This window comes from Bacteroides sp. ET336, from assembly GCF_024733815.1.
GTDB classification, from domain to species: Bacteria; Bacteroidota; Bacteroidia; order Bacteroidales; family Bacteroidaceae; genus Phocaeicola; species Phocaeicola cellulolyticus.
In genome coordinates, this window is the sequence record NZ_JANRHK010000001.1 from 230,686 (window position 1) to 461,371 (window position 230,686).

The 230,686-nt window shown below is 39.1% G+C and carries 220 protein-coding genes, 7 tRNA genes, 1 other RNA gene and 2 pseudogenes (2 of these 230 running past the window's edge); 194 read left to right on the forward strand and 36 right to left on the reverse strand.

Features of this window, described 5'->3' with window-relative positions:
- A protein-coding gene (locus NW213_RS01120) for a S46 family peptidase (RefSeq protein WP_258321540.1) crosses the window boundary here: on the reverse strand, positions 1 to 1,401 show its 5' portion. 765 nt of this gene lie to the left of the window's left edge; only the first 1,401 of its 2,166 coding nucleotides appear in the window; it begins with the start codon at positions 1,399 to 1,401; the stop codon falls past the left edge of the window.
- A gap of 306 nt (positions 1,402 to 1,707) precedes the next feature.
- On the opposite strand from NW213_RS01120, the gene NW213_RS01125 reads away from it, so the two are divergent.
- From NW213_RS01125 to NW213_RS01140, 4 genes are all read left to right on the forward strand, one after another.
- Positions 1,708 to 2,400, forward strand: coding sequence for a DUF4369 domain-containing protein (locus tag NW213_RS01125; protein ID WP_154043662.1), 693 nt, complete (start codon positions 1,708 to 1,710; stop codon positions 2,398 to 2,400).
- A 164-nt stretch (positions 2,401 to 2,564) separates the two neighbouring features.
- Complete coding sequence (locus tag NW213_RS01130) at positions 2,565 to 3,116, forward strand: DUF4251 domain-containing protein (RefSeq protein ID WP_154043661.1); 552 nt, start codon at positions 2,565 to 2,567, stop codon at positions 3,114 to 3,116.
- A gap of 23 nt (positions 3,117 to 3,139) precedes the next feature.
- Positions 3,140 to 3,760, forward strand: coding sequence for a DUF4136 domain-containing protein (locus NW213_RS01135; RefSeq protein ID WP_154043660.1), 621 nt, complete (start codon positions 3,140 to 3,142; stop codon positions 3,758 to 3,760).
- A 14-nt stretch (positions 3,761 to 3,774) separates the two neighbouring features.
- Positions 3,775 to 4,410: an outer membrane beta-barrel protein gene (locus NW213_RS01140; RefSeq protein WP_154043659.1), complete on the forward strand. Its 636-nt coding sequence runs from the start codon at positions 3,775 to 3,777 to the stop codon at positions 4,408 to 4,410.
- An 85-nt stretch (positions 4,411 to 4,495) separates the two neighbouring features.
- Here the strand turns inward: NW213_RS01140 and NW213_RS01145 are convergent, their stop codons facing one another.
- Both NW213_RS01145 and NW213_RS01150 read right to left on the reverse strand, forming a co-directional pair.
- Positions 4,496 to 5,083: a Crp/Fnr family transcriptional regulator gene (locus NW213_RS01145; RefSeq protein WP_154043658.1), complete on the reverse strand. Its 588-nt coding sequence runs from the start codon at positions 5,081 to 5,083 to the stop codon at positions 4,496 to 4,498.
- A 20-nt stretch (positions 5,084 to 5,103) separates the two neighbouring features.
- A complete protein-coding gene (locus NW213_RS01150; RefSeq protein WP_154043657.1) occupies positions 5,104 to 5,991 on the reverse strand; it encodes a YitT family protein in 888 nt (295 codons plus the stop codon).
- A gap of 225 nt (positions 5,992 to 6,216) precedes the next feature.
- Between NW213_RS01150 and NW213_RS01155 the strand changes: the two genes are divergently transcribed.
- From NW213_RS01155 to NW213_RS01165, 3 genes are read left to right on the forward strand one after another with little or no spacing between them, the layout of a single operon-like run.
- Entirely contained in the window at positions 6,217 to 7,446 is a 1,230-nt protein-coding gene (locus NW213_RS01155; RefSeq protein WP_154043656.1) for an LL-diaminopimelate aminotransferase, read from the forward strand.
- 49 nt (positions 7,447 to 7,495) lie between these two features.
- Positions 7,496 to 9,685 (forward strand): glutamine synthetase III, encoded by a 2,190-nt coding sequence (locus NW213_RS01160; RefSeq protein ID WP_154043655.1) that lies wholly within the window; start codon positions 7,496 to 7,498, stop codon positions 9,683 to 9,685.
- A 12-nt stretch (positions 9,686 to 9,697) separates the two neighbouring features.
- Positions 9,698 to 10,153: a TspO/MBR family protein gene (locus tag NW213_RS01165; RefSeq protein WP_154043654.1), complete on the forward strand. Its 456-nt coding sequence runs from the start codon at positions 9,698 to 9,700 to the stop codon at positions 10,151 to 10,153.
- Between the two features lie 114 nt (positions 10,154 to 10,267).
- Here the strand turns inward: NW213_RS01165 and serB are convergent, their stop codons facing one another.
- Both serB and NW213_RS01175 read right to left on the reverse strand, forming a co-directional pair.
- Positions 10,268 to 11,494 carry a phosphoserine phosphatase SerB gene (gene serB, locus NW213_RS01170; RefSeq protein WP_154043653.1) on the reverse strand — a complete coding sequence of 409 codons (1,227 nt, stop codon included), beginning with the start codon at positions 11,492 to 11,494 and terminating at the stop codon, positions 10,268 to 10,270.
- A 27-nt stretch (positions 11,495 to 11,521) separates the two neighbouring features.
- A complete protein-coding gene (locus NW213_RS01175; protein WP_258321541.1) occupies positions 11,522 to 13,498 on the reverse strand; it encodes an alpha-L-fucosidase in 1,977 nt (658 codons plus the stop codon).
- Between the two features lie 113 nt (positions 13,499 to 13,611).
- On the opposite strand from NW213_RS01175, the gene NW213_RS01180 reads away from it, so the two are divergent.
- The 4 genes from NW213_RS01180 to NW213_RS01195 all read left to right on the forward strand — a co-directional run bounded on the left by NW213_RS01180 (position 13,612) and on the right by NW213_RS01195 (position 18,330).
- Entirely contained in the window at positions 13,612 to 14,313 is a 702-nt protein-coding gene (locus tag NW213_RS01180; protein WP_258321542.1) for a DUF5020 family protein, read from the forward strand.
- A 30-nt stretch (positions 14,314 to 14,343) separates the two neighbouring features.
- The gene (locus tag NW213_RS01185) at positions 14,344 to 15,630 is read left to right on the forward strand and encodes an NCS2 family permease (RefSeq protein WP_258321543.1); all 1,287 of its coding nucleotides are present in this window, start codon (positions 14,344 to 14,346) and stop codon (positions 15,628 to 15,630) included.
- Between the two features lie 165 nt (positions 15,631 to 15,795).
- Positions 15,796 to 17,346 (forward strand): ATP-binding protein, encoded by a 1,551-nt coding sequence (locus NW213_RS01190; RefSeq protein ID WP_258321544.1) that lies wholly within the window; start codon positions 15,796 to 15,798, stop codon positions 17,344 to 17,346.
- A gap of 93 nt (positions 17,347 to 17,439) precedes the next feature.
- The gene (locus tag NW213_RS01195) at positions 17,440 to 18,330 is read left to right on the forward strand and encodes a Fic family protein (RefSeq protein ID WP_258321545.1); all 891 of its coding nucleotides are present in this window, start codon (positions 17,440 to 17,442) and stop codon (positions 18,328 to 18,330) included.
- Between the two features lie 197 nt (positions 18,331 to 18,527).
- Here NW213_RS01195 and NW213_RS01200 read toward each other — a convergent pair whose 3' ends face one another.
- Both NW213_RS01200 and NW213_RS01205 read right to left on the reverse strand, forming a co-directional pair.
- Entirely contained in the window at positions 18,528 to 19,190 is a 663-nt protein-coding gene (locus NW213_RS01200) for a hypothetical protein (protein WP_258321546.1), read from the reverse strand.
- A gap of 238 nt (positions 19,191 to 19,428) precedes the next feature.
- Positions 19,429 to 19,860 (reverse strand): hypothetical protein, encoded by a 432-nt coding sequence (locus NW213_RS01205; protein WP_258321547.1) that lies wholly within the window; start codon positions 19,858 to 19,860, stop codon positions 19,429 to 19,431.
- A 526-nt stretch (positions 19,861 to 20,386) separates the two neighbouring features.
- Between NW213_RS01205 and NW213_RS01210 the strand changes: the two genes are divergently transcribed.
- Positions 20,387 to 20,914 (forward strand): hypothetical protein, encoded by a 528-nt coding sequence (locus tag NW213_RS01210; RefSeq protein WP_007567835.1) that lies wholly within the window; start codon positions 20,387 to 20,389, stop codon positions 20,912 to 20,914.
- Positions 20,915 to 21,048: 134 nt separating this feature from the next.
- On the opposite strand, the gene NW213_RS01215 is transcribed toward NW213_RS01210, so the two are convergent.
- Positions 21,049 to 22,260, reverse strand: a complete 1,212-nt coding sequence (locus NW213_RS01215) for a helix-turn-helix domain-containing protein (RefSeq protein ID WP_258321548.1) — start codon at positions 22,258 to 22,260, stop codon at positions 21,049 to 21,051.
- 255 nt (positions 22,261 to 22,515) lie between these two features.
- On the opposite strand from NW213_RS01215, the gene NW213_RS01220 reads away from it, so the two are divergent.
- Both NW213_RS01220 and NW213_RS01225 read left to right on the forward strand, forming a co-directional pair.
- Complete coding sequence (locus NW213_RS01220) at positions 22,516 to 23,244, forward strand: hypothetical protein (RefSeq protein WP_258321549.1); 729 nt, start codon at positions 22,516 to 22,518, stop codon at positions 23,242 to 23,244.
- A gap of 43 nt (positions 23,245 to 23,287) precedes the next feature.
- Complete coding sequence (locus NW213_RS01225) at positions 23,288 to 25,126, forward strand: GIY-YIG nuclease family protein (RefSeq protein WP_258321550.1); 1,839 nt, start codon at positions 23,288 to 23,290, stop codon at positions 25,124 to 25,126.
- A gap of 335 nt (positions 25,127 to 25,461) precedes the next feature.
- Here the strand turns inward: NW213_RS01225 and scpA are convergent, their stop codons facing one another.
- On the reverse strand, positions 25,462 to 27,612 hold the full coding sequence (gene scpA / locus NW213_RS01230; RefSeq protein ID WP_154043648.1) for a methylmalonyl-CoA mutase: 2,151 nt from the start codon (positions 27,610 to 27,612) through the stop codon (positions 25,462 to 25,464).
- Positions 27,613 to 27,614: 2 nt separating this feature from the next.
- Positions 27,615 to 29,525: a methylmalonyl-CoA mutase small subunit gene (mutA, locus tag NW213_RS01235; protein ID WP_258321551.1), complete on the reverse strand. Its 1,911-nt coding sequence runs from the start codon at positions 29,523 to 29,525 to the stop codon at positions 27,615 to 27,617.
- 286 nt (positions 29,526 to 29,811) lie between these two features.
- On the opposite strand from mutA, the gene NW213_RS01240 reads away from it, so the two are divergent.
- Together NW213_RS01240 and NW213_RS01245 are read left to right on the forward strand one after the other, a co-directional pair.
- On the forward strand, positions 29,812 to 31,494 hold the full coding sequence (locus NW213_RS01240; RefSeq protein ID WP_258321552.1) for a putative transporter: 1,683 nt from the start codon (positions 29,812 to 29,814) through the stop codon (positions 31,492 to 31,494).
- Between the two features lie 134 nt (positions 31,495 to 31,628).
- Positions 31,629 to 33,269 (forward strand): ABC-F family ATP-binding cassette domain-containing protein, encoded by a 1,641-nt coding sequence (locus NW213_RS01245; protein ID WP_258321553.1) that lies wholly within the window; start codon positions 31,629 to 31,631, stop codon positions 33,267 to 33,269.
- Between the two features lie 726 nt (positions 33,270 to 33,995).
- Here the strand turns inward: NW213_RS01245 and NW213_RS01250 are convergent.
- Both NW213_RS01250 and NW213_RS01255 read right to left on the reverse strand, forming a co-directional pair.
- On the reverse strand, positions 33,996 to 35,459 hold the full coding sequence (locus NW213_RS01250; protein ID WP_258321554.1) for a RagB/SusD family nutrient uptake outer membrane protein: 1,464 nt from the start codon (positions 35,457 to 35,459) through the stop codon (positions 33,996 to 33,998).
- A 25-nt stretch (positions 35,460 to 35,484) separates the two neighbouring features.
- Entirely contained in the window at positions 35,485 to 38,580 is a 3,096-nt protein-coding gene (locus NW213_RS01255; RefSeq protein ID WP_258321555.1) for a TonB-dependent receptor, read from the reverse strand.
- Positions 38,581 to 38,835: 255 nt separating this feature from the next.
- Between NW213_RS01255 and NW213_RS01260 the strand changes: the two genes are divergently transcribed.
- Together NW213_RS01260 and NW213_RS01265 are read left to right on the forward strand one after the other, a co-directional pair.
- Positions 38,836 to 41,925 (forward strand): S41 family peptidase, encoded by a 3,090-nt coding sequence (locus NW213_RS01260; RefSeq protein ID WP_258321556.1) that lies wholly within the window; start codon positions 38,836 to 38,838, stop codon positions 41,923 to 41,925.
- Between the two features lie 147 nt (positions 41,926 to 42,072).
- A complete protein-coding gene (locus NW213_RS01265) occupies positions 42,073 to 43,224 on the forward strand; it encodes a lipocalin family protein (RefSeq protein WP_258321557.1) in 1,152 nt (383 codons plus the stop codon).
- 49 nt (positions 43,225 to 43,273) lie between these two features.
- Here the strand turns inward: NW213_RS01265 and NW213_RS01270 are convergent, their stop codons facing one another.
- From NW213_RS01270 to NW213_RS01290, 5 genes are all read right to left on the reverse strand, one after another.
- Entirely contained in the window at positions 43,274 to 45,091 is a 1,818-nt protein-coding gene (locus NW213_RS01270) for a YgiQ family radical SAM protein (RefSeq protein ID WP_258321558.1), read from the reverse strand.
- Positions 45,092 to 45,094: 3 nt separating this feature from the next.
- Positions 45,095 to 45,415 (reverse strand): hypothetical protein, encoded by a 321-nt coding sequence (locus NW213_RS01275; protein ID WP_204392299.1) that lies wholly within the window; start codon positions 45,413 to 45,415, stop codon positions 45,095 to 45,097.
- A 187-nt stretch (positions 45,416 to 45,602) separates the two neighbouring features.
- On the reverse strand, positions 45,603 to 46,460 hold the full coding sequence (locus tag NW213_RS01280; protein WP_235340853.1) for a mechanosensitive ion channel family protein: 858 nt from the start codon (positions 46,458 to 46,460) through the stop codon (positions 45,603 to 45,605).
- 22 nt (positions 46,461 to 46,482) lie between these two features.
- A complete protein-coding gene (locus NW213_RS01285; protein ID WP_258321559.1) occupies positions 46,483 to 47,100 on the reverse strand; it encodes an L-threonylcarbamoyladenylate synthase in 618 nt (205 codons plus the stop codon).
- A gap of 60 nt (positions 47,101 to 47,160) precedes the next feature.
- Positions 47,161 to 49,158, reverse strand: a complete 1,998-nt coding sequence (locus tag NW213_RS01290) for an AAA family ATPase (RefSeq protein WP_258321560.1) — start codon at positions 49,156 to 49,158, stop codon at positions 47,161 to 47,163.
- A gap of 716 nt (positions 49,159 to 49,874) precedes the next feature.
- Between NW213_RS01290 and NW213_RS01295 the strand changes: the two genes are divergently transcribed.
- The 4 genes from NW213_RS01295 to NW213_RS01310 all read left to right on the forward strand — a co-directional run bounded on the left by NW213_RS01295 (position 49,875) and on the right by NW213_RS01310 (position 56,167).
- Entirely contained in the window at positions 49,875 to 51,785 is a 1,911-nt protein-coding gene (locus NW213_RS01295; protein ID WP_258321561.1) for a tetratricopeptide repeat-containing sensor histidine kinase, read from the forward strand.
- Positions 51,786 to 51,919: 134 nt separating this feature from the next.
- Positions 51,920 to 52,585, forward strand: coding sequence for a response regulator transcription factor (locus tag NW213_RS01300; protein ID WP_204392308.1), 666 nt, complete (start codon positions 51,920 to 51,922; stop codon positions 52,583 to 52,585).
- A 24-nt stretch (positions 52,586 to 52,609) separates the two neighbouring features.
- Positions 52,610 to 54,013, forward strand: a complete 1,404-nt coding sequence (locus tag NW213_RS01305; protein ID WP_258321562.1) for a BACON domain-containing protein — start codon at positions 52,610 to 52,612, stop codon at positions 54,011 to 54,013.
- A 15-nt stretch (positions 54,014 to 54,028) separates the two neighbouring features.
- Entirely contained in the window at positions 54,029 to 56,167 is a 2,139-nt protein-coding gene (locus NW213_RS01310; RefSeq protein WP_258321563.1) for a leucine-rich repeat domain-containing protein, read from the forward strand.
- Positions 56,168 to 56,273: 106 nt separating this feature from the next.
- Here the strand turns inward: NW213_RS01310 and NW213_RS01315 are convergent, their stop codons facing one another.
- On the reverse strand, positions 56,274 to 57,350 hold the full coding sequence (locus NW213_RS01315) for a YeiH family protein (protein WP_258321564.1): 1,077 nt from the start codon (positions 57,348 to 57,350) through the stop codon (positions 56,274 to 56,276).
- 240 nt (positions 57,351 to 57,590) lie between these two features.
- Between NW213_RS01315 and NW213_RS01320 the strand changes: the two genes are divergently transcribed.
- Genes NW213_RS01320 through NW213_RS01330 form a run of 3 tightly spaced genes read left to right on the forward strand, consistent with a single transcriptional unit; the run spans position 57,591 to position 59,933 of the window.
- The gene (locus NW213_RS01320) at positions 57,591 to 58,205 is read left to right on the forward strand and encodes a DUF5715 family protein (RefSeq protein ID WP_239469208.1); all 615 of its coding nucleotides are present in this window, start codon (positions 57,591 to 57,593) and stop codon (positions 58,203 to 58,205) included.
- 9 nt (positions 58,206 to 58,214) lie between these two features.
- Entirely contained in the window at positions 58,215 to 58,967 is a 753-nt protein-coding gene (gene truA / locus NW213_RS01325) for a tRNA pseudouridine(38-40) synthase TruA (RefSeq protein ID WP_258321565.1), read from the forward strand.
- A gap of 60 nt (positions 58,968 to 59,027) precedes the next feature.
- Positions 59,028 to 59,933 carry a DMT family transporter gene (locus tag NW213_RS01330; protein ID WP_154043628.1) on the forward strand — a complete coding sequence of 302 codons (906 nt, stop codon included), beginning with the start codon at positions 59,028 to 59,030 and terminating at the stop codon, positions 59,931 to 59,933.
- An 88-nt stretch (positions 59,934 to 60,021) separates the two neighbouring features.
- On the opposite strand, the gene NW213_RS01335 is transcribed toward NW213_RS01330, so the two are convergent.
- On the reverse strand, positions 60,022 to 62,208 hold the full coding sequence (locus tag NW213_RS01335; RefSeq protein WP_258321566.1) for a lipopolysaccharide assembly protein LapB: 2,187 nt from the start codon (positions 62,206 to 62,208) through the stop codon (positions 60,022 to 60,024).
- Between the two features lie 81 nt (positions 62,209 to 62,289).
- On the opposite strand from NW213_RS01335, the gene mfd reads away from it, so the two are divergent.
- The 27 genes and pseudogenes from mfd to NW213_RS01470 all read left to right on the forward strand — a co-directional run bounded on the left by mfd (position 62,290) and on the right by NW213_RS01470 (position 97,927).
- Complete coding sequence (gene mfd / locus NW213_RS01340) at positions 62,290 to 65,661, forward strand: transcription-repair coupling factor (protein ID WP_258321567.1); 3,372 nt, start codon at positions 62,290 to 62,292, stop codon at positions 65,659 to 65,661.
- An 84-nt stretch (positions 65,662 to 65,745) separates the two neighbouring features.
- Positions 65,746 to 69,038: pseudogene (locus tag NW213_RS01345) on the forward strand (S41 family peptidase).
- A gap of 485 nt (positions 69,039 to 69,523) precedes the next feature.
- Positions 69,524 to 72,175 (forward strand): TonB-dependent receptor, encoded by a 2,652-nt coding sequence (locus tag NW213_RS01350; RefSeq protein WP_154043617.1) that lies wholly within the window; start codon positions 69,524 to 69,526, stop codon positions 72,173 to 72,175.
- 43 nt (positions 72,176 to 72,218) lie between these two features.
- Positions 72,219 to 73,664, forward strand: coding sequence for a hypothetical protein (locus NW213_RS01355; RefSeq protein ID WP_154043616.1), 1,446 nt, complete (start codon positions 72,219 to 72,221; stop codon positions 73,662 to 73,664).
- A 197-nt stretch (positions 73,665 to 73,861) separates the two neighbouring features.
- On the forward strand, positions 73,862 to 74,773 hold the full coding sequence (locus tag NW213_RS01360; protein WP_235340375.1) for a metallophosphoesterase: 912 nt from the start codon (positions 73,862 to 73,864) through the stop codon (positions 74,771 to 74,773).
- 299 nt (positions 74,774 to 75,072) lie between these two features.
- Positions 75,073 to 76,584, forward strand: coding sequence for an acetyl-CoA carboxylase biotin carboxylase subunit (accC, locus tag NW213_RS01365; protein ID WP_154043614.1), 1,512 nt, complete (start codon positions 75,073 to 75,075; stop codon positions 76,582 to 76,584).
- Between the two features lie 96 nt (positions 76,585 to 76,680).
- Positions 76,681 to 77,196: a biotin/lipoyl-containing protein gene (locus tag NW213_RS01370; protein WP_258321568.1), complete on the forward strand. Its 516-nt coding sequence runs from the start codon at positions 76,681 to 76,683 to the stop codon at positions 77,194 to 77,196.
- Positions 77,197 to 77,198: 2 nt separating this feature from the next.
- Complete coding sequence (locus NW213_RS01375; protein ID WP_154043612.1) at positions 77,199 to 78,731, forward strand: acyl-CoA carboxylase subunit beta; 1,533 nt, start codon at positions 77,199 to 77,201, stop codon at positions 78,729 to 78,731.
- A gap of 195 nt (positions 78,732 to 78,926) precedes the next feature.
- Positions 78,927 to 79,439: a peroxiredoxin gene (locus NW213_RS01380; RefSeq protein ID WP_239469207.1), complete on the forward strand. Its 513-nt coding sequence runs from the start codon at positions 78,927 to 78,929 to the stop codon at positions 79,437 to 79,439.
- A gap of 10 nt (positions 79,440 to 79,449) precedes the next feature.
- Positions 79,450 to 80,241 carry an N-acetylmuramoyl-L-alanine amidase gene (locus tag NW213_RS01385; protein WP_258321569.1) on the forward strand — a complete coding sequence of 264 codons (792 nt, stop codon included), beginning with the start codon at positions 79,450 to 79,452 and terminating at the stop codon, positions 80,239 to 80,241.
- 1,191 nt (positions 80,242 to 81,432) lie between these two features.
- Positions 81,433 to 81,642 (forward strand): helix-turn-helix transcriptional regulator, encoded by a 210-nt coding sequence (locus NW213_RS01390; RefSeq protein WP_055167336.1) that lies wholly within the window; start codon positions 81,433 to 81,435, stop codon positions 81,640 to 81,642.
- Between the two features lie 8 nt (positions 81,643 to 81,650).
- Positions 81,651 to 82,547 carry a DNA (cytosine-5-)-methyltransferase gene (gene dcm, locus NW213_RS01395; protein WP_258321570.1) on the forward strand — a complete coding sequence of 299 codons (897 nt, stop codon included), beginning with the start codon at positions 81,651 to 81,653 and terminating at the stop codon, positions 82,545 to 82,547.
- Between the two features lie 12 nt (positions 82,548 to 82,559).
- Positions 82,560 to 83,135, forward strand: a complete 576-nt coding sequence (locus NW213_RS01400) for an ATP-binding protein (protein ID WP_309148278.1) — start codon at positions 82,560 to 82,562, stop codon at positions 83,133 to 83,135.
- Positions 83,136 to 83,168: 33 nt separating this feature from the next.
- Positions 83,169 to 83,675: a very short patch repair endonuclease gene (locus NW213_RS01405; RefSeq protein ID WP_258321571.1), complete on the forward strand. Its 507-nt coding sequence runs from the start codon at positions 83,169 to 83,171 to the stop codon at positions 83,673 to 83,675.
- A gap of 479 nt (positions 83,676 to 84,154) precedes the next feature.
- Positions 84,155 to 85,198, forward strand: coding sequence for a 23S rRNA (adenine(2503)-C(2))-methyltransferase RlmN (gene rlmN / locus NW213_RS01410; RefSeq protein ID WP_204393319.1), 1,044 nt, complete (start codon positions 84,155 to 84,157; stop codon positions 85,196 to 85,198).
- A 20-nt stretch (positions 85,199 to 85,218) separates the two neighbouring features.
- Positions 85,219 to 86,274, forward strand: a complete 1,056-nt coding sequence (locus NW213_RS01415) for a DUF4837 family protein (RefSeq protein WP_154043599.1) — start codon at positions 85,219 to 85,221, stop codon at positions 86,272 to 86,274.
- A gap of 24 nt (positions 86,275 to 86,298) precedes the next feature.
- Positions 86,299 to 87,393: a 4-hydroxythreonine-4-phosphate dehydrogenase PdxA gene (gene pdxA, locus NW213_RS01420; RefSeq protein ID WP_258321572.1), complete on the forward strand. Its 1,095-nt coding sequence runs from the start codon at positions 86,299 to 86,301 to the stop codon at positions 87,391 to 87,393.
- Positions 87,383 to 88,375, forward strand: coding sequence for a lysylphosphatidylglycerol synthase transmembrane domain-containing protein (locus NW213_RS01425; RefSeq protein WP_154043597.1), 993 nt, complete (start codon positions 87,383 to 87,385; stop codon positions 88,373 to 88,375). Before pdxA ends, NW213_RS01425 begins: the two co-directional genes overlap by 11 nt.
- A 7-nt stretch (positions 88,376 to 88,382) precedes the next feature.
- Complete coding sequence (locus tag NW213_RS01430) at positions 88,383 to 89,318, forward strand: CDP-alcohol phosphatidyltransferase family protein (protein ID WP_154043596.1); 936 nt, start codon at positions 88,383 to 88,385, stop codon at positions 89,316 to 89,318.
- Positions 89,315 to 90,031, forward strand: a complete 717-nt coding sequence (locus NW213_RS01435) for a 2-C-methyl-D-erythritol 4-phosphate cytidylyltransferase (RefSeq protein ID WP_258321573.1) — start codon at positions 89,315 to 89,317, stop codon at positions 90,029 to 90,031. Before NW213_RS01430 ends, NW213_RS01435 begins: the two co-directional genes overlap by 4 nt.
- Positions 90,032 to 90,066: 35 nt before the next feature.
- A complete protein-coding gene (locus tag NW213_RS01440; protein ID WP_258321574.1) occupies positions 90,067 to 90,759 on the forward strand; it encodes a CDP-alcohol phosphatidyltransferase family protein in 693 nt (230 codons plus the stop codon).
- Between the two features lie 113 nt (positions 90,760 to 90,872).
- Positions 90,873 to 93,503, forward strand: a complete 2,631-nt coding sequence (locus NW213_RS01445; protein WP_154043593.1) for a DUF5686 and carboxypeptidase-like regulatory domain-containing protein — start codon at positions 90,873 to 90,875, stop codon at positions 93,501 to 93,503.
- A gap of 70 nt (positions 93,504 to 93,573) precedes the next feature.
- A complete protein-coding gene (locus NW213_RS01450; protein WP_258321575.1) occupies positions 93,574 to 94,920 on the forward strand; it encodes a sigma-54-dependent Fis family transcriptional regulator in 1,347 nt (448 codons plus the stop codon).
- On the forward strand, positions 94,907 to 95,437 hold the full coding sequence (lptE, locus tag NW213_RS01455) for an LptE family protein (RefSeq protein ID WP_235340688.1): 531 nt from the start codon (positions 94,907 to 94,909) through the stop codon (positions 95,435 to 95,437). The genes NW213_RS01450 and lptE overlap by 14 nt, the downstream gene beginning before the upstream one ends.
- A 12-nt stretch (positions 95,438 to 95,449) precedes the next feature.
- Positions 95,450 to 96,286: a tetratricopeptide repeat protein gene (locus NW213_RS01460; RefSeq protein WP_258321576.1), complete on the forward strand. Its 837-nt coding sequence runs from the start codon at positions 95,450 to 95,452 to the stop codon at positions 96,284 to 96,286.
- A gap of 6 nt (positions 96,287 to 96,292) precedes the next feature.
- Complete coding sequence (secG, locus tag NW213_RS01465) at positions 96,293 to 96,655, forward strand: preprotein translocase subunit SecG (protein ID WP_154043589.1); 363 nt, start codon at positions 96,293 to 96,295, stop codon at positions 96,653 to 96,655.
- A gap of 255 nt (positions 96,656 to 96,910) precedes the next feature.
- Positions 96,911 to 97,927, forward strand: coding sequence for a DUF418 domain-containing protein (locus NW213_RS01470; protein WP_258321577.1), 1,017 nt, complete (start codon positions 96,911 to 96,913; stop codon positions 97,925 to 97,927).
- 92 nt (positions 97,928 to 98,019) lie between these two features.
- Here NW213_RS01470 and NW213_RS01475 read toward each other — a convergent pair whose 3' ends face one another.
- Positions 98,020 to 99,759, reverse strand: coding sequence for a glutamine--tRNA ligase/YqeY domain fusion protein (locus NW213_RS01475; protein ID WP_258321578.1), 1,740 nt, complete (start codon positions 99,757 to 99,759; stop codon positions 98,020 to 98,022).
- A 538-nt stretch (positions 99,760 to 100,297) separates the two neighbouring features.
- Here NW213_RS01475 and NW213_RS01480 point away from each other — a divergent pair.
- The 5 genes from NW213_RS01480 to NW213_RS01500 all read left to right on the forward strand — a co-directional run bounded on the left by NW213_RS01480 (position 100,298) and on the right by NW213_RS01500 (position 108,859).
- Positions 100,298 to 101,572, forward strand: coding sequence for a replication-associated recombination protein A (locus tag NW213_RS01480; RefSeq protein WP_235340225.1), 1,275 nt, complete (start codon positions 100,298 to 100,300; stop codon positions 101,570 to 101,572).
- A 23-nt stretch (positions 101,573 to 101,595) separates the two neighbouring features.
- Positions 101,596 to 102,555, forward strand: coding sequence for a D-2-hydroxyacid dehydrogenase (locus NW213_RS01485; protein WP_258321579.1), 960 nt, complete (start codon positions 101,596 to 101,598; stop codon positions 102,553 to 102,555).
- Between the two features lie 4 nt (positions 102,556 to 102,559).
- Entirely contained in the window at positions 102,560 to 103,021 is a 462-nt protein-coding gene (locus NW213_RS01490) for a C-GCAxxG-C-C family protein (protein ID WP_258321580.1), read from the forward strand.
- Positions 103,022 to 103,266: 245 nt separating this feature from the next.
- Complete coding sequence (locus NW213_RS01495) at positions 103,267 to 103,938, forward strand: GIY-YIG nuclease family protein (RefSeq protein ID WP_258321581.1); 672 nt, start codon at positions 103,267 to 103,269, stop codon at positions 103,936 to 103,938.
- Between the two features lie 70 nt (positions 103,939 to 104,008).
- A complete protein-coding gene (locus NW213_RS01500; RefSeq protein ID WP_375338093.1) occupies positions 104,009 to 108,859 on the forward strand; it encodes a RecQ family ATP-dependent DNA helicase in 4,851 nt (1,616 codons plus the stop codon).
- A 206-nt stretch (positions 108,860 to 109,065) separates the two neighbouring features.
- Here the strand turns inward: NW213_RS01500 and NW213_RS01505 are convergent, their stop codons facing one another.
- Genes NW213_RS01505 through NW213_RS01515 form a run of 3 tightly spaced genes read right to left on the reverse strand, consistent with a single transcriptional unit; the run spans position 109,066 to position 111,136 of the window.
- Entirely contained in the window at positions 109,066 to 109,494 is a 429-nt protein-coding gene (locus NW213_RS01505) for a hypothetical protein (RefSeq protein WP_258321583.1), read from the reverse strand.
- An 18-nt stretch (positions 109,495 to 109,512) separates the two neighbouring features.
- Entirely contained in the window at positions 109,513 to 110,775 is a 1,263-nt protein-coding gene (locus tag NW213_RS01510) for an HNH endonuclease (RefSeq protein ID WP_258321584.1), read from the reverse strand.
- Position 110,776: 1 nt separating this feature from the next.
- A complete protein-coding gene (locus NW213_RS01515; RefSeq protein ID WP_258321585.1) occupies positions 110,777 to 111,136 on the reverse strand; it encodes an XRE family transcriptional regulator in 360 nt (119 codons plus the stop codon).
- A 141-nt stretch (positions 111,137 to 111,277) separates the two neighbouring features.
- On the opposite strand from NW213_RS01515, the gene NW213_RS01520 reads away from it, so the two are divergent.
- From NW213_RS01520 to NW213_RS01915, 80 genes and pseudogenes are all read left to right on the forward strand, one after another.
- Entirely contained in the window at positions 111,278 to 111,529 is a 252-nt protein-coding gene (locus NW213_RS01520; RefSeq protein WP_258321586.1) for a hypothetical protein, read from the forward strand.
- Positions 111,530 to 111,571: 42 nt separating this feature from the next.
- Positions 111,572 to 111,811 (forward strand): hypothetical protein, encoded by a 240-nt coding sequence (locus NW213_RS01525; RefSeq protein WP_235329162.1) that lies wholly within the window; start codon positions 111,572 to 111,574, stop codon positions 111,809 to 111,811.
- 277 nt (positions 111,812 to 112,088) lie between these two features.
- A tRNA-OTHER gene (locus NW213_RS01530) sits at positions 112,089 to 112,187 on the forward strand.
- 17 nt (positions 112,188 to 112,204) lie between these two features.
- The gene (locus tag NW213_RS01535; RefSeq protein WP_258321587.1) at positions 112,205 to 112,381 is read left to right on the forward strand and encodes a hypothetical protein; all 177 of its coding nucleotides are present in this window, start codon (positions 112,205 to 112,207) and stop codon (positions 112,379 to 112,381) included.
- Positions 112,360 to 112,575, forward strand: coding sequence for a hypothetical protein (locus NW213_RS01540; protein WP_258321588.1), 216 nt, complete (start codon positions 112,360 to 112,362; stop codon positions 112,573 to 112,575). Before NW213_RS01535 ends, NW213_RS01540 begins: the two co-directional genes overlap by 22 nt.
- A 26-nt stretch (positions 112,576 to 112,601) precedes the next feature.
- Positions 112,602 to 112,868, forward strand: coding sequence for a hypothetical protein (locus NW213_RS01545; RefSeq protein ID WP_258321589.1), 267 nt, complete (start codon positions 112,602 to 112,604; stop codon positions 112,866 to 112,868).
- Positions 112,869 to 112,958: 90 nt separating this feature from the next.
- Positions 112,959 to 113,036 (forward strand): annotated as a pseudogene (locus tag NW213_RS01550).
- A gap of 82 nt (positions 113,037 to 113,118) precedes the next feature.
- Positions 113,119 to 113,192, forward strand: a tRNA-Leu gene (locus NW213_RS01555).
- Between the two features lie 416 nt (positions 113,193 to 113,608).
- The gene (locus NW213_RS01560; RefSeq protein ID WP_258321590.1) at positions 113,609 to 114,331 is read left to right on the forward strand and encodes a hypothetical protein; all 723 of its coding nucleotides are present in this window, start codon (positions 113,609 to 113,611) and stop codon (positions 114,329 to 114,331) included.
- A gap of 1 nt (position 114,332) precedes the next feature.
- Positions 114,333 to 115,256 (forward strand): PD-(D/E)XK nuclease family protein, encoded by a 924-nt coding sequence (locus tag NW213_RS01565; RefSeq protein ID WP_258321591.1) that lies wholly within the window; start codon positions 114,333 to 114,335, stop codon positions 115,254 to 115,256.
- The gene (locus NW213_RS01570; protein ID WP_258321592.1) at positions 115,249 to 115,725 is read left to right on the forward strand and encodes a single-stranded DNA-binding protein; all 477 of its coding nucleotides are present in this window, start codon (positions 115,249 to 115,251) and stop codon (positions 115,723 to 115,725) included. The genes NW213_RS01565 and NW213_RS01570 overlap by 8 nt, the downstream gene beginning before the upstream one ends.
- A 2-nt stretch (positions 115,726 to 115,727) precedes the next feature.
- Positions 115,728 to 116,183 carry a hypothetical protein gene (locus NW213_RS01575; RefSeq protein ID WP_258321593.1) on the forward strand — a complete coding sequence of 152 codons (456 nt, stop codon included), beginning with the start codon at positions 115,728 to 115,730 and terminating at the stop codon, positions 116,181 to 116,183.
- 2 nt (positions 116,184 to 116,185) lie between these two features.
- Positions 116,186 to 116,869: a hypothetical protein gene (locus NW213_RS01580; RefSeq protein ID WP_258321594.1), complete on the forward strand. Its 684-nt coding sequence runs from the start codon at positions 116,186 to 116,188 to the stop codon at positions 116,867 to 116,869.
- On the forward strand, positions 116,862 to 117,134 hold the full coding sequence (locus NW213_RS01585) for an HNH endonuclease (RefSeq protein ID WP_235329177.1): 273 nt from the start codon (positions 116,862 to 116,864) through the stop codon (positions 117,132 to 117,134). Before NW213_RS01580 ends, NW213_RS01585 begins: the two co-directional genes overlap by 8 nt.
- A complete protein-coding gene (locus tag NW213_RS01590) occupies positions 117,131 to 118,288 on the forward strand; it encodes a DEAD/DEAH box helicase (protein ID WP_258321595.1) in 1,158 nt (385 codons plus the stop codon). The genes NW213_RS01585 and NW213_RS01590 overlap by 4 nt, the downstream gene beginning before the upstream one ends.
- A gap of 3 nt (positions 118,289 to 118,291) precedes the next feature.
- Positions 118,292 to 118,645: a RusA family crossover junction endodeoxyribonuclease gene (locus tag NW213_RS01595; protein ID WP_258321596.1), complete on the forward strand. Its 354-nt coding sequence runs from the start codon at positions 118,292 to 118,294 to the stop codon at positions 118,643 to 118,645.
- A gap of 9 nt (positions 118,646 to 118,654) precedes the next feature.
- Positions 118,655 to 119,578 carry a DUF4373 domain-containing protein gene (locus tag NW213_RS01600; protein ID WP_258321597.1) on the forward strand — a complete coding sequence of 308 codons (924 nt, stop codon included), beginning with the start codon at positions 118,655 to 118,657 and terminating at the stop codon, positions 119,576 to 119,578.
- Positions 119,568 to 120,140, forward strand: coding sequence for a DUF6633 family protein (locus NW213_RS01605; RefSeq protein WP_258321598.1), 573 nt, complete (start codon positions 119,568 to 119,570; stop codon positions 120,138 to 120,140). Before NW213_RS01600 ends, NW213_RS01605 begins: the two co-directional genes overlap by 11 nt.
- A complete protein-coding gene (locus NW213_RS01610; RefSeq protein WP_258321599.1) occupies positions 120,109 to 120,318 on the forward strand; it encodes a hypothetical protein in 210 nt (69 codons plus the stop codon). The genes NW213_RS01605 and NW213_RS01610 overlap by 32 nt, the downstream gene beginning before the upstream one ends.
- Positions 120,319 to 120,408: 90 nt before the next feature.
- Positions 120,409 to 122,061, forward strand: a complete 1,653-nt coding sequence (locus tag NW213_RS01615) for a ParB/RepB/Spo0J family partition protein (protein ID WP_258321600.1) — start codon at positions 120,409 to 120,411, stop codon at positions 122,059 to 122,061.
- A complete protein-coding gene (locus tag NW213_RS01620) occupies positions 122,048 to 122,812 on the forward strand; it encodes an HNH endonuclease signature motif containing protein (protein ID WP_258321601.1) in 765 nt (254 codons plus the stop codon). Before NW213_RS01615 ends, NW213_RS01620 begins: the two co-directional genes overlap by 14 nt.
- Positions 122,793 to 123,071, forward strand: coding sequence for a hypothetical protein (locus tag NW213_RS01625; RefSeq protein ID WP_258321602.1), 279 nt, complete (start codon positions 122,793 to 122,795; stop codon positions 123,069 to 123,071). Before NW213_RS01620 ends, NW213_RS01625 begins: the two co-directional genes overlap by 20 nt.
- A gap of 84 nt (positions 123,072 to 123,155) precedes the next feature.
- Positions 123,156 to 123,449 (forward strand): hypothetical protein, encoded by a 294-nt coding sequence (locus NW213_RS01630; RefSeq protein WP_258321603.1) that lies wholly within the window; start codon positions 123,156 to 123,158, stop codon positions 123,447 to 123,449.
- A 47-nt stretch (positions 123,450 to 123,496) separates the two neighbouring features.
- Positions 123,497 to 124,165, forward strand: coding sequence for a ParB/RepB/Spo0J family partition protein (locus NW213_RS01635; RefSeq protein ID WP_258321604.1), 669 nt, complete (start codon positions 123,497 to 123,499; stop codon positions 124,163 to 124,165).
- Positions 124,134 to 124,886, forward strand: a complete 753-nt coding sequence (locus NW213_RS01640) for a hypothetical protein (RefSeq protein WP_258321605.1) — start codon at positions 124,134 to 124,136, stop codon at positions 124,884 to 124,886. The genes NW213_RS01635 and NW213_RS01640 overlap by 32 nt, the downstream gene beginning before the upstream one ends.
- Positions 124,887 to 124,987: 101 nt before the next feature.
- Entirely contained in the window at positions 124,988 to 125,521 is a 534-nt protein-coding gene (locus NW213_RS01645; RefSeq protein ID WP_258321606.1) for a hypothetical protein, read from the forward strand.
- A gap of 103 nt (positions 125,522 to 125,624) precedes the next feature.
- Positions 125,625 to 126,404 (forward strand): DUF3560 domain-containing protein, encoded by a 780-nt coding sequence (locus NW213_RS01650; RefSeq protein ID WP_258321607.1) that lies wholly within the window; start codon positions 125,625 to 125,627, stop codon positions 126,402 to 126,404.
- Positions 126,385 to 126,705: a hypothetical protein gene (locus tag NW213_RS01655; protein ID WP_258321608.1), complete on the forward strand. Its 321-nt coding sequence runs from the start codon at positions 126,385 to 126,387 to the stop codon at positions 126,703 to 126,705. Before NW213_RS01650 ends, NW213_RS01655 begins: the two co-directional genes overlap by 20 nt.
- On the forward strand, positions 126,702 to 126,908 hold the full coding sequence (locus NW213_RS01660; RefSeq protein WP_258321609.1) for a hypothetical protein: 207 nt from the start codon (positions 126,702 to 126,704) through the stop codon (positions 126,906 to 126,908). Before NW213_RS01655 ends, NW213_RS01660 begins: the two co-directional genes overlap by 4 nt.
- Positions 126,909 to 126,913: 5 nt before the next feature.
- On the forward strand, positions 126,914 to 127,975 hold the full coding sequence (locus NW213_RS01665) for a hypothetical protein (protein ID WP_258321610.1): 1,062 nt from the start codon (positions 126,914 to 126,916) through the stop codon (positions 127,973 to 127,975).
- Positions 127,976 to 128,145: 170 nt separating this feature from the next.
- A complete protein-coding gene (locus tag NW213_RS01670; protein WP_258321611.1) occupies positions 128,146 to 128,664 on the forward strand; it encodes a class I SAM-dependent methyltransferase in 519 nt (172 codons plus the stop codon).
- Positions 128,665 to 128,666: 2 nt separating this feature from the next.
- Entirely contained in the window at positions 128,667 to 129,077 is a 411-nt protein-coding gene (locus NW213_RS01675; RefSeq protein WP_258321612.1) for a hypothetical protein, read from the forward strand.
- Between the two features lies 1 nt (position 129,078).
- Complete coding sequence (locus NW213_RS01680) at positions 129,079 to 129,588, forward strand: hypothetical protein (RefSeq protein ID WP_258321613.1); 510 nt, start codon at positions 129,079 to 129,081, stop codon at positions 129,586 to 129,588.
- Positions 129,585 to 129,947 (forward strand): hypothetical protein, encoded by a 363-nt coding sequence (locus NW213_RS01685; RefSeq protein ID WP_258321614.1) that lies wholly within the window; start codon positions 129,585 to 129,587, stop codon positions 129,945 to 129,947. The genes NW213_RS01680 and NW213_RS01685 overlap by 4 nt, the downstream gene beginning before the upstream one ends.
- Entirely contained in the window at positions 129,944 to 130,783 is an 840-nt protein-coding gene (locus tag NW213_RS01690; protein ID WP_309148279.1) for a recombinase family protein, read from the forward strand. The genes NW213_RS01685 and NW213_RS01690 overlap by 4 nt, the downstream gene beginning before the upstream one ends.
- Positions 130,780 to 131,079, forward strand: coding sequence for a hypothetical protein (locus NW213_RS01695; protein ID WP_258321615.1), 300 nt, complete (start codon positions 130,780 to 130,782; stop codon positions 131,077 to 131,079). The genes NW213_RS01690 and NW213_RS01695 overlap by 4 nt, the downstream gene beginning before the upstream one ends.
- A complete protein-coding gene (locus NW213_RS01700; RefSeq protein ID WP_258321616.1) occupies positions 131,057 to 131,419 on the forward strand; it encodes a hypothetical protein in 363 nt (120 codons plus the stop codon). The genes NW213_RS01695 and NW213_RS01700 overlap by 23 nt, the downstream gene beginning before the upstream one ends.
- An 80-nt stretch (positions 131,420 to 131,499) precedes the next feature.
- Positions 131,500 to 131,709: a hypothetical protein gene (locus NW213_RS01705; RefSeq protein ID WP_258321617.1), complete on the forward strand. Its 210-nt coding sequence runs from the start codon at positions 131,500 to 131,502 to the stop codon at positions 131,707 to 131,709.
- On the forward strand, positions 131,706 to 132,005 hold the full coding sequence (locus tag NW213_RS01710; protein WP_258321618.1) for a hypothetical protein: 300 nt from the start codon (positions 131,706 to 131,708) through the stop codon (positions 132,003 to 132,005). Before NW213_RS01705 ends, NW213_RS01710 begins: the two co-directional genes overlap by 4 nt.
- Positions 132,006 to 132,300: 295 nt before the next feature.
- On the forward strand, positions 132,301 to 132,585 hold the full coding sequence (locus NW213_RS01715) for a hypothetical protein (protein WP_258321619.1): 285 nt from the start codon (positions 132,301 to 132,303) through the stop codon (positions 132,583 to 132,585).
- 32 nt (positions 132,586 to 132,617) lie between these two features.
- Positions 132,618 to 132,866, forward strand: coding sequence for a hypothetical protein (locus NW213_RS01720; RefSeq protein WP_258321620.1), 249 nt, complete (start codon positions 132,618 to 132,620; stop codon positions 132,864 to 132,866).
- Positions 132,867 to 132,868: 2 nt separating this feature from the next.
- Positions 132,869 to 133,144 carry a hypothetical protein gene (locus tag NW213_RS01725; RefSeq protein WP_258321621.1) on the forward strand — a complete coding sequence of 92 codons (276 nt, stop codon included), beginning with the start codon at positions 132,869 to 132,871 and terminating at the stop codon, positions 133,142 to 133,144.
- A gap of 2 nt (positions 133,145 to 133,146) precedes the next feature.
- Positions 133,147 to 133,431, forward strand: a complete 285-nt coding sequence (locus NW213_RS01730) for a hypothetical protein (RefSeq protein ID WP_258321622.1) — start codon at positions 133,147 to 133,149, stop codon at positions 133,429 to 133,431.
- Positions 133,432 to 133,434: 3 nt separating this feature from the next.
- On the forward strand, positions 133,435 to 133,659 hold the full coding sequence (locus NW213_RS01735) for a hypothetical protein (protein WP_258321623.1): 225 nt from the start codon (positions 133,435 to 133,437) through the stop codon (positions 133,657 to 133,659).
- Complete coding sequence (locus NW213_RS01740) at positions 133,656 to 133,823, forward strand: hypothetical protein (protein WP_258321624.1); 168 nt, start codon at positions 133,656 to 133,658, stop codon at positions 133,821 to 133,823. The genes NW213_RS01735 and NW213_RS01740 overlap by 4 nt, the downstream gene beginning before the upstream one ends.
- A complete protein-coding gene (locus NW213_RS01745) occupies positions 133,820 to 134,164 on the forward strand; it encodes a hypothetical protein (RefSeq protein ID WP_258321625.1) in 345 nt (114 codons plus the stop codon). The genes NW213_RS01740 and NW213_RS01745 overlap by 4 nt, the downstream gene beginning before the upstream one ends.
- On the forward strand, positions 134,161 to 134,580 hold the full coding sequence (locus tag NW213_RS01750) for an ASCH domain-containing protein (protein WP_258321626.1): 420 nt from the start codon (positions 134,161 to 134,163) through the stop codon (positions 134,578 to 134,580). Before NW213_RS01745 ends, NW213_RS01750 begins: the two co-directional genes overlap by 4 nt.
- Before the next feature lie 113 nt (positions 134,581 to 134,693).
- Entirely contained in the window at positions 134,694 to 134,858 is a 165-nt protein-coding gene (locus tag NW213_RS01755; protein WP_258321627.1) for a hypothetical protein, read from the forward strand.
- Between the two features lie 136 nt (positions 134,859 to 134,994).
- A complete protein-coding gene (locus tag NW213_RS01760) occupies positions 134,995 to 135,375 on the forward strand; it encodes a hypothetical protein (RefSeq protein WP_258321628.1) in 381 nt (126 codons plus the stop codon).
- Complete coding sequence (locus tag NW213_RS01765; RefSeq protein WP_258321629.1) at positions 135,356 to 135,523, forward strand: hypothetical protein; 168 nt, start codon at positions 135,356 to 135,358, stop codon at positions 135,521 to 135,523. Before NW213_RS01760 ends, NW213_RS01765 begins: the two co-directional genes overlap by 20 nt.
- Positions 135,520 to 136,302 (forward strand): NAD(P)-dependent oxidoreductase, encoded by a 783-nt coding sequence (locus NW213_RS01770; RefSeq protein WP_258321630.1) that lies wholly within the window; start codon positions 135,520 to 135,522, stop codon positions 136,300 to 136,302. The genes NW213_RS01765 and NW213_RS01770 overlap by 4 nt, the downstream gene beginning before the upstream one ends.
- The gene (locus tag NW213_RS01775) at positions 136,277 to 136,834 is read left to right on the forward strand and encodes a phosphoribosyltransferase (RefSeq protein WP_258321631.1); all 558 of its coding nucleotides are present in this window, start codon (positions 136,277 to 136,279) and stop codon (positions 136,832 to 136,834) included. The genes NW213_RS01770 and NW213_RS01775 overlap by 26 nt, the downstream gene beginning before the upstream one ends.
- 3 nt (positions 136,835 to 136,837) lie before the next feature.
- Positions 136,838 to 137,365 carry a terminase small subunit gene (locus NW213_RS01780; protein ID WP_258321632.1) on the forward strand — a complete coding sequence of 176 codons (528 nt, stop codon included), beginning with the start codon at positions 136,838 to 136,840 and terminating at the stop codon, positions 137,363 to 137,365.
- 95 nt (positions 137,366 to 137,460) lie between these two features.
- The gene (locus NW213_RS01785; protein ID WP_258321633.1) at positions 137,461 to 139,464 is read left to right on the forward strand and encodes a PBSX family phage terminase large subunit; all 2,004 of its coding nucleotides are present in this window, start codon (positions 137,461 to 137,463) and stop codon (positions 139,462 to 139,464) included.
- 130 nt (positions 139,465 to 139,594) lie between these two features.
- A complete protein-coding gene (locus NW213_RS01790) occupies positions 139,595 to 141,040 on the forward strand; it encodes a phage portal protein (protein WP_258321634.1) in 1,446 nt (481 codons plus the stop codon).
- The gene (locus NW213_RS01795; protein WP_258321635.1) at positions 140,994 to 142,055 is read left to right on the forward strand and encodes a phage prohead protein; all 1,062 of its coding nucleotides are present in this window, start codon (positions 140,994 to 140,996) and stop codon (positions 142,053 to 142,055) included. Before NW213_RS01790 ends, NW213_RS01795 begins: the two co-directional genes overlap by 47 nt.
- Before the next feature lie 14 nt (positions 142,056 to 142,069).
- On the forward strand, positions 142,070 to 143,638 hold the full coding sequence (locus NW213_RS01800; RefSeq protein ID WP_258321636.1) for a phage major capsid protein: 1,569 nt from the start codon (positions 142,070 to 142,072) through the stop codon (positions 143,636 to 143,638).
- A 5-nt stretch (positions 143,639 to 143,643) separates the two neighbouring features.
- Positions 143,644 to 144,027, forward strand: a complete 384-nt coding sequence (locus NW213_RS01805; RefSeq protein ID WP_258321637.1) for a hypothetical protein — start codon at positions 143,644 to 143,646, stop codon at positions 144,025 to 144,027.
- A 9-nt stretch (positions 144,028 to 144,036) separates the two neighbouring features.
- The gene (locus NW213_RS01810; RefSeq protein ID WP_258321638.1) at positions 144,037 to 144,567 is read left to right on the forward strand and encodes a hypothetical protein; all 531 of its coding nucleotides are present in this window, start codon (positions 144,037 to 144,039) and stop codon (positions 144,565 to 144,567) included.
- Complete coding sequence (locus tag NW213_RS01815) at positions 144,564 to 145,130, forward strand: hypothetical protein (protein ID WP_258321639.1); 567 nt, start codon at positions 144,564 to 144,566, stop codon at positions 145,128 to 145,130. The genes NW213_RS01810 and NW213_RS01815 overlap by 4 nt, the downstream gene beginning before the upstream one ends.
- A gap of 1 nt (position 145,131) precedes the next feature.
- Positions 145,132 to 145,983 (forward strand): hypothetical protein, encoded by an 852-nt coding sequence (locus NW213_RS01820; RefSeq protein ID WP_258321640.1) that lies wholly within the window; start codon positions 145,132 to 145,134, stop codon positions 145,981 to 145,983.
- A 23-nt stretch (positions 145,984 to 146,006) separates the two neighbouring features.
- Positions 146,007 to 146,174 carry a hypothetical protein gene (locus NW213_RS01825; protein ID WP_258321641.1) on the forward strand — a complete coding sequence of 56 codons (168 nt, stop codon included), beginning with the start codon at positions 146,007 to 146,009 and terminating at the stop codon, positions 146,172 to 146,174.
- A gap of 48 nt (positions 146,175 to 146,222) precedes the next feature.
- A complete protein-coding gene (locus NW213_RS01830; RefSeq protein WP_258321642.1) occupies positions 146,223 to 146,741 on the forward strand; it encodes a hypothetical protein in 519 nt (172 codons plus the stop codon).
- Positions 146,741 to 146,929 (forward strand): hypothetical protein, encoded by a 189-nt coding sequence (locus tag NW213_RS01835; protein WP_258321643.1) that lies wholly within the window; start codon positions 146,741 to 146,743, stop codon positions 146,927 to 146,929. The genes NW213_RS01830 and NW213_RS01835 overlap by 1 nt, the downstream gene beginning before the upstream one ends.
- Positions 146,929 to 150,699, forward strand: a complete 3,771-nt coding sequence (locus tag NW213_RS01840) for a phage tail tape measure protein (protein WP_258321644.1) — start codon at positions 146,929 to 146,931, stop codon at positions 150,697 to 150,699. The genes NW213_RS01835 and NW213_RS01840 overlap by 1 nt, the downstream gene beginning before the upstream one ends.
- Positions 150,696 to 151,259 carry a hypothetical protein gene (locus tag NW213_RS01845; RefSeq protein WP_258321645.1) on the forward strand — a complete coding sequence of 188 codons (564 nt, stop codon included), beginning with the start codon at positions 150,696 to 150,698 and terminating at the stop codon, positions 151,257 to 151,259. Before NW213_RS01840 ends, NW213_RS01845 begins: the two co-directional genes overlap by 4 nt.
- Before the next feature lie 67 nt (positions 151,260 to 151,326).
- On the forward strand, positions 151,327 to 151,518 hold the full coding sequence (locus tag NW213_RS01850; RefSeq protein WP_258321646.1) for a hypothetical protein: 192 nt from the start codon (positions 151,327 to 151,329) through the stop codon (positions 151,516 to 151,518).
- Positions 151,508 to 151,990 (forward strand): RNA polymerase sigma factor, encoded by a 483-nt coding sequence (locus tag NW213_RS01855; RefSeq protein ID WP_258321647.1) that lies wholly within the window; start codon positions 151,508 to 151,510, stop codon positions 151,988 to 151,990. Before NW213_RS01850 ends, NW213_RS01855 begins: the two co-directional genes overlap by 11 nt.
- 106 nt (positions 151,991 to 152,096) lie before the next feature.
- Entirely contained in the window at positions 152,097 to 152,426 is a 330-nt protein-coding gene (locus NW213_RS01860) for an SH3 beta-barrel fold-containing protein (protein ID WP_258321648.1), read from the forward strand.
- Between the two features lies 1 nt (position 152,427).
- The gene (locus NW213_RS01865; protein WP_258321649.1) at positions 152,428 to 152,772 is read left to right on the forward strand and encodes a hypothetical protein; all 345 of its coding nucleotides are present in this window, start codon (positions 152,428 to 152,430) and stop codon (positions 152,770 to 152,772) included.
- A 124-nt stretch (positions 152,773 to 152,896) separates the two neighbouring features.
- Positions 152,897 to 155,569, forward strand: a complete 2,673-nt coding sequence (locus NW213_RS01870) for a hypothetical protein (protein ID WP_258321650.1) — start codon at positions 152,897 to 152,899, stop codon at positions 155,567 to 155,569.
- Positions 155,570 to 155,675: 106 nt separating this feature from the next.
- On the forward strand, positions 155,676 to 156,398 hold the full coding sequence (locus NW213_RS01875) for a hypothetical protein (protein ID WP_258321651.1): 723 nt from the start codon (positions 155,676 to 155,678) through the stop codon (positions 156,396 to 156,398).
- 1 nt (position 156,399) lies between these two features.
- Positions 156,400 to 158,799 carry a gp58-like family protein gene (locus NW213_RS01880; RefSeq protein ID WP_258321652.1) on the forward strand — a complete coding sequence of 800 codons (2,400 nt, stop codon included), beginning with the start codon at positions 156,400 to 156,402 and terminating at the stop codon, positions 158,797 to 158,799.
- Positions 158,800 to 158,820: 21 nt separating this feature from the next.
- Positions 158,821 to 159,093 carry a hypothetical protein gene (locus NW213_RS01885; RefSeq protein WP_258321653.1) on the forward strand — a complete coding sequence of 91 codons (273 nt, stop codon included), beginning with the start codon at positions 158,821 to 158,823 and terminating at the stop codon, positions 159,091 to 159,093.
- Between the two features lie 9 nt (positions 159,094 to 159,102).
- Positions 159,103 to 159,402, forward strand: coding sequence for a hypothetical protein (locus NW213_RS01890; RefSeq protein ID WP_258321654.1), 300 nt, complete (start codon positions 159,103 to 159,105; stop codon positions 159,400 to 159,402).
- Positions 159,403 to 159,406: 4 nt separating this feature from the next.
- On the forward strand, positions 159,407 to 160,081 hold the full coding sequence (locus NW213_RS01895; RefSeq protein ID WP_258321655.1) for a hypothetical protein: 675 nt from the start codon (positions 159,407 to 159,409) through the stop codon (positions 160,079 to 160,081).
- Positions 160,082 to 160,086: 5 nt separating this feature from the next.
- Complete coding sequence (locus NW213_RS01900; protein WP_258321656.1) at positions 160,087 to 163,128, forward strand: hypothetical protein; 3,042 nt, start codon at positions 160,087 to 160,089, stop codon at positions 163,126 to 163,128.
- Positions 163,129 to 163,500: 372 nt separating this feature from the next.
- Positions 163,501 to 164,856, forward strand: a complete 1,356-nt coding sequence (locus NW213_RS01905) for a reverse transcriptase domain-containing protein (protein WP_258321657.1) — start codon at positions 163,501 to 163,503, stop codon at positions 164,854 to 164,856.
- On the forward strand, positions 164,856 to 165,629 hold the full coding sequence (locus NW213_RS01910; RefSeq protein ID WP_258321658.1) for a hypothetical protein: 774 nt from the start codon (positions 164,856 to 164,858) through the stop codon (positions 165,627 to 165,629). The genes NW213_RS01905 and NW213_RS01910 overlap by 1 nt, the downstream gene beginning before the upstream one ends.
- Entirely contained in the window at positions 165,626 to 166,135 is a 510-nt protein-coding gene (locus NW213_RS01915; RefSeq protein ID WP_258321659.1) for a glycosyl transferase, read from the forward strand. Before NW213_RS01910 ends, NW213_RS01915 begins: the two co-directional genes overlap by 4 nt.
- 111 nt (positions 166,136 to 166,246) lie before the next feature.
- Here NW213_RS01915 and NW213_RS01920 read toward each other — a convergent pair whose 3' ends face one another.
- Complete coding sequence (locus NW213_RS01920; protein WP_258321660.1) at positions 166,247 to 166,429, reverse strand: hypothetical protein; 183 nt, start codon at positions 166,427 to 166,429, stop codon at positions 166,247 to 166,249.
- Between the two features lie 285 nt (positions 166,430 to 166,714).
- Between NW213_RS01920 and NW213_RS01925 the strand changes: the two genes are divergently transcribed.
- The 8 genes from NW213_RS01925 to NW213_RS01960 all read left to right on the forward strand — a co-directional run bounded on the left by NW213_RS01925 (position 166,715) and on the right by NW213_RS01960 (position 169,814).
- Positions 166,715 to 167,017 (forward strand): hypothetical protein, encoded by a 303-nt coding sequence (locus NW213_RS01925; protein WP_258321661.1) that lies wholly within the window; start codon positions 166,715 to 166,717, stop codon positions 167,015 to 167,017.
- A 22-nt stretch (positions 167,018 to 167,039) separates the two neighbouring features.
- Positions 167,040 to 167,210 carry a hypothetical protein gene (locus NW213_RS01930; protein ID WP_258321662.1) on the forward strand — a complete coding sequence of 57 codons (171 nt, stop codon included), beginning with the start codon at positions 167,040 to 167,042 and terminating at the stop codon, positions 167,208 to 167,210.
- A complete protein-coding gene (locus NW213_RS01935) occupies positions 167,210 to 167,716 on the forward strand; it encodes a hypothetical protein (protein WP_258321663.1) in 507 nt (168 codons plus the stop codon). Before NW213_RS01930 ends, NW213_RS01935 begins: the two co-directional genes overlap by 1 nt.
- Entirely contained in the window at positions 167,703 to 168,194 is a 492-nt protein-coding gene (locus NW213_RS01940; RefSeq protein WP_258321664.1) for an N-acetylmuramoyl-L-alanine amidase, read from the forward strand. Before NW213_RS01935 ends, NW213_RS01940 begins: the two co-directional genes overlap by 14 nt.
- On the forward strand, positions 168,191 to 168,703 hold the full coding sequence (locus tag NW213_RS01945; RefSeq protein ID WP_258321665.1) for a hypothetical protein: 513 nt from the start codon (positions 168,191 to 168,193) through the stop codon (positions 168,701 to 168,703). The genes NW213_RS01940 and NW213_RS01945 overlap by 4 nt, the downstream gene beginning before the upstream one ends.
- Positions 168,704 to 168,856: 153 nt before the next feature.
- Positions 168,857 to 169,147 (forward strand): hypothetical protein, encoded by a 291-nt coding sequence (locus NW213_RS01950; RefSeq protein ID WP_258321666.1) that lies wholly within the window; start codon positions 168,857 to 168,859, stop codon positions 169,145 to 169,147.
- A gap of 2 nt (positions 169,148 to 169,149) precedes the next feature.
- Positions 169,150 to 169,548, forward strand: coding sequence for a hypothetical protein (locus NW213_RS01955; RefSeq protein ID WP_258321667.1), 399 nt, complete (start codon positions 169,150 to 169,152; stop codon positions 169,546 to 169,548).
- Positions 169,545 to 169,814, forward strand: a complete 270-nt coding sequence (locus NW213_RS01960) for a hypothetical protein (RefSeq protein WP_258321668.1) — start codon at positions 169,545 to 169,547, stop codon at positions 169,812 to 169,814. The genes NW213_RS01955 and NW213_RS01960 overlap by 4 nt, the downstream gene beginning before the upstream one ends.
- A gap of 258 nt (positions 169,815 to 170,072) precedes the next feature.
- Here NW213_RS01960 and NW213_RS01965 read toward each other — a convergent pair whose 3' ends face one another.
- The 9 genes from NW213_RS01965 to NW213_RS02005 form a co-directional block, all read right to left on the reverse strand.
- Positions 170,073 to 170,528, reverse strand: coding sequence for a DUF5053 domain-containing protein (locus NW213_RS01965; RefSeq protein ID WP_258321669.1), 456 nt, complete (start codon positions 170,526 to 170,528; stop codon positions 170,073 to 170,075).
- Positions 170,529 to 170,569: 41 nt separating this feature from the next.
- Complete coding sequence (locus tag NW213_RS01970; protein WP_258321670.1) at positions 170,570 to 170,740, reverse strand: hypothetical protein; 171 nt, start codon at positions 170,738 to 170,740, stop codon at positions 170,570 to 170,572.
- Positions 170,741 to 170,826: 86 nt separating this feature from the next.
- A complete protein-coding gene (locus NW213_RS01975) occupies positions 170,827 to 172,011 on the reverse strand; it encodes a site-specific integrase (protein WP_258321671.1) in 1,185 nt (394 codons plus the stop codon).
- 444 nt (positions 172,012 to 172,455) lie between these two features.
- A complete protein-coding gene (locus NW213_RS01980) occupies positions 172,456 to 173,184 on the reverse strand; it encodes a LytTR family DNA-binding domain-containing protein (RefSeq protein ID WP_258321672.1) in 729 nt (242 codons plus the stop codon).
- Between the two features lie 20 nt (positions 173,185 to 173,204).
- On the reverse strand, positions 173,205 to 174,254 hold the full coding sequence (locus NW213_RS01985; RefSeq protein WP_235340222.1) for a sensor histidine kinase: 1,050 nt from the start codon (positions 174,252 to 174,254) through the stop codon (positions 173,205 to 173,207).
- Positions 174,255 to 174,439: 185 nt separating this feature from the next.
- Positions 174,440 to 175,660 (reverse strand): ABC transporter permease, encoded by a 1,221-nt coding sequence (locus NW213_RS01990; RefSeq protein WP_258321673.1) that lies wholly within the window; start codon positions 175,658 to 175,660, stop codon positions 174,440 to 174,442.
- 25 nt (positions 175,661 to 175,685) lie between these two features.
- Positions 175,686 to 176,432 carry an ABC transporter ATP-binding protein gene (locus NW213_RS01995; protein ID WP_204393290.1) on the reverse strand — a complete coding sequence of 249 codons (747 nt, stop codon included), beginning with the start codon at positions 176,430 to 176,432 and terminating at the stop codon, positions 175,686 to 175,688.
- A gap of 25 nt (positions 176,433 to 176,457) precedes the next feature.
- The gene (locus NW213_RS02000; RefSeq protein ID WP_154043580.1) at positions 176,458 to 177,663 is read right to left on the reverse strand and encodes an efflux RND transporter periplasmic adaptor subunit; all 1,206 of its coding nucleotides are present in this window, start codon (positions 177,661 to 177,663) and stop codon (positions 176,458 to 176,460) included.
- A 51-nt stretch (positions 177,664 to 177,714) separates the two neighbouring features.
- Positions 177,715 to 179,058, reverse strand: coding sequence for a TolC family protein (locus NW213_RS02005; RefSeq protein ID WP_258321674.1), 1,344 nt, complete (start codon positions 179,056 to 179,058; stop codon positions 177,715 to 177,717).
- Between the two features lie 162 nt (positions 179,059 to 179,220).
- Here NW213_RS02005 and NW213_RS02010 point away from each other — a divergent pair, with 162 nt between their 5' ends.
- From NW213_RS02010 to NW213_RS02020, 3 genes are read left to right on the forward strand one after another with little or no spacing between them, the layout of a single operon-like run.
- Entirely contained in the window at positions 179,221 to 179,442 is a 222-nt protein-coding gene (locus tag NW213_RS02010) for a DUF4492 domain-containing protein (RefSeq protein ID WP_204393294.1), read from the forward strand.
- Positions 179,443 to 179,474: 32 nt separating this feature from the next.
- Positions 179,475 to 180,977 (forward strand): cytochrome ubiquinol oxidase subunit I, encoded by a 1,503-nt coding sequence (locus NW213_RS02015; RefSeq protein ID WP_258321675.1) that lies wholly within the window; start codon positions 179,475 to 179,477, stop codon positions 180,975 to 180,977.
- Positions 180,978 to 181,014: 37 nt separating this feature from the next.
- Positions 181,015 to 182,166 carry a cytochrome d ubiquinol oxidase subunit II gene (locus tag NW213_RS02020; RefSeq protein WP_258321676.1) on the forward strand — a complete coding sequence of 384 codons (1,152 nt, stop codon included), beginning with the start codon at positions 181,015 to 181,017 and terminating at the stop codon, positions 182,164 to 182,166.
- A gap of 93 nt (positions 182,167 to 182,259) precedes the next feature.
- On the opposite strand, the gene trxA is transcribed toward NW213_RS02020, so the two are convergent.
- A complete protein-coding gene (gene trxA / locus NW213_RS02025) occupies positions 182,260 to 182,619 on the reverse strand; it encodes a thioredoxin (protein WP_154043575.1) in 360 nt (119 codons plus the stop codon).
- Between the two features lie 180 nt (positions 182,620 to 182,799).
- Here trxA and NW213_RS02030 point away from each other — a divergent pair, with 180 nt between their 5' ends.
- The 41 genes from NW213_RS02030 to NW213_RS02230 all read left to right on the forward strand — a co-directional run bounded on the left by NW213_RS02030 (position 182,800) and on the right by NW213_RS02230 (position 223,973).
- On the forward strand, positions 182,800 to 183,729 hold the full coding sequence (locus tag NW213_RS02030) for a LysR substrate-binding domain-containing protein (RefSeq protein ID WP_204393303.1): 930 nt from the start codon (positions 182,800 to 182,802) through the stop codon (positions 183,727 to 183,729).
- A gap of 676 nt (positions 183,730 to 184,405) precedes the next feature.
- Positions 184,406 to 184,738: a hypothetical protein gene (locus NW213_RS02035; protein WP_258321677.1), complete on the forward strand. Its 333-nt coding sequence runs from the start codon at positions 184,406 to 184,408 to the stop codon at positions 184,736 to 184,738.
- 15 nt (positions 184,739 to 184,753) lie between these two features.
- The gene (locus NW213_RS02040) at positions 184,754 to 185,191 is read left to right on the forward strand and encodes a BT0820 family HAD-type phosphatase (RefSeq protein ID WP_258321678.1); all 438 of its coding nucleotides are present in this window, start codon (positions 184,754 to 184,756) and stop codon (positions 185,189 to 185,191) included.
- Positions 185,192 to 185,194: 3 nt separating this feature from the next.
- The gene (locus NW213_RS02045; RefSeq protein WP_258321679.1) at positions 185,195 to 186,631 is read left to right on the forward strand and encodes a lipopolysaccharide biosynthesis protein; all 1,437 of its coding nucleotides are present in this window, start codon (positions 185,195 to 185,197) and stop codon (positions 186,629 to 186,631) included.
- A gap of 3 nt (positions 186,632 to 186,634) precedes the next feature.
- Positions 186,635 to 187,747, forward strand: coding sequence for a DegT/DnrJ/EryC1/StrS aminotransferase family protein (locus NW213_RS02050; protein ID WP_258321680.1), 1,113 nt, complete (start codon positions 186,635 to 186,637; stop codon positions 187,745 to 187,747).
- Positions 187,747 to 188,427, forward strand: coding sequence for a CatB-related O-acetyltransferase (locus NW213_RS02055; protein ID WP_258321681.1), 681 nt, complete (start codon positions 187,747 to 187,749; stop codon positions 188,425 to 188,427). The genes NW213_RS02050 and NW213_RS02055 overlap by 1 nt, the downstream gene beginning before the upstream one ends.
- Positions 188,428 to 188,438: 11 nt before the next feature.
- Positions 188,439 to 189,449, forward strand: a complete 1,011-nt coding sequence (locus tag NW213_RS02060) for an ATP-grasp domain-containing protein (RefSeq protein WP_258321682.1) — start codon at positions 188,439 to 188,441, stop codon at positions 189,447 to 189,449.
- A gap of 1 nt (position 189,450) precedes the next feature.
- The gene (locus tag NW213_RS02065) at positions 189,451 to 190,509 is read left to right on the forward strand and encodes an acyltransferase (protein WP_258321683.1); all 1,059 of its coding nucleotides are present in this window, start codon (positions 189,451 to 189,453) and stop codon (positions 190,507 to 190,509) included.
- Positions 190,510 to 190,606: 97 nt separating this feature from the next.
- A complete protein-coding gene (locus NW213_RS02070) occupies positions 190,607 to 191,425 on the forward strand; it encodes a glycosyltransferase family 2 protein (protein WP_375338094.1) in 819 nt (272 codons plus the stop codon).
- A 17-nt stretch (positions 191,426 to 191,442) separates the two neighbouring features.
- Positions 191,443 to 192,495, forward strand: coding sequence for a glycosyltransferase (locus NW213_RS02075; protein WP_258321685.1), 1,053 nt, complete (start codon positions 191,443 to 191,445; stop codon positions 192,493 to 192,495).
- A gap of 25 nt (positions 192,496 to 192,520) precedes the next feature.
- The gene (locus tag NW213_RS02080; RefSeq protein ID WP_258321686.1) at positions 192,521 to 193,147 is read left to right on the forward strand and encodes an acyltransferase; all 627 of its coding nucleotides are present in this window, start codon (positions 192,521 to 192,523) and stop codon (positions 193,145 to 193,147) included.
- Between the two features lie 51 nt (positions 193,148 to 193,198).
- Entirely contained in the window at positions 193,199 to 194,329 is a 1,131-nt protein-coding gene (gene glf / locus NW213_RS02085; RefSeq protein WP_258321687.1) for a UDP-galactopyranose mutase, read from the forward strand.
- A gap of 5 nt (positions 194,330 to 194,334) precedes the next feature.
- Positions 194,335 to 195,372, forward strand: coding sequence for a hypothetical protein (locus tag NW213_RS02090; RefSeq protein ID WP_258321688.1), 1,038 nt, complete (start codon positions 194,335 to 194,337; stop codon positions 195,370 to 195,372).
- A gap of 4 nt (positions 195,373 to 195,376) precedes the next feature.
- Entirely contained in the window at positions 195,377 to 196,462 is a 1,086-nt protein-coding gene (locus NW213_RS02095) for a glycosyltransferase family A protein (RefSeq protein ID WP_258321689.1), read from the forward strand.
- 5 nt (positions 196,463 to 196,467) lie between these two features.
- A complete protein-coding gene (locus NW213_RS02100; RefSeq protein ID WP_258321690.1) occupies positions 196,468 to 197,454 on the forward strand; it encodes a glycosyltransferase family 2 protein in 987 nt (328 codons plus the stop codon).
- Positions 197,455 to 197,456: 2 nt separating this feature from the next.
- On the forward strand, positions 197,457 to 198,734 hold the full coding sequence (locus NW213_RS02105; protein ID WP_258321691.1) for a hypothetical protein: 1,278 nt from the start codon (positions 197,457 to 197,459) through the stop codon (positions 198,732 to 198,734).
- 188 nt (positions 198,735 to 198,922) lie between these two features.
- Entirely contained in the window at positions 198,923 to 199,825 is a 903-nt protein-coding gene (locus tag NW213_RS02110) for a capsular polysaccharide synthesis protein (protein ID WP_258321692.1), read from the forward strand.
- A gap of 18 nt (positions 199,826 to 199,843) precedes the next feature.
- Positions 199,844 to 200,692: a beta-1,6-N-acetylglucosaminyltransferase gene (locus NW213_RS02115; protein ID WP_258321693.1), complete on the forward strand. Its 849-nt coding sequence runs from the start codon at positions 199,844 to 199,846 to the stop codon at positions 200,690 to 200,692.
- 80 nt (positions 200,693 to 200,772) lie between these two features.
- Positions 200,773 to 201,912 (forward strand): glycosyltransferase family 4 protein, encoded by a 1,140-nt coding sequence (locus NW213_RS02120; protein WP_258321694.1) that lies wholly within the window; start codon positions 200,773 to 200,775, stop codon positions 201,910 to 201,912.
- Entirely contained in the window at positions 201,909 to 203,147 is a 1,239-nt protein-coding gene (locus NW213_RS02125) for a glycosyltransferase (protein WP_258321695.1), read from the forward strand. Before NW213_RS02120 ends, NW213_RS02125 begins: the two co-directional genes overlap by 4 nt.
- A gap of 6 nt (positions 203,148 to 203,153) precedes the next feature.
- On the forward strand, positions 203,154 to 204,260 hold the full coding sequence (locus NW213_RS02130; RefSeq protein ID WP_258321696.1) for a glycosyltransferase: 1,107 nt from the start codon (positions 203,154 to 203,156) through the stop codon (positions 204,258 to 204,260).
- A gap of 40 nt (positions 204,261 to 204,300) precedes the next feature.
- Positions 204,301 to 204,930, forward strand: coding sequence for a sugar transferase (locus NW213_RS02135; RefSeq protein ID WP_258321792.1), 630 nt, complete (start codon positions 204,301 to 204,303; stop codon positions 204,928 to 204,930).
- Between the two features lie 16 nt (positions 204,931 to 204,946).
- Positions 204,947 to 205,216 (forward strand): PqqD family protein, encoded by a 270-nt coding sequence (locus NW213_RS02140; protein ID WP_258321697.1) that lies wholly within the window; start codon positions 204,947 to 204,949, stop codon positions 205,214 to 205,216.
- A 7-nt stretch (positions 205,217 to 205,223) separates the two neighbouring features.
- Positions 205,224 to 206,321: a nucleotidyltransferase family protein gene (locus NW213_RS02145; protein ID WP_258321698.1), complete on the forward strand. Its 1,098-nt coding sequence runs from the start codon at positions 205,224 to 205,226 to the stop codon at positions 206,319 to 206,321.
- A 2-nt stretch (positions 206,322 to 206,323) separates the two neighbouring features.
- Entirely contained in the window at positions 206,324 to 207,214 is an 891-nt protein-coding gene (locus NW213_RS02150) for a phosphoenolpyruvate carboxykinase (protein ID WP_258321699.1), read from the forward strand.
- Positions 207,211 to 207,999, forward strand: a complete 789-nt coding sequence (locus NW213_RS02155) for a polysaccharide biosynthesis/export family protein (RefSeq protein ID WP_258321700.1) — start codon at positions 207,211 to 207,213, stop codon at positions 207,997 to 207,999. The genes NW213_RS02150 and NW213_RS02155 overlap by 4 nt, the downstream gene beginning before the upstream one ends.
- 14 nt (positions 208,000 to 208,013) lie before the next feature.
- Entirely contained in the window at positions 208,014 to 210,347 is a 2,334-nt protein-coding gene (locus NW213_RS02160; protein WP_258321701.1) for a tyrosine-protein kinase family protein, read from the forward strand.
- Between the two features lie 110 nt (positions 210,348 to 210,457).
- Complete coding sequence (locus tag NW213_RS02165) at positions 210,458 to 210,661, forward strand: hypothetical protein (protein WP_258321702.1); 204 nt, start codon at positions 210,458 to 210,460, stop codon at positions 210,659 to 210,661.
- An 18-nt stretch (positions 210,662 to 210,679) separates the two neighbouring features.
- Positions 210,680 to 212,896, forward strand: a complete 2,217-nt coding sequence (locus NW213_RS02170; RefSeq protein WP_258321703.1) for a fimbrillin family protein — start codon at positions 210,680 to 210,682, stop codon at positions 212,894 to 212,896.
- Positions 212,897 to 212,984: 88 nt separating this feature from the next.
- Positions 212,985 to 215,561: a CotH kinase family protein gene (locus NW213_RS02175; protein ID WP_258321704.1), complete on the forward strand. Its 2,577-nt coding sequence runs from the start codon at positions 212,985 to 212,987 to the stop codon at positions 215,559 to 215,561.
- Positions 215,562 to 215,601: 40 nt separating this feature from the next.
- Positions 215,602 to 216,792: an OmpA family protein gene (locus NW213_RS02180; protein WP_375338097.1), complete on the forward strand. Its 1,191-nt coding sequence runs from the start codon at positions 215,602 to 215,604 to the stop codon at positions 216,790 to 216,792.
- Between the two features lie 330 nt (positions 216,793 to 217,122).
- Positions 217,123 to 218,688 (forward strand): ATP-binding protein, encoded by a 1,566-nt coding sequence (locus tag NW213_RS02185; RefSeq protein ID WP_258321706.1) that lies wholly within the window; start codon positions 217,123 to 217,125, stop codon positions 218,686 to 218,688.
- Positions 218,689 to 218,759: 71 nt separating this feature from the next.
- Positions 218,760 to 221,126 carry an ATP-dependent helicase gene (locus tag NW213_RS02190; protein ID WP_258321707.1) on the forward strand — a complete coding sequence of 789 codons (2,367 nt, stop codon included), beginning with the start codon at positions 218,760 to 218,762 and terminating at the stop codon, positions 221,124 to 221,126.
- 8 nt (positions 221,127 to 221,134) lie between these two features.
- Positions 221,135 to 222,295 carry a carboxynorspermidine decarboxylase gene (nspC, locus tag NW213_RS02195; RefSeq protein WP_375338095.1) on the forward strand — a complete coding sequence of 387 codons (1,161 nt, stop codon included), beginning with the start codon at positions 221,135 to 221,137 and terminating at the stop codon, positions 222,293 to 222,295.
- Between the two features lie 192 nt (positions 222,296 to 222,487).
- A tRNA-Gly gene (locus NW213_RS02200) sits at positions 222,488 to 222,560 on the forward strand.
- A 34-nt stretch (positions 222,561 to 222,594) separates the two neighbouring features.
- Positions 222,595 to 222,667: transfer RNA gene (locus NW213_RS02205), tRNA-Gly, on the forward strand.
- 30 nt (positions 222,668 to 222,697) lie between these two features.
- Positions 222,698 to 222,778, forward strand: a tRNA-Leu gene (locus tag NW213_RS02210).
- Between the two features lie 19 nt (positions 222,779 to 222,797).
- Positions 222,798 to 222,884: transfer RNA gene (locus NW213_RS02215), tRNA-Leu, on the forward strand.
- Between the two features lie 10 nt (positions 222,885 to 222,894).
- Positions 222,895 to 222,967, forward strand: a tRNA-Gly gene (locus tag NW213_RS02220).
- Between the two features lie 150 nt (positions 222,968 to 223,117).
- On the forward strand, positions 223,118 to 223,321 hold the full coding sequence (locus NW213_RS02225; protein WP_258321708.1) for a hypothetical protein: 204 nt from the start codon (positions 223,118 to 223,120) through the stop codon (positions 223,319 to 223,321).
- Positions 223,322 to 223,364: 43 nt separating this feature from the next.
- Positions 223,365 to 223,973 (forward strand): riboflavin synthase, encoded by a 609-nt coding sequence (locus tag NW213_RS02230; protein WP_154044558.1) that lies wholly within the window; start codon positions 223,365 to 223,367, stop codon positions 223,971 to 223,973.
- A gap of 69 nt (positions 223,974 to 224,042) precedes the next feature.
- Here the strand turns inward: NW213_RS02230 and NW213_RS02235 are convergent, their stop codons facing one another.
- Together NW213_RS02235 and rnpB are read right to left on the reverse strand one after the other, a co-directional pair.
- A complete protein-coding gene (locus NW213_RS02235) occupies positions 224,043 to 225,359 on the reverse strand; it encodes a YihY/virulence factor BrkB family protein (RefSeq protein ID WP_258321709.1) in 1,317 nt (438 codons plus the stop codon).
- Positions 225,360 to 225,394: 35 nt separating this feature from the next.
- Positions 225,395 to 225,746: RNase P RNA component class A (rnpB, locus tag NW213_RS02240), an RNA gene on the reverse strand.
- Positions 225,747 to 226,006: 260 nt separating this feature from the next.
- Here rnpB and NW213_RS02245 point away from each other — a divergent pair.
- From NW213_RS02245 to NW213_RS02265, 5 genes are all read left to right on the forward strand, one after another.
- Positions 226,007 to 227,509 (forward strand): Do family serine endopeptidase, encoded by a 1,503-nt coding sequence (locus tag NW213_RS02245; RefSeq protein ID WP_204392699.1) that lies wholly within the window; start codon positions 226,007 to 226,009, stop codon positions 227,507 to 227,509.
- A 199-nt stretch (positions 227,510 to 227,708) separates the two neighbouring features.
- Positions 227,709 to 228,569 carry an RNA polymerase sigma factor RpoD/SigA gene (locus tag NW213_RS02250; RefSeq protein WP_154044561.1) on the forward strand — a complete coding sequence of 287 codons (861 nt, stop codon included), beginning with the start codon at positions 227,709 to 227,711 and terminating at the stop codon, positions 228,567 to 228,569.
- Between the two features lie 147 nt (positions 228,570 to 228,716).
- Positions 228,717 to 229,124 (forward strand): hypothetical protein, encoded by a 408-nt coding sequence (locus tag NW213_RS02255; protein ID WP_258321710.1) that lies wholly within the window; start codon positions 228,717 to 228,719, stop codon positions 229,122 to 229,124.
- An 81-nt stretch (positions 229,125 to 229,205) separates the two neighbouring features.
- Entirely contained in the window at positions 229,206 to 230,456 is a 1,251-nt protein-coding gene (locus NW213_RS02260) for a clostripain-related cysteine peptidase (RefSeq protein ID WP_258321711.1), read from the forward strand.
- Positions 230,457 to 230,473: 17 nt separating this feature from the next.
- On the forward strand, positions 230,474 to 230,686 hold the 5' portion of the coding sequence (locus NW213_RS02265) for an HAD family phosphatase (protein ID WP_258321712.1). The gene runs 441 nt beyond the window's last position; 213 of the gene's 654 nt are visible here — the first part of the coding sequence; the start codon lies at positions 230,474 to 230,476; its stop codon lies beyond the right edge, outside the window.

Below are 230,686 nucleotides of genomic sequence, written 5' to 3' on the forward strand. Positions count from 1 at the left end.
AGAAGCGTAAAGAGGAATCAAGACTTTTGCTACCTTACGGTCAACTTCATGATCGTAGTCTTTGTTGTGTACATCTGCAAATTCTGCTTTAAGAGCTTCTACAGCCTTTTCGATGTCTTTCTTTTTGTTTTTCTCAAGAGCTTTCTTCAGATTGTTGAAGAGTGTATAAGAAGATTCAAATTCGATACCTGTTCTGAATACTTCGCTGAAGTAAGTTGATTGAGTGCGGATAGGTTCAACAGCCTTTACATACTCGTTGATTTTTTCAACTACACCCTGATAGTCGGCATTCTTCTTAGCCATTGCAAATTTTGCGAAACGAGCTTCCTGTTCAGCTTTTGTTTCAAGCACTTTGTTGTCAATGATGGCCTTATTCATACCGATAGAGTTCTTCCAATAGTTGCTTGAGCTTGCAAATTTGCTTGCATACTGGATACGAACCTTGTCGCTTGCAGCCATTTCTTCTCTCAACACATTCTGTCTTGCTTCTCGGACTTCAATTCTTGGAGTGTTTGTACCGGTCATTCTCAGTTTCACTTCACTTTCAGTCAGATAACGGCTTGTACTTCCAGGAAATCCCATAATCATTGCATAGTCACCTTCCTGAAGACCTTTCAAAGAGATAGTAAGGTGTTTTTTCGCCTTCAATGGAATATTGTCCTTGCTGTAGTCGGCAGGATTTCCGTTCTTGTCTGTATAGATACGGAACATAGAGAAGTCGCCAGTGTGACGAGGCCACATCCAGTTGTCAGTTTCACCTCCGAACTTACCGATTGATGAAGGTGGTGCAGCTACCATACGTACGTCTGTGTATGTCTTGATATAGAATACGTAGAATCTGTTACCTTCGTAGAAAGGTAATGCCATAGTTGTGATGCCAGGAGCTTTCTTCAGGTCGCTTTTTTTCAGGTCGTCGGCAGCAATCTTCTTCAGATATTCGCTTCCGAATGATTCGGCTTCTTCAATTTTGCCTTTTTTGATGTCATTATTTACTCTGTCGGTGACGTCAACTATACGTTCAACAAACTTGAATGTCAATCCTGGAGTAGGGAGTTCTTCTTCCATACTCTTAGCCCAGAAACCGTCTGTCAGATAGTCGTGTTCCACTGAACTGTGCTGCTGGATTGCATCATAACCGCAGTGGTGGTTCGTTAGGATAAGTCCGTTAGGAGAGATGATTTCGCCTGTGCATCCTCTTCCGAAAATACCTACTGCATCTTTCAGTGTAATCTGTTCAGGATTGTAGATGTCTGAGATGTTCATTTTCAAACCTTGTGCCTTCATCTTGTCAGCCAGATTCTGCTCTTTCATCAGCTGCAGAAGCCACATTCCTTCGTCCGCCTTCGATGGCGTGAATACTGAGCACAGAAGTGCCAGTGCCAAAACTTTGATTTTCTTCATTTGACTATAGTTTTTGAATTGTTATTGTTTAAAAAAGTTCAAAAGTGACCAATTGGAAAGTAAAATACATATATACCTTTATCAATGAACACTAAATAGGATACAAAGATAACATTTACGGACAAAATAAGTTTGTTTTTATGATATAAAAATATTCATAATGTAACGAAATATAATCTCTTACATCATGTTTTCATCTTTTTTAAATGTATAATCGTCAAGTATTTAGTATAATTTGTGATAAAAATTTTCTTGTGAAATCATAAAGGAGTTACCTTTGCAGCAGAATAATTTCTTTTTATTTATATGTATAGGTTTTGTTTTGTCTTATTATTCATAACTACATTGGTGTCTTGCGGAAAAAAGTATAAGGTAGATGGCGTAACTTCCGTTTCCAGACTTGATGGCAAGATGCTGTTCATAAAGGTTGTTTCAGGAGACCAGCTTGTCAGCATAGATTCTGCAGAAGTTATTCATGGATATTTCAGTATGAATGGTAAGGTGGATTCTGTAGTGCTTGCATCGCTTTATATGGACGATGAATGTATAATGCCGCTTGTTCTGGAAGAGGGGAATATTAATATTGAAATAGATAATGTAGGCATTTCCATAAAGGGAACTCCTCTTAACGACAGCTTTAATAAATTTATCGAAGAAAAGACTGACATTGATGATAAGGCATATGAAGTGGAGAGGGAAGAAAGCCGTATGATTATGGATGGCATAGATATAAATACTGTGCAGGCTGAGATAGACAAACAGAGGGCATCTGTAGGAAAACAGATGGATAATCTGGTAAAGACATTTATTCAAACAAATTATGAAAATGTTTTAGGTCCTGGAGTATTTATAATGATAGGCAATTCTTTGCCTTATCCGTTTATGACTCCTTTGATGAAGGATATTGTGGACGAGGCTCCTGAAGTGTTCAAGAATAATTATCTGGTAAAAAACTATATCACGTTGGCTGGTGAGTATAGCGAACAGCCTTTGCAATGACTCCTGCAGGGCTGATAATATCATTTTGGAAATCCAGGTAATTAAGGGGGAAAATCACCTATTCGAAATATACAAATCCCTATGATAATATAGGAAATTTCTATTTTAAAGGTAAATTTATCATTCTAATTTTGCTTTGAATTAAAAAAGAAAGGAGAATTAGTATGAAAATAGTTGTAACCTTCATTATTATGATGATGCCTTTTATGGCATGTAATGTTTATTCGCAGGAGTGTGAGAAAAACATTGATTCTGAGAAACTGTTAGAGGAGAGGATTGACAGTCTGAAATCGTTCGAGGCAGAGAAAGCTATTACAGACAAACATTTTGTATTGGAGGCAGATAAGGTGGAGTTCAAACGTGGAGAAACCGTGTTTGTGAATTCTAATACAAACTTCGTTTCTGTTGCCGATGACAAGTCGGTGGTGCAGGTCTCATTTAATGTGCCTGTGTCCGGACCTAACGGCATTGGCGGTATAACACTTGATGGTAACATATCGAATTATAAACAGAAGCAAGACAAAAAGGGTAATATCAGTATCTCGATGAATGTTATGGGGGCTGGAATTTCTGCAGTAGTCAATATCGTTAAGTATGCAGGCTCCAATAAAGCGTCTGTGACTATATCACCAAATTTCAACTCAAACCGTATTACTCTGAGCGGATATATTGTTCCTTATTATAAGAGCCGCGTATTTAAAGGAAATTCTATTTGATAATCATTTTAAAACTTGTGAATATGAAAAAACTATTATTTTTTGCTTGTTTGATGTTTGCGTTAGCTTCGTGCGAAAAAGATCCTGACATGTCAGAACTTGACACAGATTTGACGGTATATACTGATTATGACAGTAGTGCTGATTTTGGAAGTTACAAAACATATTTTCTACCGGACAGTATATTGGAAGCTGGAGGACATAAAGCTACTTACTGGAAGGATGAAAATGCAATGAAGATAATAAAAGCTGTAGAAAGTCAGATGAATGAACGTGGCTATACCCGTTTGACAGATCCGGAAGATAAGGATAATGCAGATCTGGGTATTCAGCTGTCTTATGTTGATGAGTCGTATCAGGTCGTATCCGGAGGATATTTTGGCGGATGGTGGGATTACGGTTATTGGGGCCCATGGTGGGGAGGATGGTATTATCCTTATCCGGTGACTTATACTTATAGCACCAACACTCTGGTTATGGAAATGGTGGATTTGACAGGTGATTCTGACGGAAAGAATATTCCGGTGTTATGGTATGCCAATGCCTCCGGAGCGCAATATAGCGGTATGTATAATCTGCAGTTGCTTGTAAATTCAGTGGAACAGGCTTTCAAACAATCGGAATATATTCAATGTAACAATTAAAAACGGAGGTAAAAATGAAAACTTATAATAGCATATATAAAAGGTTGATTGTATTTTGCTGCTTTCTTTCAGCGTTAGTTCTATCTGCAAACGCACAATGGGATGTACGGAATCTGAATCTTGTGATAGACTGGCAGGTCAATGCTCCGTTCTCTACCGGATATGCAGACAAAATCAGCGGCTGGGGAATGAATTACGAATTTAAGTATGAAGTTAATCCTCGTTGGGAACTGGGAGTTTTTGCTTCATTTCATTCAAACCATCAATATGTGGAAAGACAGACATTGCAGCTTTCGCCTACTGAAAGTCTGACAACTGACCAGCAACGTTCGGCATTCCAGGTGCCTTTTGGTGTAGTGGCAAACTATAAATTGTGGGATGGAAAGCATTTTGTCCCTTATGTTGGATTAAAGGCAGGTACGATGTTTGCCAGAAACACTACATATTATGGTATAAAAGGTTTGTATGATAAAGCATGGGGAGGATATGTTTCTCCGGAAATCGGATTTAATATATATCCGTGCAAGACTAAAAAGTGGGGATTCCATGTGGCAGGATATTATAGTTATGGAACAAACAAGACATATACTTTAACCAGTGAGATAAATGGTCAGAATAATGCCGGATTCCGTGTCGGAGTAATATTCTGATAAAATAAAACATAAAAGGCAGGAAGTTTAAAACCGTAAGTTAAAACTTCCTGCCTTTATTGCTTTAAAATGTATTATTCTCTTTTTATGAGTTTAGACTGGCCGAGCGTACACGACTGAGAGTCTCCGGAGTCATCTGCAATAATGATGCTATATATATAAGTGGAGCCCGCTTCAGTATTTCCGGATGTCTCTGCATGAGCTTGTTGTATCTTTCGTTTGCAGGTTCAAACCTTAACGTATCGGCCTTCTGCTGTGACGTGATTAATGATTTCTCGAATATCCTTCGGTATAATGTTCCTATTTCGCTGTTTAGCGATGCCAGACGCTCTATGTCATGTTTGTCGATTTTCCATGCTATGGTTGGCTCCAGGGTTTCAATCATTAATTTTGTAGGTTCTTCGTTAAAGTAACTTTCCAGACATACTATTATCGCATCTTCGTATCCGATATGTTCTGTAAGGTCTTTATCGTATTTGAAATAGAACTGGCGTGTCATGCCTTTGTCTATGAAATATAGTGACTTGCATACTTGACCTTCGTCCAGTATTTTTTCACCTTTCTTGTATTTCTCAACTGTAAGTATTTCGGCAAATGCCTTTAATACTTCTTTACTTAACGGACAATCCAATGTAGAGGATATCCTTTTGGCAATATCTAAATTTGAGTTCATATTCATTGGATTATTATTTATTACTTAACTTTGATTTTATCGAAACCTTCACCAAATACACCGATTACCGCACTTTGTGATACAAAAGCGTTAGGGTCAATGTCTTTAATCAGACGGAAAATCATATTTGACTCACGCTTTTTGGCAAGAACGAACATCATTTTTACGTTGTTGTTGGTGTAACAACCCACTCCGTCAATAAATGTAACACCACGGTGCAGGTCTTTGTTTATCCTTTTACCTATTTCTTCGTATTTACGGGATATGATGAAGAATTGTACAGACTGGCGTGCGCTGTTCACTACTTGATCAAGTACAAAGCTTGATATGAATAATACTACGTATCCGTAAACGACCTTTTCCCAGTCATGCAGTACAAAATAACTGGATGAAATAATTATAATGTCGCATATAAGGATTACTCTTCCAAGCGTGATGTCGCGGTATTTGTTGATAATCGCTGCAATGATATCAGTACCGCCTGTACTGCCGTTTGCCGAGAATGCCACACCTATACCTCCACCGCAGAAAGATGCTCCAAGCACGCATGCCATGAAAGGCTGGTCGCTTATAAGTGAGCCTTTTACAAAATGTTGGAATATTGGTGTTGCAAACGTAAGCACACCTACCGCAAATATTGTTTTCAGGCAGAATTTTAGTCCTAAAATCTTTAATGCCAGAAGAAGCAGGCTGAAATTAATAATCAGATATGTATATTGTACAGGAAAACCGGTTGCCCAATATACGACAGAAGCAATGCCAGGAACAGCACCGGAAGGTAAATTGTTCGGTAATAAAAATACTGTCCATCCTATGGCGTACATAATCATCCCTAATGCAATCAATAGATAGTCTTTAGTTTCTCTAAGTAATTGCTGTCTATTCAAATTCTGAAAAATAGAACTCATCTTTCATCTATTTTTATTAGTAAAACAATTATATTTTTTAACCGCAGCAAAGTTACTAAAAAAAATAATTATTGATATAAATCAATTGTGAAAAATGCGGATTAATATCAGAATGTAAAAAAAGTTTAGTAAAGACGTAACTTGATATACAAAAGCGCCGTTTTATATTTCATTAATGACATTTTTTTCATATTTTTGCAGCCGAATAGACTAAAAATATGATATATGGCATTAGTCAACGAACATTTGTTAAAACTGCCCGACAATTATTTATTTACTGACTTGGCGAAAAAGGTAAATACTTTTAAGGTTACTCATCCTAAGGCGGATGTCATTAATTTGGGAATAGGTGACGTTACCCGTCCGATACCGCAAGCGTGTTTGAATGCTATGCATAAGGCACTTGAGGACCAGGCAAAAGCAGAAACATTCCATGGCTATGGACCTGATCAGGGATACAGCTTTCTTATAGATGCCATATTGAAGCATGATTATGCGTCAAGGGGAATCAGTCTGGAACATAGCGAGATATTTATTAATGACGGAGCGAAAACGGATTCCGGCAATTTCGGTGATATATTAAGGCATGACAACAGCATTGGAGTAACCGATCCGATATATCCTGCATATATAGATTCTAATGTATCATGCGGACGCGCGGGTACCTTGGGTGAAGGGTACAGGTGGAGCAATGTGATATATATGCCGTGCAGTCCGGAGAACAATTTCATTCCTCCTATTCCGGAGCAACGTGTCGATATAGTGTATTTATGTTTCCCAAATAATCCTACCGGTACTGTATTGACTAAGGCAGAACTGAAAAAATGGGTGAACTATGCTATAGAGAATGATACGCTTATACTGTTTGATGCGGCATACGAAGCTTATATCAGGCAACCGGATATCCCTCATTCCATATATGAAATAAAAGGTGCAAAGAAAGTTGCCATAGAATTCAGAAGTTACTCAAAAACAGCAGGCTTTACCGGAATAAGATGCGGATATACAGTAGTTCCAAAGGAAGTTACCGCTTCAACTCTTATGGGGGAAAGAATCTCACTAAACAAATTATGGCTTAAAAGACAGACAACCAAATTTAACGGCGCGTCGTACATTGCACAAAGAGGCGCAGAGGCTGTATATAGTCCGGAAGGTAAAGAACAGGTCAAAGCCATGATTGATTACTATATGGAGAATGCCTCAATAATGAAAAAGGGACTCACCAGTATCGGTCTGAGAGCATATGGCGGAGAGAATGCTCCATATTTGTGGGTCAAGGCTCCTAAGGGGATGACATCATGGGGCTTTTTCGATAAACTTCTTTACGAGGCGCAGGTAGTCAGTACACCTGGAATAGGTTTCGGACCGAGCGGAGAAGGTTATATCCGTCTTACGGCATTCGGCGATAGGGACAGGTGTAAGGAAGGAATACAGAGAATCTGTCAAAACATATAGATTTACATTTGAATAAACAACCAATATTATAAATACAAACTTAGGTATTATGTCACAATTAAGATTTAAAGTAGTAGAAGAGGCTTTTCACAAGAAACCTGTAAATGTGCCGTCGCCGTCACAGCGTCCTAGTGAATATTTTGCCAAATATGTATTCAATCGCGAGAAGATGTTCAAGTATCTTCCAAGCAAGGTTTATACGAAACTTATTGATGTGATAGATAATGGTGCCACTTTGGATCGCAGTATAGCAAATGAAGTTGCAGCCGGAATGAAGAAATGGGCTGTAGAACTTGGAGCGACACATTATACTCACTGGTTCCAGCCTTTGACAGAAGGTACAGCCGAAAAGCACGATGCTTTTGTGGAACATGACGGTAAAGGGGGCATGCTTGAAGATTTTTCGGGAAAGCTCCTTGTACAGCAGGAATCGGACGGCTCGTCATTCCCTAACGGTGGTATCCGCAATACTTTCGAAGCTCGCGGATACAGTGCATGGGATCCTTCATCACCAGTGTTCGTAGTTGATGATACATTGTGTATTCCTACAATCTTCATTGCATATACAGGAGAGTCGCTTGACTATAAGGCACCTCTTTTGAAATCTATACATGCAGTGACAAAATCTGCACTTGACGTAATACACTATTTTGACCCTTCTGTAAAGAAAGTATATTCATATCTGGGATGGGAACAGGAGTATTTCCTTGTTGACGAAGGCTTGTATGCTGCACGTCCTGACCTGTTGCTTACAGGACGTACGCTGATGGGACATGAGGCTTCCAAGAACCAGCAGCTTGAAGATCACTATTTCGGTGCTATCCCTACACGTGTGGCTGCATTTATGAAGGATTTGGAAATCCAGTCACTTGAACTTGGTATCCCTGTCAAGACTCGTCATAATGAGGTTGCACCAAACCAGTTTGAGCTTGCACCTATCTATGAGGAATGTAACTTGGCTGTTGACCACAACATGCTTGTTATGTCGCTCATGCGTAAGATTGCACGTAACCATGGTTTCAGGGTGTTGCTTCATGAAAAACCTTTCAAGGGTGTGAACGGTTCTGGTAAGCATAACAACTGGTCGCTTGGTACTGATACAGGTGTGCTGCTGATGGCTCCGGGTAAGACTTCGGAAGAAAATCTGCGTTTCATCACATTCGTTGTCAATACATTGATGGCCGTTTATCACCACAACGGATTGCTCAAGGCATCTATCATGAGTGCAACAAACTCTCACCGTCTTGGAGCACACGAAGCTCCTCCAGCAATCATTTCTTCATTCCTCGGTTCTCAGTTGAGTAAGGTGCTCGACCATATAGAAGAAAGCAAGGCAGACGAGTTCATGTCATTGAGCGACAAGTTGGGATTGAAGCTTGACATTCCTCAGATTCCGGAACTGCTGATAGATAATACAGACCGTAACCGTACTTCGCCATTCGCATTTACAGGAAACAGATTCGAGTTCCGTGCTCCGGGTTCTGAATCTAACTGTGCAAGTGCAATGATAGCATTGAACACTGCTGTGGCAGAACAGTTGATGATATTCAAGAAGGAAGTTGACGAGCTTATCGAAAAGGGTGAACCTAAGATGTCGGCTATACTTCAGACTATCCGCAAGTATATAACTATATGCAAGCCTATACGTTTCGACGGTAACGGATATAGCGACGAATGGAAAGAAGAGGCAAAACGTCGTGGTCTGGACTGTGAGACCAGCTGTCCTCTGATATTCGACAACTACATGAAGCCTGAAACTATCAAGATGTTTGAGTCAACAGGCGTCATGAACCGTAAGGAATTGGAAGCGCGTAATGAGGTGAAATGGGAAATGTATGTAAAGAAAATCCAGATTGAAGCCCGTGTGCTCGGCGATCTGGTTATGAACCACATCGTTCCTGTAGCTACTGAATACCAGACAAAACTTGTAGATAATGTCTATAAGATGAAGTCAATCTTCTCTGATGATGAGGCTAACAGTCTTTCGGCTGAGAATATAGCTATCATCAAGGAAATAGCTGAACATACAGCATATATCAAGGAAAACGTTGACGCTATGGTTGAAGCCCGTAAGGTAGCCAACAGAATAGAGTCTATCCGCGAAAGAGCCATTGCATACCATGACAATATCGCTCCTATGCTGGAACTTATCCGCTATCATATCGACAAGCTGGAACTTATTGTCGATGACCGTATGTGGACACTTCCTAAATATAGAGAGTTGTTGTTTATAAGATAAAAACAGAATGTCATGAAGCGTATCATCAATTATATATGGCCTGTCCTCTTATGTTTCGGCATTGGCTTTGCTGCAAGCAGGCTTCAGTCTGAGTCCATGATGGAGTGGTACCCTAATCTGAATAAGTCAGCTCTGACTCCGCCAAATATAGCATTTCCTATTGCATGGTCGGTTATATACCTGCTGATGGGGCTTTCATTGGGAAGAGTATTGAACAGAGGAGACAAGAAAAGTACTGTAATCTGGATGGTTCAGCTTGTGTTTAATTTCCTTTGGAGCATATTGTTCTTCACTATGCGTATGCCTTTCTGGGGATTTATAGATATATTGTTGCTTGACGCTTCTGTTGTATATTTTATGATATCCGTAAGTAAGAAGGATAAACCATCTCTGTATATGTTTATACCTTATATACTATGGTTGGTTATAGCTACTTATCTGAATGGATATATACTGATCAATAATTGACATTACCTCTATAAAATGAAAATTCCGGAACAGACTTTATCAGGTTTGTTCCGGAATTTTTTTGTTTCAATATCTGCCCACAGTTGTCAGCAGAAGGTAGTGTTAGGGTATAATTTACAGTTTTCCTTTCTCGTCAAGATAAGAATCCTTGAATCCCAGGAAATATAACACTCCGTCCAGTCCTATTGTGTTGATGGACTGTTCGGCATTTTCCACAACCTTAGGTTTGGCGTGGAATGCTATGCCAAGTCCGGCAGTAGAAAGCATAGGCAGGTCATTTGCTCCGTCGCCCACTGCTATTGTCTGCGCAATGTCAACTTTTTCTACCTGTGCCAGCAGTCTGAGCAGTTCGGCTTTTCGTTTTCCGTCAACTATTTCGCCCAGATACCTTCCGGTGAGTTTTCCGTTCTCTATTTCAAGCTCGTTGGCATATACATAGTCTATTCCGAATTTACGTTTCAGGTATTCTCCAAAGTAGGTAAACCCTCCGGAAAGTATGGCTATCTTGTAGCCGTAATGTTTCAGCACGAACATAAGCCTTTCCACACCTTCCGTGATAGGCAGGTTTTCTGCTATTTCTTTCATCACACTTTCGTCAAGCCCTTTAAGCAGTGCCACCCTCTCTGTAAAACTTTCCTTGAAATCTATTTCACCACGCATAGCACGTTCTGTTATGGCTTTTACCTGTTCGCCTACACCGGCACGTTCTGCCAATTCGTCTATACATTCGGTCTGTATCAGTGTAGAGTCCATATCGAAGCAGATAAGTCTTCGCATACGGCGATACATATTGTCAAGCTGCAATGAGAAGTCCATTCCCATCTCGCTGCTCAGTTTCATCAGGCTGCGCTGCATTTCCACTCTGTTCTTCGGATTTCCTCTCACAGAGAATTCTATACAAGATCTTACGCTTGCCTTTTCTTCATCAAGTGGCACACGTCCTGTGAGACGTTTTATTGAGTCGATGTTCAGTCCCTGTTCAGCTATGATTTTTGTTGCGGCAGAAATCTGTTTCGCTGTCAGTCGTCTGCCTAATATTGTGATTATGTATCTGTTTTTTCCCTGCATTGAAACCCAGTTTTCGTATTCTTCTACAGATACCGGATAGAATCGTATGTTTACACCCAGTTCCGATGCTTTGAACAGGAGTTCCTTCATTATGTTTCCCGATTCAGTCTCCTTGCTTTTGAACAGTATCCCCAACGATAGTGTCTGGTGTATGTCTGCCTGACCTATATCCAGTATTGTTACATCATATTTTGATAATATTTCCGTTACTGAAGCTGTAAGTCCCGGACGGTCGATGCCTGTTATTCTTATTAGTGTCAGCTCTGTGTTCATAATGTTTTGACAATATGTATTTGTTTTTTATAATGCAATTCTTCTGAGTCTTATGCGCAGGTTTGAAAGTTCCGTATCGTCATTCTCCGAAGTGAGTCCTGTTTGGCGTACGGTCAGTTTGTGGTTTTTCTTTTTGCTTGTTTCCTGCAGTGTAAAATCCTGTTTGTAAATAGTCTGCTCTTTAGACGGACAGAGAATGTAGCTTATGTTCTTTTCGAACCTGTTGTATATTCTCATTACTATTTGGTTATTCCCTTTTTTTAGTGGCAGAAGTACTTTTTCTGTTCTGAACTTGCATCCGTAAGGGTTCAGATGTTTCATTATAGATTTTCCGTTCAGATAAATCTCTATACCGTTTCCGGCTCCTGCATCTATTATTATATTCTGTTCCCTAGGCGATTCGATGTTTTGCATCACATAATATGTATCTTTAGGCTTAGCGTCAAATGTATGTTTGCCTATAGTGATTTCCTTCCATGCAGAGTTTTCGACAGGCGGATTTTTAATGTCTGTCATTATGGTGTGGGGTGTATGGAACATTTTTTCGTCAGGACCACAGATGTATTGTTTGCCCCAGACTATTCCGTCGGTAGCAGTGAGAGAAGACGGTTTACCATTGTTCAGTGTGACATTATAAGTCTTTCCGTCAAGCACTATTTCTATTTTCTTTCCTTTTTCCTGTTCGGTATATAATAACTCAAGCTGTTTTAGCATCAGCTGTTCGAAGTACCATGAATATTTTACAGTGCTTCTATACGTACTGCCGAAATCAAATCCGGAAATGCTGTAAAGAGGTATGGCATTATGCTGTTTCAGGGTTATTGTCCTTATCGCTTCAGGTTGTTGGTCAAGTATATCCTGTTTGAATTTTAGAGTGAGCACATTTATAGTCTTTCCTTTGTATGCCGATGCAGGTATTGCAATATCTATAAGACCGTTTTTCTGAATACAAGTGGCCAGTTTGCCGTCGGCTCTTTCCAGTTCGTATTCAGGCATATACATTTTTATTTTTCCGTCCTTAGGATATTTGCCGGACAAAATGAAATACAGCATATTGTCTTTCCTTGTAACAGTTCCCCAGTCGAATTTATCAAAAAAAGGAGTACGTGAGGTACCGTATATCGCAAAGCTGTTTTTTTTCAGCCAGTCTCCTATATTATTGATTATTTCTTTATCATAAGCATATATCTGGCAATTCTTGTCCAGATGCATGTTTAGCATGAATCCACCTCCATATGATACTGCCTCTGCCATTTTCTGTATTATTCTTTTGGCGTCAGACTGTGCGTTGTCTGTTTCGAAATATGATGTATGAAAAGATAGGGAAGAGTCGTATCTCCAGTTGCATTCTAAAAAATCTTTTTGAAAATGATATTTAAGGATATTGCAAAAGTCATAATATCCATTTCCGGCATCATTGCTTACCATACAGTCCGGTTGCAGCTTGTGTATCATAGAGTATAGCTCTTTACTTTCTTCAGGAGATCTGGTTCCCAGGTCGAAGCTTATTTCCGATATTTTCCCATACTTGGTAATTAACTCGGTTATTTGTTTTTTTATGTGTCCGTTCAGCTTTTCTGATGTAGGATATCCGTTATTATCATGCTTTTCTGAAATAGGAAAATAAATTCCGAATTGTATTTTCCTTTTGCTGCATGCCATGCTAAGTTCCTTTATAATATCCCTGTGGTTATATTTATGATAGCATGAGTTATTGTCTGTTGACGTATTGAATAAATACATATTTCCGATTTTGGCTGGAGATATGATGGTGCGTATTCCTGATTTTGCAGCGAATGCCACTATGGAATCTGCATTGAACTTGGCATAATTGAAATCTATTCTTGCTCCATCTCCTTTGGTGTCTTTGGGCATAAGGAAATTAATTTTCATTGCAATCTTGTTGTCTTGCCATACTTTTGAAGCACTTTCCAAAACCTGTGCGGAAACACAGTTTATGTATATTAACAGTAAAGAGAATATGGATAAGATGCGTATCTTCATAATTTATAATGATATAATGATGAGCAAAGATAATTACTTCTTTTGTGATATGCTAACTTTTATGTATTTTTGCACCTTGATTTTATAACTATCATTAAAAACTAAAAAAGACAATGAAAAAACTGTTTTTATCAATCATCATTTGTATGATAACAGTGATTGTGGGTGCACAGAATGTTCAGTTGCATTATGACTTCGGTAGCTCAATTTATGACTCTCAGAGTACAAGAGCTAAGGTTACTACTACAGTTGAAATGTTCAAGCCTGACAGATGGGGTAGTACATTCTTCTTTGTGGATATGGATTACACAAACAAGGGTGTAACCGGTGCATACTGGGAAATTGCCCGTGAATTGAATTTCTGGGGTGGACCATTCTCTGCACACGTGGAATATAACGGTGGAGTTAATGGAATAAAGAATGCTTACCTCTTGGGTGCTACTTATACATGGAACAATGCTGATTTTACAAAAGGATTTACTTTTACTCCTACTTATAAAATCATTCAGAAAAATCCAAAACCACACAATTTCCAGTTGACAGCTACATGGTATCTGCATTTCTGTAAGGGTAAATACACATTCTCAGGATTTGCTGATTTCTGGAAAGAAAAACATCAGGATTTCGAAAAAGGCGAGGAACATAACTTTACTTTCATAACAGAACCACAGTTCTGGGTGAATTTGAATAAGTTTGATAAGGTAGCAGATGATTTCAATTTAAGCGTTGGTACTGAGTGGGAAATTTCTTCAAACTTCGGTATTATGAACGGTTGGAAATGGATGCCTACTTTGGCAATGAAATGGTCATTCTAATTTTGTAATTCTTAAAAATAAGGAAATATCATGTTAGAAAAACTTTTCGGATTCGACAGGAATGTTAACCGTGTACGTACTGAGGTATTGGCAGGTATCACTACATTCCTTACAATGGCATATATCCTTGCCGTAAACCCAAATATCCTTAGTGCCACAGGTATGGATAAGGGAGCTTTGTTTACAACAACAGTAATAGCTTCTGCATTTGCCACACTGCTGATGGCTTTTTATGCTAAGTTGCCTTTCGGACTTGCTCCTGGTATGGGACTTAACGCTTTCTTTGCCTATACAGTATGTCTCACTATGGGATATACATGGCAGTTTGCCCTTACTGCGGTATTGATTGAAGGTCTTATCTTCATATTATTGACTGTAACAAACTTGCGTGATAAGATTGTTGACGCTATACCTGTCACACTGAAGAATGCTATCGGTGCCGGTATAGGCCTGTTCATATCTTTCATCGGATTGCAGAATGCGGGAATCATCGTAAACAACGATGCTACGCTTATCAGCATGGGAAATATCACTTCAGGTACAGCTTTGCTTGGAATGATAGGTCTTGTGGTTACTTCACTTCTTTTGGTTAAGGGAGTAAGAGGTGCTTTGCTTTTTGGTATCCTTATTACAACACTTATTGGTATTCCTATGGGTATCACAAAGTTTGACGGTATATTCAGTACACCTCCATCAATAGAACCTATCTTCTGGCAGTTTGAATGGCACAATATATTCACAAAGGAAATGATTGTAGTGGTATTCACATTCCTGTTTGTGGATATGTTCGACACTATCGGAACATTGGTAGGTGTAACTACAAAGGCCGGAATGATGGATAAGAACGGTAAGATTCCTCATCTGAAACAGGCATTCATGGTAGATGCAATTGGTACTACAGCCGGTGCAATGCTTGGAACAAGTACCATCACTACATTCGTGGAAAGTGCTTCAGGAGTAGGCGAGGGTGGTAGAAGTGGTCTTACAGCATTTGTAACAGCTGTCTGCTTCCTGCTTTCATTGTTCTTTGCTCCTTTCTTCCTTTCTGTTCCTGGAGCTGCTACAGCGCCTGTATTGATTCTTGTAGGTTTGATGATGATGTCTTCAGTACTTAAAGTAAATTTTGCTGATTATTCTGAAGCTATTCCAGCATTTATCTGTATCATTTTCATGCCTCTTGCATACAGCATATCAGACGGTATCGTACTCGGTATGATAAGCTATGTTCTTATCAATCTGCTTACTGGCAAGTATAAGAAACTTACAATCGGTATGTATATACTGGCTGCAATATTCGTATTGAAGTTCTTTGTTTGATAATAGATAACGTTGAGCGAACGCATAATTAACGCCTGGTGAACACTGAGTGAACGGTGTTTTCCAGGCGTTTTTTATGTGTTCATTATATGTTCGCTGGATTGAATTTAGGATTTGCAAAATAAAACTGTTATCTTTGTGTTTAAGATTAAAAATCAGTCAGTCATGAGCAAACTTTATCCTATAGGCATACAGAATTTTGAGGATTTACGAAAGAAAGGTTATATTTATGTTGACAAAACAGCATTGATATATCAATTGGTAAGTACCGGAAAGTATTATTTCCTCAGCCGTCCTCGCCGTTTCGGCAAGAGTCTTCTTATATCTGCTCTTGAAGCGTATTTCTCCGGAAAGCGAGAACTTTTTGCCGGGCTGGAGATGGAAAAACTGGAGAAGGATTGGATAGAGTATCCTGTGTTGCATCTTGACCTGAATACGCAAAAATATGACAGTGTAGAAAAGCTTGAAGGTATTCTTAATGACGCTTTGTGCAGATGGGAAGATATTTATGGTAGTAGGGAAAGTGAAACCAGTCTGTCTTTACGATTTCAGGGAGTAATCCGCAGAGCAGCAGAAAAGAGCGGACATAACACTGTTATTCTCATAGACGAATACGACAAGCCTATTCTTCAGGCCATAGGCAATCCTGAACTGCAGACAGAATACCGTAATACCTTGAAAGCCTTTTATGGAGCCTTGAAGTCGTGTGACGGATACATACAGTTTGCCATGCTCACAGGTGTGACAAAATTCGGAAAAGTAAGTGTGTTCAGCGATTTGAACAATCTGATGGATATCTCCATGATAAACCGTTTCTCCGAAATATGTGGAATAACCGAAGAGGAGCTTCACAGATACTTCGACGATGATATTCACACTCTGGCCGAGAAACTTGGAACAAGTTATGAAGAGACTTGCGCACGCCTGAAACTGAATTATGACGGTTATCATTTCAGCTTTAAGTCACCTGGATTGTATAATCCTTTCAGCCTTCTGAATACCTTTGCCAATATGCAGATAGATAATTATTGGTTTGCTACTGGTACGCCTACATATCTTGTAGAACTGATGAAGCAGCATAACTACAATGTTGAGGAGATAGAAGACATCGTGACCAGCGGTCCTGTTCTTGATTCCATAGATGCGGCATCCACTGACCCGGTTCCTGTAATCTATCAGAGCGGTTATCTGACAATAAAGGGATATAATGAAGAATTTGAGAACTACACTCTCGGCTTTCCTAACCGCGAGGTTGAGCAGGGTTTCTTCCGTTTCCTTCTTCCCAATTATGCCTCCGTCAGCGTAACAAAATCTCCATACGAGATCCAGCGTTTCGTAACCGACGTGCGCAAAGGTGATGTGGATTCTTTCCTGAGTCGCCTGCAGACTTTCTTCGATGATATACCTTACGAACTTGCTCCACGCGACCGTGAAGTGCACTATCAGAATATTCTCTACATAGTGTTCAAGCTTATGGGATTCCATTCGGAAGTGGAGTATCATACTTCGCGCGGACGAGTGGACCTCGTTCTGAAAACCTCCGACTATATCTATGTGATGGAATTCAAACTTGACGGAACAGCCGAGGAGGCAATGGCTCAGATAGACTCGAAAGGTTATGCCTCCGCATTTGCTGCCGACGGACGGAAAGTTGTCAAGGTAGGAGTGAATTTCAGTTCTGAAACAAGGACTATAGACAGATGGATAATAGCCTGACTTTATTTGATTGAAATATTGCCGATATCGGCAAAAAATGTATCTTTGCCCTGATATTTTATTATATAAACTTGCCGATAGATTTTATAGGATATGAAATATATTTCAGTTACAGAATTCGCTGCCAAGCATGGCATATCGGAACGGACGGTTCGTAATTATTGTGCGACAGGTAAGATTGAGGGTGTAATACTGGTAGGTAAAACATGGAATATTCCTGCCGATTCGGAAGTTCCGAAGAGAGGAAGGCAAAAGCATGAGACTATGCCTTTGCTTAAAATATTGCGGGAACAAAAGGAAATGAAACTGAAAGGTGGGATATATCATCGGACTCAGATTGATTTGACATACAACTCCAATCATATAGAAGGAAGTCGCCTTACTCATGATCAGACGAGATACATATTTGAGACCAATACAATAGGTTTTGAGGGGGAAACTGTGAAAGTCGATGATATTGTTGAGACCACAAACCATTTCCGTTGTATTGACATGATTATAGACAAGGCTGAAGAACGCCTGACAGAGGGATTCATAAAAGGACTTCACAGGATACTAAAGTCAGGAACTTCTGATAGTCTTAAATCATGGTTTGCGGTGGGTGATTATAAGAAGATACCCAATGAGGTTGGTGGAATAGAAACTGTCTCTCCTGAGAATACAAAGCATGAGATTGTCAGGCTATTGAAAGAATATAATGCCATTAAGAAAAAGACTTTTGATGATATTCTTGATTTTCACCAGCGGTTTGAATCAATACATCCTTTTCAGGATGGGAATGGTAGAGTAGGACGACTTATAATGTTTAAGGAATGTCTTGCAAATGGTATAGTACCCTTCATTATAACCGATGAGCTGAAGATGTTCTATTATCGTGGCTTGCAGCAATGGCCGCATATAAAGGAATATCTCAGAGATACATGTCTTGCTGCACAGGATGAATACAAGGTCTTGTTGGATTATTTCCGCATACAATATAATTGAATAAGTAAATAAAATCCGGTCTTTAAACACTGTTTAAATAGTATTTAATAACCATTTAAATAGCATTTAAAGACCGGATAATTTATTAACTATTATCATAACTAATTAAGCCTGTTTTCTTTTCAAGTCAATAAATGAGGATTTTATGACTGAAAAGGAATATAAAGGCAATAATTTGATTAATTAAAGTTGGAAGGTCACCAATCATCTTTTGACTCATTATTGCTAGTATTTCCTTCACGTATGCTTTTCTCGAACTTGTCAAAAATTAGCATTACGGTATTGTGTACTTTTATGAAAGCATTATTATACATTGTATTTATTTTTTTCTTCTTATCTAATTTAAATGGAGATACATTGGTTGTAGGTATTTCATTTTGTTGTTCGGTCACGAATATACCACTTGAATCCTTATGGTAAACGGTCCACTTTTTTAAAGATATAATTAACCTTGCCCTATTGTCTTTAATATCAATTCTTATAATTGGAGTAGCCGAGACTATGTAGAAATGTGCAAAACTTACATGTGATGCCAATTGGTTACATGCTACTTTTGCTATAATAACTCCTTCTTCTACGTTTTCGTGTTGAATAATTTCCCTTGCATCGTATGTACCTACAACCAAATATGGGAAAAAGGATAATGCTTTGGCATGAATTTCTTCTTTAGTCGCATTTAAGTTCTCAAAAATTCTGACGTATGAATATCCAAAATCATCGTCTAACTGATAAGTTCCTTCAATTTCTTTTAAGATTTCTTTTTGTTCGCTTGTTTGTGCATTCATATTTAATGTTACGAATGCAAACATTATTAGTATGATATGTTTCATAAATGTTAGCTGGAAATTAAATGTTATCATAAATTTAATGTGCTATTATTGTAATCATTAGTTATAAGCTATTGTTGAACTACTGGTAAACTAAAGAACTAGCGGTAGTTTTTTGTTGAGACAGTATGATTAAAAGAAAAGAATTTTTTTATTTCCCAAACCGTTCTGAACAGAGTTTTTACATCACATATGAAGATGGGGGAAGTTTTCATCTTTTGCGGTTGATTGTTCTCACCGTAGCTGTAATGAGTTAGAATGAGATGATGTGTTAAAGCAATTCGTGTCTTTTTAGTTCCTCCTTTTCCAAGTCTGTTATATATTCAGCAAATATTTTTGGAGTCATTGCAGGATCTTCTGTATCATGTGTCCCTATCTGACGTACAACGACCTCGCATCCCAAATAGTGAGCCATACGTATCAGATTAATCACTCCGTAATCTTTACCGTCTGACAAGTTGCGAAGGTTCGTAACCGAAATACCAGTTTTGTCTCTGCTGGCGATAAAATGAACACCTGCAAATTGCGCACGCTCAAATAGAAAATCACCTATCTCCCTTGCAGACTTGATAGCACTATCAGGATAGTGGGGTGGATTCTTCGGCATCTGTAAAGCTCGCTGAACATTATACTTACGATACTTAACTACTATAACTCCTACAAGAAGGAGTGCGCTGACTGAAAAGATAATTATCTCTCCCATATAAATTTAATTGGTTAAACATTGTATGTTTCCTCTTTGTTGAAAATATCTTCATCAAATGCTTTTATATATTACTGTATCTGACAACAAAACTCCAATTCTAGAATGTCTTCATCATGTTATCAATGTATTCTCTCTTATTAAAGAATGCTACCACAAGGATATTTTCACTTAAGGCAATCTTTTTATTGTACATAAATCTATTACACCTTTCGTTGTATTAATTCTCCAAAGATACAAAGAAGTAACATGATTTACATGATTTACCAAAAGAATTTATCAATATAATTTATTTTCTTTGATACAAACTTCTGTAGTTTTTTTATAATCACAAAATCATATACTTATTATTAGCACAATTACTAACGTATGTAGTCTGTACTTGCATACGTTAGCTGTTAGTCATTAAATACTTTGGTAATAATCTATGACTAACGTATGTAATAATCTGCAAGAAAACTTTGCCATTTCAAATAAAATTGTAACTTTGCCATTACAGTCCCCACTAATAAAAAAGGAGGTCAGTATGTACAAGTACAAGCTCGTAAAGAAAATCAATCCACAGGATAAGGCAGCACCTAAGAAATGGTATGCAATTCCTATCAGCGAAGTTCCACAGACTGTAAAAGCCATGACACGTGCAGCTACGGAAAACACAACAACCGCTCCCATAGAAATGGAAGCCGCACTTGAATTACTTGGAAGACACGCACGTCAGCAATTGCAGCAGGGACACACAGTAAGAGTAGGTGATTTAGGTACTATACGTGTTTCATTCAAAAGTGACGGTGTAGAAAACATTACCGATTTCAATGCCGGAGCAATGATTAAGAATCCACGTATCATATTCACTCCAAGTAAGGAATTCCGTGAAAGTGTACTTCAGGGTATTCAGTTCCAAAATGCCGGAGTATTGGACGAAGGCATCAGCTATGCCAGCCTTGCAGACTATAAAAAAGCCAAAGGTATCACTTCCGGTGGAAGTGATGACGGTGGCGGTAGCGGTACCGGAGGTGGCGGTACAGAAGAAGGTGGAGATGGTGGCTTTGGATAAGAATACACTGATACATAACCAAAATATAAGCCTGTTTACTTTTCAAGTCAATAATTGGGACTGTATGACTGAAAATGGGGACAGGCTTATAAGTATTCAATAGATTATTTATCTTATACTCTATAAATTCATTTTCATTTTAGTATTTTCTCTTTCAAACGAAGAATACGTTGACGAAGAATGCGATTTTCTTCTATAAGAAATTCTGTATAGGTCATATTATAGTTCAGTTCTATACGATTGTTATCTGAAATAAAACATGACGGAGTTACTTCCAGTGTGTTGCATAAACGTATAAAGTCAGAAATGCGTATTGTATTTGGTGAAGTACACCATGCTCGAATAGTAGCCTCACCCACTTCATTTAGCTCTGCAATCTCTGAAAGATTTAAATTTGTAAGTGCATCCTGCCCAAACAAATCACTTATATATTCATAATGGAATATTATTGTTTTCCATTTTTCAGACCTATAGTAGCTGTACTTATGAATCTGAGGTTTTGTTCCATTATATCTCATGAAAAAGTGACGAATACTTATATGCCATTTATTGCATAACTTTATTAATGACATTAGCGGAATATTCATATCCTCTAATGTCGTGGTGTCATTTGTAAATTCTGCTGACTTAATCAACTCTTTTTCTGTAATACCTAATATATTTTTTAGATTTTCCAATAAACTCCAATTAACAATCCATTTTCGGATATTTTTTCCTTGTCTTTCATTTTCTATTGATTCTTCAGCTTGAAATATGTAACTTTTCAAAGTTATTCGTAATTGTTCGTTTTCTTGTTTAAGTAAGCGATTTTCTTCTCTTTCTTTTTCAAGGACTTGTTTGAGTTCTGTGATTTCCTGCCATATACGAGTAGGGAGTTGAGTAGCCTGAACCTCTTCCTCTATTTCTTCAAGTTTTTTGTTTTTATCTTCTACAAAAGAACTTATATTAATCTTATAATAATTACACAATTTCAATATTTCCGTTAAACTTATAGAACATAAATCAGGATTTATCCATCTTGTTATGGTAGCAAGTGACACTCCCATAGCATTTGCAAAATCATCACGTGTAATATTCCCTCCCAAACCGTTTGGACCATATACGAAACGTATATTTTTAGGTTTGAATTCAATAGGTATAAATTTCCCTTCTGGAATAATATAATTATATTTATTTTCTAGAAATGGCTCATTGGGATTTAATGTTATGAAATTGGCCAAGCTGATACGTAATCTATTACATGTATCAATCAACTCCTGAAAAGGAAAAGAATCCTGATTTATAATACGTCTTGCAAATTTATGTTTAGCCCCTAAACATAAATCAGAGAGTTCTGCTTGAGTCATTCCTAATAATGACGGTAGCCTCTTAAATAACAGAATATTGAAGTAGTACATAGTCAAAAATGTGAATATTGTAATGAATATTTGCCTATTAAAGATTATTTTTGTTATTTCGCGGCAAAGATACTAAACCTGAATAAAAGATAAAAATATAAGTTGATGAAAATGACCTATTAGAATGAAATTTATCATTAATTTAAAGCTAATATCCTTATACTAAAGATAATAAATGATTTGAAAACTAAAAAAAATAAGCACATGGAAACAAGAATTCATTTATTCAAGAGAGAGATTCAAAAAAGAATGGAAACAGCTATACAATATAATGATGAGGCTATAAAAGTAAACAATTCTGAGACTATTAAAGAACTTATGAATGTAATAAAAGAAAACTTTTCAATCTTTTGTGGTGAGAAAATTATAGACACATCTATTATTGAAAATTTCAAGAAAGAATTTAACGATAATGATATCAGATGTAATGAAAATTCTAGTAGTGGGTTCTTGCTAGTATCTGATTGCAATATTGAATATATTAATGGTGATACAGTCGCTTACATAGGCAGTAATTCCTGCATTAATGAAGTCAGTGACAATGCTACTATTTTATCAATAGGAGAGAACTCTATTATAAACACTGTTTTTTACGAAGCTACTATTAGATTTATGGAACATAATTCTGTTATTAAAACTATTACTGATAATGTTGCAATCTGGCAGATGTGGGACTGTGCTATTATTCAGAATTTATGTGGTAACGCAACTGTTTGGAAAATGAAAGGTTGCTCAAAAGTACAAAATGTAAGAGGTCATGCTATTATTCAAGCAATATGCGAAAATGCCCAAATAGTAAATATGTGGGATAATACTTATGCCTCTTCATTTTTAAGCATAATATGTAAACTACATAATGGTGCTGTTATAAGGAATCTTAGTGATAACTCTATACTATGTGCGGCAGATGTTAGTATAAAACCAATAATTTAACTATGCAATAAACAATTAGAAACTTTATTAATAATGAAATCTTATGTCAACTATATATACTAAAGAAATATGTTATTTGGAGGCATTAAAATACACCTCAAGAAGAGATTTTCGTTGTTGCAGCAAAAAGATATATGATACCGCAAGTAAAAAAAGATGGCTGGATGAAATATGCTCTCACATGAAAGGTAAAGTAAAACGAAAAGCCGGATGGTGGGACGATATAAATCATTGTAAAGAAACAGCTATGCTATATAAAACTCCACAGGCATTAATGAAAGCAGAAAAAGGATGCCATTCTAAAATCATGCTTATGCATTGGCAGGATATTTGTTTAGCACATATGAAGTATAGAACTCGTGAACACACAGTTGATGATTTGAAACGATTGGCTTTGGAATGTAAAACTTATAAAGAATTCAGAGAAAGATATTCAGGTGCGTATGCAAGTGCAAGATTAAAGGGTATTCTCGATGATATTTGTCAACACATGCCTTCACGACGTAAGGGAACAATATATGAGATACCTTTAACAAAAGAAAACTGTAAACATATAGCACTAAAATTTGAAACAAAAAGTGATTTTCAAAAATATGAGAAAGGAAGATGGTACAATTATGCTATTCGTCATAATATAAAAGATGAGGTATGCTCTCATATGCGAGTAAGGGGTAATAAAAAGAAACGTTGTATTTATGTAGCAAAATTTAGTGATAATAGCATTTATGTAGGCTTAACATGTGATACAAAACGAAGATGGAGTGACCATTTATATGAAAAAGTTTCTTCTGTTTATTTACATATGCAAGAGACAGGATTACCCCCTATCTTTGAAATTGTTCATGATTTTGTTGATGTAGAAAAAGCTCAAAAATTGGAAGTTGAATACGAACAAAAATATATTGAGGAGGGATGGAATGTACTGAACAGAGCAACTCCAGGAGCTATTGGTTCCAGTAATGGATATACAAAACAGGAAGTTTTGGAAGTAGCAAGACAATATACGACTTTAAAAGAATTTCGTGAAAATGCTGCTGGATATTATGAGGCTGGATATCGTAGTGATTACTGGAATGAGGTTCGTGCAATTTGTAAACCGCAACTACATACAGCATATACACAACCTGAACTAATAAAAATTGCACTCCAATATACTAATAGAACTGAGTTTTATCATGGAATTCACGGTGCATACGAGGCTGCAAAAAGAATAGGAATTTTAGATGAAATATGTTCACATATGAGTAAATCTGAAAGGCATAGATGGAGTAATGATGAAATATTTAAAGCTGCATTACAATGTGAAACCAAAAAAGAATTTAGTACAAGATTTCCTAAAGAATATGCTGCTGCATGCCATAGAAAAATCATCAAAGACTGCTGTGAACACATGAAACCTGCTGTTTTACAACCTATAAAATGGACAGACGAGGTCATAGCTAATGAAGCAAAAAAGTATAAAACTCTAAAAGAATTTAGGAAATATTCTCCACATGCATATTATGCAGCTAAAAGGAGAAATAAACTGGATGAATGTTGTTCACATATGCTTTCTGAATCGATAGGCTATTTATGTGATACTTTGGAAGATGCTTTTTCATTGGCTCTTAAATGCCAAAATCGAACAGAATTTAAAAAGAAATACAATAAGGCTTATGAGATGTTGAGAACAAAAAATAAACTAGATAGTGCTTGTATTCATATGGTTAAATATAAGAGACCTATTCAAAAATGGACACCTGAAGCCCGCGCTATTGCTGCCAAACAATGTAAAACAAGAAAAGAATTTCATGATAAGTATCCTTGGGCTCATCATCTTGCCAGTAAAAATGAAGGAGAATTGGAAAGAATATGTGCTCATATGGTTAAATACAAGAAATGAAATCGTTTATTGAAACAAAATATTCTGGAATATAAAATGCTGATATATCATAATAGGTTATAATAATTTGTATTTATCATACTTTATATGGAGCATTAAAATGACGGTAATTTTTGTTCGCGTCATTATAACATCAGATATTTTCAAGTAAAAAGCATATTAAAGTTTATATATTAGTGTAACTCATGTTATCTATCCATGTCATTCATCATGACATTTCTTAAGGATATGTGTATGGCTGTCATTTCTAATTTTGTATTAACTTTGTTCAAAAAGACAGTGAGGATGCATTTAAAAAATGCATCCTCACTGTCTTTTTGTTGTATTGTAGAATATTATTCTTCAGTTTCCATCAACAGTTCCATAACCTGACAAGCAGATTTAGCTACAGATGTACCAGGACCGAAGATAGCCATAACGCCTGCCTTGTAGAGGAAGTCATAGTCCTGAGCTGGGATTACACCACCTGCGAATACAAGGATATCTTCACGTCCAAGTTTCTTCAGCTCGGCGATAATCTGTGGGATAAGAGTCTTGTGACCAGCCGCAAGTGAAGAAACACCTACTGCATGAACGTCGTTTTCTACTGCATCGCGTGCTGCTTCTTCCGGAGTCTGGAACAATGGTCCCATATCAACGTCGAAACCGCAGTCGGCGAAACCTGTTGCTACAACTTTTGCACCACGGTCGTGTCCGTCCTGACCCATCTTGGCAATCATTACACGTGGGCGGCGACCTTCTTTCTTCGCAAATTCTTCTGTCAGTTCGCAAGCTCTTGCGAAATCTGCATCTTTTTTACTTTCTGATGAATACACGCCTGATATTGTTCTGATTATTGCTTTATAACGTCCTACTACCACTTCGCATGCATCTGAGATTTCTCCCAATGTAGCGCGAACTCGTGCTGCCTCTACTGCAAGTTCAAGCAAGTTGCCCTTACCAGTCTTCACACATTCTGTGATTGCTGCAAGAGCCTTGTCAACTTCAGCCTGGTTACGGCCTTCCTTCAAGCGGCGGAGGTTTTCAATCTGTTCCTGACGAACGGCGGTGTTATCGACTTCGAGGATATCAATTGGGTCTTCTTTTTCAAGACGGTATTTGTTTGTACCCACGATAGTCTGTTCTCCAGAGTCGATACGTGCCTGAGTGCGGGCTGCAGCTTCTTCGATACGCATCTTAGGAATACCTGTTTCGATAGCCTTGGCCATACCGCCCAAACGTTCGATTTCCTGAATGTGTTCCCAAGCTTTGTGAGCAAGTTCGTTTGTAAGAGCCTCAACATAGTAAGAACCGCCCCATGGGTCAACGTTCTTGCATATCTGAGTTTCTTCCTGGATATAAATCTGAGTGTTACGTGCGATACGTGCAGAGAAGTCTGTTGGAAGTGCGATTGCTTCGTCAAGCGCATTTGTATGCAGTGACTGAGTGTGACCAAGCGCAGCAGCCATAGCTTCTATACAAGTACGGCCTACGTTGTTGAATGGGTCCTGTTCTGTGAGCGACCATCCTGATGTCTGTGAGTGAGTACGCAATGCCAGTGACTTAGGGTTCTTAGGGTTGAACTGTTTTACAATCTTAGCCCAAAGCATACGTGCGGCACGCATCTTCGCAATTTCCATGAAATGGTTCATACCGATAGCCCAGAAGAATGAGAGGCGAGGAGCGAAGGCATCAATGTCGATACCTGCTGCTACACCGGCACGGAGATATTCAAGACCGTCGGCAAGAGTATAAGCCAACTCGATGTCTGCTGTAGCACCTGCTTCCTGCATGTGGTAACCTGAGATAGAGATTGAGTTGAACTTAGGCATCTTCTGTGAAGTATATTCGAAGATGTCAGAGATAATCTTCATTGAGAATGCAGGTGGGTAGATGTATGTGTTACGCACCATGAACTCTTTAAGGATATCGTTCTGGATTGTACCTGCCATTTCTTCAAGTTTCGCACCCTGTTCAAGTCCGGCATTGATATAGAATGCCATAACAGGAAGCACCGCACCGTTCATGGTCATTGATACGGACATCTTGTTCAATGGAATACCGTCGAACAGAACCTTCATGTTTTCGAGCGAGCAGATAGATACTCCGGCTTTACCTACGTCGCCCACTACACGTGGATGGTCAGGGTCGTAACCGCGGTGAGTAGGAAGGTCGAATGCTACAGAAAGACCTTTTTGTCCTGATGCTAGGTTACGGCGATAGAATGCGTTTGATTCTTCGGCTGTAGAGAATCCTGCATACTGGCGGATAGTCCAAGGACGGAAAGTGTACATCATTGAGTAAGGTCCGCGAAGATAAGGAGGAATACCTGCTACGTAGTCCAGATGTTCCATTCCTTCAAGGTCTTCTTTAGTATAGACCGGTTTTACCTGAATCTGTTCCGGTGTTCTCCAATTGGCTTCGATGCCATTGGCTTTCTGCCATTCCATACCGTTCTTAGGCTGGAATCCGGCATATATATCGATGTTTTTGAAATTCGGTTTCATAGTTATTTAATTCCTAACTTTTCGTTATACTCTTTTAAAGTTTCCAATACGTTGCAGCGAACGTGGATGAAGTTCTCTATACCTGCTGCCTTAAGGTCGTCCATACAAGCTGGGGCACCTGCTACGATATACATTGCACGTCCGTTCAGTGCCTTGAATGCAGGAATTGCATATTCTGCATATTCGTCATCGCTTGAACACATCACAACGATGTCTGCATTAGCCTTCATAGCAGCTTCCACGCCTTCTTCTACTGTAGCAAAGCCGAGGTTGTCAATAACCTCATATCCGGCACATGCTAGGAAGTTACAAGAGAACTGTGCGCGTGCCTGACGCATAGCAAGGTTACCGATAGTAAGCATGAATGCTTTAGGACGCTTGCCTGAGTGTTCTGTCTGCAGACGGAGAGCTTCGAATTCGCTTGCAGCACGTGACTTGTCAAGAGCCATGTAAGGAGCAGTTTCTTCTGTTCCGTGGCTGCATCCGCAGTTACACTTGCATTCTTCAGGAGTCTTTTCGCCTGCCATTTCAGTGAAGTTAGGATACTGGTTTGTACCGAGGAGTATCTCTTTGCGTTTAGAAACAGCCTCATGACGAGCCTTGTTGCTTCCGTTTACAGCTTCCTGTACCTTGTTGGCTTTTACAGCTGCAAGGAAACCGCCTTCGTCTTCTGTAGCCAGGAACAGGTTCCATGCCTGCTGGGCAATAGAAGCTGTCAGGTTCTCTATATAATATGAGCCGGCAGCCGGGTCAACTATACGGTTGAGGTGAGATTCTTCCTTAAGCAGCAACTGCTGGTTGCGTGCCAGACGTTCTGAGAATTCGTTAGGAGTTTCGTAAACACTGTCGAATGGAGTTACTGTGATAGAGTTTACACCTGCCAGAGCGGCACTCATGGCTTCAGTCTGAGTACGTAGCAGATTTACATGAGCATCGAAAAGTGTAAGATTGTATTTGGATGTTTCTGCATGTGCAACCATCTTGCAAGCGCAGTAACAAGTTCCGTCAGTACCTGTGTTAGAGCAGTCTTTGCGAGGACATTGAGGATTATATTCTTTTACGATGTTAGCCCAAAGCATACGAGCGGCACGGAATTTGGCGATTTCCATGAAATAGTTTGAGCTGATACCGAAGTTGAATTTTATTTTCTTTGCGGCTAGAGCTGCTGGAACACCTGCCTCTACCATCTGATTAAGATATTCATTACCCCAAGAGAGTGCATATCCCAATTCCTGATAAATATATGCACCGGAATTATTAAGGTCAACACAGTTTACGGTAATGCAACGGAATTTTGGATATTCTGCCAAAATCTCAACAAGTTTCTTTGCGTTGGCAATAAGTCCGCTTTTGTCTTTGCCTTTGCCTAACATCTTGCTGATAGGGTCGAAGTTGACAGAACCCTGCAAACTCTTAGGATCGTATCCTTTTTCATTGAAATAAGCTACAAGTAATTCTGCCAGTTCTACTGTATGTCCCTGACATGTAGAGAAGTTCAGTTCTACACAGTCACAACAGATGTCTTTCAGCAGTGTTGCTATATATTCGGCACTTAAATCAGATGCCTTTACTTTAAATCCAAGTGAATCAACGCCTTTGTTTAGCAAGTCCAGAGCCTTGGCATTTGCTTCAGTCGGATCAATGACTTTTATATCCTGACGTATGAACCAAGTATTGTCGTCTTTTTTTATTCCTCTTACGTATGGGAATTCTCCGGGAAGTCCTTCTGTCGTTTTCAATCCTTCAAGATCTTCTTTGCGGTAAAAAGGTTTTACTTTAAATCCTTCGTTGGTTTTCCATACCAACTTCTTTTCAAAATCAGCGCCTTTAAGGTCAACTGTAATCTTATCCAACCATTCCTGTGTGCTTACGGAAGGGAAATCGGAAAAGAGTTTTTCTTTACTATCTGCCATAGTTGATTAGGTTTATATAAATAGGTTATATTAAAGATTCGTACTTCATAGTTCAAGTACCTTTTAAGGCAAAGATACAAATTTCTTGTTATCTCATGCATTTTCGGGTAAGAAATACACTTCATATAAACATTTATTTTATAAAACGGAATGATTTTTTATAGTATTGTAATGTCTGTGTGGCAAAAAAAACTAACATTCTAATTACTTTTAGGCAATATAAATTTGAGTCTTATTGTTTTTTAACTACTTTTGCTGAAAATATTTATGTGTTATTTAAAAAACTATGAATTGGTTAAGTGATTTGTTATTCAATCCCGATTCAATAGCCCACATAGTTGCTCTTTATGCCTTTGTTATAGCAGTGGGTGTGTTATTGGGAAAGATTAAGATCTTCGGTATTTCGCTGGGGGTCACATTTGTCTTGTTCGTAGGTATTCTGGTTGGACATTTTGGATTTACCGGAAATACCTCCATTCTTAATTTCGTGCAAGACTTCGGGTTAATTTTGTTTGTGTTCTGTATTGGTCTTCAGGTCGGACCTTCTTTCTTCTCTTCATTCAAGAAAGGCGGTGTAGCCATGAATATGGTTGCTGTAGGCATAGTGGCGCTGAACATAGCTGTAGCCTTGATACTGTACTTTGCACTTCAGGGCAGGGTGGATATACCTATGATGGTAGGTATCCTATGTGGAGCCGTAACCAATACTCCTGGTCTTGGTGCCGCAAATGAGGCTTTGACTCAGATTAATTATAACGGACCTCAGATAGCCATGGGATATGCTTGTGCTTATCCGTTGGGAGTTATGGGTATTATCTTATCTATGATTCTCATACGTATAATCTGCAGGATAGATTTAAATAAGGAAGAGGAGGAAATCAAGCGTGGTGAAGAAGCCAATCCTCATCTGAAACCTTTCTTCCTCAATCTGGAGGTTCATAACGAAGCATTGCAGGGTAAGACAGTTTTGCAGGTACGTAATTTCCTTGCGCGCGACTTTGTTTGTTCCAGAATAATGAAAAGCGATGGTTGCGTATATATTCCTACTGCAAACACAGTTTTGGAACTTAATGACAAGATGTTCATTGTATGTGCCGAAGATGATTCGGAGGCTATTATTACATTCATCGGTCCTCAGGTACAGAATGTTGATTGGGAAGCTCAAGGTAAAACAGACAAACCGATGGTGTCACGCCGTATTCTTGTCACTCAGTCCAACATTAACGGTAAGACACTTGGTGAATTGCATTTCAACAGTATGTATGGAGTAAACGTCACTCGTGTTAACCGTTCAGGTATGGACCTTTTCGCATCACGCCAGTTGACTCTACAGGTAGGTGACCGTGTGATGGTTGTAGGTCCGCAGGATGCAGTGGAACGTGTAGCCGGTTTGCTGGGAAATCAGTTGAAGCGTCTTGACCATCCTAACATAGTTACCATATTTATAGGTATTCTTTGTGGTATTCTTTTCGGTAGCCTTCCTTTTGCAATTCCGGGAATACCTACACCTATCAAGTTAGGTCTTGCCGGTGGTCCGCTTATCATTTCCATACTTATAGGTCGTTTCGGACATAAGGTTAAACTTGTTACATATACAACGATGAGTGCGAACCTTATGTTGCGTGAGGTGGGTTTGGCTTTGTTCCTGGCGAGTGTTGGTATCAAGGCCGGTGAGAATTTTGTTCATACGGTAGTAGAAGGCGACGGTTTATTATATGTCGGTATAGGCTTCCTTATCACAATAATTCCTTTGATTATTATGGGAATTGTAGCCAGATGGAGACACAAGTTGAATTATTACACATTGATTGGACTTATTGCAGGTAGTAATACTGACCCGCCTGCATTGGCATACGCAAACCAGGTGTCAAGCAATGATGCTCCTGCTGTAGGATATTCTACTGTATATCCGTTGAGTATGTTCTTGCGTATCCTTACGGCACAGTTATTGATATTGCTGATGGCTTAATAGTTTTTTTATATGAAATGATTGGTAGTTGGCAAGTGGATAAGGAACAATATCTTCGTCTGCTTGCCAATTTGTTTTGTAATTACAGTTCAACTCAAAAACTTATAAACTCACAAACTAAAAACTTATAACATATGATTTCAGTAGATGGATTGACCGTCGAATTTGGCGGTACCACCTTGTTTAGCGACATTAGTTTTCAGATAAACGAAAAAGACCGTATAGCTCTGATGGGAAAGAACGGAGCCGGAAAGTCAACTCTGTTAAAGATTTTAGCTGGAGTAAGACAACCTACACGTGGAAAAGTTACAGCTCCAAAAGATTGTGTAGTGGCATATTTACCACAGCATCTGATGACCGAAGATGGCAGAACCGTTTTCGAAGAAGCGTCGCAGGCTTTTGCCCATCTTCAGGAGATGGAAAAGGAGATAGAGAAAATGAACAATGAGCTGGCCACAAGAACAGACTATGAAAGCGATTCATATATGGCTCTTATAGAGAAAGTGGCTGCCATGAGCGAAAAGTTCTATGCCATAGACATGACTCACTTTGAAGAAGATGTAGAGAAGGCTCTCCTTGGTCTTGGGTTTATGAGAGAAGATTTCAATCGTCCGACGAGTGATTTCAGCGGCGGATGGCGTATGCGTATAGAGTTGGCAAAGCTTCTTCTTCAGAATCCGGATGTATTGTTGCTCGACGAGCCTACAAACCATCTTGACATCGAGTCTATACAGTGGCTTGAAGAGTTCCTGATCAACAGTGCAAAGGCTGTAATCGTTATAAGCCACGACCGTAAGTTTGTTGACAATATCACTACACGAACCATAGAAGTCACAATGGGACGCATATACGACTATAAGGTGAATTACTCCCAATATCTCGTCCTTCGTAAAGAACGTCGCGAACAGCAGATGAAGCAGTACGAAGAACAGCAGAAGATGATTCAGGAGACGAAAGACTTTATAGAACGTTTCAAGGGTACATACAGTAAGACACTCCAGGTACAGAGCCGTGTGAAGATGCTTGAGAAACTTGAGCTTATTGAGGTTGACGAAGAAGATACCTCGGCGTTGAGGCTTAAATTCCCGCCTTCACCACGCAGTGGAAGCTATCCTGTAATAATGGATGGAGTAGGAAAGGCATATGGCGACCATGTAGTGTTCCGTAATGCTACTCTGACGATAGAACGTGGCGACAAAGTGGCTTTTGTAGGTAAGAATGGTGAGGGTAAGTCAACTCTCGTGAAATGTATCATGAATGAGATAGACCATGAAGGTACACTTACACTTGGACATAACGTACAGATAGGTTATTTCGCGCAGAACCAGGCTTCACTTCTTGACGAGAATCTTACAGTGTTCCAGACTATAGACGATGTGGCTAAAGGAGAAATCAGGAACAAAATAAGAGACCTGCTTGGAGCATTTATGTTCGGTGGTCCGGAAGAATCAATGAAGAAGGTCAAGGTCTTGTCCGGTGGTGAACGTACCCGTTTGGCTATGATTAAACTTCTGCTTGAACCTGTGAATCTGCTTATTCTCGACGAACCTACTAACCACCTTGATATGAAAACCAAGGATATACTGAAACAGGCTCTCATGGATTTTGACGGAACTATGATTGTGGTATCCCACGACCGTGACTTCCTTGATGGACTCGTTACCAAGGTTTATGAGTTTGGTAACAAGAAGGTTAAAGAACACCTTTGCGGTATATACGAGTTCCTTGAGACTAAGAAGATGGAAAGTCTTCAGGAGCTTGAGAAGAAGAAATAGTATTTTCTTTTTGATAGTAAAAAGGGAGTTTTACTATTAAAAAGAAGTAGTTTGGAGAATTATTGTGAAAAATAAAATTATGAAATTGATTGAAATAGAGATGATTGGTTAAATATGTTTTCTGTTGTGTTGGGTGTTAGTAACTAAAATATAAACTAATAATGATTGTATTGTAAATTTTGCTCAATCTGTTAACATATTATCATCGTCATAAAATTTTTTTTCTTCTCCAATAAATATAAAAACATCTCCATATTTTACTGAAAATGCCTTGATACTTCAGTCAAAACATGGAGACGTTTTGTTTTTGCCATCAAATAAAATGATTTTTCTTCTGGAAATGGCTTCTGAATACAATTCTTATAAATGATAATATGTAAATGAAATTGATATATGTGCGAATTTGTATGTGATGGTATGCGTTTGTGCTTTCATTTGTAAATATAATAGTTGTATATGATGGCTTTGTGATATATTGATAATCTCTGTGCTTTAAATTTTTAGAAAAGAATGTATTGCTTGTGTAGAATTTAGAATTATGGGCATTGTAGAAATCAAAATGTCAAAATGATATTTTTATTTTTGTATTAGCATTATGTGATATCGGTATATCTTTTTTATGGTATTAATGTGTATGTATCATCTATGATTATGTTGTCGGAAATTATAAAAAATAAACGGCACAATCCCATGAGATGTGCCGTTTATTTTTTAGCTAATGTACTATTAGAATTTTGAATATCCCGGGTTTTGTTCCATGTCAGGATTAAATACAAACTGGTCTTCTGGTATAGGCAGAACGCATTTTTCGTAGTTCCAGTCTATTTCCTTCACTGTGTTTTCCATATGTAGGTTTCCTGTTCTTGTAATTTTCATTCCGTTTCTTAAGACGTCAAAGAAACGGTGTCCTTCTCCCACAAGTTCTTTTCTTCTTTCTTCAAGGACTCTTTCCAGTGTATATTCGTCCATATCAACACTATTGTCAGGATTTCCTCTTGATACAATTTCGTTTAGATATTCCAATCCTTTATCTTTCTTTTCTCCTGTAAGTGTTAATGCCGCTTCGGCTGCTATAAGATAAAGCTCTGACAGGCGGAATACAACATAGTTGTTATACGATGCTGGTGTTGTATCATCACTACCCGGCCATTTCTTTAGCCAATATCTGGTAGCTTTATTATAGGTAACTTCTCCAATCAGTTGATATCTGACATCGTTTTTATCCTTGTTCATTAGTTCCATGAAGCTTTCTGTCAGGAACATTTCCTCATAGCCATACGGATGCATAAGATAAGCCAGTGAGTTTCTTCCTTCATTGTCGTCCGACGCGTTTGCTATTTCAAACAGTGATTCTGTTCCGAACTTTTCATCCAGATTCCATGATTTCAGGTATTCTTCGTTGGTATATAACCTGTATTCGTTACCTGTTTTCAATTCTTCAATCAGTTTGCTTGACACATTATATGCTTCTTCTTCGTTTCCCATATACAGGTACACTCTTGACAAAAGCATACGTGCGGCATATTGGTTCATCCTTCCATTCATTTTGTCTGTTGTCATGAGTGGAATAGCATCGTTGAGGGTTTTTATGATAAAATTATAGTCTTCGGCAACAGTTTTTCTTTCCGGATTTTCATCCAGTCCTATTGCTCTTTCTACTATTGGTGCACCCCATGAAGAACCGTTGTCTTTTGTATAAGGATATCCAAAACATCTTGTAAGATCAAAGTGGCATAAAGCAATCACAGCCAAAGCTTCTCCTTTAAGATACGCCAGATCTTCAGTGGTAGCGTCTTGTATTTTGTTGTTGTCTATTGCACTTACAATGTTCCATCCCTGACGTATAATATAATATGGCCTTCCCCACAGATATCCAGCACCAAGATTGTTTGCTCTATGATTGAACAGATAACAGTTGTTGCAATCTCGTCCGCTGTTGTATGAGCTCTGTATATCGTCTCCTTTCATGTCTCCATAAAAGAACATGGTTCCACCGTAATAGCCGTATGACGACATCAGGTCGTATAGTCCGTTAACTGCATTTTCAGTAGAACTGAATGAATCGAAAGCATTTTCTGTAGGTACTTTGTTGCTTGGGGTAGTGTCAAGGAAACTTCCGGTGCATGAGACCAAGCCTAATGACAGAACTAGAACTCCTGCCAGTTTTGAAATATATTTATGTCTTGTCATAATCAATTCTGTTAAATGTTTTTAGTTATAACTTAATGTCTAACCCGAAAGAGAATGTTTTCAATGGAGGTGTAAAGAAAGATACCACACCAGTCAGTTCAGGGTCGTATTGGTCGTATGCTGCCCATGTGAGCAGGTTTGTACCAGAGAAGAATATTCTTAGGTTACTGATACCAATGTTTTTCAACCATTCCTTTGGAGCTGAGATACCTAATGTAAGATTTTTAAGTCTCAGATGGTCTGTGCTGTGTATTCCTCTCGATGAATTCCAGTATCCGCCATATTCCTGTCCGTAAACGAATCTTGGCACATCTGTAATGTCTCCTGGTTCCTGCCATCTTCTTCTCAATTCTGTACTCTTGTTGTATTGGTAATAATATCCGTCATCCTGTATGGCGTACATTCCATTGTCGTAAGAGTGTCCACCAAGACTATAAGAAAGATTGAAGGACAGGTCTATGAATTTATAGTTGAATGTATTCATCAATCCACCTGATACTTTTGGATAAATGTCCACCAGTGGAATAGGGTTGGCGTCATTAGGGTCGTAAACAATGTTTTTTGAAAGATTTCCGTTTTCATCTTCCACATTGTCGTAATACATCGGCTTACCGTTGTCAGGATCTACACCCGCATATTCTCTTAAATAGAGTGTTCCGTAAGAAAGTCCTTCTTTTCTGATATACCTTCCGTCAGTGTACCATGAAAGGTCTGCCAGTTTTAATATCTTGTTTTTGTTGTGGCTCAGATTGAAAGAGGTGCTCCAGGAAAAATCACGTTTTTGTATGTTGTTTGTTCTTATTTCCAGTTCAACTCCCTTGTTCTGCATCTTGCCAATGTTGTCAATAACAGAACCGAAACCGCTAATTGAGTTAAGTTGTTTGTTCATCAGCAGGTCTTTGGTTATTCTGTTGTACCAGTCGATTGATATTGATATTCTGTTCAGGAAGCTTATATCCAAACCTAAATTGAGCGAATAGTTCTTTTCCCATGAAAGATTATTGTTTGCAATGTTGTTTTCCCATGGAGCCGGAAGTCCGTTGTAGAATGAACCGGTATTATATGTTCCCATGTAGCCATAATATGTGCTTGGAAGATTACCGTTCACACCATACGATGCTCTGATTTTCAAATCGTTCACAATGTTGCTTATACTGTTCATGAATTTTTCCTGCGATACTCTCCATGAGCCTGATACCGCCCAAAAGTTACCCCAACGTGTTTCTGGCGCCAGTCTTGACGAACCGTCGCGTCGGAAGCTAAGTCCTAAGTAATACTTGTCTGCATAACTGTAGTTACCGCTCGCAATATAAGAAAGCAGGGCGTCCTGCTGAATCATTTGTGATGCTGCTACCGGAACTGCACCATTGCTTAAACTTCCATTGGGAGACTGTCCGTAACCTTCAACTTCACCATACAAATCATTATAGGTGTATTTCATTATTTCGTATGCAAGAACTGCGCTCACGTTATGTTTACCAAATGTTCTGTTGAAGCTAAGATTGTTTTGTGAAGTGTATCTCAACCTGTCAGTCATCTGCATAAGTCCTTTACCATTGTATAATTTTCCATCAGTTCCTTCAGGAGAATAGAAATAGAAGTCTTTTGTGAGTGAGTAATCAACAGAAAATACTGTAGATATTTTCAAACCTTCAATGATATTGTATGCGGCTCTTCCGGACATCATACTTCTTACGATATTTGTATAATAATCATTTACTGAATTTTCGTATAAAGGATTGAGCCCGCCGTTAACCTGAAATCCTGTATGGTAAGTACCGTCTTCATTGTAAATAGGAATACTTGGATTAAGCTCTACTACTGAAGAGTACAGAGCACTGGCATAATAATATCCTTCCGGTGTTTGTTTGCTTTTTGTCCATGAGAATGATGCATTGGCTCCAAATTCAAAGTTGTTCCATTTGCTGTTTGCGTCGATGCGGCCTGTAAGCCTGTCCATTTCTGAGTTAACCGAAACACCTGTCTGGTTAGTGTAACCGACACTGGCTATTATATTTGATTTCTCAGTTCCGCTACTAACCGAAACATTATAGTCCTGCTGATAGCCTTTTTTCATCAGTGCGTTGTACCAGTCTGAATATCCGTTTGCCGGTCTTGCAGCGTACTTGTCTATTTCCGAGTCCGCATATGATGTGGCGGTTTGCTGGTCAGCTCCATTTACCAGTTTGAAGTTAACCAATCCTTCATAAAGAAGATCTCTCCATTCTTCACCACCCATTAGCGGTCTGTAGTTATATGCCAGATCTGTAACACCGAACGATGCCTGCATGTTTACCTTCAGTTTTCCCTGGCTTCCCTTCTTGGTTTTTATAAGGATAACACCGTTAGCACCTTTGGCACCGTAAAGTGATGCAGACGCGGCATCTTTAAGTACGGTTATACTTTCTACGTCGGCAGGGTTTATAGTTTCCAGAATACCCATACCTCCTGTACTTGCTTCAGAAGTGAATGCGCTGAAATCATCTGATGAAACAGGTACCCCGTCTATTACATAAAGAGGCTCTGTTGATGCATTCATAGAAGCTATACCACGTATTCTTAAAGTCGATTTAGAGCCCGGTTGTGATGATGAACCGGATACTATACTAACTCCGGGCATATTTGATTCTATCATTTGTGCGACTGATGTTACAGGCAGTGATTCAAGCTTTTCTGTGTTTAGAACAGAGGCAGAACCTGTATATGTGGCTTTTTTGAAGTCTCCGTATCCGGTAACTACAATTTCGTCCATCATCTTGGAGTCTTCGTGCATAACTATATGTAAAGGACGGTTGTCCTTTATGACGACATTTGTGGATTTCATACCTACATAGCTGAAAATCAATGTGCTGTTTATGTCGGCATCTATATTGAATTTTCCGTCTATATCGGTGGTTACGCCTTTGGATGTCCCTTTTATAATGATTGAGACGCCTATAAGTGGTGTTCCGTTAGTATCAACTACTACTCCGGATATTCCTTGTTGTTTGACGGATGATAAAACAAGGTTTTCCGATCTGTTTTCTCCTGTCATGTTTCCCGGAATGAGTAAACATCCTATTAAGCCGAGGCAAATGTTTCTCTTTTTGTGTGGGAATTTAAACTCTTTTAATCCTTTCATAAGTCTCTCTTTTAAGTGTCTTTTTGCAAAAGTAGTAAATATTTGTAAAAGGTCAATATTTTGCTTAAAATAATTTCATTTATAATTTATTTTACTTGTATAAATGTTATAATGATACATTTTATATGTAAAATATGTCATATAGTATTATTTGTATTGTGTGGATTGATTTCATTTTGATGTATAATTAAAGGTTTGATGATGAATGCTGAAATAATTTTATTAGATTTGCATACATTTTAAAACTGATGTTATATGAAGCACATATTAATCATTGCGATGTCGTTTATGTCGCATTCGTTATTTTCGGAGACATTGCATTTCGCATGTTATCCGTCTCTTTCGCCAAATGCCGGTGAAATATATTTTTCTTATGAAGGTGATATATTTAGAGTGGGTGTAGAAGGTGGTACAGCCATGCGTTTGGTTTCATTGGGAGGGTATGAGAGTTATCCAAAGGTTTCTCCTGATGGAAAATATTTAGCGTTTTCGTCAGATGTAAATGGAAATAATGACGTATATATTGTTCCTGTAGAAGGTGGCGAAGTTAAAAGACTTACATGGCATGAGGGTAGCGATACGCCGTCAGGATGGTCGCATGATTCGAAATATGTATATTTTGAAAGTAACCGTGCGAACATCAAGACCACGTATAAAGTTTCTGTAAATGGCGGTACGCCTGTAAGACTGGCAGAAGGATATTTCAATACTATGATAAACGTAACAGAAAACCCTGTTACAGGCGAGATGTATTTTAACGAATCAAATGAGAGCATTAAATTCCCTACCAGAAAAGGATATATTGGCGATCATAATCCGGATATAAAGTCGTGGAATCCTTCCATGAAAAAATATTCCGTACTTACCGATTATTATGGAAAAGATACATGGCCAATGGCTGATATGCTTGGAAACATGTATTATGTGTCCGACAGTTACAATAAAGAGTCAAACATTTTCAAGTATGATAAGCAGAATGGGTCATCACGTCTTACGTCTTTTTCACAGTCTGTACAATATCCGTCTATAAGTTACGATGGGTCAAAAATAATATTCCTGTATGAATATAAAATGACATGTCTTGATATTAAAAGTGGTAAAATAACAGTTCCGGAAATAAATGTGGCAGGTCATAAAACTATGTCGGAACGTGTTTTCAGTAATCAGAAGCTTGATTGTATTGATGTATCGCCAGACGGTAAGAAACTTGCTATGTCGATACGTGGTAAACTGTATATATCTGATGTTAAGTGTAAATATCTTAAACAGCTTGTGACACCGGATGACGAGCGTGTTTCAGAAGTTGTATGGACTGATAATAATACTGTTTATTATACCAGAACCAATAAAGGTTATCTTAATATATATAAGATTAAAGCTGATGGAACTGCTCCGGAATCGGAGGTGTATTCTGTAGATGCAAATATCAAGTCGTTTACGTTATCTCATAAACGTGATAAGATAGCTTTCATATGCGGCAGTGATAAGGTGATGGTGCTTGATATTCAAAAAAACAATGTTAAAAAGATAGCTGATGCTCAATTCTGGTCATTCCGGACTTTTGACATTAGTTTTTCTTTCGACGATTCTTTGCTGGCATTCGAGACTATAAATCTTTTTGAACCGGATATATATATTTATTCATTTGCAGACGATGAAGTGGTAAATTTGACAAAATCAGCCTCTGTTGAGGGTTCACCGTGTTTTTCTCCTGATGGAAAGAGTTTGTATATTACTGCTAATCTGTATGCATCATCTTTCCCGAGAGGAAATGTTTCTACTACATTGTACAGGCTTCCCTTGAGAAGATATAATTTAAGACCTTTTGAATCGGATGTGTATGACAGCCTGTTTGTGGATAAAGATAAAAAGATGAGTCATGTAAATATGATGGAAGAAAAAAACACCGTTGATTATGACGAGGTTTTCAGAAGATTGGAAAAGGTTGACGATGATGTCTGGAGTGCTTATACATGTCGTATGGAAAATGACAGCTGGCTCATATATTCGTCGGATGGCAAGATGAAAGCGAATAAGATTTCAGATCCTTATTTTGAAACAAAAGAAATAGCAGAACTTAAGGCAGGAGGCCGGTTTATGATTTCCGGTAAAGAATTATATTATTTGCATCGGGGAAGTCTTTACACGGTTGATCTGAAGCAATATAAGGCAGATAAAATTGAAATAGAAAAGGAGGTTGAGAAGAATCTTTATGATGAATATAGACAGATATTCTATGAAGGATGGGCTGTGATGGAACAGAACTTTTATGATGTCAATTTCCACGGAGTTGACTGGAAAGGTAAAAGAGATTATTATGCTTCGTTTTTACCTTATATAAAAGAACGTTCTCATTTCAGGACATTGTTTAATGATATGCTTGGCGAACTGAATTCTTCTCATCTTGGGTTTGTATCGAATGGAAGTGAAGAACAGAAACCTCAGACATCTTCTTATACAGCCGAAACAGGAATTGTGTGGGATAATGTTCAGCCATATCTGATAAACAGAATATTGACTGATTCGCCAGCCAACTGTGTAGATATTGATATCAGACCGGGAGACAGGCTGGTTGCCGTTAATGGAGAAAGGGTGGAAGAAGACAGAAACCGTGAAGAATATTTCTCTTTTGCTACAAAGCCGTCTGAGATAAGTTTGTCTTTTGTGCGTGCTGGAAATGAGTTTACAGTAAAACTTCATACTATAACGTATAGTCAGCTAAAGGATATGTTATATACCGAATGGGAGGACAATTGCAGTGATAAGGTAGAAAAAATGACAAAAGGCAGAGTGTCGTATATTCATATGAGAGATATGAGTGATGTATCGCTTAAGTCTTTCCTCAGGGGTATTCATACAGATCTTGTGAATAAAGATGCGCTGATACTTGATTTGAGATATAATAACGGTGGGAACGTACATAAAGAGGTTATAGATATTTTGAGGCAGCAGTCTCATTTCAACTGGAGCTACAGAGATTTTAAGCAGAACCCTCATCCTAACGTAACACCTTCGGACAAGCCAATCGTAGTTCTGATTAATGAGAGAAGTCTTAGTGATGCGGAGGTTACATCTAATGGTATAAAACAATTGGGTATAGCCAAACTTGTTGGTACAGAAACATACCGGTGGATTATATTTACATCCGGTGTGAGGTTTATGGACGGTTCAACATCACGTATGCCTGCGTGGGGATGTTATTCTTTGAGTGGTGATGATCTGGAAAAGACTGGTGTAGTTCCGGATATTTATGTAAGAAATACCTTTGAGGACAGGCTCTTGGGTAGAGATCCACAGCTGAATACGGCAATAAATGAGATAATGAAAGAACTGGAAAATAAATGAGTTTTTCTTTGTATATAGTGAAAAAAATTAAAGTTTCATTTCTATATATTTTTTCTGAAAGTCATTATTTCAAAATATGAGTTATAATATTGGTTTCATGATATCTTTGTCTATATTTGCTATTGTATTAACCAGATAAATTTAAATATGAAACAGTTTGTTTTGTTATTACCATTGGTAATTTGTTCCTGTACAACAGGCGAACGTGATTTAAAAGGAAACTGGATTGAAGTTTTATCTCCGGATATGCCTTATGTGCAAGGCGTTTGTATTAAAGATAATGGTATAGCAGAGTCTATAGGAATGGAAACCTTGAAATATCATGGATGGGAGGAGCATGGTAACAAACTTATTCTGAATGGTGAAAGTATTGGTAACGGGCAGACAATATTATTTGCCGATACATTCGATATTATAAGTTTAAAAAATGATACTTTGGTATTGAAAGATAGAGACAGAATTGCTACTTACGCACGCTGCAATGGAGATGTAATGAAGAAAAGTACTTCAAGACAAGCATACGAAGGTTTTGAATGGAAAGAAATTTCCGGAGCCGGTTTGAAACTGATGGCTCAAAGTAATGACGATATAAGGCTGTTGGTTGATCCATTGCTTCCAGGTGTGGTTATGGTGAGAAACGGTGATGTTGCTCCTCACGCTTTAATCAGGATATTCCAGTTGAAGAATAAAAGTATAGACGATGTTACAGATATACTCTCAAGTTCCGCTGACTGGGATAAAAGTCAGACATGCAGATTTAAAGAAACTGCGTCCGGCAGAAGTGGAGTACACAGGTATGTAATGCTCCCTGACGGTGATTATGCTGAGATGATAGACAGTTTGAAGAAGCAGGAACCTGTTCCGAGTACGTGCAATGGTTGGGGAACGGGTAATAGCGGAATGAGATATTTTGAAATATTCGATAATGCTCCGGACAAGGCTATCTTTATGGAAATAGGTCAGGATGCACCGCTGTTTGATGAAAACAGTATCGAGTTGTGTGAAACTGAAACGGACTCAACCTCTATGGACTTGCTTTATACCATGGAAGGCGAATTGAGAATAGGGCATGAAGTGAGAGTATTTATTCCTTCCGGCAGCGACAGAGAGTTCTGGATTGTTGACAAGACCGGCCAGTTGCTTGAAAAGTATGATAAGATAACTAAAGGTCAGAAAAACGGCAAGCCCGTAAAAGTTACATTAAGACTTGAATATAACGGAAAGTGGGACGATGGCTTTGCCGCTGAATATGATGGAACGTATCTTGTACGTGAAGTTGTGGATTTGAAAGCTGAATAATATAAAACGAGTGAAACAAAAATAAGTATCGTTTGTTTCACTCGTTTTTTTATCTCTTCTTGTAAAGTTTGTCTATAAGGTCATTCCTTCCCATACGCCGCAGTTCATTGATAATATTTTTTCTTTCCTCAGGTTTGTACCAGAAGAAGAACATGCGTTGCGCAAGTTTCTCTTTCTGAGTTTTTGCAGAGAAAATTGGTTCAAGGGTATAAGGATGATAACCTGTGTACCAGGCTTCTGTAGCGACAGTCATAGGAGTAGGAGTGAAGTCCTGAACCTGTTCCAGATGGAAGTCAAGCCTTTTGGTTATAACTGCCAGTTCTGCCATATCCTCGGCTGTACATCCTGGGTGACTGCTTATGAAGTATGGTATAATCTGTTGGCGCAGGTTATGTTCTGTATTTATGCGGTCGAATATCTTCTTGAACCTTTCAAACTGCTCAAACGGAGGTTTCCGCATGACGTAAAGCACTTTGTCGCTTGTATGCTCTGGTGCTACCTTCAGTCGTCCGCTCACGTGTTTCATTATCAGTTCGCGGGTGTATTCCTGAGTGCTTTTGTTTACAGACGGGTCTTTACTTTCGTGCAGAAGCAAGTCGTATCGGACACCGCTGCCAATAAAGCTCTTTTTGATTCCTGGAAGTGCATCTACGGCATGATAGATGTCCAACAGTGGTCTGTGGTCTGTATTCAGATTAGGGCATACCTTGGGATGAATGCACGAAGGGCGTTTGCAGCGACGGCACAAATTCTCGTCTTTTCCTCTCATGGCATACATGTTGGCAGACGGGCCTCCAAGGTCGCTCAGATAACCCTTGAAATCTGGCATTTCTGTTATCGCTTTCACCTCCTTAAGAATACTTTCCTTGCTTCGGCTTACTATGAATTTACCCTGATGTGCCGATATGGTGCAGAATGCGCATCCTCCGAAACATCCTCTGTGGAGATTGACGGAGAATTTTATCATATCGTATGCCGGAATACGTTTGTTCTTGTATTTCGGATGCGGAAGGCGTGTATATGGGAGGTCGAACGACATATCAAGCTCGCCCTGAGTCATTGGCGGATAAGGCGGATTTACCACTACTACTTTCTTGCCCGACTCCTGGATAATCCTCTGTGCTGAATATTTATTCGATTCCTCTTCTATATGTCTGAAGTTTTCAGCTTGTTTCTTCTTGTCTTTCAGGCATTCCTCATGAGAGTAAAGCCTTAAGTCATTTTCTTCCGGCTTGAATTCTTCCTTTTTGCATACATACGCAGTCTGAAGAACATCTGTCGGTATGGTTGGATTTTCAGACATGTGTTTGCACAAGTCAGTGATTGGCTTTTCTCCCATACCGTAAATCAGGAGGTCTGCTCCGGAGTCAATCAGAATGGACTGTCTGACCTTGTCCTGCCAGTAATCGTAGTGGGTAAGACGGCGCAGTGAGGCCTCTATTCCGCCTATGATAACTGGTACATCGGGATAGAGTTTCTTCAATATTTGTGAATATACTATAGTAGGATATTCCGGGCGCATGTCATGTCGTCCGTCAGGAGTATATGCGTCTTCGCTTCGCAAACGTTTGTTGGCAGTATATTTGTTCACCATACTGTCCATACATCCGGCAGATATTCCGAAGAAGAGTCTTGGCTTTCCCAGTTTCTTGAAGTCACGAAGGTCGTCACGCCAGTTTGGCTGTGGCACGATGGCAACTTTAAGTCCTTGAGCTTCAAGCATTCTTCCTATTACGGCAGCTCCGAATGACGGATGGTCAACGTATGCGTCACCACTGAACAGAATGACATCGAGTTCATCCCATCCTCTAAGCTCTACTTCTTTCTTGGTTGTAGGCAACCAGTCCGTTAGATTATGTTCTTTCAAGATTTATTCTTCTGTTTCTTCGATATTACCTTTTTCTCTCTCCCAGTTGATGTACAGCATGATGAGCTGATGCAGGCCGAAAGCTTTCATATTGTCATGATAAATTACGTTCAGGCAGAGGTCCAGCAGATCCTTACAGTCGTTCTCAGACGAGCCTATAAGTGAACGGATGTTTAGTTTAAGTTTTTCCAACACGCTTTCGTCAACTATACCGTTGCTGTCAATAAGTTGCTGGAACAGAGAATATTTTTCGATTGTTTTGAGATTTTCTTCCGAAATGTTCAGGCTTCTTGTACCTGAAGGATTAGCTTGAATTGTAAACATAGTTTTATGGGTTTATGTTGTTAATAGGACAAATATAATAAGAAGTCTTGAATATTTAGTGATAAAATGTTTTTAAATGCTGTTTGAGTCTTGTATATTTTAAATGGTTTTCTATGAGTTGAAAAAACAGCCCAAGAATATGTAATAAATACATAGACCTGGGCTGAGAGAAGAATAATATGTTTTTTTAATCTTTAGCCTGATGAACTGTAAGTTGTGGGAATGGGAATCCGATACCTTCTTTATTGAATGTTTCATAAACCTTTTTGTTGAAGTCGAAATAAACATCCCAATAGTTGGCTGTAGATGCCCATGCGCGTACTTTTATGTCAACACTGCTTGCAGACAGTGCTCCAAGGCCTATAAATGGTGCAGGGTCTTTGAGTATTCTTTCGTCTTCGTTTATAAGACGTTCAATTACTGCTTTTACCTTTTCGAAATCTTCACCGTATTCAACTCCGATTACCCATTCGGCACGTCTTGTGTCCTGTTTGCTGTAATTTACAACAACATTACTACTCATAGAGCCATTTGGAACATAAATTATTTTGTTGTCAACGGTTGCAAGAATTGTGTGGAAAATCTGTATTTCCTTTACTGTGCCGCTTGCACCTGGACCGTCTATGAAGTCACCTACCTTGAATGGTTTGAATACAAGGATGATGAGTCCGCCTGCAAAATTTGAGAGATTGCCTGAAAGTGCCATACCGATAGCAACACCGGCAGAAGCAAGTATTGCAGCGAAACTTGTGGTTTCAACACCAAGACGGGCTATTACTGCAAATGCAAGTATCAGGTTAAGTGTAATGCTTAAAAGACTTTTCAGGAATGTCTTGACACTGACTTCAAGTTTGCGTCTTTCTAGGAATTTTGTAAGAAGTTTGCCTATTTGTTTGATAAGGAAACGTCCGATTACATATATCAGAATAGCTCCGATTATGTTTTTACCGGTTTCGATACCCCAGCTGACCAGTTTGTCAAGTACAGCTTCGATGTTTACTCTTGATGTAACGCTTGATGCAACGTTTAGTAATGTAAGTAGCATAATTTTTATAATTGTTTAAAAGTTATTCGTCTAATATTCCTTTTCCCTGACGTATTATTTCCGCTTCGTCTTCAATACAGTTTACTACTGTTGAAGGATCAATACCTCCTATACCGCCGTCTATTATGATGTCGGCATCGTTGCCGAACTTCTCATATATGAGTTCAGGGTCAGTAACATATTCCGGATCTTCATTCTCGTCAAGCGGAAGTGTGGTTGATAGGATAGGGGCATCTATCATCCGGCATATTTCCCTGATTATGTCATTGTCAGGTACACGTATTCCCACTTCCTTCCTGTTTCTGAATATTTTCGGCAGACGGCTGTCTGCTTTCAATATAAATGTGAATGGTCCCGGCAGGTTACGCTTCATAAGTTTGAATGTGTTGTTGCTTACCTTGGCATATTCACTTATGTTGCTTAAATCATAACAAATAATAGACAGGTGATGTTTACGCGGATCGATTTTTTTTAACTTGCAGATACGTTCTATGGGACGTTCTTTCAGTGCGTGACAACCTATGGCATACATTGTGTCGGTTGGATAGATTATTATTCCTCCATCATTCAGAGTGTCTGCTATGCTCTGCAGTGTGTCTATACTATTATTTTTATTGTACAGTTTTATTAATGTACCCATAATGTTTCGTTTAAATCTGAATATTTGCGAAAATAATAAAAAATATTGAGAAATCGTTTTTTATTTTTGTTTCTTTCTAAGCTCTTCAGCTATTCTGTATTGTATCTCTGCTTCGTATTCCATTCCTGCTGCTTCGAGTGCTTCTCCGAAGAATTGGTGTGCTCCTGCGTTCTCCGGTTTCAGACTTGTGGCTCTGTCAAGGTCTGAAATAGCTTCTTCGGTTCTGCCTGTGAAAAGTCTTAGTTTGCCACGGTTATATATTGCTTTAAAATTGTTTGGCTGAATATGCAGTGCATGGTTAAGGCATCTTTCCGCTTCCTCCACATTGTCTTCGTCGAAAAACGTAACACCTTTTCTCACCCATGCATCGACAAATTCAGGATACAGTTCTATCGCCTTGTCAAAATTGGCATGTGCAGCTCTTGTATCTTTAGCCTTGGTGATACATTCATTTCCCATAAGGTAGTACTCATGGGCATATTTTTTTAGATTTTCCTTTTGTTTTCTCAGCTCTTCTTTCAGTGCCTTGTTTTCAGCTTTTAATTTGTTGATTATTCCGAGTTTCTTTCGTATATATCTCTGTATAAGTGGTTTCTCAATATCGTAACGACTGTGTATGGCTTTGAAAAAGCTGTCTAAGAATTCTGCGAAATTACCTTTGTCGAATTCTTTTATAGCCTTTTCGTATTCAATGTCGGCCTGCGCTTTTTTCATAGCGCGTTCAATGGACATTGCATCATTGAATTTTTGTGCAAACTCTGCAATTTCAGGCTTCACAAAGATGTCTGACTTCGTAATTTCTTTTTTCAGCTGTATTCCTTCCAGCGATGTACATCTACTTAGGGCTACATATGTTTGTCCTCCGGCGAATACTCCTCCTTTGAAATCTATTATAACACGGTTGAATGTAAGTCCCTGACTCTTGTGTACAGTTATGGCCCATGCTAATTTTATAGGAAACTGTTTGAAGGTGCCAAGTTCCTCTTCTTCTATTTTCTTTTCCTGTTCGTTGTAATGATAGCGTATGTTGCTCCAGCTTTCCTGCTCCACATAGAATTCCCTGCCTTCTTCCGTAGTGATGCTTATGCTTCCGTCCGGTAGAAATCCTGTTATTGTTCCCAAAGTGCCGTTCACCCAGCGCTTTTCCATGTCGTTCTTTATGAAAATTATCTGCGCACCTTTTTTAACGGTCAGTTCCATATTTGTAGGAAGACTGCTTTCAGGAAATTCACCTTTTATTTCACCCTTTAATACTACCGGCTGACTGTCAAGTTCTTCCAGTTTTCTTTCGTTGATGTAGTCCACACTGTCACGTCGTGTAGCAATGGTGATGTACATGTCACTTTCGTTGTTTGAAACAGGCGCGTTGAAACGTGTATTAAGAAGTTGCAGATCGGCTGCACGTGTCGTGTTGGTTCGTATATGGTCAAGTATTCCTACGAAAGCCTTGTCTGTTTGTCTATATACTTTGGTCAGTTCTATGGATACCAATTCCATCTGTCGGAATACATTTGCCGAAAAGAAATACGGATTAGGATAGAACCTGCTTAGTATTTCCTTTTCATCACTTTTCACTACAGGTTCAAGTTGGAATACATCACCGACCAGCAGCAGCTGCTTCCCACCGAAAGGCTCTCTCATGTTTCCTGAATAAACTCTTAAAACTTTGTCTATGAAGTCTATAATGTCGGCCCTTACCATTGAAATCTCATCAATAATGACCAGCTCAAGACTTTTCAGTAGTTTTCTGTGATTGGATGTATATTTCAGTGATTCATGGAGTCTGTTACCTCTGAATTTTGGGTCGTCCGGTAGGAGCGGATGAAACGGAAGTTTGAAAAAACTGTGCATAGTGCTTCCTCCTGCATTAATGGCAGCAATACCTGTAGGAGCCAGAACTACATATTTCTTTTTTGTATTCTGGCAGATATATTTCAGGAATGTGGATTTACCGGTTCCGGCTTTACCCGTAAGAAAGACGGACTGGTGGGTATATTGTATTAATTTTAGTGCATTCTGGAATTCCTGATTGCTTGTGTCTATATCTAATGTAGCCATTGTAGGACGGTAAGTTTCTTTTTTTATGTTTTTTCAGATTGCGAATATAACAATAAATTCATATTTAACGATGGATACCTTGAGCATTTCTTTGAAATGAAAAAAGCGCCTGTAGATTGATACAGACGCTTTTCTTTATTTACAGACCTCACGGTCATAATTTTCGAATTACAAGGGTCATTACGACCCGAAATTTTACTTTCTGTTTGCCATGTTGTCGTTCAACATTACATAACCCCAAATCATTGGGTTTGCATTGGCAATCTTGTTAAAAATACTTTTTACCTTTTTCATAATGTTATCCTTTCTTCTTTAAGTTAATAATAACTTTTCTTTTCTCAGGCGAACCTCACGGCCGGCCTTCGACTTTTACCTTAATCATTTTACCTATTAACCTTAAAATTATTTATGTGTTTAGTTAAGCTTAGGACCTTTCGGCCTTTAATTACACTGCAAAGATAAGTCCTTTTTTTATGCAAAATATGTTTTACGACATATTTTTCTATTTTTATGACCTTTTATTGATGTAAATCAAAGAAAAGTATTATAGATGACATATTTGTCATGCAATACATCTTTTTTGTCATGTCATTTTTGTCATATAATTACCTTCATGTCATGTATTATATTTATGATAATAATAAAATCCTATTTTGATGCTTTAGTATTAAGATTATTATTATTTTTACGGATATATAAATTAAATGTTTTTTATTATGATCAAAAAATTATTGTGTGTGGTTTTAGGGGGACTTTTGTGTCTTGGTTATGCTGTTTGTAATACACCGGTGTCGGACAGTTTGAGAATTGAATTATCAAAAACAGAAGGAAAAGGTTTGCAAAAGGAACATTTGGCTGAGATATATTTGCGGTTAAGCGAAGAATATGAATCTGTCAATATTGATTCTGCCATATATTTTACAAATAAAGGACTTGAAATTTATAAAAAGCCTGAATATGGCAGTTGGATGTATCTTCGTCTTTTAAATTCAAAGGCCACATATTATTATTCTCATGGGGAGTTTGAAAAATCTAAAACAATGTATTTGGATTTGTTGTCACATGCTTCTAAGATGAAAGAACGTGATTATGATTTTGAGGCAACTGTCTCCATGTCTGTCGGAGTGGTTTATAGGAAGATTGGGATAACGGATTCCACATTATTTTATTATAATCAGGCTAGCGATTATGCTAAGATTTCTGCTGATAAGAGTACGTTGTCATCTATATATTATAATATAGGTGCAATGTATTTTGCCAGTGAAAGATATGGTGATGCATTACCGAATGCTGAGATTGCAGCAAAATATGCTCAAGAGATTGATGATGTAAATATGTATATGTATTCCAGAATTTTATTGGCTGCAGCTTATGCCAGGATGGGGAAATATACCGAAGGAGCTGAAATTCTGAAAGACAATATCGAGATGGCTATAGACAAGAATTTTATAATGCTGGCAATGAGTTCGTTCGGTCCATTGTTAAGTAATTATCAGCTATGGGGCAAAAAGGATTCTGTAAAGATATATATGGATAAGTACGGAAAGTACGTCGATGAAATTCCTGCAGGCAGTCCGACAGCTCTTGAGATTATGGCAACGCGTGCCAGCATATATAATTGGATGGGAGAGTATCAGAAAAGTCTTGATATACTTTTAGGAAATCCCCAGCTTTTGTCTCAGATTTCATATGAAGCCTACAACAGACTTTTATATCACAACTATGAAGGATTGGGTGATTATAAGAAAGCTTTTGAAAAACTTCTGGATGTTTATGCTTACACTGATTCATTGATGAAAACAAGTATTAATACAGAGATGTCTGAATTGAATGCAAAGCTCAATGTCAATGCTAAAGAACTTGAAATATCAAGACTTGAGAATGAGCATGCACGTCAGAAGGCTGCCAATGTCCGTTTGGGTATATATATGGGTGTTGTCATAGTTTTATTGTTCATTATAATCCTTGTTCTGCAGCATAAACGTAAAATCCAACAAAAAGAAGCCGAACTTATATCTGCCAAAAGATATATTGACGGATTGGAAAATGAACGAAAACGATTGGCAAAAGACCTGCATGATGGTGTGTGTAATGATTTGCTTGGTGTAATTATGCATATTAAAAGGAATAATGTGTCTGACGAGGAAAAGCAGAACGCTATACATCTTCTTGAAGAAATAAGATGTGGAGTAAGAGATATTTCGCACGAACTTATGCCTCCAAGTTTTCAATTTACAGACCTTGACGAAATGCTTAATGATTATTTTGCGAAGACAGAAGAACAGACAGGAATACATATTGAATATACATCAAGTTCTGATAAAGGATGGGAGCAGATACCTCACAAGGTTGGATATGAAGTTTATCGCATAATGCAGGAAATGATGAGCAATATTGTTAAATATGCTAATGTGGATCACGTCCAGGTAAAGATGAAACAAGAGATGGAAAATCTGAAAATGGAGATTTCTTATGATGGAAAATGGGATGAAAATGATAATAAAAATAGCGGTATAGGTATGCGTACAATAGACGACCGACTTAAAACAATTGGAGGTATCTATTATGTGACAAAAGATAATGGAGTTGTCATAAATATTGATATACATCTGTTTGGAAATGTTTGAGAAATGTAAAAATCACGGTTTTCGGTGAATTTTCTTTCTTTATATTTATGTTCCTTTGCATTGTAAAACAAATTTATTTGTTTAATTGTAAATAAATGTGATTGTTGGGTGTTATGGAGGTATATGGAAATGAAATGAAAAACGCTAAACCTGCAGTATTATTGGTTGATGACCATGCTTTGATACTTCAAGGTATAAAATTCATTGTTGACAGTATGCTTGAAATAGGTGAAGTATATACTGCATCCTCCGGTTCGGAGGCCATAACACTTATGAAAAACAATTCATTTGCAGTTTGCTTGATTGATATTGAGTTGCCAGATTTAAGCGGCTTCGAGCTTATGGAAATAATAAGGAACATGGTGCCGCAAACTCGTATAATTATAAACACTATGCACGAAGAACCTTGGGTAGTAAAGAAACTTATTCAGATGGGGGTTGATGGTGTTATACTTAAATCGGCTGATACTGATGAAATAAAAAATGCGTTGAGGAGTGTTCTGAACGGGGAAAGTTATTTTTGTGATGAATTCAATAAGATAAAGAAAAGATTAAGGTTGAATGGCGACACTCCAGACTATCATTCATTGTTGACAAATCGTGAAATGGATGTCTTGAAAGCTATTTCTATGGGAATGCAGACAAAAGAAATAGCTGAATCGCTACATGTGTCGGTCAATACTGTTGAGTCTCACAGAAAGAGCTTGTTCTCAAAATTCGAGGTAAGAAATGCTGTTGAATTGGTATTAAAGGCTATTAATAATGGCATAATTCATCTTGATCCTAATAAGAATATCTAAGAATACTAATTAATATTATCTATTATGAAAGCATTTTATTCATTATTACTGTTGTTGGCAGTTGCGCTGACATCATGTGACGAGGTTTTAGGAACACAAGATCAAATTGAACTGGCCGATGGTACTTCAACATCACTTGTTGTAAGTGCTGATGAAAATCTGGAAGCTATTATAAAATTTACGGCAGATGCGTCTTGGAGCGCATCAGTAGAAGAAGTTGCTAGCTCTAAAGTAGGTGAAAGTCTTTCATGGCTTAAACTGAGTTCTTATGGTGGTGAAGCCGGTGAATGTACTATTACAGTTTCGCTTACAAAAAATTTTACCGGAGCATCTCGTAAGGCAGAGATAAAGATTGTTTGTGGTGAAAGTGAAGTGATAATAACAGTAGAACAGAAAGGGGAAACTTCTGCTGGAACTGTGGCAAAACAAATTAAGGAAATAATTTATAATGAAACAGACAACAGTTCTGTTGATGTTGGTAACAGTCAGTACGAAGAAGAATATTCTTTGAAATTTTCATACTATGATGACGGTTCTGTGGCGCGTATAGTGAAAGAAGGTAGTGAAAAGTATAATTCCGGTAAATATACTCGTACCATGTCTTTCGACTATAGTATAGTTGGAGAGATTCAGGCAAAACTTGAAGAAGTGGAATCTGGATCTTCTGAATCTGATGAAACACGTTATGTTATATCCTTGGATGATAGAGGCAATGCTGTTGAAGTTCGGAAAAAGGATGAATATGAAAGCAGTTATCGTAACGTTGCAAAATTCGGCTATACTGATGATGTTCGTCTTGCTAAGATATTGACATATGAGTATGGTAATGAAGATGATCAATATATTTTTTCTTATGAAAATGGATTGATGAGTAAATATTTCTGTGATGGTGAATATGAAAATGATGATGAATATACTTTCGATAATTCATATTATGCCAATAAATATCCAAACAATGGTATGATAGACATGATGGCATACGTTGGAGGTGGTTTTGAATTTGATTTTCTTTTCTATATCGGTCGTCTTGCAAAAACAAGTGATTTTTGTTTGGAGAAGATTCCTGGATTTGGTGATGAAATGTCAGATGGAAATATAAGTATTGAAGATGAAAGATGTAAAGAACCAAATAAATTAATCGAAGTAGTAACAGGTAAATCAGCTGAATACTCGGAAGAAGCAGTGCCAGTAGAATATACTTTTGATGAAGATAAAAACCTTACAGGCGTAACCATTTCTATTCCATATAAGATATATAATTATTCGTATGAAATCTGGACAACCGATTCATTCGAAGAACGTATAAAATGGGATGAAGAAAAGCAAGAAGAAGTAATAGTAAGATACTACTACACTACTACAAAAAATCGCAAATCTGAATACGTAAAATCAGGAAATGATTACTACCGATACACTATAAATTATTAAAAAGTTATCATGGTTATGAGATCCATAAAGCTATTAAGCCGCTGTATTTTTTATTTCCTTGTCGTGTTATTGCCTGTATTCACAGTATCAGTGACAATGACATCATGTGATAAATTGATCGACCTCATTGAAGGTGGTGAAGAAGATGAAGATGATCTTGGCGATACTTCTGATGAAGGGTATGAAGATGGTTTTCATACTTCAGATGGAAAAGAACCGTATTTTAAGTTTGGTGCAGAAAATATTGTTGTGCCTGCATGTGGATATGTTGACGAAACATATGGAAATAATACCTTTGCTTTAAGGTATGAAACCAATATTGTTGATGAATTACATTTTTGCTTGGAATCTTTTAAGAAATTCAATGAAAATGGAGGTCAGATTGAAAGTGCCGATGATATTCCTTTCTTTATCTTTAGAGAGCCTGATTTCTATGTGAGCAGTCCAACAGAAACCATTGTATATTTCAATACAAATGCCAAGACAGAATCTATTACAGATAAGTTGCTTGTGTATGGATATAATAATCCTGATAGTATTATAGCTTCAATACAGATTATGCAAGAAGCTGGTAAATCTGTAAGAGTTGTCGATTATGAAAAGAGCATAAACTCTGTTGTTATGAATTTGGAGGCCAGTGAAGGTGTTTATGCTTATGGAATTTATTCGACAGAAGATTCCATTCCTCTTTCCGAAATACAGAGAGAAGCTGTCAATGATAATAATTATGATAGGTTTAGGGATATAAGATTGCTGGAAGAAGGAAATACCTATGAATTGGAAGGACTTGATGAGGGAAAGAAGTACTTTGTATATATTGCCGCAAAAGACAAGTTCGATAATTTCTCCGGTATAACACAAACCTCTGTTACGACTGATGTTCGTGGAGAAGAACATGAACTTAGAATGAAATTTGCTCTTACGTCATTGAATGAAAATACTGTCTATTTGCCATTCTGGGGTAATGTAAGAGGGTATATCACATGGGGTGACGGTTCTGAAGAATATATAGATAAGTACGTTTATCCTGGTGACATAAGACATAGTTATAAAATCTCTTCACAGGAGGTGGTCGTAGCTTTTAGAGGTTCTTTGGAAAAAATATCAATGGAGAACCAAAGAGTAGGTTCAGTAATGTGTAAGTCATTGTTGAGTATTGAACAATGGGGAGATACAGATTTACTTGAACTTGACTTGGAGGATGTTGTAACTCTTGAATCTATTCCAGACGATTTATGTGGAGCATTTAGTGATATAAAATCTTTCGAGAACAGTTTTAAAGGATGTACTTCTATAACATCTATCCCTTCTGGATTATTCTCTTATGCTACATCGGCTACTGACTTTGAAAGTTCTTTTGAAGATTGTACAGGACTTACTGAGATACCTGAAAATCTGTTTGCTAATTGCACAAGTACCAGAAGCTTTGACCAGGTCTTTTATGGTTGCTCTAATTTGGAAATGATACCGGAGAAACTATTTTACAATAATAGTAATGTTGTTTCAATGCAATATGCATTTTCAGGATGTAGTAAGCTTGTTTCAATCCCTGCCGGCCTGTTTAAAAATAACACTTATCTGAACGATATCAAATGTATGTTCTACAGATGTAGTTCGTTGAAAACAATTCCGGAAGGACTTTTTTCAAGCTGTCACATAAGTTATATTACAGATATTCAACATTATCAGTACGGAAATTTGTACGGTCTGTTTACTGATTGTACTTCATTGGAAAGCATACCTTCAGATTTGTTCTCAAATATGGAGAATGTAGATAATATGGGCGCCTTGTTCAGAGGTTGTTCATCGCTTAAAGCATTGCCGGAAGGTCTGTTTGATAACAATAAGAATGTGACATTCTTCGAAGATGCTTTCAATGGATGTACAAGTCTTACCACTATACCGGTTACATTATTTGATAACCAAAGAAAAATTGTAAAGGTTAAAAATCTTTTCAATGGCTGTAGTTCACTTACAGGTGAATCTCCTTACACAATGATAGACGGTAAAAAAGTTCATTTATATGAACGTAATAATCCTGAATACAATACTCAGTTTATTGAAATAATAGAGTCTGTCGGCGCATTTAGGGGATGTAACAAACTTGATGATTATGATAATATTCCTAATGAGAGCGGAAATTATTGGAAATAAGGATATGTATTAAAAAAGATAACCCTCGCTTCGTGGATATTCCATTGAAGCGAGGGTCGTTTTTTATCAAGTTAGTTTTGTTTTGTTTGTTTTTTATACTTTCATGTTATCCCAGCATAGGTACCAGATACTTAGTAATCACATATCCACCACCCACAAGCCATATATAAAGTAGTCCGGCCAGAACAAATGGTTTTGCACCTGCCTGTTTGAATTTATCAATGCTGGTGTCTGTTCCAAGTGCGGTCATTGCCATTGTAAGCATGAATGTATCTATATATTCTATTGCACCGTTCAAAGGGATTTCTTTTACGCTATCTACCCCCAGAAGGTATTGCAGCAGTGAATTGACACATATTATGCCGATAAATCCGAATGCAAACCATGGAATTGTGATTTTGCTTTTCTGAGCCTTGCCGCTGGCATCTTTGGTCTTGCGGCCTGAAAGTGCGATACCCATAATCACAAGTACCGGAGCAAGCATCATTACACGTATCATTTTTGTGATAGTGGCTGTACCGGCTATTCCCAATGAGTCTGTAGGGTCCATGGCGTTTCCGGCTCCTGCCACGTGTGCCACTTCGTGAAGTGTACTTCCTGTGTAGATTGCCACTCCTGTATCTCCCAGTGCATCAAGCATTCCGGAACGGTACATGATAGGATAGAGGAACATTGATATTGTTCCGAATATAACCACTGTAGAAACTGCAATGGCTGTCTTGTGGCCTTCGCATTTTACAACCGGTTCTGCTCCAAGTACAGCTGCTGCACCGCATATGGCACTACCTGTAGCAGTCATCAGTGATGTGTCGGCATCCATTTTCAGGAGTTTGCCTAACCACACTCCCAGGAAGATCGTTCCTGCCACTATTATTGTATCTATTACAACAGCCGGTATTCCTACTGCAGCCACTTGTGTAAGTGTAAGGCGGAAACCGTAGAGCACGATACCTGCACGAAGTATCTGTTTAGTACAGAATTTTATTCCCGGAACCCATGTCTCAGGCAGCTTGTTTCTGAGGCTGTTGGCATACAGCATACCAAGGATTATACCTACAATCAGCGGACTGAATGACAAACTTTTTACAAATGGAATTTCTGCGATGTAGAATGCAGCGAAAGAGAATAGTGCGATAAGCAGAATACCGTGTATGGTATTGGCGCGATTTTCTTTTGTAAACATATCGTTCTTGTTTTGTATTAAAGTTTCTTGTTTCCGGCTGCAAAGATAGTGCTTTTGCCAATATGTTGTTTTTCATCTTATTTTATGGCTTATAACTTTTGGTAATAACCAAAATGTTGAATAAATACTGTTGCCTGTTTTCACAATGTCAAGCATTATTGCTAATTTTGCGCCCGAAAATATAAATATAACAGAATGAAGAATTTATTAGGTGCTTTCTTCGCATTTGGTATTGTCGTTATGGCATTTTCATCATGTGGAGACAAAACTATGAAAATGAATAACCCACGCAATATAAAAGGTGTGGTGAGTTACAAACGTTCTTTCGGCGATTTGAATGCCGTACAGTTAAAATCGGCAAAGGCTATAGGTATATCTCCTGTGGCATCGCGTGAAGAGGCTGAAAGCCTTAAAAAGAAACTGGTGGAAATAGGTCCTTGCGAATATTATGACATGGATTCATTGACACATTCCATTCCTTATCTGGTTCCTACTGCAAGCGCTCTGCTTGAGACAATAGGTGAGAACTTTCTTGATTCGCTTGAGAATAAAGGACTTAATCCAAACAAGATTATAGTTACTTCCGTTACTCGTACCAAAGAGGATGTTAAGCGTTTGAGGCGTACTAACGGCAATGCATCAATGAATTCATGCCATTTCTACGGAACAACGTTTGATATAAGCTGGAAGAGATTTACCAAAGTGGAAGATCCTGACGGACGTCCTATGCAGGATGTACGTGCTGATACATTGAAATTGGTTCTTGCAGAAGTCCTTCGTGACCTGAAAAAGGAAGAGAAATGTTACGTAAAGTATGAATTGAAACAGGGATGTTTTCATATAACAGCAAGATAATACATTGTGATGAACAGATATTTTATATACCTTGCATACGATGGCACAAACTATCACGGATGGCAGATACAGCCTAATGGTGAGAGTGTACAGGAAACTCTTAACAAGGCTTTGTCGGTCTTTTTGAGAGATGACAGTATTGAGGTGGTGGGTGCAGGACGTACGGATGCCGGTGTGCATGCCAGACTTATGGTGGCACATTTTGATATTGACCGCGAATTGGATTGTGATATGGTGACAGACAAGTTGAATCGTCTGTTGCCCCAGGATATATCAGTTTATAGTATCAGACGTGTCCGTGAGGATGCTCATGCCCGTTTTGATGCAACATACCGTACATACAAGTATTATATAACCACACGCAAGGATCCTTTTGCACGCCATTATTCATGGAGAATTTTTCAGAAACTTGATATTGAAAAGATGAATGAGGCAGCGGCAACCCTGTTTGAATATACGGATTTCACCAGTTTCAGCAAACTTCATACAGATGTAAAGACCAATAACTGCAAGATTATGCACGCCTGCTGGAGTAAGTGTGGCGAGGATGAATGGGTGTTTACCATTCAGGCTGACAGATTTTTGCGTAACATGGTGCGTGCCGTAGTCGGTACCTTGGTGGAGGTTGGACGCGGAAAATTATCTGTCGATGGATTTAGAAAGGTAATAGAGGAAAAGAACCGTTGTAGCGCAGGAACTTCTGTTCCGGCTCATGCCCTTTTTCTTGTTGACATAGGTTATCCGGAGGATTTGTTTCTGTAGAAGATTTGCTTTACATACAAACTCATAAACTAAAAACTTAAGAACTTAAAAACTAAAGATATGTGGTTACTATTGGCTTTCTGCTCGGCTGCTTTGCTGGGCTTTTATGATGTATTCAAGAAAAAATCGCTGGCTAACAATGCCGTACTTCCTGTTTTGGGATTGAATACATTATTTTCCAGTCTGATATTCCTTCCGTTTATACTGATTTCTTATTTCAGACCGGATATGCTTTCAGGATCATTATTTTATGTGCCCGAAGCGGGATGGGAAGTCCATAAATTTATTATATTGAAGTCGTTTATTGTGCTTGGTTCGTGGGTGTTCGGCTATTTCGGCATGAAGCATCTGCCTCTTACAATAGTAGGCCCTATCAATGCCACACGTCCTGTTATGACGCTTGTAGGAGCACTTCTCATTTTTGGCGAACGTCTTAATGCATATCAGTGGATAGGAGTCCTGCTGGCCATTGTTTCTTTCTTCCTGCTTAGCCGTTCCGGCAAAAAGGAGGGGATAGATTTCAAACACGACCGCTGGGTATGGTTTGTTGTATTGGCAGCAGTTCTCGGTGCTATAAGCGGACTTTACGACAAGTATCTTATGGGGCAGTTCAATAATATGGTTGTACAGGCATGGTATAATATATATCAGCTGTTCCTTATGGGAGGAGTGATACTGTTTTTGTGGTGGCCTAGACGCAAGCATGGTACTCCTTTTCGTTGGGACTGGTGTATAATATTGATTTCCATATTCCTGTCGGCTGCCGATTTCGTGTATTTCTATGCGTTGTCTATGGAAGATTCAATGATTTCCATTGTATCGATGGTAAGAAGAAGCAGCGTTGTAGTTTCATTCCTTTTCGGAGCGATGGTGTTCCGTGAGAAGAACCTGAAGAGTAAGGCTGTGGATTTGCTGCTGGTTCTTATCAGTATGCTGTTCCTATATCTGGGAAATGTGTTGGGTTAAGATAACCCGTTTCAGAATGTAATCCTTATAAAATATTTAGCCCCTGTTTAAACAGAACCCATCGTTTAAACAGGGGCTAAATATGTGTTTATACCAGCACCATATCCGGAATCATATAGATCAGATCTTCATCTACACCCTTACTCTGTAGTGTTTTAATATCAGATGAGAATATTTCATAGAATGAAGACTTTTTGTCTATCAGTTCATTGGCTTTTTTATAAAATGAGATAGCATTCTTTATGTCGTTGTTCACAAGATATACATGTCCTATATTCATCCAGTCTTCTGCTGTGGCATCCTTCTTTTCCAGTATTTTGGTGTACATTTCTATAGCTTTGTTGTATTGGTCCAACATGAAATAACACCATGCAATGGCTCTTTGGGCAGATGTTTTTCCTTTTGTCATATATTCCACCTTGAACATATATCTCAGTGCTTCGTCGTATATACCTTCTGTTATGAGTGCCTGTCCTATTTGTGTACAGATGCTCAGATCGTCAGGATTTATCTGTTCTGCTTCTTTCAGATATTCGTGTACAAGATCATAGCGCTTTTTCTTTTTATAGCAAAGTGCTATATTTTTGAGAGTCCATATATTTCCCGGTGACAAAATATTTGCTTTGTTGAGCAGTTCCAGAGCTTTGTCATAATCTTTGTTCAGAATATTTACATACGCTATTTTTTGCAAAGTTTCGTAGTCGTTAGGATTGTCATCAATGATGTCCATATAGGTAAATACAGCATCAGTCACATGTCCCTTGGCGAACAGATAGTCTGCAAGTTGCTTCAGCTTTCCGCTTTCTTTTACTATCATGCGTATATCGAAATCTTCCCATAATGCAATACCTTCTGAGAAAATATCTTTCTTTTCATAATGTTTTCTCCATAATTTGTAAAAACGGTACAAGTCCTGTATGAAAAGTCTGCTTTCAGTCTGACGTTTTTTCTTTTCATTATTTATGCCTTCCAGTTCTTCATTCAATTTGTTTTGGGCATTCAGTCCTGTATTCATCGCATCCAAAGGCAGGCTAGGCATGGTTTTGAATGTCAGACATAAAGAAAATCTGTCGGAATTACACATGTCTGTGGCTTTCATCAGAGTATTGATGAACGGAGCATAATTGTTGTTTTTGTCTGTCATCATTTCATATATGACAGGCACTTCAGGGCTGAAGATGTAGAACCAGTGCGATGGCTCGTAGAAGAAAGGATAGCTTTTCAGGTTTGAGAATGTACACATGTTCGTATCCGCCCCTTCCTGACGCAGCATATCCAGTTCCTTAATCTGGTCTTTTATTTTCTCTATGTTTTCTTTCCATTCCGGATTTTCTTCGATAATATCTTCTATAAACTCTTCGAAATTCATGTCTGACATATCGTCTATAGGCGATGCCAACTCCGTAGATTGCATTATCGAAGGGATTATCTCGTCTCTCATCTTCTTGTTTATGTTTTCTGTATCAAGTGACAGTATCATTTGTATGATTACAGTATAGAAATCATCCATGAAATATGGATTGTCCTTCATCAGATTTATTTCATCAAGAAGATTTGGATATGAATAGCTTATGGTTTCACTTTGAATGTGCATAGCTATCATTATACCCACTAAGGCACGTTGTGTGATTACAGGATTTTTGCATTTCAGATAGATATGCAAAAGTGTCCTTAACTTATATATATCGAGTATGTATATGAGGCTCAGACATAAAGCTGAAGTGAATAATGCTTTGTCATTGTCGGATATCTTTTCTGATTCTATTATTGACAGTGCTCCGTTATAATCCTCCTCGTTCCATACTACTGGTATCCAGGTTTTGTTGAATAACTCTTCAAGTATTGATTGCTTTATTTTAATTTGAGTTTCTGTAAGTTCTGTACGGTATGGTTCTTCATACATGTCGGATACGCTGATATCTTTTTGTCTTTCTTCCAGTTTCTGCAGTATTTCAGCGTATCCTTTCGAAAGACTATTTTTCTCCTCCCTGTATGTTTGTGAAACGTACGAACTGTCATTTTCCAGCATATTCTGAATTTTGACTCTTTCATTAAGAATAAATACTTTTCTTAATAATTGGGTGTACATTTCTTTCCTTCCCGGATCGTTCATACCTTGGCTGGTGTATTGCAGCATTAAGCCGTATGTGGTTTTCAGACTTTCAATGTCCGATTTTATCTGCCAGTTGTCTGTAGAAAATGCGTATTCATGAAGTTTTTCGAGAGCTTCCTTCAGTTTGTGGCTATAAATCAAATTTTTTATCTCGTTATACATATACGGTAATTTCAATATTTATACTATTGCTGCAAAAATAATAACTTTTTTGTAATTTTGCACGAACTATTTTTCATAACGATGACTATTTCAGAATTGCAAAGCGTATATGCTGCACATCCTAATACCAAAGGTTTGGCAACGATTATTAAGGATGGCGGCATAAAGACTGTATATGTGGACGGTGTGCATGCCTCGTGTATGTCATTGTTCTTTTCGGCGTTTATAAAAGAAAATCCATCAGTATATGTATTTGTCCTCAACGACAATGAAGAGGCGGGATATTTCTATCATGATATGGTTCAGGCCAATGGTGATGCGGATATTCTGTTTTTCCCATCGTCGTACAGGCGTGCCATCAAGTACGGGCAGAAAGATGCGGCAAATGAAATCTTGCGTACAGAAGTGTTGAGCCGTCTGGAGAAGAGGGATAATGTGGCAGTAGTTACTTATCCTGAGGCTCTGGCAGAGAAGGTGGTGTCGAAGAAGCTTCTCACGGATAAGACCGTATCATTAAAGGTAGGTCAGAATATAGAGACTGACACTATAGCTGCACAACTTGTTTCTCTTGGTTTCGACCATGTGGACTATGTTTATGAGCCGGGGCAGTTTGCCACTCGTGGAAGTATTCTTGATGTGTTTTCGTTTGCATCAGAGTTTCCTTACCGTATAGACTTCTTTGGAGATGAGATAGACAGTATAAGAACTTTTGAGGTAGAGTCGCAGTTGTCTAAGGAAAAGAAGTCGGCCGTTAATATTGTTCCCGAACTTACAGGAGTGAGCGGCGACTCGGTTACATTCCTTGATTTTCTTCCGTCGCAGGCATTACTGTGTGTGAAAGACCTGTTATGGGTAAGGGAAAGGATACAGAGTATTCATGATGAAGTTCTTTCATCGCAGGCTATAGCTGCTGCCGAAGACGGTGACAATGTGGAATTGCCTGACATACAGAAAACCATTATTCAAGGAACTGATTTCACAGACAAGGCTCTTGATTTCAGAAGGATTGATTTTGGTTCAAAACCTATCGGTACACCTCAGGCAAGGTTGAAGTTTGAGACTTCTGTCCAGCCTATTTTCCATAAGAATTTTGATATGGTTTCGTCTTCTCTGAATGATTTCATCCAGAGAGGGTATAAGATATATATATGTTCCGACAGCTCCAAACAGACTGACCGACTGAAGGATATATTCAAGGAGAGGGGAGATAATATAGTATTTGAACCGGTAGATCGCACTCTTCATGAAGGTTTCGTAGATCATACAATGCGTTTGTGTATATTCACCGACCATCAGATATTCGACCGTTTCCATAAATACAATCTCCGCAGCGACAAGGCACGTAGCGGAAAGGTGGCGCTTTCGCTGAAGGAACTTAATCAGTTTGAACCGGGAGACTATGTTGTTCATATTGATCATGGTATCGGGCGTTTTGCCGGACTGGTGCGCATACCTAACGGAAATACCACTCAGGAAGTAATCAAACTGATTTATCAGAATGATGATGTGGTGTTCGTGTCAATCCATTCGCTTCATAAGATTTCCAAATATAAGGGCAAGGAAGGCGAACCGCCAAGAATCAGCAAATTGGGTACAGGCGCGTGGGAGAAAATCAAGGAACGCACCAAGACCAAGATAAAGGATATAGCGCGCGACCTTATAAAACTTTACTCGCAGCGCAAACAGGAGAAAGGTTTCAAATATAGTCCTGACAGTTTCCTCCAGCATGAGCTTGAGGCATCGTTCCTTTATGAAGATACTCCGGACCAGTCGAAAGCCACTCAGGAGGTTAAGGCCGACATGGAGAGCGACCGTCCTATGGACCGCCTGGTTTGTGGAGACGTAGGTTTCGGTAAGACGGAAGTTGCCGTAAGAGCGGCTTTCAAGGCTGTGGCAGACAATAAGCAGGTGGCAGTACTTGTCCCAACAACAGTTCTTGCATACCAGCATTTCCAGACTTTCAAAAAACGACTTGAGGGATTGCCTTGCAAGGTGGAATATCTTAGTCGTGCACGTACGGCCAAGGATACCAGTCGAATTTTGAAAGAGCTTGCCGACGGGCAGATAAATATCCTTATAGGAACTCACAAGATAATAGGCAAGAGTGTCAAGTTCAAGGATTTGGGCTTGCTTATAATAGACGAAGAGCAGAAGTTCGGTGTCAGTGTGAAGGAAAAACTCCGTCAGATAAAGGTGAATGTTGATACACTTACTATGACGGCCACACCTATTCCGCGAACACTGCAGTTCTCGCTTATGGGCGCAAGAGACCTTTCCGTGATACAGACACCGCCGCCAAACAGATATCCTATACAGACAGAGGTACATACTTTCAACGAGGAGATTATAACCGAGGCTATAAATTTCGAGATGAGCCGTAACGGTCAGGTGTTCTTTGTGAACAATCGCATACAGAATCTTGTTGAGCTGAAGGCTCTGATAGAAAGAAACATTCCGGATTGCCGTGTATGTATAGGTCACGGGCAGATGCAGCCGGAGGAACTTGAAAAGATTATCTTCGATTTCGTAAATTATGATTACGATGTACTTCTGGCAACAACAATAATCGAAAGTGGTATAGACATCCCGAATGCCAATACCATAATAATAAACCAGGCGCAGAATTTTGGTTTGAGCGACCTGCATCAGATGCGCGGACGTGTTGGACGTGGAAACAAAAAAGCCTTCTGCTATCTGCTTGCACCTCCATTGAGTTCGCTCACGCCTGAGGCACGCCGCCGTTTGCAGGCTATTGAGAATTTCAGCGATTTGGGTAGCGGTATCCATATAGCCATGCAGGATCTTGATATCCGCGGTGCAGGAAATATGCTTGGAGCCGAACAGAGTGGATTTATTGCAGACCTTGGTTATGAGACTTATCAGAAGATTTTGGCAGAAGCTGTTACCGAACTTAAAAACGATGAGTTCTCCGAACTTTATGCCGATGAGGTGAAAGCAGGTGAGGAAGTTTTGAGCGGTGAAGGATTTGTTGATGAATGTACAGTAGAAAGCGACCTTGAGCTGTTGTTCCCTAATGAATATATCCCAAGCAGCAGCGAAAGGATGTTGCTCTACCGTGAGCTTGACAAGCTGGAACTTGACAAGGATGTAGAAGATTTCAAAGCGCGTCTGATAGACCGTTTCGGAGCAATTCCACCGGAAGGGGAAGAGCTGATACGTATAGTTCCGTTGAGACGTATCGCCAAGCGTCTTGGTATAGAAAAGATATTCCTGAAATCAGGACGTATGACACTCTTCTTTGTAAGCAATCCTGACAGTCCGTACTATCAGAGTGAGGCTTTTGGCAAGATGATAGGCTATATGTCGCGCTATCCGCGTCAATGTAATCTCAGGGAACAGAACGGAAAACGCAGCATGATTATCAAGGATATAAAAGATGTGCAGTCGGCTGTAAGGGAATTGCAGGAGATAACGAGCATACAGGCCGGATAAGATAATTAGACAATTGAAATTTATAAGGATTGAGAATCTTTGTTGATACTAAATAATATAGAATTGAAATATAATATTTGAATAATGAGAAAGAATATTCTAATGCTGATACTTGGTGCGGGAGCTTTGACAGCTCAGGCTGCAAGTATTAATCCTCTATGGATGCGTGATGTACGCATATCACCCGATGGTAAGTCAGTGGTTTTCTGCTATAAGGGAGATATGTATAAGGTTAGTTCCGATGGTGGACAGGCTGTTCAGCTTACCACACAGGAGTCGTATGAATCGGACCCGGTATGGTCGCCCGACGGTAAGCAAATAGCTTTTGCAAGCGACCGTTATGGTAATCAGGATGTGTTCATTATGTCGGCTGATGGTGGTCCAGCCCGCAGACTTACCCTTAATTCTGCGTCAGAGATACCTACAGCTTTTAGTCCCGACGGCAAGTTTGTTTATTTTTCCGCCTCTATTCAGGATCCTGCCCAAAGTGCTCTTTTCCCTACTTCGGCTATGACCGAACTTTATAAAGTTCCTTCAGAAGGAGGAAAAACTTTACAGGTTCTTGCCACTCCTGCCGAAATGGTTGAGTTTAATAATGCAGGTGATTTATTCCTGTATCAGGACTGCAAGGGGTATGAGGATGAGTGGAGAAAGCATCATACTTCTTCTGTGACACGTGATGTATGGCTATATGATACCAGGAGCGGAAAGCATACCAATCTTACAGAGCGTGCAGGTGAAGACAGAAATCCTGTATTCTCGGATGATGAGAAGACCGTATTTTTCTTTAGTGAAAGAGACGGAGGAACTTTTAATGTTTATTCTTTCCCACTATCAGACCCAAAGAATGTGAGCCGGATTTCCGATTTTAAGGTTCATCCCGTTAGATTCCTTTCGGTTGGTGACGGAAATAAATTGTGCTACTCTTATAATGGTGAGATTTATACTCAGAATCTTGGTGAAAAGCCAAAGAAACTGAATGTTACTGTTGTGAGGGATGATGAGGATATACCTGAAAATATGAGCTTCACACGTGGCGCAAGTGAGGCGGTAGTATCTCCAGACGGTAAACAGGTGGCATTTATTGTGCGTGGTGAGGTTTTTGTGACTTCTGTAGAATACAATACCACCAAGCAGATAACCAATACTCCGGAAGCGGAGAAAGGTGTTTCTTTCGGGGCAGACAACCGTACCTTGGTTTATGCAAGCGAAAGAGGAGGCAACTGGGGACTATATCTGGCTAAGATAGCCCGTAAGGATGACCCTAATTTCCCTAACGCTACACTTATAGAGGAAGAAGCTTTGCTGCCTTCAACATCGGTGGAACGTGGATATCCTAAGTTCTCTCCTGATGGTAAGGAAGTTGCTTTCATTGAAGACAGAAACAAACTTATGGTGGTGAACCTCGAATCGAAGAAAGTAAGACAGATCACCGATGGTTCTACATGGTATAATACTTACGGAGGATTTGAGTATTCATGGAGTCCTGACGGAAAGTGGTTCACTCTTGAATTTATAGGTCACAAACATGATCCTTATACTGACATAGGTATTGTTAAGGCCGACGGAAAAGGAGATATTGTGAATATTACAGGAAGCGGTTACACAAGCGGCTCTCCTCGTTGGGTTATGGATGGTAATGCTCTTCTTTTCACTACGGAGAGATATGGTATGCGCAATCATGCTTCATGGGGTTCTCTGGATGATGTGATGATAGTTTTCATGAATCAGGACTCATATGATAAATTCCGTCTTAGCAAAGAGGATTATGAAATAGAGAAGGCTCTGAAGGAAGAACAGGAGAAGGCTTCCAAGAAGGAAAATAACTCTAAGGAAAATAAGAGTTCAAAGAAAGACGATAAAAAATCAAAGAAGAGTGATGATGCCGACAAGAAAGATGAAGAATCAGTAAAACCTGTTGAAGTTGAAACAGAAGGCATAGAAGACCGTATCGTCCGTCTTACTCCTAACTCATCAAGCATAGCTTCTGCTATTATCTCTAAGGATGGAGAAAAGCTTTACTATCTGTCTTCATTCGAGGGTGGATATGATATGTGGAAGTTGGATCTGAGAAAAAAAGAAACCAAGCTCCTGCATAAGATGGATGCCGGATGGGGAGATATGCAGACCGATAAGGAAGGTAAGGCTGTATTTATTCTTGGCGGAAGCAATATGCAGAAAATGGATGCTTCTTCCGAGTCTCTCAAGCCTATAACATATAAGGCTGAAATGAAAATGGATCTTGCAGCAGAGCGTGAGTATATGTTTAATCATATATATAAACAGGAGAAGAAACGTTTCTATGAAGTTAATATGCATGGAGTAGACTGGGAAGGACTTACCGCAGCTTATCGCCGTTTCTTACCTCATATCTCAAATAATTATGACTTTGCCGAGATGCTCAGTGAGTGGCTTGGCGAGCTTAATGTTTCGCATACCGGTGCAAGTTACCGTCCGTCTTCAAAGACAGAGGCTACAGCAAACTTGGGATTACTGTATGACTGGGAATACTCAGGCAAGGGACTTCGTATTTCTGAAGTTGTGGCCAAAGGTCCGTTCGACAGAAAGAACTCTAAAGTAGAGCCGGTAATATAATAGAAAAGATTGACGGCAGTGTTATAGATAAGGATACAGACTATACTACTCTCCTTAACGGAAAGGCCGGAAAGAAGGTGCTTGTGTCTGTTTATAATCCAGAATCCGGTGAAAGATGGGATGAGGTTGTTAAGCCGGTTACAAGTGGTGCCATGAGTTCCCTTCTGTATAAACGTTGGGTTAAGCAGCGTGCTGAGGAGGTAGAGAAACTTTCCGGTGGACGTTTGGGTTATGTTCATATCCAGTCTATGGACGACGGAAGCTTCCGTACAGTATATTCTGATATCTTAGGTAAGTACAATAATTGTGAAGGAATTGTTATCGATACACGTTTCAATGGTGGAGGTCGCCTGCATGAGGATATCGAGGTGCTGTTTAGTGGCAAAAAGTATTTCACACAGGTGGTAAGAGGTCGTGAAGCTTGTGATATGCCAAGCCGCAGATGGAACAAGCCTTCTATTATGCTTCAGTGTGAGGCCAATTACTCTAATGCTCATGGAACTCCGTGGGTATATAAGCATAGGGGCATAGGCAAATTGGTGGGTGCTCCTGTTCCAGGAACTATGACAAGTGTCAATTGGGAGCGTCTTCAGGATCCTACACTGGTATTCGGTATTCCTGTTGTAGGTTATCGTTTGCCTGATGGAAGCTATCTGGAAAATACACAGCTTGAACCGGATATATACATTTTGAACTCTCCTGAAACTATTGTTAAAGGTGAGGATACTCAGCTGAAAACAGCAGTAGAGGAATTGCTGAAAGAGATTGATTCGAACAAGTAAGATAAATCTATCGTATATAATAAAAAGACAGATGATGTATCATTATTTTCATGGTACATCATCTGTCTTTTTATATATCTGTACACTTTCAGTTTGAGATAATAATTTTCAGTGATGAAAATTGTCATTCTTAAGTTTTTTTCTTGTAAACTCCTTGATGATTACTGTAAACCACACTGTGGTTTGTACAAATCACAGTGTTATTTCTATAAATCACAGTGTGGTTTATAAAAACATAAGTTATATTTATAGATTGTACTTAGTCGTTTTTGTTTTTTTATCAGTTCCATTTGTTACAGTTTTGTAATAACATACTCTCTTAGTGATTTTTTATTGTGAAAAATACACCTTATTATATAGATAAATTGAATCTTATAATTCAATTTTCTTTTGTATTATACTTGCAATAGACTTGAAATGTTTATGTAATACCATGCTTATACTTTCGCGGCAGAAAAGAAAAATAAACAAGAGAAAGAGACTATATGAAATTTAAGCTGGTATTGGTTTTGGTGCTGTTTGTTTCTGTTGCGGCAAATGCACGTATAGTTAGAGGTATTATTAAGGATGCACAGACAGGCGAGGAGATAATAGGAGCGTCTGTTGTTGTAAAAGAAGAACCTTCAAAGGGAGTTGTTTCAGGATTGAACGGTAGTTTTAATCTGGATTTGGATTATGGAAAATGCACACTCGTTTGTTCCTATATAGGTTATGAGACATACGAGGTAGTGGTTGAGGCTAACAATGCAGAAGTTTTTATTCCGTTGAAAACTGATGATGTTATGCTGGCAGAAGTCACAGTGGTGGCAACTAATCCAGGACGTACAGAGGCCGGAGCTAGAGGCATAGAAAGAAAAGCCATGAATGTGGTGAATGTGATGAGTGCAAAAGCAATAGAGCTTTCACCTGATATAACAGTGGCAAATGTCATACAAAGAATGTCGGGTGTGACAGTTGAAAGAAACAGTAGCGGTGAAGGACAGTATGCAATTCTTCGTGGTATGGATAAGCGCTACAATTATACATTGGTAAACGGTGTAAAGATTCCAAGCCCTGACAATAAGAACCGATTTGTTCCATTGGATATATTCCCTTCTGAAATGCTTGACAGACTTGAAGTGACAAAATCTCTTACAGCTAATATGGAAGGTGATGGAATAGGTGGAGCTGTAAACTTGGTTATGAAGGATGCGCCGTCCGAACGTCAGTTCACTGCAAATATTTCTACAGGATATAACTCTATGTATTTCGACCGCGATTTCCAGTCGTTCAATAAAGGAGCAATAACCAAACAGTCTCCTTACGAATTGAAAGGTATGCCGGAGGCATTCAAGGTAAGTGATGAAGATTTCTCACACGATAATCTGCGCATGACGTGGAAGAAGCCTTTGCCGGATCTGACTGCAAGTCTTTCATACGGTGACCGCTTCTTCAATAATAAACTCGGTGTAATGTTGTCAGGAAGTTTTCTGAATACATATCGTGGAAAAGAAAGCGAGATTTATTATCAGCCGGGACGTGATGTGAATAACACTGAGACAAGAAATTATTCAGACCAACAGACACGTATCGGAGCTCATGCCAAGTTCGACTATCATATAAGTCCGAAACATAAGCTTACATGGTATAACGGATATATGGATATGCGCGAGACTGAAGTCCGTGACCGTCTGGACAAGAAAGAAGGATATGTCCGAATGAGGTGGAACCGTCAGTATATCGTAAACTCTACGTTGAAAGGTGAACATTCATTCCTTGCAGACAATGCATTGCATCTGTCATGGTCGGCAGTAGTGTCAAAGGCTTTTAATGAGACACCGGACAATAATGAGATTTCACTCCTTGGAGGTGGTGATCGTGTGGCTGTGAATAGAGCATTGATAAACCGTTGGGAACATAATTCAGACCGTGACAAAGCCGGATACGTTGATTTGTCATATAAACTTGATTTGTCTGACTCTGAATTTGAATTCTCTGCCGGAGGTATGTTCCGCGACAAGAAAAGAGACAGTTTCTTCAATGAATATACTTTTGAAACCATTTTGGGAGAAAGCCAGTACAGAGGTGAAGATTGGAACAATTATGATGAAATAGATTTTTATTATAAGACACGTAATATCAACGGTGCTTTGAATTATGATGCTACAGAACAGATCGGAGCTGGTTATGGTATGGCAAAATACACTTTCGGAAAATGGGAATTTATTGCCGGAGTACGTGTAGAACATACTAATCAGGGATATCTTCTTAAATATCCTACAGATGGAGTTGATGCCGAAGGAAACCAGAAATATGTTGATGTATTGCCTAGTTTCCATACCAAGTATGAAGTTCATAAGAATGCCAATATGCGTTTCTCTTATGCACGTGCAATAAACCGTCCTAGCTTCTTTGAAATTGTTCCTTACACAATTTTGAATGAAGACTTCAGCGAGAAAGGTAATCCGGATTTGAAACATACTGTTGCCGATAATTTGGATTTGCGCTATGAGTTTTTCCCTAGATCGTCAGAACAGTTTATGGTAGGCGTGTTCTACAAATATATTCAGGATCCAATCGAGCAGGGTTTGGTTCCGCAGGGACAGGATTTGTTCTATATCCCGATGAACTATGGTGATGCTTCTAATCTTGGAGTAGAGGTTGATGTAATGAAGTATTTTAACTGGTTCGGTATTAAGGCCAACTATACTTATACACATTCCAAAATTACTACAGAGAAACGTACGATGCAGGGCTCTGATGTGGTAGTAGTAGAACAGACCAGACCACTATACGGACAGGCTGCCCATGTGGCAAACTTATCATTGCTTCTGAAAAGCAGCAAGTATGGTTGGGAAGGCCAGATTGCCGGAAGTTATACAGGTAAGCGTTTGAGTGAAGTATCCAACTATTTCGATGATGACATTTGGGAAGACGGATATATGCAGCTTGACGCTTCGGTAGAGAAAAGCTTCAAAAACGGTATCTCCATATATGCCAAAGCATCAAATCTGCTTGATACACCTTTGCTCAGATTTACTCATAAAGGTCCATATACAGACGGTATAACAGGCTTTGAACGTAAAAACGGCAATTTGATTGAACGTAAAGAATGGCATGGACAATCGTTTATGCTTGGTATCAGATATAAACTTTAATAGGTATTAAATAAATTGACTAACAACTTTTAATTTTTGAAAAATGAGACTGAAAAATTATTTTTGGGCTAGCGCTGCAATGATCAGCCTGTCATTAATGGCCATTTCTTGTACTGAAGATAATGTAGCTGATTCAGACAATGACAACGGTTCTGATGTAGAAGGTTCTACAGATCTAGGTGATTTTACAAACAACGATGTAGTGGTATGGGAAGCAGACAAAGTTGTTGAATTGAAAGATCATTTCACTGTTCCGGAAGGTAAGACTCTTGTCATTAAAGAAGGTGTTCAGGTTATTGCAACAGGAAAGGTTGGAATGAATGAACTTCCTATCGAGTTTACAGTAAAGGGTAATCTTTATTGTGAAGGTACAGCTGAGAAACCTGTTCTTTTCTCTATTCCTGAAAATGAAAGAACTGAAAGTAATATTTTCGAAGGAAAGTGGGGAGGTATTGTTGCCACTTCAACTTGTCAGGAAATGCTTATCGACCATACTATTATAGAATATGTTGGTGGAGATGTTCTGGAAGGAGCTCCGGCAGCACTTGCAGGAATATATGAAGCCGGTGATGATGCTTATCCTCAGATAACTACTAATAATACTAAAGGTAATTATGTCATCACAAATTCTATCCTACGTTATGGAGTTTCAGATGCTATCTATATGATGGGCGGTAACGCAATTATTGCAAACAACGTATTCTGTGCAAACGGTAAGACAGGTGAAGAAGCTGTGAATGTCAAGTCAGGATGTGTGGTTGATGTTGCCGGAAACTTGATGTTTGCTCCAAACACCAACGCATTGAAATTATCAAGCAAGTCACAGAGTGAGGAAAGAGCTCAGGCAAAGATTCAGGCTTACAACAATACAATAGTAAATGCCGGATGGAGACGTGATGAAGATAAAGGTGGTAGTATCTATGTAGAAGAAAATGCTAATGTAAAAGTGTTCAACAATCTTTTGGTTAACTGTAAGTTCAAGGCAACTACTCCTTTCTGGAATCAGGACTCTTCAGACCGTTACGACAGAAATAATTCAGTTATAGATTATAACTACTATGCTTCTGGCTCTCAGAAAATCGATGAGGCTGATTATGTATATGAAGCTGGTATAGAATACTCTTGGGAAGGATATAACTACTCTTATACATTGGAAGATGAAGATGATGGTGAAGTGATATACATCAACATGTATGACACAGAAAAAGTTGATAAGAATTCAATCGTAGCTACCGAAGATGACTCAAAAGATCCTAAGTTTACAGCTTTTGATATTAATGCAGTTCGTCTTCTTGACTATCAGCTATTCAATAATGACGGAACACAGAAATATGATTTCCATCTTCAGGCTGGTTCACCGGCTTTGAACGGAGCATACAGCGGTACAGATATGCAGCCTGCATTCGTGTCAACAGGTTTGACAGTAAACGGCAAAACATATAAGTCTCCGGCTCCAGAAGCACGCTATGGCGCTTATGGTCAGAAGTAATCATTAAATTGATATATGTAAAAATAAGTCCGGACAAGTTTCGGACTTATTTTTTTTGAAAATGTTTCATACCAGGAATAATTTTCAGATTCATTTCAGATTTGAGAAATACTTTTGCACAAGTAATAAATAAAATTATAATCTATAAATATAACAACATCATGAACTCATTAAGAAAGAACATTATTACGCTATTTATGGCTTTGTTTGTCGTTACAGTTTCTTTTGCACAAACACCTGAAAGCTGGAAGACTCTTGAAAAGCCATTGAATTTCTATCTTGCCAATGACCTTGGCCGAAACGGATATTATGACCAGAAACCTATTGCCGAACTGATGGGCAATATGGCGGAAAACGTGGATATTGAATGTGTGATTGCTGCAGGCGACGTGCATCACTTCGAAGGAGTGCGCAGCGTGAATGACCCTCTGTGGATGACAAACTATGAACTTATATATAGTCATCCTGAACTGATGATTCCATGGTATGCAATTCTTGGTAATCACGAGTACCGTGGAAACACTCAGGCTGTAATAGATTACAGTGCAGTAAGTGCAAGATGGAATGTACCTGACAGATATTATACTTTCGCTATGGAAAATGACGGTGTCACTGTACGTTTCGTAATGGTGGACACAGCTCCTCTTCTTGACAAATATCGTGAAGATACTGAGAAATATCCCGATGCTTGCAAACAGGATATGAACAAGCAATTGGCATGGATTGATTCTGTTCTGACTGCTGCAAAGGAAGACTGGGTGCTTGTAGTGGGACATCATCCTATATATGCTGAGACAGGAAAAGATGATTCAGAAAGACTTGATCTGCAGAAAAGACTCGATTCTGTTTTACGCAAACACAAAAATGTAGATATGTATTTGTGCGGACATATTCACAATTTCCAGCATATACGTAAGGCTGACAGTAATATTGATTATGTAGTGAATACATCAGGTTCGCTCAGTCGTAAGGTAAAACCTGTTGATGGAACCAAGTTCTGTAGTGGTGAAACAGGATTCTCACTTATCTCGGCTGATAAAAAGGAACTTAACCTGCACATGATAAACAAGGAAGGTAAAGTAATCTATACGGTTTCACGCAAGAAATAAGGTTTCATATATTTCCCAAATGTAAGTCCGGATAACAATAGTATATTGTATATGGCAGCAGCCGATACACTATGCTATTGTTGTCCGGCTTTTTTTATTATTTTGCTATATCCATGTGGCATTTGTAATGAATTGAGATTTGAGTAGTTAAAAAACATGAAATACGCAGTGGCAGATAGTTTAAAAACATGTTATTAAGCATGTGTTTGTAATTCTTTTAATATTTTTGCACAGAATTCAATTTTGTGTGCCGTTGAAGGCAATTTTGATAAAAAGATTATAAACCAAAAAAATAGAGCATGATACAGAAAGTATTGATAGCTAATCGTGGAGAGATAGCAGTGCGTGTTATGCGTTCTTGTCGTGAGATGGGAATCAGGACAGTAGCAGTTTTCTCGGAAGCCGATAGAGCGGCACGCCACGTATTATATGCAGATGAAGCTTGTTTCATAGGTCCTGCTGCATCTCGTGAAAGTTATTTGAATATTGACAAAATCATTGAGGCAGCCAAGCGTCATGGTGCAGATGCTATTCATCCGGGGTATGGTTTTCTTTCTGAAAATTCAGAATTTGCCCGCAGATGTAAGGCCGAAGGAATTATCTTTATCGGTCCGGATCCTGAGACTATGGATGCCATGGGAGATAAGATTTCTGCAAGAAAACACATGATTGCTGCCGGAGTACCTGTAGTTCCGGGAACAGAAAAACCTTTGCAGAATGTAGAGGAAGCAAAGAGAATATGTAATGAAATAGGTTACCCAGTAATGCTGAAGGCTTCAATGGGTGGTGGCGGTAAAGGTATGCGCCTTATCCATAGCGAGGCAGAAGTAGAAGAGGCTTATAACACAGCACGCTCAGAGTCAATGTCATCTTTCGGGGATGATACTGTTTATCTGGAGAAATTCGTTGAAGAACCTCATCACATTGAGTTCCAGATTTTGGGTGACAATTATGGTAATGCCATACATTTGTTCGAAAGAGAATGTTCTATCCAGCGCAGAAATCAGAAAGTGGTAGAAGAAACTCCTTCTCCATTCGTAACTCCTGAGTTGCGTGAGAAAATGGGTAAGGCTGCTGTTGCTGCTGCCAAGGCTGTGAACTACAAAGGTGCTGGTACTATAGAATTCCTTGTTGACAAGAACCGTAACTTCTATTTCCTTGAAATGAATACACGTCTTCAGGTTGAACATCCTATCACAGAAGAGGTTGTTGGTGTTGACCTGGTTAAGGAACAGTTGCGTATCGCTAACAATGAGCCTTTGCATCTGAAGCAGGAAGAACTGAAACAGAGAGGACATGCCATTGAATGCCGTATCTGTGCAGAAGATACAGACAATAACTTTATGCCTTCACCGGGTATTATCAAGCAGCTGATGGAACCTAACGGTATCGGTGTACGTATAGACAGCTATGTATATGAAAGTTACGAAATTCCTATCTATTACGACCCGATGATAGGTAAGCTGATTGTATGGGCTACTACACGTGAATTTGCCATTGAGCGTATGCGCCGAGTTCTGTATGAATACAAGATTACCGGACTCAAGACTAACATCAGTTACTTGCGTCATATAATGAATGTTCCTGACTTTGTAGAAGGTCACTATAATACATTGTTTATTCCTAAGCATCAGGAAATGCTTAAAGAATGGGCAGGCAAGAAAGAAGAAGAGACTGAAAACATAGCCATGATAGCTGCATACATCGACTATCTGATGAATCTGGAAGAAAACAAGGGAACATCTTCGGATAACCGTCCTATCAGCAGATGGAAAGAATTTGGATTGCAGAAAGGTGTATTAAGAATATAAAAGAGGTAACAAGGCTACAGTTACAAGTTAACAAGGCATTCCATTCGGACGGCAACCTTGTCAACTCGTCAACTTGTAATCTAAAAAACTGACAATATGGAAATACATATAGGAAACAGAGTTGCTGATGTTTCATTGGTCAGCAAGGAAGGTAATAAGGTGCAACTGACTATTGATGGCGTTCCATACGACGTGGATATCGTAATGGCTGAAAACGGTAGTTGCTCTATTATACATGATGGTAAATCGTATAACACAGAACTTATCCGTAAGGAAGGTGGTAAGAGTTATACTGTAAATGCTCACTATCAGTCATATAACATTGATATCATAGATTCACAGGCCAAGTATCTTCGTATGCGTAAGGGAGCTGATGAAAAACAGCAGGATAAGATTGTTTCTCCTATGCCTGGTAAGATTGTGAGCATACCGGTTTCTGTAGGCGACAGACTTGAAAGCGGAGATATAGTAGTGGTTATCGAAGCGATGAAGATGCAGAGTAACTACAAGGTAAGCGCTCCTTGTGTGGTTAAGGATATCCTCGTTAAAGAGGGCGATTCAGTGAATGCCAATCAGGTGGTTATGACTTTGGATATTATTAAAGAAGACTAATTATGACAACAGAAGAACAATACAAATATTTTCAGGAGCTTGATAAGAAGGCTTCTCAGGGCGGTGGAGTAGAGCGTGTGGAAAAACAGCATGCCAACGGACATATGACAGCCCGCGAACGTATAGACATGTTGCTTGACAAAGGAACATTCAACGAAATAGACAAGTTCGTGATACATCACTGTACCGACTTCGGTATGGAAAAGAACCATATTCCTGGCGACGGTATCGTGTGCGGTTATGGTAAAGTTGACGGACGTCTGGTTTATGTATATGCTTACGATTTCACTGTATATGGCGGTACACTTAGTGTGACAGGCGCACAGAAAATTGTTAAAGTGCAACAGTTGGCACTCAAGAACGGTGCTCCTGTAATTGCATTGAACGACTCTGGTGGCGCACGTATTCAGGAAGGTGTGGGAAGTATCTCTGGTTATGCTTCTATCTTCTATCAGAACACTATCGCTTCAGGTGTAATCCCTCAGATTTCTGCTATCCTGGGTCCTTGTGCCGGAGGTGCTTGTTATTCTCCTGCACTTACTGACTTCATCTTCATGGTGAAGGAAAAGAGCCACATGTTCATCACAGGACCGGATGTGGTTAAGACTGTAACTCACGAAGATGTCAATAAGGAAGAACTTGGTGGTGCATACACACACAGCAGCAAGAGTGGTGTAACTCACTTCCTTTGTGATACAGAAGAAGAAACACTTATGGGTATCCGCGAACTGTTGAGCTTCCTTCCGTCAAACAATATGGAAGATGCTCCTATACAGCCATGTTCTGATGATATCCGCAGAGCAGACGAATCGCTTATGTCTGTAATTCCTGATGATCCAAACATGCCTTATGATATCAAGAATATCATCGAGCCTGTAGTGGATAATCAGTACTTCTACGAAGTAATGCCACACTTTGCAAAGAACATGGTAGTGGGATTTGCCCGCATGGGAGGACGTTCTGTAGGTATCGTAGCAAACCAGCCTGCATATCTTGCCGGCGTGCTTGATATCGATGCTTCAGACAAGGCTGCACGTTTCATCCGTTTCTGCGACTGCTTCAATATTCCTATCATTTCGTTTGTTGACGTGCCTGGCTTCTTGCCTGGATGCGATCAGGAACACAATGGTATCATCCGTCACGGAGCCAAGATTGTTTATGCATACGCTGAGGCTACAGTGCCTAAGATTACAGTTATCACACGTAAGGCATACGGTGGTGCATACATCGTTATGAACAGTAAGCCTATCGGTTCGGATGTAAACTTCTCATATCCTACAGCAGAGATTGCCGTTATGGGTGCTGATGGAGCTGTAAATATCCTTTACCGCAAGGCTACTCCTGAAGAAAAGGCTAAGGCAGTAGAAGAATACAAGGAGAAATTCTCTAACCCATATCGTGCTGCTGAGCAGGGATATATTGATGAAATCATTCTTCCTAAAGATACAAGATATAAACTTATTCAGGCGTTGGAAATGACTCAGAACAAGAGTCAGAGCAATCCTCCAAAGAAACATGGAAACATGCCTTTGTAATAAGGTGATATCATAATAAAAGAAGATGAACAATGACATTTTATGGTTTTTGCAGACTATAGATGTTGTTGTTCATCTTTTTTATGTTTACAAATGTTTCACGCATTTTAATGTACCGATGTTTTTTTTGTACTTTTACGCTCTATATATTTTATATTCCAGAATAGTATGAAAAGATTTATTATGTTGGCAGCCATGTTCTTCTGCCTTTTTGGTGTAACAAATTTAATGTCGCAAAACCCTGTAGCCGATAAGGCGGGATATATAGTAAAGGTAGGGGATATGGCCCCTGATTTCGAAATGACTCTCACTGACGGAACTAAAGTGAAGCTCTCATCACTCCGCGGAAAAGTGGTAATGCTTCAGTTTACAGCGAGCTGGTGCGGTGTTTGTCGTAAGGAAATGCCTTTTATAGAGAGTGATATATGGCAGAAGCACAAGGATAACAAGCAGTTTGCCCTTTACGGTATAGACCGTGATGAACCGCTGGAGCGTGTGAAGGCATTTGCTAAGCAGACAAAAGTCACTTATCCTCTAGGACTTGATCCGGGGGCAGATATTTTTGCGCTTTATGCGGAAAGAAATGCCGGAATAACCAGAAATGTGCTTATCGACCGTAATGGAAAGATTGTAATGATGACAAGACTTTTCAATGACGATGAGTTCAAGTCATTGTGCAATAAAATAGATGAAATGTTAAAAGACTGACTGTAAAAGTATGAAGCGCATTTGTTTTTTATTGTCATTCTTTTGTGTAATATCTTTTTCGGTATCGTCTCAAACTAAGAAAGAACCTCTTTTCGGTAAATCTCATTCGTCCTACACGGTTAGTTCTTCATCGCTGAAAGGGGCTGTCTTTTATCTCGTAAGTGGTCATGGAGGGCCTGATCCGGGCTGTATAGGCAAGTATCAGGGAAAGGAACTGCATGAGGATGAATATGCCTACGATATAATACTCCGTTTGGGTAAGGAACTCCTGGAGAGGGGGGCAAAGGTCTATTTTATCATTCAGGATGCAAAAGACGGTATCCGCGACTCTTATATTCTGAAGAACAGCAAGCGTGAAACTTGTATGGGTAAGCCGATACCTTTGAATCAGGTTGAACGCTTGAAACAAAGGTGTGTAGCTATAAATAATCTCTACCGCAAGGACAAGAGCAGTTATAAGCGTGCTATATTTATTCACGTTGACAGCCGTTCAAGAAGCAAGCAGACAGACGTATATTTTTACCATGCCCCGAACAGCAAATACGGCGAACGTCTTGCAACAGAAATTCAAAAGACATTCAAAGGTAAATACAGAAAACATCAGCCCGGTAGAGGATTTGGTGGAACTGTAAGCGAGCGTAATCTTTATGTTCTGAAAAATACTACTCCTGTTGCAGTGTTTATGGAGCTTGGTAATATGCAGAATGCCCTGGACCAGAAACGTCTGGTGATTCCTAATAACCGCCAGGCCTTGGCTAACTGGATAACTGAGGCAATCGTGAAGGATTATAAGAAGAAATAAGCAATTATACAATAACTTTCTTGTGAAACTGTTTGATATAGATCTCAAGGTTTCAAAATGTCAATTTGATATTTTGGAACCTTGAGATTTTAATTTTTCGGACCATGTGAGCGTAGTCCGTAATTTTATCATTTCTGATATATATTAAGTATGACTTATTGTTGTTATTTATTTGGTTATTCTTGATTTGTGTTTTACTTTTTGTTATTATTGCCGCTTTTTGTAATGTAAAATATGTATATTATATTAATAAGTTATACTTATTTTGCCTTTGATTTAAGAGAAAATAGAGCAAAAATCAGATGAAAAATCATCATAGAACAAATGGACTGTCATTCGATTTAAGGTTTCAGCCCATTTAAAGTCAAATTTCAGCCCGTTTTCTGTAAAGATAATGGGCATTTTTATTTATTATCATTGTTAAATTTATTACTATAATTAACAATATGTTTTATTTTGGTTATCTAAAAATAAAGCTAATTATTTTACGGCTTAATGTTTGTATTTTATAGTGGCTGATATGAAATATGGATATGTTATTGAAATGCCTTATTTTGTGTCTTTTTGATATAAATATACTGGATATGGTCTTTATATGATAATCCAGATGTGCGGTTCTACAACTTAATTATTGCATATAATTTATTGAATATTTTTATTACTAAGGACGGAATCCTGATAAGATTTCTATCCTCAGCTATGCCGGTCCGGACCGCTCCATCAGTATTGCTGCCATCCAGAAGGCAGAGCGACTTAAGTCATGTTGCTACTGCAACTGTCATTTAGGTTATTACCTTAAAGAACTTCAGCTGTCCGAAGGCAGAGGTACGGGCATCCCGACCATACAGGATGAGTTAAGAAGAATGGCTCCAGTCCTGCAGTAATATAGACAAACGAGGAGAGAAGTTATTTCCTGATTGAGATACTTTGCAGAGAGGCATTTGAGGATGAGGCATTAAGTGATGGAATAGGGTGTTAAATTTTAAAGTTGCTTTGTTTGCTACTGACAAGTGGATTGAAACTCTAAATCGGGAGATTGCTAAACAAATCATTTCTACAATTCGGCGGTAGGGGTGATAAAGAGGTAGAATGGAATGAAAAGTTTTAGAAGACGTTAGTTTATATAATTATGTTTGCTTGATACTTTCTACATTTATGTGTATTTTTGCACATAAATGTAGAAATGTTTTCATGGAAAAGAAAGTATATAAAAATAGAATTCGTGTGGTGCTTGCAGATAAAATGGTTACAAAGACATATTTGGCAGAACAGCTTGGAGTGTCAAAGATGACAATAAGTCGATGGTGTACCAATACTACACAACCGAGTGCTCCACAGTTGATTGAGATCTCTCAGATATTACAGTGTGATTTGAAAGATTTATATGAACCATTTGAATAAACAGGAAAATGACGAAAAAGAAATATACATTTATTGATTTATTTGCGGGTATTGGTGGTTTTCATACAGCAATGCATTATGTCGGTGGCAAATGTGTTTTTGCCAGTGAATGGGACAAAAATGCACGCTTGTCTTATGAAGCAAATTATAAGGATATAGAACCTGAGCTTTTTCAAAAAGATAAAGATGGAAAGTATCTTTTCTTCAATGAAGATATAAATGATGCTATACCAAATGAAATTCCTGATTTTGATATTTGCTGTGGTGGATTTCCATGCCAACCTTTTTCTGTAGCTGGTTTAAAAAGAGGTTTTGAAGATACAAGAGGTACTTTGTTTTTTAGCATAGCTAATATTATAAAAGAGAAAATAAATGCAGGGTGTCCACCAAAGGTATTGTTTTTAGAAAATGTTCGTGGATTAAAAACGCATGATAAAGGAAATACTCTTAAAGTTATATTGGCTACGCTTGAAGAATTGGGATACGGTTATTCCTTTGAAGTTCTAAATGCAAAATATTTTGGAGTACCTCAAAATCGGGAGCGTCTATTTATTATTGCATGGTATAAAAAACAGATAGATGTCAAGGCTTTTAAATTCCCATATGGAATAGCCGAAGATGGTTCTACAATATATGAAAAAGAAAAATTGAAAGATGGGACACTTTCAACTAAGGTCTCGGATATATTTGAACCATTAGCAACATTGGATTCACATTATACGATTAGTGATAGAATGTGGGAGGGACATCAAAAGAGAAAGGAGCGAAACAGACAAAACGGAAAGGGATTTGGCTATTCTTTATTTAATGCTGATAGTATTTATACAAGTACTATTTCTGCTAGATATTGGAAAGATGGAAGTGAAATACATATCGACATGTATGATGACCGTTTGGAAGTATAATCTCCAGGAGGAATGATGGATGGAAGACTTATTCAGCAGCTTGATCCTATGAAAGTTCCATCCAAAAGGCGAAATCCGTTACTTGCAGACTTTTTTAACCGCTTGGGGTTAATGGAACGACGTGGAAGTGGAATGAAGAAGATTATTGATGCATATAATAAATATATTCATCTTTTAAATTATCATGGTCCGGAATTTGTTTCTAATGCTTCAGAGTTTCATGTAACGCTATGGAACTTGAATTTTGAGAATGAAGTTGTTGGAGAAATAACACCTAATGGCATTCCTTTGATGCAAGAGTTCGTAAAAGAGTCTGGAGAAGTGGTCGTAAAAGAGTTCGTAAAAGAAGAATCAAAGTTCGCAAAAGAGTTCGTAAAAGCAGGTCGTCAGATTTATAAGCTAATTTCACAAAACCCACAAATCAGTGCTGCGCAGATGGCTGAGAGTATGGGGTTATCTGCACGTCAGGTTCAGAAATATCTTAAACGACTTCAAGAGTCAGGGAAGATTACTCGTATAGGTGGACGTAAAATGGGAGAATGGAAAATAATTGATGATGAATACGAAGGGTTCTTTGATCGAATATGACAGACAATCAATATGTGAATTTTCTATATTGGCATGGACAAACTAAACAAAGAACAGAGACATCGTTGTATGTCAGCTATAAAGTGTAAGGATACAAAGCCGGAATTGTTGGTGCGGAAGTTCTTGTTTAGTCGTGGATTTAGATATAGATTGAATCATCCTCGACTTCCAGGACATCCGGATATTGTATTGCGCAAATATAGAACCGTGATTTTTGTGAACGGATGTTTTTGGCATGGACATCAAGAATGCAAATATTTTGTCCTTCCTAAAACGAATGTGGAGTTTTGGAGTGCTAAAATCGAAAGGAATCGAAAACGAGATGTGGAAGAACAACGCCAATTGGCATCAATGGGATGGCATTGTATTACCATTTGGGAATGTCAGTTGAAACCTAGAGTTCGACAGCAGACTTTGGAGTCATTAGTATATACACTTTCTTGTATATTTTTGGAAGATAGAAAAGTCAAATCTTATGGAGAGGTGGAAGAAAAAACATTGATGGCCGCTGAATCAAAAACAGATTATATTAATGCATAATTATGTTGAGATTGTTTTTGGCTTACTACAACGGTTATGTCCAAGAATTTTATATGTATAACTACTTTTGATACTTCTGAGATGTTGCATAACATTAAACAAGAGAACATTTTTCTTTTATTTGCTTTTAATGAAAATATAATTTAGACAACTATTTGAAAATAAGGATAAAAAATCTTCAACGAGTATGAATGGATATGTTTTGCAAACCTGTTTAAAACCTTTTGCAAAAGATTTGAAATACCGCTCAGCTGACGCTTAACGAACGGTTAGTGAACTGTTTAAAATATCTTCTATCGGTTTGGATATTGTAGCAAAATGCCTTTGCTTTATTATTGCATGTATTATATCCGGTTTACTGGTCAATTCGTCGGATAATATTGTTCATTATGTCGGTTATTAGTCATTATTAGGATAATTATAGATGGTTTGTCCTATTTTTTAGCTACCTTTGTGCGCTAACTGTATATAACTGAATGATGACTGATATAAAATCACCACTTTTGGGTAAAACTTTGAACGAACTTCAATCTGTAGTTTTGGATTTGGGTATGCCAAAGTTTACCGCAAAACAGATTGCTTCGTGGCTGTATGAAAAGAAAGTTTCCTCAATAGATGAAATGACAAACCTGTCACTGAAAAACCGTGAACTTTTGTCGCATAAATATGAGGTTGGGGCGACTCCTCCGGTACACGAAATGCGTTCTGTAGATGGAACTGTGAAATATTTATTCCGTACCCCGGAAAATGATTATATTGAGGCTGTATATATACCTGACGATGACAGGGCGACATTGTGTGTGTCGTCGCAAGTGGGATGTAAGATGAACTGTAAGTTCTGTATGACAGGCAAGCAGGGATATACCAACAGCCTGACAGCCGCACAGATTCTTAATCAGATTTATTCCATTCCTGAGAGGGATACATTGACAAATGTAGTGTTCATGGGTATGGGTGAGCCTTTTGATAATCTGAATGAAGTACTTAGGGCTTTGGAAATTCTCACTGCTGATTATGGATATGCGTGGAGTCCGAAGAGAATAACCGTTTCTACCGTTGGCTTGAAGAAAGGTCTTGAAAGATTCCTCGAAGAAAGTGACTGCCATCTGGCTGTGAGCCTGCATTCTCCTTTTCCGGCACAAAGACGCGAGCTTATGCCTGCTGAGAAAGCTTTCTCCATAATGGAGATTATAGAGATATTGAAACGGTATGATTTCAGCAAGCAGAGACGTCTTTCGTTTGAATATATAGTGTTCAAGGGGGTAAATGACAGTCTGATATACGCCAAGGAGCTTGTCAAGATATTGAAGGGACTGGATTGCAGAATGAATCTTATACGTTTTCATGCCATACCGAATGTGGATCTTGAAGGTACTGATATGGACTCTATGGTGCAGTTCCGCGATTATCTGACACAACATGGAGTTTTTGCTACAATCAGGGCTTCAAGAGGTGAGGATATATTTGCGGCTTGTGGGATGCTTTCCACTGCCAAGCAGCAGGCTGAGAAAAATAATGTGTAAACCAATAAGAAATTGATAATATGAAACGTATTGCTTTTTATTTTAGCTTCGTGATGTTGGCTGTCGTGTTGGCATCATGCCGTAATGATGGTAAAAGTATTATTACTCCGGTTTCAAGCGGAAGACCATACGAAGTGATGGTTGTAGCGGACGATAATTGCTGGATGAGTCCGGACAGTGCGCTCTATCATGTGCTTGATACAGATGTGCCGGGCTTGCCTCAGGCGGAACGTTCGTTCAGAATCTCACGTATCCGTCCTGCGAATTTTGACCGTGTGATGCGTATTTTCAGAAATATCATAATAGCTGATATTCAGGATATTTACACTCAAACCAAATTTAAGTATACGCGCGATGCATACGCTTCTCCACAGATGATAATGACTATACAGTCGCCAAATCAGAAGGAATTTGATGAATACGTAAGTAAGCACGGACAGGTGATTGTGGATTTCTTTACACGTGCTGAAATGAACCGTCAGATAAACCTTTTGCGTGAGAAACATAATGCTGCCATTTCGGCAAAGGTGGGAAGCCTGTTCGACTGTGATATCTGGATGCCTAATGAACTGAACTCGTTCAAGACGGGCAAGGATTTCTTCTGGGCTTCAACCAATCTTAATGATATGAATTTCGTGATGTATTCTTATCCGTTCAGGGACAATAATACGTTTACAAAGGAGTATTTTATCAACAAACGTGATTCTGTAATGAAAATCAACATACCGGGGTCAATGGAAGGTATGTATATGGAGACAGCAGACTCAATCTTTGTGGATGTAAAGAACATAGCTGTTAAAGGTGATTATGCTTTTGAGGCGAGAGGATTATGGGAAATGAGAAACGATGCTATGGGAGGTCCTTTCGTATCGCATGTCAGGGTTGACAGAGCTAATGCCAGGGTAATAGTGGTGGAGGCTTTTGTCTTTAAACCGGATAAATTGAAGCGTGACCTGATGCGCAAGCTTGAGGCATGTCTTTACACTCTGAAATTACCTGCACAGAAAGAAGTATTCGAATTGCCTATAGGGGCTGGTGTGACAGAAATTACAATAACCGGCGACTCTATAAAATAAGTATATATCATAATAAGTATAGACATGGAAAGACGTAAAATAAGAGTGGGAATCACCCACGGTGACATCAATGGAGTAGGCTATGAGGTTATACTGAAAACCTTTGCCGAACCGGAAATGATGGAATTATGTACGCCGGTAGTGTACGGCTCGCCTAAAGTGGCTGCATATCATCGTAAGGCGATGGATATTTCTGCCAATTTCAGCATAATAAATTCTGCAAAGGAAATACAGGACGGCAGACTGAATGTTCTGAATTGTACTGCTGAGGAACTCAAAGTTGAGCTTGGCAAACCTACTGCAGAAGCAGGAAAAGCTGCGCTTGATGCTTTGGAAAGAGCTTTGGCCGACTATCGTGAGGGTGGAATAGATGTGTTGGTAACAGCCCCTATCAATAAGCATACCATACAGTCCGAGACGTTTCATTTCCCGGGTCACACGGAATATATAGAAGAACGTGTGGGAGACGGCAACAAGTCATTGATGATTCTTATGAAGAATGATTTCAGGGTGGCTTTGGTTACAGGTCATGTTCCTGTAAGGGAAATCCCGTCTATACTTACCAAGGAATTGATAGAAGAAAAAATAGAAATATTCCATAAGTCGTTGAAACAGGATTTCGGAATAGGATGTCCGCGCATTGCTGTGTTCTCACTGAATCCTCATGCCGGTGATAATGGTCTTCTTGGTACAGAGGAACAGGATGTCATTATTCCGGCAATGGAAGAACTGAAAGCAAAAGGAATACAGTGTTTTGGCCCTTACCCTGCAGATGGTTTTATGGGGTCGGGTAACTTTACTCATTTCGATGGTATCATGGCTATGTACCATGACCAGGGATTGGCTCCATTCAAAGCTTTGGCCATGGATGAAGGAGTGAACTATACAGCAGGTTTGCCTATTGTAAGGACATCGCCGGCACATGGTACGGCGTATGATATTGCCGGACAAGGGGTTGCTTCGGAAGATTCGTTTCGTCAGGCTATTTATATTGCTATTGACGTATTCCGTAACAGATGTATGGAGAGAGAGATAAGTGCGAATCCGCTTCGCAAACAGTATTACGAGAAACGCGATGATAGCGATAAATTGAAACTTGACGCTGAATATGAAGAGTAAGTTCAGGAATATATTTTTCATAGTAGGAGTTGTAGCCATAGTAATAATGCTTTTTGGAATGGACATGACATACGAGGATGTAGTGTCATGCTTGAGAAAAGCCGGTATATGGTTTCCTGTATTGTTGTTGCTATGGATGTTTATATATGCTATAAATGCGGGAGCATGGTATGCTATTATTTGTAATGGGTTGAATGGGGTTAAAGTTCCTTTTTTGAAAGTCTTCAAATATACCATTACCGGTTTTGCATTGAACTCTACCACGCCGGTTGGGCTGATGGGAGGCGAACCTTACCGTATAATGGAGTTGAAACCCTACGTAGGTATTGAAAAGGCATCTTCAAGTGTGATATTGTATGCGATGATGCATATTTTCTCTCACTTTTGTTTTTGGCTGTTCTCGCTGCTTATATATATATTGTCATACTATAACCAGATAAACAGGACTTATGTGATAATCATGAGTATTTTTGTTGTGGCGTGTATGATAGGAATTTACTTTTTTATAAAAGGATATCGTTCGGGAATGGTAATGAAACTGATGCGTTTTTTGCAGCGTATGCCTTTTATAAAGAACAAGATAACCAGATTAATAGAGAGAAAAGAAGAAACTTTTGTGCAGATTGACAATCAGATAAAGGATTTGTATAGGAATAATAAATATACTTTCTTTACTTCATTGTCACTGGAATTTGTAGCAAGAGTCGTATCTTGTCTTGAGGTATATATCATCTTGTTGATATTCTCTACAGACGCAAGTTTCTTCGACAGTATATTGATATTAGCGTTTACATCATTGTTTGCCAATCTGATGTTCTTTTCGCCAATGCAGCTCGGTGCTCGCGAAGGTGGGTTTGTGATGTCTGTTGCGTTACTGTCTATCCCGTATTCTTATGGCGTATTCATGGCGCTTCTTATAAGAATTAGGGAAGTGGTGTGTGTAATCATTGGTATAGCATTGATGAAGATAGGTAATAAATAAAAGGACCATGGATTTAGTTTCATTTAAGAAAGGACTGAAATCAACATTAAAATCAGAAGATACAGAGGGATTTTTTGAAATATACGTTACTCGTTCAAGTGGGTATTTGTGGGCTCTGTTTTTTAAAAAGTTGGGAGTACATCCTAATGTAGTCACCATAATATCCATCATATTGGGTATGCTGGCGGGATATATGTTCTACTTTGACGACCTGAAGCATGCTTTGTTGGGTATATTTCTGCTTATTTGGGCTAACTGGTATGACTGTGCCGACGGTCAGTTGGCCAGAATGACCGGCAAGAAGAGCTTGTTGGGGCGTGTCTTGGATGGTTTTGCAGGTGATTTATGGTTCTTCTCAATATATTTCTTTATATGTCTCCGTCTTACAGATACATGGGGCATATATATTTGGTTGTTGGCAGCTTTTTCCGGCTTCATTTGCCACAGCAAGCAATGTGCCCTTGCCGACTATTATAGAAACATTCACATGTTTTTTCAGAAAGGCAATATAAATTCAGAGTTTGACAAGTCATCCCTACAGGTGGAAAAGATGAAGTCTCTTAGATGGAAGTCCGACTGGTTTGAAAAGCTTTATCTGTTATTCTATATAAAATATACAAAAAGTCAGGAAAGTTTGTCGCCTTCTTTGCAGAAACTGTTGCGTGGGGTAGAAAGAAAATGGTTGGAAAAAGGAGAGGATATACCTTCTTATTTCAGAGATGAGTATAGAAGGAACAGTAAGCCATTGATGAAATATACCAATATCCTTACATTCGATACCAGAGCTTTTGTTCTTTTTATTTCTGTTCTTGTGAAAGAACCATGGTTTTTCTTCGTTTTCGAGGTAACGGTTCTTAATATCTTGTTTTTCTACATGAGATACAGACATGAAAGTTTCTGCAAGAAAATGTATAAGGATTATCATTTAGATGTAAATATATGAAAAAGATAGCTTTTGTAACGGCAGGAGGTTCTGGAGGAAGGATGCATAAGGATACTCCAAAACAGTTTCTGGAGTTGCAGGGAATGCCTGTCATAATTCATACTTTGCTGAAATTTGAACAAAGCAATGATATAGATGTTATTATTGTAGTATGTCTGAATGGATGGATTGATAAACTTAAAGCACTGGCTTTAAAATATAATATAACAAAACTTGAGGCTATAGTTGAAGGTGGTAGCAATAGTCAGGAGTCAATATCAAAAGGTATAGGATATTTGCTTGGCAATGGCTATAGTGAAGATGATATAGTTCTTGTTCATGAGTCGGTCAGACCTTTTATTACAGACAAGATAATAGCCGACAATATAACATCATGTATGGAAAGAGGTAATGCCGTTACTGTAGTAAGAGGAAATGAGTCTTATTTATACAGTGAAGACGGAGTTTCTTCCGAAAGGCATTTCCTGAGGGAGAAAATGTTTATGGTACAGACCCCTCAAACATTTAGGTTGGATTGTGTGGCTAAGGCACTGAATGATGCAAATGAAAAAGGCCTGGTTTCGCAATCGCTTTATATATTGATGTCTCAATTGGATTATACCCCGCTGTATATGGTTGATGGAGACAGATTTAATTTGAAACTGACGTATCCCGAAGACTTGAAGATATTCGAGATACTTTTGACAGAAGATGTTAGAAAAATGAAAATATAAGAAAATACGTAAGATTTTATTTAAAAGAGAGTGGTATGGGAAAAGAAGAGTCAAAAAGAATTCAGACATCAATACTTAACAGGGCTGAAAAAGTAGCATTGGTATGGTTGGCACAGCGTCAACCACGTTGGGTAACATCGGATTTTTTAACTTATATGGGTGTCATAGGTGCCTTGGTTTATGCCTTGGGATGCGTGCTTGCAGCAAGTAATATAATGTATTTGTGGCTGGCTTCGTTTGGTATGGTATTAAACTGGTATGGTGACAGCTTGGATGGAACATTGGCACGTGTACGTAATTTGCAACGTCCTGTTTATGGATTTTTTATTGACCATTCTTTGGATGCCATAACAATATGTATAATGTGTGTGGGAGCAGGATTGTCTCCTATGTTCAGACTTGATGTGGCATTGTTGGTTTTGGCTGGCTATCTGGTGCTGTCAGTATATACATATATTGTTACTATAATAAAGGGTGAGTTCCGTCTGACATACAGTTCTTTTGGTCCGACAGAGTTCAGACTGGTTATTATTTTAATCAATACAATATGTATGTACACTCCTTGGGCCGATATTAATGTAGATGTTTACGGTCAGCATTTTGGCGTTTACGATATTGTAGGTTTGGCTATAGCAGTATTCCTGTTTGTTGCTTACTTTATACAGTTCAGTAAAGATAGGAAGATATTATCCGAACAAGATCCTATAAAGCCTTATAAAAAACAGTAAGTGGAATATCTGTTTTTTGGGATGCAAAAATAACTGGGCTGACTTTATAGGTCATTATTGTTCCGATAATTTACGGATTATGTTTTATAAGATACAAAAATATATTTATTAATATGGTAAAAAGATTACTCGTTGTGATAGCTTTGTGGGTTTGGGCTTTGGGATTATATGCTCAGATTCATGGGGTTGTTATAGATTCAGATACCGGTGAGCCTATCCCATATTTGAACATATACTATGATGGCAAGGGGGTGGGAACTATAACCGACATTGACGGTAAGTATTCAATTCCATATCATTCCGGATGGAACAAATTGACATTCTCTATGGTCGGCTACACCAGGCAGGATATAACCGTTTCGTCAAAAACGACAGAACTTAATGTAAGCATGAAGTCTGATCTGGTTCTTGACGAAGTTGTGGTCAAGCCTAAAAAAGAGAAATATTCCAGAAAGAATAATCCGGCGGTGGAATTGATGAAGAAGGTTATAGCTTCGAAGGAAAAGACCAATCTGGAGAATAAAGACTATTATTTTTATAATAAGTACCAGAAAATAACACTTGCCGTAAATGATATAACTCCTGATTCGCTGAAAGAATCGTGGCTTTTCAAAAAATATCCGTTTCTGCGCGATCAGGTGGAAATGTGTGATGTGACACAGAAACGTATATTGCCGGTTTCTGTTGATGAAACAGTTTCGCAGAAGATTTATAGAAAGGAACCACATTCTGAAAAGACTATAATACAAGGTATTGAGTCAAGAGGTATAAACGAATTGTTCAGTACTGGAGACATGCTTACTACTGTATTGAAGGATGTTTTTCAGGATATTGATATTTATCAGGACAGGTTCCGATTTTTGCAGTATCCGTTTGACAGCCCTGTGTCGGATGCCGGTATAAGGTTTTACAAATATTACATAATGGATACAGTATATGTGGAGCGCGACAGGTGTTTCCATTTGACGTTCGTGCCGAATAATTCTCAGGATTTCGGTTTCACAGGTCATCTGTACATTTTGGCCGACTCTACATATAGGGTGAAACAGTGTAATATGAATCTTCCGAAAAAGACTGATATAAATTTCGTAGATCATATGATCATCAACCAGAAGTTCGGAGAATTACCTACCGGTGAATGGTCACTGATGGAAGATGATATGCTCTGTGAATTGTCATATCTGAAAAAAATCCTTGGGTCGTACATGGTGAGAAGGACTACACGTAACTTTGATTTCTCTTTCGAACCGTTGCCTGACAAGTTGTTCAAGAAGAAAGGTTCCGAAATAAAGGATGTAAACGCGATGATGCGTGATGATGAGTTCTGGAAAAAGTACAGACAGGAGGAACTTACGGAATCGGAAACACGTATGGGCAGCTTCCTTGACGATTTGGCAAAGATTAAGGGATTCAAATATATAATGTTCGGATTGAAGGCTTTGATTGAAAGTTATGTGGAGACAAGCAAGGACAGTAAAGTGGATATAGGTCCGATAAATACGATGATAACATCGAACTATATCGACGGATTACGATTGCGTGCATCAGCACAGACTACGGCTAATCTGCATCCTAATATCTTCCTGAAAGGATATTATGCATACGGATTTAAAGATAAGAAGTCGAAATATATGGGAGAGTTGGAGTATTCGTTCGACAAGAAGGAATATCTTCCAAGAGAGTTCCCTAAACATTCCATGACGTTTACTTATCAGTATGACAATATGCTGCCGTCCGATAAGTTTATAAATGCAGACAAGGATAATGTGTTTACAGCCTTGAAGGTTTGCCAGGTGGATCAGTATAACTACGAACGCAAGGCCACTATCAAGTATGAGCGTGAGCGTGAGTTCGGTTTTAAGACAACAGCAATGTTGAGATATGCCAATTACGAGCCTTGTGGCGAATTGTTCTATCGTACAATGGCTGGCGAAAGTGCATTGCAGACTGCTATAGCAGACGGTTCGTTATCCGGACAGAAATGGGTACAGTCGCCTTTCAATACTCACGATATAACTGTGACGGAGGCATCTTTAACTTTAAGGTACGCTCCGGGCGAGACTTTCGTAAATACGAAACAGAGACGATTGCCTGTCAATCTTGATGCACCAGTGTTTACGTTGCAGCATACATTAGGTCTGAAAGGTGTTTTAGGTAGTGATTATACTTATAATATGACAGAAGCTACAGCTTATAAGCGTTTCTGGTTAAGTTCGTGGGGTAATCTTGACGTACATTTGAAAGGTGGAATACAGTGGAATAAGGTTCCTTTCCCATTGCTGATAATGCCGGCTGCAAACTTGTCGTACATTTTACAGGACGGAACATTCAACCTTATCAATAATATGGAGTTCCTGAACGACCGTTACGCATCGCTTGACGTATCATGGAATATGCAGGGAAAACTTTTCAACCGCATACCTTTGATCAAGAAACTGAAATGGCGTGAGTTTATCGGTGTCAAGTGCCTATGGGGTACACTTACGGATAAAAACAATCCTTTCCTTGAGCAGAACAAGAATGATGATATGCTGATGATGTTCCCGGGACATTATGATAGGACAGGTAATTATAATTATTCTAGTTATGTGATGGATCCTAAAGTACCGTATGTTGAGGTAACAGCCGGAATTCACAATATATTCAAGCTTTTGCATATAGAATATGTGAGACGTCTTAACTATAATCATCTTCCTACAGCCAACAAGTGGGGTGTGAGATTGATGATACGTACAGTGTTCTAAAGTAATTTTCTGCCATATTTACTGATTCTTTCCAAAGATTTTGTAAATTTGGCAGATAATTTTTTATAATATGGTAAAGTCGGATATTCAAAATATAAAGTTACGCTTTGGTATTATAGGTAATACCGAGGGGCTTAACAGGGCTATTGATATTGCTATGCAGGTGGCGCCTACGGACTTGTCGGTACTGGTTACAGGTGAGAGTGGAGTTGGTAAGGAGAGTTTTCCGCAGATAATACATCAGTTCAGCCGCAGAAAACACGGACCGTATATTGCTGTAAACTGTGGAGCAATTCCGGAAGGTACAATCGACTCGGAACTTTTCGGACATGAGAAAGGTGCCTTTACCGGTGCCATAAGCGACAGAAACGGTTATTTCGCCGAGGCCAACGGTGGAACAATCTTCCTGGATGAGGTTGGAGAATTACCATTGTCAACCCAGGCAAGACTATTGCGTGTCCTTGAATCAGGTGAATATATCAAGGTAGGTTCGTCCAAGGTTCAGAAGACAGATGTAAGAATTGTTGCCGCTACAAACGTAAACTTTGCGGATGCCATAGCCGAAGGACGCTTTCGTGAGGATTTGTATTACCGATTGAATACAGTTCCCATTAAGGTTCCGCCTTTGAGAGAGAGGCCTGATGATATAGCGTTGTTGTTCAGGAAGTTTGCAGCCGACTTTGCAGAGAAATACCGTATGCCTTCCATACAGCTTAACGAACAGGCTAAGCGTATGCTTGTGGAGTATCCATGGCCGGGAAACATCCGACAGCTTAAAAATATTACCGAACAGATTTCTATCATAGAAACCAACAGGGATATTACTCCTGAAATTCTTTCAACTTATCTGCCTGATATGGGAAACAGTTCCAGGCTGCCGGCATTTGTCGGAGGTAAGGGTGCACATTCCGGAAACAAGAGTTTTGAAAGCGAGAGAGAAATTCTTTATCAGGTGCTGTTTGATATGCGTCGTGATGTAACTGAACTTAAAAAGCTGGTACATGAGATAATGACAGAACGTGAATCTGCAGGTCATCATGTGTCTCATCCGGTTGACAACGCTTCTCATTTCCTTCAGAATCCTACACTTGATGTCATTAGCGATGTGCCGATGGTCATGCCGCAGGTTCAGCAATATCAGCAGGTGAGCCAGATACAGCCAGTGAGCCAGATTCAGCCGGTAAATAAGGTTTCTTCTATAACTCCTGTTTCTAACGTGTCTGTAAAACATACGGATTCGGATTATCAGGACACTGAGGTTTATGTGGAAGAAAATCTTTCTTTGGATGATGTTGAAAAAGAGATGATAAAAAAGGCTCTGGAACGTCATAACGGAAAGAGGAAGAATGCTGCCAACGACTTGAAGATTTCAGAAAGAACATTGTATAGAAAAATAAAAGAATATGGACTTGAATAAAATAACAAGATTTAATATCGTATCTGTATTGGTACTGTCGTTATGTTTCCTTGCGGCATGTACTGTTTCTTATAAATTTAACGGATCTTCCATCAATTATGATAAGGTAAAGACTATATCGTTCGAGAATTTCCCGAACAGATCTGCCGCATTCGTATGGGGCCCTATGGAATCTATGTTCAATACCGAGCTTCAGGACAGATATATGCAGCAGACCCGACTCAAGCAAGTGAGACAGAACGGTGACTTGCAGCTGTCCGGTGAGATAACCAACTATGACGCATACAATAAGGGTGTAGGTTCGGACGGTTATTCTACGATGGCTGAGCTTAAGATGACTGTAAATGTTCGATTTGTGAACAACACTAATCATTCGGAAGATTTCGAACAGCAGTTCTCTGCAAGCCGTGAATATAATTCCACACAGCAGTTGTCTGCCGTTCAGGAAGAATTGGTTAATCAGATGATTGACGAGATAGTGGAGCAGATATTCAATGCTACAGTTGCTAACTGGTAATTTCGTTTGGTTATGGAAATGCAAAGATTGGATGAGTGGATAAATAATCCGGATTTGATGGGGAGTGATACTCTGGAAGAGTTACGTTCCATAATATTGCGTTATCCGTATTTCCAGACAGCCTGGCTGCTATATATTAAGAATCTTTATCTGATAAAACATCCTTCTTTTAAAGATGAGTTAAGACGCGGTGCATTATATGTTGCAGATTTGAGCGTGCTGTTTTATTTCGTAGAAGGAAATAGTTTCTCTTTCCCAAAATCAGAGTATAAAGAGTCCGAAAAGCAAGTGGCTAATGACAGGACACTTGATTTGATAAACCGTTTCCTTTCGGAGATTCCTAACGATAAAGGATTGTCGTCAGAACTGTCCATACCTGTAGATTCTGTTATGGATTATTCGTCGTTGCTGTTGCTGAATTCAGCAGAAAATGGCAGAAAGGAAGTTGACAATACAGCCCTTCCGTTAAAAGGTCAGGCCTTGATAGATGATTTTATCGAAAAGTCTGAATCAGGAATGCTTTCACCGGGTAATAATATGACGGATGCTGTCGGTAATGGAAATGAAAAGGATGAATTCAGTGATGAAGACTTGGTAGTAATTGATGATGATAATAATGCAGGCCCAGTGGATGATGCAATGGATGGTAATGCTGAAGCTGCCGATGAAACCGGTGACGATAATTATCTGACGGAAACATTGGCTAAAATTTATGTTAAACAGCAAAGATATGATAAAGCATTGGAAATTATTAAAAAATTAAATTTGAAATATCCAAAAAAAAATGCTTACTTTGCAGACCAAATGAGATTCCTTGAGAGATTGATTATTAACGCTAAATCAAAATAAAAGAAAATGTATTTATTATTTATTGTATTGATTGTACTTGCAGCATTGTTACTATGCTTTGTTGTAATGATACAGAATTCTAAGGGTGGAGGCTTGGCTTCTAGTTTCGCATCTTCTAACCAGATTATGGGTGTGCGTAAAACAACTGATTTCATTGAAAAACTTACTTGGGGACTTGCTGCTTTCATGGTAGTTGTAAGTATTGCAGCTGCTTATGTAATACCTCATTCTGCTGAAAACTCTTCAGTAATCATGAAACAGGCTGTAGAAGAACAGAGTACTAATCCTTTGAATGCACCTGCCGGTTTTGCTGCTCCTCAGACTGATGCTGCGGCTGCTGCTCCTGCAACAGGTGATTCTGCAAAATAATATTTTCAGAGTACAAGTATTTAAGATTATAATGTCATTCATAAACCTATAAAGTTTGTGGGTGGCATTTTTTATTTGTTTAATAATATGATGAAAACACAGAATGAAAAAACACGTAATGTTGCTATCGATGCATTGCGCGGATTTGCAGTAATGGGGATAATGCTGCTGCATAATATCGAACATTTTAATTTTTATTAGTTTCCTGAAGCTTCTGGCGAAACAATCAAGGCACTTGACACGAGTTTGTGGGATATGATGTTCTTCACTTTTGCCGGTAAGACGTATGCTATTTTTGCATTATTGTTCGGATTTACTTTTTATCTGCAAAGTAGAAGTACGGAGAAAAGAGGGGAGGATTTCAGAAACAGATACATGTGGCGACTTTTGCTCCTTCTTGGCTTCGGATTTATTAATGCCGCTTTCTTTCCGGGAGAAATTCTAGTGCTTTATGCTATTGTTGGTTTTGTTCTGGTCCCGGTAAGACACTGGAATAATAAGGTTCTTTTTGCAATGGCGCTATTCCTTATGCTTCAACCGGTGGAATGGATTAAAGTGGTATATTCTGCATTTAATCCTATGGAAAATCCGGAACAGATGATTTTCTCACTAGGTGATGTTTATCCGCAGCTTGGCGGAACATCGTTTTGCGAGATGGTTAAGGTTAATCTCGTCACAGGACAGTTGGCTAGTCTTAACTGGGCGTGGTGTTACGGACGTGTATTCCAGACTGCCGCTTTGTTTATGATAGGACTTTTGTTGGGAAGGCTGGGATATTTTGATGCATCGTCGGAAGAGAAGCTTGAAAAATCACGCACTTTCTGGATTAAGGTATTGTGCCTTTCTTTGCCTGCAACTTTACTGATGTACTATCTGAAAGAGTTTATCTATACTCAGGTAGAGATAAAGTTTATGCTTTCGTCGTTGCAGACTATTCTTAATTCGTGGTATAACCTTTTCTTTATGCTGTGTATTGTAGCTTCATTCCTTTTGCTTTATTGGACTTGCGATGGAAAGGTTCAGAAACTTTTAGCTCCGTATGGAAGGATGAGTCTTACGGATTATGTTTCGCAGTCTATAGTCGGCAGCTTCCTATATTTCGGATACGGACTTGAATTGCATAAAGTGTGCGGAACAACATGTAGCCTGCTTGTAGGTTTTGTGTTTTTGACTCTTCAGGTTCTGTTTGCTCATTGGTGGTTTAGAAATTTCAAGCGTGGACCTCTGGAAACTATATGGCACCGACTTACGTGGATCGGTAAGGAAAAATAGAATATTGCAGATTGCATAAAATAAAAAAAAGAGTAATATCATTTACCTGTTTGGTGGTGATATTACTCTTTGATTTTTATCTCAACTGACTATTACTTGTTGATTTTGCTCCAAGTATCTTTCAGTGATACTGTTCTGTTGAATACCAGATGTTCAGGAGTAGAATCCTTATCTACATTGAAATAACCGATACGCTGGAACTGCAGATAATCCAATGGTTTTGCATCTGCCAGGAACTTCTCTACATAACATTCGTTCAGTACTGTCAGAGAGTTAGGATTAATCATTTCCTTCATTGCTTCAAGAGGTGAGCAGTTCTTGGCCTCACGGATGGCAGCCATTTCGTCACGTGGATTTTCCACCTTCCACAAGCGGTCGTACAGACGAACTTCAGCTTTCAGACAGTGGTTGCAGCTTACCCAGTGCAGTGTACCTTTTACCTTACGGTTTGCTTCTGGCATTCCGCTCTTTGTGTTAGGATCATATTCTGCATAAACCTCAGTGATGTTTCCGTTTTCATCTTTCTTGCATCCTGTACATTTCACGATGTAAGCATTTTTAAGTCTCACTTCCTGTCCCGGAGTCATACGGAAATATTTCTTAGGAGCATCTTCCATGAAGTCTTCACGTTCCATCCACAATTCGCGGCTGAATTCGATAGTGTGAGTTCCTGAGTTTGGATCTTCAGGATTGTTGATGGCTTCCATCTCTTCTACCTTGCCTTCAGGATAGTTTGTGATAATCAGTTTTACAGGGTTGATAACTGCTGAGACACGTGTAGAACGTGCATTCAAGTCTTCGCGTACTGCACTTTCAAGCAATGCGAAATCATTCAGTGCATCGTATGTGGTATATCCGATTTTATCAACGAAGTTTCTGATAGACTCAGGTGAGTAACCACGACGGCGGAAACCGCAGATGGTCGGCATACGTGGGTCATCCCATCCGTTTACAAGACCTTCCTTAACCAAAGTCAGAAGATTGCGCTTACTCATAAGAGTGTAGCTCAGATTCAACTTGTTGAATTCATACTGGTGTGGACGGTGGTCATCAAGGTCTTTGCCTTCCTTCACCCAGTCAACAAACAAGTCGTATAGCGGACGATGTACAACGAATTCCAGTGTACACAGTGAGTGAGTCACACCTTCGAAGTAGTCACTCTGTCCGTGAGCGAAGTCATACATCGGGTATGCCTTCCACTTGTCTCCTGTACGATGGTGAGGAGTTTTAACCACACGGTAAATGATAGGATCGCGGAAGTGCATGTTAGGGTTTGCCATGTCAATTTTTGCACGCAGAACCATCTTTCCTTCTTCTATTTCGCCGCTATTCATTTTCATGAACAGGCCAAGATTTTCCTCGATAGGACGGTCACGGTATGGACTGTTAGTTCCCGGTTGGGTTGGAGTACCCTTTTGTGCAGCTATTTCTTCAGATGATTGTTCGTCGATATATGCTTTGCCTTCTTTTATAAGTTGGATGGCGAAGTCCCATAATTGTTGGAAGTAGTCCGAAGCATAATATTCGTTACCCCACTGGAATCCCAACCACTGGATGTCTTCTTTGATAGCTTCTACATATTCCACATCTTCCTTTGTAGGATTTGTGTCATCGAAACGAAGGTTACATACGCCTCCGTATTTCTTAGCTATTCCGAAGTCCATGCATATAGCTTTGGCATGTCCTATGTGAAGATATCCGTTTGGCTCAGGCGGAAAACGTGTTTGTATTCTGCCGTCGTTCTTTCCTTCTTTCAAGTCTTTCTCTACGATTTGTTCGATGAAGTTCAGACTTTTCTTTTCTGAACCTTCTGTAGCTTTTATTTCAGTCATAGTCCTTATTTATAATAATGCGCAAAAATAATCATTTCTTTTTATATAATAATGTGTTTTATTGACTTATTCATTTTCTGTAATGAAAGAAATTTTATCATTTCGATTTAAAAAGTTTACTGTGGCACGGTAATTATGATGATATTTTATGTAAAGTAAAAATGTTTTACACGGTTAATACTGATTTATGGAAATATTATGTATAAATCTTAAAATTAACATAATAATCTTTGGTATTATAGTTAAATGTTCTTATCTTTGTCGCTATACAAAAGTGGGGTAAGAAGCCCTTGGATAGTACTGAATAAGAAATAAAAATGTAAAATATGTTTTATGACATCTTTTTTTATTTGGTCAATCCAAAAAATCCCCCCATCTTTGTGACGTTATCCTGAAAACAATCTTTTTACCTTAAGAAAAAAAAACTAATACCTATTGAAAACTTGAAAAAGGCTCTTTGTGAAAAGGGCCTTTTTTTATGCAGTTACCTGTCATCTTTCAACCTAATTATGTATTTTTGTAGAAAAATCAAATATATATGTCTCAACCGTTAGCAGAACGTTTACGTCCAAAATCATTGGATGATTACATAGGTCAAAAGCATTTGGTAGGTCAAGGGGCAGTACTCCGTAAAATGATTGACTCAGGGCGGATATCCTCATTTATATTGTGGGGACCTCCGGGAGTAGGAAAGACTACACTTGCACAGATTATCGCAAACAGGATGGAGGTGCCGTTCTATACACTGAGTGCCGTTACATCCGGAGTGAAGGATGTGCGCGAAGTGATAGAAAAAGCAAGCAGCAACCGTTTCTTTTCGCAGCAGAGTCCTATACTTTTTATTGATGAAATACATCGTTTCAGCAAGTCACAGCAGGATTCTTTGTTAGGAGCGGTGGAAAGGGGAGTAGTTACTCTTATTGGTGCTACTACTGAAAATCCATCCTTTGAGGTTATTCGTCCTTTGCTTTCAAGGTGTCAGCTGTATGTCCTTAAATCGTTGGAAAAGGAAGACTTGCTGGAGCTTCTTCATAAGGCTGTGGAGAAAGATACTATATTGAAGGAGAGAAAAGTGGTGTTCAAGGAAACTGATGCCATGCTTAGATATTCAGGCGGTGATGCAAGAAAGTTGCTTAACATATTGGAACTTGTAGTAGAGGCAGACAGTGATACTCCGGTAGAGATTACTGACGAGAAAGTAGTGGAACGTCTTCAGCAGAATCCGCTTGCTTACGATAAGGAAGGTGAAATGCATTATGATATAATATCCGCATTCATCAAGTCTATACGCGGAAGTGATCCGGATGGTGCTCTCTATTGGCTTGCGCGAATGGTGGAAGGTGGAGAGGATCCGGCTTTCATAGCAAGACGCCTTGTGATATCTGCTTCCGAAGATATCGGTCTGGCCAATCCAAACGCATTGTTGCTGGCTAATGCTGCCTTTGATGCCGTAATGAAAATAGGTTGGCCTGAAGGTCGTATTCCGTTGGCTGAAGCTACGGTATATCTGGCTACAAGTCCGAAAAGTAACTCTGCTTACGAAGGGATAAATTACGCCATAGATCTGGTACGTCAGACAGGAAACCTTCCTGTACCGTTGCATCTGAGGAATGCTCCTACTAAATTGATGAAGCAGTTGGGTTATGGTAAGGATTACAAATATGCACATGCCTATAAGGGAAATTTTGTAAAACAACAGTTCTTACCAGATGATTTGAAAGATACGCGTATCTGGCATTCTCAGGACAACCCTTCTGAAGCCAAACTCAAGGACAGAATGACTCAGCTTTGGGGAGATAGATTTAAGGATTAATTATGCAATAATTTTTTAGTGATATGAATATAGTAGTATTAGATGGATTTACGATGAATCCGGGTGATTTGTCATGGGATAATCTTGAAAAATTAGGATCTCTGAAAGTATATGAAAGAACGTCTGCTGATCAATTGCTGGAGCGTGCAGCAGATGCGGATGCCATTTTAACAAATAAGACTGTGGTTGATTCTGCAGCATTACATTCTTTACCAAAACTGAAATACGTAGGGGTACTTGCTACAGGATATAACGTGGTTGATATAAAAGCAGCAAAGGAACTTGGTATTGTAGTTACCAATATCCCGGCATATAGTACAGAGTCGGTTGCACAAATGGTATTCGCGCACATACTTAACATAACACATCGTGTAGGCCGTTATGCCGACGAAGCTCATTCGGGTGTATGGAGCAGGAAAAACGATTTCTCATATACCAATAGTCCGCTTATGGAATTGTGTGGCAAAAAAATTGGTATTGTAGGATACGGTAATACAGGTTCGGCTACTGCACGTATTGCTCTGGCATTTGGTATGAAAGTTACTGTTTATACCAGCAAACCACAGTCTTTGTTGCCTGCAGGAATTGAAAAAGCAGAATCCATAGACGATATATTCAGAAACTCTGATATTGTCAGCCTGCATTGTCCTCTGAATAATGAAACATCGGAAATTGTGAATTCTTATCATCTTTCATTGATGAAGGAATCTGCCATACTTATTAATACAGGTCGTGGAGGATTGGTAAACGAAAACGATCTGGCTGAGGCTCTGAAAGCACGTCGTATCAAGGCAGCTGGTCTTGATGTAATGGTAAACGAACCACCGCGTGAAGATAATCCGTTGTTGGGATTGGAGAATTGTTTCATCACTCCTCATATCGCCTGGGCTACATACGAGGCACGAGTAAGACTTATGGATCTGGCCGTGAAAAATCTTAAGAGTTTTATCGAAGGAAATATAATTAATAATGTAGCCAGATAGGAATATGACTAAAGAAGAAAGAATAGAAAAGGCTGTTTCGCTATTTAAGGAAGGATATAACTGCTCGCAGTCTGTAGTAGCTGCCTTTGCTGATATGTATGGCTTTACAGAGGAGCAGGCATTAAAAATGGCATCGGCATTTGGCGGTGGAATAGGCCGTATGCGTGAAACTTGTGGAGCGGCCTGTGGACTGTTCATGCTGGCAGGTCTTGAGAAAGGAGCAACAAAAGGTTCCGATCGTGAAAGTAAGGCTGCCACATACGCCCTGGTTCAGGAACTTGCTGCAAAGTTCAAGGAAGAGACCGGATCCTTACGTTGCTCTGATTTGTTGGGATTGTCAAAAAAAGAACCTATAGTATCTACTCCTGAAGCTCGTACCAGCGCATATTATGCAAAGCGTCCATGTGCAAAGATGGTTGAAACTGCGGCGCGTATATGGGCTGATTATATTTATAGAGAAGAATAGTGCTTTGCAAAGTTATAGGCATGACTTCAGATTTATGTTTTCCGTTATATCTTTATAAATTAAGATTTAACGGAGAACTTTTTTATTTTAAATAGTTCATTGGTATATATATTAAATAATGAGTATTTTACACTTTGTCCTTGTTTATTTTTCGTAGAGAATAGTCTTTTTAAGCAATAATTAATTACATTTGCAATAATCAGTGATATCATAATATCATTACCAATAAAATATAAGATAATATAATGGAAAACAACGAGCCTGGATACGTATATATATTGACCAATCCGAGTTTTAGAGAGGATTGGGTAAAGATAGGTAAGAGTTCACGTCCTGTAGATGTACGAAGCAAGGAACTTGATAATACAGCGGTACCATTACCTTTTGAAATATATGCAACACTGAAAACTGTAAAATATTCAAAAGTAGAGAAACAGATTCATAAGCAGATTGATCGTTTGACAGATTTGCGTATCAGGCAAAACCGTGAATTTTTCAATATACCACCGTCTGTAGCATTGGATATAATGCGTGATATAGCCGATCTTCTGGATGATGCCGAATTGTCAGTTTATGTTGATGGGAAACCTGTTGTGAGCAACAGTAAAGATGAAGATAAGATGATTCAGGCTGAGACTAAAGAAAAACAACGGAAAGCTCAGAAACCTGCATTTAAGTTTCATATGATAGGATTGAATGTGGGCGATTACGTGGTTTTTGATCCGCTTGGTATATCAGTCAGAGTTGCCAGTGACGATAAAATAGAATATGAAGATCGTCTTTACAGTCTTTCTGCATTTACCGCAAACTTTTTGCCGGAGGAGAAACAAAACACTTCTGGAGCATATCAGGGACCGAAATATTTCAGTTTCGGAGGAAAAACATTGTCTGAGTTGAGAAATGAAAAGGGTGTTTGACATGCTGTTAGTAATGTTGGTCTTCAATAATGAATTATAAATCAGGTATATGTCAATCTGGAGCAGATTAATGGGATTTAGAAATACTGACTATAATAAGAATATTGATAGTAGCGATCGTATATCGTATGACTCTTCAAGTTATGCATTTGTAGATGTAGAAGTGGGAGTGAAGGATCATGCAATACATGACATTGGTGCTATTCGATATGACGGGCAGACTTTTCATAAAGTATCAATAGATGAATTGTTGGATTTTATTACTGATATTGATTATGTTTGCGGACATAATATAATTCATCATGATGCCAGGTATCTGTTCAAGGATAGACCAATCCGTCAGTTGTTGGTCGATACGTTATATATATCCCCTTTGATGTTTCCGGAACGTCCTTATCACAGACTTGTAAAAGATGATAAACTGCTTGCTGACCAGTTGAACAATCCGGTAAACGACTGTGAAAAGGCAAGGGATTTGCTTTTTGATGAAATATCACAATGGAAATCATTACCACATGAAAAGCAAACGATTTTAGCATCTCTGTTGAAAGGTAAGGAAGACTTTGATGGTTTCTTGAGTCTTGTGGGTGCAGTCAATGTTGAAAAAAGTGAATTGCCGTATTTGATACATAGGTTCTATGATAATAAAATATGTGGCAATGCTGATATTGCAATGCTTGTAGATTTGCATCCGTGTGAACTTGCATATGCTCTTGCACTTATAGACACTACTGACCATCGTTCCATAACCCCAGGATGGGTATTGAAAAACTTTCCTGATGTGGAATATGTTGTAAAGCTTCTTCGCAATACGAGATGCAGCTGTGGCTGTAATTATTGTAATTCCCAACTCGATGTTATTCAAAATCTTAAAACATTCTTCGGATATGACAGTTTCCGTACATACGAAGGTGAACCACTTCAGGAGAGAGCTGCAAGGGCTGCAGTAGATGGAAAATCATTGTTGGCAATATTCCCTACAGGCGGAGGAAAATCTCTTACATTCCAGTTGCCGGCACTGATGGAAGGCCGTACCGTTCATGGATTGACAGTGGTGATTTCTCCTTTACAGTCGTTAATGAAAGATCAGGTGGATAATCTTGCGGACAGAGGGATAACTGATGCGGTTACCATCAACGGATTGCTTGACCCGATAACTCGTTCGTTATCAATAGAGAGAGTACAGAATGGAGAGGCCTCTTTGTTGTATATTTCACCAGAAATGTTACGTTCGAAGACTATTGAGAAGATACTTATGGCTCGCCATGTCGTAAGATTTGTGATTGACGAAGCTCACTGTTTTTCTTCGTGGGGGCAGGATTTCAGGGTTGATTATCTGTATATAGGAAAATTCATAAGCGAATATCAGAAGAAGAAAGGTTTAGATACACATATACCGGTGTCATGTTTCACAGCTACTGCCAAACAGAAAGTGGTACAGGATATCTGCGATTATTTCAAGAATACTTTAGACCTAGATTTGGAACTCTTTGCTTCATCTGCTTCCAGAACCAATCTGAGATATTCTGTAATATATGCCGAAACTGATGATGAAAAATATCTGAGACTAAGGAGTCTTGTGTCGGAAACAGATTGTCCTACAATTATATATGTCTCTCGAACCAGACGTACGAAGGATATTGCTGCCAGGCTGACGCGCGACGGTTATAAGGCCTTACCTTTTAATGGCAAGATGGATTCGGACGAAAAGATTGCCAATCAGGATGCCTTCATGAACGATCAGGTACGTATTATAGTTGCTACATCTGCTTTCGGAATGGGGGTTGATAAGAAAGATGTTGGTCTGGTCGTTCATTACGATATCTCCGATTCGCTTGAAAATTATGTTCAGGAAGCCGGAAGGGCTGGTCGTGATCCGCAATTGAGTGCCCGTTGTTATGTACTTTATAGTGATAATGACCTTGATAAGCATTTTATGCTTCTAAATCAGACAAAGTTAAGTATCAGTGAAATACAGCAGGTATGGAAAGCGGTAAAGGATTTTACCAAACAGCGTATGAGAGTCAACTGTTCGGCTTTGGAGATAGCACGCAAGGCAGGCTGGGATGATTCGGTGGCGGATATTGAGACGCGTGTCAGGACAGCTTTGTCTGCATTGGAGCAAAGTGGTTATATTGAGCGTGGAAACAATGTTCCTCATGTATATGCCACAGGTATCACTGTAAAGAATATGGAAGAAGCAAGGGTTCGTCTGTCTTCATCTTTTCTTTTCGGAAGAGATGAAATAGAGAACGCTGTGAGAATAATAAAGTCCCTTATTTCGCAGAAACATATATCTAAAGCTCAGGATTCAGAGGCAGAGTCGAGGGTGGACTATCTGGCCGATATCCTAGGAATGAGTAAGGGTGAAGTGGTTTCTGTTGTAGAGAGAATGCGTCAGGAGGGTATATTGGCCGACAGTAAAGATATATCTGCTTATCTTCTTGATGTCGGTGACTCAGAACGTAAGTCACGAATTTTGTTGGAACGTTTTGCCAGATTGGAGCAATACATACTGACACATATACCCGATGATGCTTTGCGAATATCATGCAAGCAACTTAACGATGATGCCGTAAACGAAGGTATTTCCACTTCGAAAGAAAAAGATATACGTACATTGTTATATTTTCTTACCGTAAAGGGATATACACGTAAGAAAGAAGATGTGGCTCATAACATGGAGATACACCGGCTGGCTGACATGGATACTACAATACGTCGTTTTGAAAAACGTCTTGTTATCGGGCGCTTTGCAATAGAATGGTTGTATAAATTGGCTGCCGAAGCCGAAAAAAACAAAAAATCTGACAATGCGGTACAGTTTTCAGTCGTAGAACTTCTTAATCAAATAAAGTCCACTTCACAATTGTTGTTCGGAGGAATTGATGAGCTTCAGTTGGAAGATGTAGAGGAAGCGCTTTTGTATCTTTCAAAGATAGGAGCTCTGAAATTGGAAGGCGGATTTCTGGTTCTTTATAATGCAATGGACATAAAGCGCATAAAGGACAACAAGTCACGTTATAAGGTCGATGACTATCGCATGCTGAACGAGTTCTACAGACAGAAAATACAGCAAGTACATATAGTGGGCGAGTATGCCAATCTGATGGTAAAGGATTATAATGCGGCATTGCAGTATGTACAGGATTATTTCCAGATGGACTACAAGAAGTTTGTCTCAAAATATTTCAAGGGAGAAAGATTAAGTGAAATACAGCGAAATGTTACTCCGGAGAAATATAAACAGCTGTTCGGTTGTTTGTCGGAAAAACAGATGGAAATCATTTCCGACAAGGAGTCGCGCTGTATAGTAGTTGCAGCCGGTCCTGGAAGTGGAAAAACTCGTTTACTTGTACATAAATTGGCATCACTTCTTCTGATGGAAGATGTCAAGCACGAACAACTCCTTATGTTGACTTTCTCAAGAGCTGCAGCTACTGAATTCAAGCAGCGATTGATGGAATTGATAGGTAATGCGGCCCACTTTGTTGAAATAAAAACATTCCATTCTTATTGTTTCGACCTTTTGGGCAGGATAGGAAATCTTGATGATGCCAAAGATGTTGTGGAACGGGCTGCCGAAATGATAAATAACGGTGAGGTAGAACCAAACAGAATAAGTAAGACCGTATTGGTGATAGACGAGGCGCAGGACATGAGTTCGGAGGAATATTCCCTTGTCAAGGCTCTTATGTCCAACAATGAAGAAATGCGTGTAATAGCAGTGGGCGATGATGACCAGAATATATATGAGTTCCGTGGCTCAGACTCCGGATATATGTATCGTCTGAAAGATGAGCCGGGAGCTGTTTTTGTCGAAATGACTGAAAACTATCGTAGTGCGAGACGTCCTGTTGAATTTGCAAACAGTTTTGTGAAGAGTATTGGCAGGAGGATAAAGACTATGCCTATTATTTCAAAAAGGGAAGAGGAAGGTATGGTTAGTGTGACTCTTCATAAATCAGCCTTTATGTATCAGCCTCTTGTAGATCATTTGATCCGTACACATTCATGTGGTACAGCCTGTGTACTTACCCAGACCAATGATGAAGCTGTTATTGTGACAGCACTCTTAAGAAGGTATGGTGTAAACGGAAAGTTGATACAGTCTATGGATGGCTTTTCATTCTGGAATATGGCTGAGGTGAGATACTTTCTCAAATATATAGGTAAAAATGTAAAAACACCTCTCATAACTGACGAGCTGTGGCAGGCTGCAAAGCATGCAACTTATTCTTTGTACGAAAGCAGTCAAAGTTTGCTCTATCTCAAGCGGTGTCTTGAACTTTTTGAGGAAACAAACAAGGTGAAGTATTTTAGCGATTTCAAGGAGTTTGTTTTTGAGTCATCCGTAGAAGATTTTTGTGATATGACCGGTGCTGATGTAGTGGTATCTACAATTCATAAGGCAAAAGGCAGGGAGTTTGACGATGTCTATATGCTCGTCTCCGACGGATATTGTAAGGATGATCATCTGATGCGCAGATATTATGTAGGTATAACCCGTGCGAAAAACCGTTTGTTCATTCATACTACCGGCGGATGTTTCAATGGACTCGATGGTGCTGTATATCACTGTGATGCCAATCAATATCCAATGCCGGAAGAGATAGTCCTGCAACTGTCCCATAGGGATGTATATCTTGATTATTTCAAAGATTTGAAACATGATATCCTTATGTTGAGAGCCGGTGATCAGCTCTTGTACAAGGACTATTATCTATATGAGACAAAAGAAGAAAAGCCTGTAGCCAAGCTATCACAGAAGATGCAGTCCCGACTTCTGGAACTGAACGAAAAAGGATACAGTGTGAAGTCGGCTTCTGTACGTTTCGTCGTTGCATGGAAAGCTAAAGATGCTCCAAAAGAGGAAGCGGAGACAGCAGTACTTTTGGCTGATTTGTTTTTGTCAATGTAGTATATAAATACGATGGATATTACCGGTAGAAGATATTATATAAAAAAGATACTCCCGCCAATCGCTATTGTCAGGAGTATCACAACACAAAAACTAAACTAGACATAGCTTTTGAAATGTGATACTCCTGTCTGTAAATCAGTATGTTACAAGTGTTGAAAAATACTCAACTGGAATGAAAGTGGAATGAATTGTATTTTTTAATTTTATTGCATGTATTTTTTTAGAGCTTCTGGCATTTCTCTGTTGTCACTATTGCTCGGCTCTTTACTTGTTGAATTGTTTGAATTAACGACGTTGTTCATCTCTTCATCTGTTACAGATTTTTTCATCAGCCAGTGATAAACATTCTGATTATTCATTGTGACTGTATATGCCTGAACAAATTCCCATCCTTGTTTGCCAAAGTAGTTCATTGCATCTACCATAGAGTTGAATTCTATTTTATCACCGTTTTCATCTTTCATATATGATATGCCTTTCCAAAAGGATGATTCCTGACCATAGTCAACTTGAACTCTAACCTTATTGCTCATAAACTTTGCAGTTCCTACAAGTTCACAGTAGATGAAATTTTCTGCATTGATACTAAGTGTTGCAAACAGTAATGCGATTGTAAATAATAGTTTTCTCATATTTTTTTGATAGGGTTATTAAATATTGTCAGATTTTATATTATTACATTTTCTACATAGTAATTGTAAATTTCTAAATGAGGTTGCTCCTCCCTTAGATAAAGGAATGATATGGTCAAATTCAAGGTCTTCTTTGCTTCCGCAAATACAACATTTACCTCCATCTCTATTCCATACAGCATTGGCAATGTCTAATGGTATTGTCGTCCTATTACCATCTTTTTTTGTATAAACATTAAATACTTTTCCCTCAGATATCAGTTCATCCAAGGTTTCTCTTTCTATCATTTTTTTTCTTTCTTTAAATAGAACAGCCTGTTTAATTTCTTCTCTTTCAAGTTGTTCTATTATTTCTTCTTTCTGATCTTGTGGGTATTTCCTTATTCTACATATTTCATTGTTAAATCTGATCATTTTGTTTGTATCAGATTCAAAAATACCAGAAACAGGTGATTTGATTATGGTTGGGGCGTGCATCCCCCATATAGTATTATCAACTTTCATTGTAATCAAAGGATCATTTACATTGACCCAATTATGATTGCTTTTGGATTTGTCAAATTCTCTATTAAATGATAATGTATCAAACTCTTCTAAAGAAAAAATACGCCAATAATCATCATCTTCAACGATTTTATATTTTACCAATGTTGACTCTTTCATCCTTTGTGATAAAGGTTTGTTCTCTTCTGGTATTTGATTTTCTTTTGAAAAGTATTTTTTTCTCAAATCTTCATATTTATTTTCTTCTTCTTTAAGATTATTTCTTAAGCATTCAATTTGTTCATTAAGGTCTTTGATAATTCTTTGATAAGCAATTTCCGGTGTTTCATTGTTTGCTTTTGAAGTTAAATCCAAAATCAAATTATTATCATAATCTGAATAATGGATTTTTACTATTTCACTCTCTACATTTGAAAATAGTAAAGCCATCTTTATTTTAGAAAATTCAGGTATAGAATAATTTTCACTAATATAGTCGAATGAATATTTATCGCAAAGTTCAACGGCTGAGTGAGTAAATCCATCTTCATCAATGGCTTTGAAATTTTTGTATTTGATATTAATGTTTTGGGAAGTTATGTTTTCTACTATAATGAAAACTGTATATAATGAAAATTCAGTAGAAATTGTATTCTTTCTTAATTCATTTAAGTAAAATGGACATTCTTTTCGTTCGGGACATATTATTTTACAATGTGAGTCAGCATTAGATTCATGAGATACATAATATATTTTTATGTTATCATTCCCAGAGTTTATTTTATATTTCTCTTCCATTTTATCCTATATTCCTTTGATTGTTGTTAATAATAAGTTCCGCTTCCAGTTCTTTGATTCTTGCCTGCAGGTTTTTGATGGTGTCCTGCTGGAATGTGATTGTGTCAATCAGTTTGTTCATCCTGTCCTCAGCGCTTGTTGGCTGTTCAGATGTCAGGAGCATTTCACCCTTGCCACGTAATAACCATTCAGCGGAAATTTCAGGATAAGTTGAAAGTATGCTTAACGCTGTTTGTGTACTTACTTCATTCAATCCATTTAATTGCCTACTGAAAGTATTTTGTTTTAATCCACATTTTATTGCAAACGCTCTATCGGATAATCCAGTATAGGCTATTAATTCTTTGATTCTATCAACCATATAAACTCTATATAAATGTTAAATAATCCATAAATGGATAATAATTATATCATTATCCTTTGCAATAATCCAAAAATGGATTATCTTTGCAATACAATCAATCACACATACAAATATAATAATTTAAAATTGAAAATCAATATGGAAACTGGTGAATATTCTTATAAAAATGAAGTTGTTACACTTACCAACGACATTGAACTTGCTAAATCTATGACAGAAGAAGAGATGCAATCTTACTTCAATACAGATGATAGCAAAGAAGATTTCATAAGTTTTCTTGAAGATGAACTTAGGATAGCTGAAAGTCACATTGAAAACAATGATGATTTCAGTTTTATCGATCCTGGCTTTGCAAATGAAGCCGATTATTTGAGATACAAATTTGCGTAATAATAAACCTCACTAAAAGTCAAAAACCAAAAACAAAACATTATGGAAGTAAGAAACCCAAAATTCGAGTTAGGCCAGAAAGTCTGGATGCTCGACGAGAATCAGAAAGCTGTTGAGAAAGAAATCAGTTCTGCATCAATTAATGTTGCTAAAGACCATCAGTCTGTAAGTTACTACCTGGTTACTGATTCTCCTTACGCTTCGGACGCTTACAAGGCTTATGCGGAAAACAAGCTATTTGCGACCAAAGAGGATTTGAAAAAGTCCATTTTCGGTGATTGACAAATCACAACCCGGTGTGGCTTGACAGCCTATCCGGGGACTAATGAGAAGAGTTCCTTGACATCTTTAGGCTGACGGACGTACCAAACTGGTATAGTAATTCACCGTGGATAACGGGCGGTCCGACAGAGTATAGAATTTACGACAATTCGGTCTGCATGAGCAGGCTTTATGATACAAAAAAGAGATACTACAATAAATTTTTCATAGTTCTTAATTTTTGGTTGAAGCGTCCCTCCGAGAAAATTCCATGATTACAAAATCTCGGAGGGAACATTCCGGTGTAGCTTAATGGTAGAGCAGCAGTAAACTGAGGGCTTTGATTTAGGATTACAATTACTTCTGCAGGGTGGCGGTTCGACTCCGCCCATCGGAACTCTAAATTTATAAATCATGAAGATATTCAATAGTGTAATGATGCTGATGGTGGCTATTTGTGCCGTCGGCATGTTGTATGGGGCAATCACAACACCTAGTCCGGTGCAGGGTATATGGATAGGCTCCTGTGTAATTATGGTAATTGCATCGGTATATGGTTGTATAAAGGTATGGAAGGAAAAACTAAATTGATGGAGAAAAGACCTATAGTTTCGACATTGCGTGCTATGAAGGTCGGTGCTGAAGAAGTTTTCTGCATCCTGCAAAGGGTAACTATAATGAATACCCTTACTTCAAGGCTGGATCAGGAAAGGGCATCCGGCATGAACTGGACTTGCAAGACAGACCGTGATGCCGGAACAATAACAGTTAAACGTATAAGTTGATGATTTTTCAGTTAAACAATAATCTTATGACAACAATGTTTGTTGACAATACGGCAGCAATATTACTGGAAAACATATTGCTTGCTATGGAAGATGAATGCTTCTCAAAGGATTTGAGCGCAAAGATAGTTGGTGGCGAAGGCAAACTGGAGAAACTAATTAAGAGCGGTTCTATAAGGTTTGAGAAACCTACCAACAAACAGAACGGCAAGTGGTTTTGCAGGGCAAGTGATGTTCTGAGACATTGTGCCAGACGCAGACGAAACCGAAAGAAAAAGGTATTTAAAAAATAAGCCTGTGAAGGTCATATTCTATATAAAGTTAATAATCGATTTCAATTTTAAATTATTTGAATTGAGCCGCTTGTGAAAGCCGCTCAATACGGGCCCTAAGTTCAGGTGGTGGAACACCCTGTACGGGTATTTACAGGGAGGTGACGGGTTCAAGTCTCGTAGGGCTCACTACTTACTGATAGCGCTCAGGAGTATTACAATTTTAAACTATTAGACCTTAAGACCGCCCCACGGGCTGGGGTGGTAAACTGGTACCGTGGGCGTAATGGTAACGCCACCCCGCCAAAAGACGGAGAGATGCAGGTTCGAGCCCTGCCGGTACTACAACCCATGTTTGTGAGCCAGTCACTACCGAGAGTAGGGCGAAGATAGCGCAGGGATTCATCCGCGCGGCATCGGTTAGCCGTTGACTCTATCTGAAAGGTAATGCGAAATCGGTATGGTTCTTTTATTTTGTTTAGCTGGTAGCGGTGCTATTCCCGAATGGTAGCGGGATTATAATACCTGGAAACGATTGGGGTTCGATTCCCCTACACCGCACATAACACCTGTAACAGTAGGCTGTCCCTAAGAGTATGGAAGATTGAACTTTGTCGGGGAGGGTTCGATACCCTCACAGGTGGCTTGATAACAAAAGTTAAGGCGTAAAAATGGCGAAGTTTCAGATTGTAAAACTTGCTTATCTGAATTAATTTTACAGATGTAAAGAACTAAAAGTCAAACCATTAATACTTTAAACTATGGCTGAAAGAAAAGCTAAGACAGAAGCTCCTGCAAATGTTCAGGAGGTACAAGAAACAAAAGTAGAGGAAGTGAAGCCTCAACAGGATAAAAGAATGGATATTTACAATAGAAGTCGTGAATGTCCGAAAACAGCACTTCGTGAGATACAATCAGGTAGGCTAAAAGGTAAGTCTGATATTAATCCTATGTGGCGCATAAAGAAATTAACAGAGCTGTTTGGACCATGTGGCATAGGTTGGAAATATACTATAGATAAACAATGGACTGAAACTTGTTCTACTGGGGAAATTGCTGCTTTTGTGAATATATCACTCTACTATAAGTATGATGGACAATGGTCTGAAGCAATTATTGGAACTGGTGGTTCGTCATTTGTAGCGGCTGAAAAAAGCGGTCTTCATCTTTCTGATGAATGTTATAAGATGGCCCTTACTGATGCAATATCTGTTGCTTGTAAGGCACTTGGAGTTGCTGCAGACGTATATTGGAATATGGATGCTACAAAGTATGATGGACATAATCATAGCGAACATCAAGGTTCACAACAACAATCCCCCAATGTATTTACCGGAAAGCAATTAAAAGAAGCTATTGCAGAGGTGAATGCCTGTCAGTGTAGGGCTGATATTGATGTCGTATGGAAAAAATATCCATCATTACGCAATAGTCAAGAGTTCAGAAATACCGTACAAGCTATGTGTCAGATATATCCAGAATAATATGATAGAGTTAGTTAAATCTAGTGTGGTTTTCAATGAAGAGAACCACACTTATTTCCTGGGCGATAAGCTGCTATCAGGAATAACGGGAATGATTAAGAGACAATTGTTTCCGGATAAGTATAAAGAAATACCGCAACGCATCCTTGACCGTGCTGCGGATAGAGGTACAAGAGTTCATCACGAATGCCAGTTTGCAGACATTACAGGATTTGAGCCTGAAAGTCAGGAAGCCATGAATTATATATTCATCAGAACCGGTGCAGGATATAAAGCACTGAGTAATGAATATACTGTTTCTGATGAAAAATACTTTGCTTCCAATATTGACTGCGTGTGGGAGAAGGATGGAAAGATTGCACTTGCTGATATCAAGACAACGTATTCGCCAGATAAGGAGTATTTGGAGTGGCAGCTTTCTATTTACGCTTATTTGTTCGAGTTGCAGAATCCTAATCTGAAAGTGGACAAATTGTTCGGTGTATGGCTGTACAATGACAAGTCAGAGCTTATTCCACTTGAACGTAAATCCGACGAGGAGGTCAAAAGGCTATTGCAGTGTGAGATTGAGGGAACACGTTACCTTGATACTGAAACAGCACTTGAGCACAAGCAGGATGAAGTACAGCTATTGCCTAAGGACGTGATAAACAAATATCTTGAAGCTGTTGCGGAAGTTGAGAGAATACAGCCGTTCATTGACGGTTTCAAGGATTCGTTGAAACGTGCCATGATTGAACATGATGTCAAGTCCTGGGACACTGGTTGCCTGAAAGCTACCATAACACCTGCAGGCACGAAGAAAGCTTTCGATACAAAGAAATTCCAATCGGATCATCCGGAGTTGTATAAACAATACATCAAGGAGACCGAAACAGCAGCATCTATAAGAATTACATTAAGAAAGGAGGATACAAATGCTTAACAAGGTACAGTTAATCGGGCATCTTGGTAAGGACCCGGAAGTGAGAACGCTCGATGGAGGTTCTAAAGTCTGCCAGTTTACTCTGGCCACAACTGAAAAGGGTTATACATTGCAGAATGGAACTCAGGTACCGGACAGGACAGAGTGGCATAACATCGTGATGTGGAAAGGTCTTGCAGAGGTTGCTGAAAAATATCTTCACAAAGGAGATAAGATATACGTTGAGGGTAAGATAAGGACACGCAGTTATGAGGACAACAAGCAGATAAAACGCTCCATAACTGAGATATTCGTAGATAACATGGAAATGCTTGTAGTCAAGCAGCCACAGCAAGTACAGCAACCGCCTGCTCAGCAGCCTCAACCTCAGTACCAGCAGCGACCACAATACACACAGCAACCGCAATACCAGCAGTTCCCACCAAATGTAGATGGTGACGGACTACCATTTCCACCACCATATAGATAATCATGGAAGCGCAGATAATCAAGAAGGACGGGAAGGCTACAATGGATAAGGATTTCAATTTCATGCTTAGCCTTCTCCGCAATGGTGAGTACACTCTTACAATAAAGAGAAAGACAAAACCGAGAAGTCTTGACCAGAACGCACTCATGTGGATGTGGTTCAGGTGTGTTGGCGGTGCCTTACGTGAGTTCACTGGTGAAGCATACTGGAGCACAAAGGAAGGGGTTGAAACCATACATGACCTATACTGTAAGAAGTTCCTTACAAAGATGGTTGTTACTCCGAAGGGTGAGACTACGGAACTTGCAAGAGGAACAAAAAATCTAAGCACTTTGGAAATGTCCCATTTCCTCGAAGCTGTCAAGACAGATATAATGACAGAATATGGTATTCAGTTACCATTACCAACAGACAAATATTATTCGGCATTCGCAGCCGAGTATGAAAACAAATATTAAATATGGCAATAATTAAAGATTACGAACCGGAAGAATTGCAATTCGTTCTTCCGGAGGCAGTCAAGGAACAGTTTCCTTTGGAACTGCAGTTTGAGAAAGCAGAAAGTGAGAAAGACATCTTGAAAGCGGTCAACGAGTATTTCAACGCTCTGTTTCCGGAGAATGAAATGGCAACACGCTACATGGATGATATCGAGAAATCTGATTTGCGTGGCAAGTATTGTAAAATTGTCGAACAGGATCTTCCGAAAGCTGAGGATGCTTTACTGAACGCGAAGGAAGAAGCCAAGCGTATCAAGTCAGATGCAGAAGAAAGGCTTAACTCCTTGTATAAGCAAGTCAATGACTATGCGGCCAAAGTTCAGGAAGGTACAGAAGAAAAACAGTTGCCGGCAACCAAGACATTCCGTATTGCATTGAATGGTTATTTCCTATACTATGCAATACTGAATGGTAAGGTTAGGCTTGCAAAGGCTAATAAGATACCTCCATACGACAAATCATCATTGTGGGCTCAGGAAGATAAGAACAGGGTTGCAATGATGGAACTGTTCGGTCTTGATTTCCCTGCTCCGGAGAAACCTTCTGATGAAGAGTTCGATGAAGAACATGACATGCTTCCAGACAACGATGATGGAGAAGTGATGGGAGAGGAAGAATTCAATCAAACTGTAGGGGATGAGTAGATTACAGCATAAGCGTGGCCGCAAATCCAATTATGCACGTTCGCTTAACAATCCATATTGGGAAAAGGTTGCAAGGAATGTGAGGTTAAGGGATGGGCATAAATGTAGGATTTGCGGTTCACGCTATCCTTTGGAAGTCCATCACAAACGATACAAGGTAAATGGTGTATCAATCGTAGGAAAGGAACTTGAGCACCTTGACTGCCTTGTCACTCTGTGTGCTTCCTGTCATGAAAAAGTTCATAAAGGAATAATCAGAATATGAAGTTTCAATTAAGAGATTATCAGCAGAATGCCAGTAATGCAGCTATATCACATTATAGATTGAAAGGTGGAAAGAACTATCTTATGGTATTGCCCACCGGTGCAGGAAAAAGCCTCATCATAGCTGATATTGCAGCGAGATTGAATGAACCTTTACTGGTATTTCAGCCTAACAAGGAAATCCTGGAACAGAACTTCGCCAAGCTACAGACATACGGAATCTTTGATGCCGGGTGTTATTCCGCTTCTGTAAAGAGAAAGGATATAAACAGGATTACATTCGCCACCATCGGCAGTGTGTATAATCACATGGATGATTTCAAGCATTTCAAGTATATACTTATTGATGAGTGTCATTTGGTAAATCCTTCCGAAGGTATGTATGCAGATTTCTTTTCAGCGGCAGAGAGACGTATTATCGGGTTAACTGCTACTCCATACAGACTGAGTAGTACGATGAATGGTTCGATGCTTAAATTCCTTACAAGAACCAGACCGAGAGTATTCAGTGATGTTATATATTATTGTCAGGTTAGCGAACTCTTAGCAAGGGGATTTCTTACAAAACTGAAATATTATGACCTCACAAAGATAGAACTTGTGAATGTTAGAAGAAATTCTACCGGTGCAGACTTCGATGACAGAAGTCTTTCCAAAGAATTTGAAAGGGTTGACCTGTACGGATATCTGATAAGTATGGTAAGAAGGTTACTAGCACCTAAAAGTGGAATACCAAGACGTGGAATACTGGTATTTACAAGATTTGTCAAGGAAGCCGAAATGCTTACCAATGAGATACCAGACAGTGCTGTTGTCAGTGGTACAACACCGAAGAAGGAACGCGAAAGAATTCTGTCTGATTTTAAATCAGGAAAGATAAAGGTTGTAGCCAATTGTGGTGTGCTTACTACAGGATTTGATTATCCGGAACTGGATACAATCGTTCTTTGCAGACCTACGATGTCGCTGGCATTGTATTACCAGATGATAGGTCGTGTCATACGACCATACCCTGGGAAAGAGGGGTGGGTAGTTGACCTGTGTGGAAACATTAAAACCTTCGGTAAGGTTGAGGATCTGAGAATAGAACAGCCGGAGAAAGGTAAATGGATGGTGAAAACCAACGGAAAACAATTAACCAATGTAATACTATAGCTTATGTATGTAATTAGAGGACAGATACCAAGCAAAAGTAACTGTTATAAGATAGTCAATATCAATGGCCATGCAAAGCTGGCGAAACAGAATGTTCTTACCGAATACGAGAAGAACTTCTATATCCAGTGTCCGGAACGTGGGCGAATGGTCAAGGGGTATTTCAAGTTGGTTGCCAAGATTTATTATTCCAGTAATCGTCCGGATTTGGATAATTCATTGAAGATATTACTTGACTGCCTGCAGTTGACTAAGACTATAGAGAATGACAGATACTGTACACACATAGACATTCAGAAGTTCATAGACAAGAAAGAGCCGAGAATTGAATATGAGGTGATACCGATAGAGTTTTAGGAGGTGGTTATGGAAAAGAAACAAAGCTATTTCTCCCATGATAGTAATGCTCGTAATTCCGAGAAGCTGATACGTTTGAGAATGCGGCACAAGGCTGCCGGATATGGTGTCTATTTTATGATACTCGAAAGGCTTCGTGAGGAACCCAATTACATGAGTGTCAAAGATTATAATGTTATAGCCTTTGACCTTCGTGAAGATGCCTCACTTATTAAGTCAGTCGTAGAGGATTTTGGGTTATTTGTCTTTACCGAAGATGGTAAGTACTTCTACTCCGAAAGTTTCTCACGCAGGATGGGTATAAAAGATGATGAAAAGGCTAAACGGTCGGAAGCAGGAAAGAAAGGCATGGCAAGGAGATGGGCGCATGCTGAGAAATCGGCTGAAAATCCGTCAGAAAATAACACTGTTATAACAATGTTATCAGAAAACGATAACAATAGTATAACAACGGTCGAAAATTCCATAACAAGTAAAGTAAAGAAAAGTAAAGTAAAGAATAATAAAGAAAAATCTCCTAAAGGAGATACAAAGAAAGACGAGCTTTCTTTGCCTACTCCTGTCAAGAACGAGCCAGTAGATTTTGTCGGGTTACAATCATACTTCAACGAAACTTTCAAGGGTAAACTGCCCATGGTAGCTAACATGACGGAAGCAAGACGTAAGGCTGTCAAGGCACGGATAGCTGAGTATGACAAGAACACAGTATTCCTGGTTCTGCAGAAAGTATTAGCCAGTCCGTTCCTTCTCGGATGCAATGACCGAAACTGGAAATGTGACTTCGATTGGATATTCAAAGCAGCAAACTTCACAAAAATTTTGGAGGGAAATTATGACGAAAAACGAAATAGCAATACAGCAAGCGGCAGAAAAGCGACAGTTAGCCGTCTTACAGACCTCGCCGAAGCAATACTTGCAGGCGATGAGACCTAAGAGCGTTGATGATGTGTTTGCATCATCAGAACCGGCGCTCGCTATGGTAGATAAGGAACTCGGAAGAAACCATGCAAGGGCGATTGTCGTGATACTGCTGTCAGAGGTTGTCGGTTTTTTCAATGCGTCAAACACGATGAATGATGCTCAAGTAGCTATTACTACAGACCTTATCATCGAGGAATATCCATACTTCAAGATTGATGATTTGAAGCTGGCTTTCCGTAATGGCATGAAAGGAAGGTATGGAGAGATATATAACCGTCTGGATGGTTCTGTTATCATGCGATGGCTTAAGCAGTACAATCAGGAACGGTGCGCCAAAGCTGATATCGCATCATTCAACGAACATAAGAACCGTATCGAAGAAGAAAAAACAGGACTATTTTACGATGAATACCGTAAGCAACTGAAAGAACTCGCTTTTCAAGGTAATACAGACGCACAGGAGGCACTTCGAAGGTCAGACGAAGTATTACACTTCATGAAGAAGAAAAGTTTGGAAAAGCAAAAGAAACAGCTTGAGGAATATGAGCGTAAACTTGCAGGTAAAGGAATTTGAAATAAAATTCAACAAAAAAGGGATGCAAAGGAAAGAATACATCTGCGAGAAATTCGGATGGAAGCACGTGCATCTTACTGTTAACGGTCATTGCTTAGTCAGGGTTAAATCTACAGACCTGGAAGTCTTTGAAGAAACTGCGAACAGGCATTTCATATCAATCATAAAAAGGCTGTAAAATGGCGAAGTTTCTGTTTGCAAAACTTGTCAATCTGAACTATCTTTACTGATGTAATAAACTAAAAGTCAAACTAATAAATATAAAATTATGGCAGAAATTCAAAAACTACCGGTGATGCTCATACAGCCGTCACCTATGAATCCTCGTAAAACTTTTGACGATGCGAAACTTGAGGAACTCGCTCAGAACATTGAAGAACAGGGCTTGTTGCAGCCTATCACAGTCAGGAAAATCAGCGATGAAGAAACACATATTGATGAAGAAACCGGTGAGGTTGTATCTATAGAACCACGATACGAGATTGTATGCGGTGAGAGACGTTTCCGAGCATGGAACCTGCTTGTAAACAAATCGTCCAAGTACAATGAGATACCTTGCATCATAAGGGAAATGACTGATGAACAGGCTTTCGATGCAATGATAACAGAGAACTTGCAGCGCCAGGATGTAGATCCTGTTGAAGAAGCCATAGCATTTTCCCTGCTTCTTGAAAATGGCAGTCCTGTAGAGGACATTGCTGTACGTTTCGGTAAATCCATTCGGTTTGTACAGGACAGAGTGAAACTTAAAGGACTTATTCCGGAACTGATTGAGATGCTCAGAAAAGACCTCATACCAATAAGTGGCGCGATGTTGCTTGCTAAACTTGATGCTGATGCACAAAAAGAATTTCTTGAAGATGAAATTGACAAGGAAGAGGGCGCTACACTTTCTGATATCAAGGATTACTTAGATGATTTATTCTGTGTCATCAACAAGGCTCAATTCTTTGAAGAGGATAATTTCAGCGATAATATTCCTTCGTGCTCCGGATGTATAAACAATACAGCCAATCATGGATGCCTGTTCTACGAAATGAAAGGTACAGAGCAGAAGTGTACCAACCGTGAATGCTTTGCCAAAAAACAGGCAGAGTATGTTAAATACCGAGTCATTAAGGAAACTGATAATCTTGTAAAGAAAGGTGAACCCTTGACATTCGGTAAATCTGTCATAGTTATTGGACAACAGAACTCATGGGATAGTAATAAGGAAAAACAAGCAAAAGCTGATGCTATCCAGTTATATAACGATATGGGATTTGAGGTTGTAACCGAGAAAGTTTTTGACCATGAATGTTGGTATGATGAGAAAGATGAACGAATTAAAGAGAAACTTGATAATAACGAAATATACCGTTGCATAGAGGTACTTAATTACGATAGACCATATTTCAAAGTGTCCCATTATTACCTTAAAAAATCTTCAAAAGCTAATTGTCCGGCATCAAAACAAATCGAATCACAGAATATTCAACAGCAGATGCAGCGCAATAAAGAGATAGTTATTGAGAAGGCAACTGAGACAATGCGCAAATGGGCTGACGAGATAACTGATTATTCAAGCAAAGCTGATGACATGACTCTTAATGAGCAGGTTATTTTCGATGTACTTGTCATCAAGAGTTGTGGTTACAAGTTCCTTAATTCCCTTTGCCCGGAAGGTGAATTTGATATGGTCAAGTATGTAACCGAGCATCCTCAAGACCGAATGAAATGGTACAGAGAATTTATCCGTTACAAACTCTCCGAGTCTGCAGTGACTTATAACAAACACCTTCAGGAATGCCAGAACATGCTGTTCAGAGAACAATATCCGGCAAAATACAAGGAAATGTCTGATAAACTGAATGAGGCTTATCAGAAAAAGGATGAAAGACTGAAAGCTAAACTTAAAGAACTTGAGAATGAGCAACAGTAACCTCAAAATATGGAGTGAACATGAGGTGGATATTCTTAAAAAAGAATATCCTACCTGTTCCTCACTTCGGGAACTTGCAGACATAATGGAACGTTCTGTATATTCATTAATTGGCAAAGCTAATTCTTTGGGTATAAGAAGAAAAATAATTGCAGTATGGACTCCGGATATGGACAATATACTTAAGGAAAATTATCCATACAAGGAAACTTCGGAAGTTGCAAAAATGTTAGGTCTGACAACTAAGCAGATTCTTTGCAGGGCAAGGCGGCTTAAGTTACATAAAAGTCCGGAAGTTGTTAAAGGAATAAGGGAAAACGGTATGTTTCTCAAAGGTCATGTTCCTTTCAATAAAGGTATGAAGCAACACGAGTTCATGAGCGAAGAAGTTATTCAGAAAACAATCGCAACAAGGTTCAAGAAAGGACAAATCCCTGTTAATGTAAAGAATGTCGGATATGAACGAATAACAAGAGATGGCTATGTAGAAATCAAGACAGAGAAAGGTTTTGTTTTAAAACATCGTATGCTATGGGAGAAATATTACGGAACAATACCAAAGAGACATGTCATTCGATTTAAGAATGGTAACAAACAGGATGTCAGAATAGAGAACCTTGAACTTGTTACCTTCGAAAATAATATGAAAGACAATACAATTCATAATTACCCGCCTGAGATTAAGACTGCGATGCGAAGAATATCAAAATTAAAAAGAATGGTAAAGAAATATGAGCAAACTGACGATTGACAAACTTAATGAGCATCTGTTTGAAGCAATAGAGATGCTGAAAAATAACAGCGATCCGAATGCATCGCCAAATGAAAAGATAGACATTGAAACCGCCAAGACTATTGCAGATCTTGGTAAGGTTGCAGTAGAGGGTTTCAAAGTAAAGGCGCAGGCTTTATCCATGTTGGCCAGAACTGACAATCCTAAAACAACTAAAGAAGCTTTGGTCGCTTCCGGCATAGTTCCGGAAGTCAATGATGTGAAACTTATCCAATAACCTTATACCATGAAAACCAGAGGGCCATAATAGCAGATTTTTCTACGTGAAATTATTTGACAAATATGCTAATCGAAGAAATATATGATAACACTTAACAAACTTGCTGTAAAATGCAGGGAAATAGCCTTGCAAAGACATAAGATAACCAGGGACAGTTCACATAAGGGACTGGCCATAGGCATATCAATGGAATGGCGGGAGTTAGTCAATGCTTCTGATGATCCGAGCAAACATATAAGTGATTACTCTGAAAGGGAGGAAGAAGCGGCAGATATAATAATTGCTGCAATGACGTATCTGCAGAGTATCGGTTGCAAGGATATTGAGCAGCTTATCAAGGACAAGATTTCTTTCAACGAAAAGAGAACTGATTAGCATGCCACTTAGTGATGATGATTTTAGTGTTGATGAAAATAGTAGGTATGAAAACAGAATTTACTTTTGATAATGTTCCAGTTTGGAAACTGGAAATGAACAAAGGGCAGTTGCAGGGATTGCCCAAGAACCCTCGTTTCTTCAGGGATAACCGCTATGAAGCGATGAAGAAAAGCATTGAGGACAGTCCAGAAATGCTACAGTTGCGTGAACTGATAGTCTATCCATACAACGATAAGTACATTGTTGTTTGTGGCAATCTCAGGTTAAGGGCTTGCAAGGAACTCGGATATACTGAGCTACCATGCAAAATACTGTCGGAAGATACACCGACAATCAAGTTAAGGGAGTATGCCACAAAGGACAATGTATCTTTTGGTGAAAACGACATGGACGTGATGATGAACGAATGGGATAAATCAGAGTTGCAGGACTGGGGAATTGAGTTTGCGCCGGAACCAGAAACAGACGAATTCAAGGAGCGTTTTGAAGCCATAACGGATGAAACGGCTGTTTATCCTCTTATCCCCAAGTTCGATGAAAAACATGAGTTATTCATTATCATTTCGTCCAATGAGGTGGATAGTAACTGGCTGCGTGAAGCTCTTGATATGCAGCACATGGAGAGTTACAAGACCGGGAAAGTAAGCAAGAGTAATGTTGTTGATATAAAGGATGTCCGCCATGCAATTGAGAATCGTAATACCAAGTCATAAGCGACACGATAGGGTGTTCGCTAAAATGCTGGTGAACGACCCGATAATATGTGTGGCAGAAAGCCAGGCTGACCTTTACAGACAGTTCAATCCCGATTGTGAGATAGTGACGCATCCCGATGATGTGATAGGCCTCATCCCTAAACGTAACTGGATGGCGAAGCATTTCAGGAACCTGTTCATGCTTGACGATGATGTGCATGCCTGCAAGGCATTGTATGCCGAGAAGGGTGAGCCATCAAGGGTTAAGGATAAGAACGATATCACACGGATCATCTTCAATCTTGCAGAGCTGGCAGAGATGATGGATGTACATCTGTTCGGTTTCACTTCCAGAATATCCCCTGTAATGTATGATGAGACTGGTTTCCTTTCATTGTCAAAAATGATAACCGGTTGTTCGTATGGTGTATTCTACAACAAGAATACATGGTGGAACGAGGATTTGAAGTTGAAGGAAGATTTTTGGATTTCCTGCTATATGAAGTATAAGGAGCGTAGGGTACTTACAGACCTTCGTTACAACTTCGAACAGAAATCCACATTTGTCAATTCCGGCGGACTGGCTGCCTTCAGGAACCAGGCAGAGGAACAGAGGTCTATCATGCTAATCAAGAAGCATTTCGGTGACAGTATCAATCTGAAAGGCTCTACCAATAACGGAAAAGATAAGACAAAGCAGCTTGTTCAGTACAATATAACGTGTAAGTTTAAGTACTGAAAGGGCGGATAAAAAGGCTGTAAAATGGCGAAGTTTCTGTTTGCAAAACTTGTCATTCTGATTTAACTTTACTGATGTTAAATACTAAAAGTCAATGCTTTATGATTATTAGAACCGTTAGAGGATATGATTTTTTTGAAGTTTCTTCAGCTATGCAGAAGGCCATAAGAAGGGCAGATGCGGCTGTAGCAGGGTACTTTGCACTGGAATTATGGACCAGTGGTTACAGGGACTATGTGTGGAAGAGACTGTTTACTATAAGTGCCGAGGATTGTTACGGTGTAATAACCAAGGAAATTGAAGCCTTGTGGCAGGGACATGAACTGGTTAACAAGGGGAGTAAGGAACCGAAAGGGCGTATATATGTCAGCAAGGCAGTACTTCTTCTGTGTGAGTGCAGGAAATGCCGTGATGCAGATCACCTTCAGAATTTCATCTACGACAAGCGTATGATTGATGCTGATGCCTGGCTGGATGATGTCCGGAGAAATCCGATACCTATTCCACCATATACCTTTGATGTTCATACCAGAAGAGGGAAGAAGATGGGAAGGACAAAAGAGGAATTCTTCCGTGATGAATACGAAGCCTTGAGCCCCAGGGAAAGGGGCTTGTTTGATGGGCTAGTTGAGTGAAAAAAGGTGATAAAAAATAGTGATTTTCGATTGCATAATCAGTTGAAAATCACTATCTTTACAGAGTAATAAAACAAAAGTCAAACCAACCAAATTTAACATTATGGACAGAGACGAACGTCAACGCGTTCGCGCTGAGAGATATCGTACACTCTCACAGAAAGCGGCGCAAAGGGCAGAAAATGCCTATCAAAGAAGTAAATCTATGAGTGATGCCATTCCTATGGGGCAACCTGTACATGGATTAGCGGACAGAAAATATCGCGAAAATATTTGGAATACCATGGGACAGTCGGTAAAGCATTCGGAAAAAGCCGGCTACTGGGCTGACAAAGCCTCATCCGTTGAGAACAACACTTCCATTTATTTGGATGACGACAATGCAGTGGAGAAACTTGAAAACAAGCTAAGGGAACTTGAAAGAGTTCAGGAAACCATGAAGGCTGCAAATAAGATTATCCGTTCCAAGAAAACTTCCGAATTAGAGAAACATGACAAACTTGTGGAACTTGGCTTGACTGAGAGCCAGGTCAGAAAACTTTTTGTGCCTAACTGTTTTGGTGAAATCGGTTTTGCATCATGTACCATCACGAATAACGGTGCGAATATCAGAAGAGTCAAACAGCAACTTGAGAAAGCTCGTACAATGAAGAGTATGGAAAACAAGGAGTATTCAATCGGTGATATTGATGTAGTGGAAAACTACTCCGAGAACCGAATTCAGTTGTTTTTCAATGGGAAGCCGGATGAAGCCGTTAGGGATGTTCTCAAGAAAAACGGTTTCAGATGGTCCGGTTACAATGGTTGCTGGCAGGCTTATATCAATTATTCATCAAGGTTGTTCATTCAAAAAATCAAGGAAAATGAAGGCATTCAAGTTTAAGTTCGGAATTACTACTGTAGTTATGACATTGTATCTGACAAAGAAAGTCATAAAGAAATACAAAGATCTTGTTTTTAGAGTTTCACCAAGTGTGGGTTTTAGAGAAGCGCGATTGATGCTTGGTAATGGGTACGAAATGCGTGTCCTTCAGAACCCTAATACCAATTTACATGATGTTGCCATAACGCACAATGGGGTACTTGACCTCAAAAATGGTGTAATTGATAAGATGCGTATATCTATTACCGGTGATGAAGTGGAGAAACTGATGATTAAGGCTCAAAGAAAGGAGTGGAAATGAAAACGAAAGAACAGTTGGCAAGAGAACATTCACAGGTTACAATAGAGCAGGTGTATGGCTCAAGTGCAGAATATGGTACTGAAGGTGAGCTTATCGAAACAGCTTACTTAGAGGGGTGGGATGCCTGTATGGAACATCTGGCAACTATGCCCTGGGATAAGGCAATGAATGAAATAACAGAACATATAAAAGACAACAGATGAAGATTATGGAAAAGAAATATATAAAAGTGCCATTTGATGTGGAAATGGCAAAACGTATTCAGAATAAAGAATGTGAGGGTAGAATTGCAACAAAAAAGGATTATCACATAAGGGTTGTATGTTGGGACCGGAAAGGCCCAGCTCCTATTATCGGCTTGATTGACATTGGTGACGGTTCGGAAAGTATAGAGCATTATTATAGCAATGGTGTGAGTTTGCATAAGCATGATGAAGAGAATGGTTGGGACCTCATGCTTGAAATCCCCGAATACATTAAATTTAAGGATGGGGATATAGTTAAGCTGTCAAATGATACATATACATGGCTGTCTATAATCAAGGATATAGATTTGTCTGATGACGGTAAAGGAGGTTTGTTGTACTTCACAAATGACTATGTATCTATGCTGATTAACGACGGTGACGGGAGTATTGATATTGATACCTATTCAGATGCCGGACAAAAAGTTGAAAGGGCTACCGAAGAAGAAAAGCAGAAACTCATTGATGCGATGAAGGCGAACGAAAGTCCAAAGGCAAAAGAATATCTGAATAGGTTCTTTGGGATTGAAGAAAAACCGAAATACCAGTACAAGGATGGAGACTTATATATGACTCCCAATGGTGGTATAGGTATCTACAGCGATAAATATGAATGTGAAGATTATATGCCATACCATATATTCATGGACTCAGATGGTAGATTATATGGAAGTGATAGTAAATGTGGTCGAGGAAGAATTAGCGAATGCAAGCCTATTACCAGTGCAACAGATAGGACTCGAATGGTCCAGGCCTTGAGAAAGGATGAAAATCTGATATCCAAAGCGTGTCTTAAGAAATATTTCGGTGATGAGGATTGGATTAAACATATCAGATTTAAAGAATGTGTTCTTGTACGTGGTTCAGAACAGGATGTTTGGGTTCCAGCCGAGTACGGATACTATTCAGAAAAATTAGCATCACATGTTGTTTTTAACGGTATGGGGTGGAAACATTGTATTCCATATACTATACATACAAAACATCTAATGGGAACAACCGATAACTGGGAGGAAATAGTATGACAGAGCACGAATTAGATAAACTATGCGAACAGAACCCCTGTTGTGATTGCAACTGCATAAAGTGTCCATTGTTTGCAAAGTATATGAGTAGTGAAAATGAGTAAAAACTATATTACCTATCTTGGCAGTGATGTATATCCTGTTAGGATAGGTAGAAAGGAGAATAAATAATGAAGCCAATACTTGATGCTTGCTGCGGCGGCAAAATGTTTTATTTTGATAAATCGGATAAAAGGGTATTATTCCAGGATATTCGCAAGATAAAGACAACTCTTTGTGATGGTAGGATTTTTGAGGTAAGCCCTGATGTTCAATGTGATTTTACTGATATGCCATACGAAGACGGTACTTTTTCTATGGTTGTGTTTGACCCACCTCATTTAGTTTATAGCCGGGGTAAAAAATCTAAAATGGTCGATATGTATGGCTCTCTGAGTGAGAGGGCAAGACCTACAGGTTATCAGCAAATAAAGTATGGTGCATTATATTCTGATTGGCGTGATATGCTTTCAAAAGGTTTTAAAGAATGTTTTCGCGTTCTTAAATCAGGTGGCTTTTTAATATTAAAATGGAATGAAACAGATGTAAAAGTTTCTGAGATTTTGAAATTAACACCAGAAAAACCAGTTTTCGGTCATATATCAGGTAAACGTTCTAACACACACTGGATTTGCTTTATGAAAGATTAATTATGGGAAGATTGAAAGTCTATTACGGATGGGCAAAGATAGGTAATATTCGTAAGAAACGTGCGATATCCGTCATATTCGAGAACGAATGGCATGGCTGCAGGTGTGACCGTGGACAAAGGATTTTGAGAGCGGCACAGGAAACAGTAATAGAGAGGTACCAGGATGAGGAAGAAGAAAAAGCTGCAAAAGATTGTAATCGGATATTTACGGAATATAGTCTGTTTTTTGACGAAAAACCAATAAATGGCAGTCTTAACAAGATACTCCAGATGAACAGTGAAGCAGACAAAAATCATGTTTCTAAAGCTATGCGTGATAAGATTGCGGAAGCCTTACGGAAAGCCTTTATGCAGGAGAACCGTAGATATAGTGAACCTGACGAACAACAACTCTCTTTAAATTTTGAATGATATGGGAAAGCAGGAAAATGTAAGCGATTTTTATCAGTTCGCAAAGGATTTGGCCAAAGCTGAAAAGGAACTGAAGATTGAGCAATGGGTTGAAGTAACTATTTACTACGGATATGCAGAAAAACAAGTAAGCTTATATCACTACAATCTTCCCAGTGAGATGTATTTCCGGTACCAATGGGTAATCAGATGGAGGATGGCGAAATTACAGTGCCAATACCCCAAACAGATTGTATCTACAAGCCTGTACTTCTATGACAAGCGTTCTGGAGAATCTATGAAGGTTAGCGGTTGCCTTAGTAAACTTATATCAGCAAAAGCCCAGATAACAAAAGCAGAACGCAGGATGAATGAATACATAGAACACAACCGTCAGAACAATCTGTTCTTTGACGAGAATACGGACGAGGAGCTGGTTAAGTTCCGGGAGAAACTGGAGCGAAAGAAACTCGAATGTGCTGAGTGTGAGAAACGATTAGAACAATTGGTGGAAAGGAGAAAAAGTATATGAAAAGAATATATAAAAGCTGGGTTGAAAGTTTATCACAAGCTGGGATTCATCCAATATCCGATGATACTGTTGCAAAGATATTGGCTATAGTGTATGTCTATGGCGGTAGTATGGAGTTTATCTATAACGACAAACTTATGACCGACATAGTTTATGCCCAAAAACGAGCAAGATTAAATGGGACGGAAGTGCCTAACGCTTCTATCGTTAATGAGGTAAAACGGTACATTAAGGATATAGAGGATTTCCTGAAGAATGCTAAAAGCGTAAAAAGTGATAGTCCTTTTGCTGTTGAGCATCCACAATGGGTTAAGGACTTCATGGAAGAAAGGTATAACATTAAAAAAATGTGGATATGATATACGGATATTTAAGAGTTTCCTCTGACGAACAGGATGTCAATTCCCAAAAGCAGGGAGTTGAACAGTTTGCTAAAGACAAGAACTGGAACATTGACAAATATATAACCGATGAAGGTGTTAGTGGTGGAAAGGACCCGGATAAAAGAAACTTAGGTCCACTATTGCAACTACTTAACAAGGATGATGTGATTATATGTTCCGAGATAAGCCGTCTTGGTAGGGATTTGTATATGGTTATGGATATCCTGCACTACTGCATGGAGAAAGGCTGTATTATTTATACAGTCAAAGACAAATTCGTTTTAGGAGATGATATTCAAAGTAAAGTTCTTGCATTTGCTTTTGGTTTATCTGCAGAAATTGAAAGACAGATGATCCGGCAGAGGACAAAGGAAGGACTTAGATTAAGGATGAAGCTTGGTGTGTTGGTTGGTCGCCCGATAGGTCGTTTGTCTGAGAATGTAAAACTTGATGCAGTCAAAGATAAGGTTATAGAACAATACAACTGGGGCGTTCCATTAAGAAGGCTAGCAGAAAACTTCAATGTTGACCGTAATACCATATCAAGAACACTTGCAAGATGGGGTATTACAGAGAAAAAAGATTGGCAGAAAAAGCAACGTAATGAAACTTATAAAGATGAACCATATAAGGTTGTTAATCTCGACATGCAGAAGTGTATCCAGTTGATTTCAGAAGATAAGACTATTCCGGAAATAGCAGAACGGTTCCCGGAATACTCATACGAACAGGTATATGACACTATTTTGTGTAACCAGGAACTTAATAATCTATACAGGAAACACGGGCAGTTAAAACTTAAAAAGAAATGACTCCTAAACAACTATCAATAAACATGGATTATGGCATCAGCAAGGAACAGGCTTGTATTCTTTGTCATTTGTCCTCTGAATGTGCAGGATGCTGTGTGAAATGTAGGGCTGAAAACAAAAATGGAACTTGTTACGGACAAACCTGCTCGATACCTTCAAGAGACTATGACGGACAAAGGTGGAACGCATGGATGCACATTGTTTCTACTTCGCTTCCGGAACTCAAACGATTTATACCAGTGAAATACAGAAAACATTTAAAAACAAAAAAGTATGAATACAGAAGATTACGTTAGCCTTGAAGTGGCAAAGTTACTAAAAGAAAAAGGTTATTGTTTGCCATGTGACTCGTTCTACACGTTAGAAGGGTTTATAAAGTTCAGAAGTATTGCTGATAACTTCAACAGGCTTACGGCATATTCACGGCCAACTTTATATGAAGCACAGAAGTGGCTTAGGTCAGTCAAAGGTCTTCATGTTGAAGTGATTTATATGAGTGAAGATTACTGGCTGTACGAAATACTGACAATCCCAAATCACAATTTGATAGGACTTTCTGACAGAAAGAATGTAAAATATAATAGCTACGAAGAAGCACTCAGCGCAGGAGTGTTTGAAGCATTAAATCTGATTTGAATAATAAATGAAAACAAAACTATATTACCTGTTTCTGGCAGTCATGTGGTGGCTGCTGGGATAGGTGGAAAGGAGATAAAATGGCAGCGTATGATGTAAACCAACATTGTGAGGACTGTAGATATGCAGACGCATTCGGAAGAAGCTGTAAGCACGGACTTTTGTTCCCACTCATGGTGCTTATTACTTATGGCGATGTGTATAAGTGTCCTAACTATGATAAAAAAACAGTCGAACAAATTAATGAACAGATGGCTCAAAGAGAACAACGTAGAAAGGAGAGACCATGACAAGAAAAGATATTGAAAAAGCTAAAGCTGAAAACGCTGAAAGAATAGCAAATATAGCCTATTCCGGAGGTGGACATATCGGTCAAGACGATTTGGAAACAGTTTTTGAAAATGGTGCAGAATGGCGCATCAATTCCGTGTGGCATGATGCAAGTGAAAAGCCCAAATTGGGAGAATTGATAATAGTTGAAGTCTATGGTAAAATCTGGGACTATGGCAAATATGACGTTTGCGATACAATCCATCCAAAAGCACGATGGGTGTATATGAAAGACTTAATACCAACGAAGGACTGATATGGAAATAAAAAGGTAGTAAAATGGCGAAGTTCCTGATTGCATAATTTGTTGTAAATCACTAACTTTATAGATGTAATAAACTAAAAGTCAAACCGTTTTTGGAGGACTGAGCTATGAATAGAGAAGAGTTGAAAAAGTCCATAGGCGAAGATTTATGCCCGTTTTGCCCATGGACGAATGGAGAAATAGAAAAGCCAGCATACGGGTCTTGTTAGGGCAGTTATTGCGATGAAGCATTGGATAACTTCATGGAAGAAAACGAACAGTATTTCGATGATTTGGAGGAATAAGTATGCAAGTATCAATAACAGAAAAGGAAGTTGAAGCAATTGACTTCGGATTGGAACAGATTAGAGACGCATTGGAAGGTTCCTCTTCTGAGGAATACAGACAGGATGCTGAAGAAGCTATGAGAAGCCTGAGTAATATATTAAGAAAATATCATTTGGCGAAAGAGAAGGCTAACGACCTGAATAAAGCTAAAAGATACATTCGCTCAAAAAGCGGATGGATGCCACCTGCAAAACTTGACAAAATGGCAAGGTTATTACTAAAAAAAGCAGAGCTTAATAAATAAAACGATTGTTGAACATCATAAATAAACAAGAAATGAAAAGAATAAAAGTAAAAATAGAGACATCAGTAGAGACCATGTTAGGTGATAAGCCAGTAAATGAATTTCTTAGTGATGTCGCAGATATATGTCATACATCATTGGAGTATTCAACATCAAAAAATGAAGGGTGTGAGAAGCTGTATGAAAATGGCGAATACGAAGATTATAGAAACGACATGGCAGACAGGATAACTGTTCTTGAAGGTGCTATTTGCCGTATTTTAGATTTGCTGGAGGATTGAAAATGGATAAGAAAGAAGAAATGCTTAGGGAAGCCGTTCACAATCATTATCAGTGTAACGGTAAACATGCTTGTGAAGAACGTGCTTATTGCCGCTTTTGTGAAGGAGAAAATATCGCACATGACTGCGATGAGGATTGTTTCGCTGATGAGTTCAGCGAAGGCTTCCTGTCCGGCTGGGATGCCTGCTTGAAATACCTTGGTGAAATCCCCTGGGATGAAGCCATGAATGAGATTTGTAAACAGATAAAAGATAATAGTAAAAAGGCGGAGGAATGATTATGATGCCAAAACAATTACCAAATGTAATGAACGATAAAGGGTATCAGAAAGATGCCCGCGATTTCGCAAAGAAAATTATGGAGTGCAAAGGAATTATTTATCCTTGTAAGGATATGAACCATTTCCAGGAATGGATGGAAGAAGCTTTGTCAAAGGCTTATTTGTACGGAGCGCAATCAGCTGTAAGAGTTGGTTATCTGCTTTCTGATAAAGACTGGGAGGAAACATACAAAGGATTAAAAAAAGAGATTGCTGAACTGAAACAACAAATTGAGGAGGATTAAGTTATGATAAGAAAAGTAGATATGTATCAGTGTGTATGCGATGGATGCGGAAAGGCGCATGTAGATGAATTTAACGGCTATGTAGCATGGACTGATGAAACTGGAGCAAGAACCAGTGCAAGTGAGGACGAATGGACACAAATAGACGGGAAAGACTATTGTCCGGACTGTTACGAATTTGACGAAAAGAAAGATGAATATAAGCCAAAATCAGAAGATAAGCAATGAATGAAGAAAGTGTAATAATAGAACTTGACACCGTCCTCGAATACAGGGATGGTCAGGTGTACATCAAGAAGATGAATACAAATGAAATGCCAGCCACTCTGACATTCAATCTTATTGAAGCATTAAATAATACTATTGTTGAATATTACAAAGGAAAGCAATGAAAACAATAGAAGATAAAAACAGAGTCGATATAAAGACTATCGAGAAGTATGATGAAATAAACGGACATGATGTTATCAGAGAAACACTTTTATATAAAGGGTGCGAACTTTGTTCTGAGATAGCATCAGTCCAGTATATACAAAAAAAATATCTTGAGGAAACTGCATTTTATCTCTATGGTCTAAAAGTTAATGCTACAAACAAACTATATGTTGGTTATGTACTCGACAGATATTGGAGAAGAAACGACTTGCAACCTTTTGATATGAAAGGATATGTCATTGTTCCAAAAGATATATACAATGAGTGCAAAAAAATCAATGACAGTTATAAGAAATGAAAGCAATATCCATCAAACAGCCGTGGGCGAGCCTTATCGCTCACGGTATAAAAGACATCGAGAACAGAACTTGGAGCTGCCCTAAGAAATACTTAGGACAGAGGGTGCTGATTCATGCGAGTGGTTGTCATGGTAAGAAGTTTGAGATAAGCCTTACTGATGAACAGATGAAACAAGCCTTTTCTTTGATTTCAGAGAAAAGCACTTCCGGCGAGTGGGAGTTTGGTGCAATCATCGGCAGTGTAGTAATAGCAGAATGCGTACAGAACCATCCTTCAGTATGGGCAGAGAAAGGAGTCTGGAACTGGGTACTGAAAGATGCAATACTCTTTGATAAGCCTATCCGTGATGTGAAAGGGAGACTTGGTTTTTGGGATTGTAATTTGGATATACCGATAAATAAATCGGATGATTAAAAAGTTAAAAATAAGATAATACTCTGATATTCAATGTTTTATGTTTTGTAAATATATATATTATTACTATCTTTACATATCAAAAATAACAAATAGCTCAAATTAAAATTGATATGGCAAATACGGATTTAACTGGTGAAATTTACGATTTATTATCTGAATATTTGACAGATAAACATATAAATGAAAAAGTTTCCCCTTCAAAAGAAGAGATGGGAGAAGCGTTAAATTGGTTCTTAGAGAAGTTCTATGAAAACAGTGAAGATGATGAAGAGTAATAAAGCTCTTATCTATTCAAAGTCAATATCATCATTTTCAAGATTTTGCCATTTTGCGAAACGTGCTGATATTCTTTGTAAATTAGTGTCATAAATCGCAATTACATATATGTAATTGCTTATTTACCTACTGAATATGAATGTAAAAACAAGACACAGGCTAAGCCTGCTAATCAGGATGCTCGTATTCGTTGCATTATCCGGCATCCTTTCACTGGTGATGAGTACAGCGACATCGCCATGGGTGATAACAATGACAGCTGTAGTGCTGTCACTCGCTGTAAGTTATCTGACGTTCCGGGAACGTGATACGTTCTATTTCGTGTCATTCACGTGCAATGGGAGCCAGGGGCGGTGTTATCTCAGATTCCATGAACGTGTTTCACTTGATGAAATTGAAAAGAAGCTTACAAGCCTCAACTCCGGAAATCAGACAGTAGTGTGTTGGTATGAGAGGGTAAGCAGGTATGAATATGAACTGAATATATCCAGTGAAAATGGAACACTACCAAGCTAAAGGTGTAGTGATAATGCTTATATTCGTCATGCTTGGCTATGCAGTCGGAATGAGCGACATAACAACAGCATTGCTTCAAGTAATAGTTATATTGCTTGGCAACATATTGAATGTATTGTGTAAAATTCTAAACAGGTTGAAGAGATGAAGATTATTGTAACCGGCAGTGAAGGCTTCATAGGGAAAGCCCTCTGCAGAGAGTTAAGGAATCGTGGTGTTGAAGTGGTCGGCATAGACCGTGTGTGTGGAACCGAAGCTGCCGATGTATGGCACATCTTGAAGGATGGTGGCATAGATGCAGTAATCCATCTTGCAGCACAGACAAGTGTGTTCAATGATGATCGAGAACAGATACTGAATGATAACATATTAACATTTATCAGTGTTGCCGATGCATGTACTGCTTATGGGGTGAGACTGGTATACGCCAGTTCATCGACTGCAAACCCTTGTAACACTACAAGTATGTACGGCATTTCCAAGCATTTTGATGAACAGTATGCTTCAATCTATTGTAAGAATGCCATCGGTGTGAGACTGCATAACGTGTATGGACCTAATCCGAGAAAGGGAACTCTTCTCAATATCCTCATGAACTCGGAAGAAGTGACATTATACAATGGCGGTCTTAACACAAGATGCTTCACTTACATAGATGATGCGGTCGAAGGGTTGATATGTGCCATAGTTTGTAAAGAGAAACTTATTAATGTAGTCAATCCACAGGTTTGTACGGTCAAGGAATTTGCCGAAGAAGTAAGCAAGCATAATGGTGTCAAACTGAAATGCGTAGGGGAGAAAAGAGAATTTGATAATCCGTACCAGGATGTTAATGTTACTCTATTTTGTCCGCTATTGGATTATACCCCATTCTCCATAGGGATAACAAAGGTTTTTGACTATGCCGAAGAAAGTGAGGAAAGGTAGAAAGGTTAGAATGGATGAATGGGACAAACCCACCCTCGGATGGAAAAAACGTGAGAGGTTCTGCAACATGCAGCCTAGAGTGAGAATCCACCGTAAGGGCGGGTTTTATTACATTTCCCTGTTTGCAAGCACAAAGGATGGAATGTCATTTACGGAAATCAAGAATTCGGGTGAGTGTGCAGAAGCCATTTCAAGCGCCGCTACAGAACTGATACTCTCAATGGTACGGCCGGATGATGAATGGTGCATCGTCACCACACCGAAACGCAGACACTTCACAGAGTATCATTTTGCGACTGACATCTGCAAAAAAATCGCCCGGGGGTTGAATATAAAATTCTATGAATCCGCTATCCAATGCCTTAACAAGACACGTATAAATCCGGAATTTCACCTACTGAGACCAATAACAGAACAACGCATAATACTCTTTGACGATATATGCACAACAGGAAGTACAATAACAGCAGCCTACGAACTCCTAAAGGAACGAAAACAAGTTCTTTGCATAGTAGGCATAAACAACCATTAGCCTATGAATAACAGACTGACAGAAAAACAAGAGAGATTCTGCAATTATTACCTAGACTGTGACGGCAATGCAAGTGAGGCATACCGCATGGCTTATGACGCATCGAAGATGCAGCCTGAGACGATTTGGAGTAATGCCAGTAGGATGTTGGCCAGTAACAAGGTTGCAACAAGGATAGCCGAACTGAGGTTAGAACGTGCTGAAGCATCGAAAGTTAACCGCGAAAAGGTGGAAAAAATCCTCATGGATATAGTGACGATGGACCCGAATGATTTGTACATCGTAGATCCTGTAACCGGCAAGATAAAACTCAAGTCTCCAAACCAGATGCCAAAAAGGGTGAGAAATGCCATGAAGAAGATAAGCAATGACAAAGGAAAGGTAAGCTATGAGTTTAATGGCAAAGTTGAAGCTGCCAAACTGCTTGCTTCTATGAACGGTTGGAATGCGCCTCAACAGATAGCATTGACGGGTAAAGATGGCGCAAAAACAAATGAAATACGCATAGGTTTTGACGATGAGATTGAATGAAATCTGAAAAATAGAACAATTAAGTGAGAAAAATATCGGGGGTTATACAAAAGACAATACGAAAAATCTAAAAAATAGAACAAAAATAGCCGATTATGATAGTAAATCACAAGAAACTCAATCCGAATGCCTTCTATCTGCTGAAATATCTCAATGATGCCACACTGCGATTTATCATTTTGTATGGCGGTTCATCATCGGGTAAGTCTTTCAGTGTAGCACAGGCTGTGCTTATACAGACATTGCAGGACGGTGAGAATACACTTGTGATGAGAAAGGTCGGTGCTTCAATCAGCAAGACAATTTATGAGGATTACAAGGTGGCTGCATCACTGCTCGGTATATCACAATACTTCAAGTTCATACAAAATTCAATCAAATGCACATACAACGGTGCGAAGATAGACTTCTCAGGTTTGGATGACCCAGAGAAGATAAAGGGTATCAGCAACTACAAGAGGGTACAGCTTGAGGAGTTGTCAGAGTTTGAGTTTGCGGACTTGAAACAGATTCGTAAACGTCTCCGTGGTAAGAAAGGACAGCAGATTATTGCAGACTTCAACCCGATATCAGAGACTAACTGGATAAAGAAGGATTGGCTGGATAATGAGAAACTGCATGATGTCCCTATGGTTGTAGAGATTGGTGGTAAGGTCATACCTGCAGAACTTACAAAGGTCAAATCATTGAAGATGAATGAAGGCAAGTCAATGGTCAATCCTAAAACTAAGGAAATAGAGGAATATCCGCCTAATATGGTTGTCATTCAGTCGACGTACCTTAACAACTTCTGGGTTGTAGGCTCGCCTGATGGAACATACGGATACTATGACGAACAGTGTGTGATGGACTTTGAGCATGACCGCCTGTACGATCCGGATTATTACAACGTCTATGCGTTGGGAGAGTGGGGTGTAATCAAAACAGGTAACGAGTTCCTTAATTCCTTCAATGTAGGTAAGAATAGCGGTGAATATCCTTACATACCAGGATTGCCGATACATCTGTCAGTGGACAGCAACGTGTTGCCATACATATCCGTAAGTTACTGGCAGGCAGATTTGAGTAAAGGTAAGGATATGTACCAGATAGCAGAAACGACTGCTGAGAGTCCGAACAACAGTGTAAGGCGTGCGGCCAAACTGGTATCTAAGAAACTAATCGAACTTGGTTATGGCGATGTAATCTACCTTCATGGTGACGCCTCAGCTAAAGCAGCCAACACTATTGACGACAACAAACGCTCTTTCATGGATTTGTTTATCGACACATTGAAGAAAGACAACTGGACAGTAGAGGACAAGGTAGGAAACAAGAATCCTTCAGTATCCATGACAGGGGAGTTTGTCAATGCGGTTTTTGAAAAACAGTTGCCTGACCTTAGCATCAACATCAATGACGGTTGCCGTGTATCCATAGATGATTATCAGAGCGTGCAGAAAGACGCGAACGGTGCGATTCTCAAGACAAAGGTAAAGGATAGTGTAACCAAACAGACATACGAGGAACACGGACACCTCACCGATACGCTGAGATATGTTGTACATGATATCATGTATGAGGAATACGTCCAGTTTGCCAACAGACGCAAACGTAATACATACTCTGAGAAAGGAATGTTCTCATTCTTCAATCCGGAACTGAAATACAAGTACAAGTCCAGTATTGTCTATGTCATGCCTAATATCGAAGGCAAGTTCTATATGTGTCATGCCGGTGAGTGTGGCGATAAGTGGCACATGCTTGACCTTGTAATGCTTGAGACAACTTCGAGTGCGGAAATGAAGAAGATGATAATATCGCATAAGGCTGATGTGTACATAGTGGAATCCTCACCTGCCTACTTCCAGATGGCAAGAGAGCTTAGAACATCGCTTGAAGAAGTAAGGATAAAAAAGGAGTACCAGGATATGAATAAGCGAATATCCGCTACATCTGATTTTATCAAGATTCATTTTCTGTTGTCTGAAAGCGGAATGGATAACCCGGTATATAATTCATTCATTACGGAGGTTCTTGATTATAATGGTACTGATAATATTGGTGCAAGTGCCTTGTTAAGCGGTATAGCATACAATATTATAAAATTGTCAGAATGATATTGTTACCTATAATGCGTTGATTAATAATGTTTTAAGTACTGTTTTTGTCCTTTGTCTAATTTCAAGATTTTAGCAAAATGTGATTGGTGTTTTCCCATAGTTTATCTTTGTTATATACAAGAAAATTATGGGAAATAACTTTTTCAAAGACAACAGATTACCAGCCAATACGACGTTGAAAATGTCAAGTGTTCCAGTCGGAAGCACTTCGGTTATCAGTACTCCTGTAGGTGGTGCTAAGGACTGGAGTGTAGAAGATTTGTTCGTATCTCCGTTCGTATGTGGCCGTAATTACATGGAGTTATTCCAGTCCGTTCCCGAAGTATTCTTTCCGATAGATTATATTGCATCGCGTATCGCAGGTTCCGGCTTTCAGCTTAAGAAAGTCAAGGATGACAGTGTGGTATGGGAAAATAAGAGAATGAACCAGATTCTTACAAAACCAAACTGTATGATGTCATGGAAGGAGGTTATCTACTCTCATTTCGTGTATAAGCTTTGTACCGGTAATGCCTTTTTCCGTGCAGCTATGAGTGAGACCTTCAAAGAGCAGCCTAAATGGAAATGGTGTGACAACTACTGGGAGTTACCTGCCGATTATGTCAATGTAGAGCCTAATCTTGGAGTAAATATACCTATGTTCGGTATAGCAAAGGAAGAGGAAATTATACGCTGCTATCGTCTGAACTATGGTTATGTAAGCACTATGGATATTCCTTCATACCAGATATGGCATGACAGAGACGGTTTGCCTGAATATATGTCTGTTGACGGCTTTATGAAATCACAGAGCAGGTTGGCTGCACATCTGAAACCAATTGCCAACCTCATAGCAGTATATGAAGCACGAAACGTGATATACGTTAAACGTGGCGGTTTGGGATTTCTTGTTTCGCAAAAAAAGGATGAAGCCGGAACGGTTGCAATGACGAAAAAAGAAAAGAAGGAAATTCTTGATGATCATTATGACAGATTTGGTCTTGATAAACGCAAGTTGCCATATGGATTGAGTGATGTTCCTCTGACTTTTGTGAGAACTAACCTTACCATAAGTGAGTTACAGCCGTTTGAAGAAACTCTTACTGACGCTATTCAGATAGCCGGAGCATACGGTATTCCTTCGGTGTTGGTACCACGTAAAGACCAGTCAACATTCAGTAATCAGGCCACTGCAGAGAAAGCCGTATATACATCTACGATAATTCCGATGGCTAAGCAGTTCTGCAAGCAGCTTACGGCGTTTCTCGGTCTTGAAGATGGTGGTTATTATCTTGACTGTGATTTCTCCGATGTGGATTGTCTGCAGCAAGGATTGAAGGAAGCTGAGGAAGTCAAGACAATGGTTAATACCAGATGCAAGGAACAGTTCCTCAGCGGCCTCATCAGTATCAATGACTGGAGAGCGCAAATTAACGAGAGCAGATTTGAAGATCCTCTGTTCGACAAGACATTGTTCGACATGACGGACGAGGAAAGAGATATAGTAAAACAAGTAATAAGTCTTAACACAAAAAGCGAAGTTGAAGATGGAAGAGAAAACCAAAAGCCTACAGTACAGAACGAAGGCGAATGATGTGGATGAGAAGGGTATTGTCACTGTAGCGGTGAACGGTATCGGTGTGAAAGACTCGCAGAACGACATTTCCATGCCTGGTTCTTTCAACAAGACGTTGAAGGAGAATATCGGCAGGATGAGATGGTTCCTTAATCACCGTACTGACCAGTTGTTGGGTGTGCCACTAAGTGGCGAGGAAAAAGAGGGAAACCTCATTATGGTAGGCCAGCTTAATCTTGAGAAGCAGATTGGGCGAGACACGTTGGCAGATTACAAGTTGTATGCCGAGAATGGCAGAACACTTGAACACTCTATCGGAGTAAAAGCCATAAAGCGTGATGAAGCAGACCCGTGTAAGGTGCTTGAATGGAAGATGTTCGAGTATTCGACATTAACCAGTTGGGGAAGCAACCCTCAGACATTCCTTGTAAACCTCAAATCAGGTACACAGGAACAGGTTAAGGATGCCATTGAGTTTGTAAGGAAAGCGTTCAGGAATACGAATTACTCTGAGGAACGCCTAAAACAGTATGATATGGAACTTAATCTATTGCTTAAAGCCGTCAATGGCGGTAATGTGGTGACCTGCCCTCATTGCGGACACCAGTTTGATTATGACGAACAGCATGAGCATACATTCACTCAGCAGGTACTTGACAATGCGGCCATGTATTCCAGATGGCTTACTGACCGTATAGTAAGCCAGGAGATTGACAAACTGGAACCGGAAGTACGTGCAGAAGTGATTGCACTTATTGATTCTGTGAAATCGGAAGGACTGGAGTTGACAGAGAAATCTGTACAGAACTTCATGGCATATGTCCGTTGTCCTTCTTGCTATGGAAGAGTATATAGAAGTAACGCCTTGTTACAGGATGGTAGCACTAACATCTTTGCCGGAAAGTCTGAGCCGTCGAACGACACTCAGGATAAAACTGAAGGAGCGCACGAAGATGATGATGTTAAGAAAAAAGCCGCCGAAAGCACTTCTTTCTTCGGACCACTGAATGGGGTATTTAGTAATAATGATTAAAATTTTAATTGAACATGAAGAAATTTACAGTTGCAGATTTCGGTCTCAAGACTGACGGCCTGCCACAGGAACAGGCTACGTTTATGAACAACATCACTAAGATGATGTGTGATGTTATCAACAAGGCGATGGAAGGTACTATCTCGTCTGAAGACATGGAAGAAAGACTCAAAAGTCTTAATGATAAGCTGAATGGTTATGACGATGTACAGTTCCAGCAGTTGAAGAAAGATAACGAAGAACTGATTAAGACAGTCAAAGGTCTTGGTGATACTATCGAGAAGCTGAAATCCAAAGGTATCGGCATGGATGTTATCAACAAGTTCGATGAGAAGTTGAACGAAATGCTGGATTCTGAGAAATTCAAGGAGTTCGCAAGTGGTAATTGCCGCAAGTCTGGTGTATTTGATGGTTTCTGCCTGAAGGATATAGTATCAATGACTGACAACTATGACGGTGACCATCTGATTACCCAGCAGCAGAACAGAGTAGTATCGCAGGTAGCCAACAAGCGAATCCACATGCGTGATGTATTGACTACATTGCAGGGTGATCCTAAGTTCCCTAATCTTGCGTTTACTCAGGTGTATGACTTCGACCGTAACGCACGTTATGTGACAGAAAACGGAAGATTGCCTGAGTCAAGTATCAAGGCTAAGGAAGTGCAGACAGGTACAAAACGTCTTGGTACTCACCTCCCTATTTCCAAGAGAATGCTCAAGAGCCGTGTATTTATCCGCTCATTTATCTTGAAAATGTTGCCGGAAGCTGTATATCAGGCTGAAGATTGGAATATCTTGTTTGGTGACGGTAATGGAGAAAATCTGCTTGGTATCGTCAACCATACAGGTGTTCTGCCAGTTGAAACAATCATCTCTGATGTCTATGTAAGCGGTTCTGCCGGTTCTGTGAAGTCTGTTTCAGGATATAACTCCAATAAAGACACAGTCGTAGAGTTTACAAATCCTCAGGATCTTATCCTCGATGGTATGACAATTACCTTTACTGGTGCTACTGGTCTTACAGCTCTGAACAGTGCTAACCAGCTTGTGAAGATGAATGACCGTCAGATTCTGTTGAAAGGTGTAGCTTATACAGAGGAAACTTCGACATCAGATATGACTTTCAAGGTCAGCAATGGCGCATTTAAGTCTGTCGAAGAACCTAACTCTCTTGATGTTGCCAAAACAGGTTTTGCTGTGATGACATACGCACAGTACACGCCGAATGCTATTGCATTGAATCCTATCACAGTAAATGCTATGGAAAGTGAAAAGGATACAACCGGCCGTAACCTTGGTATAATCCAGACAATAAATGGTGTTAAGTATATTGCAGGTCGTCCAATTATTGAGACAAACAACATCTTGCCTGGTAAATATCTGATTGGAGACTTTAATGTTGCGGCCAGCCTTGTTGATTATACGTCATTGACGCTTGAATGGGCAGAAGATGTAGAAAGCAAGTTGAAGAATGAGATTGTCTTGATTGCTCAGGAAGAAGTTATCTTCCCTGTATATATGCCATGGGCGTTCGCTTATGGTGACCTGGCAGCACTTAAAGAAGCAATCACTAAAGCCTGATGCCTATGTATTTGCTTAATGGAGACGAGAAGGCTCTGAAATCAGTTATAAAAGAACAGCGTATCCGTATTGGCCGTGGGTTGATTACTATCACCCCGGTCTCGGAAGCTGGGCTTGTTCCGGAAGAGGATGTCAAAAAGACATTCGAGAGCCAGCAGAAGATTATTGACAATCTTTCTGCAAAGAATGAGAATTTACAGAAGGAGAATGAAGAATTGAAAGCAAAGATAGCAGAACTTGAAACACACTTAGATGATAACAAAGATGTTGAAGATGCAGACTCTAAAGAAGTTGAGCAAACCGACACTAAAGAGGTTTCTGCCGAAGATGAAAAGGCAACCGTTGTTCAGGACGAGAAAAAGGTTTCTGCTACGAAAAGCAAAAAATAAGGAATTACCATGTTGATTGATGTGTCATATTTTGTATCAGGACCCCGTCATATCCAAAATGCCTCAACATCAAAGACGGCCGGTGCCGATTCTTTAGCAGTAACAGGTCATATCGAAGCATACATTAAGGAGTTGCAGCCTATTTTTTTGGAAGCGATGCTTGGTGTAGAGGAAGCCAAAATAGCAAATAAATTCATTGAACAAGCTACGTGTGACAATGATTATTTTGCCGTAGAATTACTGGATAGAACAGACGATGATAAGTATTGGACTGTTTTGAAACAATTAAAAGAGCCATTCGCTGATTATGTACTGTTTAATATCCTTCGTGATGCCTCTTCGCAAGCTACAATTACAGGAAATGTAAGGCTTAAATGTGCTAACGAATATGTTTCGCCTATCAAAGCACAGGTTATTGCATGGAACAGGATGGTTGATGCGAATGTTAAATTCATTCTGTGGGCACGTGAAGGTAATTGTCCTATACCATTAGAGACACAGACTAATATGTTGAACAGGATAAACCAGTTTAATCTATGAAAGGTATTGTGGAGCTTCTAGGGGATGTTGTTAAGGCTACGGGCCAGAACCTAAGTATAACCATTCCTGTTGATGTAGAAAATGATAAGTTCGAAATGATTGAGAATCCCAACCTTAATTACATTTTCGGATCTGCTCAGTACATCAAGGATAAGCTGGATGAATATAGCAAAGTTCCATCAATGTCGGAACGTAAATTCCCATTGGTGGCTTTGTTCTGTCCTGTAACCGAAAAGCGTGATAGCATTGATTATCACGCTAAGGTTACATTGAACATTTTAATAGCTTGTTCGTCAACCAAGAGTTGGAGCAATGAACGTCGCCTACAGGCTTCATTCATTAACATTCTTAGACCTATTTATAACAGACTTATAACAGAGTTATTGAATGACGATAGGTTTGATATAGAATATGACGATATCATTCCGCATGATTATTCCGAGAACTATTCGTATGGCAGATACGGAGCATACACAGAATCCGGTGAGGAAGTGAGCGAGCCTATTGATGCCATAAATATCCGCTCGATGGAACTGAAAGTTAAAAATCAAACTTGTAGATAATATGAGAAAGACAAGAATTTGCGATTCCGCAGAAATGAACACTGGTGGTTCTGCCTGCAGTGTAGATTGGGGAAAAGTCAAAGGTGCTATTATTGTCGAGCATGGTAAGAAGTTACCGGCGGACTTGACTCCGGAAAAGCTGGCTGAGTTGTGCCATGCAGACAGACCCGAGAGAATTTATCCTATCTTAACCTTCGTTGAGTATGCAAAAAGCGGTGGTGAAGCACAGGTTAGTGCTGTTGGTTATGGTCCTAACCAGTACAACGGCCTCAACGCTCAGACGGATACATTCACTTTGGCACGTTTCGATGAAATGCTTAATGCAGAACTCCTTCGTTGTGCCAACAAACAGTGGGATGTCTATTACTGGGATAGCAACAAGATGCTTATTGGTTATAACGATGGAACAGATGAGCTTGCCGGCATTCCTATGTCTGCAATCTATCCTAGTTCTACTCCTTATAGTACCAGCGGTGCCAAATCTAGCATGACAGTTAACTTCGCACACCTTGACGCTGAGGATAGTCAGTTGAACTTTGACTATGTGAAGCTAGATTTTAATCCTGCAAGTGTGTTAAAGGGCTTGACAGAGGTTATGCTTGTAGAAGCAAGCAGCGGTAAATATAAGGTTGTAGAGTGTGTTGGTGGGTATGACAGAACAGCAGAGTTTGCCGATGCGCTTTCTACTGGTGCAGAGCAGGTGTTTACAGGGGTAACATCGGCAAGTTATGAAAACGGTTTGATTACCATTACTGCTGGTGAAGGTGAAATCTCAGTGAAACAGCCGTCTGTCTTGTACACTAACGATATCAAATGGGTTGAATTTGTCAAAATTGTAAAAGCGTCAGCATGAGAGTAGATGGAGTAACCTTCGTTGTGGCCGAGGTTAAGAAGGTCACGAAGGAAAAGTTTATTGAGAACCATATCGGCGTACTGTGGCAATCCATAAAGGAGGGCGACAGGAAAAAGAAACTGTCTGATGTATATGACAGTATCGTTGGCAAGCCTAAACAGGAGGTAGCCGCTGCCGAGACAAGTAAGTAGTTGGTAAGTAACTGAGCCGGGCATTAGTCCGGCTTTATTTTTATTGTTATGGCTGATTTTGAGAAACTGGAACATTCTGTTCATAGTATAGTGGCTGGACTAGAGAATGCTGTTGCCGAATGCTTGACGCAAAAAAAATCTGTTGTTGAAGATTTGATAGGCGAACAGTTGTATTCGGGACTAGACGGTGACACCAACAGTCTAAGGCCTTCATACTCTGACGACCCGTTCTTTGACATAAAGGGAAGATGGTACCACGATTCGGACGGTTATATCGAATGGAAGAAGAATATAACCCCTCCAATAGCCAGTCCGCGCCTTAACTTGCCGCCACGACCGATAGATGTTCCTAACCTTTATATTACGGGTACCTTCCATGAGAGTATCCGTGCTACTGTCAATGGTGGAAAGGTTTTAATAAATACAGTAGGTTTTTCAGATGGTCCGGACATAGTCAGGAAGTATGGTGACAATATCCTTAACCTTGGTATGGATGCCAGGGAATATATAGTATTGGAGATGCTTAAACCTTTTGTTGGAAATTTCTTTAAAAAGTATGGATTCTGATGGGATGTAGTTGCGAAAACAAGAAAAAAATGTCTGATTATGAGCATGTAGCCATGCTTGCCAAGAAGGCAGCCGTTATGGAAGGGTGTGTCTATGTGATATACCGGAAGAAAGACGGTACTTATGCCTTCGATAAAGAAGGCACAGAGATAGATGGTACTATTGTTGAATATAAACATTATTTGTAATGGCCGAGATTAAATTAAAAGATTTCGTTGATGAGGAATCATTCAAGAAATTAGTAGAACTTGATGAGAAGATAACCAGTATAAAGGGTACTTACACTAAAGCTGCAGAGGAACTTGCAAAAGGACTGACAATTGAAGTCAGGTGTAAGGGAGACCTTGATAAGTTGCAGAATGTCTATAATACCCAGATGCGTAATGTATCATCTGCATCTGATTCATTGACTGGAGCTTTGAAAAAGCAGTCTGAGGTTGCTGAGCAGTTAATGAAGAAAATCAAGGAGAAAACAGAGGCTGAAAAGCTGAGTACGAAAGAAGTGAAGGAACTTTCCAAGGCTACCGTAGAAGCGTCTAAAGCCGTACAGCAGGCTGCTAAGGCAGAGGAAGCAATGAATAAGGCACAGAGGGCAGCAAACACCACTAGAAAGGCTGCAACTATGACTGAGGAGGAACGTATCCGCACTATTAAGGAAGCACTTGCTTTGGCAGATAAACAGGTACACAGTATTGATGAAGCCAATGAAGCCAATAAGAGATTGCGCCAGGCTGTTAAGATGGTACGTGATACAGATGAAGGTTATAAGGATACGTTAGGAAAGCTTAATGCTACCATCGGTGTGAATACTGACTATGTGAAACGTAACAGTGACCGATACACCCAGCAGAAGATGAATATCGGTAATTATACCGAAAGCATTAAACAAGCGTGGATGGAACTTAATAACCTTAATGACTCTATGCAGAATCTTGGTATCATGGGTGGTGGTTTTGGTAGTTCTTTAGGTGCACTCGGTGATATAGGTGGTATATTTGAGAGTATAAAGGGGTATAGTTCCGTATTCAGTAATAAGTGGTTGCTGGGGCTTGGTGCTATAGGTGGTGGCGCTGCTTTAGGTTACGGCTGGTGGGTAAACTATAACAAGGGACTGGTTGAAGCTACCAGATTGACTCAGCAGTTTACTGAAAAGAGTGGTGACGATCTGAAAGAATATAGAACAGAAGTACAGACGATTGCAGATTATTACAATAAGGATTTCAGAGAGGTTCTGATAGGTGCCAATGCTGTATCAAAGCAGTTTGGTATTGATGCCAGTGAAGCTATTAAACTCATTCAGGATGGCTTTATAGCTGGAGCAGATGCAAACGGTGAGTTCCTGGATACATTAAGAGAATACCCTGCATATTTCAAGGAAGCCGGCATCAGTGCTGAAACATTCATTGCTATAACCGCACAGGCTGCCAAGTCTGGTATATACTCGGATAAGGGTGTTGATGTTATCAAGGAAGGTAATCTTCGTATCCGTGAAATGACTACGGCCACTGCTGATGCGCTGGAAGGTATAGGAATATCTGCTACTGAGGTTCAGGAACAGTTGAAGTCAGGTCAGAAAACAACTTTTGATATAATACAGATGGTGTCAGAACGTTTGAATGAATTGCCGGACAGCGCGTCTGTTGTCGGTACTGCATTGGCTGACATCTTCGGTGGTCCGGGTGAAGATGCAGGGCTCCATTATATCAGAACATTGAAGGATATTAAGACAAACCTCAACGATTTGAAAGCAGATGCAGGTGAAGTTGGTGAAGCGCAGGAAGAATATTTGCAGGCTCAAAAGGAATTGGCAACAGAGGTTGCTAAACTCTTTGATGCGACAGGTGGTGCATACGAGAGCATGGTTGCGAAGGTTAAGACTTCCATAGCATCTATGACATCAGATCTTGTAAAATTTGTAAGGCAAGGTATTGAAAGTATAGAAGAAAGGTCAGAAAGAGAAGAGTCGGAAGCGCGTACTGATGGTGAAAAATCCGGAGTAATAGATGTTCAGAAACAATATGACATTATTAATAGGGCGGCTGAAAAATATGAGGCAGATGGATTAAGTAGGGAGGAAGCTTTTAAAAAGGCAAAGGAAGAAAGGTTGTCTATCTTAAAGAAATCTCTTGAATACGAGGAACAGAATCTTAAGGATGCCGTTACTTTGAATGAAAAATATTACAAGGAGTACCAAGATGCCAGCTTTTGGCGTCAAGGAGTAGGGCTTGACCGTACTAATAATGAGATAAATGCGGATATAAAAACATCATGGGACGCAAGAATGTCTGCTCAACGTGGTTATTCAAGTCTCAGCAAACAATATGAACTTGTAGGTAGCTATCAAGATCAGTCTGTAAATAAGAAAATCACAGGTGCAGAAACCGCAGATGAGAAAACAGCACGTCTTGAAGCCGAGAAAGCATTGCAGGAGTCACGTATCGCATTGATGGATGAAGGATTGGATAAAGAACTGGCTGTTATCAGTAATGGCTACCAGCAGAAGATTGATGCCGTCAAAGGTAATTCGTCTGCAGAAATAGCACTGAGAAAATCCCTTCAGGAGGAAATGAATAAAGCCCTGTCAGAAGCTACAAAGAAATATGAAAAGGAGAGGGCTGATACTGACCTACAGAACAGACTGGCAATAGCTGAGGAAGGTAGCGAAGAAGAATTGTCTATACGTCTAGAGATACTGGAAAAGCAGAAAGAAGCTGAGATTAAGGCTGCCGAAAGCAATGGCGCTGATATAAGCCTCATCGAGCAGAAATACTTGAATGAGAAACGTAAACTTTATGAAGAGTATGCAGCTGATGAGGTAGAAGAAATAGCTAAATCTGCCGCGGCACAACAGGTTGTACGTAATGCCATGTACAATTCTGAAATGAAGGATATGGAGAAGGCTTTTGCGGCCGGACTGATTAGTAGGGAAGAATACGAGAACAAGAAAGCTGAGATAACAGAACGGTTCTCTATTGATACTGCCAAGGCTGCAGTGTCTTCACTCGAGGAACAGTTGTCAGTAGAGGAACTGAGTGCTGACGACAGAGAAGCCATTGCCGAGAAGTTGCAGAAGGCTAAGGCTGATTTGGCAAATGCTGAAGCTGATGCCGAGATTGCAGCTATTGAACGAATAAAGGATAAGGAAGAAGAAACCTATAGGAAAAGAATAAAGAAAGCACAAGAGTGGCTTAGTATTTCCTCTGATGCTATTGGAACTGTCGGAGACTTGATGTCAACATTGTATGAAAATGATATTGAGGATATAGAGAAACAGCAGGAAGCAAACGAAGAAGCCTACAATGCAGATGTTGAAAGAATTGATGCCCTTGTTGAGAATGGTGTATTGAGCACCGAAGAAGGTGAAGCACGCAAACGTGCCGCAGAAGCTGAGACAGCGAAGAAGAATGAGGAGCTGGAGAACGAAAAGGTGAAGTTACAGCAGAAGCAGGCTAAATGGCAGAAAGGTGTTGACATAGCACAGGCTGGAATAGCCACAGCTCTTGCCATCACACGAGCATTACCAAACCTTGTACTTGCGGCTATCGTTGGCGCAATGGGTGCAATACAAGTCGCCACTATAGCTGCGACACCTATACCTGCATATAAGGAAGGTACCAAGAACGGAGGACATATCGGTGGTCTTGCTATCGTAGGTGACGGTGGTAAACAGGAAGTAATAGTCTATGGAGGAAAGGGATGGGTGACACCTGATACGCCTACTATTGTGGATTTACCAAGGGGTGCGGAAGTATATCCGGACATCAATACCTTTGACGACTTAAATCTCAGCCTCAACCCGATTAATGATGATAAGGGTGGACCGGTAATAGTCAATGATTACAGCGAGTTGTCGCGTGAAATGAAAGCAGTGCGTTCTGAGTTGAAGAAAATGTCACGTCTCCAGCACAAAGACGCATACAATGCCAGATTTGAAAACTATAAAAGAAACAGATTATGATAACGACGTTGAGTAAAATGAAACTGTCTGATTTCATTGAACTGTTATGTGGAAACAACTATGTTCTAAAAGACAGTGAAAATGATAAGGATGAAGATATTATGAAAATGGCAAATGAACTGATATATACATACCAGGGAATAGTCAATCCGTCCGGACTGGAAACAATCCTTCTTGAAAAGGAAGAGAGGTTGAAAATTCAGTACAAGCTGTCGATTTGTAAGGTTCTGAAAATACTTACCGGTATCAGCGCGTGGGAAGAGGTAGGTGGTGTCTTGAAAAGTCTTGGATACAACGATGATAGTAAACAGGATATTGTTAAACGGATAGACAGGATGAAGGCAGAAGCCGAGTATCTAAAGCATAGGCTTGATGATAACAGGAAAGAAACTAAGAAAAGAACACCTGATGATATACGTGCTTCGTTTGACAAGGAAATAGCTTTTCTCATGACGTATTTCAAGATGAATATTGATGTGAATATCGTATCTGCAGGTGTGTATGCCAACATGCTGAGACAGGCGGATATTGAGATTAAGAGGAAAATAGCAAGAAAATAAACTTGCAAATCGAATTTTTCAGACGGGTGGTTAGTAACTATTTTGTAATTCTAATCGCCCGTTTATTATGAAAAATGATGTAAAAAAAGAATTGGCTGAAATAAATGCCAAATGTGACCTTATTATTGAGTTGGTTAATAGCCTTTCGTCAGATCCGGATTTTGTGATAACGAGAATGCGTGAACTAGCATTTAAGCAGAGTGTTGAGAGCAAGGTTAAGAGTAATGTTTGTCTTAAACTTGTACACAATGCTGAATAGTCTGGTCAAGGAGCATTATCAGTGGATAATGCAGAGTGCATTCAAGTATTGCAAGAACAGGATGGATGCGGAAGATTTGGCTGAGGAAACGATTCTTAAGATACTGACGAATAAGCAAAATTACGATGAGAACAAACCATTCAAGCCATGGTGTAGTGTGATAATGCTCAATACATATATCACTGCATACAAACATGATTCCCTTATACATTTTGAGGATGAGGATAAAGCGAAGTATGAGGTGTCTGAGCTTGATACCGAACAGCAGGTAAGGTTGTCTGAGGTGTTGGGCTTCATTGATGATTGTCGTGTGAAATCCTGTTCTGTAGATTGTGTTATGATGTATGCTGACGGATACTCGTATGATGAGATTGCATGTTCGATGTCCATACCTGTTGGTACTGTTCGAAGCCGTATATCGTATGGACGTGATATGCTTCGTAAATATATTGATTATCAAAAAGTTAAATAAAGTTTGTCAGACAAATATGGCGAAGTTTCTGATTGCATAAATTGACTATCTGAACTATCTTTACAGTATAAATAAAATATAAGTCAAACCACAAAAAACAAACATTATGGAAAAGATAAATTTCAGATCAAGAGTTATGAAGTATGCACATCAGTTAGCTAAGTCAACTAAGAATTCATGGAAAATCTGTATGCTCAAAGCATGGGAACTTTACAGGTTAGCAAAGAAAATGAGACAGGGAATCGTTAGGTTTGCCTTCCAAAAGGTTGACGGTTCAATAAGATATGCTAATGGAACATTATATAATTTCCCTGCCGGAACATCGGTTAACGGGAAAAAGATGACAAAACCAAGCTATAAGACTTTTGCTTACTTTGATGTCGATAAGGGAGAGATGAGATGCTTTAAGATTGAAAACCTTGTAACAGTTTATTGATATGAACAGTTTTATTATCAGTGCTCAAGGGGAAATTATAACTGTTTCCCCTTTGAATGGAAGTTATTTCTCTCTAGTAGAATTGCAGAATGCTGTTAAAGGACTTTTTGATGTTGTTCCAATCAAAAGGAACGTCGGTCCATTAATTTTTAATGAATTTGACAAAGAGGGTTTTGAAATAGAACTTACTGATGAATACATTATAGTTATCAATGAGGAAGGTAAGTTTATAACTCCGGAATTTAATTACATAGCCACAGTGTTGGCCACTAAATCAAAATCTATAATACCGGGGGACTGGATAGCAGGTGACGTATTGATATGTCCGAGTAAAATGGTAAAATAGAAATATTGTTGTAAGTGTTTGATTATCTATGTATTAGGCATATTTGTTGTTTTCAAGAAATTAGGCAATCCGTGTATGGGTTGCCTTTTTCTGTATATTTGTTTGAACACAAAATGATTATTATATGATTTGTAAATATTATCTAATGATTGGTAGTGAAAAGGTTGACATTAACAGTCAATCCTGCATTGACGTGTCGTCTATGATAGCCAATTTGAAAGACATCAAACTGTCATATAATAGAATTGATTACGGTGGTATTACTAGGAAATGTGGAAGTAACATTGAGTTTGTCGGAAACGCTCGCGACGTTTTGATTGAACATTTTACAATTAACGGACTTAATTCAATAGCTTCTTTTGCGGTTTATGGGATAGAAAATGACTGGACCTATAAAGAGATATTTTCATGTCCTTTGGATTTTTCTACATTCACCTATGATTCGTACAGAGTAGAACTAGGATGTCTTGACAACTCTGTAGCTGCGCTTATAAAGGCTAATAAAACTACAAAGTATGAGTATCCAGTAGAAGATATTAAAGAATCTTTTAAATTGTCCTATGACCGTGTAAGTATTCGGAAAGAAGTTACAATACAGGCTATTGGTAATAAACAATTGGGAGGCGAAGATACGTACACAGAAATAGATAAAAATGTATGGTGGTTTTATCCGCGCATAGGTGTAATCAGCAGTGATACTCCAAATAATGAAAGTATTACATTTCAGGATAGTGAGGAAACATTTCAGACCGATGGTACTCCAATGATATGGGGTATGCCTGGGTTGAATAAAACTGATATTTATTTTGTGGAATGTCTGAAAGACTGTGTTGTTTCGATAGATTTCACGCATATTGGTTTAAATGAATCTTTAAGAGGTTGTGTCCTGGCAAAAGTTTCGGGTAGTAGTGTTACCCCTTTAAACTGCGGTTATTCAAACGTAATGTCTAGGGATGAGAATACACGTCCATCTGCAGTGAAATGGTCTGGTGGATTGAAGAAAGGCGAAAGGTTGCAGTTCGCAATTTATAATTATGGCTATGGGAAGTTGGATGGAGGTGTTACTTTTAAAGCTCACCAAGATGGTTATATTTCATGGAATGACAGACAGGAACCGTTATACTTAGATGTTATTAGTCCGGAAGTTTTATTAGGGAAAATTCTTTCATCTATATGTCCTGGTTTAGATGTTAGATACAAAATTAAGATGACATCAGCTGATGGAACAGACAATACAAGATTAAAACAAACGATGTTGTGTCCTGCAGAAAGCGTGAGACAGTTCCCATCAGCAAAGGTATATACCTCGTTTGATGAATTTTGTAAATGGATGGAAACTACTTTTGGTTATGTATATCAAATTGAAGATTTATCTGAGAGTGATGATGAGTTCTTACTGTCTAGTATATATGATTTCACGTGTATATATCATGCTGAATATTCAAAAAAGATAGGTGATATATTGTTTCGTGAAAGGGAGCCTGGTATGTATGGATATTTCTTTGAGGTTATATCAGAAGCAAACTTGGAAAGTAGCTTTGATTACGATTTTGTTGGTAGTGAAAATTTTCAATCTCAAGAATGGGGTAACGATCCTTTTGGAATAAAAGTCCATACGGACAGATTATATCGCAGTACTGAAGATAAGGTTATTTATTCTGCCATTAACTATACAGAACCTACCTATACTTCAGGAGCAAAATACCGTTGGTATAGTGAATTAAAGGAAGCCGTTATAGAAAATGTAAATGTATCTAGGTATGTAGATACTGTGGAATTTGGTTCTATTATTAATGAAACTGTTACAGAAGCCGGTACTTATAATGGAGAGGTTGCAATTGAAAATATCTGTTATTGTAGGAAGAGCATGAAGTTTATGTATCTGTCAGATGGTCAATATTATTATCCATTTACAGGTTCGGACAAATATAATAATGGTGATGTTGTACGTGATGATATGATGTTTATAAGTAACGATCAGAATTACATTGTACTTAAAGACTGTCTGGTTAAATGTACGGTAACAGAAAGTGATGTAGATGACACCAAATACCCTACTGTATTTTTCAAGCATAAGAACGAGGTGTTTGACAAATCATCTGTACTTTACTTGACTAACGTATCTGATTGTGTCTATAAACTGGCAACAGACAGATTGTATTCCAGATTGACTATTGGATACGAAAAGCAGAATTATGATCTAGGAAATAATGGCAAGGATGAGTTTAATTTCAAATCTGTATATACAACAGGTATTACTTTGGACGACAAAGAGTTGAATATGGTGTCTCCATATCGTGCTGATAGCTATGGTGTAGAGGAGTTGTCCAATAAGATTGGTGAAGAAACAAGCAGTACAGAGAGTGATACTCAGTTGTTTGCCATAAGCTGTGTGAAAACAGATAACGAGTATGTTATCCTAAGAAACAATAGGATAGATGGTGTATCTACAGACAGTATGTTTAATTCGGATTTGGCTCCCATTTTTATGATTGAAGCAAACAAGTCGTATCTTGCATCATTTGCGAAGACGCTAACATTCGTGTCGTCAGAAGGTAAATCTGATGTATCAATTGATGGTAAAAGCGTTTCTGGAAATGTTGAATTATCAGATCCTCTATTTGGTCATGGGAATATCAGTTTTACAACTGATGAACTAGTGTTGCCGGAAGATTGGAATGGTTGCGTTGAGATTCCATGGTATGGAGGGAAGAAGAAGGGGTTTCTCTCGACATTAGATATTAATGTGGCTAATAATGAAGCCTATGAATATGAACTGATTGAAATGATAGAGTAGTATGTATTTTGTAAGTCCGTTTACACCGATTTTTTTTCAACCCAGTACCGATAATAGCGGTATAGGGAGTAGATATATTCAGGTATTTGCGCCTTCTGACGAGATAATGATACAGGTAATAGCACGTTCCGAATCTCGAGCAATCACTGGTGTATTAATCAATTTAGCCAGCAGTGAAGAAGTTAATATTGATTGGAGTATATGGAGTATCAATTCTACTGATAAACTATATTATTATGTATTGAAAGGGCTTCCTGATGGATATTATAAGGTTTCTGTAAATGGCGTTGAATCTGAAATGTTTCATATCACTTCTGACGAATTGGAGCTGAAAGACACAGTCTTAATACAGTATTCAATGAAGGATAATAGAGAGAGACAGGATGCTATCTTTTGGATTTCTGATACTCAACATTTCTTTGATTGGAGAGTTCATGGTGGATTTAAAGATGATGACTGGTCTTTCGGTGTCAATAATGAGCAGTTTACTGATGCAGACAATAATATCAGTGAAATATATTCTGTTGAAAGCCTCAACAAAACATTTACATTAGGAAATTCTTCAGGATGTCCTATATGGTTTGCTGCGATGCTGAATAGAATTCTGTCGTGTACCTATGTATATTTTAACGGCGACAGATATATAAGAATGGAATCAAATATACCGGAAAAGAATATTCTATTGGATGGATATAGAAGCTACGTTTTTAAGCAGGCGTTGACATCTGTTGAAGTTGTTGATTATTCAGAAAGTGACAACCTGTTGAAAATAAGAAGAGTTGATGATGTTAATTATAGGAAAGTCTCTAATAAATTATTAACTATTTGATATGGCGATTACTGGAGAAGATGTAGATATTATTGTTGCACAAGTACTTGAGAGAATTAAGGACGATAGTGTAAGGATAGATGATTTAGCGAGGACTAATGAACTTGCAGGTAAAGATCTGCTCGAATTAAATGGTGGTCGCTGTGTTTCATTGGAGGACCTAAAAAAGTTTATCAAAGGAATAGGTATATATCTTGAAGTGATAGGTAAAAATGACAAAGAGACTATTCCCACGGACAATAATGTGTTTTCTGCGTTAAGGACTCTTCATGAAATTTCAAATAATGAAGAATTATTAAAAAAAATATTCATTCGAAAAGATCAGAAAGATATAACAAATTTTTTACTTGAACTCCTTGGTGGTATAATCACTACCGACATTAAGTCTGATAACCTTATTCTTGGTGCATTAGGTACTGGCTATGGCTTGCTTAAAACTGACTCTACAGGCAAATCTTATTTTGAGATTGATAAATTATTTGTCCGTCTCAAGGCTGTTTTCGCAGCCTTGGAGATTATGGAACTGACATATTCTGGCGGTAACTACATTTTCGGACCTGCTGGTGCACGCTGCACGAAGGTTGAAGAGTTTGAAACTTATTTCCGTTGTTATTTTACAGCAGATGATGGAAGTAAAAAGGTAAAAAATAAATTCCGTGTGGATGACTTCGTACAATGCCGTGAGTTTAATATCGAAGAGGGTGTACACGAGAATGTATCTAACAAGTATTATTGGCGTCGATGTGTTGGTATTGGCGAAGATTATATAGACTTGTCTAAGACAGACCGTGATATGATATCTGATGATGTCCCTGCTGAAGGTGACAATATGGTTACTATAGGTAATATGACGGATGCTTCTCGACAGAATGTTATTATTATATCTGTCTATGGCGAGGGTTCACCGTCTTTTATCCAATATTCCGGTATTAATACTTACAGTCTCGAAGGCAAGGCTAAAACTATAATATCTCCTTCGCGTAATGAGTTTCGTGGTACATTTCTTTTCGAATCCGGCGATGATGTTAAAGGTTATGTTGACGGTGAATTCGCTTCTGTTCGTTCAGATGTAGCACAGCTTAAAATCAAGGATCAGGAGATTGTCTTGTCAGTCTCTTCAGTGCAATCTACTGCTGAAGCTGCCAAGGGCACAGCTACCAATGCCCTTAATACAGCCAATGCCGCTCAAAATACAGCCAATGCCGCACAGGAGAGTATTGCGCAAATTAAAGTACAGGTTGACAATATATCTTTGACCGTTTCATCAGTTGAGAAAAAGGCTGATGATGCTCAGTCTGCTGCAGACTCGGCTAATTCTGCGATAAGTACAGTTAAGACTGATGTCGCTTCATTGCAGCTTCAGGTTGGCAACATCTCTTTGACCGTTTCGTCAGTTGAGGAGAAAGCGGATGCCGCGCAAAGTACTGCCAGTTCTGCAGCGTCCACGGCCAGCAGTGCTTATAATACAGCGCAATCGGCAAATTCTACAGCCAGCTCTGCTGCTTCTACAGCCAGCAGTGCTTTATCCACTGCCAGCTCTGCGTTAGATAAGGCTGAAAATGCTCAAGACGATGCCAGTAGTGCTATCTCTCAGGTCTCATCGCTTAAGGTTCAGGTCGGCAGCATTACTTCTACAGTATCGCGCCTTGAAAATGGTAATGAGCTGGTCAGTATAATCAATCAGACTTCAACAACTATTAAATTGTCAGCTTTGAAAATAGATCTTAATGGCGCTGTAACGGCAAACGGCACATTCAGTATTTCAACAGCAGGTTATATTACTTGTACTGGCGGTACTATCGGTGGTTTTTCCATTTCAAGTAATTCAATTACTTGTGATGGTGGTGGTTCAACATTGTCTATAGGTGTCAGTGGCGGTAAGTTTTTCCGAGTCAATTCTACTCAAGATGACGGCTTTATGAGATTGCGAGCGGATAATGACATATGTCTAGACATCACATCTTACGGGGAGAGTAATTCAGCTATAGGCTTGAAAGTTCGATGTAATGCTGCAGGTTATGGCTATGCTATCAATTCTATTGGCAATGTGCAATTGACTGCTCGTGATGGTGAGTATATCAAGATATCAGGTCTTACTGTCAATTGCAAGTATGTCAGTTCATATCCATACCAAGTTCAGACTTGTGATGATTATCTTCGAGTTGCCGGTTCGTCAGTTATACTTAATTTCCCTCATCCTTGGAATGCCGCCGGCAAGATATATTTTATTCGTTCTGCAGCTACTTCCGGTTCTGCTCCTACGATTAAGTTTACTTGCACGCTAAATAGATTGTTTCGCGCAAGTAATGGTGATATAGTAGATTATATCCAATATTATGACTATAAGCCACGAATACTGATGTCTGACGGTGTCTTTTGGCATGAATTTATAAGCGCATGATTAACTATAAATAATAACACAATGAAAGAGATCGATTTTAGTAAATTAAAGGTACAAATGGATTTTGAAGGCGATGCAGAAGTGTTCGACCTACGTAAGGAAATGGGTAATAACATACGTCGTAATACTGCTGACATAGGGCTTGATGAACTGGCCCGTCAGATATATTTTTCGACAGGGCCAGTCGAAATACCAGAAGAATATATACAACCTGTTAAGGATATTGCTGCAAAGTGCTTTATTGTCCCTGTACAAGAGTCTATTAATAATTTATTATCAACAGATAAAAAATAGGAGGCTATTATGAAACAAATCAGTCAAAGTTTTTCATCCACTTATCAGGCTACAGCTGATACTATTGTTGTTGACGCAACAAAACGTGTTGAAGATGGCCGATATACCGTTTCGGCTACAATCAAGTCAGAGAATAAAAATGTTGGTTCTATCTACATAGATGAGAAACAGAATGTGACGAATATAACATTATTTAATGACGTCGTTTATGCTGAGGATGCGGGTGTCGCTGCAACCCTTGAACAGAATCTTATCAGCTGGATTAAACAATTAATAGATGCTCAGGCTCAGGAATTAATTAGTGAGTAGGATTATGAAAAAGATAAGAATAGGTAAGGATATATTTATACGTTGGGCTATCCTTACAAATGGCGAACCTGTCCCTCTGCAGGGCAGAGACCTGAGACTTGTTATAATTGATCCTCTACGCAGGCGAATTTCAATCTCTGTCTATGACACAGCCGGACATATCCTTCAATTCAGATTCCTCGGATCTGAACAGAAAAGCCTTGGTGTCTATAGCTTTTCTCTTTGGGAAAATTTTGGCAAGGCTGATATGACGGCCGTTGATGCATGTAATGTATTCGAACTGGTATCAACCACATGTCAGGAACCGACAGCCGACATGGAGAGCGAGACCGTAGAATGGCAGAGTAACATTCAGATAGGCATCAAGGGCGCATCCGCATACGAGATTGCTGTCAGCCAAGGCTTTCAAGGAACTGTGGAAGAATGGCTGGCGTCTCTTAAAGGTGCAGATGGTAACAAAGGCAAGTCTGCTTATGAGGTTGCGCTTGAGAACGGTTTTGAGGGTACGGAAGAAGAATGGCTCACTTCTCTTAAGGGTGCAGATGGCCAGGACGGTGGTATTCTATATCCAACATTCGATATATCAGACAATATGGATCTTATTGTGAGTGTTGAAGAACCTCTTGACGAAGAGAGATTTGAGATAAATGATGAAGGTGAACTAATTTTTAACTATTGATTATTATGAAGAAGATTTCTTTAGGTAAGGTCTCCATTGATTGGTTAGGGGAATGGGATAAACAGTATCCCTATAAACGACTGCATGGTATTTCTCATGCCGGTTCCAGTTATGTAGCACTGAAGGATAATGTTGGTGTTGAACCTTCTTCTTCCACTTCAGATACTTGGAAGCTGATAGCGCAAAAAGGAGATAAGGGTGATGCATTCACGTATGATGATTTTACTCCGGAACAGATTGAAGAGTTACAACGTCCGGCTTCAGAAGCAGCCGTTGTTGCTCTTGCAGCGGCCAAAGGTGCTGACGCTTCCGCGGTTCTGGCTGATAAGGCAAGGGAGGCAGTACTCCAAACTGAAACAACTGTTCAGAACAATGAAGCGGTTCGCCAGCAAAACGAGACTGATCGTGAAAGAGGATATATTACTTTCACTCAAAATGCAACAGAACTGATGGGTCAGATGGAAGCTTCCAAAACAGAGGCTGATCAGGCTGCAGCTGCAGCTAATTCTGCGGCAGAGACTACTTTAAAAACAAATGAGGATATCATCAAAGCAGAAACTTCCAGGGTTGAAGCTGAGACTTCAAGAGCTGCTGAAGAGAAAAAACGTGTTTCTGCAGAAACCTCTAGACAGGAAGCTGAAAATTCAAGAAATGTAGCTGAGAATGAACGTAAATTGGCTGAAACAGCAAGAAGCGAAAATGAATCTTCGCGTTTATCCTCAGAAGAAAGCAGGGTAGGAGAAGAAAATAAGCGTAAGGAGAATGAATTGGCCAGGCAGGAGGCTGAAAACTTGCGTGTATCATCCGAAAACAAGCGCTTATCAGCGGAAGAGAGTAGAACTGCGAATGAAAATGCTAGAAAGGCAGAAGAAACAAAGCGTTCCGAAGCGGAAGAAGCCAGAATAACCGAAGAAAACAAACGTGTTGCTGCTGAAACTTCAAGACAGGACGCTGAAAGCTCAAGACAGGGAAAAGAGGCAGAACGTCAGTCTGCCGAGACAACCAGAACTGAGAATGAAAACACAAGACTTGAAAATGAAAGATTGCGTTCTGAAGCCGAACAGTCAAGGAATTCAACTTTTCAAACCTTGAAGGAACAGTCCGAAACAGCTACATCTTCTGCAAATGAAGCTGCAGAGAATGCCAACAAGGCTGCTCAGACTGCAACAGAAGCTTCTGCAGGTCTTGTTGAGTTCGATGGTCGTCTTTCTGCAGTAGAAGAGATTACAGCGGAACTGCAGCTTGCAAAGTCAGACTATGGTGTTGCAGAATGGAATCCGGAAGAGCTTGCTCCGGAAAGTGTTGCTTTTTACGGCCAGAAGGATTTCCTGACCAAATGGAATTTCTATCTTCTTGATACAACCGATAATCAGAATGAGACTACTACGCCTGTAGGCAAGTTGAGACGTAATAACCTTTTGCGTTTTGAGAACGGTGATTTTGCTCCGGTGATAGGTATAACTGAAGCCCAGCGTGCTGAGTGTGATGTCGAATTGTATCTTGATGCAGACCATACACAGAAATATTGTGATGCCGGTACGTTTGATGCAGCTGCTTTCTATAATGAACATGGCATGGCGAAACTGTATAATGTTGAGGGTTCGGAAGTCCGTGTTCTCCGTCCATGGGAGACGACAGAAACAAAATATACTATTGGTATAGGCAGGGAAGATACCGTTTATCTGTTGGATAATGTTGTCGGCACCAGCGGCCGTAAATGGAAGGGCGTATTCACAAAACCAATCTTCTGGGATGGCATTGACCTGAGTAAATATCCTCTTGTTCCTACAGCATTCGGACCAGGTCCTTCATGTACGGTCGAGAAAAAGACACGTAATTTCCTGTTCCTGTATAAGGGTGAAACGAACTGTCAGTCCTCAAAAGGTCAGAATAATCTTTGCACTATGTTTTATGACCAGGAAAAGACTTATCCGCGTGTCAACGATATGCAGCAAATCAACAATATGACATACGCACGTGCTAATAATGCAGATGTCAATGCTCCATATCCTTTTGCCGAAGGGGGGTATCACACTTTGAACACATACATAACGTGTCTTGAAGTATTTTATGGTACAAAATACCTTCATAATGCTTTAATGTTCGGTTCAGGTATATCTTCCAATGATTCCTGCTCAAATGAAGAGAACTGGCTTCAAAACGGTGGTGTTAGGTATAAGAAACATGATGAGACAGCTTGGAAATACGCCAAATGGAATGAACAAAAGGATATATATTATGACAATTCGGGTAAAAGAACTACTTTTACGGTCTTATTAAACATGGAGCATCCTAAGGAAGCCTGCATGGAAAGCCAGATGGCCGTATCATTTGCCGTAGAGACAGGTGTTTCTGAGAATACGGAATTTGATTTCTATGGTTATAAATACAGATATGTATCTGTTCCTGGCACTGACGGTACGGCAAGCATGAATGTACGTCTGTATAAGATAATGAGCCAGACATTCAATGCCTTCGATGCGGAAGGTAACGATGTGGAATGGGACGTAGAGGTAATACTAAGAATGTCATTGTATGGTGGCGTTAACCTGTCAGGTGATATATTCATGTATTGCGGTGGTGGTTACGAGCAGGTTGGTACTTGTCAGTTTACGACAAGTGGTAGCAAGGGTAATCCTATTGATTTGTATTTAGAGCCAGACCAGCGTAAATGGCATACAGAGAAAACCTCTTCACGTGATGATTTAGGTACTTTTGATTTTGAAAGATCTTATATCAAGACAGGTTCATGTACTAATATCGGTGATGGATATTCAGTCTTGAGATCTTCCTATTCCGGTTGGAAACAGAAAGCCGGTGGTAGTATTTCTACCGGTGAGTGTTATTACACTTGGGATAATAATCATTGGTCAACAAAGTTGAATCAGCGTACGCGTATAGCCGCCCGTTTTCGCGGTTATGCTTCTACTAGCTTTTGTTCGCCCCGTGCTTTGCTTGCGCATTCTGTTGTTACGTCTGCTACTCGCTCTAATGGTGGTTCTGCCCAAGCCTTGTTAGGAAGCGCAGCTCCGCTGCAAGCGGAATAAAGGGGCTGCAAGCCCCGCCCTTTTGATTTGAAGGAAATAAATGAAATGAAATAAAATCCTGTTGTCCTGGCACAAGAAAAGCATTGAGACTTTTCCTCTGAAGGTCAGAAAGCAGGTTGAAATAGCGGCAGGACAGAAGCCGCCCGTTTTCGCGGTAATGCTAATAATAGCTATTGTTCGCCCCGTAATTTGAATGCGAATAATGTTGTTACGAATGCTAATCGCAATAATGGTGGTTCTGCCCAAATAGGTTTTTTAAAGATAAAATGAAGGAAGCTGTCCTGTCGCATCCAGAAGTGATGAATTTATAAGACAAGTCTTTTTTTGAGAAAGACGATGGCTCCGGCCATCAATTAAAGCCCGGCTTGAAAAATGGAAAAATTAAAAGAAATTTTCGACGGAATTACATTAGAGGACACCGAATCTGCTGCCTATCGAGCATTCAGAGGACATTCGGCCAAGTCTGATGTCAGACGGTTTGTTAAGGAGTTTCATTACAATTGTAATGACATGTTTAACCGCCTGAAAAATGGTACATGGAGAGAAATGCTAAGTTACAGGTCTCTCGACAAAGTTAATAACAATGGTAAGTTAAGACACTTGCAAAGTCCTTCATTACGTACAAGGATTTATCAGCACCTTTTCCTTAATAAGGTAGAGGATTATTATTTCAAGCGTGACAACCTGAATGGTGTTAACTGCAAACCTGGTTTTGGCATAACTGCCAAGGTCAAAAGTAAATCAGCCGTAAAGCGGTTAAAGCACTATTTCTATGATTGCAGGAACTTGAATTATTATCTTATTATCGACCAGAGGAAGTGTTACGATCATATAACAGAAAAGACTTTCCGCAGAATCTTTAAAAGAATATGTGCAGATAAGAAACTGATTGATTTTGCGATTGGTGTGGGGTTCGTTGATGGTAAACTGCCTATTGGCACACCGACAAGTCCATTGATACATCATATCATGATGCTGTGGTTTGATTATCTTGTCAAATCGATGACAAGATTTTCTGTAAGATATGCAGACAATTGTTTCCTTGCTTTTGAGACCAAAGAAGAAGCACAGCAGGCAATGTGGCGTATCAAGAATTATTGGTGGTATGAACTTGGCATACGTGCTAAGCGACATTCTATTATAATTGCACCTATGGACAAACCATGTGACTTTTGCGGATTTGTTTTTCATCGGAATCCTGATAAGAAAATCAGTGACCACAATAAAGGTTATACTACCATTCGCAAGGATATATTGAAACGCGCTAACAGATGTAGAAGAGATGAAAGCTGGGCATCATACTTCGGTATAATGCAGCATTCAGACTCTTTCCGTATAATGAATAAAATTGAGCAAAAAATGAAACTTACTAATCTAACGTCGAAAATTAAGATTAACAGGCACCTGGATGCACGGAACATTGAGATTAAGGAATTGATTAACAAGAAAATTACAATTTATGATTATGAGATAAGGTATAATTCTCAGAAGGAAGCGAACTGGATAAAGTGTCTTGTCGGTTTTGAAGAAATAATTGAAGGCGAAAAAACAGGTAAGATAGTAGCCCGGGAGTTTCATGGTAACTATCAGGGTATTATCCAGTTCATCAGTATGTGTGAAAAGGAGTTTGGCAAGGCCAATATTCTTCCTCTCGAGGACGCTGAGATAGAAAATCAGTGCGGATACATTTTTAAAGGATCAACTAATCAGTTAAATTATATCGAATAATGATATCAATTAATTACGTCCAAGTCCCTTCTAAAATGGATGAGGACATAAATAAGAATAAATCTACATGGAGAAATGGAGTTTATTTCAAACTGGATGAAGGTAAGTTTGAAACTTATTTTATCGGTCATAAACAGGCTACCATCCTTGAGGATGAAACGGAAAAGAACATAACTGAAGCTTTCCCGGTCAGAGTAAGCAAACCTTATTCTGTAGATAAAGCTGTTGCTTCTGCAGTTATGTCTGCTTATAATCTTCAATCATCTGAAGATTATAACATTTTCCTTGGTAATCTTGCGAATAAGTTCAGGTCAGATTCCAATGATGCTGATGTACTTGCCTATGACAAGTTCACAGAGTGGGTTCGCAGTAGCCTTGAATGCGATGAACTGACTGTTGCCCGTCAGCGTAAAATCTCCGAGATTGATATGTATGACAAATCCAAGGCTGTTGAAGAGTTCTATCTGAACGGTATCGGCATGTGGTATAAGGCCGACAAACGAACTACGATCAGAAATCTCGTAGAATCGTCAGTCAAGGAAGGTAGAGATGAGGTAACACTATGGACTGAAGAAGAGCCTATTCTACCTATTACTGTATCATGTGACCTGGCTCTTGATTTGCTTGCAAAACTTGAAGTTTATGCCGGTGATGCCTTGGCTGTCACGCAGCGGAAAAAGGCAGAAGTACAGGCCTTACAATCTGTTGAAGAGATTAATGCTTATGATATCACGTCCGGATATCCGGAAAAACTAAATCTGCAAATATCATGATACTAATATTTCTGTCTTTAGCTATCATCACATCTTATGTGGGGGTGATGATATTCCGTAACGGAATACCATATTCTATTAGCGACACTTTTTACAGTCTTGATCACAAGGTATGGTTTGGTTTCAGTATGATAAGTTCTGCGTTGTTGCTCATGCCGGCAATTCTCGAACGCACTCCGGAAAGTTATCAGTTCTTGGCATTCTTGATGTGTTCAGGACTATGCTTTGTTGGTGTTGCTCCGAATTTTAAGGCAGGTATGGATAGACCATTACATATTGTCGCTACAACCATAGCAGCGTTATGTAGTCAGGTTTGGGTTGCATTAACACTACCATGGGTATTGTTTGTATGGATTGCGTGGTTAGCGTATGTAGGTATTCGCCTAAGGCAAGTATGGGATGGTGATTTGTGGTATAGTTTTGTAAAGTGCAAACCTCTGTTTTGGGCGGAGGTGATTGCTTTTGGAATGGTTTATACAGTTTTGCTTACGAATTTAATTTCATGAGCAAATAAATATTATTTCTTTAAGTTCTACACTTTCAAAAATTGTATATACAGACAATGTTACGCCGTTACCTTCATAGGGGTAACGGCATTTTTTTTGAGTCTTAATGCTTCAGGTAAACCAATCTACTTTACTTGAGATACCATGCCAAAACTTATATTTTTCTATACTTTTCTTTTTAATGTCTATTATCTTTTCTGAAGATAGTACAGATAAGTCATAAACGCCGATGATTAAATCATGCACCTTACCATTGATTGAGAATGTTGTGCCTAATAATGCTACTTTTTCCATATTATATATTTTTATAATTATTTCAAAAGTATATACTATGAATTGTATTTCCAAATAATCATTGAACAAATCATTATACTACTATTCTGATAATCAGAGAATAACAAATATATTTGTGCTTTTGTATTGAACATGAGATTTCCTTGTTTTTGTAAATCGAAAACTAATAATTATATCTTTGTAGGAGTTGATTTGGAGCACTGAGTATTGTTTCAAATCTGTAAGCATCATTCTGTAAGAAGTACTTCTGGGGGCTTTTTTTGTTTAATTCTAAAAATTTGAAGCATGAAAGTATTAGACGATTTCTTAGCGAAAGTTGGTGTGGATAAGATTCTACACCATGTTATTGGTGCATTAATATGTGCCTTGTTCAGTTTTGTTTTTATTATTCAAGACGCCGTATTCGATTGGACTGCCGTTGCTGTTCCTACGATAGGTGCGGTAGTGGTTCTTTTGGTTTCAGTTATCAAAGAATATGCTTTTGATGCAAAAGTGGACTGGATGGATATTGTATGGGCTATGGCTGGTTGTTTGTGGATATATGCAGCTGTGGCAGTAGGAGTGTTGTTTAATCAGTTATCAATATAGTTTACTCTTAAATTTTATAATTATGAAGAAAAAGATGATTGTGATGGCTATTGTTATAGTCGTGATAGTAGGTTTGCTTGCCTACTACCAGTATGTGCCATTTTGGGCGAGTATTGTTAGCACTGGAGCTTTCTTGTTCGGGGTGTACTTAGGTTGGCTTGCAAAGGGTTGGACTGATAAACATTTGAATTGATGGAGAGAATACTTAACATTATAGCTCCACAATTAGCAGTTGCTGGGGCTTACTCTTTTATTGGAGAGATAAAGGAGGTGGTATTCCAACTTCGTTGGATGTTAGTGTTTATTGTCGTAATGATAATTGCAGACTTCATCCTTGGTATTATCGACAGCGTAGTCAAACGTGGCGAAGACTTTCGTTTCTCCCGTGCTGGCAGACGTACCATGTGTAAGTTTATAGAGTATAATTCGTACCTGGTTCTTGGATTTATGTTTGGTATAGCCATACTACAGCCTGTAGGTATCTGTTCTTATACGATTAGCTCTATGTGTGGTCTGGGTTTAGCTTTTGTGTTTGAGTTCGATAGCATTGCCGACCACATTTGTGCAATACATGGTATAAAGAATAAAGTATCAATAAAACGGCTGTTGGTTGGGTATATTAAAAAAAAGTATGCTACAGCCGGGGAAATAATTGAAGAAGTAACTAAAGAGAAAGGAAAGAAAGATGAACAAGATTGATGCGATAGTAGTTCACTGTTCAGCCACTAGAGCAGGACAAGATATAGGTAAAAAGGAAATCACACAGATGCATCTGCAGCGTGGGTTTCAGACGATAGGGTATAATTACATTATCCGGCTCGATGGTACGATAGAGGTTGGTAGGAGCTTGACGATTGATGGGGCACACTGTAACAGTAAAGGCTTTAGTGGTGTAAGCTATAACAAACATAGTATCGGTATCTGCTACATCGGCGGACTGGATGCAAACAGTAAGGCAGCCGACACCCGTACACCGGCGCAGAAGGAAGCTCTCGCTAAGCTGATTAAAGAATTGTGTGCAAAGTATCAGATTGTCGAAGTACTGGGACACCGTGACACATCGCCAGATCTTGACAATGACGGTATCGTAGAACCGAACGAATGGACCAAAATGTGTCCATGTTTCGATGTACGTTCTGAATATCCATTCATCCCCGAAATTGTAGTCAAGCCATGATTTACGATAAGATAATGAGATGGATAAGCAGCTTTATTCTTCAAGCTCCCTTCATGTGCATCATTTTTACTGTAGCTGGATTGTACTCCTGCAGAAGCACGAAATATGTTCCAGTTGAGTCACAGAACGACAGTATAATTGTAGAGAAACTTGTAGAGGTGCAACTTCCACCGGATAGCGCAACTATTCGAGCCTTACTCGAATGTGATGAAAACGGTAGGTTAGTGCTCAATTGGCTTGATATAGCCAACAGTAAGAACGCCCAGGCAATGTTTACCATTGACAGTCTTGGGAATCTGCTTGCCAAGATGAGAACTCAACCTGATACAGTGTATCTGCCTTCTAAGGAAGTGGTTGTTTCCAAAAAGGAAAAAGTCCCATATCCTGTTGAGAAGGAGCTAACTCGCTGGCAACAGTTCCGGCTAGATGTCGGAGGCTGGGCAATAGGAATAATATGTATTTGTATATTGGCTTTTGTCATAAGGTTTATAATTAAGAGGTTAAATTAAGGTTTGTCCCCGGCTGCGAAGCTGGGGATTTTTTTGTTGTTAAAATCAAAATAAAGATGATTTTATTTTGATAATTCAAATAAAACACTTATCTTTGTAGAGTAATTAAAGAACAACATAGAACGTGAGACACACGTAAAACTGTACACTATTATGGCAACTACTTACAGAATTATTGGACGCACAAACGGTTGGATAGCACAGAGAGATAGCACTTTCAACGGCAAATCACAAATTACGATTGCAGAGGGCTTGACTCTTAAAGAAGCCTATAAGAAATTACTGGCAATGTATAACGAAGATAATAGCGATTATTACGCACCCAACTGGGGTATTGCAGTTTGCCAGAACAGGGGCGCAATGGCTACAGCTTCAGATGGCACGAGACGCTACGATTACGACAGCAGGATATTCGAGATTGAAGAAGAAGATTCGTTATTATAATCATGAAAAGATATAAGTTAGAGCAAGGCACTCGCCCAAATTGGTGGGTGCTTACTGATGTAGATGCGCTCGTAGTTATTCAATTCGAGGAGCATCGGTTCAATGAAACGCAGAATGTGACTATCTTAGAAGATAGCAAGTTTAACGGCAAACCCGATTACATTGCCAGCGAGTTGGCAAGGGTGCTTGCTGCTATGGGTGATTACATGTACAGCCATTGGTATTCGATAGCCATGCCCACTCCAACGTTTGAGCTGAGAGAGGACGATGAAGGCGACCGCTTGTTGCTTATCCGTAACAAATTCCCTAAGTTCACTATAGAGATACAGGACACTTGTGACAAGAATAAACTATCAGGTGCACTTCGGGCTGCATCTGAATATATAAGAAAGAGGACATGATAACATTGGAACAGCAAGAATTGTGCGAGAAGCTATATAGAGAAGGCAATCACAAGATTAAAGAGATAATGTCTATTACTGGTATAAGGTCAGAACAGACCATATACAGAATACTTGATGCGGCTGGAATCCCACGGCGTCCAACACGCGGTACTGTAATGAAGGCTACTATTTCCTTCGACAAGGAGACTGTAGATATCATTAAAGCTGCTAATCCGAAAAATCTATCAGAATGGGTATGTAATATGATTAAAGGCAGAGGATAATTCCCCTGCCTTTTTTGTAACTGAGCCTCATCATCACTAATCATCCCGTCTGCCAGTTACATCTATAGTTACTGATATAGGTTATGATTAGTTCGGTATGGGCATAAAAAAAGTGAGGGGAACCACCCCCTCACCAAAAGTCAAACCAAAATCAGGGCCACTGCCCATCATTATGGCACTGCAAATATACGATATTATTTTGTATATACAAAAAATCCCCGCATCGGCTTAATGCGGGGACGTGTCAAACAAAGTCACTTAATTAAATTTAAGCGAAGCCGAAGTATTCTTTATTGTATTACTGATATCTTCCAGTGCGTTCAGGAAAGTCTGAAATTCATTTTGTGTGAACTTAGCCGGCTTACCATTTACCGTATATCCATTTATGCGCTGGTACAGCCAGTTACGGCTTTTACCGAAGTATTTCTTTGCTATGTAGCTGAATGAAATTATATCAGGAAGATCACCAAGTTTTTCCTTTAGTATAGTTTCTTCCGCCCTTGTGATAAAATCCTCACAGGCCTCAACTGTAGCTTTCAGTCCAGCCTTAGAGTCTGCGATGTACTTATTTCTATCCTCTTCACTCATTGAAGATAGCTTTTCCTGCATTTCCTTTTGGAAGGCAAGTTTCTCCTCAACAGTCTTTAGCCCTTTGAACTTCTCAAATGCAGCCTGCATGTCTGCGTTAGGAAGATATTTATCCATATTATCCATATCATTATTTTTAATGCCCTCCCGATTGGGAGGGCTGTTTGTTACTCTTTTTCTAAAGTCTTTCGGATTTCGTTCATCCTGTCGAGAATATCGTTAATCATTTGTTCATATTCCGATTTGTTCTCGATAACTCCGTATGTGGAGTGAAATTCAATGAGTAGTTTTAAGTTATCGTACTCTTTTTCTAACTTTTTTCTTTCTTCATTTTTCATGTTGTTTTAATTAAGTGAATAACTCTTTGTTTGACATTACAAAGATAATAAGCATTTGCATATCATCCAAATAAAAACGATGTTTTTTACAGCAGATTATCAAGAATTTTTCTGATTGCTTTGTCGGCGTGTTCCTTCATGATGGATACGTAGTTGAATATCGGTCTGTCCTCCTTCATGGATTGCCCGATGCAGTATTCCAGTGTGGATAGAGGTATGCCGAGGTTAAAGCCGTGCTGAACGAATGACTTGCGTGCGGAGTAAAGAGTGAAGTAATGGTCTATACCTCCGACCTCTGCCAGTTTTTTTATTTTTCGTGCCAGTACATTGTAGCAGCTCTCATAGCTTGAGTATCTTCCGAACACCAGTTTTCCGGACTTTTTATCCATGTAGCGTGCGATGATAGGCTTAGCCTCATCAGGAATGGTAAAGTTCACGACTGCATCACCTTCTTTCGTATTCCTGGTCTTTTTACGCACATATTTGACTTCTACAGCATTTTTGAAGTTGTAGTCTAACATATCTACCAGATTCATTCCGGCAAGGTAATATGTAAGCATAAAGATGTCACGAATGACAAGCATGTTATGACTGTCTAGTTTGGCATCACGTATTCGTTTCAATTGCTCTATTGTGATTGACGTATCACGTTTCTTTGCTGACGGAACTTTCGCTGTGATGAACGGGTCCACCTCAAAGTTCACGTATCTCATTTTCTTAGCATAGTTGATTATCACTTTCAGCAGGGTAATATAAATATTTATTGTTGTGTGTGATAGTTTGCTTTTTTGGAGTGCCAGGATATAGTTGTTGATGCGCAAAGGTGTTACCTGTTCCATGAGGGAATTGTTTCCGGCATAGGACAGATATTTATTTATTGCCAGACTGTACAACTTGTATGATTTTGCTCTTTCGTCCTCATCTATCTGTGAAAGGTATTCGTCTGCGATGTCTGCGAATGTCCTGTGCTTTTCTCCTATTGCCGGACCTTTGAGTATCTGAACCAGTTGAGAGCAGGAGAGGACGTCAATGTATTGTATTTGATCTGCTCTCTCTTCGTACATGCTCAGTGTTTTCTTCAGCTTTAAGTTCAGCGCATCCTTGTCTGGTCGCTTGATGATTTTACCGTTCTTGAATTCAGATTCGTTCTCGATAATGACATTTGTTGGAATGTAACGGGTTTGTCCCGAATGGGTAACAGCAATACGGATCGTGTGGCTTCCGCTCTTCAGTTTTAGGTTCGGTACGATAGTAACAAAAAAATTAGCCATAATCTCTTTATTTTTTGGTTTTGACTTAAAAAGTGGAATGAAATTTTTCTTTTCAGCTTTCAAATCCGCGCTGTAGATATTCCTGGACTGGAAATCCACTGGAATGCGACTGGAATGAAAGTGGAATAAAATACCGTCAAAAGTGACGTTTTTTCTTCATTTTCTTGTTACTGATTTGCTTATAGAGAAGTTCGGAAGGTATCTTTTTTATGATGTAATACATTGATAATCAATAATAAAAAAGATACTCTTACCAATCGCTATTGATAAGAGTATCACAACACAAAAACTAAACTAGACTTAACTAAACTATTTAAATGAGAAGTTTCACAACTTCTGTTCTTTATTCACTTGCAAATATATGTTTTTTATTAGCAAAAACAAAAAAATAAAAGCTTTTTTCCCAGGCAAATAAATAAAAAAGTTGAAAATGAAACTTATTTATTATATAATATGTTTATTAACATAATCCTGTAGCATTGTTTTGTAAGTTTCCGATATTGGAATGTATTCTTTACCGAAAACAATACGTCCTTTATCGATGATTTTTATTTTTGATTTTTGCACTATAAACGAACGGTGAACACGTAAAAAACGCTCAGCAGGAAGCCTTTCTTCCAGTGCTTTCATGCTTATAAGCGACAATATAGGACGGGAATTTTCTTCTGTATATATTTTCACATAATCTTTCAGCCCTTCGATATATAGTATTTTGTCCAGCTCAATTTGTATTAACTTATAATCACTTTTTACGTAAATATATTCAGAACTTTCCGGTTGAAAGTTTGTTTTTTCGCTTTCTGCTTTTAGTTTCAAATTAAACCATTCCATAGCCTTACCCACTGCCTCACTGAAATCGGCATAGCTGATAGGTTTGAGCAGATAGTCGAGTGCATTTGCTCTGTATCCGTCTATCGCATACTGTTCGAAAGCTGTAGTGAATACTATCCTTGTTCTTTCGGGAACCATCTTTGAGAATTCCAGTCCGTTGAGGTCCGGCATTTGTATATCCAGGAACAGAAGATCAACCGGATTGTTAGGCAGTTCGTTCATTGCCTGTACTGCACTTGAATAAGTCCCACACAACTCAAGCGATGGCGTTTTCTTGACGTAGCTTGCTATCAGTCCCAAAGCCAGAGGCTCGTCGTCTATTATTGCGCACCTTATAGTCATAATTATATAGTGTGATAAGTTTATATTTTTAGTTTGATGCATGAATTGTAAACCTTGTCGTTATCGCTAAGCCAGCATTTCCATTCATGCTTGTCTGGGTACAACAGTTCAAGTCTTTTGCTGACCTGCTCAAGTCCTATACCTGAACCGCTCTTGTCGGTTGTCGATTTAGGATGATTGCTGTTCTGTATAGTACAGATAATGTACTCCTCGTTTTCCTCTATGGTTATTTTAATGAAACTTTCTCCCGTAGGCGAAATCCCATGTTTGAATGCATTTTCTATCAGAGATATGAAGATAAGTGGAGCGACCGGAGTCTGGCTGTTATCCTTTATCCTGAAATTGGTCTCTATGTTTACGTCTCCCGAAACACGTATCCTCATCAGTTCGATATAGTTTTTGATGAAGTCTGTTTCCTTTTTCAGAGGTACATACATCGATTGATTGTCGTATAGTACATATCTCAACAGTTTGCTAAGCTCCTGTATCGCTTGTTGTGCCTTGTCTGTATCTATTACAACAAGGGCATAAATATTGTTCAGAGTGTTAAGCAGAAAATGAGGATTGAGCTGGTTTCTCAGATTTTTAAGTTCTGCTTCTGTCATGCTTTTCACGGCCTCACGTCTTGCCAGTTCGGTTTCGTTCCATTTTATACTTAGCCTTATGGCCACACTTAGCCCTGCAGAAAAGATCATGCTGGCTATATCCCTAATCATGAAAACAATCTGTGAAGGCGGGTTGTGTCTGAACATATCAGGTGGAGGGCCAGGAACATGCATGTCATTCCACCATCTGATGGCAAGTGATAGTAGTATTGTCAAAACAGCATTGAATGCCAGAAACTTTCTCTTATGCTCGTTGAAAAGAAGTTTCGGAATCAACAGAAAATAGTTTATATAGAATATGGCAAATAATGATGCCGGAACAATGATAAACCGCATAAAAGCTTTCCAGTCTATGCTTCCGTTATCACCTTGCGTCATTATTATCGGAAAACCGAAAAACAATATCCAGCAGAATGCATGTATTGATATTTCCAACAATCTGTTGTTGCGGTTTGTGTGTGTCATAGGTTTTTACGATTTATATTGTGTTCTTACAAATATAGTAGAATGTTATTAGTCTTGCAAACTTTCTATAATCCAAAGCAGTACTGGGGTACTTCTCTCGAAGTACCGGCAGCACTGCTAAAAAGGAAACCAAAGTTATGAAGAACAAAGAAGTTCCTGATTTATAGAATGAAGTTGTTTCTAAGTTATTCGTATCTCAACGCTTCTATTGGGTCAAGACATGCGGCTTTCTTTGCCGGATACCATCCGAAGAAAACACCGGTGAATGTACATACTGCAAACGACAGGAGAACACTCCAAGGTTGAACATATACCGGCCAGTTGGCTACTGTCTTTATTATGTATGATGCACCGCATCCCAGTATTACGCCAATCAATCCTCCGGTGATACTTATCAGTACTGATTCTATAAGGAATTGCGACAGAATGTCGATACCTCTTGCCCCTACTGACATTCGCAGACCGATTTCTCTGGTACGTTCGGTTACTGAAACATACATGATGTTCATAATACCAATACCACCCACTACTAGTGATATCCCTGCAATGCAGGCCAGAAGTGTCGTCATCAGGTCTGTAGTTGTATTAAGCATGGAACTTAACTCCTGTTGCGTTCTTATTGTGAAATCGTCGTCGTCGTTTTCTTTCAGCTTGTGTTCTCGGCGAAGTATATTTGTTATTTCGTCAACCGCCTCCTCTGTCATGTCCTCAGTCAGTGCCGATGCGAAAACTCCGCTCAGATATGTCTGTGCCAGAAGACGTTTCATCACGGTAGAGTAGGGTGCCAGCACTACATCGTCCTGGTCCATACCCATTGAGTTGTATCCCTTTGATTCAAGAATACCTATAACCCTGAGTGGAACCTGATTGCATCGTATTACTTTACCTATAGGGTCGGCACCGTCCGGAAACAGATTTTCAACGATTGTTGAACCTATTACGCAAACTTTTGCTGCTGTGCGTATATCTTCTTCCGTAAACATTTCGCCTTGTTCTATTTTCAGCTGTCTGATGTTTAGGTATCCTATGCTGACGCCGCTTACAGACGACGGGTAGTTGTTGGCTCCTGATATAAGCTGTCCGCTTGCAGATACGTTAGGACTGATATCAGATAGGAAAACACATTCGTCTCTCAGTGTTTCGTAATTTTCAAGTTTCAGAGTCTGCATGGATGAAGCGTCCTGTCTTACTCCTCCTCGCATTTCACCTCCCGGATGGATCATGATCATGTTCGAACCCATCTCCGAGATTTGTTTCTGAATGCTTCGTTTTGAGCCTTGTCCTATTGCCAGCATGGCTATCACCGACGCTACACCTATTATTATGCCAAGCATCGTAAGGAATGCCCTAAGCTTGTTGTTGGACAGTGCTCTGATAGCTATTTTAAAAAGATTTGTTCCGTTCATTGTAAAAATGTTTTATTGTTCCGCATCAGTCCTCATCATTCTTTGGCAGTGCGGCAAGTGCCTCTGCTGCCGAGAGGATATTGTTGTTTACGGTATCTTCAATCACATGTCCGTCGCGCAGGCGAATGTTACGGCTGCTGTACATTGCCAGTTCAGGATTGTGTGTAACGAATATTATAGTCCTTCCTTCGGCATGCAGTTTCTGGAAAAGTACAAGTATCTCAAACGATGTACGTGTGTCAAGGTTACCGGTAGCTTCGTCCGCCAGAATTACGGCCGGATTGTTTACCAGTGCTCTGGCTATTGCTACACGTTGCATCTGTCCTCCGGACATCTGGTTCGACTTGTGCTCCAGTCTGTCGCCCAGTCCCACGGCTATCAGAGCTTCAATGGCTCTTCTGCGTCTTTCGGCTGCCGATACAGACGGGTTATACATCAGTGGCAACTCTACGTTTTCTACTGCAGTTGTTTTAGGCAGAAGGTTATAGTTCTGGAATACGAAACCTATTTTTCTGTTTCTCAGTATAGCTCTCTGAGGTTTGCTCATTGTTCTCACAGATACTCCGTCCAGAAGATATTCGCCGCTTGTAGGTGTGTCCAGACATCCAAGTGTGTTCAGCAAAGTAGATTTACCTGAGCCTGATGTACCCATGATGGTGACAAACTCGCCCTCTTTAATGCTGAACGATACTCCCCTGAGCGCATGTACCGTTTCGTCTCCCACACGGAAGTTTCGTTTTATATTCTGTAATTCGATTACTGTCTTGCTCATGGTGATTAATCCTTTATTGTTGAGATTATTTTTTCTTGTTTCTTCCCGGAGGGCCTGGCATGAATGGATTCTGTTCGCCGCCTGTCTCTACCATTTCCGGCATTTCACCTTTTACTATTGTTTCTGTAATGATTTCAGTACCTTCGCTGATACCTGAAACTATTTCAGTGTTAGAACCGTCGCTCATACCGGTCTTGACAGGGTGTGCAGTCAGTGATGTAGCATCCATTGTCCATACTTTCTTTGGCGAGTTGCAGTCATTTATTGTCTTTCCTCCTGCCAGCTTCTTGTCAGGTGTAAATCGGAGGGCCTTGTTCGGAACTACAAGAACATTCTCGCGTGTATCTGTGAAGATTGTCACGTTTGCTGTCAGTCTTGGTTTCAGTTTCAGGTCAGGATTGTCTGCAGTGATTACAACCTCGTATGTCACAACGGTTTCAGATGTAGTACTTGTAGATGAGCTTGTACTGTTTGTACTTCCCAGACGGATCTGCTTTACTCTTCCTTCGAACACGTCATTCGGATAGGCATCTACCGTAAATGTAACTCTTGCACTGTCCTTTACTCCTGCTATGTCAGCTTCATCTACATCTGCCACTACCTGCATCTTTGTAAGGTCGGCTGCTATTGTGAAAAGAGTCGGAGTTTCGAAACCTGAAGCCACAGTCTGTCCGGCTTCCACTTCGCGGCTTGTCACTACACCGTCGATAGGCGATGTGATTGTAGTATATGACAGATTTCTCTGTGCTTTTGCCAGTGCTGCCTTACTCTGGTCGTATGTACTTTTCGCACGGCGGTAGTTATATTCGTATTGTTCGTATTCTGTGTCACTGATAAGTTGTTTCTCGTGCAGAGTTTTGTTTCTTTCGTAAAGCTTTTCCTGATAATTATATTCTGCTTCTGCACCGTCGTATGTAGCTTGCGCTGACTGAAGGTCGCTTATAAGTGTCACGCGGTCCATTTCGGCTATCACTTCTCCCGCTTTAACCACAGAATTATAATCAACATAAATTTTGTCTATGATACCTGATACCTGAGTACCTACTTCTACTTCAGTGACAGGTTCTATAGTACCTGTAGCTGTAATTGAATTGCTGATGGTGCCCTTGTGTACAGCTGATGTGGCGAAACTTATTGTCTGGTTTGATTTTTTTCCACCGAATATCCACAGTCCTGCTCCAGCCAGCACTATTATAGCAGCTGCGATGATGAAAACTTTCTTCTTTTTCATATTTAGTTGTTTTTCCGATTTTCTTTTTGTTTATAATTTAAATTGCCTGTGTCAAAGCTTTATGTCGTTTCCTGCATAGAAATCAAGCAGCGCTCTGTCAAGTATAGCCATGTATTTGGCCTGAACTCGCTGCTGCTGTGCGCTCAGCAGATTATTTTTTTCAGTAAGCAGTTCCACTGTATTCTTTATGCCGAGATTAAACTGTTCGTTCACTATATCGAAGCTGGTCTGACAGCTTTGTAGCTTGCTGTTGGCTGCCTCATATTGTTGCTGTGCATTCAGTGCATCCAGCCATAAACTTTCTATAGTGGAATAAAGTTCCTTTTGTTTGTTTATCAGGTCCAATTGTGATGAACTGTATGTAATCTGCGCTTTCTGTACTGCACTTTTAGTCTGCCTGTTGTTGAATATAGGAATACTCAGATTGATACCAATCATATTGTTCCATCCGTATTTCATCTGTTCTGCCCAGTTGTTTGTGCTGGCATTGTTTGTCATACTTGATGTTGAGGCCGATAGGCTGATTGTAGGCAGGTACCCGGCCTTAGCTGTTTTTATACCAAGCTTGGCATTGTCTATGCTCAGCTTGCTGCTCTGTATTTCAGGTCTTGATGTCAGTGCTGTATTGTAAACGTCTATCTGGTTGGGCAAAACAGCCATAACATCCTCATCTTTCAGTTCCGGTATGTCAAGAACCATTTCTGTAGTACCGTCAAGTTCCAAGAGCTGTTTTAGTTGGAGTTTGTAATTTCTCAGTGTGCTTTCCGCTGTTACCAGTTGATACTTGTCGTTGCTGGCCTGAGCTTCCAGTTGGGCCACATCCGATTTCGACAGACTTCCTTCGTTAAACAGCTCTACTGCACGCTTGTATGTAGCTTCGCTCACTTCCAGTGTGTTTTTGTTTATCTCTACCGATTCGTTGGCATATAGAATCTGCACGAATAGTTTCGTTATCTCCTCTTGCAGCATGTTTTCTGTTTCGGCCACTGACAACCCGGCTATTTCTTTGTTTGCCTTCTGCTGCTTGATGTTGTTCAGTCGTTGTCCTCCGTTCCACAGTGTCCATTGTGCGCTGAGGCTGTAGCTCCCGTTGTATGTGTTATTGTTGTCGCTGGTGATAATCTCAGTTCCGCTTACGGTTGCACTTGTTTCCTGATACGGACGGTTCACCAGATTATGTCCTGTAGAGAAAGACAGGCTTGGAAACAGTGATGCCTTTGCAGTTTTCACATCCACATCAGCTTCTTCCAGCGAAAGTTTGTTTTGCTGCAGCTGTATGTTTTTCTCCAGAGCATAGTCAATGCAGTCTTGCAGGCTCCAGGTCTTGTTATCCTGAGCATATAGTCCTGTGCTTGAACTTAGGACTGCGATAATGAATAAATCCCTTTGTCTCATTTTTTACTGTTATCTTTAATTCTTTTCTGAGGCAAAATTATTCCTTATATAATATAGAGGCAAAAAAGATAGATTTGGCAAAGAAATATGTGGACCAAACCTTGATTTTTCACGATAAATCATTTACTTTGTAATCATTATAAAAATATATGCTTATTAATTATGAATATAATAGGAATTTATAGATTTTATGCAGACGGTTTCAGGTCTATGACTACAGGACGTGTGCTTTGGTTCATAATACTGGTGAAACTGTTTGTGATGTTCTTTATAATCAAACTGTTCTTTTTCCCTTCTTTTCTGAAAGACAAGACTGCGGAGGAAAAACAGGATTATGTAGGCAATGAACTGATTATACGGGCATCGGACTCTTATGCGAAATAATTGATCAAACTAACTTAATAAAACTTTATTTTATGATTGAAGCTATTGACACTTCTTTGATTGACTGGTCTAGGGCGCAGTTTGCCCTGACGGCCATGTATCACTGGCTGTTTGTTCCTCTCACACTCGGTCTGGCTGTGATAATGGGAACAATGGAAACTGTTTATTATCGTACTGGCAATGAGTTCTGGAAACGTACAGCCAAGTTCTGGATGAAACTTTTCGGAATAAACTTTGCCGTCGGTGTTGCCACCGGACTTATTCTTGAGTTCCAGTTCGGAACCAACTGGAGTAATTATTCATGGTTTGTGGGCGACATATTCGGTGCCCCGTTGGCGATTGAGGGAATACTGGCATTCTTTATGGAGGCTACATTCATAGCAGTTATGTTCTTCGGATGGGAGAAGGTTAGCCGCCGCTTCCACCTTGCATCTACATGGCTCACCGGACTTGGAGCTACGATTTCGGCATGGTGGATATTGGTTGCAAATTCGTGGATGCAATATCCTGTAGGAATGGAATTCAATCCGGATACCATGCGTAATGAGATGGTAGATTTTATGTCCGTAGCATTCTCGCCTGTAGCAGTAGTAAAGTTCTTCCATACAGTTATAAGCAGCTGGATTTTAGGAGCTGTTTTTGTTGTGGGAGTAAGCTGCTGGTATCTTATAAAAAAACGTGAAAAAGAATTTGCCAAGGCAAGCATAAAGGTAGCTTCTGCCGTAGGTCTGTTTGCATCTATTGTGACTGCAGCAACAGGCGACCAGTCGGCATATCAGGTGGCTCAGGTGCAGCCTATGAAACTTGCGTCAATGGAAGCCCTCTATGACGGAAGTGCGCATGCTCCTCTTACGGTTGTTGGTCCTGTGGAAATACCTGAAATGCTTTCGGTTCTTGCCACACACAGTACAGACGGCTTTGTTCCAGGTATAAATGATATAATGAAAGGCGGATACAAGCTTGCCGACGGAACAAAAGCTCTTTCAGTAGATGAAAAGGTGGAACGTGGAAAGATTGCAATCAAGGCTTTGGCCGACTACAGACAGGCTAAAAAAGATGGAAATTCGGCTGAGATGGAAACCTCGCTTAGTCTGCTTAACGAGAATATGCCATATTTCGGTTACGGATATATCAAGGATACATCTACGCTTGTGCCAGACGTAAATCTTATGTTCTGGTCATTCCGTGTGATGGTAGGTCTTGGAATGTATTTCATTGTTCTGTTTGCTGTCCTTCTGTTCCTCACATGGAAGAAAACCTGCAATGTAGATTATCACAACTGGCTGCTTTGGCTGGGAGTGTGGAGTATTCCTCTGGCATATATCGCCAGTCAGGCAGGATGGATAGTTGCCGAAGTGGGACGTCAGCCATGGACTATTCAGGATATGCTTCCTGTTGATGCGGCAATATCCAAACTAGAGACCGGTTCTGTACAGACCACATTCTTCATATTCCTAATCATGTTCACCGTTCTTCTGATAGCAGAGATAGGAATAATGCTCAAGGCTATTAAACACGGTCCGGAGGAGAAATAACACTATATTGTTTTGATAAATATTATTTACATTTGATATGGAATCTACATATATATTCTTACAGCACTATTGGTGGTTCATCGTGTCACTGCTGGGTGCAATACTGGTGTTCCTGCTGTTCGTGCAGGGAGGCAATTCTTTGATTTACCGTATAGGGCAGACCGAAGAAGAGAGAAAGATGCTTGTAAACTCTACAGGCAGAAAGTGGGAGTTCACGTTTACTACGCTTGTAACCTTCGGAGGTGCATTCTTCGCATCCTTCCCATTATTCTATAGTACAAGTTTCGGAGGAGCATACTGGCTTTGGATGATAATACTTTTCACTTTCGTGCTTCAGGCGGTATCATATGAGTTTCAGTCCAAGCTGGGCAATCTGCTGGGGCAGCGTACATACAGATACTTCCTTATGCTGAACGGTGTGATGGGACCTCTGCTACTCGGAATGGCTGTGTCAACATTCTTCTATGGCTCAAACTTCGAAGTGACAAAGGATAATCTTACCGAACTTGGTATGCCTGTCATCAGCACATGGTCAAACGGATGGCACGGGCTTGACGCCTTTGCCGAGCCATGGAATCTGGTGCTCGGAATGGCAGTGTTCTTCCTGGCAAGACTTCTTGGAGGAATGTATTTCATCAATAATATAGATAATGAACCGATAAATACCCGTTGTCGCCGACAGCTGATTTCCGATGCGGTGCCTTTCCTTCTGTTTTTCCTGGCATACGTGATACGCACATTGCTGAAAGACGGATTTGCCGTAAATCCGGAAACCCAGACGATAGTGATGGAACCTTATAAGTATTTCAACAATTTCGTTGATATGCCATATCTTCTTGTATTGTTCCTTGCAGGTGTAGTATGCGTGTTGTACGGTCTTGGCAAGAGCATCCTGGTTTCAACATATAAGAAAGGTATATGGTTTTCCGGTATAGGAACAGTATTGACAGTCCTTTCTTTGTTGCTTGTTGCAGGGTATAACAATACGGCATATTATCCGTCGTTGACTGATTTGCAGAGTTCGCTTACGATATCAAACAGCTGCTCCAGCCTGTTCACTCTCAAGACCATGGCATATGTGTCAATTCTTGTTCCGTTTGTTTTGGCTTATATAATTTATGCATGGCGTGCTATAGACCGCAAATCTATTACTGCGGATGAGATAAAGAATGATGACCATGCATATTGATGCTTGATTCAGATAAACATATAACAGAATGTGCCGGATAGCAGCTTTTCCTTTTAGCTGTTTCCGGCACATTTCGTTTTGTGTTAAAATATATTATCCCAAGAGTACCTTCTGTATAGCATCCTTCAATGCAGGTTTAGGCATAGCTCCCTGAGCCATCTGTGGAGCGCCAGTCATAGGTACGAAGAGCAGTGTAGGTACGCTGCGTATAGCAAACAGTCCTGCCAGTTCCTCTTCCTGGTCAACATCTATCTTATATATGTCTATCTTTCCGTCATATTCCTCTGCCAGTTCGTCCAGCACCGGAGCCAGCATCTTGCAAGGTCCGCACCATGTGGCATAGAAGTCTATCAGAGCAGGACGCTCACCAAGGAACTTCCATTCGTTAGGGTTAGTTTCATAATTGGCAACTTTATTCAGGAATTCTTCTTTAGTCAGATGTTTTGCTTTCATAATCAATCATTATTTATGGGTTATTACTTCATTATTTATTAGGATCGTATGTCTTTACCATATTCTTAATAATTCGTTCATGGTAGTAATTGTTTTAAGTTTCTGATGCAAAAGTACGCTACTTACGCTACGCAGACAACAGATTATTTCTATCTTTGTATAGACAAAATCTATAGAATTATGAATTTACAACAGATGGAATATATTGTGGCACTTGACAAGTACCGTCATTTCGTACTTGCTGCCGAGGCATGCGGTGTGACTCAGCCAACACTGAGTGCCATGATTCAGAAACTTGAAGAAGAACTTGACGTTAAGATATTCAGCCGCGACAGAAGGAATGTAGCCCCAACAGCCATAGGGCAGAAGATAATACGCCAGGCACAGATAGCACTGAACGAATCGCAGAGAATAAAGGAACTTGTATCCGACGAGACCGGTACTATGACTGGTAGTCTGAGGATAGGAATACTTCCTACAATAGCCCCGTACTTGGTGCCTGACTTCATTCATAAATTTCGTGACATGCATCCCGATGTAGATCTGTCTATCGACGAGAAAGAAAATGCCTCACTTGTACGCGAACTTCGTTTCGGAAATATCGATATAGCCATCTCCACCATGCCGGAAGATAGGGAAGGGATATTGGAAATACCGGTCTATATAGAGAAGTTCGTTGCGTATTTCTCTTCGGAGTGCAGCCAGGCACAGAAGATAATAGCAAGCGGAAGCCTGCCTGCCGAACAGATGTGGATACTGAAGGAAGGACATTGCGTACCTAACGGCTCAATGAATTTTTGCAAGAACAAGGATATAGGAAACCACATCTATGAGGCCGGCAGTATAGAAACGCTGGTCAGGATAGTTGACCGCAACGGAGGTTATACCATTATTCCGGAACTTCACATCCCTTTCCTGTCAGACAGTCAGAAAGAAAATGTTGTACACCTGAATGTCACTCCTCCTGCTCAAAGGTGTGTATCCATACTTATAAAAGACGATTTCATAAGGGAACGTGCCGTAAATGCCGTGTTGGAAACAATGAAATCAATAATTCCGGACTATATGATGGAAGAAAGACTCAGAAAACATAAGATAAAACTCCGGTAAATCATGATGCTGATACGTTTAAAAAAAATGAACTGTCGTTTTACTTAAAACGAACGCTCGTTTTAAGTAAAACGTGCGCACGTTTTGGATAAGATGTGCGCACGTTTTGATTTTTTGTTACCAAAAGTATTGATATATAAATATAAATTCTTATCTTTGTCCCATAAAAAACATTGTTTTTTTAAAGTTTTTTGTATAAATGTAAAAAAGAAACTTTTAAAAGATGTTTTTGTGCTATTGATAAATGTATATTATTATAGCAAATTTATTCTAAGAAATTATGATGAATTAATGTAGGGGATGTTTCTAGGATGTAAATATATAATAGACTGAGTATCGAAGTCACTGTATAGTACAGATTCTCTTTCTGTTGCCGGGCAAATGGCGTATTAATAACGAATCAGTAGGCTGGTGCGGAAGAGAAATTGTATATTAAATAGAAATGAAAATGTTATCTTGGTGTTATATTTATGTGAGGAATTACAGGGTAAAAGACATCCTCCATATATTAGAACAAAAATACAAGGTATTTGTTCATAAGACAGTAAAATACAAACAAGTAAAAAAACATGTAGTAAAAGAAGAAGTCCCGACTATATCAGGACTAGTATTTATTCAGGGTGAAGTATCCGATATTCAAACATATTTAAATAGTAAATGTCCGGGTGTATATTTGATGAAAGACCGTAGCACCGGACTTCCTGCCGTTATTCGTGATAAATCAATGCAGACATTTATTCGTATGTCGCGTGTGTCACCATATCGCATCAGGTTTATGCAGCATCCAATAGACTATTATTCTACAGGTCATCCTTTGGTAAAGATAACTTCAGGGATACTTGATGGTGTTGAAGGCTATCAGATACGTATATCCCGCGATAAATGTCTCGTTACCACTATTGGAGGTCTTACCATAGCTATCGGAGGAATCAGTAAGGAAAATTTTGAGAATATAGATGAGTATTCTGATATTATCCGGTCATTAGACTCTATAAAAGAAGAATCATAATAATTATAGCATACTATGATAATAGCGGTCGATTTTGATGGAACAATAGTAGAACACAGATATCCTGAGATAGGCAAGGAGATTCCCTTTGCCATAGCTACGTTGAAACAGTTACAGGCTGAGCGTCATATCCTTATTCTGTGGACAGTGCGTGAAGGCAAATTGCTCGACGATGCGGTGGAATATTGTCGCAGCCGTGGACTTGAGTTCTATGCTGTCAATGCTAACCATCCTGATGAGCTGCCGCAGGAAAACCCCTCCTGCCCGTGCCGCAAACTGCGTGCTGACTTGTTTATCGACGACCGTAATGTAGGTTATCTTCCCGACTGGGGAGCCATTTACGAAATGGTAAAGCGCAAGATAAGCAGCCGCCGTTATTACCGTGAGATGTATCAGGATTATGTAGAGGAAAAGCCTTCGTTCTGGAAGAGGGTGTTTGGAGGGAAAAAGTAAATTATGCTAGAAGAATCATTAAAGAAAAAGACAGTAAACGGAGTAATTTGGAGTGCTATAGACAGATTTTCCACACAAGGAATACAGTTTATCTTCAGCATATTAATAGCACGTCTCCTTATGCCTTCCGACTATGGTGTAGTAGCTATGTTGGTTATATTCCTTGCTGTTTCCCAGACATTTATAGATAGTGGCTTTGGAACAGCTTTAGTTCAGAAATCAGACCGTACAGAAACCGATTTTTCTACAGTATTCTATTTCAATATAGTAGTAGCTATATTGTTTTATATATTATTATGGTTTTCTTCACCTTATATCGCTTCATTCTATGATATACCTATGCTTAAGGATGTTACCAGAGTTGTAGCATTGACTTTGGTATTTTCAGCATTGGGAGGAATACAGAACGCAAAACTGTCTATAGCTATAGACTTTAAGACACGTGCCATAATGTCATTGATATCAGCTTTATCTACAGGATGTGTAGGTCTTTATATGGCATATAGCGGATATGGAGCATGGGCTTTAGTTTTTCAGATGGTTTTTTCGTCATTACTTAATACAATTCTATTATGGTGTTTTGTAAGATGGATACCGAAATTGGTATTTTCCTGGCATTCTTTCAGACAATTGTTTTCATTCGGTTCAAAACTATTGGCATCTGCATTGCTTGATACAATATATAATAATGTATATACATTAGTTATAGGAAAAGTATATTCGTCATCCGCTTTAGGTTTGTACTCTCGTGCCTCCGGACTTGCACAATATCCGTCTTCAAATATTACCGGAGTATTGCAGGGAGTTACATTTCCTGTTCTTTGCTCAATTCAGAATGATGAAAATCGCTTGGTCGATGCTTATAAGAGGTTTATTCGTATGTCAGCATTTATAATTTTCCCTCTTATGATAGGATTGTCTGCTGTTGCTGCCCCTTTTATAAGAGTTGTGCTCACTGATAAATGGGAAGGAGCTATATACCTTTTGCAGATTGTATGTTTCTCAATGATGTGGTATCCTATACATGCGATAAATCTTAGTATACTTCAGGTAAAAGGTCGTTCAGACTATTTCTTAAAATTGGAAATTATAAAAAAAATACAGGGAGTTTGCATATTGTGTTTAACTGTACCTATAGGTATTGTAGCGATGTGTTACGGTAGTGTTGTATCATCCTTGCTATCATTGATATGGAATACATATTATACTAAACGTCTTATAGGTTATGGTTTTTTTAGTCAGATAAAGGATTTGTCGCACATTCTTATACATTCATTTGTTATGGGAGGTCTAGTATTGTTTGTCATACATTTCATAGATATAATGTGGATGAAACTTTTAGTTGGAATACTTGTTGGTGGATTATATTATGTGGCAGGAGCATATATAATGCGTTTTGAGGAACTAAAAGAGGTTTTGTCAATAATAAAACGAAAATAATATATGGCAGAAAAACAGATTACAGTGACATCACCTTTGATGCCATCTTTGGAAGAATTCAACGTATATCTTGAAGATATATGGAAAAGGAAATGGATTACAAATAACGGATATTATCATAAGGAATTGGAAAAAGCCCTTTGTGATTATCTCGGAGTTCCTTTTATAAGTCTTTTCACAAACGGGACACTTCCTCTTATAACAGCATTACAGGCATTACGTATTACTGGAGAAGTGATAACTACCCCCTTCAGTTTTGTGGCCACAACGCATTCATTATGGTGGAATGGTATAAAACCGGTATTTGTTGATATAGACCCAGTTACTTGTAATCTTGACCCGGAAAAGATAGAAGCTGCCATTACTCCACGAACTACAGCCATTATGCCGGTACATGTATATGGAAATCCATGCGATACACAGAAAATTCAGGAAATAGCGGACAAATACGGTTTGAAAGTAATATACGATGCTGCCCATGCATTTGGAGTTAAAGTTAATGGAGAATCGATACTTAATGCAGGTGATATGTCAACTCTTAGTTTTCATGCTACAAAGGTGTATAACACTATTGAGGGTGGGGCACTGATAATGCATGATGAGCAGACCAAAAAACGTATAGACTATCTTAAAAACTTTGGATTTGCTGGTGAAACCACTGTAGTCGCTCCTGGTATAAACAGTAAGATGGATGAAATGCGTGCGGCTTATGGACTTCTGAATCTGAGGCAAGTAGATAAGGCTATAGAATGGCGTAAACACGTAGCAGAGCTATATCGTGAGGCATTGAAAGATGTTGATGGAATAACATTCCTTGAGGATATTGCAGGGGTAAAACACAACTATTCCTATTTCCCTATTTTTGTAGATGCAGAGAAATACGGTATGACACGTGATGAACTGTACTTCAAGATGAAGGAACATAATGTGTTGGGGCGCAGATATTTCTACCCTCTTATCAGCACATTCAGTACATATAGAGGATTGGAAAGTGCAAATCCTGAAAATTTGCCTGAGGCACATAAAATGGCGGATACGGTTATTTGTTTACCTATGTATCACTCACTGAGTGATGAGGATATAATAAGAGTATTATCTTCAATAAAAAATAAATAATGGGATTTAGAGATAAAGATATACAAATAATAGATTCTAATGTAAATGATAGTGTTCAGGTTTATTATAGAGCTGAAATAAATCAGTCTGATATAAAAGAAAACTGTATTATAGGAGAAAATAGTCGTATAAGAAGTTCTATTTTAGAAAATTACGTCTCAATAGATCGTAATAATCTAATATTAGCCTCAACTATAGGAGCATATACTTATACAGGCCCTTTTGATATGATTTTTAAAACTTCTATAGGAAAATTCTGCTCTATTTCATATGGAGTAACTATTGGTCCTCCTGAACATGATTATTCAAAGCTAACAACTCATCCTTTCATTTATGATAGAAAATTCAATATTTTTGATTCTAAAGAACTACTTAAAGTTTCAAAATTTGATAAATCATGTAACATTGGTAACGATGTTTGGATAGGATGTAATGTTACTATATTAAGGGGAGTGCGAATTGGAGATGGAGCTGTCATTGGCGCTAATTCACTTGTAAATAAAGATGTACCTCCGTTTGCAATTGTAGGTGGTGTACCTGCAAAAATTATAAAATATAGATTTACGCATAAACAAATAGAGCAAATACAAAACCTTGAATGGTGGAACTGGCCTATAGAAGAAATAAGAAAAAATAAAGATTTATTTCTAAATGATAAATCAATACAAAATTTAAAATAAACGATATCCCAATGATAAACATACTTTTAACATCAGCAGGAAGAAGATCTTATATTGTAGATTACTTCAAGAACACTAATGGAATAGGAAAAGTACATGCTTCTAATAGTCATTATAGTATAGCCCTTGAAAGGGCAGACGGATATTTTATATCTCCATTAATTTATTCAGAAAATTATATTCCGTCAATAATAAATTATTGTAAAGAGAATAATGTAAATGCAGTTCTTTCGTTATTCGATATAGACCTATTAGTTTTAGCAAAAAATAAGACTTTATTTGAAAATAATAATATAAAATTAATTTTAGCAGATCCTAAGTTTGTTGAGATATGTAATGATAAATGGGAAACTTATAAATTCATTAATAATTTAGGATTGAATACCCCCAAAACCTATCTTAATAAAGAAGATTTAAAACACGATATTAAAGAAGGTATTATTTCATATCCTATTATAATGAAACCAAGATGGGGTATGGCTTCTATGGGAATATATAAAGTTGATAATGATTTAGAATTAGATGTTTTTACAGAGAAGTGTTATAAAGATATTTTTAAATCATATCTTAAATATGAATCTTCTTTTACTAGGGATAATGCAATAATATATCAAGAAATAATAAATGGAGAAGAATACGGCCTAGATGTATTGAATAATTTGGACGGCGAATATATTGATACTTTTGCGAAACAAAAAATAGCAATGCGAAGTGGAGAAACAGATTTGGGAAGAACTTCTTCTAATTTATTATTTAAAGATGTAGCAAAAATCATATCATCATATAGTAAACACCAAGGTATTTTGTCTGTTGATTGTTTTAAGAATGATAAAGGTATATTTATTATTGAAATGAATTGTAGAATATCAGGCCATTATCCATTAGCTTATCTTGCTGGATTTAATTATCCGCAACTTCTAATTGACTGGCTTAATGGTAAAACTACAGATAGAAGCCTACTAACATTTGAAGAAAATATATATATAGTAAAAGATTTAGTTCCAACCGTTTTGCACAAATAACATGGATTCAAATAATGTTAGGAACTCTAGCATAGAACTTTATCGCATAATAGTGATGTTACTTATAGTAGCACATCATTATGTAGTGAATTCTGGTTTAATGGAAAAGATGCAAGATTTTTCATTATCTCCACAATCAATATTCTTTTATTTATTTGGAGCATGGGGTAAAACTGGTATAAATTGCTTCGTTCTCATTACAGGATATTTTATGTGTAAATCTTCAATAACAGTTCAAAAGTTTTTGAAATTGTTACTTGAAGTTCTATTTTACAATATACTTATATATTTATTATTTGTAATGAGTGGATATGAGGCTTTTTCACATAATGGACTATTGCAATTAATTCCAGCAAGCTATGTAGCAGACGGTTTTGTAAGTTGTTTTCTGTTATTTTATTTATGTATTCCTTTTCTTAATGTTTTTATTAATAATCTTGATAAGAAGAGACATGGATTATTGATATTGTTAAGTTTGTTTATATATACCATTCACGCATCATTACCATATATGGGAGTAAATATAAATTATGTTTCATGGTTTATTGTGCTTTATTTTATTTCTTCATATATCCGTTTGTATCCATCTAAGTATGATAGTAATACATCTTTGTGGATGATATGTACTTTTTCGTGTATTTTATTGTCTGTTTTGAGTATTATAGGCATTTTATTGTTGAATGAAAATTGTGAAAAAGACATATTTCCATATCGAATGTTATCGGATAGTAATGTGATTATGGCATTATTGAATGCAGTATGTAGTTTTATGTGGTTTAAAAATCTTAATATTCCTCAGAGTAAATTTATAAATATAGTAGGAGGTTCAACATTTGGGGTTTTGTTAATACATGCAAATAGTGATACTATGCGTAAATGGTTATGGCAAGATTTATTGGATAATGCTGGTCATTATAATGATGATTATTTTTGGTTAAGACCGATAATATCCGTTATATTTATATTTGGGGGTTGTATAATTATAGATAGAATCCGCATAATATCAATTGAACGACCTTTATTTGGATACATAATAAATAGAAATTTGAAGAATGGGTGATATACAAAATAAAGAATCACAGCCATTATTAGTCAGTATTAGATGTTTGGCATATAATCATGAGAAATTTATTCGTGATACTCTTGAAGGGTTTATAATGCAGAAGACAAATTTCCGTTTTGAGGCAATAGTTCACGATGATGCTTCAACTGATGGTACTGTTGAAATAATAAAAGAATATGCAGAAAAATATCCCGATATTATTAAACCAATCTATGAAACAGAAAATCAGTATTCAAAGAAAGATGGCTCTTTGACAAGAATAATGAATGAAGCTTGTAATGGTAAGTATATAGCATTTTGTGAAGGGGATGATTATTGGACAGATCCTTATAAATTGCAGAAACAAGTGGATTTTCTAGAGTCTCATCCTGACTATGTAATGTGTTCGCACTTTTGGGATGAATATAACCAAGAAACGAATGAGATGAGCCACTGCAAAAACGTAGAGTCGAAAACCTATACGCTTAGGAATCTGATAGACGAAGAGTGGCTTTTCCAACCTTTGACGGTTGTATATCGGGCAAGAGCATTACAGGCGGAAAGAGAGTATAAGGTTTCGCGTGATACGGTTTTGTTTTACAGACTACTGAAGCAGGGAAAGGGCTTCTGTTTCCCCGACACGATGGGGGTGTACAGGTTGCACGGCGGAGGAGTATGGGCTGGTAAAAGTGATGAAGTACGCTGGCTTTCCGACTTCAAAGTGCGTGAAGCCATTTATGATCATGAACGGACTGATGACGCTGCGGAATTTCTTTTGAATGTGATAACCAAGAAACCGATAGGTAGAGCATATCTTATAAAAAGAAGGAAAGAGCTGGGTTATATATTCAGAGTGACGTGTCGGCATAAAGGATTTTTCAGTGCCGCATATATCCTGGCAAAACGATTGTGCAGTTCGTCTGTAAAGTCTTAAAAAAACAACTTGTGTATATGAGAGAACTGAAAGATGGTTTGTCAGGCATCATGTCTGCCAAGAACGAAGCCCGCTTCATTGAAAAAAGTATTGATTCCTGCATTAACGTATTGGACGAATTGGTTGTTGTGTATAATGATTGTACGGACGAAACGCCGGAGATATTGGAAAGAAAACAAAAGCAATATCCCGACAAGTTGAAAGTCTATAAGTATGAACATCATGTGTTGGGATTCAATCTGACACGGGAGGAACTGGAATATGCTAAAAGCCTACCAGAGGATTCTCCGCATTTATTTTGCAACCAGCGCAATTATTCTCTGTCTAAGGTTTCCTATAAATATGTGATTAAAATAGATCCTGACCAGATTTATTGGGAAGATGGGATAAAATTATGGAGAGATATTTGTTGTGGAAAAGTACAAATAAAATGGAATATAGGTTTAATATTAGGTTGGTTTTTCATGATGTATATCTCAGCTTATCGAAGATTGTCCGTTCGATTAGGCTATCCGTGTCTGTGGATGATTCCCGATTGGCTGATTTTTGCCTTAAAGAAAGATTATAGTGACTATATAAAGTGGAGATTACAGAAAGGAGACGTAGCAGTTTCTTTTTCAGGATTAAACTTGTTTTATGATGGCATTTGCTATATTCCATTTGACGGTTACAATATTCATCCTCCATATAATGGAGAAGGAGACCTTTTTATTTTTAAACTATCGGAGCAAACATTTTTTACACCTTACAGTAAAGAAAAGGAGCCATACGCTATGATTGAATTCTTATCTCATCCTTATAAGATAGTTGTAGCTGATAGTCCGCTGTGGTTTCATCTGCATGCTAACCGTACATATTGTTTCGATAAGGTTAAGGCGGTTAAAGAGAAGTATCCGGAGTTGTTTGTTTTGCCGGAAGATTTTGTGAAGATGGACTATAAGGAAGTACTCGACAGGTTAATGCCGAATACATGGACACCATATCAGCGCACCTTGTTCGCCTTGGTACACAAGTGGGGAAAGGAGGCAATAAAAAAACATTTAAAATTGTTGGAGAAAATATGTCTTTGAAAAAAATATACATACTTGGATAAACATGAGCCTGAAGAATACAATAAAAAACAAGTTGCTGAAGTTTACTGTATTTTCTTATCTCTATAATAAAGTATATTGCAGATACTGGACGTGGAGAAGATATAACGTGAAGATACAAGGGGACAAGTCTAGTAATAGGTTTGAAATACCTAAAGACACATGTTGTGAAGATTTGCGTATAGTGTGTAGAGGGATTGATAATTTTGTGAAGATAGGTAAAAGGTGTACTTTTAAGAGGTCGAACACTATATATTTTCAAGGAGATGGAAATACGGTAATTATTGGTGACAATACAATTTTTGATGGTAACGACTTGATTGTTTGTGCAGAAGGAACGAAATGTGTCATAGGCTCTGATTGTATTATTGCAAGTAAGGTGCATATACGCACAACAGATCAACATAATATCTATAATCAACATGACGAGAGAGTTAATCCATCCAAGAATACATGCGTTGGAAACCACGTGTGGCTTGGAGATTCTGTTGTGGTTATGAAAGGGACATCCATAGGAGACGGCTCGATTATAGGTCTTGGTTCGATAGTGTGTCATGATATTCCTAATGATTCTGTTGCAGTAGGTACTCCTGCCAGAGTGGTGAAAACAAATGTTTATTGGAAAGGATAACGGCAAAATCACATAGTTATAAACCTTTGAGATGGGAAAAATAATATGCCAATGAAAAAATACGATTATCTGATAGTCGGTTCCGGTCTATACGGATCCACATTTGCCTGTATGGCGGCTCGTTCCGGTAAGAAGTGTTTGGTGATAGACAAGCGTTCGCAGACTGGTGGTAACCTATACTGCGAGAACGTAGAGGGTATCAACGTACATAAATACGGTGCGCACATCTTCCATACCTCAAATAAGGAAGTGTGGGATTTTGTTAACTCAATTGTAGAGTTCAATAGATACACCAATTCCCCGGTAGCAAATTACAAAGGGAAACTCTATAATCTTCCTTTTAACATGAACACATTTTATCAGATGTGGGGATTGACCACTCCTGAGACCGCTCTCGCCAAAATAGAGGAACAGAAGCGTGAAGCAGAAGAGTTAATGTGTGCAGAGGGAGTGTCCGAACCACGTAATCTGGAGGAACAGGCTTTGTTGCTTGTAGGCAGGGATATTTACGAGAAACTGATAAAAGGTTATACCGAGAAACAGTGGGGACGTAAATGTACGGAACTTCCGGCTTTCATTATCAAGCGACTTCCTGTCCGGCTGGTGTTCGACAATAATTATTTCAACGATAAGTATCAGGGCATCCCCATCGGAGGTTACAACAAATTGATTGAAGGTCTTTTGAAGGATGCTGAGGTTATGCCTGATACAGATTTCTTTCATGATAGGGAACGTTGGATGAACATTGCAGATAAGATTGTCTTCACTGGTAAGATAGACGAATTTTACAGTTATTGTTTCGGTAAATTAGAGTACCGAACTGTGCGTTTTGAAGAAGAAGTCTTGAGTACCCCTAATTATCAGGGTAATGCTGTGGTGAACTATACGGAAGCAACAGTTCCTTACACACGTATCATTGAACACAAACATTTTGAATCATTCGGGGCTGAAGTTTATGATAATCCTTATACCGTTATTTCTAGAGAATATTCCACCGAATGGTCAGAGGGTATGGAGCCTTACTATCCGGTAAATGATACTCGTAATTCACAATTGTATCAACAATACAAAGAATTGGCAGATATGGAAGAAAATATTATTTTTGGTGGTCGTTTGGCTGAATATAAGTATTATGACATGGCTCCAATCGTGGAGTCTGTGTTTAAACATTTTAATGATTGAATATTATGTATCAAGATTATAAAGTAATAGTGAATACGGCGGCAGGTCGTCGTCGATATATGCAATATTTGGTACCATACATTGTGGCTTCCGATGTTGTGGACAGATACGATATTTGGGTGAATACTCATAACGGAGCCGATATTGAGTTCTTCAAGCAAGTCTCAAAAAAATATCCTAAGATAAATCTTGTTTGGCAACCAGATGGCGTAGTGAACGGCAATGCGAGTATAAATGCTTTTTATAAGTCTTGTATAGAACCGCATACTATCTATTTCAAAATGGATGATGATATAGTTTGGATGGAGCCGGGGCTTATAGAGAAGATGGTTAAGTTTAGGGTTGAAAATCCTGAGTACTTTGTAGTTTCTCCATTGGTAATCAATAACTCTCTGTCAACCTATCTGTTGGAGGTTGATAATAAGATACGTTTGAACACATATCATCAAGCAAGTGCGAGTCATCCAGTTTTGTGGAAAAGCGGACACTTTGCCTTGGAACTTCATCGTTGGTTTATTCAGAATTATTTAAGAACTGAAAAGTGGACGGATTTGCATTTGGGTAAAAAGATAATGGGTATGACACGTTTTTCCATTAATGCTATCCTTTGGTTTGGAGATGAAATGGCAAAATTCTCTGGCGTTGTTCCAGGGGATGATGAAGAGTTCCTGTCTTGTATCTATCCAACAAAACAAGGACTTGCCAATGCGTGGAACTGTGATGCCATCGTTGCTCATTTTGCATTTTTCACTCAGCGCGAACAGTTAGATAAAGAGAATATCTTAGATGCATATGGAGAGATTTGCCATAAGCAGTGGAGTAAAGAAAAGATAATGGCATCCATTGATAATGAAATAATAGCCATAATGAATAATATTGACCGTAATGAGAAAACGCTTTTGGAACAGAAATCTCCATACAATAATGTACAAGTCAAAAGAACATGGAAGAGCCGTTTTAAAAAGTATGTTCCTAATATCTTGCTACAATTGAGAGAACTGAGGATGCAGGATAAACAAGAAAATGGATTTATTATCTCATAAAGGTATGGACAAGATACTTTCAATTGTAATTCCGTCTTATAATATGGAGCAGTATCTGACTACTTGCTTGGAGTCTTTGTTGATAAAAGAGAACCGGGCTTTTTTGGAAGTACTTATAATAAATGATGGAAGTAAAGATAAGACGCTATATATTGCTAATGAATATGCAGAAAAATATCCGGAATTGTTCCGTGTAATAGACAAACCCAATGGTAATTACGGTTCATGTGTGAATAGAGGTCTGAAAGAAGCGCAAGGTAAATATATCAAGATACTTGATGCTGATGATCAATTTGATACAGAGCGTTTTGATGCCTTTATCAAATACCTGTTGTCGGTAGATGCAGATTTAGTATTATCGGATTTTGCGGTAATAGATCTTTCTGGAACCGTAAGAAAAATCATCCATTATGATTTTGGGGGATGGGAATCAGGAAAAATTGAAGATGTTTGTATGTCTCCTGTTTTTATATCAGGTATGCAGATGCATGCTGTGACTTATCGTCGTCAGTGCCTGTTGGATATTGGTTATAAGCAGACGGAGGGAATTTCTTATACAGATCAGCAGTGGATATTTATTCCGATGAGTGTAGTCCGTACAGTAGTCCATTATAATGACTATGTTTATAAGTATCTGATAGGTAGGGAAGGTCAAACGGTAGATCCAAATGTAAAAATTAAAAGTATTAGACATACGTTGCAATGTGCTTTAGGCATGATAGATGCTTATGAGCGGAATAAAGAGAAATTTGTAGAAAAACCTATAAAGAAGTATCTTGATGATCGCTTGTTTTGGTTTGCCAAAAGTGTTTATGCCTTTTGTCTAGCGCATTATAATGCAGAAACGATAGCTTTGTTGCAGGATTTTGACCAGCAAATACAGATGATAAGTACGGAGGTTTACGATAGGATAGGTAGTAAGGAAATGAGTTCAATTATGGGATTTTGTTTTATTGATTACTGGAGGCGTCATAGAAATGTTCCTATTTGGATTGTAAAGACTTTAAGCAAAACCTATATGATGGTATTGTCTTTGAAATCGGTATTGCCAAAAGATGAGGATCCAATGGCTATACCTACATCTTTTTAACGAATATGACTGAAATAAAAGTTACTGTAATCGTTCCTATTTACAATGTGGAGAAGTTTATCACCCGTTGTGTAGATTCTTTATTTGAACAGACGCTTCAGGAAGTAGAATTTATATTTGTGGATGATGCAACTCCGGACAAAAGTATTGATATGTTGCAACATTCAATAGATAACCATCCTATATGTAAAGATAAAGTGGTCATACTGCATCATGCGCAAAACAAAGGACTACCTGCAGCTCGGAATACAGGATTGGCTATGGCTAAAGGAGAGTATATATATCATTGTGACAGTGATGATTTTATGGATGCACGTATGCTTGAAGATATGTACCAAATTGCCAAGGAGAATGAAGCTGATATAGTGTGGAGTGATTGGTATTTATCTTTTGCAAACAGAGAACGTTATATGAAGCAACCTTCATATTCAGATGCAAAAGAAACTGTCAAAGCCATGCTGAGTGGTGTGATGAAGTATAATGTATGGAATAAGTTGGTCAAACGTAGTCTGTATGTTGATAATGGTGTTAAATTTCCTGATGGATATGGAATGGGAGAGGATATGACTATGATCATGCTGTTTGCTTATGCTAGGAAAGTCCAATATATCCATAATGCATATTATCACTATGTGAAAACAAATAGTACCGCTTTTAGTCAGACTTATTCTGACAAGCATTTACGGGAGTTGCGATTTAATGTTGACCGTATTGTTGATTTTGTTGAACGTACATTTGGCAATGAGTTCAAAAAAGAACTTGCCTTTATGAAGTTGGAGGCAAAGTTTCCTTTTTTGCTTTCTAGCAATCAAAACAGGCTTGATGCTTGGAAAAAATGGTATCCGGAGGCAAATGTGTATATTATGCAAAATAAGAATTTGTCTTTGCGCAGCAGACTTTTGCAGTGGTTTGCTTCAAAAGAATACTGGTTGCTTGTGAAATTGTATAGTTGGATATTCAATAAAATTATTTACGGAGTAATATATAGATGAGTATGTTTAAAATATTGGGTGTTATTGTTACGATAATAGCTACAAGTTGTTATTTTTTCCCCTTCTCATTTCCTTTTTTTCAGATAGCTAATACGAAAATGATTTTGGCTGTTTTCGCTTTGCCCATTATAATGGTGAAAGTGGCTAAAGACAGAAAGGGAAGTATTAATAAGGATTTTTTTGTCATATCATTGTTTGCCTGTGGTGTATCATTGGCAAGCCTTATTTCGATGACATTAAATGATACTCCTGATGCAGTATATCTTACTTACATAATTTCAATGTGGGTTTGGTTGGGAGGAGCTTATACGGTGGTTTCTTTAATGAAAGCTGTACATGGAAAAGTTTCTGTTGAGATAGTTTGTCATTATTTGACTGCAGTATGTGTTATGCAATGCATATTGGCCATTATTATTGATAATTATCCATTGGTGAGAATTTTTGTTGACTCCGTAGATTCTGGTGCACATTTTTATTTGGCTAAAGATCGCTTGTATGGAATAGGATGTGCTCTTGATGTTGCAGGAGGTCGATTCGCTGCTGTATTAATAATGATTGCGTTTCTTTTATTGAATATTAGTAAACAGAAAACAGATCATTTAAAGTTGTTTTTGCTGCTTGTATCTTTTGTAATTATAGCAGTGATAGGAAATATGATTGGTAGGACAACAACCGTAGGCTTGATTTTATCTATTTTTATTATTGTAATGGGTTTATATATTAACCAAGGAGTTCAATTGACAAAATTGAGAAACTGGATTTTGGGATTTGTTTTGGTGGCTATAGGTATTTTTGTATACTTATATAATACAAGTGAGTATTGGCATGATTATTTGGAGTTTGGTTTTGAAGGTTTTTTCAGTTTGGTAGAGACAGGTCGGTGGGAGGTACATTCTAATGAAATGTTACAAGAAGGTTTTATATTCCCTGACAATATTAGGGGATGGTTGATAGGCGATGGGTATTTTGGAGATACCAATATAGTAGATCCATACTATATAGGACCAACTTGGTATGGCTTTTATAAAGGTACAGATGCCGGTTATTCTAGATTCTTATTTTATTTTGGGTTGATAGGACTTATTGCATTTTCGGCTTTCTTTGTAAAGGTATGCCAAGTTTGTATGCGTACTTTACCGAAATATAAGTATATGTTCCTAGCTATATTGTGCTTGAATTTTCTTATTTGGATAAAGGTATCGACCGACATTTTTATTGTATTTGCACCATTTCTTTGTTTGTTATCGGAAAATAGAATGGGCAGTGAACAGGAATGTTGATGTGATTTTTGTTGATTTTTTTAAGACGTGTTTTTGATTTATTATATTCCTGATATAAAAATATAAATTATGATTTTAGTTTCTGCTTTTTATTGGGTAACTTGGTGTTAGTTTAGGATGACACGTGTAATTGTTTATGGAATTAATAAACATATGTCTAAAATAAATCTGAATTAATTTTGCCAGATATGAACTTCAATCAATATTTAAAAGTTATTCTTCCTAAAAGGTTATGGTCTTTTCTTCGAGAAAGAGTAATAATTTGTAAACATCGTAAAATTGCTACCATAGCTGAGAAACTTGTGAAAAATTGTAATAGTGCGAAGCTGGATATAGTTAGAAAAGTAGATATTCCTAATGACAAACTTGTGATTTGGCAATACTGGGCACAAGGTTATGGCAAAGACAAATTGCCTCCTTTAGTCAGTATTTGTTTGGATTCTGTTGAAAAATACGCTGCTTCTGAATATACAATTATTCGCCTTTCTGATGCAAATCTATCTCAATATATAGATATACCGGATTGGCTGTTGATTAAGAGGTCATCAATGACTATAGCCCATTTCGCGGATATTTTAAGGTGTATGCTTTTATCTATTTATGGTGGCTTGTGGTTGGATGCGACTTGTTTGTTGACAGGGAGTTTACCTAAGTATTTGTTTGAATCCGAATTCTTTATGTATCAACGAAATCCGAATGAACATAATAAAGAATATTGGAAACATACATTCGCTTACTATTTTGGGTGGAGCAAGGGCTTTAGAGTAAATGTATTAATAGGCATAATGTATGCGAAGGCAGGTAATAAGGTTATTTCTGATATTTGTCTCATGCTTATGGAATTTTGGAAAAAAAATAACGAAATACCTGATTATTTCTTCTTTCAAATATTATTCGACGTATATATTAAAAGATATCCCGAATTAAATTGTCCTATTTATAGCGATTGTACACCTCATTTGTTAAGGCAGATAATTAATGGGTTACCATTGATTGAGGATGTGAGCAAAGTTAAAGAAAAAACTTCACTTCACTCTTTGAATTATAAGAATCCTCAAGCAGTAGATAGATTGAGAGAAATATTGTCTTAGTATAAAACGCATACAATTATGAAACATGCTTATTTGATAATAGCTCATTCTTCACTTGAATTATTGCAAGAATTGGTATGTGCATTAGATGATGTGCGAAATGATATTTATATACATCTGGATAGCAAATTCCTTTTTGACGAAAGCGTTTTGCATACAGAACATAGCCAATTGTTTATATTACCGGTTCGATTGGATGCTAGATGGGGGGATTTTAGTTTGGTTCGTATAGAATTTATGTTATTTGAACAGGCTTGTCAAAACGGACCGTATAAATATTATCATTTGTTGTCAGGTGTGGATTTCCCGTTGAAAAGCCAAGATTATATACACAGTTTTTTTGAAAAGAATCAGGGAGCAGAGTTTATAGGTTTTGCACAACATGCTAGTGATAAAGAGATAAATTGGAGGTCGCAACATTATTTTTTATTTCCTCGTTCTTTCCAATCCCAAAATATCTTTAAAAAAGTAGTTCGCGCTATTTATGCTCGTTTACAAAGTTTGGTTGGATATAAACGTATTGCGATGGAGGTGAAGAAAGGATGTCAATGGTGTAGTATAACGCACGATTTTATAATATATGTATTGGAGAGAAAGCAGTTTGTTTATGAATCTTTTAATCATACGTATTGTCCTGATGAAATGTTTATACAAACATTATGTTGGAATTCTCCTTTCAAGGAACGGGTATATGACATGAATGATGAATTTAATGGCTGTAAAAGATATATTGTGTGGAAAGATAGTGTGATTCAAGTATTAGATAATATGGATGTTGATATATTGGTAAGTTCGGATAGATTGTTTGCGCGGAAATTTACGATAAATGGAATAAACCTTGTTAAATCCATAAGTAGGCTTATTTAATGTATAAAATAGGCTTTAGCATTAGTGTTCAAAATGAACTGAGAAGAAGTAACTATCATTAATACTAAAGAAATGAATCAATGAAATTACTTTACTGCATTCGTGCCACATATAATCCAGGCGGCATGGAACGTGTGCTGTTCAACAAAGTGAACTATTTGGTGGAAAAACTGAATTGGGAAGTTGTAATTGTAACTACCGATCAAAAAGGATTACCATCGTTCTATTCTTTTCCTGAAAAGGTACGCGCGATAGATCTTGGCATAAATTATGCTGACGACAACGGCAACGGTATCATTAAAAAAGTAACTGGCTATTTGCGTCGCAGGAGAAAGCATAAACAGGCACTTACGGAACTGCTTATAAAAGAAAAGGCTGATATAGTAGTTTCTCTTTACCCGTCGGAATCTTCGTTCATACCTGATATAAAGGATGGCAGTAAGAAGGTATTGGAAATACATTACTGTAAGTTCTTCCGTTTGCAATATGGAAGGAAAGGACTGCTGGGAGCGATAGACAGATGGCGTACATGTCAGGACGAAAGGATAGTGAGACGGTTTGATAAGTTTGTGGTATTGACCAATGAGGACAGGGGATACTGGGGAAAACTGCCGAATATTTGTGTAATTCCAAATGCGGCAATGTTTGTTGCCGACAGGTATTCCGATGTATCAAATAAACGTGTAATAGCTGTAGGGCGACTTGACTATCAGAAAGGGTTTGACCGCCTGATACAGGCCTGGGAGATTGTATATAAATCGGGGAAATACAATGACTGGAGACTTGACATATTCGGTCAGGGTGAATGGAAAGAGATGTTGCAGGGGATGATAGATGAAAGGGAACTGAACGGCAGTGCTTTTATAAACAAGCCGACAAAGAATATTGGCAGGGAATATTCTGAAAGTTCAATGCTGGTGATGAGTTCAAACTATGAAGGATTTCCGATGGTGATGATAGAGGCGATGGCTTGCGGATTGCCGGTAGTGGCGTTCGACTTCAAATGCGGGCCGAAGGATATTATCCGTGAGGGTGAGAACGGATTGATAATACGTAACGGTGATATAAAGGCTTTGGCTGAGGGGATGATGAGACTTATGGAAGACACTGAAAACAGAAAAAGGATGTCTCTGAATGCGAGAAAAATTGTGGATACTTATTCTGAAAAGGCAGTCATGGACAAATGGATAGGTCTTTTCAATAATCTGACAGCAAAATGAGGAAACTTTTACAGATAAATCCTGTGATAAGAATCAATACTTCCACAGGGCGTATAATGCAGGAGATAGGTGAACTTGCCATTCAGAACGGATGGGAAAGTTATGTAGCCTACAGCATGGAAAGGGATGGAATAAAGCCATGCAGTTCAAAACTTATACCTGTGGGTAGTTTTATGAGTACTGCGTGGCATGGCATTGAGACAAGGATAATGGACAGACATGGTCTGGCCTCTGATACGGCAACAAGGGAATTTGTAGAAAGAATAGAGGAACTGAGACCGGACATTATCCATATTCATAACATACATGGGTATTTCCTTAATTACAATATTTTATTTGAATATTTTTCCAGATGTGGTATTCCGGTAGTATGGACTGTGCATGACTGCTGGCTTTATACGGGACACTGTTATTATTATTCGTATGTGGGGTGTGACAAATGGCAGACTGGGTGTCATGATTGTCCTCAGAAAAAGGAATTTCCGGCCAGTTTCTTTATGGATCGTTCTAAAAGAAATTATGAGGATAAGAAAGCGGCGTTTACATCTGTTCCGTATGATAAGATGATATTTGTACCTGTGTCGGAATGGATTGAAGGAGAAATGAAAAAATCTTTCCTGAAAGATTATCGTTTCAGAGTTATACACAATGGAATAAATACTGATGTATTCAATGTGTATGATGATACTGACGTTCGCAGGAAATATAATCTTCATGACAAACATATATTTCTGGGAGTGGCGAGTATCTGGAGTCGTGAAAAGGGGCTTGATGATTTTATAAAGATGGCTGGGATGTTGAAGGATGATGAGGTTATAGTGCTTGTAGGTCTGAAAGAGAAAGAGAAGAAATCATTGCCTGAAGGTATTGTAGGTATTTCGCGCACAGAGAATGTGAAACAGTTGGCGGAACTGTATTCTGCAGCCGACGCTTTTCTGAATCCGACATGGCAGGATAATTATCCTACGGTAAATCTGGAGGCAATAGCCTGTGGTACTCCTGTGGTGACATACCGAACCGGTGGAAGTATAGAAGCAATAACTGACATGACAGGAAAAATTGTAGAACGAGGTGATGTGGATGCAATGCTGAAAGCAGCAAGGGAAATAAAAGAAAACGGAAAGGATTGTTATACTAAAGTTTGCCGTAAATTTGCTGAGGAGAACTTTAGAAAAGAAGATAGGTATATGGATTATATACACCTGTATGATGAACTGACATTAAGCAAAAAATAGATAAGAATGAAGATACTACAACTGGGAAAGTTCTATCCGATTGGTGGGGGTGTTGAGAAGGTTATGTACGACCTTATGACAGGCATATCTGAAAAAGGGGTGTATTGTGATATGATGTGCGCAGCGATGGATATGAATGGAATGACAGTAAAAATAAATGAATTTGCAAACCTGATTTGTACGCCTACATGGACAAAAAAGGCTGCTACAATGATTTCACCTGCAATGATATGGAGGTTATGGAGGGTTTGCAGGAATTATGATATAATACATGTGCATCATCCTGACCCCATGGCATGTTTGGCTTTGTTTTGCTCGGGATATAAAGGAAGGGTGATATTGCACTGGCACAGCGATATACAGAAACAGAAGATATTACTCAAACTGTACAAGCCTTTGCAGAACTGGCTGTTGAAACGTGCAGAACGTATTGTGGGAACTACTCCTGTCTATCTCAAGGAATCGCCTTATCTTAAGGATGTACAGGATAAAACGGTATGTCTGCCTATAGGTGTGGAACCTGTAGCTCGTGATTATGGAAAGGAAGAATTGATAAGGAACAGATACAAGGGGAAGAAGATAGTGTTTTCATTGGGAAGATTGGTACATTACAAGGGATTCCGCTATCTGGTTGAAGCAGCCAAATTCCTGAAAGATGAATATGTGGTACTGATTGGTGGGACAGGAGCACTGAGAGAAGAATTGCAGGAACAGATAAATAATGAAGGACTTTCCGGAAAAGTTGAATTGCTTGGACGAGTTTCAGATGAGGATTTGCCGGGGTATTACGGGGCTTGTAGTGTTTTCTGTATGAGTAGTGTACAGAAAACGGAAGCGTTCGGTATTGTTCAGATTGAGGCGATGTCATGTGGAAAACCGGTTGTTGCTACAAAGATTCCTCAATCGGGAGTGGCATGGGTTAATGCGGATGGAAAATCGGGAATAAACGTGATGCCGGAGGATGCCAAAGAACTGGCAGATGCTATAATGAAGATAACTTCTGATGATGATGTATATGTCGGATATTCTGAAAATGCGAACAGGAGATTCAGGGAATTCTTTACTAAAGAGAGAATGATAGAAAAATGTTTAAAGATATATGGATATGAATGAAACAAATGTTAAGGTTTTAAGCTGTTCTAATTCTGCTGAAATGGTTAGGAGCAGAAAACAGGGAAGGAAGGATGCATTGTCTTTTTATGGACGAGTCTTGAAAAGAGGCTTTGATTTTGTTGCGAGCCTGATAGGTCTTATTGTATTCTCTCCATTTATGGCGATGATTTATTTTTGCATAAAAAGGGAAGATGGTGGACCGGCTATTTTCAAGCAGGAACGTATCGGGTATAAAGGTAAAGCTTTTATGCTTTATAAATTCAGATCTATGACAATAACAGCTGAAGCTGACGGTAAACCTGCTCTTTGTCAGAAGGAAGACAAGAGACTTACAAGAATAGGAAAGTTCCTTCGTGAACATCATCTGGATGAGCTACCTCAGTTATGGAATGTACTGAAAGGTGAGATGAGTTTCGTAGGACCGCGTCCTGAGAGAAAGTTTTTTGTGGATAAAATAATTTCTGTGAATCCGGATTATGAGCTGCTGTATTGTTTGCGTCCGGGATTATTCTCTCCGGCAACATTGTATAACGGCTATACGGATACGATGGAGAAGATGTTGAGAAGACTTAATATGGATTTGGCGTATATGGAGAAACATACGCTGTGGCTTGATACGAAAATTATATTCCTGACGGTTTATTCCATAGTGTCGGGAAAAAAATTCTAATTATTAAGAAAAATCAATGATGAGACAGAAAGAGGATTTGGTATTGAGAAAGGTTGGAAAGCAGTATCTTATAGTTGACACACGCGATGGAAGGGCAGACATGTCCGACGTGTATTGCATGAATGAATCTGCAGCGATGATATGGAAGAAGATTGGTGAACGTGAATGTTCTATACAGGAAATTGCCGAATGGTTGTGCGGTGAATATGATGTAGATATTGATGTTGCCTTAAAGGATGTGGAAAAGCAGATTGATGAGTGGAGGAAATTCGGATTAATAGAATAATAAGATTATGACCGTACAAAAGACGGATAGTGTGGTGGAGGCATTCTTCATTCTGTTGAGGGCCGGTCTTTGGGAAAAGGAGCCGGACTGTCTCTCGGTATTTCCGCTTTCACGGGATAAATGGGAGAATTTGTTCGTCATGTCAAGAAAACAGACTGTCACAGCACTCGTATATCAGGGAGTATGCCTTTTGCCTGAAGATTTTTTTCCTCCGCAGGATCTTTTGTTGAAGTGGGTATCTGCCGTTGATGCTATTGAAAAACTGAACGCAGGAATGAACAGATGTTTGGATGGACTTTATGATGTCTTTGTTCAGAATGGACTGGAGCCTGTATTACAGAAAGGGCAGGGGGTAGCTTCGTTTTATAAAAATCCTTTATCAAGAGAATCCGGAGATATAGACTTGTATTTTCCGCGTAGAGGTGAGATGCAGAAAGCTGTAAATATTGTGCGTATGCATGGTGGTAAAGTGTCTGAAATGCCTGACGGAAGTTATAATTTCCGATTTCGTAATACAGATGTTGAGATCCATCCATTCCTGATTGATATAGCCAATCCTTTTAAAAGAAGGTATATTAAGGAGATAGAAAATTCATCAGGATATAAGAAAATCTGTCTGAATGGCTGTAAAAATGAGATATATGTAGCATCGCCATTAGTAAATTTGTTGCTGCTTAATACTCATATATTGAAGCATGCGCTTGGCTGGGGGATTGGTGTCAGACAACTGTGTGATATGGCTATGGCATGTCATAGCCTGAATGATTCGTACAGCAATGAGGATATGCGATATTATTGTAAGAAACTGGGGCTGACCAAATGGACACGGCTGCTTAATGCTTTTATGGCGGATTTCCTTGGATTGGATGAAAAATGTATGCTTTTCGATGAAAGGGAAAAGTCGGCTGTGATTCTGAAAAATATTATACTAGAAAGCGGAAACTTCGGTATGGACAAAGATGATAGGAAAACGGAAGGAAAATCTAAAATTATGAGAAAGTTTAATACTATGGGGGCGTTCTGTAATAATGTAGGCTTTTCACTGAGATATGCACCGGCAGAAGGATTTTGGACATTTGCCGGACTGGTTAAAGGACAATTGTGATTATGGAAGAATATTTTTTTAAGGTGGCAGGATTTGTATTCGGAGTGACAGTACCGCGAGGAACAGATATTGAAAAGATGCTTCCTTCTTTCAGGTCGTTTCGATATAGTAAAACGCTGGAAAAGGAGCCATTGTTCATGTTTTATGTACATTACGAAGATCTTTCAGAAAAGCCTGATACTGAGTTCTTGGATGAGTCGCTGAACGATATGGGTAGAGTAAGACTGTACTCATTCAGCGGAGGATATTACATAAGAATCAGTTTCAGAAATGATGAAATGGAGCATTGTGCAATTTCGGATAGCTGTTTCAAGAGAACTGATGCTTATATAAAGAAGGAAGACAGTTATTCCGGTGATGTGGTGAGCTCATTGTTGCGTATGGTATATTCGCAGGCTATCATTCCTCATGGAGGGATTTCTGTTCATGCTTCTTCGGTGATACTTGACGGAAAAGCTTACCTTTTTATGGGAAAAAGCGGAACAGGAAAGAGTACTCATTCGAGGTTGTGGATTAAGTCTTTTCCGGGGTGTCAACTTATGAATGATGACAATCCTACTATACTGATAAGCAATGATATAGTGATGGCAGCAGGAACTCCGTGGAGTGGAAAAACTCCTTGCTACAAAGACGTTATAGCCCCGGTAGGAGGTATTGTTAAGTTAAAACAGGCCAAATTTAATATCTTTTTAACTTGTGACGAGTTTCAGGCTTTTATTAATGTGCTTTCCGGGTGCTCAGTTATAAGAAAAAGTGTAATTTTGCAAAATGATATGCACAGAACTTTGGCCCGTGTGTCTGAACTGGTTACGGTAGGAGTGATGGAATGTCTGCCTGATGAGGAGGCGGCTAATGTATGTAGAAATGGAATAGAAAAAATTAATGATAAATGAATAAGAAAATTTTGTTTTTGGGCTTGATGTCAATATGGCTGTTGGCTTCATGTGCTTCGCGTAAGGATTTTGTATATCTGAATGATATGGAGATGGGCGAGAAGTACCCTATTGATATGAAATATGAGGCTGAAGTTCATTGTGATGACCGTCTCAGTATATCTGTTAGTTGTAAGAATCCTGAATTAGCCATTCCTTTTAATATTCAGGGAGGAAATTTCAGAGTAAATGCGGATGGCAGTGTAAGTCCTTCTGAGGCTACAGTAAACGAGAAGGGATATCGCGTAGATGCAAACGGTGATATTGATTTTCCTATCTTGGGTAAACTCCATGTAGATGGAATGAAGATAAGTGAGGTGAAAAAACTTATAGAGACACGTATCAAGCAGGGGGAATATATTAAGGATCCGTTGGTGGCTGTAGAGTTCTTGAATTTTAAATATACTGTGCTAGGAGCAGTGGGCAGGAACGGTACATTTACCGTTAATGGTGACCGCATAACTATACTGGAAGCTATCGCCAATGCTGGAGATCTTTTACCTAAGGCAAGGATTGACAGGGTAAAGGTGATACGTGAAGTGGGAAATGAAAAGCAGATGTTTGTACACGACCTGAGAAGTACAGACATATTCCAGTCGCCTTGTTTTTATTTGCAGCAGAATGATATAGTGTATGTGGAACCAAAATACCGAAAGAAAGATGCTGAGGACAGAGGATGGCAGATTACAACTATGTTGATATCGCTTGCCAGTCTGGTAACTTCTATTTTGTGGGTACTTAAATAATCTTTTATATAAAAATGCAGAATAATATTCAATCAAATAAAAACGATCAGAACATAAATCTGTTGGATTTGCTTATGTACTTGGCTTCCAAGTGGAAGTGGTTCATTATGTCTGTCCTGATTTTCGGGGGAATAGCTTGGTATAAGTATGCTACCGCACCATTGGTTTATTTTGGTTCGGCTACAGTCATAATAAAGGATCCTTCAAGCAAAACGACGACAACGGGACTTGACCGTTTTGACAATTTCATAAACAAAGTGAATGTGGCAAACGAGATGCTTCAGTTCAACTCAAAAAGATTGATACGTGAAGTAGTAAGCAGGACACATGCCGATGTTAGTTATAAAATGAAGGACGGCCTTAGAAATGTGGAACTTTATACGAAATCGCCTGTCGCAGTCAGTTTTGCTGATATGTTGCCTGAACAGTATGTGGCATTTACAGTAACATTGCTGAATAAAGATTCGGTGGAGATTACAGATTTTTCGATGGCTGAAAATGGTGAACGTCAGGTTGTGGAACTGAATGATACAATTTCGCTAAATGAAGGAAAAGTTGTGGTAGTTCCTACCAATTATATGACAGAATCATGGATTGGTGTGCCGGTAAAAGTCAGTAAGATGCCTCTGGATGCAGTTGTATCAGTTTACAGAAACAGTATTGCGGTAAAACAGGAGGAAGAAGAATCTTCTATTCTTACTCTTGCGCTTAAGGACAATTCCTCGGAACGTGCAGAGGATATACTGAATATGCTGGTAAACGTATATAATGAGGAAACGATAAGGGATAAGAATCAGGTGGCTGTTAATACAGCTAACTTCATTAATGAACGTCTTATAATTATCGGTCAGGAACTTGGTGATGTGGAATCAGATCTGGAATCGTTCAAACGTGAGAACCAGACACTGGATATTTCTTCATCGGCAAGTATGTATATGGGAGAGTCGCAGAAATATAATTCTTCAGCATTAGAACTTGAAACTCAGCTACGATTGGCGCAATATATTAAGGAATATCTTACTGATCCGAAAAAGGAGGCCGATCTGATACCGTCAAATACCGGAATCAGTGATATGAACATCGAAAATCAGATAGGTATGTATAATGCAGCCAAGTTGAAACGAGACAGACTGATTTCTGACAGTAGTGACAAGAACCCTGTGGTGGAAGAACTGAATTCATCGCTGCGCGCAATGAAACAGAGTATTATCCGTGCGGTCGATAATATGATAGTAAGTATCAACGTGAAGCGCAATGATGCACAGAACCGTGAGATGAGGGTACAGGAACGCTTGTCTGCTATGCCTACAAAAGAAAGACAGATGCTTTCAATAGAGCGTCAGCAGAAAATAAAGGAGTCTCTTTATCTGTTCCTGCTAAACAAACGTGAGGAAAATGCTTTGTCACAGGCTATGGCCGATAATAATGCCAGGGTTATAGACAGTGCAGAGGCTACAAAATATCCGATATCGCCAAACAGAAACAAGATTCTTGCACTTGGTATATTGTTGGGATTGGCTTTACCAACCGTAGCATTCCTTGTAATAATGTTTATGGATACACGTGTTCATAGCCGTAAGGATATACTTGGTGCAGTGAGTGTTCCTTTCCTTGGAGAGATTCCTCTTGACAAAAACTATAAATCATCACGTAAAGGTGTTGCCAATGCATACGGATATGGTGATAACGTGGTGACTGAAGCTTTCAGAATTTTGCGTACCAACATGTCTTTCATGTCCAGAAAGGACAAACCTTTGCAGGTTATAACTTTTACGTCGTTCAATTCCGGCGCAGGTAAGTCGTTTGTCGCAAAGAATCTGGCTGACAGTCTGGCTTATACCAAGAAGAAAGTTATCCTGATAGACCTTGATATACGAAAAGGATCGCTCAGTCACAGAATGCATAAGCATGGTGTGGGTATGACAAACTATCTGGCAGACGAAACCATAGCATTGAATGACATTATACACAGTTGTGAAAAAGGTTATGACTTTATAAATGCCGGAACTGCAGCGCCTAATCCTGCCGAACTGCTTATGGACAGTCGTCTGGACAATATGGTGGCAGAGTTACGCAAACGATACGACTACATTGTTGTGGACAGTGTCCCGGTAGGCCTTGTGGCTGATGCTACTATTGCTAACAGAATTGCTGACCTTACGATATTTGTGGTCCGTGCCGGAAGGCTTGACCGTCGTCAGTTGCCGGACATAGAGAAACTGTATCAGGAGAAAGTCCTTAACAACATGGCCCTGATTCTTAATGGTGCAGATTTGGAACATCGTGGCTATGGTTACGGAAGTTATGGCTATGGGTATGGATATGGTTATGGAAGTAATAATAAATGATAGTATAATTTAAAGATTAAAAATATGGAAAAATGAAAGGACAACTTAAAAAAATGAAATTACTAACGGAAAAACTAATTGTTAACTAATAATTGAAAGTGAGGTATAATATGAAGAAAAAACTTTATGAGACTCCACGCACGCAGCATGTGGAGGTAGAATTGGAAGAAGGAATCATGAATAAAGCTTCCGTATTTGAACCGGGAGATGGACATGATAAAGGAGTGAGTATTCAAGGGCATAGTTTTGGTAATTCCGGAAATTATTTTGATAATAACAATGGAATTGAAGGTTGGAATGATTGGGATAATTAACTTAAAAATCTTAAAAATATGAAATTAAAGGTATATAGTATGATTGCAGCTTCCTTTTTTATATTGGGAAGCTGTGCAGAACAGGATGAAATAGGAACTCCTATACAGACTGGTGACGAAATAACTTTTGGTACCTCAACACCTGGTGAAGTAAAGAGTCGTACAATATATGGTAACCCTGTAGATCTTGGTAATGGCAATGGATATTTTCCTGTTTATTGGGAACAAAATGATGAAATAGCAATATATTGTCCTCAGGCAGTTCAACCTGCAACGCAACTGGTTCATTATAAAATTACTCCTGATCCAAATGATAAGACAACATCATCTGCTGTTACGCGTGTTGGTGATGTTGGTCTCCAATGGGGAGATAGAGATAAAGAGCATCGTTTTTATGGATTTTATCCAGCTACTGCTGTAAAGGGAACAGAAACAGATGGACGTATAAAATCAGAAATTCCAGTTCTTCAAACTGTTAAGCAATGGGAAGATAATGGTGCTAATGTTGGACAGGGTAAAGTATATAGTGGTGTTCCCGATACGCAATTTGCTTATATGTTTGCTTATGCTGCTGTAACACCTAGTAATCTTACTGCAGAAAATGCAGACATTCCTTTGAATTTTAAGCCTTTGGTTACTATTCTTGAAATAGAAGTTAATGGCCCTAAGAGTGGTAATTCTGTAAAAGTAACTAATATCAATGTTACTTCAACAGATGGTACTGCTTTGGCTGGAAATTTTGAATGCCTCATAAGTGACAGAAGCGGAATATGTACACCTGTAAACGATGCTACAGTAACAAATCGTGTATCAGTCTCTTGCTATGATGACGTTAAGGATGATTTTATTGAACTTGGTGTTGGAGACAAATTGAAGGTCAAGTTATTTTTGCTCCCAGAAACTGGAAATGATATAGCAAAAGGTAGTTTGAGGGTTACTGTTTCAACTCTTAATGGCGCTGCCAAATCAAAGACACTGCAGACTGCGGATGTTGTTTCACAATGTGTGAACAGAGTGTCTTTGCCTGCTTTGAGTGCCAATGATAATACAAACTATTGGATGAGTAATCTGGATAAAGATATATATTTCTCAGAATTGTCTATTCCTGGTAGTTTCATGGCGGCTGCTACTACGGATAATACAGGTATATTACATCCTACTTATTATCGCTATCAAAAGGAATCTTTAACCCAGCAATTTAAGGATGGTGTACGTTTCTTTAACTTCCAGACAGATTGGAAAAAGAGAATTTACTATGCAGGCGAGAGTCATAGTAAGACTGTAGATGATGTGTATAATGAACTGAAGAAGGAACTTGATAATGCAAAATCATATTTGGCATCTAAGAATAGAGAATGTTTGGATTTTGTTGTAATTCAGTTTAATTATAAAAGTATTCCTTATGAATTAGGTGATCCTGTGTTTAATTTTGAAGAGACTGCAAGAAAAACATGGATCAGAGATATTAGTAATAAGGTCAATACTTGGGCGACAGATAACAATGCAGTTGTTAACCCTTCAGCTGATATGACATTAGGTGATTTGGGTGGAAAAGTTGTCTTTATTATTCGTTACATTCCAGGTGATATGGTTACTGAAATGTTTGGAAAAGGAGATTTCAGCTCTGTATATCTTAACTGGCCAGGAGAAGAAAAAAAGTTACGTGAAATAGGCATCCAATACGGTAATCCTAATAATGCTGCTGGAGAATTGATGTTTATTCATCAGGATATTTCTGACGTTACGGCATTGGACGGTAGTTATGGAGGTGAATACACTCCTGTAGAAGGGGAGAAGTACACAAGATCAACTCCTGAAGAAAAATTGGTGATTGTTAAACAATTGTTTAATCGTGGTGTTGCAGACTATGAATCAAACGAGTCATTGACAGTACCGATGAAGAATTGGTATTATAATAATTTGGGAGGTTTCTGTCGTGTAGAAAATGATGGTGTTGGAGGTAATACTATGAATCTTACCAATTTCATGCATCCTAAGGTTGTAGAGTATTTGCAGGCAAGAACTCAAAATGCGTCTTTAGGACTTGTCATGATGAACTTTGCTGATAAACGACCAGGTTCAGGTGTTGATTATAAGAGTGACTGGTTGATACAGACTATCATAGATAACAACTTTAAGTTTGCTTTGCGTAAGAAACCTTCTGGAGTTACTCCTGCACCTAGTTACAATTCCAGCTATCAGAGTGGCGGTAATGCTGTAGGTTGGGATGAATAATCCGTATTATATATAGAGGTGCTTCACGGCCCTATGGAGCCGTGGAGTACTTTTTAAGAAAAAAGAGAAAAGATATCAATACTAAAAGATGAATAACAACTTTACACTTTACGCTATTTTGTTCTGTAGCATTCTGGGGCTGGGTGCATGTCAGGAAGATTCTCTTGTACATGATAAAAACAAGGGAAATATAACTATTATTGGTCGTATGGGTGGTGATGTGAAAACACGCACTTGTGTGGACAGCTCTTCACCCGATGGTGTGGCTGGTATATTGTGGTCACCAAAAGATGTCATTGGTGTGTATGGCGAGAAGGGTACAAAGAACGCGATGTTCGAATCTGCCAATACTGGCAATGTTGCCGAGGCTGAATTCAACGGTACTATGGCTGCGGGAGAATATCCCACATACGCCTACTATCCGTACAGCGCAGATAATGCGGTGGCTGATGTGACTGCTCTGAAAGGTGATCTGAAACTGACACAGACTTTCGACATGATAACAGGTAAGCTGGAGGCAGATTACAAGGTGGGTACACCCGCTTTCAAGACCTACGAAGGCAGATATGAGTTCGAATTTGAACACCTGTTCTCGCTGCTCAAGTTCGATATTAACGCCACTGGTACGGCTCTCGAAGGCGATGCGCTTGAAAGCATCATACTGACTTTGCCGGAAGGCAGACGTCTGGGAGGAGAATTCACATTCGATGCTACGTCTAAGTCTGTGACATGGTCTGAATCTGCTACTAGTGCCAATGTGTTGACCATGAACTGGAGTGATACTCCTGCGCTTGCCAGCGGAAAGAATTATACAGGCTATATCACATGTGCACCTGAAATACGTACAGGAGACCAAATAACGATTACTATCTTGACAAAGAAATACAAGGCGGTATTTACGCGTACAGCGCTGGTGGACTTTGCCGCGAATACATGCTATACATTCCCACTTTCTCTAGAGAACTATAAAAACGACATGGTGGTAACCAACCGCCCTGTATTTGAATCGTTCTCTTTCGAGGCAGCCAAAAACAGTGGTAAGATTCTGGCAACTAAGTTGATTTTTGATGGTAGTGACACAAGATCTGTAGAAAATATTGCTGAAGCATTGGAAGTGAAAAGAGATTCTGTAGTAGGAGTCATACCTTATCTGCACAACTTTGCTCTGATACCTACTTTTGAAGTAGCAGAAGGCTTGACTGTGACTGTGGATGGTGTACCGCAAAAAAGCGGTGAAACTGAACAGGATTTCAGTAAACCGATTGTATATACTGTTTCTAATGGCATTGATATTCAGGAATATGTAGTGAATGTAACAAACTCAGGACTCCCGGTTGTAGTGCTGACACAAAGCGAAGGTGGTGATGTGAATTGGGAAGAAGCCGGTATAAAAATCCGCTCTAAAGACTCTGAATGGGTAGAGGCAGACAAGATGGCTGTTTATAATGCTGATGGTACAGTGGATATGGAAGAGGCAGCTTGCGGTTTCCGTTTGCGTGGAAACACAACACAGGAGTACCCGAAGAAACCTTTTGCCATAAAGCTTGCAAGCAAGGCAAAAGTGTTGGGTATGCCCAAGCATAAACGCTGGGTGCTTCTTGCCAATTGGATGGACCGTACAATGCTTCGTAATGCTGTTGCTTTTGAAATAGCACATAAGGCTGAAGCTGTCTTGCCTGACGGTCTTGCATGGAATCCGCACGGTTATACTGTAGAGCTCGTCATCAATGGTCGTCATGTAGGCAATTACTATCTGTGCGAGCAGATAAAGATTGACGGTGACCGTGTGAATATACATGACTGCTATGAGGATGTATTGGACGATAATCCGGGAGTGACAATTACTCCGGATATGTGTGGCTATCTGCTGGAGTTTGACGACAACTATGATGAGGTAGATAAATTCCGTACGGATAAAAGAAAACTTCCATGTATGTTCAAAGACGAATTGAAGGGCAATAACGAATTGCTCAACTATGTCCAGAATAAGGTGCAGGGCATTGAAGACAATCTAGTGAACGCTAACTATGCTGCTGCCTATAATGACTTGGACATCAATTCTGTGATAGACTATTTCTATATGCAGGAATTGATTATGAACAGTGAGTACAAACATCCTAAGAGCATATATATGTATATCGACGGACCGGGCAAATTGACAGCCGGCCCTATCTGGGACTTTGACTGGCAGACATTTGCTCTTTCTGAAAATGTTGACAAACTAACACAGAAGTACTATGGTCAGAGTGGGGATTGCAGAGGACGTTTTGAATGGTTTTACGGTGATTCAAAAGTTTGGGATGCTATGGATTTTGATTTTGTTTACAAGAAAGATCGTCCATATATGTGGTATCCATTACTGTTCAGAGATGAAAACTTCCGTACTGTAGCTAAGGAACGTTGGATAAAGCTTTATCCGGCTTTGCTTACTATACTGTCGAAGATTGATGAATTGGCTGAAGAAAACAGAGTGTCTGAAAAATTTAATTCAGAAATGTGGCCTTTGATTCCTTATCATAAGGCAAACCGATCACCTTCGTTCAACGGTGATGAGGATATGACTTTTGATGAGGCAATATCTTCTATGAAGAAAGCTTATTCTGAACGTTTGGAATGGATGAACACGAATATCACAGGTGGAAATTTTGTAACTGATGCGAAATGATAGTTAAATTAAAAAGGATACTTAATTTTTGAGAATTATGATAAAGAAAACAATTTTTACCGCAGCCATGGTTTTGGCAGGTGGATGTGCTTTTGCACAGACAGAGCAAAACAACAGTGATTTCACTGAAACTGTGGAATACAGTACAGACAAGTACAAAGTGGAAACCAACCGTTTCTGGAGTAACTGGTTTATCAGCGCAGGTGCAGGAGGACAGGTTTATTTTGGTGACCACGACCGTCAGCGTAAATTTGGTGAACGTATCTCTCCGGCACTGGATATAGCAGTGGGTAAATGGTTTACTCCGGGTATAGGTGTACGCCTTATGTATTCAGGGCTTTCTGCAAAAGGTGCTACTCAGAATGGTGCATACCAGAGTGGTGGCCAGATAAGTGGAAAACCGTGGAATGGATATTGGTTGAACGAACAGAAATTCAAATTCTATAACTTCCACATGGACGCTATGTTCAACCTTATGAACATTATAGGCGGCTACAAGGAAAAACGTGTTTACAGTCTGAGTCCGTACGCCGGTGTGGGTATAGCAAGAGTAACATCTAAGCCTAAGAATGCTGAAATAACAGGTCATCTGGGACTTATGAACTCTTTCAGACTTTGTTCGGCTCTTGATCTTAATCTCGATTTGCGCGCTACATTCATCAACGATATGTTCGACGGTGAGGTAGGTGGACGTGGCGGTGAACCTATGCTTACTGCTGCTCTCGGACTTACATATAAGTTTAAACAGCGCGGATGGGACAGAAGCAAGACTATCACACGCAACAACGATGGTGCGCTGAAACGCATGAGCGACCAGATAGATGCTCTGAATGCAGAGAACGCACGTCTGCAGCGTGAACTTGCTGATGCAAAGAACAGACCTACAGAAGTTGTGAAGAAATTTACATCAGGCAATCTGTTGATTTTCCGTATAGGCGAAGCTAAACTGTCGAAGGAAGCTCGTGTAAATCTTCAGTTCTTTGCTGAGGCTATCAAGGCAGGCGATCCAGATGCGGTATATACAATTACAGGTTATGCTGATGCCGGAACAGGTAGCAAGAAGACTAACGAACGCTTGAGTAAGAAACGTGCTGAGGCTGTTCGTGACTGTCTGGTTAACGAATTCGGCGTTTCAGAATCACAGCTTGAAATTGACTACAAGGGTGGTGTGGACAACATGTTCTACGATGATCCTCGCTTAAGCCGTGCGGTAATTACACGCAGCAAGTAAATACAACTTTTTTATCTGATAAATCCAGTCCCTCTGTGCAAGTGATTGTGCAGGGGGATTTTTATGTGCGTATATTTCACTTTGTACTTCTCTCTGTTTGCACTATCTTTAGATAAGATAGGCTTCACCTTGGAATTAAAAGTTGAAAACTTTGTTTTCACTTTGTACTTCTCTCGGTTTGCACTATCTTTAGATAAGATAGGCTTCACCTTGGAATTAAAAGTTGAAAACTTTGTTTTCACTTTGTACTTCTCTCGGTTTGCACTATCTTTGTGACATTCGCATGCACTGCATTTTTAATTATTAATTTTTAATTATTAATTGATTTACATGAAATACCCCATAGGAATACAGAGCTTTGACCGTATTATAAATGACGGATTTGTTTATGTAGATAAGACTGATTTGGTTTACAGTCTGGTGACGGAAGGCTCAATTTACTTCCTTAGCCGCCCTCGCCGTTTCGGCAAGAGTCTTCTTGTGTCAACACTTAAAAACTATTTTCTCGGTAGAAAGGAACTTTTCAGGGGGTTGAAGATTGATGCGCTGGAAAAGGACTGGAAGGTGTATCCGGTGTTTCATATGGATTTCAATGGAGGTGAATATACACGTAAAGGTGCATTGAGAAGTGCTATTCTAAGTTATATTACTGCCTGGGAAAGATTGTATGGAATAGAAGGTGGTGACGAAGAACTTAACCTTGGCTTCAGATTCAAGAAGATAATCGAGACTGCTTATAATAAAAGCGGAATGCGTGCGGTGGTACTTATTGACGAATATGACAAGCCTATACTTGATGTTCTGGACTATGACAAGGATTTGGAGGAAGAACACCGCAATATCCTGAAAGGATTCTATTCCACATTCAAAGGGGCTGATGAATATCTACAGTTTGTATTTCTTACAGGTGTAACAAAATTTTCGCAAGTCAGTGTGTTCAGCGGTTTCAACCAGCCTAAGGATATAAGCATGCACGCTAAGTATGAGACGCTTTGCGGTATATCGCAGGAGGAATTGGAAAGTTATTTCAAGAAGCCTGTAGGGCAGATGGCGGAAGTTTACGGATGTTCTTTAGATGAAATGATGAATAAGTTGAAGGCGCAGTATGACGGTTATCATTTCAGCGACAGAATGACGGATGTGTATAATCCTTTCAGCTTGCTTAATGCGTTTGATTCCGGGAGAATTTATGATTATTGGTTCAAGAGCGGTACTCCGACATATCTGGTTCGCCTGTTGTCGCATTCAAACGAAAATATGAACGAGATAACAGGCAAGTTCTATTCTCCTGAGGAATTTATTGATTACAAGGCGTGTGTGGAACAACCACTGCCTATGATATATCAGAGCGGCTATCTAACTATAAAGGAATTTGATTTGAGGCGTAATAAGTTTTTGTTGGATTACCCTAACTGTGAGGTGAAAAAGGGATTCCTGTCAGTAATAGCTTCAAGTTATTTCAATACAAGAGAGAGTGTGAATTCATGGATTGACAATGCGGTAGATCAGTTGAATGAAGGCAGGATAGACGACTTTCTTACAGGTATGACTTCTTTCCTTGCAAGTATCCCATACACAATGCGCCGTAAAGAGAACGAGCGTGAGAAGGAAAGATATTTCCACTATACTTTCTATTTGATACTGCGACTTATCAGTGTCTATACTGTCTATACGGAGAAGGTACAGAGTTACGGTCGTGTGGACTGCATAGTGGAAACATCGGATTATGTTTTTATCTTTGAATTCAAACTTGACGGTACTGCAGAGGAGGCGGTTCGACAGATAGAAGAAAAAGGTTATGCTTGTGAATATGAATCTGACAGCCGCAAACTATATAAGGTAGGAGCCGTATTCTCGTCTGAAACGGGAACGATAGAGGAATGGATGGTTGGATGACTGTGAGTTTTGTAGTTTTTGTCTATATTTGCAGCCTGAAAATTATATCGAATTATCTATAATATCATAAGATGACTAATTATCTGGATGAACTGAATGAAAGCCAGCGTGCCGCTGTGCTTTATAACGACGGACCTTCGCTGGTAATAGCCGGGGCTGGCTCCGGAAAGACGAGGGTGCTTACATATAAGATAGCTTATCTGCTGGACAATGGTTATGAGCCGTGGTCTATACTGGCACTGACTTTTACCAATAAGGCGGCGCGCGAGATGAAGGAACGTATATCACGTGCTGTAGGTATGGAAAAGGCAAAATATTTATGGATAGGCACTTTTCATTCCATTTTTGCACGGATATTGCGGACTGAGGGTGCGGCGTTGGGATATACATCGAATTTTACTATATATGATTCATCCGATTCAAAGAGTCTTATAAAATCTATCCTTAAGGAACTTAACCTGGATGAAAAGGTGTATAAGCCGGGAGTGGTGCAGGCGAGGATAAGTAATGCAAAAAATCATTTGGTTTCGCCGGAGGCTTATGCGGCAAGCGGAGAGTTCTACAGAGCTGATTCCGAGGCGAAAATTCCTGCAATGAGGGATATATATGTAAGGTATTGCGAAAGATGCCGACAGAGTGATGCCATGGATTTTGACGACCTTCTGGTAAATACTTATCTTTTATTCAAGAATCATACCGACATTTGTGATAAATATGCCGAAAGGTTCCGGTATGTATTGGTGGATGAGTATCAGGATACTAACTTTGCACAGCACAGCATAGTCTTGCAATTGACAAGCAAGCATCAGCGTGTATGTGTGGTGGGTGACGATGCACAGAGTATATATTCTTTCCGTGGCGCGAATATAGACAATATATTGAAGTTCACAAGGCTGTATAATGATGCCCGCCTCTTCAAGCTTGAACAGAACTACCGTTCTACACAATTGATTGTGAAAGCGGCCAATAGCCTTATAGAGAAGAACCGTGAACAGATAAGGAAAGAGGTTTTCTCGGAAAATCAGGTGGGGGAACCTATAACCGTGACGAGCGCATACAGCGATGTAGAGGAAGGAGAGATTGTAGCGAACAAGATTACTTCCATGCACGTGAAGGATGGTTGTCCTTACAGTGATTTTGCTATTTTGTATCGCACAAATGCACAGAGCCGTATATTTGAGGAGGCACTGAGAAAGCGTGCTGTGGCGTACAGGATATACGGTGGTTTGTCGTTCTATCAACGTAAGGAGATTAAGGATGTGATAGCATATTTCCGTCTGGCAGTAAACCCGCATGACGGGGAGGCTCTGAAAAGAGTCATAAACTATCCTGCCAGGGGGATAGGAGATACTACTCTGAATAAGATTATTGCTACAGCGGCACAGGAAGGGGTGAGTCTTTGGACTGTCATTTCGTCGCCTCTTGATTACGGACTGAATATAAATAAAGGTACTCATGCCAAACTGCAGGGCTTCAAGGATATCATAGCGGATTTTGTAAGTAAGGTTGACACATATAATGCCTATGATCTTGGAAAGGAGATTGTTGGAGCGTCAGGTATTATGGCTGATATAATACAGGACACTTCGCCCGAAGGTTTGAGCAGACGTGAGAATATAGACGAACTGGTGAACGGTATGTACGATTTTTGTGACATACGCCGTCAGGAAGGTAATGAAAGGATGTTTCTGACTGATTATCTTTCGGAAGTTTCATTGCTAACCGACCAGGATGGAGAAAAGGACGACAGTGTCCCGAAAGTAACTTTGATGACTATCCATTCGGCCAAGGGACTTGAATTCAGAAATGTCTTTATCGTAGGAATGGAGGAAAACCTGTTCCCGGGACCTATGTCTTCAGATTCTCCCAGGGCTTTGGAAGAAGAAAGAAGATTGTTCTATGTGGCCATAACCCGTGCCGAGGAGAACTGTTTCATTTCGTATGCAAAGAACAGGTATAAATATGGTAAGCCGGAGTTCTGTAATCCGAGCCGCTTCCTCAAGGACATAAACCCTGATTTTCTGAAGATGCCTGCTGATAGTGGGTTTACTCCCGTACGTAATGAAGGATATACAAAACGTAACTATGAGCGTGGCTATGAAAGGAATGAAACTTACAGGAGTAGCGGACCTTCGATGTTCGATGGTGGTGAGATGCCTCAGGAACCGGTGAGATTTGTCAAACCTGTGCCTCCGAGAAATCTTAAAAGGATTGTTCCGGTGTCACAAAATCCGGCGGTAAGCCGTAGTGCTGAGACCGGGAAAGCTGATACGCACGGTGTGGAAGTTGGTCGTCTGATAGAACACGAACGTTTCGGCAGGGGAGAGGTCGTGCGGCTGGAAGGCAGCGGCGACAATTGCAAGGCGACTGTAAGATTTGAAAATGCCGGCGACAAGCAACTGTTATTGAAATTTGCACGTTTTAAAATTATAGGATAATTAAGATTATGGATTTGACTAAGGTGCCTTCTCCATGTTATGTAATGGAGGAAGATCTGCTCAGGAAAAATCTGAGCCTGATAAAAAGTGTGGCCGACAAGGCTGGGGTGGAGATTATTTTAGCTTTCAAGGCATTTGCCATGTGGAAATCATTTCCCATATTCCGCGAATATATAAATTATACTACGGCAAGTTCGGAGTATGAGGCACGCCTGGCATTCGAAGAGTTCGGAAGCAAGGCTCATTCTTATTCGCCGGCATATACTGAGGAAAATTTTCCTGCATTTCTGAAATACAGCAGTCATATAACATTTAACTCGCTTTCTCAATTCAACCGCTTTTATCCTATGGCTAAAGCCTCGGCTGAAGACGTTTCATTGGGAATACGTGTAAATCCTGAATATTCTGAGGTGGAAGTGGAATTATATAATCCGTGTGCTCCGGGTACACGTTTTGGTGTGACTGCAGATATGCTTCCGGAAACATTGCCGGAGGGAATTGAAGGATTTCATTGTCACTGTCATTGCGAGTCCAGTTCGTATGAGCTTGAAAGGACATTAAAGCATATCGAGAAGAAGTTCTCACGTTGGTTCCCTCAGCTGAAATGGCTTAATTTGGGAGGAGGACACCTGATGACTCGCAAGGATTATGATGTAAATCATCTGATAGGCTTGCTTCAGGGGCTGAGACAGCGCTATCCTAACCTTCAGATAATACTTGAACCGGGATCTGCGTTTACGTGGCAGACAGGACCTCTCGTGGCTTCGGTTGTTGATGTGGTTGAAAGTAAGGGAATACGCACGGCAATACTTGATGTAAGTTTCACATGTCATATGCCGGACTGTCTGGAAATGCCATATCAGCCGGCTGTTCGCGGAGCTGAGTCGCTTCCTGCTGATGCGGTGAAAATATCTTCGCCGGAAGACCATGTTTACAGATTGGGCGGCAACAGTTGTCTGAGCGGTGACTATATGGGCAGCTGGAAATTTGATCATGAATTGCGCGTAGGAGAAAGAATAGTGTTTGAAGATATGATACATTACACAATGGTTAAGACAAATATGTTCAACGGTATTCATCATCCTTCGATAGCTATACTTCATTCTGACGGGGAATTGGAAGTTTATAAAACTTTCCGTTACGAAGATTATAGAGACAGAATGTGCTGATTTAGGCGGTTTGCGGTGAAACTTATAATTTCATTGCAAACCGTATGTTTTTTACATGCATTGATACTCAACAACTTGTAACTTTTCGAGAAAAAATAATGAAAAAAAGTGTTCAATTGTTTTGGTAGTTTCAAAAAAAGCTATACCTTTGCACTCGCAATCGGGAAAACAACTAACGATTGATTAAACAATGCGGAAATAGCTCAGTTGGTAGAGCATAACCTTGCCAAGGTTAGGGTCGCGAGTTCGAGTCTCGTTTTCCGCTCAAAAAAAAGAAAAATTGACATTTTGAACAAGATGCGGAAATAGCTCAGTTGGTAGAGCATAACCTTGCCAAGGTTAGGGTCGCGAGTTCGAGTCTCGTTTTCCGCTCAAGAACAAATCTAATGAGGTTTGCGTTTTGCCCAGGTGGCGGAATGGTAGACGCGCACGTTTCAGGTGCGTGTGTCGAGAGGCATGCAGGTTCGAGTCCTGTTCTGGGCACAAATCTTAAAGGATGAATGGAGGAATGGCGGAATTGGTAGACGCGCTACTTTGAGGGGGTAGTGACAGTTATGTCGTGTGAGTTCGAGTCTCATTTCCTTCACCAAATAACAATTGCGGAAATAGCTCAGTTGGTAGAGCATAACCTTGCCAAGGTTAGGGTCGCGAGTTCGAGTCTCGTTTTCCGCTCTAAAAGAGAAATCAGTTTACGCTGGTTTCTCTTTTTTTGTGCCCTTACCGAAAATAATTCATGGTGTCAGAGAAAAAAGTCGGCTAAATCTATTCTTTTTGTCAGGCATTCAGTATATTTGCCACGCAAAATAATAAAGACTGACTTACATGAAAACTTATGACATTTATTTTTCAGATGATGACTCTTATGATAATAAAGGGTTCTCATTAAAAACTATGGAGAAGGCTATACATATGGCCGAAGATATGCTGGAAAAGGGAAATGCTTTTACTGAACAGTATGCGGGAGGAACTATTTCTGTAGTTGATTCTGACGGCAAAACAGTATGGAGCAAGCCTATTCCGGAATAACAGAAGCTGATTTTATTGGTAAACTTTTAAAAATATATACTTTATGTTCTCAGGTATCGTAGAAGAATTTGCTGAAGTGGTAAATGTGGTAAAAGATCAGGAGAATCTTCACCTTACGCTTAAGTGTTCGTTTGTGGACGAACTGAAAATTGACCAGAGTGTGGCTCATAACGGAGTGTGTCTTACTGTAGTCAGTATTCAGGATGGTACATACACTGTTACAGCTATGAAAGAAACAATAGAGCGTTCAAATATCGGATTGCTGAAAGTCGGCGATAAAGTCAATGTAGAAAGAAGCATGATGATGAACGGACGTCTGGATGGCCATATCGTACAGGGACACGTCGATCAGACCGCTACTTGTGTGGCAGTGGATGATGCTGAAGGTAGCTGGTATTTCACTTTCAAATACAAGTTTGACAAGGAAATGGCAAAAAGGGGTTACTTCACTGTTGACAAAGGTTCGGTGACTGTAAATGGTGTGAGTCTTACTGTATGCAATCCTACTGAGGATTCATTCCAGGTTGCTATTATCCCTTATACTTTCGAACATACAAATTTCCATACAATAAAGGTTGGAAGTGTTGTAAATCTTGAATTCGACATTATAGGAAAGTATCTTAGCAGAATGATGCAGTTGACTTCAAAATAAAGATTAGTCTTTTCCATATGCAAAAACGGGTTCCTGGCAATAATTGTCGCCGGAACCCGTTTTTCCTTTTTATATATCTTTCAGTAATATCTGGTTGTTGTGTGATGTATATTCTTGCCTTGCTTTTATCATGGCATCCCATGATGAAGAATACTGGCTTTTGTCGATATTGAAATCTTCGAAACCTTTTGAGTCGAGTTTGTTCAGCATTACTCCAAGTGTGAGCTTGCCTGTTGACATCCCTGGCAGATAGCACACTTCTTCGCTTTTGCCTTTTTCTTTTACACCTTCGTATATGAGTTGTAAATCCTGCAGCTCGTATAAGATGTCTTTTGTGAGACGGATCGGTATCTTGTTTTCCTTGCTTATCTCCTCGGCGGAATAGGGGTCTTCGCCATTTTCAAACCTTTTGCAGATTTTCGACAATATGATAGTGCAGAAAAAATCATGGTATCTGCGGCTTATGTTCTTTGATTCCTTTCCGTACTTGAACGACTCGAGGTTTTGGCTCACGTAATTCATTTCTGCTCCGAAAAGGCATATGCTCCATGATATCTGTGTCCAAAGCAGGAACATCGGTATTGCTGCAAAGCTTCCGTATATGGCGTTATAGTTTGATACCCAAATCTGACTGTTTATATATACGTATTGGAATATCTGGAATGCGCTTCCGGCAAGTATTCCCGGTATTATGGCATGGCTGAATTTAACTTTTGTGTTCGGGATGAATACGAACAAACCTATAAACATGACCCAGATAATTGCATATGGAAGCAATTGTATGAAGAATTTCATAATTGGTGCCAGAAGAACGAAAGTCTCCATCTCCTTCAGGAATGTTGTCATGAATATGGATAATCCGCTGGAGAAGACTATCAGTAGCGGTAGCAGTAAAATCATGGAAAAATAGTCTGTGATTTTCCTGAAAACGGAACGCGGCCGTTTTACCTGCCATATTGTGTTGAAGCTTCGTTCTATGTTGTCGGTAAGTATAAGTATTGTCCAAAGCAACATTACGATACCCACTCCGATAAATACTCCGCTTTTTGCATGCTGTAGATATGAATTTATCCATGTGATGACGAGTTCCGCCTGATGGTTGCTCATGTTGTTTCGGAACAGACCTTCTATTATCGAGTCAAAACCGAAACCTCTGGCTATGGCGAAAAGTATCGCGAATATAGGAATGATTGATAACAGTGTGCTGTAGGTGAGGGCAGAGGCTCTGACTACTATCCTGTTGTTGTTGAACTGCTCTGTGGAAAGGATTATGATTCTGATTATTCTTATTATATATCTTAGGATTGGGGGATATTTTTCTTCATCTGCTATCCATAGATCTTTCTGGAAAAACTTTTTCCATTTATTAATTGGAAGTTTTGGCATAGTATGTATGTAATGGTGATTATCGTGATGAAAAAGAAGGCAGCAAACCTGTAAGCCGGGTTCTGTTCCCTGACAAGCAGGGTGTCTGTCATTTATCTACATCTGCCGTCACCGACAGACTCTAGCGGTCCACCCTCCGACGTGGGGCGAGCAACCCTCGTTAATGCCGGTTTACATGACCTTACAACTCCTAAGATGCACAGCCCGAATATCACTATCCGGCTGGTGGGCTCTTACCTCACCTTCTCACCCTTACCCCGGCAGGGGCGGTTATTTTCTTCTGCATTACTCTACCCTCGCGGACAGCTTTCTGTTAGGAAGTAGGATGCTCTGTGTTGCCCGGACTTTCCTCTTGTATAAAATACCAGCGACAGACCGGTCTGCTGCTTTCTTACTGCAAAGGTAGGGAAATAAACTGAAAAAACGGCAGGTTTGGCAGAAATACTTTGATATTTGTGTTGTCAGTCTCTCGTAACGAATGTAAATTTGTCAGTTCTGCCCGTTAACACGGGTTAATCAGCATAATATCAATGTTAAAAGAGAGAAAAAACTGATACTTAGGAGTACAACCGTATGGAATTTGTTATACTTTAGCGGATGAAGTGTTAAACAAGTAGTGAAATTAACAATTTAATATAGATAAGATTATGAAAACAGTAACTAAATTTGCGATAGGAGCAGCTTCAATGGTTGCAGTAAGTGCAGGAGTTGCAGGTGTTACGGCATACGTCGTATCTCAGAATAATCAACCGAAAGAAAACCAGACTTTTTATGAATCATTCAATACAATGCCTTTGACTCGTGCTGTAGCATTGGATTCAAACAACATGCAGCCGGTAGATTTGACAAAGGCGGCAGAAAGTTCATTGAATTCAGTAGTACACATTGTTGCTACACAAAGAAGCAAGGTACAGACAGTACAGCAGATGCCTGATATATTCGATTATTTCTTCGGAGACGGTCGCGGACGTCAGCGTCAGATTGAAACTCCGGAACAGAAAGGTTTTGGTTCAGGTGTTATTATTTCCAAGGATGGTTATATAGTAACTAACAACCACGTAATTGACGGAGCTGATGAAATCAGCGTCAAGCTTCAGGATAGCAGAGAGCTTAAAGGTAGAGTGATAGGTACAGACCCGACTACTGACCTTGCTCTGGTTAAGATTGAAGGGGATGATTTCCCTGCAATACCTGTAGGTGACTCAGATAAACTGAAAGTAGGTGAATGGGTATTGGCTGTTGGTAATCCGTTCAATTTGGGTTCTACTGTTACCGCCGGTGTGGTAAGTGCCAAATCAAGAGGTCTTGGTGCAAATCAGGTAGAATCGTTCATTCAGACTGATGCCGCAATCAATCAGGGTAACAGTGGTGGCGCATTGGTTAATGCCCGTGGTGAACTTGTTGGTATCAATGCTATGTTGTTCTCTCCTACAGGTGCATATTCAGGATACGGATTTGCAATTCCTACAAGTATTATGACTAAGGTTGTAACAGACTTGAAGCAATATGGAACTGTACAGCGTGCATTGCTTGGAATCGGTGGTAGAAATATGGGTGACGAGACATATCCGGATGAAATCAGAAAAGAACAAAAGGAACTTGGTACAAACGAAGGTGTTCAGGTAGTTGAAGTATCAGAAGGCGGTTCTGCAGAAGGAATCCTTGAAATCAATGACGTTATACTTGAACTGAACGGTAAGAAAGTCAAGACAATGGCAGATCTTCAGGGAATGCTTGCACAGTATCGTCCGGGAGACAAAGTCAAAGTGACAGTATTGCGCGACAAGAAAGAGAAAGAATTCACTATCACGTTGAAGAATGCTCAGGGTAATACCAAGGTTGTCAAGAAAGCGGATATGGAAATCCTGGGAGCAGCGTTCCGTGCTGTGCCTGACGAATTGAAACGCCAGTTGAACTTAGGCTACGGTGTTCAGGTGACAGGTGTTACAGACGGCAGAATGGCTGACAGTGGTATTCGTAAGGGATTCATTATCCTGAAAGCCAACGGAAAACAGCTTAAGACAGTTCAGGATCTTGAAGATGTAATGAAGGCTGCATCACAGTCACCGGATCAGGTATTGTTCATGACTGGTGTATATCCGTCAGGAAAACGTGCAAACTATGCTGTAGATTTGTCACAGGCTGAATAATCATAATACAGGATAATAAAAGGATATTATTATAATAGGTATTGATTTAAGGTAAAAGATTATGAGAGGCGTTTTATGTGAAAAATAGCATATACGTCTCTCTTTATCGTTTGTTGTTATAAAAAGTTATAATAATCAAGAGAATAATTGTCGTATTATTGATTATTTTATAACTTTGCATCCAAATCGATTTTAAGGAATGAGACAATTAAAGATTACCAAAAGTATCACTAACCGAGAGAGCGCTTCTCTGGATAAGTATTTGCAGGAAATTGGTCGTGAGGACTTGATTACAGTCGAAGAAGAAGTAGAGCTTGCTCAGCGTATTCGTAAGGGGGACAGAATTGCGTTGGAGAAACTTACTAGAGCCAATTTGCGATTTGTTGTTTCTGTTGCAAAACAGTATCAGAATCAAGGATTAAGTTTGCCTGACTTGATTAATGAAGGAAATCTTGGACTTATCAAGGCGGCTGAGAAGTTTGATGAAACACGTGGTTTTAAATTTATCAGTTATGCCGTATGGTGGATTCGTCAGTCTATACTTCAGGCTTTGGCAGAACAGTCAAGAATCGTAAGATTGCCATTGAACCAGGTGGGTTCGTTGAATAAGATCAGTAAGGCTTTCTCTAAGTTCGAACAAGAAAACGAACGTCGCCCGTCACCGGAAGAGCTTGCTGACGAACTTGAAATTCCTGTAGATAAGATATCCGATACTCTGAAAGTATCAGGACGTCACATCTCAGTAGATGCACCTTTTGTTGAGGGTGAAGACAATAGTCTGCTCGACGTGTTGGTGAACGATGATTCGCCTATGGCGGACCGTTCTTTGGTTAATGAGTCACTTTCGAAGGAAATCGACAGAGCACTATCTACGCTGACCGACAGAGAGAAGGATATTATCCAGATGTTTTTCGGTATTAACACGCAGGAAATGACGTTGGAAGAAATCGGCGACAAATTTGGGCTTACACGTGAGCGCGTTCGTCAGATTAAGGAAAAAGCTATCAGAAGATTAAGGAATAATTCGCGTAGCAAGTTGCTCAAATCTTATTTGGGATAAGATAGAGATTGATTTCCGAAAAGAATAACAGAATCAGACTTGAACATGGTTTGGTTCTGTTTTTTGTTTCTGTATGTTAAATAATTGCTTCGTTTTTCTTATATTGGCTATAAATGATTACTTTTGTCCCATTATAAACAATTGAATATGCGATATATAAAATTATTATGTTTTTTGTTTGCTGTGTCTGTTGTAGTAGGTGCAACAGCAAAGAAATCAAAAGATAAGAATAAATACGGGGTGTATATGGCAGGTGTCTCTGCTTCGTTTACTGATTCGCTGGTTTATTTTACGGATATCCAGTTTTTGGACAGTGCCCAGGTGGACGGAAAAGGTTTCCTTGTAGGTCGTTCACAGTATAGTGTACAGTTAAAAGATTACCTTGAAACGAAAGAAGGCGGCAAGAACCGTACATGCTTTATGTTCTTTAATTTGAAGAAGAACAAACTGCAGAAAGAATTGCAGAAACTGAAAGAGAAATATAACAAGGGTAAGAACATGGTTTTGAAGGATGTTAACCCTGAATTTAAATTTGAGAAGGCTGAACTTTATTAGTCTTCGTGATTGACGTATCGCTTTGCTTTTTTCTCAGGCATGGCGATACGTCTTTTTTGTTTTTATACGTTTAATCTTGATATGAAAAAACTATTGTTACTGTTATTGTCCGTATTTGTTTTTGTATCATGTTCGGACGAAATACCAGAAGAGAAAGTACCGGTAAAGTCGGGGAGGACTGTATTGGCATATTTAATATCTAACAATAAATCTGGAAGCTTGGATAAATACTTGAAACAGAATCTTGTGGATATGTATTCAGGCCTTTCGCAAACTACAGATTCATGTACATTGTTGGTTTATTATCGTCCTTATGATGGTGATGCTGATGGTTTGGAAGGACCAAGCCTGCTGCAGTATAATTCTGACGGAAAGGGCAATATAAATAATAGAAGAAGTTTACAGGGTGGAGATCTTAATCCTTCAAGAGTTATTGCAGAAGCGTATTGCAGTCCGTACATTGAGAAAAATCATAATGCAACTGACATGAAAACCATGGAACGTGTGTTGGACCAGATGGTAAAACTGTCACCTTCTACAAATTATGGTATAATATTCGGTTCACACGGAACAAGCTGGATGCCGGGTAATGAAATTGCGGCACGTTCTTTTGGAGATGATGCGGGATATAATATCAATATACCTGAGATGGCTGAGACATTGGAAACTGTATTCAGTGACAGACAGCTGGATTTTGTTCTTTTTGATGCATGTATGATGGCCACGGCGGAAGTATGTTATGAATTTAAGGATGTAACAGACTATCTGATAGGTGCAGTTGTGGAGACTCATGTATATGGACATCCATACGATATTGTATTGCCGAAATTATATCAGAAAGATGTTCCTTATGGTGATATTTGCAAGGATTATATAGATTATAGCAGACAGTTGGGTGCTTGGGGAACTTGTGCGGCAGTAGATTGCAGCAAGATGGATGAATTCGCAGACTGGGTAGGCGCTAATCTGGATGTTTATTCAGACAAGTTGTTGCCTTTGGATATGGATGATGTTCAACAGTATGGAGTAGGTTCATTCAAGTATTTTTCATTGGATGTGGTCGATTTCTTTAAGACTCTCAATGACGGTGAAAGCCCTGAAGGTCTGGACAACTTGATGAATAATCTAATAATAGCGAAAGAAGGTTTATTTGGAGATAATTATAGGGTTGTTGGTTCTTTGAAATTAGATGAAGACCGTTTCTGCGGCATAGGTATGTATATTCCTTATAGAGTTAACAATTCAAAATGGAACTCATACTATGAAACCCTTTCATGGTATAAAGCTGTAGGATGGGATCGTTTTAAGACATTATTGACCACCAATCAATGATTAATTTTAACTGGACGATGGATAAAACTAAAACTATAGCCGCACTTTTCGATTTTGACGGTGTGGTGATGGATACAGAATCACAATATACAATATATTGGAATGAAGTAGGACGTATATATCATCCGGAAATGGAGAATTTCGGATTAATGATCAAAGGTCAGACTTTGGCGCAGATATACGACCGCTATTTTAAAGGCATGGATGCTGCCCAGGCAGAGATTACTGTC

Coding starts and splice junctions, on each gene's coding strand:
- NW213_RS01920 (WP_258321660.1), bottom strand. CDS start 166,429: ATGGAAAAAGTAGCATTATTAGGCACAACATTCTCAATCAATGGTAAG.
- mfd (WP_258321567.1), top strand. CDS start 62,290: ATGACTATTTCAGAATTGCAAAGCGTATATGCTGCACATCCTAATACC.
- NW213_RS01500 (WP_375338093.1), top strand. CDS start 104,009: ATGGGATTTAGAAATACTGACTATAATAAGAATATTGATAGTAGCGAT.
- NW213_RS01850 (WP_258321646.1), top strand. CDS start 151,327: ATGAAAAATGATGTAAAAAAAGAATTGGCTGAAATAAATGCCAAATGT.
- NW213_RS01600 (WP_258321597.1), top strand. CDS start 118,655: ATGGAAAAGAAACAAAGCTATTTCTCCCATGATAGTAATGCTCGTAAT.
- NW213_RS01775 (WP_258321631.1), top strand. CDS start 136,277: ATGCCGAAGAAAGTGAGGAAAGGTAGAAAGGTTAGAATGGATGAATGG.
- NW213_RS01745 (WP_258321625.1), top strand. CDS start 133,820: ATGAAAACAATAGAAGATAAAAACAGAGTCGATATAAAGACTATCGAG.
- NW213_RS02010 (WP_204393294.1), top strand. CDS start 179,221: ATGAATATAATAGGAATTTATAGATTTTATGCAGACGGTTTCAGGTCT.
- NW213_RS01385 (WP_258321569.1), top strand. CDS start 79,450: ATGAAGCGCATTTGTTTTTTATTGTCATTCTTTTGTGTAATATCTTTT.
- secG (WP_154043589.1), top strand. CDS start 96,293: ATGTATTTATTATTTATTGTATTGATTGTACTTGCAGCATTGTTACTA.
- NW213_RS02115 (WP_258321693.1), top strand. CDS start 199,844: ATGAAACATGCTTATTTGATAATAGCTCATTCTTCACTTGAATTATTG.
- NW213_RS01165 (WP_154043654.1), top strand. CDS start 9,698: ATGAAGCGTATCATCAATTATATATGGCCTGTCCTCTTATGTTTCGGC.
- NW213_RS02005 (WP_258321674.1), bottom strand. CDS start 179,058: ATGAGACAAAGGGATTTATTCATTATCGCAGTCCTAAGTTCAAGCACA.
- NW213_RS02135 (WP_258321792.1), top strand. CDS start 204,301: ATGGTTAGGAGCAGAAAACAGGGAAGGAAGGATGCATTGTCTTTTTAT.
- NW213_RS02080 (WP_258321686.1), top strand. CDS start 192,521: ATGAGCCTGAAGAATACAATAAAAAACAAGTTGCTGAAGTTTACTGTA.
- scpA (WP_154043648.1), bottom strand. CDS start 27,612: ATGAAACCGAATTTCAAAAACATCGATATATATGCCGGATTCCAGCCT.
- NW213_RS01185 (WP_258321543.1), top strand. CDS start 14,344: ATGTTAGAAAAACTTTTCGGATTCGACAGGAATGTTAACCGTGTACGT.
- NW213_RS01915 (WP_258321659.1), top strand. CDS start 165,626: ATGATACTAATATTTCTGTCTTTAGCTATCATCACATCTTATGTGGGG.
- NW213_RS01975 (WP_258321671.1), bottom strand. CDS start 172,011: ATGGCTAATTTTTTTGTTACTATCGTACCGAACCTAAAACTGAAGAGC.
- NW213_RS01560 (WP_258321590.1), top strand. CDS start 113,609: ATGGCTGAAAGAAAAGCTAAGACAGAAGCTCCTGCAAATGTTCAGGAG.
- NW213_RS02245 (WP_204392699.1), top strand. CDS start 226,007: ATGAAAACAGTAACTAAATTTGCGATAGGAGCAGCTTCAATGGTTGCA.
- NW213_RS02145 (WP_258321698.1), top strand. CDS start 205,224: ATGACCGTACAAAAGACGGATAGTGTGGTGGAGGCATTCTTCATTCTG.
- NW213_RS01580 (WP_258321594.1), top strand. CDS start 116,186: ATGGCAATAATTAAAGATTACGAACCGGAAGAATTGCAATTCGTTCTT.
- NW213_RS01905 (WP_258321657.1), top strand. CDS start 163,501: ATGGAAAAATTAAAAGAAATTTTCGACGGAATTACATTAGAGGACACC.
- NW213_RS01700 (WP_258321616.1), top strand. CDS start 131,057: ATGAATACAGAAGATTACGTTAGCCTTGAAGTGGCAAAGTTACTAAAA.
- NW213_RS01650 (WP_258321607.1), top strand. CDS start 125,625: ATGGACAGAGACGAACGTCAACGCGTTCGCGCTGAGAGATATCGTACA.
- NW213_RS01640 (WP_258321605.1), top strand. CDS start 124,134: ATGCAATTGAGAATCGTAATACCAAGTCATAAGCGACACGATAGGGTG.
- NW213_RS01515 (WP_258321585.1), bottom strand. CDS start 111,136: ATGGTTGATAGAATCAAAGAATTAATAGCCTATACTGGATTATCCGAT.
- NW213_RS01405 (WP_258321571.1), top strand. CDS start 83,169: ATGGACAAACTAAACAAAGAACAGAGACATCGTTGTATGTCAGCTATA.
- NW213_RS01225 (WP_258321550.1), top strand. CDS start 23,288: ATGTCAACTATATATACTAAAGAAATATGTTATTTGGAGGCATTAAAA.
- NW213_RS01900 (WP_258321656.1), top strand. CDS start 160,087: ATGAAGAAGATTTCTTTAGGTAAGGTCTCCATTGATTGGTTAGGGGAA.
- NW213_RS01425 (WP_154043597.1), top strand. CDS start 87,383: ATGAAGAGTAAGTTCAGGAATATATTTTTCATAGTAGGAGTTGTAGCC.
- NW213_RS02225 (WP_258321708.1), top strand. CDS start 223,118: ATGAAAACTTATGACATTTATTTTTCAGATGATGACTCTTATGATAAT.
- NW213_RS01990 (WP_258321673.1), bottom strand. CDS start 175,660: ATGAACGGAACAAATCTTTTTAAAATAGCTATCAGAGCACTGTCCAAC.
- NW213_RS01355 (WP_154043616.1), top strand. CDS start 72,219: ATGAGACTGAAAAATTATTTTTGGGCTAGCGCTGCAATGATCAGCCTG.
- NW213_RS01875 (WP_258321651.1), top strand. CDS start 155,676: ATGATACAGGTAATAGCACGTTCCGAATCTCGAGCAATCACTGGTGTA.
- NW213_RS02040 (WP_258321678.1), top strand. CDS start 184,754: ATGATAATAGCGGTCGATTTTGATGGAACAATAGTAGAACACAGATAT.
- NW213_RS01890 (WP_258321654.1), top strand. CDS start 159,103: ATGAAACAAATCAGTCAAAGTTTTTCATCCACTTATCAGGCTACAGCT.
- NW213_RS01290 (WP_258321560.1), bottom strand. CDS start 49,158: ATGGCTACATTAGATATAGACACAAGCAATCAGGAATTCCAGAATGCA.
- NW213_RS01240 (WP_258321552.1), top strand. CDS start 29,812: ATGAATTGGTTAAGTGATTTGTTATTCAATCCCGATTCAATAGCCCAC.
- NW213_RS01945 (WP_258321665.1), top strand. CDS start 168,191: ATGATTTACGATAAGATAATGAGATGGATAAGCAGCTTTATTCTTCAA.
- NW213_RS01810 (WP_258321638.1), top strand. CDS start 144,037: ATGTTGATTGATGTGTCATATTTTGTATCAGGACCCCGTCATATCCAA.
- NW213_RS01505 (WP_258321583.1), bottom strand. CDS start 109,494: ATGAGAAAACTATTATTTACAATCGCATTACTGTTTGCAACACTTAGT.
- NW213_RS02060 (WP_258321682.1), top strand. CDS start 188,439: ATGATAAACATACTTTTAACATCAGCAGGAAGAAGATCTTATATTGTA.
- NW213_RS01960 (WP_258321668.1), top strand. CDS start 169,545: ATGATAACATTGGAACAGCAAGAATTGTGCGAGAAGCTATATAGAGAA.
- NW213_RS01660 (WP_258321609.1), top strand. CDS start 126,702: ATGAAAACGAAAGAACAGTTGGCAAGAGAACATTCACAGGTTACAATA.
- NW213_RS01605 (WP_258321598.1), top strand. CDS start 119,568: ATGAGACCTAAGAGCGTTGATGATGTGTTTGCATCATCAGAACCGGCG.
- NW213_RS01285 (WP_258321559.1), bottom strand. CDS start 47,100: ATGGGTACATTAATAAAACTGTACAATAAAAATAATAGTATAGACACA.
- truA (WP_258321565.1), top strand. CDS start 58,215: ATGAACAGATATTTTATATACCTTGCATACGATGGCACAAACTATCAC.
- mutA (WP_258321551.1), bottom strand. CDS start 29,525: ATGGCAGATAGTAAAGAAAAACTCTTTTCCGATTTCCCTTCCGTAAGC.
- NW213_RS02185 (WP_258321706.1), top strand. CDS start 217,123: ATGAAATACCCCATAGGAATACAGAGCTTTGACCGTATTATAAATGAC.
- NW213_RS01680 (WP_258321613.1), top strand. CDS start 129,079: ATGGGAAAGCAGGAAAATGTAAGCGATTTTTATCAGTTCGCAAAGGAT.
- NW213_RS02250 (WP_154044561.1), top strand. CDS start 227,709: ATGAGACAATTAAAGATTACCAAAAGTATCACTAACCGAGAGAGCGCT.
- NW213_RS02230 (WP_154044558.1), top strand. CDS start 223,365: ATGTTCTCAGGTATCGTAGAAGAATTTGCTGAAGTGGTAAATGTGGTA.
- NW213_RS01610 (WP_258321599.1), top strand. CDS start 120,109: ATGAGCGTAAACTTGCAGGTAAAGGAATTTGAAATAAAATTCAACAAA.
- NW213_RS01195 (WP_258321545.1), top strand. CDS start 17,440: ATGAAATATATTTCAGTTACAGAATTCGCTGCCAAGCATGGCATATCG.
- NW213_RS02045 (WP_258321679.1), top strand. CDS start 185,195: ATGCTAGAAGAATCATTAAAGAAAAAGACAGTAAACGGAGTAATTTGG.
- NW213_RS01665 (WP_258321610.1), top strand. CDS start 126,914: ATGGAAAAGAAATATATAAAAGTGCCATTTGATGTGGAAATGGCAAAA.
- NW213_RS01730 (WP_258321622.1), top strand. CDS start 133,147: ATGATGCCAAAACAATTACCAAATGTAATGAACGATAAAGGGTATCAG.
- NW213_RS01625 (WP_258321602.1), top strand. CDS start 122,793: ATGAGCAAACTGACGATTGACAAACTTAATGAGCATCTGTTTGAAGCA.
- NW213_RS01210 (WP_007567835.1), top strand. CDS start 20,387: ATGTACAAGTACAAGCTCGTAAAGAAAATCAATCCACAGGATAAGGCA.
- NW213_RS01760 (WP_258321628.1), top strand. CDS start 134,995: ATGAATGTAAAAACAAGACACAGGCTAAGCCTGCTAATCAGGATGCTC.
- NW213_RS01175 (WP_258321541.1), bottom strand. CDS start 13,498: ATGAAGATACGCATCTTATCCATATTCTCTTTACTGTTAATATACATA.
- NW213_RS01520 (WP_258321586.1), top strand. CDS start 111,278: ATGGAAACTGGTGAATATTCTTATAAAAATGAAGTTGTTACACTTACC.
- NW213_RS01620 (WP_258321601.1), top strand. CDS start 122,048: ATGAGCAACAGTAACCTCAAAATATGGAGTGAACATGAGGTGGATATT.
- NW213_RS02055 (WP_258321681.1), top strand. CDS start 187,747: ATGGGATTTAGAGATAAAGATATACAAATAATAGATTCTAATGTAAAT.
- NW213_RS01755 (WP_258321627.1), top strand. CDS start 134,694: ATGGCAAATACGGATTTAACTGGTGAAATTTACGATTTATTATCTGAA.
- glf (WP_258321687.1), top strand. CDS start 193,199: ATGAAAAAATACGATTATCTGATAGTCGGTTCCGGTCTATACGGATCC.
- NW213_RS01180 (WP_258321542.1), top strand. CDS start 13,612: ATGAAAAAACTGTTTTTATCAATCATCATTTGTATGATAACAGTGATT.
- NW213_RS01935 (WP_258321663.1), top strand. CDS start 167,210: ATGGAGAGAATACTTAACATTATAGCTCCACAATTAGCAGTTGCTGGG.
- rlmN (WP_204393319.1), top strand. CDS start 84,155: ATGACTGATATAAAATCACCACTTTTGGGTAAAACTTTGAACGAACTT.
- NW213_RS01835 (WP_258321643.1), top strand. CDS start 146,741: ATGGGATGTAGTTGCGAAAACAAGAAAAAAATGTCTGATTATGAGCAT.
- NW213_RS01635 (WP_258321604.1), top strand. CDS start 123,497: ATGAAAACAGAATTTACTTTTGATAATGTTCCAGTTTGGAAACTGGAA.
- nspC (WP_375338095.1), top strand. CDS start 221,135: ATGGATTTGACTAAGGTGCCTTCTCCATGTTATGTAATGGAGGAAGAT.
- NW213_RS01245 (WP_258321553.1), top strand. CDS start 31,629: ATGATTTCAGTAGATGGATTGACCGTCGAATTTGGCGGTACCACCTTG.
- NW213_RS01720 (WP_258321620.1), top strand. CDS start 132,618: ATGAAAAGAATAAAAGTAAAAATAGAGACATCAGTAGAGACCATGTTA.
- NW213_RS01815 (WP_258321639.1), top strand. CDS start 144,564: ATGAAAGGTATTGTGGAGCTTCTAGGGGATGTTGTTAAGGCTACGGGC.
- NW213_RS01490 (WP_258321580.1), top strand. CDS start 102,560: ATGACTAAAGAAGAAAGAATAGAAAAGGCTGTTTCGCTATTTAAGGAA.
- NW213_RS01305 (WP_258321562.1), top strand. CDS start 52,610: ATGAAAGCATTTTATTCATTATTACTGTTGTTGGCAGTTGCGCTGACA.
- NW213_RS02105 (WP_258321691.1), top strand. CDS start 197,457: ATGTTTAAAATATTGGGTGTTATTGTTACGATAATAGCTACAAGTTGT.
- NW213_RS01955 (WP_258321667.1), top strand. CDS start 169,150: ATGAAAAGATATAAGTTAGAGCAAGGCACTCGCCCAAATTGGTGGGTG.
- NW213_RS01460 (WP_258321576.1), top strand. CDS start 95,450: ATGGAAATGCAAAGATTGGATGAGTGGATAAATAATCCGGATTTGATG.
- NW213_RS01840 (WP_258321644.1), top strand. CDS start 146,929: ATGGCCGAGATTAAATTAAAAGATTTCGTTGATGAGGAATCATTCAAG.
- NW213_RS02020 (WP_258321676.1), top strand. CDS start 181,015: ATGGAATCTACATATATATTCTTACAGCACTATTGGTGGTTCATCGTG.
- NW213_RS02100 (WP_258321690.1), top strand. CDS start 196,468: ATGACTGAAATAAAAGTTACTGTAATCGTTCCTATTTACAATGTGGAG.
- NW213_RS01575 (WP_258321593.1), top strand. CDS start 115,728: ATGGAAGCGCAGATAATCAAGAAGGACGGGAAGGCTACAATGGATAAG.
- NW213_RS01595 (WP_258321596.1), top strand. CDS start 118,292: ATGTATGTAATTAGAGGACAGATACCAAGCAAAAGTAACTGTTATAAG.
- NW213_RS01320 (WP_239469208.1), top strand. CDS start 57,591: ATGGCATTTTCATCATGTGGAGACAAAACTATGAAAATGAATAACCCA.
- NW213_RS01740 (WP_258321624.1), top strand. CDS start 133,656: ATGAATGAAGAAAGTGTAATAATAGAACTTGACACCGTCCTCGAATAC.
- accC (WP_154043614.1), top strand. CDS start 75,073: ATGATACAGAAAGTATTGATAGCTAATCGTGGAGAGATAGCAGTGCGT.
- NW213_RS01375 (WP_154043612.1), top strand. CDS start 77,199: ATGACAACAGAAGAACAATACAAATATTTTCAGGAGCTTGATAAGAAG.
- NW213_RS01630 (WP_258321603.1), top strand. CDS start 123,156: ATGATAACACTTAACAAACTTGCTGTAAAATGCAGGGAAATAGCCTTG.
- NW213_RS01540 (WP_258321588.1), top strand. CDS start 112,360: ATGGAAGGAAAAACTAAATTGATGGAGAAAAGACCTATAGTTTCGACA.
- NW213_RS01315 (WP_258321564.1), bottom strand. CDS start 57,350: ATGTTTACAAAAGAAAATCGCGCCAATACCATACACGGTATTCTGCTT.
- NW213_RS01805 (WP_258321637.1), top strand. CDS start 143,644: ATGTATTTGCTTAATGGAGACGAGAAGGCTCTGAAATCAGTTATAAAA.
- NW213_RS01350 (WP_154043617.1), top strand. CDS start 69,524: ATGAAATTTAAGCTGGTATTGGTTTTGGTGCTGTTTGTTTCTGTTGCG.
- NW213_RS01655 (WP_258321608.1), top strand. CDS start 126,385: ATGAAGGCATTCAAGTTTAAGTTCGGAATTACTACTGTAGTTATGACA.
- NW213_RS01150 (WP_154043657.1), bottom strand. CDS start 5,991: ATGAGTTCTATTTTTCAGAATTTGAATAGACAGCAATTACTTAGAGAA.
- NW213_RS01360 (WP_235340375.1), top strand. CDS start 73,862: ATGGCTTTGTTTGTCGTTACAGTTTCTTTTGCACAAACACCTGAAAGC.
- NW213_RS02170 (WP_258321703.1), top strand. CDS start 210,680: ATGAAATTAAAGGTATATAGTATGATTGCAGCTTCCTTTTTTATATTG.
- NW213_RS02090 (WP_258321688.1), top strand. CDS start 194,335: ATGTATCAAGATTATAAAGTAATAGTGAATACGGCGGCAGGTCGTCGT.
- NW213_RS02150 (WP_258321699.1), top strand. CDS start 206,324: ATGGAAGAATATTTTTTTAAGGTGGCAGGATTTGTATTCGGAGTGACA.
- NW213_RS02120 (WP_258321694.1), top strand. CDS start 200,773: ATGAAATTACTTTACTGCATTCGTGCCACATATAATCCAGGCGGCATG.
- NW213_RS01440 (WP_258321574.1), top strand. CDS start 90,067: ATGGGAAAAGAAGAGTCAAAAAGAATTCAGACATCAATACTTAACAGG.
- NW213_RS01765 (WP_258321629.1), top strand. CDS start 135,356: ATGGAACACTACCAAGCTAAAGGTGTAGTGATAATGCTTATATTCGTC.
- NW213_RS01830 (WP_258321642.1), top strand. CDS start 146,223: ATGGCTGATTTTGAGAAACTGGAACATTCTGTTCATAGTATAGTGGCT.
- NW213_RS01200 (WP_258321546.1), bottom strand. CDS start 19,190: ATGATAACATTTAATTTCCAGCTAACATTTATGAAACATATCATACTA.
- NW213_RS01895 (WP_258321655.1), top strand. CDS start 159,407: ATGAAAAAGATAAGAATAGGTAAGGATATATTTATACGTTGGGCTATC.
- NW213_RS02000 (WP_154043580.1), bottom strand. CDS start 177,663: ATGAAAAAGAAGAAAGTTTTCATCATCGCAGCTGCTATAATAGTGCTG.
- NW213_RS01300 (WP_204392308.1), top strand. CDS start 51,920: ATGAAAAACGCTAAACCTGCAGTATTATTGGTTGATGACCATGCTTTG.
- NW213_RS01695 (WP_258321615.1), top strand. CDS start 130,780: ATGACTCCTAAACAACTATCAATAAACATGGATTATGGCATCAGCAAG.
- NW213_RS01535 (WP_258321587.1), top strand. CDS start 112,205: ATGAAGATATTCAATAGTGTAATGATGCTGATGGTGGCTATTTGTGCC.
- NW213_RS01370 (WP_258321568.1), top strand. CDS start 76,681: ATGGAAATACATATAGGAAACAGAGTTGCTGATGTTTCATTGGTCAGC.
- NW213_RS01480 (WP_235340225.1), top strand. CDS start 100,298: ATGTCTCAACCGTTAGCAGAACGTTTACGTCCAAAATCATTGGATGAT.
- NW213_RS01645 (WP_258321606.1), top strand. CDS start 124,988: ATGATTATTAGAACCGTTAGAGGATATGATTTTTTTGAAGTTTCTTCA.
- NW213_RS02015 (WP_258321675.1), top strand. CDS start 179,475: ATGATTGAAGCTATTGACACTTCTTTGATTGACTGGTCTAGGGCGCAG.
- NW213_RS01845 (WP_258321645.1), top strand. CDS start 150,696: ATGATAACGACGTTGAGTAAAATGAAACTGTCTGATTTCATTGAACTG.
- NW213_RS01885 (WP_258321653.1), top strand. CDS start 158,821: ATGAAAGAGATCGATTTTAGTAAATTAAAGGTACAAATGGATTTTGAA.
- NW213_RS01715 (WP_258321619.1), top strand. CDS start 132,301: ATGCAAGTATCAATAACAGAAAAGGAAGTTGAAGCAATTGACTTCGGA.
- NW213_RS01675 (WP_258321612.1), top strand. CDS start 128,667: ATGGGAAGATTGAAAGTCTATTACGGATGGGCAAAGATAGGTAATATT.
- serB (WP_154043653.1), bottom strand. CDS start 11,494: ATGAACACAGAGCTGACACTAATAAGAATAACAGGCATCGACCGTCCG.
- NW213_RS02065 (WP_258321683.1), top strand. CDS start 189,451: ATGGATTCAAATAATGTTAGGAACTCTAGCATAGAACTTTATCGCATA.
- NW213_RS01295 (WP_258321561.1), top strand. CDS start 49,875: ATGATCAAAAAATTATTGTGTGTGGTTTTAGGGGGACTTTTGTGTCTT.
- NW213_RS01400 (WP_309148278.1), top strand. CDS start 82,560: ATGATGGATGGAAGACTTATTCAGCAGCTTGATCCTATGAAAGTTCCA.
- NW213_RS01570 (WP_258321592.1), top strand. CDS start 115,249: ATGCTTAACAAGGTACAGTTAATCGGGCATCTTGGTAAGGACCCGGAA.
- NW213_RS01310 (WP_258321563.1), top strand. CDS start 54,029: ATGAGATCCATAAAGCTATTAAGCCGCTGTATTTTTTATTTCCTTGTC.
- lptE (WP_235340688.1), top strand. CDS start 94,907: ATGGACTTGAATAAAATAACAAGATTTAATATCGTATCTGTATTGGTA.
- NW213_RS01265 (WP_258321557.1), top strand. CDS start 42,073: ATGAAACAGTTTGTTTTGTTATTACCATTGGTAATTTGTTCCTGTACA.
- NW213_RS01940 (WP_258321664.1), top strand. CDS start 167,703: ATGAACAAGATTGATGCGATAGTAGTTCACTGTTCAGCCACTAGAGCA.
- pdxA (WP_258321572.1), top strand. CDS start 86,299: ATGGAAAGACGTAAAATAAGAGTGGGAATCACCCACGGTGACATCAAT.
- NW213_RS01495 (WP_258321581.1), top strand. CDS start 103,267: ATGGAAAACAACGAGCCTGGATACGTATATATATTGACCAATCCGAGT.
- NW213_RS01470 (WP_258321577.1), top strand. CDS start 96,911: ATGATGTTCTTCACTTTTGCCGGTAAGACGTATGCTATTTTTGCATTA.
- NW213_RS01485 (WP_258321579.1), top strand. CDS start 101,596: ATGAATATAGTAGTATTAGATGGATTTACGATGAATCCGGGTGATTTG.
- NW213_RS01865 (WP_258321649.1), top strand. CDS start 152,428: ATGAACAGTTTTATTATCAGTGCTCAAGGGGAAATTATAACTGTTTCC.
- NW213_RS01220 (WP_258321549.1), top strand. CDS start 22,516: ATGGAAACAAGAATTCATTTATTCAAGAGAGAGATTCAAAAAAGAATG.
- NW213_RS02160 (WP_258321701.1), top strand. CDS start 208,014: ATGCAGAATAATATTCAATCAAATAAAAACGATCAGAACATAAATCTG.
- NW213_RS01130 (WP_154043661.1), top strand. CDS start 2,565: ATGAAAATAGTTGTAACCTTCATTATTATGATGATGCCTTTTATGGCA.
- NW213_RS01995 (WP_204393290.1), bottom strand. CDS start 176,432: ATGAGCAAGACAGTAATCGAATTACAGAATATAAAACGAAACTTCCGT.
- NW213_RS01330 (WP_154043628.1), top strand. CDS start 59,028: ATGTGGTTACTATTGGCTTTCTGCTCGGCTGCTTTGCTGGGCTTTTAT.
- NW213_RS01545 (WP_258321589.1), top strand. CDS start 112,602: ATGACAACAATGTTTGTTGACAATACGGCAGCAATATTACTGGAAAAC.
- NW213_RS02095 (WP_258321689.1), top strand. CDS start 195,377: ATGGACAAGATACTTTCAATTGTAATTCCGTCTTATAATATGGAGCAG.
- NW213_RS02260 (WP_258321711.1), top strand. CDS start 229,206: ATGAAAAAACTATTGTTACTGTTATTGTCCGTATTTGTTTTTGTATCA.
- NW213_RS02175 (WP_258321704.1), top strand. CDS start 212,985: ATGAATAACAACTTTACACTTTACGCTATTTTGTTCTGTAGCATTCTG.
- NW213_RS02110 (WP_258321692.1), top strand. CDS start 198,923: ATGAACTTCAATCAATATTTAAAAGTTATTCTTCCTAAAAGGTTATGG.
- NW213_RS01750 (WP_258321626.1), top strand. CDS start 134,161: ATGAAAGCAATATCCATCAAACAGCCGTGGGCGAGCCTTATCGCTCAC.
- NW213_RS01430 (WP_154043596.1), top strand. CDS start 88,383: ATGGATTTAGTTTCATTTAAGAAAGGACTGAAATCAACATTAAAATCA.
- NW213_RS01925 (WP_258321661.1), top strand. CDS start 166,715: ATGAAAGTATTAGACGATTTCTTAGCGAAAGTTGGTGTGGATAAGATT.
- NW213_RS01930 (WP_258321662.1), top strand. CDS start 167,040: ATGAAGAAAAAGATGATTGTGATGGCTATTGTTATAGTCGTGATAGTA.
- dcm (WP_258321570.1), top strand. CDS start 81,651: ATGACGAAAAAGAAATATACATTTATTGATTTATTTGCGGGTATTGGT.
- NW213_RS02030 (WP_204393303.1), top strand. CDS start 182,800: ATGAATTTACAACAGATGGAATATATTGTGGCACTTGACAAGTACCGT.
- NW213_RS01670 (WP_258321611.1), top strand. CDS start 128,146: ATGAAGCCAATACTTGATGCTTGCTGCGGCGGCAAAATGTTTTATTTT.
- NW213_RS01145 (WP_154043658.1), bottom strand. CDS start 5,083: ATGAACTCAAATTTAGATATTGCCAAAAGGATATCCTCTACATTGGAT.
- NW213_RS01780 (WP_258321632.1), top strand. CDS start 136,838: ATGAATAACAGACTGACAGAAAAACAAGAGAGATTCTGCAATTATTAC.
- trxA (WP_154043575.1), bottom strand. CDS start 182,619: ATGAAAGCAAAACATCTGACTAAAGAAGAATTCCTGAATAAAGTTGCC.
- NW213_RS01335 (WP_258321566.1), bottom strand. CDS start 62,208: ATGTATAACGAGATAAAAAATTTGATTTATAGCCACAAACTGAAGGAA.
- NW213_RS01390 (WP_055167336.1), top strand. CDS start 81,433: ATGGAAAAGAAAGTATATAAAAATAGAATTCGTGTGGTGCTTGCAGAT.
- NW213_RS01965 (WP_258321669.1), bottom strand. CDS start 170,528: ATGGATAATATGGATAAATATCTTCCTAACGCAGACATGCAGGCTGCA.
- NW213_RS01710 (WP_258321618.1), top strand. CDS start 131,706: ATGACAAGAAAAGATATTGAAAAAGCTAAAGCTGAAAACGCTGAAAGA.
- NW213_RS01855 (WP_258321647.1), top strand. CDS start 151,508: ATGCTGAATAGTCTGGTCAAGGAGCATTATCAGTGGATAATGCAGAGT.
- NW213_RS01140 (WP_154043659.1), top strand. CDS start 3,775: ATGAAAACTTATAATAGCATATATAAAAGGTTGATTGTATTTTGCTGC.
- NW213_RS02140 (WP_258321697.1), top strand. CDS start 204,947: ATGATGAGACAGAAAGAGGATTTGGTATTGAGAAAGGTTGGAAAGCAG.
- NW213_RS02190 (WP_258321707.1), top strand. CDS start 218,760: ATGACTAATTATCTGGATGAACTGAATGAAAGCCAGCGTGCCGCTGTG.
- NW213_RS01705 (WP_258321617.1), top strand. CDS start 131,500: ATGGCAGCGTATGATGTAAACCAACATTGTGAGGACTGTAGATATGCA.
- NW213_RS01415 (WP_154043599.1), top strand. CDS start 85,219: ATGAAACGTATTGCTTTTTATTTTAGCTTCGTGATGTTGGCTGTCGTG.
- NW213_RS01275 (WP_204392299.1), bottom strand. CDS start 45,415: ATGTTTACAATTCAAGCTAATCCTTCAGGTACAAGAAGCCTGAACATT.
- NW213_RS01820 (WP_258321640.1), top strand. CDS start 145,132: ATGAGAAAGACAAGAATTTGCGATTCCGCAGAAATGAACACTGGTGGT.
- NW213_RS01735 (WP_258321623.1), top strand. CDS start 133,435: ATGATAAGAAAAGTAGATATGTATCAGTGTGTATGCGATGGATGCGGA.
- NW213_RS01160 (WP_154043655.1), top strand. CDS start 7,496: ATGTCACAATTAAGATTTAAAGTAGTAGAAGAGGCTTTTCACAAGAAA.
- NW213_RS01380 (WP_239469207.1), top strand. CDS start 78,927: ATGTTCTTCTGCCTTTTTGGTGTAACAAATTTAATGTCGCAAAACCCT.
- NW213_RS01565 (WP_258321591.1), top strand. CDS start 114,333: ATGATAGAGTTAGTTAAATCTAGTGTGGTTTTCAATGAAGAGAACCAC.
- NW213_RS01970 (WP_258321670.1), bottom strand. CDS start 170,740: ATGAAAAATGAAGAAAGAAAAAAGTTAGAAAAAGAGTACGATAACTTA.
- NW213_RS01910 (WP_258321658.1), top strand. CDS start 164,856: ATGATATCAATTAATTACGTCCAAGTCCCTTCTAAAATGGATGAGGAC.
- NW213_RS01280 (WP_235340853.1), bottom strand. CDS start 46,460: ATGCTACTTACATTACTAAACGTTGCATCAAGCGTTACATCAAGAGTA.
- NW213_RS01785 (WP_258321633.1), top strand. CDS start 137,461: ATGATAGTAAATCACAAGAAACTCAATCCGAATGCCTTCTATCTGCTG.
- NW213_RS02235 (WP_258321709.1), bottom strand. CDS start 225,359: ATGCCAAAACTTCCAATTAATAAATGGAAAAAGTTTTTCCAGAAAGAT.
- NW213_RS01510 (WP_258321584.1), bottom strand. CDS start 110,775: ATGGAAGAGAAATATAAAATAAACTCTGGGAATGATAACATAAAAATA.
- NW213_RS01795 (WP_258321635.1), top strand. CDS start 140,994: ATGGAAGAGAAAACCAAAAGCCTACAGTACAGAACGAAGGCGAATGAT.
- NW213_RS01860 (WP_258321648.1), top strand. CDS start 152,097: ATGGAAAAGATAAATTTCAGATCAAGAGTTATGAAGTATGCACATCAG.
- NW213_RS01880 (WP_258321652.1), top strand. CDS start 156,400: ATGGCGATTACTGGAGAAGATGTAGATATTATTGTTGCACAAGTACTT.
- NW213_RS01190 (WP_258321544.1), top strand. CDS start 15,796: ATGAGCAAACTTTATCCTATAGGCATACAGAATTTTGAGGATTTACGA.
- NW213_RS01435 (WP_258321573.1), top strand. CDS start 89,315: ATGAAAAAGATAGCTTTTGTAACGGCAGGAGGTTCTGGAGGAAGGATG.
- NW213_RS02050 (WP_258321680.1), top strand. CDS start 186,635: ATGGCAGAAAAACAGATTACAGTGACATCACCTTTGATGCCATCTTTG.
- NW213_RS01215 (WP_258321548.1), bottom strand. CDS start 22,260: ATGACTCAAGCAGAACTCTCTGATTTATGTTTAGGGGCTAAACATAAA.
- NW213_RS01790 (WP_258321634.1), top strand. CDS start 139,595: ATGGGAAATAACTTTTTCAAAGACAACAGATTACCAGCCAATACGACG.
- NW213_RS01985 (WP_235340222.1), bottom strand. CDS start 174,254: ATGACACACACAAACCGCAACAACAGATTGTTGGAAATATCAATACAT.
- NW213_RS01690 (WP_309148279.1), top strand. CDS start 129,944: ATGATATACGGATATTTAAGAGTTTCCTCTGACGAACAGGATGTCAAT.
- NW213_RS01260 (WP_258321556.1), top strand. CDS start 38,836: ATGAAGCACATATTAATCATTGCGATGTCGTTTATGTCGCATTCGTTA.
- NW213_RS01445 (WP_154043593.1), top strand. CDS start 90,873: ATGGTAAAAAGATTACTCGTTGTGATAGCTTTGTGGGTTTGGGCTTTG.
- NW213_RS02255 (WP_258321710.1), top strand. CDS start 228,717: ATGCGATATATAAAATTATTATGTTTTTTGTTTGCTGTGTCTGTTGTA.
- NW213_RS01475 (WP_258321578.1), bottom strand. CDS start 99,759: ATGACTGAAATAAAAGCTACAGAAGGTTCAGAAAAGAAAAGTCTGAAC.
- NW213_RS01585 (WP_235329177.1), top strand. CDS start 116,862: ATGAGTAGATTACAGCATAAGCGTGGCCGCAAATCCAATTATGCACGT.
- NW213_RS01590 (WP_258321595.1), top strand. CDS start 117,131: ATGAAGTTTCAATTAAGAGATTATCAGCAGAATGCCAGTAATGCAGCT.
- NW213_RS02125 (WP_258321695.1), top strand. CDS start 201,909: ATGAGGAAACTTTTACAGATAAATCCTGTGATAAGAATCAATACTTCC.
- NW213_RS01980 (WP_258321672.1), bottom strand. CDS start 173,184: ATGACTATAAGGTGCGCAATAATAGACGACGAGCCTCTGGCTTTGGGA.
- NW213_RS02035 (WP_258321677.1), top strand. CDS start 184,406: ATGAAAGACCGTAGCACCGGACTTCCTGCCGTTATTCGTGATAAATCA.
- NW213_RS01450 (WP_258321575.1), top strand. CDS start 93,574: ATGGTAAAGTCGGATATTCAAAATATAAAGTTACGCTTTGGTATTATA.
- NW213_RS02130 (WP_258321696.1), top strand. CDS start 203,154: ATGAAGATACTACAACTGGGAAAGTTCTATCCGATTGGTGGGGGTGTT.
- NW213_RS01525 (WP_235329162.1), top strand. CDS start 111,572: ATGGAAGTAAGAAACCCAAAATTCGAGTTAGGCCAGAAAGTCTGGATG.
- NW213_RS01250 (WP_258321554.1), bottom strand. CDS start 35,459: ATGACAAGACATAAATATATTTCAAAACTGGCAGGAGTTCTAGTTCTG.
- NW213_RS01155 (WP_154043656.1), top strand. CDS start 6,217: ATGGCATTAGTCAACGAACATTTGTTAAAACTGCCCGACAATTATTTA.
- NW213_RS01205 (WP_258321547.1), bottom strand. CDS start 19,860: ATGGGAGAGATAATTATCTTTTCAGTCAGCGCACTCCTTCTTGTAGGA.
- NW213_RS01800 (WP_258321636.1), top strand. CDS start 142,070: ATGAAGAAATTTACAGTTGCAGATTTCGGTCTCAAGACTGACGGCCTG.
- NW213_RS02075 (WP_258321685.1), top strand. CDS start 191,443: ATGAGAGAACTGAAAGATGGTTTGTCAGGCATCATGTCTGCCAAGAAC.
- NW213_RS01125 (WP_154043662.1), top strand. CDS start 1,708: ATGTATAGGTTTTGTTTTGTCTTATTATTCATAACTACATTGGTGTCT.
- NW213_RS01725 (WP_258321621.1), top strand. CDS start 132,869: ATGGATAAGAAAGAAGAAATGCTTAGGGAAGCCGTTCACAATCATTAT.
- NW213_RS01615 (WP_258321600.1), top strand. CDS start 120,409: ATGGCAGAAATTCAAAAACTACCGGTGATGCTCATACAGCCGTCACCT.
- NW213_RS02155 (WP_258321700.1), top strand. CDS start 207,211: ATGAATAAGAAAATTTTGTTTTTGGGCTTGATGTCAATATGGCTGTTG.
- NW213_RS01950 (WP_258321666.1), top strand. CDS start 168,857: ATGGCAACTACTTACAGAATTATTGGACGCACAAACGGTTGGATAGCA.
- NW213_RS01770 (WP_258321630.1), top strand. CDS start 135,520: ATGAAGATTATTGTAACCGGCAGTGAAGGCTTCATAGGGAAAGCCCTC.
- NW213_RS01685 (WP_258321614.1), top strand. CDS start 129,585: ATGAAAAGAATATATAAAAGCTGGGTTGAAAGTTTATCACAAGCTGGG.
- NW213_RS01135 (WP_154043660.1), top strand. CDS start 3,140: ATGAAAAAACTATTATTTTTTGCTTGTTTGATGTTTGCGTTAGCTTCG.
- NW213_RS02070 (WP_375338094.1), top strand. CDS start 190,607: ATGCAGAAGACAAATTTCCGTTTTGAGGCAATAGTTCACGATGATGCT.
- NW213_RS01255 (WP_258321555.1), bottom strand. CDS start 38,580: ATGAAAGGATTAAAAGAGTTTAAATTCCCACACAAAAAGAGAAACATT.
- NW213_RS02165 (WP_258321702.1), top strand. CDS start 210,458: ATGAAGAAAAAACTTTATGAGACTCCACGCACGCAGCATGTGGAGGTA.
- NW213_RS01870 (WP_258321650.1), top strand. CDS start 152,897: ATGATTTGTAAATATTATCTAATGATTGGTAGTGAAAAGGTTGACATT.